This window comes from Thalassotalea loyana (assembly GCF_030161435.1).
In the GTDB taxonomy this organism is placed as follows: domain Bacteria; phylum Pseudomonadota; class Gammaproteobacteria; order Enterobacterales; family Alteromonadaceae; genus Thalassotalea_G; species Thalassotalea_G loyana.
Map to the genome: position 1 here is coordinate 55623 of NZ_BSSV01000003.1, position 230686 is coordinate 286308.

The window sequence follows — 230686 nt, forward strand, 5'->3', positions numbered from 1 at the left end:
ATAATTTTCTTCAGCGAATTTAGTTACTTTTTCGACGTCAGGATAATTCATTGGCTGATGAAAGAATTTATTAGCCCTTTCCATGAACTCATATAACTCAATTAGCTCTTCTTCACTGATCTCCACTTTAGAGCTCATGACTTTCCTTAGGTATATAACGCCCCAATAAGGGGCTGATAATGCTTGGCTAAACATGTGTAGCGAAGCGGAACCGAGCCAAGCTTTAGCAGTCCCACACTTAATTGGCTTGTTATATACCGCTTCCCCCCCAATCATCGAGGACTTCATAGAAATCATCTGCGATATCGGAAGCATTTAGGTTTAAACAAGAAAAACCATAGCCTAAGGCTGATAGCTCAGAGTTTAAATTGGTTAATTTGCTACCATCTGAATCAATTACCATTCCGTTTTTTGCACCATAACCTTTGATGAGAGCGTCAAAAACAACGGTATTACCATCCACCACTAGAATAAATGGCGATTCGATTTCCAAGTTGTAACTTTTACGCAAGATATCAATTTTCAAATGCAAAACTCTAAAGGTATATAACGCCCCAATAAGAGGCTGATAATGCTTGGCTAAACTTGTGAAGCGGAGCGGAACTGAGCCAAGCTTTAGCAGTCCCGCGCTTAATTGGCTTGTTATATACCGACTACTCGTCCAGTATTTTATCCTGCAACTCTTTTGGAAGCTTATCCCAGAGCACTTTGTAATAATACTTGCGAATTACTGGATAATTTTCTTCAGCGAATTTAGTTACTTTTTCGACGTCAGGATAATTCATTGGCTGATGAAAGAATTTATTAGCCCTTTCCATGAACTCATATAACTCAATTAGCTCTTCTTCACTGATCTCCACTTTAGAGCTCATGACTTTCCTTAGGTATATAACAATTTAATAGTGCGCAATTTGCGCGTTTTTCTGCCACGCGTTTGCGCACTTTTAGTTTTTACTATTTTTAACAAATTCACTAACTATTTGCTAGCGTTAGATATTATTGTTCAAACATTATTTGGTGCAAGACAAAAATGAGCAATTTGCGCATTTTCTTGAATATGGGGGAAACAAACCTATACTGTATAAAATTACAGCTCACGGAATGAGAAAAATATGAAAACACGATCGCCCTTTCTTAACGCTATTGCCGATCACATGTTTGTTCGACAATATTCACTACGAACCGTGCAAACTTACCTAAAATGGATCGCAGGTTTTATTCAATTTCATCAAAATCGCCACCCTTCTACCATGGGAGATACGGAAGTTGAGGCGTATCTCAACCATCTTGTATTAAATCAAAATGTATCGCCCAGAACCCAGGCTACAGCGCTAAATTCCTTGGTATTTCTATACAAACATATTTTACATAATGAACTCTCGTGTAATTTACAATTCTCTCGCAGCAAAAAGCAGCCGAAACTTCCAGTCGTTATGACGAAAGAAGAAGTACACAAAGTAATGCAACACCTCAACAAGCGGTATTATTTAATTGCAGGCTTAATGTACGGTAGTGGCTTAAGAGTCATGGAAGCTGTGCAATTACGCGTTCAAGACATCGATTTTGATTACAAATGTATTAGAGTCTGGAATGGTAAAGGTAATAAACACCGTGTTGTCACCTTAGCTGTAGAATTAACGCCATTAATAAGAACACAAATAATGGATGTGAATGAATACCTCCAGCGAGATCTGGAAAATGAACAGTATTCTGGTGTCTGGATGCCAAATGCTTTGTCACGTAAATACCCGTCTGCCAACAAGTCACTGGGTTGGCAGTACTTGTTTCCTTCACACCGTTTAAGTGCTGATCCAGAAACGGGAGAAATTAGACGTCATCACTTTCATCATACGTGTGTAAGAAAAGCAGTAAAAAGTGCAGTTAAAACGTCTGGTTTAACTAAGCAAATCACGCCTCATACTTTCCGGCATTCATTTGCAACGCATCTTCTACAAAATGGTGCCGACATACGGACAGTGCAGGCTCAGCTTGGCCATTCTGATTTAAAAACAACACAAATATATACTCATGTTTTACAACAAGGTGCTAATGGCGTGGTTAGCCCGTTAAGCCAGCTTGTCTAATACTAAATGGTGCTGTTGATATCGCATCAACTAAAGGAATATCGTGATATTCCTGTTTAATGCTATGAATGAACTTTAGGGTTTTAAATGCATCAAACCAGTTGGTTATTTGAGCTGTCAGTTGTTTCTTATTATTGGCATTTTGCGCGAGTTGCTTGGTAAGAAAGTGAATAAAGCCAATATCTTCAAGGGCTTTTTTTGAATACGTCGATAGTACGTTTATTTCGTTAGCCACAATATCGTTGATCTGCCCTAGGTCTTTTTTTGCATCAAGAACTTTTTCAAGTAATGTGTCCTGCGCTAGTGACTGTATCACCTCAAGACTATGTTTGAGCTCGACAAAACACTGGGGGTGGTAATAACAATAGGGTTCATTGGCTTGTTCAAGCGCAAGAATGTCTTTTACAGCTGGGCCAGTACCAAATGGCACTCTGTCTGACAGTCTTGGGGTTAAGTAAATAGTTGCCTCGTTCGACTGTGCAATCTTTCCTAACTTAGCGAGCTTATTTAACGTGTAGAAATCTTCCCCTGCTGATTTTTTTACAAACCCGCGTACATCAACATACGCAATTGTTGAAATCGCTAGAATGCTACCAATCGTGAAAAACGCATACGGTGATCGGGCATACGTTAACCCAGCCACATAGTATGCCATTGCTTGCTCATAGGCTTGAGTGGCTTTTTGTGTGCGACGCTGCGTGTCAGTATGTGTTTTTTCGCGATAACAGTGATGAAACCCATAGCAAACCCCACTGGTTGTTGCCGAATCTAGGTTGGTCATTACATCAAAGTAATTGCTTGGTAAATGCGCGTCGGCATCGGTTGAACCGATAAAGGTTGCATTAACGGTGCCCTGTTCCGCCATTGCTATCACTAAGTCGCAACCTATTTTACGCGCCAGACCAACTCCCTGCTCTTTAGGTAATGGTTGAGTATAGCAATCAACAACTACAAGTAATGAATTGCTATTATTTAACGCGATAAACGTACATTGTTCAGTTGATCCTATCTCTTTCCCCATGCTTAACGCTTGGTGAAATAGCTGTTGTTGAGGTTTACTTTCAGTGTCACTATCAGGTTGATTAATCACAACAACAAAACACGCGTTTTGCTTTGCTAGGGGTGAGCTAGCTAACCTGTTAATAAAACAATCAGTTTCTTTATAGGCGGGAATAACAAGCGCATTTTCAAGCGAGTAATGTGCAAGTGCGTCACTTACCTTGGCAATATCACGAACAATAGGTTCAGCATACTGACCAAGGTATTTCTGTCGTTTTTTTTGCGCTTGTAGCGTTAGCATATTGGTTGGTTTTCAACCATCAACTTCGTATTAGTGCAACGCTGCACGATGCGGCAAACTTGCACAAAGCTCAGCTTCAAACTCAAGTACTTCTTCTAATCGCGCATCAACTTCTGCTTTGTCGAAGTACTCGTAAGCCAACTCAACGAATAAGTTTTTATGTTTTTCTTCTGACTTAGCAATTGCAACATAAAAATCTTTTGCTTTGCCTTCTGGTAACGCTTCAGCAACTAATGAAAATCGCTCATGACCACGTGCTTCAATCACGCCTGCCACTAATAAACGATCCATGAAGAATACATCTTGTCCGTGTCTAAACAAGCCTCTGATCTTCTTGATGTACATGTCTTTTTCGTCATTCGCTAACATAATGTCATCAGCCTGCATTAGCTTTAACACTTGCTTAAAATGAATCAGCTCTTCAATGGCCAAATCAGCCATCGCGCGCACAAGCTTTTTACGATCAGGGTAATGTGAAAGCATTGAAACAGCCATGCCAGACGCTTTCTTTTCAGCTGCGGCATGGTCTTGAAGGAAACTTGGGAAATCGGCAAGCACCGCTTCAGTCCAAGAAAACGGTGTTTGGTACTTCAATTCAAACATAGGTGGTAAATCTTTATTACGTAAAATTGCCGAGTATTCTACCTAGCTTAATTTTAAGGATAAAGTGCTTTTACTAGATTGGCAGTACAATCTCTTCGTTATCCGCTAATCCAGAAATCACTTCTACCTGCCCTTTCCCATCTTTTTGGCCAAGTTGAACGAATCGTCTTGATACAACGCCGTCTGTTTTCACCAACACAATATCAAGCTGGCCAAGCTTATTAACATACGTTTGCGGTATTTTTATCAACGTTTGACTGCTACCTTCCACACGTAATGTCGCATACATCCCCGGTTTTAGTTCAACGGTTGTCGTGATGTTCGCTTTAACTAAAAAGCTTCGTGCGCCAATATTTGCTGCGGGAACAATCTCGGCAATGGTTGCAGTAGTCGCTAACATGATGCTAGGAATATTGACGGTCAACTCGTCTCCCACGGTTAAATTAACCGCTAATTGCTCTCGTATGTATGCCTCAACTTGCAAAGTTGACGGATTATATATGGTTAATAATGGCACACCCGGTTGCGCCGTGTTGCCAGGTTCAGCAAGGCGTTCAATGACAACGCCATCAATTGGCGCATGTAGTTTGGCAAATGACAAATTGCTGCTTGCTTCATTAAGCGCTTCTTGCGCTGCTTGCTCTTCAGCCGATAGCGCATCAACATTAGCCTGTGATTTATCTAATTCCTGCGCCGACAATAAGTTTTCTTGATGCAACTGTTTTGCTCTAGCAAGCAGTTTTTGTGCTTCCACCAGTCGAGCATTAATTGCATTTTTTTGTTGCTGGCTTTGTTTTACACGAGCAAGTAATTCAGATTGCTCGAGTGTTATCAGCAAATCGCCCTGCTTTACCCGTTGCCCTGCTCGTACATTTATGGTCGCAATTTGAGCAATAATCCGTGATGACACTTCTGTATCTTGCATTGGTGTTATGTTTGCAGCAATGAGCTCTTGTTGAGGTATTTGCATCGTTGAAACAACGAGTGTTTTTGTTGCTGATTTTACCTGCTCAAGTGCACGCTCTCCCGGCGACATTTTGCTATTAAAGCCACCCGCTAACCATGTGATGCTAATGGCTAAAAAGCTGATGGCTAGTAAGGGTTTAACTAAGGTTGCGTTAAATACTGACTTCATAAAATGCTCCTAAGATGTAGCCATCACATTATGTGTGCGTTGCCTTTTGTTAATCACCTCATTTTCTTGGTTGGCAAAAACAAGGTGATACACAATAGGGACAACGATTAAGGTGAACAATGTGGAGGCGATAATGCCAAAAATAATCGCTATTGCCAGTCCACTAAAGACAGGATCTAGGGTGATCACTATATTCCCTAACAAGGTTGTACCTGCCGTTAACAATACCGGGCGCATTCTTACCGCCCCAGCTTGGAGTACCGCTTCTTTAATGCTCAAGCCCTCTGCTCTAGCCTGCGTAATAAACTCAACTAAAATCAGAGAATTACGTACAACAATACCCGCTAACGCAATCATGCCGATCATCGCCGTAGCAGTAAATAACACAGGTTCTGGTGCCCCAGCTATCTCGCGTGTTCCGAACTGATTAAGTAACCAAAACCCGGGCATTATTCCGATGATGGTGAGTGGAATTGAAGACATAATAATAAGTGAAAGCGCCAGTGACTTTGTCTGTATTCTTAGCACAAAATAAATGCCAACTAAGGCAAACATAAAGGCGATTCCCATATCCCTGAACACACTAATGGTAACATTCCATTCGCCCTCGCCGGAAAATACAACCTTGATATTGTCAGGAACTTGCCACCTGTCACCACCACCTGAGGTAAAAAACGTACGATTTTTCCAATCATGTGTAGTGTCGTTATCATCAACAGCTAATCCTTTATCGGCGCTGATATCTGCAACAATTTCGGGTGGTGTTCGTCCGGATATTTCGGCATTAACATACACAACAGGGTTAAGGTTTTTGTGAAAAATAGTGCCTAGCTGTTTAACTTGTTCAAATTGGCCAATTTCAGCCATAGATACAACAGGCTGAACACCATCAAGAACGCCAAGCTCAGTTTGTGCCTCAACAATGCCACTGCGCCCTTTTACCAGAAACCTCTCTATGTCTGACAATTGGCTACGTTGTGCTTGCGCCATTTTTAACATTAGCGGTATTTCTGTGGCCTCATCAACCTGCTGAAAAACACCTATATTAACCCCTTGCGTAGCCACAGCGATGGTTTGATTCACATCTTGCGTCGACACGCCAGATAATGCTGCTTTGGCTTTATCAACGACAAATCGAAACTTTGTAACATCAGCAATCGCGTTGGTATCAACTTCAACGACATGCGGCTCGCGGGCTAAACGCGCTGCGACATGTTGTGCAACCAATTGAATATCTTGATATGGGGTATACTGATCGCCATACACCTCCGCCACTAATGTACTTAACACAGGCGGCCCTGGTGGTACTTCAACTACTTTGATATGCGTATTCTGCGCTTGAAGAGGTGCGACTAAGGCCCGTAATCGAAGCAAAATATCATGTGAATAATGCTCACGCATCGTTTTATCGACGAGCAATATTCTTAAGTCAGCTTGATATGGCTGGTTGCGCAAATAGTATTGGCGGACCATGCCATTAAAATCGATTGGTGAACTAATACCAACATAACTAGCAACCGCTTTAATTTCAGGAACTGTTTTTGCTAAATTGGTAACACGGCGTGCCATTGCATGGGTTTGTTCGAGGGACGCGGTTTCTGGCATCTCAATAAGAATTTGCAACTCATTTTTGTTATCAAATGGCAGTAATTTAAGAGGCACAAGTCGTAATGCTGGTAGCAATGCCGCAATAACAAAAAGCACCAACATTAACCAAAGCAAGCGCTTGCCTTTTGCTTTATGTTCAATAAAGGGCGACATGAAGCGGTAATAGGTGCTTTCAACACTCGATGGTGATTGCTTCTCTTTGTTAGGTTCACTTGCCGCTGGTGAGATAAATTTATGTGCGAGCCAAGGGGTGATCAGAAATGCCACAAGCGTCGACAAAATAACGCTAAGCGGTACGTTAAATGCCATTGGCGCCATGTACGGCCCCATCATACCGGTAATAAAGGCCAGAGGAATAAACGCCAAAATAATGGTTAATGTTGACAAAAGTAAGGGGGTTTTGATCTCTTTAATAGCCGCAATTATATTGTCTTTTAACGGGCGTTCAGGGTGTTTCTTAATAAATCGTGTGATGTTATCAACCCCTGTTATTGGGTCGTCCACCAATAAACCTAACGATAAAATTAACGCGAATAAGGTTACGCGATTAATCGTGTAACCAAAGGCATAGTCAAACGCTAAGGTAAATCCATAACAAACTGGCACTGCCAAGCCAACAACTAACGCTGCACGCCAACCGAGGAATACACCGATAAAAATCACAACAGTGACGACAGCAAACACCAATGAACTTGTTAAGTTATTCACTTTTTCATTAGCGGTTTGGCCATAGTCTCTCAGCGTTTGAATATGGACATGGTTTGGCAGAACACTTTCTTTAATATCGTTAACGAGCTGATGAACTTGTTCCGCCACTTGAACGGCATTGGTGCCAGGCTGCTTAGCAACAGATATCGTTACTAAAGGAAAGTCAGCGCCATCATTGTCGAATAATTCATGGCTTGGCGTAAAATCTATTGTGCTGTAATGGTTCGTCTCTTGTGGGCCATCGGTTATGCTCGCTATATCTTGTAACTGCACAATCGCGCCATTGATCACTTTAACTGGAGTTAGTTTAATTGCATTAAGCGACTGATAGACATCACCACTTTCAATAACAACCGATTGATTGCTGATTCGAATAATGCCATGTGCTTGACGCTGGTTTGATACTTGTAGTGCGCTTATTACTTCCTGAACCGAGATCTGGCGTGCTGCGAGTTGCTCCGGCTGCATGAAGATTTCAATTTGACGGCTACGACCGCCAATAACATGTACTTCACTGGTATTTTCTAACGACTGTAATTGCGTTGATATTTCTTGCGCCAACCGCTTTAACTGATAATCGTCGGTAATCTCAGGTTTCTCACTCCATAGGCCGAGTATGATTATCGCAATATCGTCGACCTCATTCGGACTAACCATCCAATTAGTCACCACCGACGGTATCTTGTCTTGATTTGAATGAAGTTTATTGTAGGTATTAAATAACGAAGTTTCTCTCGATTGGCCAACTAAAAACCGTAACGTGACGATCGCTTGGTTATTATTAGTTGCCGAATAAACGTGTTCTACCCCTTTTATTTGGGATAACAGTTTTTCCAATGGCGTGGTTACCAATCGTTCAACTTGGCGAGCATCAAGCCCTGGTGCTTCCACGACGACATCAATCATTGGCACAACAATCTGTGGCTCTTCTTCACGTGGAGTCACATTTAATGCCACAAGACCAAGCACCAATGAAGTTACAAGTAAATACAGGGGTATTTTACTATTAAGCATTTTGCTTAGCAGTTGATGCACAAGGTTTGACGATGCCATGCATTAGTCCTCTTGCTGGCAGTAATTTGCGTATAACACCTGCATAACATTAATCAATTTTTTGTCAGCTAACGCATAATAAATAGTTTGCGAATCTCGTCTTGTTTGCACCAAGTTTGCCTCTCGCAATTTTGCTAGATGTTGTGACAACGCAGACTGTGACAAATCAACGCGTTCGTTAATTTCACTTACCGACAATTCATCAGCTGAAATCGCGCATAAGATCATTAAGCGATTCACATTGGCCATTTGTTTTAAGATTCCGGCAACATGGGTTGCGTTGTCTACCATTAGGCTTGAATTAAATTTCATAGATAACTCGCTTGATTAATTTTTGAGACAGTATATTATAAAAATCTAATTTAGCAAATGCTAATATAAAGAATTTATTTAACACACCCGAGGATGTTAGCAATGACGGTTAATGATGGTTTACGTTTAATTGCAGGAATTTTTATATTAATTTCAGTGGCTTTGGCAGGCTTTGTATCAACACAATGGTTATGGTTTACCGTATTTATCGGATTGAACTTGTTTCAAAGCGCCTTTACAAAATGGTGCCCAATGATGCTGGTATTAAAGAAGTTAGGTTTTAAAGAAGGATAAGATGATGTTGAAAACAATTGCAGATCTCGTTTCACAAGCAAGACAACAGTTACGTGTTATTGACGCATCAAGTGCGAAAACTGAGCTTAATGAAAATCATGGTCTACTGATAGATATTAGAGAAATTAGCGAGAACGAAAAGTCACCGGTTAACGGCGCGATTCATATTCCCCGCGGCATTTTAGAGCCGACAATGCTAGCCAAATATCATGATGCTGAATTGCCAATTTATTTGCATTGTGCCTCGGGCGCAAGAGCTACCTTTGCCGCTGAGCAATTGGAAAAGTTAGGTTACCAAAACGTCACGGTAATTAGTTGCAAAAGTGATGCGGTCATCTCAACATTTGCAAGTTGACACATTAAAAAAACAGGTTAGCGTGCTGCTAACCTGTTTTTTTAGATGAGGTAAAATGGTTAAACCCTGATTGCTAAAAACGTGAACTAAAGCCTAAAAGCTGCGGCCAAACTCAAGCTTATAGACCCCAACATCGCTTGTTTTCGCGTTATCTAAATCTACCCAAATTTGACTGTAGCTTGCCCTAAGGAACACTTTCTTATCAATATTAAAGCGTGCGCCAAAAGTGGCACTATAGCTAAACTGGTTCTCACTGTAGGTTTCTTGAAACCCTTCACAAATGTAACCCCACCATGGATCCCACCAACACACATTAATTGGGGGTCCTGAGGTGATATTTGAGTCTAAATAACTAAAACCTGCTCCACCTTGGACATAAAGTGAAAAGTTTTCAGGGCTGAAATAATAGGTTCCATGAATTTGTGCATGAGTGATATCGGCCTCATGGCTAATGGTATTGATTGGATTTCCGTCATCATCAACGAACGTTGAGGTGTAGTCTTGACTACCAATGACCCAGTCAAACTCTAAGGCAAATTGATTGGTATAGTTGTAGCCAATATTAAAGCCATAGCTATAGTCGGCAGAAAAATCGACTGCTGATCCTTGCTGACCATCAATGCTAAAGTCATCGTAGTAGCCAATGACAAAACCGGCTTCAGTTTTACCGGCTCTTTGCTGAGCTGCACTTTCACCGATAACAAGTAGACATACGGTAGCGAGGAGCAAGTTCGTCGTGACCTTGGAGAATGTCATATCGCCCTTCCTTATTAATAGACATTCTAAAAGTATAAGACGAAAAAAAAGCTAACACCTAAAATGTTAGCTTTTTTGTGCTGAAACGTAGATAGAATTAACGTTTTACCGCTTCTTTAACACGTGTTTCAACAACCGCTTGAATACGACGGTTTGCTTTGTGCGCCATAGACGAATTGCTTGCGTCTAATAAACGCTCTTCACCGTAACCAACAGCAGTTAAACGGTCTGCATCAATACCAAATTCGCTCACTAACTTTTCTACAACAGCGTCTGCACGCTTTTGCGAAAGCTTTTTATTATATGCAGCTGCACCTTGTGCTGACGTGTGGCCTTCAATCACTAAATTAACGTGAGGATATTTCTTTAAGAAATTAGCAGCACGTTCAATTTCTGATAAGTACTCATCTTTAACAACTGATTTATTGTTATCAAAGTTAACAACTAGTTCCATTGAAGCTGTTTTCTCAGTGAAGATAGTACAACCTTCGCTATCAACTTTATCTGACATTGGTGTGTTTGCACATAAGTCGTCTGAATCAAAAACGCCATCTTTGTCGGTGTCTTTAGTTTTTGGTTTAGGTGCTACAACTGGCTTTGTCGCAGCTGCTGCAGCCGCAACAGGCGCTGCGGATTTTGCTGGCTTCTTGCTGTCAACACCAAAGAAGTAGATTAAACCTAAACGGCTAGATAAGTCTTTCATGTTTGCATCGAATTGGTAATGTGCACCACCTTCAATGTAACCAGCAAAGCTCTCTGTGAAGTAATGACGGTAACCAGCACCCAAATTAACTGATAACTCTTTACTTTCAAGGTTGATCATATCGAGACCACCCTTACCGTAAAAGTTTTTAGCCGTTGGGAAGTAAAGTAGGTCAAACGAATATAATGCACCATCATCAGCTTCAAAAGCATCTGATTTAGTTTCTACGTCACTTAGGTTAGTGTACGCAAGGCGACCTTCCCACTTAGGTGTGAAACGGTGACCAAGTTCAAGACCGAAACCTGTCGCTTCATCTAATGTTGAGTTAACATCTGATGTTGCTTTGCGATCGTTGTCAGCTTTCAAGTAAGCACCATGAAAACCACCGTAAAAGTGACCAACAAGATCTTCAGCATTTGGTGTATTATCAGCGAGTGCAGATGTTGTTAATGCAGCACTTACCACACAAGCTGCAATACTTTTAACAAACTTTTGTTTTATCATTTCTTAAGTCCCTGTGTATAGTTTTCTTCTATTGTACAAGATATTGTTACAATTACATATTTTATTAACATAAATATTACACTTTTATATTTGTTAACTTTTTATTAACATACCTCATGATATTTACGTAAAGGTAATCAAGGATCAACATGGATAAAATAAAAATAAGCGGGATTTCGCTAGCAGTAGCACTCGCACTTGGCTTAACAGGATGTAATAGCACAACCAATGAAACGACATCAGCGGCGCCTGCTGTTGTTGAACAACAAGCAAACCACAAATTAACGTTTGTCCGCAGTGTTGAAGGTATTAATGAATACCAAATGGGCAACGGTTTAAAAGTATTATTATTTAAAGATGATGCTCAACCGAAAACGCTAGTAAACATTACCTACCGTGTTGGTTCTGTTCATGAGCACTATGGTGAAACCGGTATGGCTCACTTACTTGAGCATATGTTGTTCAAAGGCTCAACGAACTACCAAGAAATTGACAAAGAATTTACCAAACGTGGTATGTCAACAAACGCAACAACGTGGTTAGATCGTACAAACTACTTTGAAGTGTTCGAATCGAATGATGAAAACTTAGACTGGTCAATCGGCATGGAAGCGGATCGTATGATCAACGCGACCTTTACTGAAGACGAGTTAAAGAGTGAAATGACGGTTGTACGTAACGAAATGGAACGTGGCGAAAACAACCCTATCCGTATTTTGATTTCTCGTATGTCGTCGATGGCGCATTTATGGCACAACTACGGTAATTCAACCATTGGTGCTCGCTCTGACGTAGAGAACTTCCCATTTTCAAAATTACGTGCGTTCTACAACAAGCACTACCGTCCAGATAATGCCGTATTAACAATTGCAGGTCGTTTCGACGAAGAAAAAACCATTGCAATGATCAACAAGCATTTTGGTAAATTAGAGCAGCCTGAAACGCCTGTTGAAGAACTGTACACGCAAGAGCCAACTCAAGATGGTGAGCGCGTTGTTAACCTTCGTCGTTCAGGTGACTTACCATATGTTGGCTTGATGTACCATGCACCTTCTGGTTTACACAAAGATGCAGCAGCACTTGAACTACTAATGGAAATTCTTTCAGACGACAAACGTGGTCGTTTACAAAAGCAATTAGTTGAAACAGGTGTTTCAAGCAGTGCATTTGCTTTCTCGTTTATGCTAAAAGACAGCTCTCAAATGATTTTCTTAGCGCAAGGTGAAAAAGGTAAAGACACTAAAGAGCTTGAAGCATCACTATTAAAAATTGCTGAGGACATTGAAGAGCAACCAGTAACAGAAGCAGAGCTTAAAGCGGCTAAAGCAAAATTTGCTAAGCAAGCTGAACAAGCAATGCGTAATGTAACAGGTATTGGTATGAACCTTTCTGAGTACATTGCTAAAGGTGATTACCGTCATGCGTTCTTCTTCCGTGATCAAGTTGCTGAAGTAACATTAGAAGATGTTCAACGCGTTGCAGAAACGTACTTGATTTCTAGCAACCGTACGTTAGGCCGCTTTATTCCAACAGATAACCCAGAACGTGCTGAAATTCCTGAAGCACCAGATATGGACGAATTGTTGAAAGACTACAAAGGCCGTGAGCAAATTGCTGCTGGTGAGAGTTACGACAATACTGTTGAAAATATCAAAGCACGTTTAGTTGAGAACACGTGGCCACAAGGCACACAGTTTATGTTCTACCCTAAACAGTTACGTGGTGATGAAGTATTAATTCGCATGACGTTCCCAACGGGTACAGCTGAAACACTTGGTGGTAAAGCTGCTGAACTTGAAGTGTTATCTCAAATGCTTCAACTTGGTACAACTAACATGGATAAAGGTGAGATTGCGGGTAAATTAGATGAATTGAAATCTTCTGTTCGCTTCTCTGCATCAAGTGCTGGTTTTGGTGTTAGCGTTAAAACTGACAAAGCTAACATGAATGCGACGCTTGATTTAGTTAAAGAAATGCTAACTAATTCAACGTTCTCTCAATCAGAGTTAGATATCTTGAAGCCTACATTAATTGCAGGTTACGAGTCTGAGCGTACTGACCCTTCTTCTATCGCTAATAATAGTTTCCGTGAAACATTGAACAGTTACCCGAAAGGTCATCCACGTGCACATCGTACAATTGACGAAAGCATTGAAGGGATCAAAGGCTTAACGAGCGAAAGCATCAAAGCGGTATACGACCAGCATATGAACATTGCTAACGGCTACATTGCAGTTGTGGGTAACGTTGATGGCAAAGCATTAGAAGAGAAATTGCAAGCAACTGTTGGCTCGTTCGTTAACGATACGCCATACGAGTACATGCCAAATGCATACAAAGATCTTCATGGTTTAACAGTAAGTCACAACACACCAGACAAAGCTAATGCCCAGCTTTATGTGATCAACCCAACGAACTTAACAACGATGGATGATGACTACTTAGCGACACAAATCGCAGCTGAAATCTTTGGTGGCGGTCCATTCACCTCTCGTTTAGGTAAACGAATTCGTGTAACTGAAGGTTACAGCTACTCTGTTGGCGGTAACATCAGCGCAAGTGACCGTGACGAAACCGGTATTGTATGGGGTTACGCAATTTCGGCACCTGAAAACATGGATAACGTGATTGCAGCATACAAAGAAGAAATGGCAAAAGTTGTCAAAGACGGCTTTACAGAAGAAGAGTTTGAGACGGCAAAATCTAATTTTGTAAACTCTCGTAAGCGCCGTTGGGCAAATGATAGCGCGATCTTAGGCATGTTAATTAATAACAAGCAAATAGATCGTGATATCGCCTACTACCCTATGCTTGATGAGAAGCTTAAAACATTAACGTTAGAAGATGTTAAAGCGGCATTTATCAAGAATATGGCGACGAATGAAATTAACGTATTTAAAGCAGGTGACTTTGAAAAAGTTGCTGCTGAATAAGTAATTTCAGTCTTTCAAAAATACCGGCGCTATGCCGGTATTTTTTTTGCCTTATTTTCACTCATCCACGCGCAACAGCATGATATTTTTAGCCAACAGGTAATTAGAGACATTCGGTAACAAACTCCCTCATTTACATTTTGCTTTTGATTCGATAATAATACGACTCTTGTTTACCAACGTTTACTGTTAATAAAGGATTATTGAATGCACGCGATTCGACAAGCAACAAGCCAAGATATAGCCCGGATGGCAGAAATTGAAGGCTTATGTTTTCCCCCTAAAGAAGCGGCATCCTTGCAAGCATTTCAACAGCGATTTAAGGTATTTCCAGAATGTTTTTATGTACTTACGATAGGCGAACTTGTCGTTGGTCATATCAATGGTTGCATTAATCATTCACCCGAGTTACCCGATGAGTTATATGCAAAGCCTGAATTACATTGCCCAGATGGTGATTTTCAAACCATCTTTGGGCTTGCAGTAGACCCCAATTATCAAAAACGTGGCTATGCGTCACAGTTAACTGAACACTTTATTAAGGTGAGTCAAGCGAATGGACGCAAAGGTATCATCCTGACATGTAAGGATTACCTTGTCCCGTTCTACAACAGCTTTGGCTTTGTTCATCAAGGAGCGTCTTCCTCCAGCCACGGCGGAGCCAAATGGAATGATATGTTACTCACTTTTTAGCATTACGAGACTACAATGAAAGAGAAGCTTTTTGTTTATGGCACCTTGGGACCAGGTCGACCAAATGAACATATTATGAAAAACATAGGTGGTGACTGGCATGAAGGTCATGTTTACGGAACACTTATTGAAGCTGGCTGGGGAGCTGATTTAGGTTACCCAGGCATATCACTTAATCGTCATGGCGATAAAATATCAGGTTTTATTTTCAGCTCTGACAATCTACACAATCATTGGCAAATGCTCGATGAATTTGAAGGCGAAGGCTATTGTCGGGTTGAAACCGATGCTACCTTGATTGATGGTACAGTCGTTAAGGCCTATATTTACGCATTACGCGAGGCGCAGTAACGCTGACTTAAACATTACAAGGATGAAAATGTGAACATTAAACACCCCTTAACAGCTACCCTACTCTTGTTACTTTGCGGATGCACAACTGGTGAATTGTATTACACCAAAGATACAGGTGAACGAGTACTTGCGTGTGAGGTCGAGTTTACTGGCTTACCCAGCGTTGATAAACATGCGGTTGATTATGCATTAAGCCTATGTGCAAAAAACGCAGTAAAGAAAGGTTACACAGTAGATCCTGAACAAACGTATTTAGTGACAATAGATACCAATATTCCGTCAGCACCATGTAATCAGGCATGGGACCACAAAATAGCAAAAGCTCAATACAGAGATGGCCTGCTTTCAAAGAAAGAATACGGCTATATTGTTGCCCATATTGATCTTGGCCTAGCACAAGTCAATGAATGCAATGTATCAGTGTCATACAACACAGGAGAAGCGCGTTGAAATCCCCAGTAACTCGCTTTAAACACGGCGCTTTAAAACCAGCCTTAATGAGCCTATTCGCGATTACCTTTTTCACGTCGTCAGCTAAAGCACAAGGATCGTTCGACCCATCAAGCGCTTGGCAAGAGCTAGAAAACGTCATTACAACGCAGTATGCCTATTTAGATAGGCATAATGTCGATGTCCATAAACTCATTGCCGAGTATCAGGCAAGAGCCAAATCAGTAAAAACACACGCGGAGTTTACCGATATCGGCCAGCAATTCTTGCGTCATTTTTACGATCCTCACTTGAATATGGGGCCCTATAATGAACTAGATTACAGCGTATTTCCTACTGGCTCAGATATAAACGCGAGTTATATCGATGGACACTTTGTCATTCAAGATATTAAGGCAAACAGTGCCGCAGATGCAGCTGGTTTGCGTCCTGGATATAAGATCATCTCTATCGATGGTTTATCTGCTCAACAGGCGATTGAAAAAGTTTTTGGCCAGCAACTAGCACAACTCACCAAAGAACAAATTAACTATGGTTTGAACATTAGTCTTGGCGGGCTTAGAAACGCAACAAGAAACATCAGCGTAGAATATGATGGTCAAATGAAGTCCATTGCCTTGGCTGCAACCTATGACGCGATCAATTCCTTGAATAATGGCCCAGTCATTAGCTTTGAAAATTTTGAAGGTATTGGCTACGTTCGCTTTAACAATGCACTAGGTAATCAGAAAACAGTCACAATGTTTCAACAGGCATTAATCACTCTCAAAGATACCGATGCCTTAATTATCGACTTACGTAACACGCCGAGTGGTGGTAATACGGGGGTTGCAGAGCCAATACTTGGCCATTTTGTAACTTCGAAAAAAGTCTATCAATTATATCAAGTCCAAGAATCCGGCACGCCCTATATAAATGCCACTCGACAACAAGCGCATGTCACACCAAGCCAACCACATTACGATAAACCATACGTTGTCCTTGCTGGACACTGGACAGGGAGCATGGGAGAAGGTATGACGATTGGTTTGGACGCTATTGGCGCTACAACGGTAATTGGCGCACCAATGGCCGACTTACTTGGTGGCATTAAAACCGTCCAATTACAAGAAAGTAACAACTGGTTAGAGCTTGGCTTTGAACGCTTATATCACGTAAATGGCACTTATCGTGAGGACTTTGTGCCTCATCAACGTGTTAACCCTGCTGATAGAGACAAAAATGGTAACGACCCTGCATTGCGCTTTGCAAAACAATATCTAAAACGCCTATTAAACGCACAATGATAATCACCACCGTTAATGAATTACCAAAGGCTAACTTAAAACGCTCACTAAAAGGACCAAGTCATGCTTCGTATATTATTACTCTTCGTAATCGTCACAAGTTTTACGTTAAACGCTGAACCTGTAGACAAGAACGTGCAGGCCATAGAACGAGCAATACTCGACTATATTGAGTCACAACACCAATCAAATCCTGAAATAATGAAACGAGGCTTAGACAAGAAGCTTGCAAAACGCACTTACTGGCAAAGTAAAGACGGGCAAGAATTCGTCCTTGAAACGGACCATGACACCATGGTTTGGGTGGCAGAAAACTACAATAAGAATGGTGATAAGTTTCCAAAATCGCCAACCGTTAACATTGATATTCTAGATATTGATCAACGGGTTGCTTCCGTTAAGTTAACGGTAGACGATTGGATTGATTACATGCACCTATATCAAACCGACAAAGGAGAATGGAAAATAATCAATGTCCTTTGGCAGTTTCATGACACGAGAAAACATGTGAGCAACTAACACTTTTCCGTTAATCAAAAATGATTTACGAAAGACGCACGCTAGATGCTAAGATAACACTAACTTATTAATTTTATTTATCTATTCAATGTAAACTGGATGAAGAAGATGTATCAAGGAAGTTGTTTGTGCGGCAACGTACAAATTCAAATTACAGGAAAAATAAGTGACATTATCCATTGTCACTGTTCGCTATGCCGAAAATCAAGCGGTACTGCCTATGCAACAAACGGATTTGTTAATACAGAGGATTTTCACATTGAACAAGGCAGTGAACATCTCGGCCAGTTTGAAATCAAGCCAGGAAAAATTCGTCACTTTTGCAAAACGTGCGCATCACCCATATTTAGCTCAAATGCCACTGATCCAAGCCGTATCCGCTTGCGATTAGGTATTTTAGATTCTGATATTTCAGAACGACCTATTTCCCATAATTTTGTGACGTCAAAAGCTAATTGGGACGACTTACATGTAACATTACCCCACTATGAAGAACATGAACCTAGTAGAAATAAACAAAAAGCACTATAAATCCCTCGCGTTATTTGGCTTACTTGCACCAATAACCGCCTTTGCAAAAGGTGGAAAGGTGTTCGACACGTTTCCTGAAAAAATTATGCCAGACGATGCTTATGTGTTTTATTCGCACGGCTATATTGTCGAAGGTGATAATCCAACACCAGAGCATCCTGAATGGGGAGTCTATGACTTTCCACAAGTCAAAGCTAAGCTCTCAGATCCTAGTTACAATTTGATTGCATACCACAGGCCGAAAAATACCGAGCCTTTTAGCTTTGCAAAACAATTAGCCGATGATGTTAGAAAGCTGCTTGCCGCAGGTGTAAAACCCCAGAATATTACCCTAATTGGTTTTTCTCGAGGTGGCGCTCTATCGATACTGACAAACCATGAGCTTCAATTACCAGACATAAAAACAATTATTCTCGCCGGCTGTGCCGGACTTGTTGCTAGTCATAAAGCAGTGAAAGTCACGGGGAATGTGTATTCTATTTATGAAACGTCGGATCAAGTCGGCTCATGTCAGTTTTTGATCGATAGAAGTGACAAGGTCAACACATTTAACGAAATAGCCATTAGTACTGGTAAGTCACACGGCGCATTTTATTTACCGCGAGAAGAATGGTTAACACCCGCTAAACAATGGATAAAACATGAAAATTGAAGTTATCGATAACCCGGATCAAACGCTAGTAGATTTTTTAAGTAACAAAATCAGCGAGTTCAACTGGGCTCGTTGGGAAGTAAAAGAGCGCCTACCACTTGCTATCCAGATTACCGATGATAAAGGTGATGTCATTGCCGGTGCAGCGGCTAGAACATTCGGTGATTGGTTACTGCTCGATACTCTCTGGGTGTCAGAGGCTTTACGTGGCCAAGATATGGGTAGCAAGATACTCAAGCAGCTTGAAGCTTCGGCCAAGTCAAGAGGCTGTAAAAAGTGCTTACTTGATACATTAGATATCCAAGCAAGACCATTTTACGAAAAGCATGGTTACAAGGTTGAATGGACCCAAGAAGGTTACCCAAAAACGGGTTGTAAGTATTTCATGGTGAAAGTACTTTAAACAGGTCAATTTGATTACCAAATTTTTTCATTACATAAGGAAGCAAACATGGAACAGGCTCAATGGGAGAAAGTACGCACTAAAGGAAAATTGCGATTTATGATTGTTAATGGTGCATTAATTTGGGGCATGACCACTGCATTTTTCTGGTCAATTGTTATGCACTTTTTTCAGCCCATAGAGCCATTTTGGGTGAGACCCGCCATTGCATTGATGACCTTCCCTATTGGTGGGTTATTCTGGGGTTGGTGGGTTTGGCGAAATTCAGAAAAGAAGTTTCAATCCAATCCTTAGCTTCAATAAAACCGCTAGCTTCCAGGCCATTATTATACCGCTAATAATAGCGGTATAGCGCTTATCTGTCTTCCCCACTTTTCTTTTTCATGTTTTGTTGGCTTGTCATCTCGCCAATCTGTCTATTAGTGCTTCATTAAAGTCTCCATGTAAGATGCTTTGGCTTTAATCAAGGCTTAACAAAATATTAACAAAGCAATCATAAATCTTTAAAACACTTTACTTACCATCTGGTCAGCTTTTGTAGTTAAAAAAGTTTAAAACAACCTAATTAATAACCATAAGTAAGGTAAAAAAATGAAAAGCCAATTAGCGATTGTGTTAGCGAGCTTAATGCCGCTTTCAAGTCATGCAGAATTGTTCATTTCTGAATACATAGAGGGAAGTGGCTATAACAAGGCATTGGAGATCTACAACCCAAGCCAATCAAACGTAGACTTATCTGCCTATCAATTTAAATTATTTCAAAACAGTAACAACACTCCAAGCTATACAATCAACCTTAGCGGTAACATAGCACCAGGAGGAACCTATGTTGTTGCGCATCAAGACATCTCTGATGATAGTCAAGTTGATCTGTTAGTAAACAACTTACAACACAACGGTAATGACACCATTGTTTTATACAAAAATGACGTGGTTATTGATTCAATTGGTAAAATCGCCGAAGGAATTAATTGGTCGAACAACGGCGTTACGACCAAAGATCGTTCATTGGTGCGAAAGTCAGATATTGCTAATGGCGATAGTAATCCTAACGATGCGTTTGACCCGTCTATTGAGTGGGAGTCATTTCCTAAAAATACCCTTGTAAATCTTGGCAGCCACAACTTTAACGGTGTTATTGATGATAATGACGGTAATGACAATGGTGGTGATACGGATAACGGTTCTGGTGGTGATAACAATTCAGATAATGCCGCTTCATGTGGTGACGCGACGACGTTAATTGCTGACATTCAAGGTGAGAGCTCTTCAACACCGCGTAACGGCGAAACGGTTTGGGTTGAAGGTATTGTAACGATCAGCCTTCAAGCGTCGGGATACAATGGTTTCTACCTACAAGATTTGCCAACGAATACAGATTCTCTCGCGACAACGTCAAATGGTATTTTCGTTTATCATCCTGCTGACAATGTAACACAAGGTAGCCATATTCGCTTCCAAGCTAAAGCAGGTGAATATAATAATCAAACACAGCTATCGAATGTTAGTGAGTTAACAGTATGTCAGGCGTCAATAGACCTTCCAGCTCCGGTCGCGATGAGCTTACCTATGCTCGATAGTGAAAGAGAGGCATTTGAAGGAATGCTAATCACATTACCACAAGACATGTTCGTAACTGACACTTACAACTATGGCCGTTATGGTCAAATTGGTCTTGCAACAGAGCGTCTTTACAACCCAACGCAGATCGTCTCGCCAGGTGAAGAATCTAACCAAGTTGCCAGCTTAAATGATAGCAAAACAGTATACCTAGATGACTTAAGTACTGAGCAAAATCCATCTTCGTTACCTTACCCAGCACCAGAAATGACGCCAAACAATCCGTTGCGCTCTGGAAATACAGTACAAAATATTACGGGTGTTTTGGCATACAGCTTTGGTAATTGGGTTGTATTACCCATTTCAGATGTTAACGTGATTCAAACTAACCCTCGTACAGCTGAGCCAGTACTCGCTGCAGAAGGTAACCTGAGAGTCGCCAGTTTCAACGTGCTTAACTATTTTAACGGTAATGGCCAAGGGAGTGGATTTCCTACAGCACGAGGTGCAGATACATCGACTGAATTTGATCGTCAACGAGATAAAATCATCAATGCGATTAGCGCATTAGATGCCGATATCATCGGGTTAATGGAGATTGAGAACGATGGTTACGACCAGTATTCAGCGATTGCTGACTTGGTTAACGGGTTAAATGATTCACTAAGTACTAATCAATACAGTTTTGTCGCGCCATCTGTTGCAAAAATAGGTACTGACGAGATCGCGGTTGGCATCATCTACAATCATGATGTTGTTTCGTCAGCGGGCTCAGCACAAATCTTAGACAGCAGTAATTCAGTAAAAGATGACGCAAACAACCCATTATTTATTGATAATAAAAACCGCCCGGTATTAACGCAAACGTTCACATTACTTGAAAATGGCCAATCAATCGCCGTTGCTGTTGCTCATTTTAAATCAAAAGGTGGTAGCTGTGATTCAATTAACGATCCAGATACTGGTGATGGTCAAGGAAGTTGTAATATCACGCGCACAAAGGCGGCTCAAGCTACCGCAGCATTTTTGCAATCAAACTTCGCGGACACGCCTACTATCCTCATTGGTGATTTAAATGCATACGCAAAAGAAGATCCATTAACAGCCTTAAATGCTGAAGGGTTTAATGACGTCTTTACAGCATTGGAGAAAACTCAGGTATACAGCTATATCTTCGGTGGTGCGCTTGGTCAATTGGATCATGCTTTGGCAAATTCAGCATTAATGCCAAGTATCATTGATGCTCAGTTCTGGCCAATTAACGCCGATGAGCCTCGTGTACTTGATTACAATATTGAGTATCAAAGTGCTGATGCCCAGGCTAAGTTCTACGCTAACGATGCATTCCGCTCTTCTGAACATGATCCCGTCATCATTGAAATTCAATTGAACGCTCCTGAAGTATTTGGTGATTTTGATGGTGACCAAGACATCGATCGCAATGACGTGAGTATGTTTTACCAAATGCTACGTCGCCAAGAAATTACCGATATGCGTTACGACTTCAACAGTGATGGCCTACTGAATACGAGAGATGTACGAGGCTTAATGGGCTTATGTACCTACAACCGCTGTGCTAGCCAATAATTAAAAGGAAAAAATCATGAAAAAAATTATCGCACTACTATTTGCTCTACAATGTTTTGCCGCAAATGCATCGCTCATCACATTTGATTTAAGCAATAACACACCAATTGCTGGTGACACATTACTTGTCGACATTGTTATTAACAACATTAACGCGGATGCCGCAGAACTTACCTTTGACATTGACTTTGATGATGTTGCGCTGAGTTTTTTGGGCTTTACCGTAGCAGATGATGTGGTGAATTTTGGTGGCTTTGGCTCTGCCGACGAAGACTTGTTCACTACAGGGATTTTAAATGTGGGTGCATATTGGTTTTTCGCTAGTGATAAACCAGGTACGAGCTTTACACTCGGCCAGCTATCATTTGATGTAGCCGGCACGCTACAAGAAACGTTCTCTGGGTCTAATTTTTTTGCAGCTGACGAATCTTACAACCAAATTAACGCTCAATCGTTACCTCAAGTACCCGTGCCAGCACCCGCATCATTCGTGTTGTTGGCACTGGGATTAGTCGGATTAAGGTTTATTAAAAAGTAAATTTTACCCATGAAAGACAAGAAAAGGCGCTACGATTAGCGCCTTTTTATTGTATAATTGTCGCAAGCTAATGCAGTGAACAAGCGGGCATCTCTGTCCAATTACTGCATTCCTTTTATATGCATATCATGGAGCGTTATGCAAAAAAATAACAAAAACCTCATTTCCATTATTTGTTTTGTGCTTTGTGCATTGATCACGTTTTCTACCGCGTTTGCACATTTGTCCTGCCTTTATTTTGGTCCTACTTGCTATAGTGCACAAATGGCGCCCCCCATTATTGTTGAATCGGCAAAAACAGGCACATTAATCGCGCCCCTAGGCAACCTAATAGTATCAGGCATATTCATCAGTTGGGGACTACTTGCTTTATCAGTTTCAGGCTTATTTAGGGATATCCCGTACGCGAGACACGTTTGCGCCTTAATCGCCTTTTTATGTGTGATTAGAGGGTTACTCCCTATTCAACTCTGGTTAAGAAAACCTGAAAACATAGACGCTATTTCAGTGATAGTAGGTTTTGTTTGGTTATTAACGGGGTTGCTTTATGCCGTAGGACTACTACTAAACAAGCATTCACAAAAGTAAGGTTTTAAGCGAGTTCCAATGAAGAGAACATTATTTTCCCTATTAGTTTGCCTATCATTCATTCCACCAATCGATGCTAAGTCATGCGACATTAACGGCGTGTGGAAACATGCGGATAAAGAAGCTTGGTTGGAAATCAATACAATAATGAAAAATATTGTGGTGAAAAAGCACCAGAAAAACTCTAGCGCTGAAGGGCTAACGGTAATCAAGCATTTGTTGAAAAAACCTCAAACCCTGAACACTTGGCAAGGTAAAATTTACGATGCCTCTACCGATAGTTTTGTAGAGATTGAAATAAAAACTAACAAATGCGAAGTATTAACGATTAATCACCATAAGCTAGAGTTATTTCAACTGTTAAAAGTTCAACAAGGAGAAGAACAAAGATGAATACAGAAAAAGCAATTGAATCAGCATACAACGCCCATATAGCTTCATTATACAAAGGCTTGTCTCAGGCGGTTTTATTAGCAAATTCAGATGAAGAGCAAATTTTGGCAGCAGAAGCACGTTTCACCAAAGGTTTAGCGCATGCGGCTGACATTCGTGCGCGTGCAAGGCGACTTGCTGGCTTCGAATAAACCTTAGCGTTAGCTTAGTGTTGTTTCGTTAAATAAGCTTGATAAATTAATTAACCAATTCGGCGCATTAAAAACTCCAATATCGGTCAGGATATTGGAGTTTTTTATCATTGATGATCACAAATCCCTTGATGGCTTACATTAAATATTTCGCGTGAAAGCCTAAATGCTCTTCAATAAAGCTCGCGATAAAGTAGTAACTATGATCATACCCTTCCTGCATTCTCACCGTGATATCACCTTCAAGTTGAGCTGCAATATCAATGAATGTCTGCGTGTTTAACTGTTCAGCTAGGAATTGATCAGCATCACCTTGGTCAATTAAGATGGGTGTAGATACAGTGGCTGATTTAAGGAGCTCGCATGTATCATAAGCAAACCAGTCTTGCTGGCTATCACCCAAATAGGCGGTAAATGCTTTGATTCCCCAAGGACATTTTATTGGGTTCACGATCGGGCTAAATGCCGATATTGACTGGTAGCGAGTATTGTTGCGTAACCCTATCATTAACGCACCATGTCCTCCCATACTATGTCCAGAAATTGATTTATTCTGGTTCACGGGAAAATGTCGCTCGATCAATGAAGGTAACTCGGACGTAACATAATCGTACATGTTAAAGTGCTCAGCCCAAGGGGCTTGTGTTGCATTCACGTAAAAGCCAGCGCCCTGACCCAGATCATAATGTTCATCGTCGGCAACCCCCTCTCCTCTTGGACTCGTATCCGGAGCAACAATTGCTATCCCAAGCTCTGACGCTACCTTGAAAGCGCCTGCCTTTTGCATAAAGTTCTCATCAGTACACGTTAACCCCGACAACCAATACAATACTGGTACGTTATGGGCTTCTGATGCGCCAGGGGGTAAGTAAACTGCAAACCGCATTTGACAATTGTTAGTAGATGATTGGTGACTGTATTGCTGATGTAAGCCACCAAACACTTTGTTTTCACTTAGTTTTTCCAACATTGTTGTTTACTGCCTATTTATCCATATGAATAACGCTACGAATACTTTTACCCTCGTGCATTAAATCGAAAGCATGATTGACTTCATCTAACCCCATGGTATGCGTAATAAACTCCTGTAAACCAAAATCACCCGCCAAGTATTGCTCGACAATTGCTGGCAATTCTGAGCGACCTTTTACACCACCAAATGCCGTGCCACGCCATACTCGACCTGTCACTAACTGAAACGGTCGTGTAGATATTTCCTGACCTGCACCGGCAACACCGATGATCACAGATTCGCCCCACCCTTTATGGCAGCATTCAAGTGCTTGACGCATTACATTCACGTTACCAATACATTCAAATGAGTAATCTACGCCACCGTCAGTAATGTCAACAATGTGCTCTTGAATTGGCTTATCTACATTTTTTGGGTTGATAACGTCAGTCGCGCCAAGTTGTTTAGCCAAATCAAATTTGCTGTCATTAATGTCTACACCGATGATACGACTCGCACCAGCCATACGAGCACCAATAATCGCCGATAAACCAATACCACCAAGGCCAAATACAGCAACCGTATCACCTGGTTCAACTTTCGCAGTATTTAATACCGCCCCCATGCCTGTTGTCACGCCACAACCTAACAAACACACTTCTTCTAATGGTGCTTGCTTGTTGACCTTTGCAAGTGAGATTTCAGGTAAGACTGTATATTCGGAAAACGTTGAGCACCCCATATAGTGATATATCGTTTCACCATTAATGGAGAACCGTGATGTGCCATCAGGCATTAAGCCTTTACCTTGAGTCTCTCGTACGGCTTGACATAAATTTGTTTTACCTGACTTACAGAATTTACATTCGCCACATTCAGCTGTGTAAAGTGGAATGACGTGATCACCAACGGCAACACTTGTTACGCCCTCGCCAACCATTTCAACGATACCGCCACCCTCATGACCCAAAATCGAAGGGAATATGCCTTCTGGATCTTCACCTGATAAGGTAAACGCATCAGTGTGACAAACACCAGTCGCGACGATACGAATCAGTACTTCACCTTTTTTGGGAAGTTCAACGTCCACCTCTTCCATTTTTAAAGGTTCACCAGCAGCCCAAGCAACGGCCGCTTTTGATTTAATCGAGGTTTGTCCAGGTTGTAATTGCAGTGTCATAGTATTTCTTCTTAATTTATTTCGTTACGATGTCATTATATTTATTTCTAATTAATTGATAATATACTGTTTTTGAAAAACATTATTACTATTTAGTAATAATGTTTTATTTAGTTAAGACTACAGAGACAAATATGGCAAATTGGGACGGAATATCTGAGTTTGTTGCGGTTGCAGAAACCAATGGTTTTACCAGCGCGGCCAAAAAACTAAATACCTCCGTGGCTCACATTAGTCGTCGAGTGGCGGGATTGGAAACAAGACTTGCGACTAAACTACTAAACAGAACAACACGAAAGATCACCCTAACAGAAGCGGGTATTCTGTATCTCGAACATTGCACAAAGCTGGTTGAAGGACTTGAAAATGCTGAGTTATCGCTATCTCAACTTCAATCATCTCCTGAAGGCAAACTCACAGTGACAGCCCCTGTAGCGTTTGGCGAAAGACATATCGCGCCAATAATTAATGACTTTATGGCGCAATATCTCGGCGTTCGTGTTGAACTGATATTATCCAATGATCGATTAGACTTTTTTGAACATGGTATTGATGTCGCCATACGCTTAGGAAATCTTGAAGACTCAAGCTTTATTGCAAAAAAGCTGGGGAACAGACAACTCTTTTTATGCGCTCATAAAAGCTATTTAGAAAAATATGGCTCACCGACAACACTCAGCAGCCTTAAGTCACATCGATGCCTTGTTGGCTCTATTGATCATTGGCGATTCGAACAAAATGGCCAAGAAAAGCTAGTTAAAATAAATGGTGTTTTAACATGTAATAGTGGTCCCGTATTATTGGATGCAGTTCACAAAGGACTGGGAATTGCGCAGTTACCAGGCTATTACGTTAAAGACGACGTTTTAGCGAAAAAGTTGATTGAAGTTTTGCCAAGTTTTAGGCCACAAGATGAGGGAATTTGGGCACTCTACCCCGACAAAAAGCATATGCCGATGAAAATTAAATTATTTATCGAATTTATTGCAAATAATCTAAAGGAAAAGCAATAGAGAGGTATTAGCGACAACTAATACCTCTCAATTAAATTACAAGCTTTTTACGATGTCTCTAACTAGGTCAGGACCTTCGTAGATAAAACCAGTGTATAGCTGTACAAGCGATGCACCAGCTTCCATTTTAGCTTTAGCATCTGCAACACTATGAATACCACCGACACCAATAATTGGCATTTTGCCGTCTAACGCTTTTGCTAACAAACGAATGACCTCGGTACTCTTGTCTGTAACAGGCTTACCACTTAAACCACCCATTTCATTACCGTGCTCTAGGTGATCAACTTTATCACGATCAAGTGTCGTGTTAGTCGCAATAACGCCATCGATATTATTAGCCACTAAACATTCAGCAATAGATTCAATTTCTTCGATTGTTAAATCAGGCGCGATTTTAACAGCAACGGGTACATACTTGCCGTACTGCTCTGCAAGTTTTGCTTGCTCCGCTTTTATTTCTGATAGTAATTCGTTAAGCGCTTCACCATATTGTAATGAGCGTAAACCCGGCGTGTTAGGCGAAGAGATATTAATAGTAATATAGCTCGCTACGTCATATACCTTACGCATACAAAAGATATAATCATCTTTAGCTTTGTCTTCTGGCGTCACTTTGTTTTTACCAATATTGATGCCAACAACACCATCAAAGTTAGCTTTACGTACTTGCTCAACGAGGTAATCCACACCTTTGTTATTGAATCCCATACGATTAATAATCGCATTTGCTTCTGGCAGGCGGAAAATACGAAGTTTCTCATTACCAGGTTGAGGTTTAGGTGTCACCGTGCCCACTTCAACGAAACCAAATCCCATCCCTGTAAATGCATTAATGCATTCACCATTTTTATCCAAGCCTGCTGCTAAGCCCACAGGGTTTGGAAACTTAATCCCCATGACTTCTACTTCTTTGTTTGGCACACGTGATTTGTATAACCAGCTTAGAGGCGCCTGCCCCATATGCTTTAATGAGCCAATCGTAAAATCATGGATTTTCTCAGGATCAAATTGAAATAGAACTTTGCGAATTAATGGATACAAGGTACAACTCCGGCTTTAAAAATTGATGCTTATTTAGGATAAAAAAATCCCCGCGTTTAACGGCGGGGATAATAACATTTATTTGCTTGGATCACAGTGTAAACTTAGTAACATTAATTCCCTTAATGCAACTGAGAATTTAGCAAATTCGTGCGTCTGACTTGTTCTAAAGTCAGATAAAATGTGCTGCCAACGTTCAAGTGGTTGACTCGATTGCTCAAACCATAAATCTAACATTGTGTCAGTAGATTGTTCTGATTTGTAATTCTTCAGCACAACTGACGTTAATGAACGCTGTTGCCAATCAAGTTCTTCCCTAAATGACGCCCTAGCAAGTGCTTGCCAGTGGTTTGTTACCGGTTGACGCGTAATTTGGTCTAAGAACCAGTGTAATGACAATCGGTCGCCTAATTGGAAGTAAAGTTTAGCAACTTGATCAACATCACAGCTTTCCATTTGCGAAATCTCTGCGATATCCATCACTGAGAAAATCGTACTTAACTGTGAAATACGACGTGCAAGCGCTTTAGGAGCTCCAGCATTTGCTAAGTCTGTAGCGACCTTAGATAAACCAGCTAACTCATCTTTTGCAAGGTAGTTATCTAAGTTATCAGTCATTACAGCAAAGGTTGGTTTGAAGAATGCAATTGTTTCCTCAATCGTTAATGACTTATTGCGATGGCGCAAGAACCAACGTGTTGCACGACGAACATTACGACGTAACTGGAATAACATCTCCGTTTGAACAGCAGTTGTTATCTTGTTATCTAAGTCAGAAATTTCTTGCCATGTTTTCGGTAACTCGAAAATCTCACAAGCAATTGCATAGCTAATTGCAGTTTCAGCAACTGTAGCACCTGTTTCTTCCATCATACGATTAACAAAGTTAAAGCCCATGTCATTGCCAATATTGTTAGCTAGACGTGTTGCAATAATTTCTGCACGTAGTGGATGGTCTTGCATTTGTTCAGCGTACTTCTTCTGTAATTGCTGAGGGAATGCTTCAATCAATAAGCTTTGGAAGTATGGGTTTTCAGTGATTTCGTCACACACCAAATCTTCTTTCAACACCATCTTGTTGTATGCAAGTAACACAGACAATTCAGGACGAGTAAGGCCTTTGTTTTGTGCTAAGCGTTCAGCAATTTCATCGTCACTTGGAATAAACTCTAGTGCACGGTCTAGTTTGCCTGTACGTTCCATTTCTTGAATAAAACGTGTTTGCTCTTTTAACTGGCTTGCACCGCGTAACTCAGTAATTGAGATAGAGTGTGTTTGACGGTAACAGTCATGTAATACGATATCAGACACTTCGTCCGTCATATCGTAAAGTAACTTGTTACGTTGCTTAACAGTCAAATCACCATTTTGAACTAAGCCATTAAGTAAAATTTTGATATTTACTTCGTTATCTGAACAGTCAACACCACCAACGTTATCGACTGAATCAGTATTCATACGACCACCATTGGCAGTGTATTCAATACGACCTAATTGCGTTAAACCTAAGTTACCACCTTCACCAACGATTTTGGCGCGTAGTTCACTACCGTTGATACGTAACGCATCGTTTGCTCTATCGCCAACCTCTAAGTGACTTTCACTTGAGCCTTTAACATAGGTACCAATACCACCGTTCCAAATTAAGTCGACCTTAGTTTTCAATAACGCTTGAATAAGATCATTTGGCGCCATTGACTGCTTTTGCGTACCAATCATCTTCTTGATTTGTGGTGTTAACTTAATTGACTTCGCGGCACGAGAGAAAATACCACCACCTTCAGAAATAAGGTCTTTATTGTAATCTTCCCAAGAACAGCGTGGTAAGTTAAACAAACGCTCACGCTCTTTCCACGTTGACGCTGCATCAGGATCAGGGTCGATAAAAATATGTAAGTGGTTAAACGCAGCTTGTAAACGAATGTGTTTAGATAACAACATACCATTACCAAATACGTCACCCGCCATATCACCTATACCGATACAGGTAAAATCAGTAGTTTGACAGTCAATATCCATTTCACGGAAGTGACGTTTAACCGATTCCCATGCACCTTTAGCGGTAATACCCATACCTTTATGGTCGTAACCTACAGAGCCACCAGAAGCAAACGCATCACCCATCCAGAAGTTGTACTCTTCTGAAATACCATTAGCGATATCTGAGAAGGTTGCTGTACCTTTGTCAGCAGCAACAACTAAATAAGGGTCGTCTTCATCATGGCGAACAACATTAGCAGGCGGCACTAACTCACCACCAACAATGTTATCTGTAATGTCTAATAACGCGCGAATAAATGTACGGTAACACTCTTTACCGGCTTCAAAAATTTCGTCACGAGTACCGTGCTCAGGTAACTGTTTACAAACAAAGCCACCCTTTGCACCTACTGGCACGATTACAGTGTTTTTAACTTGTTGCGCTTTTACTAAGCCTAAAACTTCAGTACGGAAGTCTTCTCGACGGTCTGACCAACGTAAACCACCACGAGCAACCTTACCGCCACGTAAATGCACACCTTCAACTTGCGGAGAATATACAAAAATCTCAAACGCAGGGATTGGTTGCGGCATTTCAGTGATTAACTTAGGTAAAATCTTAAATGAAATGTATGGTTTAAACGCTTCTTTATCACCCGCTTGGAAGTAGTTTGTACGAATCGTTGCATTCATCATTTCAGCAAATCGACGAATAATACGGTCATCATCAAGGTTTGCTACCTTGTCTAACGACTCTTCGATTTCTGCTTCTACTTTTGCGATCGTTTTCTCTGATTGTTTACCTTTCGGATCAAAGCGTAAATTAAATAACTTGATTAATAATTCAGCTAAGTTCGGGTAACGAGAGAACGTATCTTCGATGTAGTTTTGACTAAATGTACCACCAATTTGACGCTCATATTTCGCATAAGCACGTAAAATTGATACTTCACGACCTTCTAAACCCGCACCCAGAATTAATCGGTTGAAACCGTCATCTTCTAAAACACCACGCCACACTTTTGCAAATGCGTCTTGGAATAACTGTTGTACTTTCGCAAGGCTAAACTCACCCTCGCCTGTTAAGATCATTGAGAAATCTAAGATCCAGTACATCTCGCCGTCACTTCCACGAACAGCATAAGGACTTTCACCAATAACACGTAAACCAAAGTTTTCTAACATTGGTAACACGTCAGAAAGGTGAAGCGGTTCACCCGTATGGAATAACTTCAATTTAACGAAACGGCTACCCGCTTTTTCTTCTTGCGGCTGATAAAACAACATTTCTAATTGGTTGTCATCAGAAAGCGCTTCAAGTTTTGCAATATCAACGATTGCAGAGCCAGGAAGGACTTCATCTTTATACGCTTGAGGGAAACTTGCGTATTTCGACATTAAACTTTTTGCTTTTGATTCACCTTGGTTTGACGTAAGCGCATCTGCTAACTTGTCGTCCCAGCTTCTAGCGGCTTCATTTAGGTTCTTTTCAATTTCTTTCACATTAATATCTGCTTTAGTTGAGTCGACACGCACAATGTAATGAGTTCGTGCTTGAACTGATTCAGAGAAGTAAGTGTTAAATTCGACTTCTTTATTACTACCGAAGGCTTCTTGTAGAAGTTTTTGTGTTTCTACACGTAATTTAGTGTTGTAGCGTTCACGCGGAACGTAAACCATACAAGAGTAGAAGCGATCGAATGCATCACGGCGTACAAATAAACCTGAATAATCACGTTCTTGCATGCGCAGAATACCAAGTACGTTATGTAATAATTCCTCAGTTCTTGATTGAAGAATTTCATCACGTGGATAGGTTTCTAAGATATTAATCAGTGTTTTGAAAGAGTGTGAACCTGGCGCAAACCCAGACGCTTTACAAACACTATTTACTTTATCGGAAATTAAAGGAAGTTCTACTGCACTACTTGTGTAGTACGCTGAACCAAATAAACCGATAAAACGTTCTTCACCCACAACTTTGCCATCTTTGTCAAAGCGCTTGATACCAATGTAATCAAGATGTGCTGGACGGTGAACACGTGAACGAGAGTTAGTTTTGGTTAAAATAAGTGCATTTTCACCCAGTGCAATTTCACGAGCTGTTGCGCTTAGTGTTGATAATAAACGCTTATCCGTACCCTTAGAGTTTTTCATTAAACCTAAACTAGATTTAACGTTCGCAGTTAATGCTAAATCACCTTTAAGGGTTTCAACGTCATACGAGCGGTAGCCCATTAACGTGAAGTTATTATTGGCAATCCACTTTAAAAATTTAAGTGATTCTTGTTTGTTGCTTTTCTCGCCTGGCACATTTGAATTGCCAAACTCATCGATAACGTCGTTTAAACGTTTTAGCATTGGTTGCCAATCGTTCACCGTTAAAGAGATGTCACTAACAACCGATTCAAGTTCAACTTTTAGCTCGGCTAACTGTTCATCACTTGTAATGCGGTCAATCTCGATGAAAAACACGGTTTCATTAACCGAATCTTTAATTTTCTTCTCACTAGCATTAGCTAATTGAGTCACATTATTGCTTTTATCGCGCGTAACTTGCATTGGGCAGTTAAGCATTAAATGTGGACTAAGGCCCTTTCGATTCAGAGCAATTCTTACAGAATCAACAAGAAACGGCATATCATCAACAATGACTTCGATAATAGTGTGGCTCGACTTCCACCCATTTTGCGCAACTTCAGGATTAAAAACCTTAATAAGCGCATTACCGTGTTTAAACTCGTTCAACGAATTCCATAAACTGAGTGTCGCACCATATACGTCACTGTCGTTTCGGTAAGTTAAATCCGAGGTTGAGATATTGCCGTAAAGAATTTCTGAAAACTTTTCGACTAGAGGGGCTGTTTCTTTCGAAACTTTTTGCTGTATTAATTGTGATACGTTTTTCAGTATTACTGATGGTAGACCGTCTACTAACGCCATGCCGTTTTCCTTATGTGAAAAAACGAATATTTATTATTTTAATACCAACTTTTGAGTAAATTAGTATGAACTGTCTATTAGGATAGACTATACCGCAGATTTTATTAGCTATTTTAAGGTTTTGCGAGTGTTTTTTTATTGATTAGACCACTGAAATTAGCGGCTAGAGGAGGAATCTGTGATTCTATTCAATAGTTATAAATAGAAAATGGCCTTTCGGCCATTTTCTTGATTATTTATGCAACTATTTTTTTTGTTTTTCTTTTATTTCTTCTCGCCATAAAACTGATGCTAATGCTGGCAATACAACTATCGCTGCAAGCATGTTCACCAAGAACATAAACGTCATCAAAATACCCATATCTACTTGGAATTTTAAGTCAGAGAAGAACCAAGTTGAAACGCCAATAGCAAGCGTAACACCTGTAATCAGTACGGCACTACCACGTTCGGTTAATGCTGCAAGATATGCTTGGTGAACACTTTCACCGTTTCGAATACGTTGTGCCATAGTTGATAAAATATAAATACCGTAATCAACACCGATACCAACACCAAGGGCAATAACTGGAAGCGTTGATACCGTTAAGCCGATATTTAATTCCGTCATTAACCACTGCGCAAGTGTTGAAACCACATACAACGGCAGCACAACTGAAATGGTTGCTCGTACGCTTCTAAAACTAATTAAACATAAAACGATAACTGCGGCGTAAACATACATCATCATTGGCAACTGAGCAGCTTCAACTGCTTCATTCGTCGCCGCCATTACACCAACAGGACCAGATGCAAGCTTAAACTGCAATTGGTCATTGTTTAATTCACTTGCATATAATTTAACTTTATCAACAACACGGTTAATAGTTTCTGCTTTGTGATCTTCTAAGAATAAAATCACTGGCATTACACTACAGTTTCTATCAAGTAAACCACTTGATGTAGGTACACGTGAAATTGATTGAACTAACGATTGCTGGTTACGAGACAAGCTGCGCCACTTAGGGTTACCCTCGTTGTAACCTGCATTAACGATTTTCGCAACGCTCGCTAAACTAATCGCAGAATCTACACCCGGAACGTTCTCCATCTTCCATTGGAATTCATCCATGGTTTCAAGTGTGTCGTGTGATGTACATGCATCAGGATACGCTTCAACAATCACAGAAATATAATCGACGGTAATTGCGTACTTATCTGTAATTAAAAACGTATCTTGGTTATAACGTGAATCTTCATGCAATGCCGGAGCACCCGCGTGTAACTCACCGATTTTCATATTCTGAGAGTAATATGCACCTGCAACAAACAATAGTGCAGTAACACCTAAAATTACACGCGCAGCCTTAGGTGTCGCAAACACAGCAAGCTTGCGCCAAATTTCGTCATTGTTGCTCTTAGCAATTTGCTCATCGCTATCCTTGGTTAATTTCATGTACGAAATTAAGATAGGTAATAAGATAAGGTTAGTTAAGATAATCATCGCAACACCAAGTGATGCAGTAATTGCTAATTCACGAATAACGCCAATATCAATCGATAGTAAGGTTAAAAAGCCTACGGTGTCTGATAATAACGCCACCATACCTGGCACTAATAATGTTCTGAAGCTAAATTGCGCAGATTCTTTTGCACTATAACCTTGGTTAACGAGCTTTTTAACTGAGTTAATCATCTGTACGGCATGACTCACACCGATGGCAAAGACTAAAAACGGTACCAAGATTGACATTGGATCCAAACCGAAGCCGATAACGGTCAACATCCCCATTTGCCACACAACAGTAACTAGAGAACAGAAGATAGGTAAAATGGTCAACTTTACTGACTTACAGAAAAAGAAAACCATCAATGCCGTGATCGCAATAGCAACCCCGAAGAAGGCAACTACACCTTTTGCACCTAACGCAACATCGCCTACCATTTTCGCAAAACCAATAATGTGAATACTAATATTGCCCTTCTCATATTGACCACGAATTTGTTCTTCAAGCTGGTTTGCTAAGTTAATTGTATCTAGCTTTTCGCCTGTGTTTGGGTCTATATCCATTAACGAAGTTTGGACCATTGCACATGTGTAATCGTCAGATACCGTACGACCTACAATACCTGCTTTCTCAATGTTGCTTTTTACAATGGCTAGACCACGTTCGTTCGGCTTAAAATCAGCAGGAATCACTGGTCCACCGGCAAAGCCGTCTTCAACAACTTCAACAAATCGAGTGCTCGGCGAATAAAGTGATTTAACTTGAATACGATCAACCCCAGGTATGAAAAACAGCTGATCGTGTACACCTTTTAATGAAGTGAAGAATTCTTCATTAAAAATATCGCCGTTTGTATTACAAACAGAAATTAATACATTATTTGCACCACCAAAGTTCTCTTGGTGTTTCAAATAGGTTTTCATGTAACTGTGATTAAGTGGAATATTCTTGATGAAAGAAGCATCAAGGCGAATTTGGCTCGCTTGGTAGCCAAGAAAAATGGTTGATAGTAGGAATAAAAACAACACCGTTAAACGATGTCGAAATATGCCAACTTCTATTCGATTAATAAAAGACTCTGAGTTCATAAGACTACTTCAAAATTGTAATTGTTTTAATGCCAACATCCGACACAGCAATAAGTTTTCCGTTGAAAACAGCACCAGCGATCAATGCTTTGCCATCTGGCTGTGGGTATTGAGTAAATGTTTGACCGTCGTCATCACTTGCTAACAACATGCCTGAATTACCAAGCACGTAAAGTGTATTAGAATCTGTTAATACGATTGAATTTAACAGGGCTTTTGTATCTGTTTCAACTGCTTGCCATGGCGTACCATTGCGCAAACTTCTAAAGGCATTTCCGCGCAAACCAACAACGAGTAAATTACCTTTTCGTGTGCGCGCTAAATCGAAAAATGAACCTTGATAAATTTCGTCGAATGGTTCCCAAGTATCACCAAAATCGTTACTTTTAGCTATCAACCCTATTTCACCAACTAAATAAAGCGTGCGGCCATCCATCGTAATGCGATTAAAATGCGGCAGAATACTACTTCTTTCATCCAAATAAGCTTCTTCATCTTCTTGTTTAAGCTCATTTAAGTAATCAATATCATCTTGGAACAGAAATTCTTCATGGAATTCATTTGTCCAGTTTTGTCCGCCATCAGTTGTACGGTAAAACATACCATACGCACCAATCGCTAAACCATTTAACTCATCTTTAAACACCACATCGAGCAATGGCTTTTCAAGTTGAGGGAAAAATTGTTGGATTTGCCATGTGCTACCGCCATCTTGGGTATGCAATATCGTTGCATCATGACCTACAGCCCAGCCTTTCATACTATTGACGAAATGAACTGCCGTTAATGTTGATTTAACAGGAACACTAGCTTGTTGCCAGTTTTCAGCGTCATTTGATACTAAAATATGACCATATTCGCCAACCGCTACCAATCGCTCATTACCGATTGCGGTTAGGTCAAGTAAAAGTGATTTTTCTGCCAGAGGCGCTTGCCATGAAGGAGAAGGAGTTTGGTCGGCAACAACTACAAAACTCGTAAAAATAAAAACTAAAGCCAACAATTGCTTCATTGGTAATACTCTCAAATTTATACAAAAAACGGCTGTTAAAACAGCCGTTTTTAACTAACATCAACCGCTCTGCTATACCCGAAAGACATAGCAAAGTCAGTGAATGCTAATACTAACAGCCGTTCTTAACGACGACCTTCACGACGTAATGCCGCTGGTGTAAATGACTTCTCTTCTAATTGCGTTGAGAAATCGTACATATTAGCTTGGTTATCTAAACCAATCGCAATGTAACGTCTAGACTGAAGATCATGGAACACTTCAAGCGTAGACCATTGTGCTGGTAATTCATAATAGTTTAAGCCATGTGCAACACCAACACGGTATAACTGATCACGGTTGTCGTAAATATCAGTTACAGCGATCTGCCAGCTATCTTCATCAATAAAGAACACACGTTTTTTGTATATGTGACGTGTATCTTCTTTTAAGTTAGCTTCAACAACCCAAACACGGTGCTTCTCGTAACGCACGTGATCAGGGTTAATGTGGCCAGGTTGGATAATATCGTCATAGCTCAACTTATCACTATGTAGACGGTAATCGTTGTATGGAATTAAAAGCTCTTGCTTACCTTTTAATGTCCATGTGTAACGATCTGGCGCGCCATTGTACATATCGAAATCATCAGTCGTTCTTAAACCATCTGACGCTGTACCTGGTGCATCGTATGCCACGTTAGGTGCACGACGAACACGACGTTGACCTGTGTTGTATGTCCAAGCTTGACGTGGTGTTTTGATTTGGTCCATGGTTTCATGAACTAATAACGCAGTACCTGCTAAACGTGCTGGCTCTGATACTTTTTGTTTGAACTTAAACAAGATGTTTGATTCTTGTAATTGCTCAGGTTGAGCACCTTTAACGTTATATGGAAGGATTAATTGCTCATCAAAACCAATGTATGTGTAGTCACCACTTGCTGTTGGTGCAGCTTGACCACCTTGGCGAATTACACTTTCACCACGGTAACGCAAAATGTGGTTCCAAATAGCTTCTAAACCTGTTTGTGGTACTGGGAAAGGTACACCTACAGCAGCCTGTGTAATACCGTTACCACCTTCAATTAACTCAGCACGTGTAGCATTTTCAACTGTTGCATCGTAAACGTGTTGAGGAAAAGATGCACTACGGCGAGTCTTGTATACATTCATTTTGAATGTATCTGGGTATGTTTCAAATAACTTAATTTGACCTGGCGTTAATAAGTCACGGTATTGCGACATGTTTTGCGCCGTTACCGTGTACTCAATTTTATCATCTGCATATGGATCAACGTGATGTTGGCCAGGAGTATAACCAGCTGGTGCAGCCGTAATACCACCATCCCACGCAGGAATAGAGCCGTCAGCATTTGCACCCTGCTCTGCACCCATAGGTGTTAAGCTTTTACCAAGCTTGCCAGCTTCGTCAGCAGAGATCTTTGCCATTGCGCCCGTTGTAGCTAATGCACATGATACTGCTAATGACAATAATGTAATTTTTTTCATGTTAATTGCCTTAGATTGAATACTTGATGTTGAAAGACACGTAATCACGATCTTCCATCTTATTAGTAGTACCTACACCATCAAAGAATGCGTTGTAAGTAATGTCAGCTGCCCAGCGGCTTTGGTAATCGAATGAAACACCTAAAGATACTGACTTACGATCTTCAATGAATAGGAATAATGGATCCGGCGTAATACCGTCAACATCATGAGAGAAAACAATACGCGGTGACATATTCACACCCGCAAATACGTTGTTGTAATCTAATTTACCTACAACGCGGTAACCCCATGCAAAGTCTGTTGGGAACGGGTTAGTTTCAACGCCGTCTTGAAGTGCAAGCTCAAGGCCTTCTTTACCTTCAATACCGCCATTACGAGCTGTACCCGGACCATTCAAACGTAATACGTCTTCATCAGGCATGTCGTTGATGTTAATACCACCTACTTCAACTAGACCTGTTACTTGGCTTGCACCAAACATTGGACCGAATAAATGTGTGAATGTCATTTGCGCTTGAACAGTGTCAGATAAGATATAACCTGGCGCTCTTTCACCTTGACCAAATACAGGCATTTGAGAAACACCGTCTAGGTCAGGTCGTAAACCCGCGTTCGCTAATTGCTGAGGCATCGCAGCGAAAAGAAGCTCTACGTCATCAATTTGAAGTGGTTCATCTTGACGGAAAGTTACTTCACCCGCTACAGCTGTTGTACCTGCAGTCGTGTTGAAACTTAACGCGTATAACTTGATATCTTCTACATAGTCTAATTCTACTTTAGAGAATGAATTTAACATGTAGTAGTTATCTTCAGTAATTTGGCCGCCTGCAATCATACCTAAGTCTGCACCAATTGCTTCAGCTGAGAAGTCAGCTGTAACACCAGAAAATACTGGGCGACGACTGTGATAATTCATGTAGTACAAACTTAATTCAGTGTCGTTTAATTCAGGTAAGAACCACGATAAACGTAAACCGTATTGACCGCCATCATCTGGCTCAACTTCAGCTAAACTGCCAGGTGCTTTTAACGTTAATTTTGTTGGGTATGCTAAGTACATTTGTGATGCAGTTGCCGTATCAATTGCACCAGCACGCATCAGGTCACCCATACCGTTTAAGCTAGACATTAAAAAGTCTAAATCCATGTCAGGATTTCCAGTGAAACCTAACTGAACGTTGTTGTAATGACCACCGTCACCAGCAAAGTCGTTAGTTGAGAAGTAACTACCTGGTGCAGGTAATACAGTTTTCTCCCAACGGTATTGATAAAAAGCTTCAACGTTGAAGTTTTCCGTTACACCTAATGATGCCCATACCGCGCCAAATGGAATAAACGCTTCTTTCAATTCCGCACCTGGAGCACGTAAACGAGCGATATCTACAGGGTTAAGCTCACTAATACCGTGAGAAATAAGCGTACTTTCACCCCAGCTAATAACTTGGTCACCAATACGAACAGATAACGGCATTTCACCAATATCAAAGTCTGCGTAGAAGAATGCATCTAATAAACGGATATCTTTACAAACTTGTTCTTTAGCTTCGTCATCACGACATACATCGTTATTTACTTGAGACGTTGGGTTAACCCATGGGCGCTCACTATCCATCATTTCGAAATCATAGAAGTACATGCCACGTGCGAAGAAACCAAAGTTATCGTAACGGATGTCTAATTCGTGAGAGCCTTTAAAAACAGAAGAGAATGCTTCGCCAGCATCATAGTTTAGGTTACCGTTGTCGCCATTGTTTGAATAGCCACCAGCACCGTTCCAAATGTCTGCGTTGATAGGTGTAGGGTTTGTTGCAGCATTGTAATTACTAAAATCAAAACCGTTGTGTAAGTTGTTTGACTTACCAACGTTGTCATTCCAGTTTCTGTCTTCAACACGCCAACTTTGGCCGTAACTGAATGTTGAATCGAAACTGATATCGAAATTCCCTACTTGGAAATTTGCCGCTAAAGCATTATTAGCTGATAAAGCTAACATAGCTGTTGCTATGCCAAGCGCTACCGGCTTTTTATAAAACTTTGCGTGAGGGCTATGTTTCATTAATTCTCTCCCCAAATGCGAAACAATTTTTATTTTTTTATTTCCACGAGGTTGTGGATGAAACAATAATTACATCATTTTAATGAACTAGCAAGCGATAAAATCATACCGAAAGCCCTCTATTTACAATGACTTTAGCGAGAGATCCAACCAGAGCAACAACCCTGTTTAAAACACTTGTTTAAAACGGCTTTTACAGAAAACAATTTTTTAGCTTGAGCAAAGCATTTGGCGGGCGTTAACACTTTATAGCGGTCAAACAACAAACCTTAATACTTTGCAGGCATGATGGTCTGACCACTGTTTAAAGCAAAAACTCTAAATCAATTTATGCGGGTTAAAGAAACGAACTTACCTTGGTCGGTTTTTAAGCAGAATAAGCCTCTTACGCCGAGTGAGTCGACATATTTTCGCAAATGCATTGCAGGAAATTCTACTCTCAAACCCGTTGTCGTTGTAACAACAAGACTTTGTACCCTACCCTGATAGTAAGGTAAAAAGTCCTGCGTACTCATATTGATCGAAAAGAAGTACGATTGGCTCATAATCTACGTATATAGGTTTAATCTAACGCAGCGTTAATTTTTTCTGTTAAGTCCTTTGATAAATTATCTAAGCTTCTTAACTTAACCAATTGTGCTTTCATCATCGCTTGTCGCTTTGGCTCATATTGTTTGAATGCAAGCAAAGGTGTGATTAAACGGGCGGCAACTTGAGGGTTGATCGTATTAAGTTTTTCAAGTTGGTCACCTAAGAACTCATATCCTCTGCCCGTTGAACAGTGGAAGTGCTTAGGGTTATTCATTGAGAATGCACCAATTAATGAACGAGCTCGGTTTGGATTATTTAAACTAAAATCCTCACGTGCTAATAGCGCTTTCAAATTTTCAAATGTGTCATCGCCTTGCTGCATCGCTTGTAATGAAAACCATTTATCCATCACTAACGTCGTGTCTAGCCATTTTCGTTCGAAGTCGGCCATCAAGCTGTCACGAACTGACAATCCCTGATTGGTTGCCGCATTGAGTGCTGCAAGATTCTCTGTCATGTTTTCGCCCGCTTGGTAGTGAGCTTCAACCAACTCATGATTAGCAGCATTCACCGCGAGATAACTCAGACAAACACTTGCTAATGAACGCGTTTGTGGCGTTCTTTCACCCGATTGACAGTTACGGTATGCCGTTAATAAATGCTCAGATAAGCCATTTGCTAAAAACTGTTTCAACGTATTTAGCGCATCAATAATTTTTTCAGGCTCAATGACTTTTGCATTATCCGCTATCTCACCAAAGCCTGGCAGTGTTAGTTGCTCCGCTTTTAATGCTGTATCTAAAGCTTCATTTGAAAGCACATCTTTAAACGCATTAATCAGTTGTTCTGGTAATTGGTAATTTGGATCTTCGATTAATCGGAAAATGTATCGAGTAAATAATTTTTGGCCTGCATCCCATTGGCAAAATGTATTATTAGCCTTTTGCATGATTGTGATCAGTTCATCATCACTTTGTTCAAAGCTGACTTTAACTGGGGCACTGAAATCACCTAAAAACGCCATGACAGGTTTTTCTTCGTAGCCATCAAATGTCCACACTTGGCTTTCACTTGTAAGCTCGAGTAAATGAGCTTCAACTGCACCCGTACTACCATTAATAAGCTCTACCTTGATAGGAATATGTAATGGGTACTTTTCTGGTTGTTGTTTTGTCGATTCTGTCAATTGAGAGACTTCGATTTTATAGGCTTTGCTACCGTCATCAAAGGTTTCGTTTACTGACAACATTGGCGTGCCTGATTGCGAGTACCAACGTTTAAACAAAGACAGGTCTTTATTCGACGCATCAGCCATGGCGTTAACGAAATCATCACAAGTAACAGCCATACCATCAAAACGTTCGAAATAGAGATCCATACCCTTTCTAAAGTTCTCTTGTCCAAGCAATGTGTGCATCATTCGAATAACTTCCGAGCCTTTCTCATACACAGTTAACGTGTAGAAGTTATTCATCTCCATCACTTTTTCCGGACGAATTGGATGAGCCATTGGGCTGGCATCTTCGGCAAATTGATGAGCTCGTAGAACACGAACGTTTTGGATTCGAGTGACCGCAGCACTGTGCATATCAGCACTAAATTGCTGATCACGAAATACCGTTAACCCTTCTTTTAAACTCAACTGGAACCAATCTCGACAAGTAACTCGGTTACCTGTCCAGTTATGAAAGTACTCGTGAGCAATAACGGCTTCAACATTGAAGTAATCGGTGTCTGTTGCTGTATCTTCGTTCGCCAGCACGTACTTAGAGTTGAAAACGTTAAGCCCTTTATTTTCCATTGCACCCATGTTGAAAAAGTCCACAGCAACAATCATGTAGATATCAAGATCGTATGCTAATCCAAATACTTCTTCATCCCACTGCATTGATTTTTTTAATGAGGTCATTGCATGGTGTGCTTTGGATAAGTTGCCTTTATCAACGAATATTTCTAACGCAACATTTCGCCCTTCACTGGTTTTGAAGCTATCACTAAGTAAATCAAAATCACCTGCAACTAGTGCGAACAAATATGCTGGCTTTGGATATGGGTCATGCCACGTGACAAAGTGCTTGCCACCGTCTAATTGCCCAGAATCAACTTTGTTACCATTTGATAGTAATTGCGGAAATTGCTCTTGTTCTGCAATCACTTTAGTCGTAAAGGTCGCCATCACATCAGGACGGTCCATGTAATAGGTTATGCGTCTAAATCCTTCCGCTTCACATTGTGTACAAAATGCATCACCGGACTTGAACAAACCTTCAAGTGCCGTATTGTTTAGCGGATCGATTTGCGTTTCTATCACTAAAACATTGTCCTCTTCCGGCAATGATAGTATCAACCCTGTTTCAGATAATTGATACTGAGCAGCTGAGAGTTGTTCACCATTAAGTGTAACTTTCAATAACGTTAAGTGCTCACCGTCTAACTGAAGCTGTGTATTTTCAGTCAGTCGTTTAATTGCCATTTCATTTACAACATGGGTTTCGGTGTCGTTCAACGAGAACGTTAAATTAACCGTACTAATTTGAAATTCAGGCGCTTTGTAATCCGATAAATAGCGTGTAGTTGATTGAGTCATAAAGAGTCCGCAAAGCAAAGTTGTAGATATTGATTTAGTTATGTGCAAAGAAAAGCCAGTTAAACACTGGCTTTTGAATATTTATGTATTTAGCAGTTTTATGCAGGTTTTACTAATTTTTTAATTTTAAATCCGATAAAACCATAAATGACTGCAAGAATTGGGTTAATAATGTTAAAGAAACAATAGAACAAGTAATCTAACGGGTTAACCATTAATACACTATACATATATGCACCACATGTATTCCAAGGAATAAGTGGTGATGTAATTGTGCCTGAGTCTTCCAATGTACGACTTAGTACAACAGGATGTAGACCACGACGTTCATACTCTTCTTTATACATGCGACCAGGCATTACAATAGCCATATATTGGTCTGCAGTAATTAAGTTTGTACTAAAGCACGTTGCCACAGTTGATGCAATTAAACTACCTGTAGATTTAGCTGTTTTCAAGATTGCAGTAACAAACACTTTTAACATACCCAAATGCTCTAATACCGCACCAAAACTTAACGCACACATAATTAACCACGTTGTGTTAAGCATGCTTGACATACCACCACCACTTAGTAAGTCATTAAGTTCACTATTGCCTGTTTCAATCGCAACACCGTCAAAAAATGCCGTCCAAACAACGCGTAAATTTGCTTCAACTTGACTTAAACCTTCACCAGCTAGTCGACCAATTAATTCTGGTTGAAAAAGCACGGCCCAGATAGCGCCGATAATTGCACCGATAGAAACCGCGATAAACGCAGGCGCTTTTCTAATGGCTAAAACAAGCAGCACAACTAAGGGTACGAGGTTAAATACACTCAAGTTAAATTGTGACGCTAACTGCTCGTTCAATGAATCAATCGCTTCCGTTGAAGCAGTCGTTGATTCAGTAAAACCCAAGATAGTAAAAATAACTAACGCTGTGGCAATTGAAGGAACTGTCGTCCACAGCATGTAACGAATGTGAGCAAATAGTTCACTGCCAGCAATCGCAGGTGCCAAGTTAGTTGTTTCAGATAGTGGTGAGACTTTATCACCAAAATACGCACCAGAGATAACTGCACCGGCGGTGATTGCTGGCGATAAATCTAACCCTTGCGAAATACCTAACAAAGCAACACCTATGGTTGCTGCCGTCGTCCAAGAGCTACCAATACTCATGGCAACAATACCACAAATAATACAAGACGCTGCGTAGAACCAAGACGGATCTAAAATCTTAAGACCATAATAAATCATGGTTGGTACAGTGCCTGAAAGCAACCATGTACCGATGAGTGCCCCTACTGATAATAAAATCAAAATAGCACCTAATGATAATGAAATACCATTAACGATCGCTTTTTCAATTTCAGACCAAGAGAAGCCGTTTTTAATACCAATAACAACTGCGATCCCCATAGCAACAAGTAATGCAATTTGGTTAGGACCATACGAAGAGTTGTCACCAAACAAGGTCACAGCGCCTGCAAGCATAATAACAAGCGCAATTACTGGAATTACAGAGTCAAACATACTCGGCGTGCGTGGTGATGAATCTACTGACATGTGAAAATTAAAACCTATAATTATTGTAATATTTATTGTATTAGCTAAGTAAAATGCCTTTAGTTTTGAATAAGTGCAAGTCACAATTTTTCGACGCTTGCGCGATGCAACAATAAATATTCGATAAAACTGAATAGATCATACCATCAATTGCCATTCAAGCAGAAACAAAAAAGCCGTCACAAGTGACGGCTTGATTGAATATTAAACAGTTTTCTAGCTAATTTTTTGCCAGTTTGTTAAGCGCAATCAAATCAAAGGTAATTTGAGCGGTTTCGTCCAAGAACACGTCTAACTCTTCAAGCTCTTCTGGTAAATCATCAAGACTTTCGATTGGCTCTTTACCCATTCTCGCTAGTCGCTCGTTTGCACGCGCTAAACGTTTGGCCTTTCTCGTTTCACGTTTTTCTTTACGCTCATCGATATTCAATGAAATAGTCTTGTCATCTTTCTCAGCTTTGTACTCAGCAATATCGTTTAATAGGTAATCAAATTCGATATTGGCTTTAATACGCTCTTGGTGCATACCTTCAAGATAAGCAATATCAAATGGTGCGGTATTAACTTGACGATAATTTGCTCGAGGCACTTGATCCCAAACTAAAGCATTTTCTTCTTTACTTTCACCCCATTCTTCAGGGCTGATTGCAGAAGGGAATGCAATGTCTGGCGCTACACCTTTGTGCTGAGTACTACCACCGTTAATACGGTAGAATTTTGCGATAGTATATTGAATTGAACCCAACGGCTTTTCATACAGATCATAAACACGGCCTAATCCGCGATGTTGTTGCACCGTTCCTTTGCCGAAGGTGTTTTCGCCAACAATAATGCCTCGGTTATAATCTTGAATCGCTGCAGAAAAGATTTCTGAAGCTGATGCACTATATCGGTCAACCATCACGGTTAGTGGGCCATCATAATAGCTAATGCCATCTCGATCGCTGTTTACTGCAATACGGTCTGCCCCATCACGAACTTGCACAACAGGACCTTTATCAATGAATAGGCCTGTAAGTAATGTTGCTTCTGTTAACGAACCACCGCCGTTGCCTCGCAAGTCAACGATAATGCCTTCAACATCTTCAGCTTTTAACTTCTCAATCTCTTTTTTGACGTCTTTTGACAAATTATTGTAAAAACTAGGAATTTCGATAACGCCTAATTTTCTAGGTTGCCCTTCTACAGAGTCATCAATATAAACGTCAGATTTCGCTGCACGGTCTTCAAGTTTGATTTTGTCTCGAATAATCGACACAGTTTTCATTGTATCAAGGCTGTCAGACTCGCCTGGTAACACTTGTAAACGTACCTTAGTGCCTTTCGGTCCTTTGATTAAGTCGACGACGTCATCTAAACGCCAACCGATAACATCAACAAACTCTTCGTCATCTTGAGATACGCCAACAATACGATCTTTTGGTTTCAATTCACTCGACTTATCTGCAGGTCCACCTGAGACAATACTTTGGATTACAGTGTAATCATCTTCGGCACGTAACACCGCACCAATCCCTTCCAAGGATAAGTTCATCTCCATTTGGAAACGTTCCGCGTTACGTGGAGATAAGTAAGACGTGTGTGGTTCAACAATGCGAGCAAAGCTGTTCATCACAATTTGATAAACGTCTTCACTTTCACTTTGCTTTAAACGTTTAATCGTGTTTTTGTAGCGCTTTGTCAAAAGCTCTTGAATTTTTGGCCACTCTTTTTCAGCCAACGTTAAGTTAAGTGCATCGTACTTAACTTTTTGACGCCAGAGTTCGTTCAACTCATCAATTGTTTCTGGATGAGAAGCATCTTCTCGGTCAAAGTGATAGCTTTCTTTCTTAGTAAAATCGAATGGCTTATCCAATAACGTCAATGCGTATTCATAACGCTCTACACGACGTTGTAGATTAAGGTTGTAAATGTCATAAGCAACTTGTAGTTGCCCGCGAGCAATTACCGCATCAAAATCGTCGCGATATTGGTCGAACTGTGCGACGTCAGAGGCTAAAAAAACGTTTTTATTGAAGTCTAATTGCTTAATGTAGCGATCAAAAATTTGATGCGATAAATCATCATCAATTTTAAACTTCTTGTAGTGAGCACGCATAAACTGCGCTGTAATGCGCTTCGTCGATACCGCGTGTTGACTCTCAGGGCTTAAAACAGGGAGCTCTTCTGGTATTTGATTGTCTTTACCAAAACTAACTACTGACACTGCCGACAGAGAAACAGCTATTGCGATACGACATAATTTATGCATGCTTCGTACTCCAACTTTTTTATGAAAAGATATTTTCTACTTGCGTCTTGATAACCATGCCTGATTGAAGTTGAACGTGAACGTCATTACCATCGACTTCTGTGATTACGGCATCCATTGGTGCGTTACCAAACTTAACTTTAACTTTAGCACCCTCTTTAACAGTAGACGAGTCTATTGGCGTTAAGTTCACAGGTTCTTGTGGTTTTTTCGCAGGTCGCTTCGTAGATTTTACGTTTTTAAATTTTTGCTTATTATCCTGAGAGCCTTTATTTTTCGGTGCTTGAGTTCCCTTGCGAGCAGGTTTTTGACCGTCTGCTTTAGCTTTAGGATTTTTGTTACCAAACTTTTCTTGGCTTTCTTTCAAAGTTTTTGCTGCGTAATCCGCTTGTTCTTGATCGATTTCAGCAACATTTTCACCCGCTAGATCGACACGTTGGCTACCCACTTTAACTGATTTTAAGTAGCGCCAGCTGCTTGTGTAATGTCTCAATGCTTGACGAAGGCGGGTTTTGCTTACAGTTTCATCATCAGCTAATTGTTCAGCTAAATCTTGAAAAATACCTACTTTTAATGGTTTCGCTGGGCCCTCAATTGAGAAACACGCCGGAAATTTTTCCACTAATAAAGCAATGATTTCTTTATTGGTATTACGTTTGTTTTCCATAAATACTACTTACAAATTTAATTTAAATCTTCAAGATATTGCGAACGGTTATCTAATACGTTTTTACACCATTCATAAATATCATCTGTTTCTAGTTCTGGCAAGGCTTGTTCGCCAATCCAGTGGTGCCAGATCAACTCAAGTAATCCTACGAGCTCATCTGGCGATATATCTTCTTCGGCTAAATCATACATTGTATGATAGAACTCATTTAGCTTTTCAGCGACTAGTTCTTCTTCGCCTTCCCAGTCGCCAACAACGGCTTCTGAGACCAAAAAGTCATGTATTACAACAAACTCTTTCATTTATTTACTCAATTGCTCTTCGAATAAACGAACAATGGCTTCTAAGCCTTTTTGGTCGACTTCATCAAAACGCTCATAAACAATGCTATCGATATCTAGCACAGCGATGACGTTGCCATTTTGGTGAACTGGAATAACAATTTCAGCATTTGAAGCTGCGTCACAAGCAATATGACCTTCAAATGCGTGAACATCAGCAATGCGCTGTGTACTATCAGTCGCTGCAGCTGTACCACACACCCCTTTTCCAAGAGGAATACGAATACAAGCAACCTTACCTTGAAAAGGTCCAAGTACTAACTGCTCATCAACCAAGCGGTAAAATCCAGCCCAGTTAACACCATCAAGGCGTTCGAAAAGTAATGCACTAATGTTTGCCATGTTTGCAATAGCATCAGTTTCATCACCGATAATTGCTTGAACTTGAGCATTCAGTTCTTCGTAAAAGCTCTCTTTATTCATCAAAGTTCACATCTGCTATAAAAAAGGCGCTTAACATACCTTGAAAAGCGCCATTTTAAAAGTTTTTATCGTATAAATCCTGTATTTATTCGAATTAGTCGTGTTCTATCGCATAGGTGACGGAAACTTCAGCAGTTAACCCTTGCGTACCAGCATGAGAACGGTGAAATGTCATCGCTTCAGCAGCCATCATTTTAGGGCGAGCTTGGTAATGCGATTGCTCTTCTATTGAAATGACCTTGCCTAACTTCGCACCTGACGCACCAAGCAGTGCTGCCGCTTTTGTTCTCGCATTATTGATAGCGCTTGTTAATAGTGCTTGATATGCTTCTTCATTACTTGACGTAAAACTCTGTAAAGGATCGATACGAGTAGCGCCTAATTTCACGCTGTTATCAAGTAATTTGTCGTAATTGGCTAAATCAATCAGACGAAACTCAACACTTCGGCTTACGGTAAATTCAACATCTTGCTCATAACCATATTCAGGCTGAGCATCTACTTTAACGATACTTGCTTTGCTTTCCGGTGTTGCCATATACACATCACGTACACGTTCAGATGGTTTTGGATATCGAACATTAACCGTTAATTGGCTTGATTTAATGTGCTTATCGTCAATACCCAGTGATTTAGCATAACGGGTTAATTGCGATGCTTGCGAGTCGACAACTTGCTTAAGTTTACTCGCACTTCTGCCCTTTCTCTCGAAACCAAAGCGGACAACAAACGTGTCAGGCACTAGCATCGTGCTCGCTTTACCTACAACTTTAACGCCTTCTTGTGTTTGAGCATGTGTCCCAGTGATAAACCCAATACCGGCAAGGCATAGTAAACTACCTGAAATTAATTTATTCATCACAACCTCTCTATTTATTGATCGTTGATAGGAATGCCTGTTTTTCTGCTTCGCTCGCTTGTTGCCACCAGTAATTTAGCATAGACAAAGCTGTCGGCTGGTTTTTGTTTACAACCGAAGATGTTGTTTGAGAAGAGTCAGCGGTCGTCAATTTTTCATTGCTTGGGGATGATACTGTCACGCCAGAGCTAACAGTAGTTGGCGCTGTTACTGCTGTAGCCGTCAATAAATTCACTTGAGACTCAACGACTTGAGCTTGATTATTGGTCAAAATGACGCGTGGCTTCTTAGCAAACACTTTACCGTCACTTTCACTATCTAGTGATGGTGTAGCTAATTTATAGTCTTGATTCTCCTTTGCGATAAAAGAAAATAAAAACGGTTTTGAACGAATTGTGGCAAAGTTTTCATCATCATCTTCAAAGAATTCTTGATACTTCAATAGCAGTTTTTGCTCACCAGGCTTGATGGCAAACTCTGTTGATTTTTCAAAAAAACTCGATTCGTGTTCAATGCCGTTTATCTCTAGAACCTTTAGGGTCTCACTTATCATTAACTTACCTGCGAGCGCTGGCGTACATACAAAGAAAGTACTCAACAAAAGGTGTTTTATCTTGATCATAATTAACTCAATTCGCTTAAAATCAGTATCATCTTATGAAAACAAAATATAAATGAAAAGTGTATTCGGGTTAAACTCCTTAATAAGGTAAACAATAAAATCATGAAAATACGAGGATTTAATGACTAAATGTCGCTGCCCATGGCTTGATGATACTAAGCCCGATTACGTCGAGTATCACGATACTGAGTGGGGTGTCCCAGTATTTGACGACCAAAAAATGTTTGAGTGTTTGGTCCTTGAATCTGCACAAGCAGGCTTAAGTTGGTACACAATTTTGAAAAAAAGAGAAGGATATCGAGAAGCATTTGCAAACTTTGATGTTAATAAAGTCGCGCAGTATTCGGAAAAAGACGTAGAAGCGCTAATCCAAAACCCTGCTATCGTTCGTAACCGATTAAAGATAGAAGCGACAGTTAACAACGCAAAACGCTTTATTGAAATACAGCAGGAATTTGGAAGCTTCTGTAAATATATATGGGGTTTCGTGGATTTCAAGCCGATTGTAAACACCATAGAAACGCTTGAAGATTATGTCGCCACGTCGGAAATTAGCGACAAGCTTGCGAAGGATATGAAAAAAAGAGGGTTTAAGTTTTTAGGTTCTACAACGCTCTACTCTCACCTTCAAGCAACAGGGTTAATAAACGATCACAGCACGAGTTGTTTCAGAAGAAATGAAATAATTCGGGGATACGATGAGAAAGATTTTACAAATTTCACAACTTAATACTTGGTTGAATTAAACTTTTCATGTCATTATATGTCATAGAAGTGAGTGATTAAGAAATTTGTAACCTTGAAAATCCACTCACAAGCCCATAAGTACTAGGTTATAACATTCTCAGAGGAATATTTATGCAATCAATCAATACGGCGAGTCAAAGTTCGTCAATCGAAATTAACAAGGTACTTAAAAATACCTACATGCTATTAGGCATGACACTAGCTTGGAGTGCCGTATGTGCTGGTATCTCTATGGCAATGAATCTGCCACATATGGCAGCTCTAGTGATGACAATTGTTGCTTTCGTTTTATTGTTTGTAGTTAATAAGCAAGCAGATAAAGCTAGCGGCATCTTTTGGATTTTTGCTTTTACCGGCCTATTGGGTGCGTCTTTAGGACCTATCCTAAACGTTTATGCAGGATTACCTAACGGTGGTTCATTAATTATGCAAGCGCTTGGCGGTACTGCGTTAATTTTCTTCTCACTATCTGCTTATGCGTTAACTAGTAAGAAAGACTTCTCATTCATGGGTGGTTTCTTAATGGTTGGTTTAATCGTTGTTTTAGTAGCAAGTATTGCGAACATTTTCTTCCAAGTACCAGCTATCTCATTGGCAACGAGTGCAGCAATCATCATGATCATGTCAGGCTTAATTTTATTTGATACAAGTCGCATTATTCACGGTGGTGAAACGAACTACATCCGTGCAACAGTTTCTTTGTACTTAAACATCTACAACATTTTTGTGAACTTACTACAATTATTAGGTGTTTTTGGCGGCGACGATTAATTACAAGTTGCACATCATACTGTTATAATAAAAGCCTCGATATTCGAGGCTTTTTTGTTTTGAGGTAAAAATTGAAATCAATTGCAGTGTTAATCACTTCATCTCCCCTATCAAATCTAACCGCAACAAGTATTGCGTTGATAAAACAGCTTATAGGAAGAAGTGATATTGAATTATTAGGTGTTTTTTTCTATCAAGACGGCGCACTCAATGCGAGTGCGAGCTTATCAATTCCCGCAGATGAATTTCAATCAATTAAGCAATGGCAACGACTTAATACCGAATACCAGCTTCCCCTTCATTTATGCGTGACAGCAGCAGAAAAACGTGGGCTTTCCGATGATTGGCAGGAAAGCAATAATATACTGCCTGAATTTACCATTTCTGGGCTTGGCGAATTTGTCACCTTATACAGCGCAGCTGATAAAGTCATTCAACTTTAGGAAGTCAAATGGAAAAGTCTATCGCAATTATTAACACTAGCGCTCCATTGATGTCGACTCACGCTAAAGATTCACTCGATCTCGCTTTAATATTGGGCTCATATGAACAAGCGCCTAGTTTATTCTTTATTGGAGATGGCGTATGGCAACTGGTTCAACAACAGATTGACAAAGCCAATGCAAAAGATTTTTTAAAAACACTTAAAGCACTTGAATTCTACGATATTGAAAATGTTTTTGTTTGCCAAAACTCGCTAGTTCAAAGAAACTTAAAAGAGGAGTTCTCGATTCCTGGGGTTAATGTACTAGATGCAAAACAATTGCAGAAACAGCTGTCGAGCTACAGCTCGATACTAAGGTTTTAAGGGGTTATTATGCTACATATTGTTCGACAATCCCCTTTTCAAAAAGATATTAGCCAAGAACTAGCAATCTTATTAGGCCCTGAAGACACGGTGCTCTTGATTGATGATGGCATTTATTTTCTGCAAAGTTTGCACTGGCAAATACTGGTAAACAAAGCGGCGAACATTCTCGTTGTCAAAGAGCATACACAAGCACGCGGTATTGCTAGTAATGACGATATCGAGTTCATTTCTCTTGAGTCGGTTGCAGAGCACCTTTTAACCGCTAATAACACGTTAACATGGCAATAATGATTGAATTTAACCAACAGCAAATAGAAACAGACAAACAAGGTTATCTCCTAGACCATACCTTGTGGACACCTGATTTAGGGGCCTACATGGCGGAGCTAGACGAGTTGTCATTGAAAGAAGAACATTGGGAAGTGATAAACTTCGTCAGGGAGTTTTATTTAACGTACAACACATCACCTGCGATACGTGCCTTAACCAAGGCAATGAAATCAGAATTTGGTGAGGAGAAAGCAAGTTCTCGTTATTTATATCGCTTGTTTAAAGAAGGCCCTGCTAAACAAGCAACAAAATACGCAGGCTTACCAAAACCAGCCCGGTGTATTTAAGTTAGCTAGGCACTAAACTTTAATATTAATTGTATTTCCACTCGATGCTGTTGGCGCAGGAAGACTTTCTAATGTGCTGGCAGCAGCTTCGATCAATTGAACCGCCATCTGGCCTTCAATCTCCTGTTGATTTTGCGCTTTTTTCGCGACAGCTATCTCTAGTGCATCTCCGGATGCTGACTGCACAGCTGATGACGAGTGAATCGTAATTGACATAACTACTTCTCCTTTAATACGTCCACGTTAATAACAAATTAGTCTCACCGACACTACGTTATCGGCCATGTTCAAAATACATTTAGTAAAAAAAATGGGATCTAGCCAATAAAACTAGATCCCATTGATAAACTTAAATAAATAGTAAAATTTATTTCACTGGTAATGTAGGAACGTGAACACCAGCCATTTCGTGCATTACGCGAACAACCTGACAGCTGTATCCGAATTCGTTATCGTACCATACGTATAATACTGCGCGATCTTCATCAACGATTGTTGCTTGTGAATCAACAACACCTGCAAAACGTGAACCGACTAAGTCAGTAGAAACGATTTCAGTAGACGCCGTGTAATCAACTTGGTCTTGTAACTTAGAGTTTAAAGAAATCTCACGAAGATAGTTATTTAAGCCTTCAGCAGTTGTTGCTTTTTTAAGGTTTAAGTTCATGATGGCCATCGATACATTTGGCGTAGGTACACGAATAGCGTTACCAGTTAATAAACCTTTTAACTCAGGTAAAGCTTTAGCTACCGCTTTTGCTGCACCTGTTGACGTGATAACCATGTTTAATGGTGCACTACGACCACGACGAGGCGATTTGTGGTAGTTGTCAATTAAGTTTTGGTCGTTTGTGTATGAGTGAACAGTTTCTACGTGACCATTCTTGATACCAAACTCATCGTTAATCGCTTTTAAAACAGGTGTAATTGCATTCGTTGTACAGCTTGCTGCTGAAACGATCTTATCTTCAGCAAGAATCATATCTTCGTTTACACCGTAAACGATGTTTTTGATATCACCTTTTGCTGGTGCAGTTAATAAAACTTTAGCAACACCAGTTGACTGTAAATGTTGACCTAAGCCTTCTTCGTCAGACCAGATACCCGTGTTATCAACTACTAATGCGTTATTAATGCCATATTCCGTGTAATCGATGTCTGAAGGAGATTTTGCGTAAATGACTTTAATGAACGCGCCATTTGCTTTGATAACGTTATTTTCTTCATCGATAGAGATGCTACCGTTGAAAGCACCGTGCACTGAGTCACGACGCAGTAAACTTGCACGTTTTGCTAAGTCGCCATCTTTGCCTGGGCGAATAACAATTGCACGTAAACGAAGCTTAGAGTTTGGACCTTCACGCTCGATCAATAGACGAGCTAATAAACGCCCAATACGACCAAAACCGTAAAGAACGACGTCTTGAGAACTGTTTGCATCGCCAGAGTCTTGAATGTCTGCTAATTCTTTTTCTAAATATTGTTCAATTGATAGACCGTTTGCGTCACCTTTAAAAAGGTAGTTATACGCAAGCTTACCAACGTCGATACGCGCTGGCGCCAACGACATCTTGTTTAATGCTTCAACAAAAGGGAAGCTCTCACGTAAACGCAGTTTGCTCTCTTCATGCAAAGCAACTGATTTGTGGGCTTTAATGATATCGATAGGCGTAGCAGTCACTAAAGGACGACCATATACTGAAATTTCAATACCTTTATTGCGGTATAGCTGACCAATAATTGGTTGCATGTTTTCAGCAAATGTTTGACGCTCTTGCCAACTAGCTTGATATTCTTTTTCCGTTTGGAATGTCATTTTTTAAACCTTTATATTTAAGTCAATTGAACAGTAAGCTATTATCATTATTATTGTTATTTTTGATATGAAAATAGTCTCAACCTCGTTGCGGCGCACATTGTAATCCAACATGAAATATTTCTCTACCGATTACATAAAATTTTCATCATTTAAGTGAAGCCATATGCGTTCTGTTTTTACTACAGTGTTAACTGTTTATTTATTGGTTGGTTGTGAACAAGGACCAACGATTTCAACGATGTGTGAAGCCGATCCACAAATATGCGTTGATATTCATGACGATAACTGGTGCCGTAAAGAGCGTAAAGCACTTTTACTGCACAACTATCATGTGAAACAGTCAAACAAAGATATCGATAAATATAAAGAATTATTAGCCTATGAAAACTATATTGGCTGCATGTCATTAGCTTCGCAAATCGAGCATATTAAATTAAAAGAAAAGAAAACAAATCGCATCAATAGCTTATTGAACGCTGAAAGGCGTTTTGATCAACTTGCAAAACAAACAAGAAATACCAGTGACCCTTACCTTTTATTTTTCCATTGGTCTAGATTTTTAGATGAAGAAGCCCTTAAAGAGTTTACGGAAAAGGAAGGAAGTGCAGAATTAGAAACTGCAGAATTACAGCAGTTCTTGGCGAGCTATTATATCAAGCGCGATCCTGAAAAGACCTTAGGCATACTTTTTCATTCACTGGAGATAACACCCGCTGGCGCTGTGCTAAACGATGAGGTTTTTGAATCAATCGCGAATATCTTTAATGTAAAGAAAGAGCCAAAACAAACCTACATCTGGCTTAAAGTTCTCCAGCTATATAACCCAGAAGACCAACATTTGAATGAAGAACTTATTAGCATGTTTGTCGAGAAACATGGCTTGGACGTCAACTTTCTAGATACGGTTGCAGAAGTTACGCTGAAAAATATTCAAGAAGGCAACTTCAAAGCACCACAATATTAATTTGAACACAAAAAAACGCACCTTATGGTGCGTTTTTATTAAGCGTTTTTAAACAGCAAACTAACCGAATTGACACAATATCGTTTACCGGTTGGTTGAGGACCATCATCAAATACGTGACCTAAATGGCTTTCGCAATTAGCGCATTTAATTTCAATTCGCTTCATATGAAGAGAATTATCTTCATGATAGCTCACTTGCCCTTCTCGACTTAACCAAAAGCTTGGCCAACCACAGCCAGCATTGAACTTGGTATTCGAATCGAATAGTGGCTGTTCACAATAAGCGCAATGATAAACACCATCTAACCAGTGATCATTATACTTCCCCGTGAAAGGATGTTCTGTCGCAGCAAGACGACAAACGCGATATGCGTCCTCTGATAACTGGTTACGATGTGTTTTATCTACCATAGCGATATCACTTTATAATTCAATTAACTTACGAGCTTCACTCGACCATTCAACATGGAACTTTTTACCTGCTGGCGCGTCAACACGCTCAAAAGTGTGAGCACCAAAGAAGTCACGTTGTCCTTGTAATAAGTTAGCAGGTAATACACCACAACGCACGGAGTCATAGTAAGATAGTGACGATGAAATTGCACCAATTGGTACACCAAGAATCGTCGCGTCAGCAATAGCTTGTCGCCAATTGATTTGGTGCTTATTGAGTTGCTCAATAAAGAACTCATCAACTAACAAGTTTTCAAGTTCACTGTCTCTCTCAAACGCATCAGTAATTGATTGAAGGAATATTGCGCGGATGATACAGCCTGCTCGCCAAATTTTTGCAATATTTGCAAAGTTTAATGTCCATTTATACTCTTTAGCAGCTAAGCTCATTAATTGAAAACCTTGAGCGTAGGCACAGATCTTCGAACAGTAAATTGCGTCATGAAGACGATCGACATAAGCTTGCTTTTCACTGTCAGATAACGTTGGTAGCGTTGGCCCTTCTAATTTCGTGCTTGCCTCAACACGCAAGTTTTTAAATGATGAAATTGAGCGAGCAAATACAGCCTGTGCAATCGTTGGTGCCGGACAACCAACTTCTAATGCACTAATAGCAGTCCATAATCCTGTACCTTTCTGACCTGCTTTATCGAGAATCAGATCAACTAAAGGCGTTTCATCATTATTTGGTTTATGACGCAGTACCTCAACAGAAATTTCCATTAAGTAGCTATCAAGTGGACCTTTGTTCCAGTTTTCAAAGATACCAGCAATTTCCTCAGGACTGTAACCAAGACCTGCGCGTAAAACATGATATGCTTCACAGATAATTTGCATGTCTGCATACTCAATACCGTTGTGAACCATTTTAACGAAGTGCCCTGCACCCGCTGGCCCAATGTACGCAGCACACGGATCACCATTTTCAACGATTTGCCCAGGTTCAGTGCGTTCTAATGGCTTACCTGTTTGAGGATCTACTTTGGCAGCTATTGCTTCCCAAATAGGTTTTATCCTTGTCCAGGCATACGGTGAACCACTCGGCATCAATGCCGGGCCAAAACGAGCACCCGTTTCACCACCAGAAACCGCTGAAGAAAACAGAATAAAGTTATTCTTATACTTTTTCTCACGTTCTACCGTATCAACCCATAAGCTGTTACCCGTATCGATTACAATATCGTCCGGTTGAATCCCTGCGCCGATCAAACTCTCACAAACATGATCAACTGGTGCACCTGCAGGTACCGACAAAACAATCGTGTGTGGAGCTTTTAAGCGAGAAAACAACTCAGTGTATGAGCTACAACCTACAACGCGTGGTTTATCTGATTTATTTTCTAATGCATCTTGAGCAATTGCGTCATTTACTTTGTCTGTACTTAGATCGAAAGCAGCAACTGTGTAACCATTGTCTGCAAGGTTTAAAACTAGGTTTTTACCCATTACACCTAAACCAATAAAGCCGATATCACACATCATATTTTCTGTTGTCATGTAAGTGTCCGAATGTTTTAAATTTGGAGCGGTTATACCCCTGAAAAAATTGCAGGCATTTTATCACGCACAGCTAAAATTAATACACTAAAATCAATATTTACTCGCCTAATTTTAATTACATTTGTGTAAACATTCGTAATCCCTATGACAAAAATGTAATAAAAACACGTTTTATTAGCTTTTTATGTTGAAATAATATAAATTTGATGTAATTTTACTACAAAAGATAATTTTGCATTTATTAGCAATTAGGAATGAACATGACAGTAAGAATTGGTATCAACGGTTTTGGACGCATTGGTCGTTTTGTATTCAGAGAAGCTTTTTCCCGTGACAATGTAGAGGTTGTTGGCATTAACGATTTGATCGATGTTGAATACATGGCCTACATGCTTAAATATGATTCAACGCATGGTCGCTTTAATGGCGATGTCGAAGTTGCAGACGGCAACCTAGTTGTAAACGGTAAAGTTGTTCGTGTAACTAGCGAACGTGACCCTGCAAACTTAAAGTGGAATGAAGTTGACGCGCAAGTGGTTGTTGAATCAACTGGCCTATTCTTAACTGATGAAACCGCACGCAAGCATATTGAAGCCGGTGCGCACAAAGTCGTAATGTCTGCTCCTTCTAAAGATTCAACACCAATGTTTGTTATGGGTGTTAATGAAGATTCTTATGAAGGGCAAGATATCGTCTCAAATGCTTCATGTACGACAAACTGTTTAGCGCCAGTAGCAAAAGTGTTAAATGACCGTTGGGGTATCAAAGATGGTTTAATGACGACAGTACATGCAACAACAGCAACACAGAAAACTGTTGATTCTCCATCAGCGAAAGACTGGCGTGGTGGTCGTGGTGCATCACAAAACATTATCCCTTCTTCTACGGGTGCAGCAAAAGCAGTAGGTAAAGTTATTCCTGCATTGAATGGTAAATTAACGGGTATGGCATTCCGTGTTCCAACACCAAACGTTTCGGTTGTGGATTTAACGGTTAATCTTGATTCTCCAGCAAGTTATGATGAAATTTGCCAAGCAATGAAAGAAGCGGCTCAAAGTGACTTGAAAGGTATTTTAGGTTACACAGAGGACGCTGTGGTTTCTAATGACTTTATCGGTGAGCGTTGTACTTCAGTGTTTGACGCAACAGCTGGTATCGCGTTAACAGACACATTCGTAAAGGTTGTCACATGGTATGACAATGAAATTGGTTACTCGAACAAAGTACTCGATCTAGTCAACCACATCAGCAAATAAATACATCAATAATAAAAAAACCACCTCGCGGTGGTTTTTTTATGCCTACTAAATTATTCGCAATAAATCGGTTTGATTCGTTCGATGTATGGCAAATCTTCTTCTCGCAATTGTCCCTGCCCTAGCCAATCAAAAAACTGTTCAGTAAGATCAATGCTACCACCCGAAGTCATTTGTTTTTGCATCAATTTAACCTGAACGGCTAAGCGTTGTTCTAACAATTCTTTCGGCGAGTCAACGCCAGCCAAAATCTCAACAGCTAATGTAGCGTCACCTCGTTCAATAGTCATTTTACTGGCTTCCACTTCTTGCAGTCGGCGCTGCCATTTAGCAGGTAACTCAGTAAACTCTTCAATGTTGCTAAGGGCTTCATTGGTGTTGAGGTTTTTCCTAATAACGGCAAAAAGGCTCTGCCATTTGCGCTTTTGTTGTGCTTTAGATAATTCAGAAGACTTTTTATCTAGTGTCGCAATTAAGGAATTAATTTCATTAGCAATCGCTTTCGAATCACGATTACGTTGCGGCAATTCTCGTTTAAGCGTGTTAAGTTGTTTGTTGAGTTCATCAATCTCATTTAACGTCGATAGGTTGGTAATTTGATTGGTAAGCTCTTTCAAATTGCCACGCACTTGTTCAATCAGTTGTGCCGTATTTGCTTGTTGTTCAGACTTGGAAGCGTCACGTTTGGCGAAAATCTCATCATTGACCTTACGAAAAGCTTGCCACAGTTTATTTTCTTGTGACTTTCCTGCATAGCCAACTTGCTTCCACTTGTCCTGCAGTCCTTTCACTTTCTGAGATGCATCAAAAATATCATCTTGACCTAGCAGTTGTTTAGCTTGCTCAATCAATTCGCTTTTTATAGCAGCATTAGACTGGTGTTGTTGGTATATAACATTGTTAATCGGTTTGCAGGCGTTACGATATGCTTCAATGAGCACTTGATAACGTTTTCTATCAACTTCACCCGCTGTTTGCCATTGCTTTTTAATCTCATTAAAACGCTTTTCAAGCGCCTTAAGGTCAATATTTTCCACTTCTTTGCTTAATGAAACTATCTGTTCGACGATACGTTCACGTTGCTTGTAATTATCATCACGTTGTTTTTCTTGACCAGCAAAGTAATCGCGACATGGTGAAAACGCACGTTCACAGGCATCATTAAATGCATCGTTTAACTCGCGTTCTTGTTCTTCTTCAGCATGACCAAGGCTGTTCCATGTTTGACGAAACTGTTTAACCAAATTTGCTTGCTGATTTAAGTCTTTCTTAGGGCTGGTTGCAATGTCCTGAACCTTAGCCAGCAATTCTTGCTTTCTAGGCGTCGCAACATAGTGCTCCCAATCAGATAATTCGGCTATCTTTTCACTGATCTGGTCAAAATCTCGCGCTATTCGACTTTTGTTTTTATCGTTTAATTGGCCATGCAATGACTTCGCGTGTTTAAATACACCGAATGCAGCATTATATTTCCCTAAACGAATGAGTCGTTGTACATCTGAAACTTTTTTCTTGGTTTGTTGAGCCAACTTTCCTTGCTCTTTTTCAAACGGTGCTAAAGCCTCTTGCCACTGCGACTGTATTTGTTTAAACGCAGATTTCAATGACTCAGGTAAAACCCCTGCACTTCTTTTTTCAACCGCACGCCAATCCAGTAGCCACGTGCTGAAAATGGGCTCTTTCTCATTGAATTCCTCAAGCGACTCCGGAACAGACAATTGCGCGACACGCGCAATCAGGTGGGTTGCGTCGCTCACCGATTGTGCAATGATTGGAATCGTGCCAAGCTTTTTGCGCTCTTTTGAAAGTTGCCTCGTAAAGCCTTGTTTTATTTCAGCTGATAACACGGATGTATCGATGCGATTTTGTAACGCATCGCACGCTCGATTAATTTCTGCCTCATCTAGCGTATTTGATTCAAAAATCGCATTAGAGATAAACTGGTCAATTTGAGTCAATCCTTGCTTTATCTCTTCCTTTTGAGTTTGTTGTTCCAGCTCTAGTTGCTGTGCTATCTGTTCTTGGTGATAGGTTTCCGCTTTAACCGCAAACGCTTTATCTAATTGCGTGACGATATGCTGGTATTTATTAACAAAGATGTCTTTATCTGCTTCACTTAAAAACACAAAGTCAGATTCAAGCTCATGCCATTTAGCTTCCAGTTGCTCCCGCTTTTCAAGCATAGTTTCATAATCAACTTGCTCTTTGAGTGCAAGCAACATGGATAGTGTTAACTGGGTATCTTTGCGAATTTGCTCTGGTTTTTCTTTGGCCAACTTAATCGTTGCTAATTTTTCTTCTATCGAACAAATAACGGCTTCATGCTGCGTCTTCTTCAGACATTTATCGAGTAAACTTTGATCACTTGTTTCTTTGATAATGTGAAGCTGAAGTTCACTACTATTGGCGTTTACAAAAGCAGTGTAAACAAAGTTAGGCTTATTTAGCTTTTCAAATAATGCAGTTTGTAGTTCTGTATTTTCTTCTTTGGCGTACCAACTTTCTATCAACGTCGTTTTTTTTGTCATCGATAAAAATGAATGTTTTTGTTCAAACGTTAAGTCGGCGAAATCGGATAAGAATACCTTTTCGATTTCTTGCACAGCAGCTTTACAGACTACTGAATTGGTCGAATGAAGATGTTGCCAATACACAGAGGTATCTTGAAGTTTCTTTAAGGCAGCTACACGCACAGCATCACTACTGTCGTCTTTTACTAATGATAAAAGCACCTCTCGATCCTTCTTATCGTCAACGCTTAGTTCATGCTTGATGGCATCTAAACGAATCGACTCATCTTTGCTTTGCCATTTTGCCTTAAAAAACTGGGAAAAGATCATATATCGGAGAACCTAGCAATATTATTTTTGTCTGAAAACTGTTCTTTCAATTCACGTTTTGTTTTTTCTACAATTTTGCCATCCGCACCTACTGATAACAGCTCGTCGCTGTTTAGGTGCTTGGCTTGGTACGCCATTACAATTTGTAATGCTGAGTCACGTTGAGCCTGTTCTACCACGGTGCCCTCTGGCCAACGGCCTGTCTCAGCACAATGCTTCAAGCGTAAGTACATGTCTTCCGACATATTTTCAACAAGGTCTAATACGTTCATAGCTCTTTACTGGTTCTCTTAAAAATAACTAAACGAATACGTGTGATGATGTAACCGAAAAAACCAATAACACAAACGACCATCGACAATTGGTATTGCCATGATGAATGATTATTGTCGTACCAGAAAATCCCCAAGAAGCCAGCGCAAAATAGTAGCATCGCAATAAACGACTGATTAAGCAGTGTTTGAGCTCTTTGGATACGGTTTACTTTGCGAATATGAGATAAACGATCGCCCGTTGCATTTGCTATTTCAAGTCCACAATGAGAACAAGTTGGCGCTTTATCGGAGATTTTTTTACTACATGCTGGGCAATTAATAACAGCCATTGGTCACCCCTCTTTTTTGGTTTTACGTATTCTACAAAAAAAACGCCCAATTAGGGCGTTTTTTATTAATAAATTAAGTGGTCGGATTTACTTTTTATCTTTCCAAAAATCAGCGTTTTTAATGCCTAATTTTTCTGGGTCAAAAGTAAAGTCGGTAACACCTTCTTTTTGTTGACGCTCATAATCTCTTAATGCAGTAACTGCAGGTTTAGCAACGAAGAAAATAATTAGGATACCGACAATGTTTAACCACGCCATCATACCTACTCCAACGTCACCTAGGCCCCACGCGATATCTGCAGCTTTAACCGTACCGTAAAAGGTCGCTGCCATGATCACTACTTTCAAAATAAACGTTAACGCAGGAATGTTGAAGGTACGTTTGATGTACGCAACGTTATTCTCAGCAATAAAGTAGTACGCAAGAATCGTCGTAAATGCAAAGAAGAACAATGCTAATGCGATAAACGGCTTACCTACGCCTGTTAATACACTTTCAACAGCTATTTGTGTATAAGCAGGACTGTTAGCAGCAATATCACCAGCAACATTCTTAATAATGAAAGATTCACCAGCTGCGTGCACATTGTACGAATCAGTGATTAAAATAATAAATGCCGTTGCAGAACAAACAAATAACGTATCAATGTATACAGAAAATGTCTGTACTAAACCTTGCTGCGCTGGGTGAGCTACTTCAGCAGCTGCCGCCGCATGAGGACCTGTACCTTGCCCTGCTTCGTTAGAATAAACACCACGTTTTACACCCCAACCAATTGCGGCACCAACTCCAGCCATCGGTGAAAATGCGTCACCAACAATCAACATAAACACCGCTGGTAGGCGATCGATATTAAGACCGATAACTACGAACGCAATAATGATGTATGCCAATGCCATGAATGGCACAACGATTTGCGTGAAGTTTGCGATACGTTTAACACCACCAAAGATAATGAAACCTAGCAATACAACAATTGCTGACGCTGTGTAGATCTTCGCAGAACTAATTTGGCCTAACGCCGTATCAATCATAGTGCCTTGGCCAAATGCCATTTCAACGGCATTACCAATTGAATTAGATTGTACTGTTGGAAGTAAAATACCACATGCAATCACGGTCGCTAAGGCAAATAACCATGCGTACCATTTCTGGCCAAGCGCTTTTTCAATATAGTAAGCTGGGCCACCACGGTATAATCCGTCGTGTTCTTCTTTATAAATTTGCGCATTTGTTGATTCAATGTAGGCGGTTGCAGCACCAAAGAAAGCAACGACCCACATCCAGAAAACTGCACCAGGACCACCAAAGCCAATTGCCGCAGCTACACCAGCAATATTACCTGTACCAACACGACCAGATAGTGAAACCGCTAATGCTTGGAATGAAGAGATGCCCTGTTCTGAACTTTTACCTGAAAGCAACAGGCGCCACATCTCTCGAAAGTGACGAAGTTGAACAAAACGTGTAATGATTGAAAAGAAAATACCAGCACCTAAACACAAATAAATTAGCGCTGGACTCCAAATGATGTCATTCAATGACTGAACTAGTTCTAACACAGATACTCCTAGGAATCGTTTTTATTTTTTTTATCGTAAATCGTCAACTACGTGGAAAATCGCCGTTAGAACATCACGTCCAAATAGGCTACTTCTCGTATCAGACCAACCAACATGATGATCTGGCAACAAAATATTATCTTTAAATGGCATTTCAATGGTATAGGCTAAACATTTAAACGTTTCACCAACCCAATTTGAACCAACAGTAAGGTTTGCTTGACCTGGTTCATCTTTATCATAGCCCTTGTCATCTTGGAATTCTGGCGTAATCGCCAACAAGATTTCTTTAAATTTCTCTTCTAGCGCTTTGTGCTTATCGTCATACGAAGGAATCCCTTCACAACCAGCAACAAAATTGTACGGTAACGCTTCGTCACCGTGAATATCCATATGCATATCAACACCCGTTTGATGCATTTTTTCAACAACCAAGAATACCTCTGGACTATTTTCCATGCTCGGCGTTTGCCACTCACGGTTTAAGTTGACACCCTTAGCATTGGTGCGGAGATGACCACGAACACTGCCATCAGGGTTCATATTTGGTACGCAGTAAAACACGGCTTTTTCTAACAACGCACGAGAAACACCATCATCTTCGTCAAGTAAACGATCGATGAAGCCTTCCATAAACCACTCTGCCATGGTTTCACCTGGATGCTGGCGAGCCGTTAGCCAAACGGTTTTCTTGCCTTCGCCCTCTTCACCAATTTTTAATAACGTCATATCACGGCCGTCGAGTGTTTCACCTAACACTTGTAATTGGCAATCTGGAGATAACTGAGCGTTGTGGATAAGATCTTGGTGGCGTTCGTAGCTGTATGGCGCAAAGTAAGCAAAGTAAATACTGTCGTGTTCAGGTTCAAATTCGATGGTTAGCTTGTCACCATCGAAACTCGTTGGTACTCGGAACCAGTATTCTCTGTCATATGATGCGACGGCTTGATAATTGTGCCAGCCTTCTACATAGGCTGACTTACCAGCATTTAGTAGGTGCATCGTTAATGCACTTCTTTCGGTATTGTGAACCTTGAAATGAAACCATTGGTAAAATTCAGATTGATTATCGTGCTCGATTTCTAATTGAATGTTTGCTGGATCTTCGCCATTAAGAACGCGGATGTTTCCGCTGTCGAAATTCGCTGTAATTTGCATAAATTTATTCTTATAAAAAAAACTCGCAAACTAGTGTACACAAACAGGGGGGAGATAAGAAGACGTTATTGTTACTTATACCAAATGAAATAAAGATTTACTCACTCAACAAGAACAAATAGGCATAGAGGCAAGATCGCTGCGTTAATTTACCTGAGGTAAAGTAACTATATCTTTACAAATATTCCCTGCTCTCTCACCTCTTACATAGGGCTTAGACGACTGCAATAATTGCCTCATCTGAAATGAACGTTACAGTGTACGTAAATAAAGACCAAGCTCTGTGCTGTAGCCTAATGATTGAGCAATCACGGCATTATTCTCATCAAGAACGTAATAGCTAGGGTAACCGGTAATTTGAAACGTCGTTTTTATTTCCATATTGCCTAATGCGACAGGAAACGTTAACGCTTTGTCTGCAACAAACTGTTGCACTTCTTCAACATTGTCAAAGTCTAGTGCAATAGCGACAACATCGATATCGCCGCGCTTTAAATAAATATTTTCTAGATTACTAATACTTGCGTGGCAAATTTGACACCATGGTGCGAAAAAATACAGTATTTTCTTTTTTTCATTTGCTGTGATTGGAATCATCTTATCATCAATTGTTGGCAAACTGACAATATCAGACTCAACGGTCGTGTTATCAGACAGCATTGATGACTCTTTGAACATACTAAGCACGTTAAATACCGCAATAAAAAACACAAGTTGGATCGCTAAGCTACGTAACAAAACTAAAAATTTCCTAATAAACTGAATACCACTGATTAGACCTGTACAACCAAATTTTTATTTCTCATTAAATACAAAAAAGGCCAGCATATTGAGCTGACCTTTTTATATTTTAATTTGTAAGTGAGAAATTAACGCTTAGTTCAAAGATGGTTTATCACGCATTGCGCGTTCATGCTTCTTTGACCTTAAACTTGCCACTACGCTCTTATGAGTAAATAATGCTTAATTCGAGGCGAAGTTGCTAATTTATCGTTTTTCATATAATTCGCAACCTCAACAAAGAAGTAAGTGAAATTAATCGTCAGAATTAGCCTATATGAGTTTCGTTACGCATATACGGCTGCAACACCGTTGGGATTTCAATTCGACCATCAGCCAACTGATAGTTTTCTAAAATCGCTACTAACGTACGACCTACCGCTAAACCAGAGCCATTTAATGTATGGACCAATTCTGGCTTATTCGTCTCACTATTGCGGAAACGCGCTTGCATACGACGAGCTTGGAAGTCACCCATGTTTGAACATGAAGAAATCTCTCGGTATGTATTTTGTGCCGGCAACCATACTTCAATGTCAAACGTTTTTGTTGCGCTGAAGCCGATATCACCACTACAAAGCACAACCGTGCGGTATGGTAACTCTAACTTCTCTAAGATCACCTCAGCATGACGTGTTAATTCGTCTAACGCTTTGAATGATTCTTCTGGCTTAACGATTTGTACCATTTCAACTTTGTCGAATTGGTGTTGACGAATCAAACCACGAATGTCACGACCTGATGAACCCGCTTCAGAGCGGAAACAAGGCGTATGCGCAGTCATTTTAATTGGTAACTTATCTTCAGAAACAATATCGTCACGCACTAAGTTAGTTAATGGTACTTCCGCAGTTGGTATCAATGAAAATTGACGGTTCGCTAAATCAGTGTGAAACAAATCTTCACCAAATTTTGGTAATTGACCTGTACCGTATAGTGAGTTGTGATTTACTAAATATGGTACGTACATTTCTTCATAGCCGTGTTCAGCGCTGTGTACATCTAGCATGAATTGCGCAAGCGCACGATGAAGACGCGCTATTTGACCACGCATAACAACAAAACGTGTGCCCGCTAACTTAGCACCCGCTTCGAAGTCTAATCCTTTATCTAAAGCGTTAGCTAAATCAACATGGTCTTTTACGTCAAAGTCGAAGGTCTTTGGTGTGCCCCAGCGACGCACTTCAACGTTATCATCTTCATCAGCACCTTCTGGTACTTCGTCTGATAATAAGTTAGGAATAGCCGACACTAGCTCATCAATCTTCGCCAATACTTGGTTTTGCTCTTCTTTAGCGCTGTCTAATGCACCACCTAACTCATTTACTTGAGCTAGTAATGGTGCAATATCTTCACCACGAGCCTTCGCTTGGCCAATCGATTTTGAACGCGTATTGCGCTCATTTTGTAATTCTTGCGTTTTAACTTGAATCGCTTTACGTTGTTCTTCAAGTTGATTAAATGTTTCAACATCTAACGTAAAACCTCGTTTAGCAAGGTTTTGTGCAATTTCGTCGATGTTGCTTCTAAGCTGTTTTGAGTCAAGCATGTCTTATCACTTGTCGGTTATTTGTTAATGAGTGTCACGAGAAACATTCCTAATGCGGCCGCCATTATACACAAACTGACATTAAGAACTATATTTGTCATCGCTTTTAATAAAAAGCCTTGTTGAAACAATAAGATTGTATCAACGCTAAAGGTAGAAAATGTGGTAAACGCGCCTAAAAAGCCAATACCAATTAAACTTCGATAAACACCTGCTTCAATATGTCCTTGTTCAATCAAACTATATAGCAAACCAAGCAAAAACGAGCCTGCAATATTGACTACTAAGGTCGCATAAGGAAAACCTTTGCCTAATAAGCTAGCTGTTTGCTGATAAACAAAGAATCGTAAGCTTGCGCCAAGGCCACCACCAACAGCAACAGTTAGATAGACTAGATAGCTATTTATACCGTTTGTCATGTGCGTCCTTGTTCAAGTTATCTAGGTATTCACGTTTTTGTTTTAATTGCTTTTCTAACCCTCGCTCAGTTGGATGATAAAAGCGAGTATGGGCAATTTCTGGTGGAAAATAATTTTCACCGGCGGCAAATGCATTTTCTTCATCATGAGCATACCGATATTCTTGCCCATGACCAAGCGATTTTGTAATCGAACTTGTTGAATTTCTTAGATGGATTGGTACTTCAAGGTCAGCGGTTTCTGTAGCTAAGGCTCTTGCCTGCTTAAATGCTGTGTAAACGGCATTACTTTTAGGAGCAAGAGCCATATAAACGGTGGCTTGAGCAATAGCACGTTCGCCTTCAGCTGGCCCTACACGATGGAACGTGTCCCAAGCATTAATAGCAAGTTGCATAGCTCTGGGGTCAGCATTACCGATATCTTCAGAAGCTATCGCTAATAAGCGTCTTGCGACGTATAAGGGATCGCCCCCCGCATTAATAATTCTAGCAAACCAATAGAGCGCGGCATCAGGATCAGAGCCTCGAACCGATTTATGAAAAGCGCTAATGACATCGTAAAATGCATCGCCAGCTTTGTCATACAAAGCGATTTTATCACCTGCAACTTGTGTGATGTTCGCAAGTGAAATGACCTTGGTTTGATTGTCTTCAGGGGCTAACTCAACAGCATTTTCTAAGAGGTTCAAGGTTCTTCTTGCATCACCAGCTGCTAGTGCAATTAACTGCTCAATTGCATTATCATCAATGGAAATGCTTATCGACTCTTTATCAGAGATAAATCTTAGACCACTCTTAATTATTTGCGTTAAATGACCATCTTCTAATTTTTTTAAGGTATACACACGAGTTCTAGACAATATCGCTTTATTCAGCTCAAACGCAGGATTCTCTGTCGTCGCACCAATAAAAACAATAGTACCATCTTCAATGTGCGGCAAAAAAGCGTCTTGTTGTGACTTGTTGAATCGATGAACCTCATCAACAAATAATAACGTGCGCTTATTCTTGTGAATAGCGTTATCTTTTGCCTCATCAATAGCGAGACGAATTTCTTTGATACCGGAGGTTACCGCTGACAATCGTATGATTTCAGCGTTGGCATGATGAGCGATTAATTCCGCGAGTGTCGTTTTACCTGTGCCAGGCGGTCCCCAAAAAATAACAGAATGACACTGCCCTGCCTCGATGGCTACACGTAATGGCTTTCCTTTGCCGAGAATATGTTCCTGACCGATATACTGTTCGAGTGTCTTAGGTCTCAAAATAGCTGCAAGCGGCTGAAATTCACTCGGTATATCCATAGCAAAGTCAAACGAATTATTGACGTTGGTCATCTATATGAGTGCCTTCAGGGATAGAAAAATCGTAGATGGTTGCTTTGCTGGCGCTTGAGCCACGCATCGCCAATGTAATTTCACTGACTTGGCCTGTTGCATCAAATATGAGTAATTGGTCCAGGCGTTCGTTATCAAACTTTAATTGCAATGACTTCACATGACTTTGTTCGTCAAGCGATTCAATCACAAATGAAGATTCAACTTGGATGACACGATATCCGTCCCATAACGTCTCATTGTTACTGCTTAACAGTAATATCGGTGTGTTGGCCAACGCCTGATCAAAATCATACACACTGACTTGCTCGATAAATGGATCGTAAAACCAAAGCGTTTCACCATTCGCTATGATGAGTGTTTCATCAGGGCTTGTCGTGTGCCAATTCACTTTATTCGGTTTTTCTACCGTTAATTGACCTTCTCCATTGGCAATAACCTGGCCTTCACTATCAATCACTCGTTGAATAAAATCCGCCGAAAACCCATCTATTGTGGCGAGTTTAGCCTGCAACGCTTGTTTTGCCGATATCTGGTGTTCTGGATTTACCTTTACACCAACATCAATTGCGTTATTCGCCATAACACTCGGGCTAGGAACTTGAAAGAGAACCCCGAAAAATGCAGATAACAATAATTTTTTCATAACTATCCTAAATACAACTTAGGCTTTTACTGGAGGCGGTGCTAGTACTTCACGTGCTCCGTTGTGCCCTGGTGCACTTACGACACCTTGTAATTCCATTTGTTCAATAATTCGGGCCGCGCGATTGTAACCAATTCTGAATTTACGCTGTACACCAGAAATTGAAGCACGACGACTTTCCGTAACAAAAGCCAATGCTTCATCATAAAGTGTATCTAACTCTTCTTCAGCACCACCTTCTGCTTGTTCACCAGGCAATAAAATTTCTTGCTCACTCTCACCAGACAAGATTTCGTCAAGGTAGTTAGGCTCTCCACGTTGCTTCCAATCGCTTACAACGGCATGAACTTCATGATCATCTACGAATGCACCGTGAACACGTGTCGGCACACCAGTACCTGGAGGTAAATAAAGCATGTCACCTTGACCTAGTAGCTGCTCAGCACCTTGTTGGTCAAGAATAGTTCTAGAGTCTATACGAGACGATACTTGGAATGCCATACGCGTCGGGATATTCGCTTTAATCAAACCAGTAATCACATCTACCGATGGGCGCTGCGTCGCTAACACAAGGTGAATACCTGCTGCACGAGCTTTTTGCGCGATACGAGCGATAAGTTCTTCAACTTTTTTACCGACGATCATCATCATGTCAGCAAATTCGTCAACAACCACAACGATACTTGGCAGTTTATCTAATTCCGGCGCAGTTTCGTCCATCGAGTCGCCCGGTTTCCATAGCGGATCGGTTAGCGGTGCTCCATCAGCTTTTGCTTGTTCAACTTTCTGGTTAAAGCCCTTTAAATTTCGGACGCCCATGGCCGACATTAGCTTATATCGGCGCTCCATTTCACCCACACACCAACGCAACGCATTAGCGGCTTCTTTCATATCTGTTACAACTTCAGCTAATAGGTGAGGAATACCTTCATAAACCGATAATTCAAGCATTTTAGGGTCGATCATTATTAATCGAACCTCTTCTGGCGTCGCCTTATAAAGCAAGCTCAAAATCATGGTATTCACGCCAACAGACTTACCAGAGCCGGTTGTACCAGCAACGAGTAAATGTGGCATTTTCGCTAAGTCAACAACCACTGGGTCACCGGCAATGTCCTTACCGAGTACCATAGTTAACGGTGATTGGCTCTCAACAAATTTATTACATGAAATGACTTCGCTTAATCTAACGATTTCGCGATGCTTGTTTGGTAACTCGAGACCAATTACCGACTTGCCAGGAATAACTTCAACAACGCGAACACTTATCGCGGACAATGCTCTTGCTAAATCTTTTGATAAATTCGTAATTTTGCTTACTTTTACACCAGGAGCGAGATCTAATTCAAAACGAGTTATCACTGGACCTGGAAAAACTGAAACGACTTGTGCTTGAATATTAAAATCTAATAATTTGGCTTCAACTAAACGGCTTACATTATCAAGATCTTCCTGATTAATTGGGTTTTCAGCTTTGTCGGGACGATCAAGTAATTCAATAGAAGGCATGCCCTGATATTTATCAACGGGTGCAATACTCTGACTATTTGCTGTAGCTGGTGCAGGGCTCGATATCTCACCCTGCCCCTCCGGCATTTCAATTACCGGTGGTTTTTCAAATGCTGCGGCAATTTCTTCTTCACTCACATGCTCTTGAACTGGTGCCATTACAGGCCCATCGATGAGTTCATCAATCTCAACAAACCCATCATCATGTTGAGAAATTGTAGGCTCGCTTCGATTAATTGCGTCAAACGCCTCTTTGATATCCAGTTGAGGCTCAAGGGCTTCTTTAATTGGATCTTCAGCGGGGAAGTCTTCAAAGCTAACTTCGGTCAGCTCCTCTTCAACTTTCTTCTTATTAGGCCCATTTTCAGATGGGTTAGGTGCAAACTTTTCTTTCAAGTAACTTGGCAATTGAACTAAATATAGTGCCCCCATAATGGTGTATTGGCCGATACCGTCAATAATATTCAACCACGAATATCCTGTTAACAGCACAAATCCGACGGCTATAAATAACAAGTAGAAAAGTGTTGTGCCAACAAATGACAGATAAGGCAACAGCGCATTACTAAAGATGTCGCCAATAATACCACCCGCTGAAAAGTAATAGACATCGTCAAAATTCATGCTAGCAATTGCAGTCAAGCCAATAAACAGCATTAAGAAACCTAGGATTTTTAAGCCTAATGTCAAATAATCCAGTTCCATTAAACGATGATATCGTTGAAACAATAACCAACCCGTTATCGCCAAAACAAATGGTAACGAATAGGCTATCCAACCAAATGTATTAAGCAAAACATCCGATAAATATGCCCCTACTGCCCCACCTAAATTACGAATAGGCGACTGATACCCGGTCTGTGACCAACCTGGGTCTGCAGGGTCAAAGCTAAATAATACGACCATCAAATATAAGGCGAAAACACACGATACGAGCATACCTGCTTCTAGCAAGCGTTGAATGCCCGTTAATTTTGGAGATTGTTGAGAGGGTTGTTCTGACAAAAGTTTAACCATGAGCAAATTATTATTCTATATGCTGTATAAATTACCATGATTTGAGTAACACGCAAATGATTAATACCAATCCCATAAAGTTTTTGTTCACTCAGCGAGAAATTAAAGACTTACAGGGTTTGGTATCAGCGCAAGATGGGTAAATGATTGGTTGATTTTACCTCTTCCATTACAACATAAGTTCTGCTTTCACTCACTGCTGGCAGCCTTAATAGGGTATCACCGAGTAACTTTCGGTAGGCTGCCATATCCGCGACTCGTGTTTTTAGTAAAAAATCAAAATTACCAGAAACCAAATGGCATTCCTGGATAACATCGATGTTGTGAACCGCTTTTGAAAATTCGTCAAATACATCGGGGCTGGTTTTTGTTAGTGTAATTTCCACAATAACCAAAAGCGCGGCTTCAAGTAACTCGGGGTTCAATACTGCCGTATAGCCCGAAATATAATTTTCACTCTCTAATCGTTTAACCCTTTCTAAACAAGGTGTAGGGCTTAACCCTACCCGCTTAGACAGTTCTACATTAGAAAGGCGACCATTTTTTTGTAACTCGACTAAAATGTTTTTATCAATGCGATCAAGTTTCTTGTTTTGCTTAGATAAGGGCATATACAAAAACCTACAAAACCAAATTTAAGCAGGATTATATGCTAAAAAACTTCGATATTCGAGAGTATATTCTACTTAAATATCACTATACTAGTCACAAATATTAACTATGAGATTTTAACAAATGATTATTGGTGTTCCTAAAGAGATAAAAAACCACGAGTACCGCGTAGGTATGGTACCTGCAAGTGTACGTGAAGTAATTAATCACGGCCACAGCGTATTCGTTGAAACTAATGCAGGTGCTGGCATTGGCTTTACTGACCAAGACTATGTAGATGCAGGTGCAACTATCTTAAACACTGCTGAAGAAGTTTTTGCGCAATCAGAGATGATTGTAAAAGTAAAAGAGCCTCAAGCAGTAGAACGCGCAATGCTTCGTGAAGGCCAAATCTTATTCACATACTTACACTTAGCACCAGACTTACCACAAACTCAAGACTTAGTGAAAAGTAAAGCTATCTGTATCGCTTATGAAACAGTAACTGACAACCACGGTGGCCTACCACTATTAGCGCCAATGTCTGAAGTTGCTGGTCGCATGTCAATTCAAGCAGGTGCTCAAGCATTAGAAAAATCTAACGCTGGCCGAGGTATGTTATTGGGCGGTGTACCAGGTGTAGAGCCAGCTAAAGTAGTCGTTATCGGTGGCGGTATGGTTGGTAACAACGCTGCGCAAATGGCTGTAGGTATGGGTGCAAACGTTGTTGTTTTAGACCGTAACATCAACGTATTACGTAAGTTAGATGCGCAGTTTGGTAACAAAATTCAAGCAGTTTACTCGACGACTGATGCATTAGAAAAACACGTTTTAGAAGCTGATTTAGTTATCGGTGGTGTATTGATTCCAGGTGCAGCTGCGCCTAAATTAGTAACCAAAGAGCACATCGCTAAGATGAAGCCAGGTTCAGCAATTGTTGACGTTGCTATTGACCAAGGTGGTTGTATTGAAACGTCTACACCAACGACTCACGCAGAACCAACGTACATTGTAGATGATGTCGTTCACTACTGTGTAGCAAACATGCCTGGCGCCGTGCCACGCACGTCTACATTTGCATTGAACAACGCAACGTTGCCGTACATTATTCAATTAGCGAATAAAGGTTACCAAAAAGCACTATTAGACGATAAGCACCTATTGAATGGTCTTAACGTGATTAATGGTCAAGTAACAGTTAAAGAAGTTGCTGAAAACCTTGGTTTCGAATACACAGATCCAGGTGTAGCGTTACTTAACGCATAATATAGCGCCAATACCTTTTGAGGTATTACTGTAAATAAAAACGTGCACTTTATAAGTTGCACGTTTTTTTTTACTTAAAAAGTTATTTTACCCACTTGAACAAATCACTTACGATCCCAATAGTTTATCTATCGTAAGAAATTCTTTTTGGAGTATCACATGAGTGAAGCAAGACATTGCCCACTATTAATCCTAGGTTCTGGCCCGGCGGGCTACACTGCGGCGGTATATGCTGCACGTGCTAACTTAAACCCAGTAATGATCACAGGTATGCAACAAGGTGGTCAGTTAACAACAACCACTGAAGTTGAAAACTGGCCAGGTGATGCGAACGACTTAACAGGTCCTGACTTAATGGTTCGTATGCAACAACATGCCGAAAAATTTGATACAGAAATTATTTTCGATCATATCGAAGAAGTAGACCTAGAGTCTCGTCCTTTCAAATTAAAAGGTAATGAAGAGTACACTTGTGACGCATTAATCATTTGTACGGGCGCATCAGCACAATACCTTGGCTTGCCTTCAGAAGAAGCCTTCATGGGTAAAGGTGTATCAGCATGTGCTACATGTGACGGTTTCTTCTACCGCAATCAAAAAGTTGCAGTTGTTGGTGGTGGTAATACGGCTGTAGAAGAAGCGCTTTACTTATCAAACATTGCTTCAGAAGTTCATTTAGTACACCGTCGTGATACATTCCGTTCTGAAAAGATTTTAACTCAGCGTCTTATGGACAAAGTTGAAAATGGCAATATCGTACTTCATTTAGAACGTACTTTAGACGAAGTATTAGGTGACGATATGGGCGTTACTGGTGTTCGTTTGAAAGACACTAACTCTGACGCGACAGAAGAGTTTGATGTATCAGGCGTATTTATCGCTATCGGTCACAAACCAAATACAGACATCTTCAAAGGTCAATTAGACATGAAAGATGGCTACTTAACGATTCAAAGTGGTACCAACGGTAATGCAACACAAACAAGTGTTGAAGGTGTCTTTGCTGCAGGTGACGTAGCTGACCATATCTACCGTCAAGCAATTACATCAGCAGGTGCTGGTTGTATGGCCGCTCTTGACGCTGAGCGTTACCTCGACGCTAAAGCATAATCATCGATGAGCCAGACACTTTATTTTCTCAATGAAAGTAGTCTGGCTTTTCCCGATCTTTCCTTCGCACTTTCTGAACCAAATGGCTTACTAGCCTTAGGTGGTAATTTAACCCCTGAGCGACTGGTTGAAGCGTATGCTAATGGTATATTTCCATGGTACAGTGATGATGAACCGATCATGTGGTGGTCTCCAGATCCACGAGCCATTATTCCTACCGATGAAATCTACATCAATAAGACGCTAAGAAAATTTCTTAAAAAGTCATCATACACAGTCACTGTAAATAAAGCTTTTAATGACGTCATTGCCTATTGTGCAGACGCTCCTTTTCGCACAGAAGAGACTTGGATAGTCGACGACATGATGACAGCATATCGACAACTTCATCAATTAGGTCATGCCCACTCTATCGAAGTATGGCAAGACGATAAATTAGTTGGCGGACTCTACGGCGTTGCGATCAATGGTTTTTTCTCTGGAGAATCTATGTTCTATAACGCGAGTAATGCGTCAAAAGTCGCATTAATTAGCCTTGCTCAATTACTCAAAGAACAGGGAATAACATTCATTGATTGCCAGATAAATAATCCGTTTCTTGAAAGCATGGGCGCTATTGAAATTTCACGAGATGAGTTTGTTCGTTTAAAACAAAAAGCGATAAATACTATGGTACCTGATAACGTTTGGCTTCCACGTCAGCTATACTTACCGCTATGACTAGTTCAAACTTAACCTTTGGTGTTACTAGAGACTTTCCATGTAGCTACCTCAAAGGCGAGCAAGAAAAACTATTAATCGCGGTTGATGAACGACTTCATAATCCGCAGAATTATGGTTGGTTAATGGCGAATGGTTTTCGCCGAAGTGGTGATCAAATCTATCGGCCAAACTGCCCTACCTGCAACGCTTGTCAGTCAATTCGAATAATCACTAATGAGTTCAAACCAAGTAAAAGTCAAAAGCGTTTATTGAAAAAAAATAAAGGCTTTTTCATGACCATTAGTGATAGCTTTCAAGAAAACTATTTCCCGCTGTTTGAACGGTATATCAACACATTGCATAATGACGGCTCTATGTATCCGGCATCTGAAGAGCAGTTCTACTCCTTTTTAAGATGCAGCGTATCCTCTCAGTTATTCGTTGAAATATGGCATGAAGACTCGTTAGTCAGTGTCGCAGTTACCGATTCATTGGCTGACTCATTATCCGCAGTTTATACTTTTTACGAACCAAGCTACCGAAAACATTCGATGGGCATGTATTCAATCATGCAACAAATTGAGTTATGTCGAAAATTAGCAAAACCCTATTTATATCTTGGCTACCAAATAGATGACTGTCAAAAAATGAATTACAAAACGAAATTCGCCCCTTATCAGCGTTTTATTGATAATAACTGGCAAACTGTTAAATAAATAGTCGCTTTGACTTTACATTAGCTAACTATTTCGGCATGATCTGCGCAGTTTTTATTTATTAAAATTTAGAGGTCACGCGCCCAATGGCGAAAGAAGAAAATATTGAAATGCAAGGTACGGTTTTAGAAACCTTACCAAATACTATGTTCCGTGTTGAATTAGAAAATGGACACGTTGTTACTGCTCACATCTCAGGTAAAATGCGCAAAAACTACATTCGTATTTTAACTGGTGACAAAGTAACGGTTGAGTTAACGCCTTACGACTTATCAAAAGGCCGCATTATTTTCCGTGCCCGCTAAGATTAGCAAATAAAAAAGCTCGCCTAATGCGAGCTTTTTTATTGGATTTAAAATTTAAAATGAGCACCTAGGTGCTCATTTTTGTTGTTCGTGTATTAATTTTCAACCAACTCTTTTTTAGGCTCAACTTTAATCACCAACTCATTTTTTGCTACGTTTACCTTAGCAACGCCGCCCTGAGTCAAATCACCAAATAGTAATTCATTTGCCAACGGTTTTTTCAGTTTTTCTGAAATCAACCGTGCCATCGGGCGCGCCCCCATTGCTTTGTCGTAACCATTATTTGCTAACCACTGTTTCGCATCACGCGTTAGCTCTAATGAAACACCCTTTTGATCAAGCTGTGCTTGTAGTTCAACAATAAACTTATCAATAACTTGAGAAATAACCTCCGGCGACAAGTGGTTAAACCATACAATGTTGTCCAAACGATTTCTAAACTCTGGTGAAAATACCTTATTAATTTCATCCATTGCATCGTAACTGTGATCTTGTTGCTTAAAGCCAATACTCTGTTTGGTTGTCTCGGTTACACCCGCATTAGTCGTTAATACCAAAATAACATTTCTAAAATCAGCTTTACGACCATTGTTATCAGTCAAGGTACCATGATCCATAACCTGTAATAGAATATTAAAGACATCGCTATGCGCTTTTTCAATTTCATCAAGTAAAACCACTGAGTGTGGATGTTTGATGACAGAATCGGTCAATAGACCGCCTTGCTCATAACCAACATAACCAGGAGGTGCACCAATTAATCGGCTAACTGCATGCTTTTCCATATATTCAGACATGTCAAAACGAAGGAATTCAACGCCTAATAATGTGGCTAATTGCTTAGTGACTTCGGTTTTACCTACACCCGTTGGACCAGCAAACAAGAATGAACCGATGGGTTTTTCTTCGTTACCTAAGCCTGAACGTGATAATCGGATAACAGACGTCAAATCATCAATTGCGTGATCTTGACCAAACACTAACATCTTCAAGTTACGATCAATGGTCTTAAGGTTATCTTTTTCAGAAGATGACACGCTTTTCTCAGGAATTCGCGCCATTTTCGCAACGATAGTTTCGATATCATTATCTTTAATAACCTTCTTACGCTTGCTAGCAGCAACTAATTGTTGTTTAGCACCAGCCTCGTCAATAATATCAATCGCTTTATCCGGCAAGAAGCGTTCATTAATGTACTTGTCCGCAAGTGATGCAGCTGCTTTTAGCGCTTTATTTGTATAGCGAATACCATGGTGCGCTTCATATTTTTCTTTCAAACCTTGAAGTATCTTAGTTGTATCTTCAACGCTTGGTTCAGTTACATCAATTTTCTGGAATCGGCGTGCTAGCGCTCGGTCTTTCTCAAAAATACTCTGATACTCTTGGTAAGTTGTCGAACCAATACAACGCAACTTACCTGACGAAAGCATAGGTTTTAATAAGTTAGACGCATCCATCATGCCACCTGAAGCAGCACCTGCACCAATAATGGTGTGAATTTCGTCAATAAACAAAATTGCGTTATCGTCTTTTTCTAAATCTTTTAATAGTGCTTTGAAACGCTTCTCAAAATCACCGCGATATTTTGTTCCTGCCAACAATGCGCCCATATCAAGTGAATAAATAGTCGCATCCGCAAGAAACTCAGGAACATCTTCAGAAACAACTAAATTAGCTAGACCTTCTGCTATTGCTGTTTTACCTACACCTGCCTCTCCGACATATAACGGATTATTCTTGCGACGACGACTGAGTACTTGGAGTGTGCGTTCTAATTCACTCTCGCGACCAATCAACGGGTCAATATTACCTTTAGCGGCTTCTTCATTTAAGTTAACTGAGAAGTTTTCTACTGTACGCGGCTCTTCTTCACTCTGAATTGTTTGCTCGTCATGTTGCGGCGTTTCGTGCTGAGCATTTTTTGCAATTCCATGAGAGATGAAATTGACAATATCTAACCGTGAGATATCTAGCTTTTTAAGAAAGTAAACGGCTTGTGATTCTTGCTCACTAAAGATTGCGACTAGGACATTCGAGCCATTCACCTCAGACTTACCTGAAGATTGAACATGAAAGACAGCGCGCTGTAATACTCGCTGAAAACCAAGAGTTGGCTGAGTCTCACGTTCTTCTTCCCCGTCAGGGATGACAGGTGTTGTTTCTTCAATAAATGACTTCAACTCATTTTTGAGTTGTGACATATCAGCACCACATGCACTGAGTGTTTCGGTAGCTGACGGGTTGTCCAGTAAAGCAAGTAATAAGTGCTCTACCGTCATAAATTCATGACGATGCTCTTTCGCATCTCTAAACGCTAAATTTAATGATATTTCTAAATCTTTATTTAACATAAGTTACTCCAATAAACCTTATGAATTCACGCCTTTTCCATTCCACACTTGAGTGGATGTTCATGTTCAAGGGCATAATTGCACACTTGGCTAACTTTGGTTTCTGCGACTTCGGCCGTAAATGTTCCACAACTTGCCTGGCCTTTATAATGTACGTTTAACATGATGTCAGTGGCTTGCTCCATATTCATGTTAAAAAACTTTTTTAATACTTCAACGACAAAATCCATTGGTGTGTAATCATCGTTGTACAAAATTACGTTATACATTGATGGCGGTTGAAGCTTATTTTTTACTTGCTCATCAAGGGCTTCGCCATGTTGGGTTGATGAATTCCAAATGCTCATATTTATATAATAGTCTTAACTTTAGTGTTTACGCCATCAAGAATGCAAAGATATTCGCAAAAAATTAATAAGTTTTTAACAAAAACTCTTGACTAATTTTTAATATTATCTACGATTTCTTATGTGGCTAAAATTTAGCCATAGGCTGTGTTGTTTATGCCGATAGACACAGCATAACTAATTACCGAAGGATTTAGAAGGAAGTTGATGTATGGCTCACGGTACAGTTAAATGGTTTAACAATGCAAAAGGGTTTGGTTTCATTCGTCCTGACGACGGCGGCGAAGATATTTTTGCGCATTACTCGACAATTCAAATGGACGGCTACCGAACGCTAAAAGCAGGCCAAGACGTTAATTATGAGTTAAATGAAGGTCCAAAGGGTCACCATGCAGCAAGCATTACACCTGTAGGAACTCCTAGCGAAGAATAACGAAATCTCGGAATTATAAAAAAAACACAGTATGAACTGTGTTTTTTTATGCCTAGCGTTTTGACTATGTTAAGAGCATATTTTTACATATGCTCAATAATACAGTCACCGAACTCGCTACATGTAACAAGTGTTGCGCCTGTCATTAAGCGCTCGAAATCATAAGTAACCGTTTTCGCGCCAATCGCGCCTGACATGCCTTTAAGTAACAAGTCTGCCGCTTCAACCCACCCCATGTGTCTTAACATCATTTCAGCAGAAAGAATTACAGAACCAGGGTTTACTTTATTTTGACCAGCATATTTTGGTGCTGTTCCGTGTGTCGCCTCAAAAACAGCGACGCCATCACCAATATTTGCACCTGGTGCAATACCAATACCACCAACCTGAGCAGCTAATGCATCTGACAAGTAGTCACCGTTTAAGTTAAGTGTTGCAATTACACTGTATTCTTCAGGTCTAAGTAATACTTGTTGTAACATCGCATCGGCAATGACATCTTTGATCACAATCTCTTTACCAGTGTTTGGATTGGTTACCGAGCACCATGGTCCCCCATCAATTAGCTCACCACCAAACTCATCACGTGCTAATTCATAGCCCCAATCTTTGAATGCACCTTCCGTAAACTTCATAATGTTGCCTTTATGTACCAAGGTTACGGAATCCCTGTTGTTATCGATGGCATACTGAATTGCTTGACGAACAAGACGCTGCGTTCCTTCCTTCGAAACGGGCTTAATGCCAATACCACAATCTTTTTCAAAACGAATTTTATTCACACCCATATCGTTTTTCAAAAATTCGATTACTCGCTCAGCTTGCTCGGTGCCCGCCTGATATTCAATTCCTGCATAAATATCTTCCGAGTTCTCGCGAAAGATAACCATATCAACAGATTCAGGGTGTTTTACTGGACTAGGAACACCAGTAAACCATTGCACAGGACGTTGACATACATATAAATCTAATACTTGTCTCAGCGCCACATTTAGTGAACGAATACCACCGCCAACAGGTGTCGTTAATGGGCCTTTAATACCAACTTTGTATTGTTTAAACAATTCCAATGTTTCGTCAGGCAACCAAGTTTCCGAATCATAGAGTGCTGTTGCTTTCTCACCAGCATAGACTTCCATCCAGTGGATCTCACGCTCACCTTGATAAGCCTTGGCCACAGCTGCATTGACAACTTTGATCATCGGCGGCGTAACATCCACGCCAATGCCATCGCCTTCAATATATGGAATGATAGGATTATGTGGAACTATTAAGCGGCCATTATCTAATTGAATAGTTTGACCTTCTTGTGGAATCGTTACTTGTGACGTCATAACAACTCTCCCATTGATTGACTAGTGAATATTCAGGTTTCATACACCTGTATGAATAACCTAAACGATTAAGAGTAAATACACTAATCATTACAAATGCATAATGAGAATAAACGAAGTGAATGATGCAAAAACTGAAAAATGGTTTACGCCCTCTCCAGCCCTAATATCAAAACCCTTTATAAGCCCAGTTTATATAACATCTATGTCTAATGATCTTGGGATTTCAGACTAAACTTAAAAAGGTGGTCACATTCTTTGGAGGTGCTATGACTTCAGTATGGACTAATCATGCTAGACACCTAGCAGAACTGGTTAATAGTAACAAGGACACGCAAGCGCATTTGTATTTAGAACAAATGATGCTATTTCCCGTTGATATTCAAGATAGAATTATTGAAGACATCAGTCGGCTCGAGCATTGTACAAACGAAGCCGTTGCAGAAATCATTCAGCAACATTCATACCTGCCGTTGCGTTAATTTAGAAACAAATCTCAAGGTTAACCTTCCAATACATTCACATACTAGTACGGTGTTGCTGAATGTATTGGAATAGCCTTTAATGTGTTAATTGTACTTGTCGCAATTGATTTATTTCATCTCGAACAGCTGCAGCTTGCTCAAATTCAAGGTTTTTAGCATGTTCAAACATTTGTTCTTCGAGTGCTTTAACCTTTTTGTCAATATCGCCCACAGACATAGCTTGGTAATCGGCTTGGGGAGAGGCTACCTTCGCAGCTTTTGCCGTTAACTCTTCATTCGATGTACCAAGGTCCATAACATCACTAATTTTGCGTTTAACACCTTTTGGTATAATACCGTTTGCTTCATTGTATGCTTGCTGTTTCTCTCGACGACGATTTGTCTCATCTATCGCTTTTCTCATCGAACGCGTGATTGAGTCAGCATATAGAATCGCTTTACCTTCAACGTTACGTGCTGCCCGGCCGATTGTTTGAATTAGTGACCGTTCTGAACGTAAGAAACCTTCTTTATCCGCATCTAAAATCGCAACTAATGAGACTTCTGGCATATCAAGTCCTTCCCGAAGTAAGTTGATACCAACCAAGACATCAAACTTACCTAAACGCAGATCTCGGATGATTTCCATCCGCTCAACAGTATCAACATCAGAATGTAAATAACGTGTTTTTACATCATGCTCATCTAAATATTCGGTTAAATCTTCCGCCATTTTTTTCGTTAATGTCGTTGCCAAGACTCTTTCTTGTTTTGCAATACGAATTCTAATTTCAGAGAGCAAGTCATCCACTTGGGTATCAACAGGGCGTACTTCGATTTCCGGATCCAATAAACCAGTAGGTCTAACTACTTGCTCAGCAACTTCACCGTTTGACTTATCCAACTCATATTGGCTCGGTGTTGCAGAAACATAAATAGTTTGCGGTGCTAACGCTTCAAATTCTTCAAATTTTAACGGACGATTATCTAAGGCAGATGGCAATCTGAAGCCATATTGGACTAAGTTCTCTTTTCGTGATCGGTCGCCTTTAAACATTGCGCCGATTTGTGGCACTGTCACGTGCGATTCATCAATCACCAATAAACCATCAGGCGGCAAATAATCAAATAATGTTGGTGGTGGCTCGCCCTCCGCACGCCCCGACAAGTAACGCGAGTAGTTCTCGATACCAGAACAGTAACCGAGCTCATTCATCATTTCTATATCAAACTGGGTACGTTGAACAATACGCTGCTCTTCAATCAGTTGATTATTATCTTTTAAGACTTTCGCCCTGTCTTTAAGCTCTATTTTGATATTTTCAATCGCCGCTAATATTTTATCTCTTGGCGTTGCATAGTGTGTCTTAGGGTATACCGTTACCCGAGCAAGCGTTCGTTCCATCTCCCCTGTCAGCGGATCAAACTCCCTAATGTTTTCGATTTCTTCATCGAATAGCTCAACACGTAATGCTAAACGGTCAGATTCTGCCGGGAATATATCGATTACATCGCCACGCACGCGGTAAGTAGCACGAGTAAATGCTACATCATTCCTTGTATATTGCAGCTCGGCCAAACGACGTAAGATATCTCTTTGATTGATAATGTCACCTTGACGCAAGTGCAACATCATTTTCAAATAAGAATCTGGATCACCTAGACCATATATTGCAGACACAGACGCCACAATGACAACATCACGCCTTTCCAATAATGCTTTGGTGGCGGAGAGACGCATTTGCTCAATGTGCTCATTCACAGAAGAATCCTTTTCAATGAAGGTATCTGTAGTTGGTACATAAGCCTCTGGCTGATAGTAATCGTAGTATGAAACAAAATACTCGACAGCATTGTTTGGAAAGAACTCTTTCATCTCACCATATAACTGAGCAGCTAGCGTCTTATTTGGTGCCAAAATCATTGTAGGTCGATCAAGCTTTTGAATCACATTTGCAACGGTAAAGGTTTTACCTGAACCCGTAACGCCAAGTAATGTTTGATGTGCAAGCCCAGCTTCTATTCCATCGAGCAATTGTGCTATCGCAGTAGGTTGGTCGCCAGCTGGGGTATATTCTGAATCTATCGTCAGCTTCTTCATACTAATTTAACCGATTGTGGTTGCTTAAACTGTTTGGTAAAGGAACCATAAGAAATAAATGCCATTAATAAGTTACCTAAGAGACCACCGACAAAGAATCCCGTTAATCCAAATAGTTCACTGCCTAAATAAGCTAAAGGTACATAAAATACAAACAACCTAATTAAACTAAGCACTAATGCCGTCATCGGTTTGTGTAGGGCATTAAATGATGAATTAGTCAGTATGATGACACCTTGTAAGCCATAGCCTAATGGAAGAATCCAAATATAGAGTTTTATGAGGTCAGCAACCTCTTTTTCTGTAGAGAATATGTTGGCGATAATAGGCGCAAGCAATGCAAGCACTACATAGATTGCCAGTTGCCAAATCATTGCAAATTTAATCGCCGTCTTATACCCCTCTTCTACGCGGTCCATATTACCAGCACCTAGGTTTTGACTAATAAAAGGTGGTAACGTCATAGACATAGCCAACACGACGAGACATGCAATTGACTCAATTCTTGAGCCAACACCAAATGCAGCGACAGCTGATTCACCATACGATGCAACAATTGCAGTTAAAATAGCTGCAGCAATCGGCGTTAACATATTTGCACCAGCCGCTGGCACACCAATTTTTAACACTTCGCGACTACACTTCACGAATAATTCTAATTCAATCATTGTTCGATGAATTAAATTACGTTTAATTGCCAATATATAAAGAACAAAGAATAAACCTACAACCCATGAAATCAGTGTTGCAATGGCCGCGCCTTTTATTCCCATCGCAGGAATAGGACCAAAACCAAAAATAAGCATAGGATCGAGAATCGCGTTGATTAGTCCTGCACTTCCCATAATCATACTCGGTGTCTTTGTATCGCCTGACGCTCGCAGTACAGCATTACCTATCATTGGACCAATTAAACAAATGCACCCTAAAAACCAATAGTCCATGTATTCGTGGATAAGTGGCAATAAAGTGACTTCGGCACCTAAAAGAACAAAGATTTCATCGGTAAAGTAATAACCTAACGCGGCAATAATACTCACTAGAATCCCGGTTAAGATAATCGCGGAGGTTGCAACATTCTTAGCCGAGGTTTCATCACTGCTTCCTAAGTATTTGGCAATAACTGCCGAAGTACCTATACCTAGACCAATTGTTAAACTGATAATGGTAAATGTAATTGGGAAGGTAAAACTAATTGCAGCCAGGGGTTGAGTACCCAACAAGCCAACAAAAAAGGTATCAATTAAGTTGAATGTCATTAGCAAGATCATGCCGTAGGTCATAGGTATAGTCATACGCTTGAGCGTTTCACCTACAGGACTTGTTAACAAATCAATTTGGTTTTTATTTTTAGTTCCAGACATTCAACTTCAACGTTTATTTAATGTAGACGGGTTATTGTAATAAAACGCTGAAAAACCTGCTACGAGAAATAGTAAAAATCTTTTTCAGTCTTAATTTACGTGTAAAAGTCCACAATAGATCGTGTATTTCCCATCTCTGAACAAGTAATAACCACAAAATGGATAAATTTAACACAAACAAATATAAGCAATTGATAAATAACAACTTAATAAAACTGATAAAAAATTAACCAATTCCTTGAAATCCTTATGGGGCGGGATTGTTACAACTTATAACACTTTCACTCACATACTTATCCACAATAAACGTGGATAACTATCGTGATTATTAATTTCAATTACTAAAGGCCAAGAAACAGCCGTCAGTTGATATAATTTCCACCGTTCTGGTGACAAAACAAGCAAACAAACAAATATTTAAAAATTTTACTATTTTTGTGTTGACACGATCGCAAGTGCCCTTTAACATTCCGCTCCGTTAACGACAACAGCAAAGCAATTTGCTAGTCGCAACAAACAACTTATCACCTTTAGCTAATGGCTTTCGGTAAAGAACATGTAAAATAATATTTGTTCTTGTAAAATAAGTGATAATTATTCCCCTGTAGCTCATTTAGTTAGAGCTTTAGGTTGAGAACACTGTTAATCCATGTGTTTCTTGTAAAATAAGTAAAGATTATTCCCCTGTAGCTCAGTTGGTTAGAGCGGTGGACTGTTAATCCATGTGTCGTCTGTTCAAATCAGACCAGGGGAGCCAAATTTTATAAGTATGGCTCTAGAGCGGTACTTTAGCTGCTAGCATAAAGCTAACAGCGTTAAAACAAGAATTATTCCCCTGTAGCTCAGTTGGTTAGAGCGGTGGACTGTTAATCCATGTGTCGTCTGTTCAAATCAGACCAGGGGAGCCACTTTTAGAAATATGGCTGAAAAGCGGTATTTCGATTAAAACTAGATTATTCCCCTGTAGCTCAGTTGGTTAGAGCGGTGGACTGTTAATCCATGTGTCGTCTGTTCAAATCAGACCAGGGGAGCCACATTAAAAAGCCTACTTGTTAAGTAGGCTTTTTTCTTTTCTGATACTTAATTTTCCCAGTTCGCTATTAACTTTATAAGCGGGTGTGTCGTCTGTTCAAATCAGACTGTTCCTAACAAACAATCGAGCCACATTAAAAAACCTACTTGCTAAGTAGGCTTTTTTCTTTTCTGATACTTAATTTTCCCAGTTCGCTATTCACTTTATACGCGGGCGTTCCCTATTAACTTTATAAGCGGGTGTGTCGTCTGTTCAAGTCAGACTATTTAACCTTTAACTTTTGACGACATTCACGTGTCATTTGTTTTTTCGCTCGATCAATTGAGAGGATGAACTTATCTCCTTTGGAACGATAAATGCAGACCTTTTGGCCATGCCTAAATTCAGAGCGTACAAATTTTAAAATATCCCCTTTCTTTGCATTCGATACGTGTATCTCCTTTAGTACAGACGCTTGTGAAAACGATGAGAATAAAAACAAGCTAATAAATAAATACCTCATAAACTTTCCTTATATCTTCATTGAAGCCACGTTCGGCTCTAGTTGGTTTTCTTTGGTGGCAAATGGTAATCACCCATATTGACCAGTTGTAACGCCTATAATAAGGAATACGGAATACTATTGAATACAATGTATTCGTAAATTAATGTAATGAGTTGTAATTTGACAGGATTTTGCTCAATTAACGAAAGCTTATCCGACTGCTAACCAAACACCGACGCCAATCATAAGAGAACCAGAAATGCGGTTAATCAATTGAACATTGTTATCTGCTGCAAGAAATAAGCGCAATGTTTTTCCGCCGGTAGCATAAAGCATCATACAAATAAATTCCGATAGCAAGATTACGACAACGAGTATTGTCAACTGAGGAATTAATGGATTTTCAGCATTAATAAAAGGAGGTAATAAAGCGATCATAAACCCCCACCCTTTTGGATTTGAGACCGCTGTTAGCAACCCTTGTCCGAATAAGGTTAGCTTACCTGTTTCCGATGGACTATTCAGATCTAATGCCATTTTGCCTTTTGACATCCACATTTGAATGCCTAAATATCCCAAGTACGCTCCACCTATATACTTCAACACAGCGAAAACTTCAGGGTATTTTAGCATCACTGATGCGACCCCAACGACGGCGGCAACAGCGACAATAGCCACACCAAGTAACTCGCCAATCATCATATACATTGTTCGGCGCACACCTACTGACATTCCCAGAGTCATGGCTAATGTCATGCACATACCAGGCGTTATTGAAACAAAAAAGAAGGTAGGAATAAAAATTGCGAGAATTGCTAAATCCATAGCCACACAGCCCAAGATGAAAAACGACAGGCTAACAAAAGTTTATAGTGATTGATATGTTATTTAGCTTACGATGTTGTAATTCGAACGCGTGTTTTCCAATGCACTAGTTCGGTATACTGTAAAAGTTATCAACAAATTGAATTCTTTGAGTTTTCTTGTCGTTGTCGATATACGTTACATCTAACACGATTCGCCATTGCATCTGTGGTTCACTGCAACTGCCAACAAACCCATCCGCTCGATATTGATTAATTGAAGGATCGAAGCTAAACAACAAAGGAACTTTTCCCATATACATGGTGATGCCCTCAAGATAGCCTTGAACATTGACGATTTTACTAGGTTCGTTTACTTGAAACACTACATCAAACAATGACTCAGGATGAATAACGCCATGATTTGTTAAAATCTGCGCAGAAAGTTCTGATTGACTAAGTACACAATCGACTTTTCCATTAAGGCATGAATATTCGATATTGCTCTTGTCAATAAAGGCAGGCTCAGAGCACGCACTGACTAAAAAAAGAACAATAAATATTGGTAAACAGAGACGTTTCATAGTGCTGATTTTATTGGAATTACCCAAATTTGTATATTTTATTTATCAATATGTAACAAATCTTAATTTTTTTTTGATTTAGAACATGTTTTCGGCTTCAACTTAATGACATTTGGGGCTGAGTTGCTTAATATTCCACACCGATTTAATCAATCTGTGCGCCCTGGACAAAATTAGACTATAACTTAATCAATTAGCTTAATTTTTATACGGCTTGCAAACCCATTTTTTTAATAATTATAAATGTGGAAACCTTAACATGAACCAAAGTAATACGTCGGCAGTTGACTACAACATGAATGTTGTCCGTCAGTTTACTGTCATGACTGTGATCTGGGGATTCGTTGGTACCCTTGTTGGTGTTCTTATTGCTGCTCAACTTATTTGGCCAGCGTTGAATTTCGACACACCGTGGCTAACGTATTCTCGTCTTCGTCCTCTCCATACCAATGCGGTTATTTTCGCATTTGGTACAAGTGCACTTTTTGCTACGTCATACTACGTAGTGCAAAGAACTTGTAAAACTGCATTATTTGCACCGGGTCTTGCTTCCTTTACCTTCTGGGGTTGGCAGGCAATTATCGTCGCTGCTGCAATTACCTTACCTCTAGGTTTTACAACTAGTAAAGAATACGCAGAATTAGAATGGCCAATCGATATCGCTATTGCGGTAGTTTGGGTTTCATATGCCATTGTTTTCTTCGGCACAATCATTAAACGTACTACGTCGCACATTTACGTTGCCAACTGGTTCTTTGGTGGTTTCATTATTACTGTTGCCGTGCTTCACATTGGTAACTCGATGGCTATTCCTGTCTCTATGATGAAATCTTACTCATTATACTCGGGTGCTATCGATGCGATGATGCAATGGTGGTACGGTCATAATGCTGTAGGTTTCCTATTAACAGCAGGTTTCTTAGGTATGATGTACTACTTCGTTCCTAAGCAAGCTGAACGTCCAGTTTACTCATACCGATTATCTATTGTTCACTTTTGGGCATTAGTATCACTTTACATTTGGGCTGGTCCTCACCACTTACATTACACAGCTTTACCTGACTGGGCTCAGTCTTTAGGTATGGTAATGTCAGTTGTATTATTCCTTCCTTCATGGGGTGGTATGATCAACGGTATCATGACGTTATCAGGTGCATGGCACAAACTACGTAATGACCCAATTTTACGCTTCTTAATCGTTTCATTATCTTTCTACGGTATGTCTACTTTCGAAGGTCCAATGATGGCGATTAAATCAGTTAATGCACTATCTCACTACACTGACTGGACAATCGGTCACGTTCACTCGGGTGCATTAGGATGGGTTGCAATGGTTTCAATTGGTGCAATGTACCACTTAATTCCAATTCTATTTAACCAAGAGCGCATGTACAGTGTTCGTTTAATTAACATCCACTTCTGGATGCATACTGCAGGTATCGTTTTATACATTGTAGCTATGTGGATTTCAGGTGTAATGCAAGGTTTAATGTGGCGCGCAGTAAATGCTGACGGTACGTTAACTTATAGCTTCGTTGAAAGTCTAACTGCTTCTTACCCGTTCTACTTCATGCGCTTCTTAGGTGGTGCTCTAGTAGTAGCAGGTTTCGTAATTATGATTTACAACATGTTCAAAACTATTGGCGCTGACGACGGTAGCCTTAAAAAAGTTGAAGCAGCTTAAGGAGATTGAACATGCAAAATAAACATGAAAAATTAGAAAAACATATTGGCTGGTTCTTCGTAATGACCATCTTTGCTATCAGTATTGGTGGCTTGGTAGAAATTACACCGTTGTTCTTCCAAAAAGAAACAACTCAACCGGTTGATAACTTACGTCCGTATACTGCATTAGAGATGGAAGGTCGTGATATATACATTCGTGAAGGTTGTAACACTTGTCACAGTCAAATGATTCGTCCTTTCCGTGCTGAAACAGAACGTTACGGTCACTATAGTGTTGCTGGTGAGCACGTTTGGGAGCACCCTTTCTTATGGGGTTCTAAGCGTACTGGTCCAGACTTAGCCCGTGTTGGCGGTCGTTACTCTGACGATTGGCACCGTGCCCACTTAATTGATCCACGCTCTGTTGTTCCTGAGTCAAACATGCCTTCATTTAGATGGTTAGATGAAAACAAGTTAGACGGCAAGTTAACAGGTAAAAAAATGGAAACATTTAACATGTTAACGCGTAACCGTACTCACAAAGATGAGAACGGTAACCCTATCCCGCTATACACAGCTGAAGAAATTGCAGGTGCTAAAGCGGCGGTAGCTGGTAAAACTGAAATGGAAGCCTTGATTGCATACTTGCAGTCACTAGGCCATGCATTGAAGTAAGACCATGGATTACGGCACGTTAAGAGGGTTGATCGCCCTCCTGATATTGACACTATTTATCATCATTGTGGTCTGGGCTTACAGCAAGAAACGCAACTCGTCGTTCGATCAAGCTGCAAACTCAATTTTCGAAGAAGATCGCAAAGAAGAAAACAACAAACAGGAGACTAATAATAATGTCTAGCTTCTGGAGTATTTGGATAGCAGTTCTTTCGCTAGGTACCTTAGTAGGTTGTTACCTATTATTACGCTGGTGTCTACAGAACTTTGCAGGTGTTGAAGAAGGTGAGTCAATGGGACACACATTCGACGGCATTGAAGAATTAAATAACCCACTACCAAAATGGTGGAGTACATTCTTCTTATTAACAATTATTTGGGGCTTTTTATACCTTGCGTTATACCCAGGTGTATTAGGTTCTAACTGGAACGGCTTACTTGGCTGGAAATCATCAAACCAAGACGTTGTTAACATCGAAGATTCTAAAGCGCAAGCTGCGGCTAATGCTGAAGATGGTTCAGGTGTTTTAGTAGAATATGACCGTGAAGTTGCTCGCGCTAATGAAACTTACGGTAAAATTTTCGCTAAATACGCAACGTATTCAATGGAAGAGATCGCTGCAGCGAAAGATGCTGAAATCGATTTTGATGCACGTGATTACGACTCACTAACAGCTGACCAACAAGCATTAGTAGACCGTAGTGAAGCATTAAAAGTTGGCCAACGTTTATTCTTACAAAACTGTTCACAGTGTCATGGTTCAGATGCTCGTGGTACAACAGGCTTCCCTAACCTAGCGGATAATGACTGGTTATACGGTCATTCGCCAGAAGACATTAAGTACACCTTGATTGCAGGTCGTAAAGCTCAAGGCATGATTGCTTGGGGTTCTATGTTAGGTGGAGAAGAAGGCGTTAAAGACGTAGCAGCTTACGTGTTAAGCTTAAGTGGTCGTGACGCTAAAGAAGGTAATGCTGAAGCTGGTAAAGCTAAGTTTGCAATGTGTCAAGCATGTCACGGTGCAAATGGTGAAGGTAGCGCAGCAATGGGTATCGACTTAGGTGCTCCACGCTTAAATGACAACATCTGGTTATACGGTGGCAGTGAACGTGCTGTCCAAGAATCTATCAGAAATGGTCGTGCTGGTGTGATGCCTGCTTGGAAAGATATTTTAGGCGAAGAAAAAATACACGTAATCAGTGCTTACGTTCACAGCCTAAAAGAGAAATAATACGAATTTCTCGTCACAAAAAGCCCCGTTTATTTACGGGGCTTTTTTTTACTTATTTTTAAGTTAAATCATCGACTTTTTCTTGGTGCCACTGCGTAAAACAAGTACAATATTACAAATTTTTTGAGTGTGATTTTTATGAAAACATCTTGGTATAAAGAGCCTTGGGCTTGGTTAGTTTTTATTTTACCATTTTCAGCTGTAGTAGCCGGTATTGCGACATTATTTATCGCGTTAGACGAACCAGATCCGTTAGTTGCTGGCGATTACTACAAAAAAGGTAAAGCCATTAATATGCAGGTGTCGAAAGTAAAAATGGCACAAAAACTTGGAATGCGTTTCGAACTTAAATTGGTGAATAATGAATTAGTCATCAAACCAACGGGTATCGAAAAAGTATTTCCTGTTTTGAATGCAAACTTCTTTCACCCAACAATTGCGTCTAAAGACTTTTATCTAGCGTTAACGCCAGACGGTAATGGCCATTTTCGCCATCGATTTGACGAACCAGTAAAGGGTAAATGGAAGCTTACGTTAAGCTCATTTGAAGACAATTGGAAAATTCAACAAGACGTTTATTTACCGCAAACAAACTTTATCGATATTAAGCCAGATCCTGCACAAGCAAACTAATGACCACACGCTGTTTTCACTGTGAAGAGCCTGTTCCAAACGGGCTCGATTTAACTGTTACTATTAACGAAGAAGTTCAACCAATGTGCTGCATTGGTTGTCAGGCTGTTGCACAAACGATTGTAGACAACGGCTTAGTTGACTATTACAAATTTAGAACAGAGCCTGCCAATAAAGGCGAAGCTCTTGTCCCTGAGCAATTATCTAAACACAAGTTACTTGATGATGAAGCATTGCAGAACGAATTTATTCATCAAGATGGTGATACTAAGGAATCCATTCTTACTGTAGATAATATAAGCTGTGCGGCGTGTGCATGGTTGATTGAGATGAAAATTTCACAGTTACGTGGTGTAAAGCAGATCAATGTAAATGCAACTACACAACGCGCCACAGTAAAATGGTTTGATGAAGAAATTAAGCTCAGTGAAATTCTTTCAGCAATTGACGCGATTGGGTATCATGCCCTCCCCTTTAAAGCGAGTACGGCTGAAGAGCTAAACCAAAAGCAAAGTAAATCCTTTATTAAACGTCTGGGTGTATCAGGCATTTTAATGATGCAAGTCATGATGATTGCGATTGGTTTATACTTTGGCGCATTTTCTGACATGTCAGAACACAACTTAACGTATTTACGTTGGGCGAGTATGATTTTGTCGTTGCCCATCATTACTTACGGTGCCTTTCCATTTTATACAGGTGCGATCAATGCCATTCGTATGCGCAGGCTATCGATGGATGTGCCCGTCTCCATTGCAATTTCATTAGCTTACATTGCAAGTGTTTGGGCAACAGTGACAAGACAAGGTGAAGTTTATTTCGAATCTGTCTCGATGTTCACCTTCTTGCTACTTATCGGCAAATTTTTAGAATTTAGAGCGCGCAATCGTGCCGCTCAAGTGTCAGCAAACTTGTTAAAGTTGATGCCATTGTCCGCGACCGTATTAAGAGATGGCAAACCAACATTAATCGCTGCTAAAAAGCTCGAAGTAAAAGACCATGTTGTCATTAAACCAGGCGAAACGATTCCTGCCGACGGCCTAATTATTCACGGCAAAAGTCAAATCAATGAAGCAATGTTATCTGGTGAACAAAAGCCCGTTTCAAAAGGCCAAAGTGACAAGGTGTTTGCAGGTACCATTAACGGGGATGGCAATATCACTATTAGCGTAACTAGCTTAATGAGCGACTCGTTTTTAAGTCAGCTTATTCGATTAAGTGAAGCCGCACAAAGCCATAAACCTCAATTAGCAAAATTCTCAGATAGCATAGCTCAATACTTTGTAGCGTTAATTCTTGTCATGGCCTCTATTACTGCAATGTATTGGAGCCAACACATGCCAGAAGAGGCTTTCTGGATTACGCTTTCAGTATTGGTAGCAACATGCCCATGTGCGTTATCACTAGCAACGCCTACCGCGCTAACTTGTGCCACAACCAAACTAAATCGTGCAGGGATCATGATAAAATCGGCACACGTAATGGAAGCAATGCCTCAAATTGATTTATATGGATTTGATAAAACAGGGACTTTAACCACTGGCGATTTCACCATTAAACAAGTCGCCTTATACGACTCGCCATTTACAGAAAATGAATTACTGCCGATTATCGCCAGTGCAGAAGCCTATTCAGAGCATCCTATCGCAAAAGCATTTCATACCTACTTCGATAGCAATATTGACGTAAGTAATGTCGAAATTGTCGCTGGATGTGGCGTTACTGCGCAATACCAAAATCAATCATTTAAAATTGGTAAAGCCTCTTGGATCTTGCCGCAACTAGATGAGCATGAAGCACTAGATAACAATGCGCAAAATGCTTCTTGCTTGGTAACCGTAGATGGTAAATTAATTAGTGCGATTTTCTTGCAAGATACGATAAGAGATGATGCTAAGCCATTGCTTAACTTGCTAAAAGTAAACCAATGTAAAACTATGTTGCTATCGGGTGATAACCAAGCAGGCTGTCAGCAAGTTATTGACGCTTTGCCAATTGATGATGCGTTTAGTCAATTAAGTGCTAAAGACAAAATGGCAATTATCAAAGAAAATCAAAATCATTCGAAAGTTGCCATGGTGGGTGATGGTATCAACGACACTCCAGTGTTTAGTGCCGCCCATTTATCAATAGCAATGGGAAGTGGAGCCGATATCGCCAAAAATGGCGCCGATGTTATTTTACTCAATAACAAGTTAAACTCGATCGCTACATTACTTGATGTTGCAAAACGTACTAAGCAGATAATCCGACAAAACTATATGTGGGCGTTTGGCTACAATGCCATTGTGCTTCCTCTAGCAATGTCTGGGCATATCACACCATATTTAGCAGTAATCGGTATGTCTGCAAGTTCTATTTTAGTTGTTACAAACTCCTTAAGGCTATTGAAATGACAGTTATCTATGTTTTGATCCCTATTGCTGTTTTGCTGACGATCATCGGAATCTATTTATTCTTTTGGGCAGTTAAATCTGAGCAATTCGATGACCTTGAAAAAGAAGGTATGAGTATTCTGTACGATGAAGAAAATAAGCCAAATAAGACATCAGAAAAGATTGATGCCCCTGAAAACAATAAGTCAGAAAACGAGTAAATATGAATTTTGACTACCTTTCAGCGTTTGTTGTTGGGCTGCTAGGTGCTGGCCACTGCCTTGGTATGTGCGGCGGTATTACCGGCATGCTGACAAACGCTATAGGTGAAAACGCTCGTGTTCAAAGACTCAAACTTGTTTTTAGCTATCATATTGGCCGTTTGTTTTCTTACACACTTATTGGTGCAATTGTAGGATTTAGCAGCTCTTTAGCTGTTAAAGGCACAGGCTTTAATGGGTTATACCTCCATATCCTGTCTGCTATTTTCCTTATTCTTCTTGGTTTTTACATTGCTCAATGGTGGCAAGTTATAGGAAAGGTTGAGTTAATTGGTAAAAAGCTATGGCAATATATATCGCCATTAGCTAAGCACTTTATTCCCGTAAATTCACCGACTCAAGCCCTAGGGCTAGGTGCTTTGTGGGGGTGGTTGCCCTGTGGATTAGTTTACTCGATGCTAACCTGGGCACTAGCTAGCGGCAGTGCAACTAAAGGTGCACTTACCCTGTTGTTCTTTGGCTTAGGTACGTTACCTGCCCTTTTATCAATGTCATATGGAGTACATTACGTACAAAGCCTAATGCGTAATCAGATACTTCGAAAGTGTACTGGATTGCTAATGATTGTTTACGGTATTTACACCTTATTAATTGCATCTAACAAGCTCATTAATTAGAATAACCACACTATTTAAAGGATTTATCGGTAGGTCGTTTATGTCTTCAAAAAACTGCGCCGCACAACAACACATTCACTGTCAAAACTGTAGTATCAGTGAGCTATGCTTGCCTTTCTCTCTAAATGATCAAGAGCTTGATTTATTAGATAAGATTATCGACAGGAAAAAGCCAGTTCATAAAGGTGATAAGTTGTTTCAAAATGGTGAAGCGTTAAATTCACTTTTTGCTGTGAGAACAGGTACGTTTAAGACATATATTATTGATAGCCAAGGTGAAGAACAGATTACAGGTTTTCACCTAGCAGGTGACTTACTTGGATTTGACGCAATTGCCAACAAAACACACCCTAGCTTTGCGCAAGCGTTAGAGACATCTATGGTATGTGAAATTCCGTTTACAACGTTAGATTTGTTGTCGAACAACATGCCCAAACTACGTACCCAAATCTATCGATTAATGAGCGATGAAATCAAGACTGACCAAGAGATGTTGTCATTACTAAACCGTAAGAATGCGGAACAACGCTTAGCAACTTTTGTTGTCATGTTGAGTAATCGCCAAAAAGCACGTGGGCTTTCACCATTTGAGTTTAGATTATCAATGACACGAGGCGACGTAGGAAATTACCTTGGTTTAACCGTTGAAACCATTTCTCGTTTGCTTAACCGATTTGATAAGCAAGGTTTGCTTACGGTTAACGGTAAGTTCATTACAATCAACCAGATCGAAGAACTCGCCGACATCGCGGGCATGTAATTAACATTGACATGATGTTTTAGTGACCTTTTATTACATCATTTTGTTCAGTTGTTATCCACCTTCCTTTTTCTATACAAAATAGCCTATAGTTAAGTACTAGATGCAATAATAATTGCATCTAGTAAAACCTTGTTTTTAAAACTTTATTTTTGATTTATCACAAGGTTTTATTCTATATTCTTTGACATAGTATTATCCGACTTTGCAAATATAGGCGACTAGCATGGAAAAATATCAAAATTTACTTGTTGTTATAGACCCGACACAGGAACAACAAAAAGCACTTGAAAGAGCGATAGAGTTAGCTCATAAAAACCAAGCTAAAATTACCGCCTTTCTTTCAATATTCGACTTCTCATATGAAATGACGACTATGTTGTCGAGTGAAGAACGTGAATCAATGCGCGGCTCTGTTATCGATAGTCGAAGTCAATGGATTAAAGATATTATTGGAACACTTAATGCCAGTGATCTTTCAATTGATATCAAGGTTGTTTGGCATAACCGCCCTTTCGAAGCGATTATAGACCAAGTCGAAAATCATGGTTTTGATCTCGTCATTAAAGGCACGCATGAGCACGATAAACTTAAAGCTGTGATTTTTACACCAACGGATTGGCATATCCTACGTAAGTGCCCATGCCCAGTGTTGCTGGTTAAAGAACATTTATGGCCAGAAAACGGTAATATTTTAGCTGCAATCAATGTCGGTAGTGATGAAGCTGAACATATCGCACTAAATGACAAAATTACGGAAGAAGCCAAAAATCTTGCCACTATCATCAATGCTAATGCAAATTTAGTTAATTCCTTTCCAGGAACACCGGTCAATATTGCAATAGAAATACCTGAGTTCAATGCGACAGAATATAACGACAACGTGAAAAGCCATCATGTTGAGGCGATGAACGAGCATGCAATGAAGTTTGGTATTGATGAAGCACATACATTTGTTCGTGAAGGCTTACCAGAAGATGTTATCGAAAACATGGCAAATGAATTAGATGCTGAACTTGTCATTCTCGGGACAGTAGGCCGAACGGGTATTTCAGCCGCGCTCATCGGTAATACAGCAGAACATGTTATCGACCGATTAAATTGCGACGTTTTAGCCTTAAAACCTGACGGCTTCTAAAATAAAACATAGCTACGTTAACAGAGCATCAATAATTGGGCGGCGTTGTGTAAAGTTTCACAATACCGCTTTTGTTTTTAATTCTCTTTATACCAAATTAATGTCATTAGTATGAGTCATCAGGTATAATGCGCGCCAAATTTTTCGGGTATGTTGATAAATGACTGAACTTACTGATATTCAAAAAACACAATTAGCGAAACTAGAGAAAAAACTTCGTCGTCATGTTGGGCAAGCGATTGCACAATACAATATGATTGAAGACGGCGACCGTATTATGGTGTGTTTGTCAGGTGGTAAAGACAGTTATGCCCTACTTTCTATTTTAATGATTCTACAAAAACAAGCGCCGATTAATTTTTCATTAGTTGCTGTAAACCTCGACCAAAAGCAACCGGGTTTTCCCGAACATGTATTACCTGAATACCTTGAAAGTCTTGGCGTAGAATACAAAATTGTTGAAGAAGATACTTACGGTATCGTTAAAGAAAAAATACCTGAAGGAAAAACGACCTGCAGTTTATGCTCACGTTTACGTCGCGCAGTCTTGTACAAAACGGCGAAAGCTCTGGGTGCAACAAAAGTTGCCCTTGGTCACCACAGAGACGACATGATTGAAACAATGATGCTTAACATGTTTTATGGCGGAAAGTTAAAATCAATGCCACCTAAGCTAGTATCAGATAATGGCGAACACGTTGTTATTAGACCGCTGGCGTTTTGTAAAGAGAGTGAGCTCATTCAATATAGTGAACTGAAACAGTTTCCAATCATTCCGTGCAATTTATGTGGTTCTCAACCTAACCTTCAACGCCAAAACATTAAGCATATGCTAAATGACTGGCATGACAAATTTCCAGGCAGAATAGAGTCAATGTTTACTGCAATGCAAAATGTCGTACCATCTCATTTGTGTGATGACGAGTTATTTGATTTTAAATCTATTAGCAATGAGTCAGAAATCGTTGATGGTGGAGATATCGCTTTCGACGAACCAGACATCAAACAAAGCAATGTTGTAGAACAAGAAGACAATCACAAATTACAACAATTAAATATCATTAACATAAGCTAGTTGCACCGCAACTAGCTTTTTTTTTAACCCTCAAACTATCGGGACGAGCACAATGCTTGAAAAATGGTTTCAATTGACCGCACACAATACCAGTTTTAAAAAAGAAGTTATCGCTGGCATTACAACCTTTCTCACGATGGCCTATATCATCTTTATCAACCCGGCAATGCTTGCTGATGCGGGGATGGATAGAGACGCGGTATTTGTAGCAACGTGTCTAGCAGCCGCAATAGGCTGCTTTATTATGGGTTTTATTGCCAATTACCCTATCGCACTTGCGCCAGGCATGGGATTAAACGCATTTTTTACCTACACCGTTGTACTCGATATGGGTTACAGCTGGCAGGTTGCACTTGGTGGCGTGTTTTTCTCAGGAATTATTTTTATCATTTTGAGCCTGTTTAATATCCGTGAGTGGATTATTAATTCAATTCCACAATCGCTACGATTTGGTATAGCAGCGGGAATCGGCCTGTTTTTAGCCTTTATCGCACTTAAAAATGCAGGATTTGTCGTTGATAACCCTGCCACATTTGTAACCTTGGGTGATATTACTGCACCCGAGCCTATTCTTGCGGCATTAGGGTTGTTTCTCATCGTTGGACTTGCAAAAAGAGGAATCAATGGCGCAGTAATGATCTCGATACTAGCGATTACTGCAATAGGGTTAGTAATCGGTAAGGTAGACTATGCCGGTATTATGTCAATGCCACCCAGTGTATCGCCTACCCTGATGCAACTCGACATTAGTGGTGCATTAGAAGTTGGCATGATCAGCGTAGTGTTTGCCTTTTTATTCGTTGACCTTTTTGATACGTCAGGCACCTTAATTGCCGTGGCTCAGCGAGGCAAGTTACTTGCCAAAGATGGTACACTGCCTAGATTAGGTAAAGCCCTACTTGCTGATTCAACAGCAACGGTTGCCGGCTCTATGTTAGGTACGTCGACCACAACAAGTTACGTAGAGAGCACAGCGGGTGTTGCTGCTGGCGGCAGAACAGGTTTAACCGCAGTTGTCGTTGGCATTTTATTCTTATTATCACTATTCTTTTCTCCATTGGCAGGGATGATTCCAGCTTTTGCAACATCAGGTCCGCTATTTTACGTTGCTGTACTGATGTTAGCTGGGCTAGTCAACATTCATTGGGATGACTTATCAGAAGCAGTACCTGTCGCTGTAATTTGTATAACGATGCCGCTAACTTTTTCCATTGCTCACGGAATTGCGTTTGGTTTTATAGCATACGCTCTAGTGCGCATATTTAGTGGCGAGTTTAAATCGCTCAATTACAGTGTGCTATTTTTAGCATCACTATTTATCTTAAAATTTGCTTTTTTCGGGTAGTCAAATGAAACACTCAACATTCGCTTCTATCGCTCTTAGCTTTCCACTTGCTTTCTCGGGCTCAGTTGCAGCAGAAACCTTATGGAGCAGTAATAGCATTAGTTATTTAAAAAACACTTCAGACTTTGAGGTGTTAACAAATGACTCGATTAATGTTTTCACCTTTGAACATGCATCAGGCCATAATTGGGGCGACTTGTTTTTATTTGCCGACAGAACGCTCGCCAGTGCAGATGATAATCATATCGAATTTAAAGGAACCTATGGTGAGATCACTCCTCGCTTAAGTTTGAGCTACTTACTCGATGAAAAAATGTCATTTGGCATTGTCAAAGATACGTATTTAGCTGCGAATATAGAAATGTCATCAGATACGTTCGGAAGCTTTGATAACGTATTACTAGGTGTTGGTACCGACTTAGCTATCCCTCATTTTAAATATTTCCAAGCAAACGTTTACTATGCAAATAATGACAACATTGATGATGACTATCAGCTCACCATGGTATGGGGTTATGACTTTCCTTTACAAAAGCACAAGATAACCTTTAATGGCTTTTTTGACTGGTCAAGTGCTGCCGATGACCATGAATCAGAGTTCCATTTTAATCCACAGTTGTTAGTTGATGTCGGACATTATTTTAATAATGCAGGTCACTTTCAAGCGGGTATCGAGTATTCATATTGGAATAACAAATATGGTATTACCGGGCTAGACGATGAAAGTGTCATTAGCGCAATGATTAAAATAACGTTATAAAGCAAATGATAATAAAAAGGGCGCTATCTGCGCCCTTTTCTAATATGAACATTCGAAAATTTATGGTGCTGTCGACTCACCATAGAAATAAGCTTGGTTATGTCTAAGCATGTTTGTGAGTTCCAAAACGTAATCACTACCTCGCTCAGAATATGGTAACAGTCCTGTAGCAAGTATTTCCGCCGACAAAGGCTGTCCAGACGCCCTGAGTTGCTCTCTAATGTTTCTGAAGACCAAGTATGCATGATTGGTATTTAAGTTCCTTAGATAAGCGCTCACGGCTTGTTCTAAGGAATCATAACTTGCCACTTCATGGGTCATCCCCTCTGTTCGAGAGCTTGGTACAATTCCACAGCCTTTTCGATAGCACCACATGCCAAACAGATTAAGACCTTCACGGGCAAAGCGTGATGTTCCCCACGCAGACTCGTTCGCCCCTTGAACCAACACTAGTTCAACCGGCACAATATCAACACGGTTCAACAACTTTTGTATTTTCAGCATAGGTGAATGAATATTTTTCACTCGATATTGCTTAGCCAGTTCATTGAGCCACATAACATCTTCATCAGATAATACGTCTTCCAGACCAAGCCGTTCAGCAAATGTTAACAATTTAGTTCTATGGGCGAGTATCTGGTTATTTTTTTCCACGACCACTGGCCTTAAATAATTAAAAAATGCCGTCTTCTTTTGTTTTACGTCTTTATATTGACCAAAATTTGGCACTTTACCAATGTATGGCTGGTCGAGCTTCTCTTCCGTTTCAGTGACAGCCGACGACTGTTTATCCTCATTTTCCATAGTCGGCATTGGTTTTACCGATTTTTCGACGGCGATCTCGTCCGGACCATACGTTTTGGTAAACGGATAGGCTAACATTACACTAATTGCCGCTACAGAAAGTGCGGTAACACTAAACTTTTTCATTTACGCGTCAAACATTCCTGAATCACTGACCGTTGAGCTTGGCTGAGCGTTTAGCGTAATACCAAAAATCTCACGGTAAAGAATACCTTTTGCATGAAAATACATAGGCGCAAGGTAACTTAAGCCAAAGATTAAAAACGCAAACGCAAACATCGTCGCATTACCTGTTACTTGCCCTAATGGTGCAATGATTAGCACAAGCGCAATTGCCAAAGGTAGGTAAACAGCAAAAATATTAAACCACTGAAAACGCAGGGCTTTAACTGACAAACTAATCGCTTGAAGTGGAGATAGTTTCTTCTCTACAACCAAAGGGACAATCAACGAGAAGCAAACCGCTAGAAAAATTCCCGGAATAATAAAGAGTTGTAAGCCCAGACCAACTAAAATAGAGCTTAATAACGCAGCCACTGCTACCCAACTACCGCGCTTCAAATACGCAAAAACTTGTTTAGATTCAGTCTTTAAGCCAACAACCTGAGAGATTCCCATCATCTCAACACCTGCTAAGAATGGCCAAATGACAATGGTGACAGCAAGGTTTAAAATCGATAAACGTTGAGGATCTTGGTTAACGACCTCTAAGCCACCTAACAACTCTGCCAGCAACATGGTTGTGAATACACCGATCAATAAAACAATCAATAAACCACCGTTAATAGCTGCTCTACTGCGCTGTGTATTGCGCCATGCTTCAAGTAAGACCTCTTTGGGGTTGATCTTGTATTCACCTTTTAAAGCTTGCTCAACATTACCGCCAACATGAACAACTGAAACTTTTTCCACCTAAAACACCTATTAAAAATTAACTAATCAGACCATTACGTGTTGGATAATAACAAATAAAACCGAAGAACAGAAAATTTACAGATCACTGACCACTAATTCAACGGCAAGAATTAATAACACTAATCCCATAATTCTATCTAACCAGTAGCCTTTTGAGATAATTCGATTGCGGATTCGTGGGTGACTCAACACCATAGATAGAAAACTAAACCAAAGTCCTGTCGCAATCGCCATATAAATGCCGTAGAACGCTTTAACTTGTGTCGGTGTATCGACTGCGATAACCATTGAAAACAAGCTAACGAAAAACAATGTTGCTTTAACATTTAACGCATTTATCAAGAAACCTGTGGTAAACGCTTTGAAGTTGCTTGGCGCTTGTAGACTTGAATCACTAACAACCGCACTTTCTGAGTCTTGGTCGTTGATTTGGGAGGTTTGTGGTGGTTTCGCCCTTAATCCATGCCAGGCAATGTAAAGAAAATACGCCGCAGCAATATACTTTAATGCACTGAGTAAGCTTGGTGTTTTAGCGATAATAATGCCAATCCCAACCAAAGAATAAATCACGTGAACAAGTATTCCAGTGCCAATGCCAGCACTCGTATATAACGCGGTTCTCCTACCGTATTGAATACTTTGTTTCAACGTTATTGCAAAATCGGGCCCAGGACTAGCAACCGCTAAAAAGTGCACTAAAGCGATAACTAAAAATTCTTGTAAATACTGCTCCAAAATTATTCCTTGTTACTATCCATGTTGTTAATGAGATATTGACGAAAAAAATCAGCACCTTTTTCTCTGGTTATTGCCATATTGTCTTCTGGGATTTTTTCTGGGTTTTTATAAACGCTCAATACTTTCGCCATACTGTCTTCACGGATAATGTGAAGCATGGGATATGGGGAGCGATTTGTATAATTTTCGACGTCATGTTGTGACAATCCTTCAAAACAGTAATCAGGATGAAAGCTTGCTAATTGAAACTGACCTTCAAATCCAGCGTCAACTAAATATTGTTGGGCTAAATCTAGCAAGTCTAAATAGTCATCGAAATTACCGAAGCCAGAGCCATAAATCATTAAGCTTGTTTCGATTTCAGATGTTGTCGCCATTTTGTCACATTGAGTCAATAGATGATCAATTGCCTGGGTGATCCCTCTTGCGTCATCAATACAGTAATCAATGGTATTATTTGCCCATTCTTTTTTAGCAAATGGGCAAAAGTTCAGGCCAATCACAATATCCAGCAACCATGTTTTAGTTACCTCAACAATTGTGTCAGAACACTGATTTGAAATTTCCGTCATATACTTACTACAAATTTTTATGATTTTTGCTGAAGTTGCCACATATTAAAGTAACGACCTTTCAACGCAATTAAATCATCATGGCGACCTTGTTCAACAATTTTACCATCTATCATGACAAGAATGATATCTGCATCTGTAATTGTTGATAGACGATGAGCAATGACTAAACTGGTTTTGTTTTTAGCGACGCTTTTAATTGCCTTTAATATTTCTTGTTCTGCATGACTATCAAGCGCACTTGTTGCCTCGTCAAATACCCAAATCTCAGGGTTCTTCAATAGTGTTCGTGCTATCGCGACACGCTGCTTTTCACCGCCGGAGAGTTTTAGCCCACGCTCTCCTACTTCGGTGTTTTCGCCTTCCGGTAATTTAGCAATTAAATCATCCAAGTATGCCATGCTAATTGCCTTTCGCACCGCTTCATCACTCGCACTAGGATCACCATAACGTACGTTTTCGAAAATCGTATCATTAAATAGCACGGTATCTTGTGGGACAATACCAATATGCTGGCGAAGCGAAAGTTGCGTTACATCGATGATACTTTGATCATCAATTTGAATGGTGCCAGCAGTTGCATCGTAGAAACGAAATAACAATTTCACAATTGTTGACTTGCCTGAACCACTCTCGCCAACAATAGCGACTTTCTGGCCTGTATCAATACTAAAACTGACACCTTTAAGTACTTTTCGGTCGGTATGATAACCAAACTCCACATCGTTAAACGTAATACGACTATTACTAATTGCCAATTCAGGCGCATTATCCTGGTCTGTAATTTGAGGCTTCTTATCAAGTAAACTAAACATACCCTCGATATTGGCAAGGGAGCCTTTTATTTCACGATAGACAAAGCCAAGAAAATTAAGCGGCATAAATAGTTGCATCATAAACGCATTGATGAGAACAAAATCCCCCAAAGTCATTGCCTCTATCGTGACTTGATAAGCGGCTAATGCAAGCATGGAGGTCATTGCAATAGCAACAATTGTCGCTTGGCCACCATTTAGCGCAAAAAGTGACAAACGATTTTGTGTTTTCGCTTTCTCCCACGTTGCAAGCTGCTCATCATACATATTGGCTTCATAGGCTTCATTGTTGAAATACTTGACGGTTTCGTAGTTTAAAAGACTATCAATTGCTCGAGTATTTGATGATGAATCGGCTTTATTAGCCGCTCTGATAAAGCCAGTACGCCATTCTGTCGCATACACCGTGTAACTTATATATATGGCAATTGAGGTGGTAGTAATTGCTGCAAACCCCCAATGGTACTTGAATAAAAAGATCCCTATTACCATAAATATTTCAAGTAACGTCGGTACAATATTGAAGACCATAAATCGCATTAAAAACGCAATACCTGCATTCCCTCTATCAATATCGCGGGAAATACCACCGGTTTGACGGTTTAGATGGAAAGCGAGTTCAAGACTATGCAGATGTTTAAATACTTTTAAACCAATGCGTCTTATTGCACGCTCGGTTACTCGACCAAATAGGGTATCCCTTATTTCGCCAAACAACACCACAGATAAACGTGCTAAACCGTAGGCTGCGACCAGACCAAATGGCACTAACATCACTTTGTTTTCAACATTTTGATCTAACGTATCGACGACGTCTTTCAATACAAAAGGCAAATATACACTTGCGACTTTTGCCAATATTAAGCAAACAACAGCAAGAGAGATTCGCCATCTAAATTCAAGTAAATACGGATAAACAAGTTTCAAGACTTGCCAATTGAGTTTATCGACTTCGTGTTCAGGGTAATTGGTTCGGCGCATAGTAGTGATAAATTATTATGATTTATTTGAGAAGTTTTTACGTTACAGACATAAAAAAAGACCGCACTAATAGCGGTCTTTTATCAAGAATTAAAAGCTATACAAAACTGAAAAGGACTATTTATTGCCGTCTTCTACGCGACTTTTCAGCTTTTGACCAGGTCTAAACGTAACAACCTTACGAGCTGAGATAGGAATATCTTCACCCGTTTTTGGATTACGCCCTGGACGTTCAGCTTTTTCTCGCAAATCGAAGTTGCCGAAACCTGAGAGCTTAACTTGCTCACCATCTTCTAATGATTGACGAATTTCTTCGAAAAACACTTCAACGATATCTTTGGCGTCGCGTTTACTTAAACCGACTTTATTACACAGGTGTTCTGCCACTTCAGCTTTGGTTAGCGCCATGGATCAATCCCTCAATGATGCATTTAATTCAGTTTTTAAGGTATCTACCACTCGATCTACAACATCGTTGATATCTTTTTCTTCAAGAGTCTTCTCTACATCTTGCAATGTCATTGCAATCGCTAAGCTCTTAAAGCCCGGTTCAATACCTTGACCTTGGTATACATCGAACAAGTTTAGATCAACTAAATAATTTCCGCCAACATTTTCAATAAGTTGTAGCACTTTTTTTGCTTCAACTGCTTCTTCAACGATAACAGCTATGTCACGTCGGTTAGCCGGGAATTTAGAAATTTCGCTTGCCCACGGCAGTTTTCTATTTAAGATTGGCGTTAATTTCAGCTCAAATACCAATGTGCGACCGTTCAAACCTAGCTTGCGCTCTAATTCAGGATGAACAGCACCAATATGGCCTACAAGCTCATCGCCTTTGTAGATTGCTGCCGTTTGACCAGGATGTAATGCATCAATTTCAGCTTTTTCAAAGCGATACGCGTCAGCTTCACCTGTTAATGATAAAATTGCTTCTACGTCACCCTTAAGGTCAAAGAAGTCAACTGGCGCTTTTTCCAACTGATAGTGCTCTTGGTTTTTCGTACCACAAATCACACCAGCGATCATGTTGTCTTGACGAACGCCATTTTCTGCTGCTTCATCAGGAATGAAACGTAAACCAGACTCAAACAAACGAACACGTGCTTGTTGACGGTTTTGGTTATAAGCCACCGATTGTAATAGGCCTGTCCACAATGATACACGCATAACCGACATTTCAGATGAAATTGGGTGTGGTAATGTCATGACTTCAGCGTTCGGGTGCAACAAAGCTTGTGTTTTAGGGTCAACGAAGCTGTAAGTAATTGCTTCTTGGAAACCTCGATTTACCATGGTTTGACGAATTCGAGTCATTGGCAAAGCGGCTTCTTTGTGCTGACGCATACTCAGTGTTGCTGTTGGCGAGACATTTGGAATGTTGTTGTAACCAAAAATACGCGCGACTTCTTCAATTAAATCAACTTCAATTGAGATATCAAAGCGGTACGCAGGTACTTCTACATTCCACGTCTCGTTTTCAAGACTTACGGCAAAGCCTAAACGCTCTAAAATTTCAGAAACTTTTGCTGTTTCAATGTGCATACCAATACGTTGGTCTAGCTTTGCACGACGTAAAACAACACTCTTAGCTGCTGGGATATGATCAGTTGATACTGCTTCAACGATAGGACCCGCTTCACCGCCAACAATCTCTAAAAGAAGCGCTGTTGCACGTTCCATTGCGTCGCGTTGTAACTGAGGGTCAACACCACGTTCATAACGGTGAGAAGCATCAGTGTGCAAGCCGTATTGACGTGCTTTACCTAAAATCGCTAACGGTGCAAAAAACGCACTTTCTAAAAAGATATCTTTCGACTCGCTTGTTACGCCTGAGTGTAGGCCACCGAAAATACCCGCCATTGCTAACGCTTTGTTACTATCCGCAATGACTAATGTATCTTCTTTTAACGTTACTTCGTTTTCATCTAATAACGTTAGCTTTTCTTCTTTATTGGCAAAACGTACATCGATAGCACCTTCAATCGCACTTAAATCAAATGCATGCATTGGGTGACCAAGCTCTAACAATACGTAGTTTGTCACATCAACAACTGGGTCGATTGAACGAACGCCACAACGACGTAGCTTCTCAACCATCCATAATGGCGTTGTTGCACCGACGTTGATACCTTTGATCACACGACCTAAATAACGAGGACATGCATCTGGTGCTGATAATGTGATTTCACGTGTATCATCAATTTTTGGTGCTACAGGTGTAATTTCAACTTCAGTTACCGCTTGTGAGTTAAGTACACCCACTTCGCGTGCTAAACCTTTGATACCCAAACAATCACCGCGGTTTGCTGTTAAATCAACATCAATCGTTGTATCATTTAAGTTCAAGTATTCACGAATATCTGTACCAATTGGCGCATCTGTTGGTAATTCAATAATACCGTCAGAGCTTTCTGCTAAGCCCATTTCAGACTCACTGCACAGCATACCGAAAGATGGCTGGCCGCGTAATTTTGCTTTTTTGATTTTGAAGTTACCTGGAAGGACTGCGCCAACCATAGCAACCGCAACTTTCAAGCCTAAACGACAGTTAGCAGCACCACATACGATGTCTAATAATTCGCCGTCAGTTGACGCGTCGCCAACATTGACTTTCGTTACTTGTAATTTGTCAGCATCAGGGTGTTGACCACACTCAACAACTTCACCAACAACAATACCGGTAAATTCACCTGCAACTGGGTCAACAGCGTCAACCTCTAAACCTGCCATGGTGATCTGATGCGCTAATTCGTCAGAAGTGTTCGCAGGGTTTACCCACTCACGTAACCAAGATTCACTAAATTTCATTATTTGCAGGTCCTACTTAAACTGTTTTAAGAAACGAAGATCGTTTTCGAAGAATGCGCGCAAGTCGTTTACGCCGTATCTAAGCATTGTTAAACGCTCGACACCCATACCAAAGGCAAAGCCAGTGTACTCTTCTGGGTCAATGCCCACTGAACGCAAGACGTTCGGGTGTACCATGCCACAGCCTAATACTTCTAACCACTTACCGTTTTTACCCATGACATCAACTTCCGCTGATGGTTCTGTGAACGGGAAGTAAGATGGACGGAAACGAATTTCTAAATCTTCTTCAAAGAAGTTGTGTAAGAAGTCGTGCAAAATGCCTTTAAGGTGAGTAAAGCTCACGTTTTTATCAACTAATAAGCCTTCAACCTGATGGAACATCGGCGTGTGCGTTTGGTCGTAATCGTTACGGTAAACCTTACCTGGAGAAATAATACGTAATGGTGGCTTTTCAGCTTCCATGGTACGAATTTGAACACCCGATGTTTGTGTACGCAATACTAACTTAGGATTGAAGTAGAACGTATCATGATCTTGGCGCGCAGGGTGATGCTCAGGAATGTTTAACGCATCAAAGTTGTGGAAGTCGTCTTCTACTTCTGGACCTGCTTTGATTTCAAAACCAAGTTCAGTGAAGAAGCTTTCGATACGCTCGATTGTGCGAGTTACTGGGTGTAAGCCGCCTAAGTCGTTGGTGTTACCTGGTAATGTTACATCGATAGATTCAGCAGCTAATTTTGCTTTGATCTCTTCAGCACGTAACAACTCACCACGTTCAGTAATTAATTTCTGTACTTGTTGCTTTGCTTGGTTAATCGCTTGACCAGCTTTTGGCTTTTCTTCTTTAGGTAACTTACCTAAGTTTTTCATTTGCTCCGTTAACTGGCCTTTTTTACCTAAAAAGTTAACGCGAACCGTATCGAGCTCAGCTGGAGACGTTGCTGCTGCAACTTCCTGCTCGGCTTGCAAAATTATGTCGTCTAAATTCATGAGTTCCTCAAAAGCAACAAGGCGTGTTTGATTTCTTGTGAAAGATAGCACGTCAGAAAAAACACGTTTGTATCGACAATATGATTAATAAAAAATGGCTAACGATTCTACACAATAAATCGCCTAAAATGTAGAGGAAAAGCGGTTTTTATCAAAAGATTAACGAATTAATTTTATCAAAGAATAATATTTCTAAATTCGATTACATCTTCTTAGTTGAAACCGTGTTAAAATGCGCGCTAATTAACTATTCAGCTCGCTAATTGATGCCAAATTCATGTGATATTTGGGGAAATTGGTCTTAGCCAAATTTAGAGAACTCTTTTACGTGATTAACAACGATATTTTTAGACGCTTACGTTTTATTTTAAATTACAACGACCAACAAATGGTTGAGACCTTTGCCCAGGCTGGTGCGTTAGTGCAAAAGCAGCAAGTCGTTGAATGGTTGAAGCGTGAAGAAGATGAAGGTTTTACTAACCTAATCGATGTAAAATTTGCGGAGTTTTTAAATGGTCTAATAAACGTTAAACGTGGTAAACGTGATGGTGAACAAAAACCTGCTGAGAAAAAGCTGAATAACAATTTGATTTTATTGAAGCTTAAAATCGCGTTTAACTTAAAGGCCGAAGATATCATTGAGCTACTAAGTACTGCTGGCTTCAACATGAATAAAGGTGAATTAAGCGCATTCTCGCGTAAACCTGATCACAAGCATTATCGTGAAGTTAAAGATCAAGTAATTCGTAACTTGCTAAAAGGTTTAGAGTTAAAATACCGCACCGATGTTAAGCGTCAAGACGTAAACCCGCTTGATAGAAAAGTTCAGCATACTATCGCTGATAAACAAAAACAGGTGGTGGCAAAGAAGAAAAAGAAAGCTCAACCTAAAACACCAAAAGAAAAGACACTTTACGTCAACCCTAATGCTAAAACAGCAACAAAGGATTCGGGCCGTAAGACGCTTAAACTACGTTCTGAAGATATCTGGAAAGATGTAGAGTAACGTTAAGAACCTTCATTCGTGAGTTAAAGTAACCTTTATTTCTAATATAAATGCCCGAGAAGTCGGGTATCTTTTAATTCAGAATAACAATTGAACCAGATTCCCGCTAACAACAGCGGGAATGTCACAAGGCACCTTTGAACACTGCACTTTTAATATCTCAAAACTAAATATTTCATTTAGTCTCAAGTTCTTGAGCTAAAAAGTCGAGAAAAACCTTTAATCTATAGGGCATATATTCAGTATTTTTGTATACAGCATACATTGGCAATGAAAATCTCTCTTCGCTTTGTAAGACTTCAATCAACCGCCCTTGAGCCAAATCGCTCTCAACCATCCACTTAGGCATTGCAGCGATCCCATGACCTCGACGACACATTTCTATGATAAATTCAGGGTTATCACTTGTTAGGGACTCATTGACTCTAATTTCATTGCTTCCAAACGTCCAGACATTACTAGGTTTAGCTAAAGCATAGGTTATACAACGGTGATTAATAAGTTGGTCAGTAGATTCTGGTCTACCACATGTTTCGAGATACTTCGGAGCAACAAAATAACTCACTTGGTGGGCCATTAAACGTTTTGCCTTAAGCGCTGAGTCGGGTAAATGAGCCGCACGAATAGCTATATCTATATCGTCCTTAAATAAACTAACTTGTTTATCATTTACTGAAACATCAAATGTAACCTCAGGATAATTTTCAATAAATTGACTAATAACGGGAGCTAGGAAGTAGATTGAAAATGTCGACGGCGCTGAAATACATATTTTACCCTTCAAGCTCGTTAATTCATGTCGTAAAGTCAACTCGGTTGTATCTATTTGCTCTAGCAACCGATGACAAAAATTTAAATACTGCCTACCTAGATTAGAAATCTCTATTTTCCTAACACCGCGTTCAAATAATGAAAATCCAATATCTTTCTCTAACCAAGCAATTTTTTTACTAATTGCGCTTTGGGAAGTATTCAGTTCATTCGATGCTAAGGTAAAACTTTGATGTCTTGCGACAACAACAAATACTCTAATACAGGTCAATTTATCCACTTACAGATTCCATCTAGGAATTTATAACATCACATTATCACGATTTACCACACAAAGTAAGAATGCTTAAATATCGAAAAATATCTAATTGGAGTTAAAATATGCTTGCTATCACCTTATTGCTTATTTCGTTTTTCTTATTTGCCAGTTCAATCAAATTAACAGGTTGGCAAAGGGGTATTTTCGAGATACAGCTAGGCTTTTTTGAAAATTACGGCTTAAATCGACAAATTATGTTTATAGTTGGATTGATTGAACTAACCGCATCCTTATTGTTGATTAGTGCGTTAGTTACTGACAAGGAAAACTTAAAAAGCTTGGGCGCTATAATGATAATATTTGCGTCCATTGGTGCTAGTTATTTTCATTTACGCTTCGACACAACAAAAGATGCACTCCCGGCATTTATAACATTAACTTTATCGACCATGTTACTGATAAACTGATTTCCCTAGCAATAAAAAAGGGCAACGCTGATACGTTGCCCTTTTATTTATAATCGCTACATTGATTAATCAACTAACTGATAATCACGTTTTAGAATTTCGATGATTTCAGCTTTTGGATTGGCTGATAATTCAATTTTTTCGCCGGTGATTTTCTCAGCAATGCCCGTATATGTCTCAGATACCGCCATTAATACATCAACAGGTAATGGGTTATCATTAGCTAACGCCGTGCGCTCTGCCATACGATCTTTGTTTAATAAAATGTCTGGCTCTGGGAAGTGATTCAATAATAATTGACGGAAACCTTCTTTCGAGTTTTCAATCACGTTACCTTGACGATAAGCTTCACCGTCCCAAATACGTGATGAATCAGGCGTACCAACTTCATCCATATAAATAAGTTTATCGTTACCTTGCGTATCTTTTACGTAGCCAAATTCAAACTTAGTATCGACAAAAATTTGATCAATTTTTGCCAATTGAGCAGAAATTAAATCGAAACCTTGCGTAAGTAATTTTTCGTATAAACCAATATCATCAGCAGATTTAAAGTTAAACGCTTCAAAGTTGTCTTCAATGTTCTTGCGGGTAATGTTTACATCATCCGCTTCTGGCACACCATCAATGCCCTTCAAAATACCTTTGGTTGAAGGCGTTTGAAGAAGTTCAGGCAACTTACTATCGCGTGATAACCCTTCAGGTAACTCGATACCGCAAAAGTCGCGTTCGCCTTTTTCATATGCGCGCCACATTGAACCCGTAATGTATTGACGACAAATCGCTTCAATCATCACTGGTTGTGCTTTTTGAACAATCCAAACAAACGGGTGTGGAATATCAAGAATGTGGCTATCTGCTAAGCCATTTTCTTTAAACAGCTTAAACCAATGGTTAGAGATCGCGTTTAACGCAGCACCTTTACCCGGCACACCTTTTAAACCACCCTCTCCTTGCCAAATACAATCGAAAGCTGAAATACGGTCGCTAATCACCATAATTGCTAATGGTGTGTCTACTGGCACATCGTAACCTTTTTGTTCGATTAAACGACGGCTATCGGCATCGGTTAGCCAGTAAACGCTGCGCACTTTACCGCTGTGCACAGGCTTTTCAGTACGAATTGGTAAATCGTTATTAACTGCTAGAACTTGATCTGCAAGACTCATACTCAACCTTTAAAAGAGTGTTATAAATTCATTGGTTTAGGTTTTATACCAATTGAAATAATGCTTTAGTCATCTCAGAGCTATGTCAGAGGTGAGAGAGCAAGAAAGATTTGTGACAATATAGTTATTCTACATTGAGTAAATCTGCCGCAGTTATCTTGCCTCTGACAAGCTCCCGAAGGGCGAGTTTAATAGGCTTATATGCTGCGTTGCTAAACTCAACAAGGGAATAACCATTGTTTTCATTCAGCGCCTTGCCTCTATGCCTTTTAATTCTCACTGAGAGAGCAAATCATTTTTTCACTTGGTATTAGTTAAAACACAAACCAATAAACTATCTAATTGGTCAAAAAGTTATAGTCTAAAAAATAAAAAGGACGCCGAAGCGTCCTTTTCATATTGACTAGCTGATTATAAAGCAGCTTGTGCTTTTTCAACTAAAACAGCAAATGCTGCTTTGTCGTATACAGCGATGTCCGCTAAGATCTTACGATCGATCTCGATAGATGCTTTCTTAAGACCGTTGATGAAACGGCTGTAAGATAAACCATTTTGACGAGACGCAGCGTTGATACGAGCAATCCATAATTGACGGAATTGACGTTTACGCTGACGGCGGTCACGGTATGCGTATTGACCAGCTTTAGTTACTGCTTGGAAAGCTACGCGATAAACGCGACTACGAGCACCGTAGTAACCTTTCGCTTGCTTTAAGATTTTCTTGTGAGAACGACGTGCAACTACACCGCGTTTTACTCTTGCCATGTGCTAATCTCCTCTTAATTAAGCGTTACGTAGTAATTTATCAACTGCTTTCACATCTGAAGCAGCAACCATGCTTTTAGCACGTAAGTGACGTTTTACTTTAGTACGACGCTTAGTCAAGATATGACGTAGACCAGCTTGTTTGCACTTGTAACCACCAGAAGCGGTTCTCTTAAAGCGCTTTGCAGCACCTTTGTTTGTTTTCATTTTAGGCATGAATAGTACTCCACATTTATGCCGTTTAAATTTGATAATAAAAGGCGAGCACTTCATTTAAAGATAAGTGCTACTTGTCGGCCTCAATTACCGGTTCATCGATAAAGTTGGTGAAACGCTTTCGCGAATGCTTTTATAAGACCAAGTATTATCGTTTAACTGGAGCTAACACCATCACCATTTGACGCCCTTCAACCTTTTTAGGGAAGAACTCACATTGTGCGATGTCTTCTAGATCTTTCTTAACGCGAGTTAATAAGTCTAGACCCAGTTCTTGGTGGGCCATTTCACGACCACGGAAACGTAAAGTAACCTTAGCCTTGTCGCCACCTTCTAAAAAGCGTCTCAAGTTACGTAATTTAACTTGATAATCGCCTTCATCTGTACCAGGACGGAATTTAATTTCCTTAACCTGAATTTGTTTCTGCTTTTTACGCTGTTCTTTTTGTTCCTTTGCTTTTTCGTAAAGGAACTTGCCGTAATCCATTACACGACAAACTGGAGGTTTTGCAGTTGGACTAATTTCAACTAAATCAACGCCTGCTGCTTCTGCTTTGTCCATTGCGTCATTTAATGACACGATGCCAACGGCTTCACCATCAACACCAATTAATCGAACTTCTGGTGCTGTAATTAAATCATTTAAACGATGTGCCGGTTCTTTTTGACCGCCTCTTTGACCTTTAATAGCCTGTTCCTCCAAAGAACTTTATAAAAAATCAAACGTGGCATTAGCCACGTTTGCGTTGTATTAATTCGTTTATACTAAAGTGCGGTTCGCAACTTCTTGGTTAAGCTGTTCGATAAACGCATCTACCGACATCTTACCTAAGTCTTCACCACTACGTGTACGAATAGCAATTTCGTCATTTTCCATTTCTTGACCACCAACGACCAATAAGTATGGAACACGTTTTAAAGTATGCTCGCGAATTTTAAAGCCTATTTTCTCATTTCTCAAGTCTACTTTTGCTCTAAAGCCATTTTCTTTTAATTTTTTAACAACTTTATTACAATATTCGCTCTGTTTATCCGTGATATTCATCACAACAGCTTGAGTTGGCGATAACCAAGTCGGTAACTTACCGGCGTACTCTTCGATTAAAATACCGATGAAACGTTCTAATGAACCCAAAATTGCGCGGTGAATCATTACCGGCTCATGACGTTCACCGTCTTCACCAATATAACTTGCACCCAAACGTCCAGGCATTGAGAAATCTAGCTGAATAGTACCACATTGCCATGCACGGCCTAAACAGTCGTGCAATGTAAACTCAATCTTAGGACCGTAGAAAGCACCCTCACCTGGTTGGTACTCAAATTTAATACCATAATCTGTAAGCGCTTGTGCTAATGCTTCTTCTGCTTTATCCCAAATTTCTTCAGAACCTACACGTTGCTCTGGGCGAGTCGATAACTTGATATCAATCTCTTCAAAACCAAATGTTTTGTATGTATCGAAAACCATCTCGATACACGCAGCAACTTCTTGTTGAATTTGATCTTCAGTACAGAATACGTGAGCATCATCTTGCGTGAATGAACGTACACGCATCAAACCGTGAAGTGAGCCAGAAGGCTCATTACGGTGAACTAAACCAAATTCAGCCATACGATATGGTAAGTCACGGTACGATTTCAAACCTTGGTTAAAGATTTGAAGGTGACCTGGACAGTTCATTGGCTTAACTGCATATGTACGTTTCTCTGATTCTGTCGAGAAAATCATGTCACCGTACTTGTCCCAGTGACCCGACTTTTCCCACATACCTACATCAAGGATTAACGGCGCACGAACTTCTTCATAGCCGTACTTCACTAATTGTGTGCGCATGTAGTCTTCAAGCGTTTTGTAGATTGTCCAACCGTCGTTGTGCCAGAACACCATACCCGGAGCTTCTGTTTGCCAGTGGAATAAATCTAACGCTTTACCAATTTTACGGTGATCACGTTTTTCAGCTTCTGCTAAACGTTGTAAGTAAGCTTTTAATTGCTTCTTGTCTGCCCAAGCAGTGCCGTAAATACGTTGAAGCATTTTCTTATCTGAATCACCACGCCAATAAGCACCTGCAACATTCATTAATTTGAAGTGATGACAATGCTTCATATTCGGTACGTGAGGGCCACGACACATATCAACGTATTCTTCGTGATGGTATAAACCAGGACGATCATCTTTATCGACGTTTTCGTCTAAGATTTCCATTTTGTATGGTTCGCCTCGAGATTCAAATGTATCGCGCGCTTCTTGCCAAGAAACGGTTTTCTTAACAACTTGATAATTCGTTTTCGCTAACTCAAGCATACGCTTTTCAATTTTAGCTAAGTCGTCATCGTTTAATGGTTGGTCAAGGTCAACATCGTAGTAAAAACCATTGTCGATTGTCGGACCAATCGCCATTTTTACATCTGGGAAAAGTTGCTTAATTGCGTGACCTAATAAATGAGCACACGAGTGACGAATAATCTCTAGGCCGTCTTCGTCTTTTGCCGTGATTAACTGCAGTTCACAGTCTTCGGTGATCATTTCGCACGCGTCTAAGCGCTCACCATTTATGCGACCAGCTAATGTTGCTTTAGCCAAACCAGGGCCAATATCTGCTGCAACATCCATAATAGAAACTGCATTGTCAAAAGAACGTTGACTACCGTCAGGGAGAGTAATAATAGGCATGAAAATTCCTTTACAGTGGTGACACATACGTAATGCCACATGTTTAAATTTAATTGCTACTGCAATATGTTATGTTAAATCAAATAATCGAATGATTATTCGCAGTAAACGCGCAATATAGGTGAATTTAATAAGCTTTGCAATGGGCTTTGCTAATATGGCTAAAAATATCAAAAAATACCTTCACTATGTGATGAGTTTTCTATCAATTATTATGGTTTTTGTGTCAGCTCATGCACTTGCAGAGCCTGGCGAAAATCAATGGAAAACACATAAAAATAAAAACAACATCGTTATCCGGTATCGACAATACCAAAATAGCGAGTTACTCGATATAAATGCCTGCCTCAAAACACGAGGCACTCCTCATCAAGCCTTAGAGTTTTTAACCTACCCAAAATTCATAAAACATTGGTTAGATAATCTAGAGAGCATTTCACTCATTGAACAAATCACTCCTTCAAGAAATATTATGAGCTCTACGTTTAGTGGTATGTTTCTCGTTAAACCGAGACAGGCGTTTGTTTACTCAAAAATATCAGTCAGCAACGATGGAATAATCACAATAAACCAGCAAGATGCAGGTTCAAAATATAAAGCAGAGAAAGGTTACATTCGAGTTAACCTCATAAGAGCGGCATGGCAAATATCCCCTGCCCAAGATAGCCACATTGACATCTGCTACAGTGTCGTGGCAGATCCACAAGGTAACATTCCACAGTGGCTAGCTAACCGTGTTGCGTTAGGTTCACTTAATAAAACATTACGTAACGTCCAACATCAATTTAAACCAACAAATAACTCACTATAAAAGCCGTATTTTTCACTATACTAACCAGTAACCGACTTTACGGAGCCTCCAGATTATGTGGAAGATTATTGCTGACGTTATATCAAAGAATACACATCAGTCTTTTGATCACGCTGAGCATGAAATGCTATCAAGTGGAGGTGAATCGAGGTTAGCGTATAAGTACTACAACGACAACGACGCTTTTTTTGTCAAATTGGCGCCAAAACACAAGCTTAATCAACTAGTCGCTGAGGTTGACAGTTTAGTTCACCTTAATAAATTAAACGAACAACTCGTTCCTACTGCTGTGGGTGTTGATGTTAGTTTGGATAAGAGCTTTTTAATTCTTCCATGGCTTAATTTTACTCAACCATCGAATGGCGACTGGTTTCAATTAGGCGTTGAACTAGCAACAGTCCATAAAAATTCAAGTAATGGTCAATTTGGCTGGGATCAAGACAATTTTATTGGTGACACGTTACAACCAAATCAATGGAGTAGCAACTGGAGTACATTTTTTGCTGAAAAACGCATTAGCTGGCAATTACAGTTACTGAGCGAAAAATCGGTTAATTTTGGTGATATCGATTATCTCAGCGATGTTTGTCACGACTTGTTGTGCCACCATAAAACCAAACCCTCACTAGTGCATGGCGATTTATGGCACGGTAACGTTGGGTTTGTTAATGGCACACCACAAATATTTGACCCAGCTTGTTATTATGGCGATCGTGAAGTTGATATCGCAATGACCGAGCTATTTGGTAGTTTTCCAGACGAATTTTATCAAGGTTACGATGCTACCTACCCGCTAGGTTCAGGCTTTGAGCAACGAAAACATATCTACAATTTATATCATGTGCTAAATCACGCGAATATGTTTGGCGGCATATATATCAAACAAGCTCAGGCATTATTGCAACGAATTATTGCTCAACATGAAAACGTCTAGCCAACCTGAACGTGAATCAACTTTTTTAGTCACAATTATAAGCGGTTAGCATTTTCAACCGTCAAGCAACTAGCACTATCGCTAAAACACGCCATACTTAACTTTGATACCAAGCGAAAAAATGAGTTGCTCTCTCAGCTCAGATGTTACGACATCATTCGTTCAATTGGTATATGCCTTTTTTATCGAAAATTAAGGAGGCTATATGTCTTTACAGGTAAAAGAAAAACGAGTTGAATGCCCACATTGTGGCCATCACATTTTTATCTCTTTAGATCCGACTGAAGGTGACCAAGACTACTATGAGAGTTGTCCTGCGTGTTGCTGCGATATCCACCTAAACATGCATATCGATGAATATCACCAAAAAATTCAACTCGCGATCGACGCGGACGACGAGCAAGTATTTTAACCTAAGCCTTTGTCACTTAATTTGAGTTTCTTAACGGTTTCAACAATCGTCATTGTTTGTTGATCACATTCGATATTTACGTAATCACCCAGATCCAGTAAACCGATGTTTGTTCGTCCAAGTGTCTCCGGAATTAAATGCACCGTAAAACGATTTTCTTCAACCGCCCCTAAGGTAAGGCTGCATCCATTAATTGCTATAAAGCCTTTACTAAATAAGTACTCGTGCCACTGGTTAGGGAGTTCAAAGGTAATCGCGCAATTCTCAGGTGTCTTCTTAATATTAAAGACACTAGCTTGGCAGTGAATATGCCCACTGACCATGTGTCCACCTATCTCATCACCTGCTTTTAAAGAACGCTCTAGATTAACAAAATCACCTTCCTTAATTGCGCCTAAATTGGTCACATTAAGTGTTTCGTCAATCACATCGAATTGAATATACCCAGAACCATTTTCCGCCTCACCAAATGCCACAGCAGTCAAACAAACCCCATTAATCGCAACACTTGCGCCAATTTCTAAATTGGTTAAATATGCCAGATCACAGCTAACGGTTAAATGCATCAAATCATTGTGTAACTTTATGTGAAAAACTTCAGCTTTCGATTGTACTATACCGGTAAACATCGCTATTATCGTCTTGTTTTAGATATCTTTATTGTACCTCATAAAAAGCCCAATGAAATCACCTCATTTTATTCAAAATACAAAAAGCTTATTGAAATTGGCTTACCCAATTTTAATCGCTCAACTTATTCAAAATCTCATGGGCTTCGCCGATACGGTAATGGCAGGCAGAGTAAGCTCTACGGATATGGCAGCGGTTGCCGTAGCAAGTAGTGTATGGTTGCCACTTATTCTCACTATTTACGGTGTGATCATGGCACTTGCCGCAATTGTTTCACAATACGCTGGCAGTGGGTCATATAAAAAGGTTGTTAATGCAACCTATCAAACAATCTGGATTGCACTGGCATTAGGTGTTGGTTTGATTGCGTTTTACTATGCTTTAGCACCGGTGATTGAAAATAATGTAGAACTCGAGCCACAGCTGAAATCGTTAATGTTTGAATATCTTGGATATATTGTTTGGGGTGCGCCAGGTTTTTGTTTGTATTTAGCGCTAAGAAATTACGCTGAAGGAATGTCATTCACGCGCCCAACCATGATTATCTCAATTATCGGTTTAATTATTAATGTCCCTGCAAATTATATCTTTATATATGGTGAGTTTGGCATGCCTGCGCTTGGTGGTGCAGGTTGTGGTATCGCGACTGCTTTGGTGTACTGGGCCATGTTTCTGGGCATGCTCATTTACGTTTATATTTCAAAACACCTTGAAAAAGTATCCTTGTTTAAACGTGCCTATGGTATCGATGTTAATGAGATCAAACACATTTTAAAGGTTGGCGTTCCTATTGCTTTATCACTGCTATTTGAAGTGAGTTTATTTTCGGTCGTTGCTATTTTACTTGCCCCGCTTGGCGCAGACATAGTCGCAAGTCATCAAATAGCGATTAACTTTTCTGGCCTTGTTTTTATGGTGCCTTTAAGTTTTGCGATGGCATTGACCATTAAAGTTGGCTATTGCGTTGGGCAACAAGAATATCAACAGGCTAAAGATATTTGTAAAGATGCGGTTATTTTTGGCCTCATGATCGCGGTGGTGACTGCGGTCGCTACGATTATCTTTAGAACACAGATTGCGGAAATCTACACCACGGAAGCCCCCGTAATTGAATTAGCTGCAAGCTTAATGTTTTTAGCTGCTCTATTTCAGTTTTCTGATGCTATTCAGGTGATTTCAGCAGGTGCATTACGAGGTTACAAAGATACGACATCGATTTTAATCATCACGTTTATCTCATACTGGTTTGTCGGTCTAACCCTTGGCGTTGTGCTGGCTATGACAGACCTGTTAGTACCTAAAATGGGAGCATCGGGATTTTGGATTGGCTTCATCTCTGGATTAACGGTTGCCGCAGTGTTTCTTGCTTGGCGTTTGAAATTCATACAAAACCGTTATGAGCAAAGCGCTTTGAAAGCTGAATTGATTAATCAATAACCACTTGGTTAGTAAAATCAAAATTTTACGTCAAAACTGCTTGCAACGATTAAACGGCAAAGCTAATATAGCGCCCGTTGCTTGTTGCAACTCTATAGTACGACCGTAGCTCAGCTGGTTAGAGCACCACCTTGACATGGTGGGGGTCGGTGGTTCGAGTCCACTCGGTCGTACCAATTCAAACCAACCATTCGCGGTTGGTTTTTTTATGCCTGAAATATATTGATGCGAAGTATTAAATATAAAGAAAGAGTACCACCCTCTCTTTGCCACCCGAGCCAACCAGTGGTTCGAGTCGCTAGTTCCAATTTGAGTCGTACCAATTTAAACCAACCTTAAAGGTTGGTTTTTTTATACCTGAAATATATTGATTCGAAGTACGCAATATAAAAAAAGAGCGCCACCCGCTCTTTGCCGCCCGAGCCAATCGGTGGTTCGAGTCGCTAGTTCCCATTTGAGTCGTACCAATGTAAAGCACCTCTGTAAGTTGCTTTTTTATGTCTGAAATATACTGATTCGAAGTATTAAATATAAAGAAAGAGTACCACCCTCTCTTTGCCACCCAAGCTAATCGGTGAAACGAGTTCACTCCGCTATACCTTAAGCAGGTTCTTTTTAAATCATTTCAACGCCCTAAATTGCGATATTTTAAACCGCCACCTAATATCAAAGAGCTTCTCAAATTAAGAAGTATGGAAGCTCACAAAATTAAATAGGAGGATTTAAGATGTCAAAGTTAAAAATTAACGCAACTGGCGACGCGTCAGATGAGTTTGTCAAAGATTTGTTTACTTATATCGTAGACGGAGGACTTGAAGACCTGATTGTCGATACATTATCAAATAAAAATAGGATGGTTAGCCTAACTCATTGGGATCCTCATGAAAATGAAGTGACTTTTGAATCGCTAGAAATTAATCAATTGTCACCGCATTCAACCATTGATTTGCCCTCTGATCCGATAAGCGTTTCTGCAGGTATTGAAGATGAAAACCTAGTACTCAGCGTTAACTATAGCGGTGGTTGCAAAACACATTTATTCGAATTGATATGGGACGGTCAATATTTAGAGTCGTCACCTTTACAAATCAACCTAAATTTCCGACATTCAAATCAAGGCGATACATGTCAGATGTTGATCAGAAAACGGCTTGCTTACTCTTTATCAGACGTCGAACCATGCCATATAAATTTACATCTCGATGGACATAAAATATCAACGATTGTTTACAATCCATAGCGATAATAAGAGCGAATAAAAAATACGACTTCACCACACATGACCTAGTTGAAAACCATGTCATGTGTTGTGAGCAGGCTTTATTATGCTCTTCTTGGCTTAAACGCCTGCCTTCCCATATCTTTCATAATCCCAATGACTGTCACCCAAGCACTAAGATCGGATTTTGGCGATTTTCCCTTCGCTATACGAGCAATTTGCGTTTCGAACCATGTAATACTCAACATCGCCATTTTATCGACGCCACGTAAACCTGTTGTTGGCGTAGGTACAAATGCTGTAAACAATTCATCTTGCATCGCTTGATTGGGTAAATGAGGATAGATAGCTAACGGACGAGCTAAGCCAACCATATCTGTTGCTCCTGATGCTAAAGCATTATTCATTGCTTTGGTTGATCTAAATCCACCTGTAACAACAAGTTTGGTTGATACAATGCTTCTAGCCTGCTCTGCATAGTCAAGAAAATACGCTTCACGCGCCTTGGTTGAGTCTTTTATTTTATGTCCCACCATGCTTGGGCTTTCATATGTACCGCCAGATATTTCAATTAAATCAATACCAATGTCACCTAGTTTTTTAATAACTTGCATTGATTCTTCTGGAGTAAAACCTCCTTTCATGTAGTCAGCAGAATTCAACTTGATACCAATTGGAAACTCACTGCCTACTTTTGATCGCATCGCATCATACAACTCAACAACAAAACGCATTCTATTTTCGAGCGAACCACCCCACTTATCCTCACGTTTATTGTGGCGAGCAGACAAAAATTGACTGACTAAATAGCCGTGAGCGCCATGAATTTGTACTCCATCAAAACCAGCGTCCTTTGCAAACTTGGCACTTGTGGCAAACTTGTCGATAATCGCAATAATTTCAGGTTCAGTGAGTGCTCTTGGTTTATTAAACGCTTTATCTAAGCCTTTACCTAGAGAAATGGCTGAAGGTGCTACTGGCTCTTTACTTAAAAAGCTTGGTATTTGCTTACCTGGGTGATTAAGTTGCATCCAAATTTTTGAATTATTAACCTTGCCCGCCTTTGCCCATTGTTCAAATAGACTTAAATCACTTTGTTCATCAAGTACGACATTCTTTGGCTCGCCCAAGGCAGTTCTATCAATCATTACATTTCCGGTTACAGACAATCCTATGCCGCCCTCTGCCCATGTTTTGTATACCTGAAACAGCCCAGTTGTTGGGTTATGGTATTTGTCGCCAAGTTGTTCACTCATTGCTGATTTAAACAAACGATTCTTAACTGTGAAGTCGTTATTTATCTCAACAAGGCTGCCAATGTTCAAACTAGTCATTTGATTACTCCACACCAGATTTTTAGGCTGGTCGTCTTATCGTTTAGGTAATTGTTTTCTATGTTGTCGGCACGAGAAGTTGTCGCAGCAGCAAATGAAGCGTTTGACGAACCGTGTCTGTGCTACTTTCAATCTTCATTTTCAGCAACGCACCCTCCCAAGTACACCAAAGTAAGTCAGCTAATTGTGCTGCTTCGACATCTGTGCGAATTTGCCCCTGCGCTTGTGCCATTTCAATGATTGACACCATGCGCTTTTTCCATTCAACAACGGTTGCACGCATTGACTCTCTGCACAGCTCACTGTGCCCACCTATTTCAGCTGCCATATTCCCAAGTAAACAACCTTTCAAATGAGATTCTTGCTCAAAGCTATCAACCATGAAGTCGTATACTTGCTCAATTAATGCAATTGGGCTCAGTGATGATTGCGCGATGTGTGCATCAAATTTAACTAAAAGTTGATTAGCGTAGGTGTTCAGAATTTCAGCGACGAAATGCTCTTTGCTTGAGAAATAATTATAAAAAGACCCTTTGGGTACGTTAACCGTATCCAAAATCAATTTGAGTCCTGTCCCATGATAACCGTGCTCTGACAGCAAGTTAATGCCTTCTTTAAGCAACTGTTCCCTGGTTTTTTCACTGCGTCTAATTCGTGCCATAAACTTTATTATATGACCGGTCGTCTTTTAATTAAAGTAATAATCTTTCTATTGCCTTCTTTTATTAGTAACACTTTGTTAAATCGTCAGTTACTAATCCATATACGCAGCGCAACACCATGTACGGATAAACTGAGAGGTTAGTATTAACGAACGTTAAAGCCACCCTGTGTTAATTTTGCATTCACTCGTTGTTGAAAACCACGAATCAAACGTTCTCCGCCTTTAGCCGATGGCCCAAACTCAAACCTAGGGTTAGATAAGGATTGTTGAAGTTGCTCACAAACAAAGATGTCCTCTTGCATAAAATCACCGCTCCCTAACGCATGACTTTGTTCGTGTTGTGATGACTTTGCCTTCACTCGTGACGTCCAAAAGGTATAGGACTTTGTCGCTTGTTTAATAAACGCCATTGAAGAGCAATTCTTAACTTTACTCCTTACTACAACCTTCGTTTGGTCAACTGATAAAGGCATTATATGAAATACTGACCAACTAGATTCTGATTCTGCTAGGCCGACATTTGGAAAAAGCAATGGCACCCAAGCCCCCATTTTTTTATCATTCTTGTCTATCAGCAAAGGATATGGTGAGTGTTGGTCGATGTTTTCATAATAAGCCTGCGCTAACGGCTCCCAAAAAAACACATGTTCATCGACAAAGCCAAATTCAGCTTTTTTATGATCATACATATGTAGTGTGCCCGCATGAAGCTGAGCTAAGTGATAATGATCAATGTAGTTTTCAGCGACTAGCTTCCAATTTGCATTTATTGTGACTTCGTAAAGGGCCTCTTTAGCTTCAACAAGTGCTTCGACATCGTAAGGCGCAACATGAGAGCCCATGCCCGAAAAATACTGTTGTACTGGCACAGCGTTCGGATCAGGATGAACCCAAACCATCCCCCGCCAAATCCCAACACTTGCTCGTTTTAGTGACAGGCATGCTTTATTTAATCCCTCAAATTCTTGCTTCGCTTTGGGTAGCGACTTGAGGTTACCTGATTGATCATACGTCCAATCATGATATGGGCAGGTTATCTTTGCGGATAACCTGCCTTGACCATCAAGCAACTTCATTCCACGGTGGCGACAAAAGTTGTGAAACGCTTTTAACTCTCCTTGTTCATCACGCAAAACAACCAGACTAGTTAAACCAGCGACAACTGTTAAATAACGATTATTTTCCTGTAAATCCTCGACCAGGCCACAAAACGTCCAGCAATTAGAAAAAATGTGCGCCATTTCAGCGTTAAATCGTTTAGTGCACGTGTAGTCTTTGTTCGTCAAAATATTGTTTTCCACAGCCTTCTCCTATCAAGAAGGCCAATAGGGGTAAACAAAACACGATGCCGCAACTATCGCCCAAATGGCCATCGTAAGCCAATACATAACTGGCTCCTCGGCGCGACGATAAGGGTGCCAGATATAAGCAACCCCTCGTACAAGGTCAAATAGCAACCATAAAATCAAAACAAAGCCGAGCCAATAACTGTAAGGTAGCTCCATAAACATTTGATTAATCTCCTCGTTATCTTTCATCAGCGTTTAAAACGCCATCTAAATTTCGATCTAAAGCAAGTTGCCAACCTTTTCCTGGAATAGCGCAAGTAAACGTTAAACGGTTATCTGGTTGTTTTGCTAATGACAACAATTGAGTCGTATCTAGCGATGACTCACTCGCAGAATCACTACGGTAGGTCTGCGTATCTACATCAAATAAATAACCACGCTGCAGGCCATTAACTACACCTAATGCAATCAGATCACACTCGGTCACTTCCCCACCGAGCAATTTAGAAGCAAAAGCCGTTTGAGCGCGTTGTTCAAACAATTGTATTCTTGCCTCCACACCTTCAATATTAGCCGCAGACAACGTAATTTGCTGACCAACAATTGGGGCTAAATCATTGTCAAACTCCATCATGTAATCAACCAAGCCTCGTCGTGTTTCTTCATTCGGAATACCTATTTCGCCTGCATTGAAATGACAGCCAAATCGCTCATCGGCACCTTCTGGACAACCAAGCTCACCGTTGTCAAAAACACCGCCTTTTAAGAAATTTAATAGCTGATCCGTTGCGCCATCATGCAGAAAACCAAATCCTCTAATTTGATCGCCTTGATGCACTTTGGTATGGGACGGTAAAAAGCCTTCTCGATCAGGCAGGCCAAACATACCAACACGAGTGTATAGATTTCTTAATTGCGGTACTTTGAAAATCTGAATCTCTCCGCCATGTGCAACTTCACCCCGACTACCATAAAACCCCTTCAATGGATCAACCCCATGACAGCCTTGACAGTTCACGCCATCGACACTATCGCCATTTAAAGGGGTGTCTTCAGCAGCACCATCTGAGCGACGATCGCCATGAAAAAATTGTTCTCCAATAGCAGCAGATTGAGATAAAGCGTTATCTAACCCTCGAATCGGGTTTGGTGGTAAAGCAACTTGAAGCATAAATTCTGCAAATTTATCCATATCTGCTTCCAACTCAACGACATCTGATGACTTTTGCTGCTCGTCGACACTTGCGGGTAACTCGATATTTAATCCAAGTAAACCTTCGAATGCCACAATAAAGTTTTTAAAGGATGTTTTCTCATCTAATGTTTGGTCATGATCATCACCAAAATAGCCCACTGAACGATCACCACGCCAATGCATATGACCATGGTTTTGCATCCCTCTCAACGTTTGCGTTCCCATAGGCCCTTTCATCGAGGCAAACGTTCGCTCGTCACCATTACCATTGATTAAATCAAGCAACTGACAGCTTGCTTCATCAGGCCCAACTAACAAACAACCAAGCTCAGACAAGTTTTGAGTAGGAAATGGCTGTGGGTTACGACCGTTGCTCGCATCAGGGTTACCTAGATTCCAACTTAAGTGATCTGTATCACCGAAAATATGACAACTTGCACAAGATGATTCACCATTAGATGACGAACGTTTAGCGTCATAAAGCATAAAGCGCCCTGCCATGAAATCCTCAGGCTCTAAGGTTGGCAAAGTAATTCTTTGTTCTTCACTGCGCGTATTGAGATCTATTGTCACGATCGCATTGTCAAAACGTGTAAACACATAAAGTGATTGGGATTTCTCATTCAACAGTAGACCAACCGGCCCGCCGGGTACGTCAATAAATCGCTGACTAGCCTCAATTGAGCTAAACTCTTCTGCCGTATCGTCCCATAAATCATCATTTGAAAGCGCAGACGAAGAGTGAACTGCAATTTTATCTGAGCCAATAACCGCGGTATAAATTGAATTACCGGTTTGATCTATGGCTAGTTGTAACGGAGTTGATAGGCTATGTTCCTTATTCGAACTATTACCTTTTAGATTTTGATAATCAATATGACGATTTAAATGACGTGCTTTTACGCGTCCAGTATCTGGCTCAATAACCGTTATGCGCGATTGTGCAATGTTTCCTTGAACAGTTGAACCGGCGAATTCTCCGGGACCTTCAAATCGTGTGGCATTGTTAGCATCCGTATTTGAAACCAGTAGCTCGCCAGTTCTTGGGTTAACCGCGAGGTTAAATAATGTTGTTCCAACATGATCGTAACTAGCCAATTGTTGATGAGTATTGGTATCAATTGCGAAAACATCATGATCTGGTAGGTTAAACCGTATGCCATTTGAAAAGTTTCGTCCTTTAGTGTCACGCCATTGGCCACTTTCTTGATCATATTTAACAATCATACTTGTCCATGGCTGCGGTTCACCATCAGCGTTAACGCCTGGCGCTGTTCTCCCTCCGGGTAAATAACCATTGTCCAAGCCATTGGGTGAACTCATCTCATCAAGCACTTGGCATGGATAACGACCATAATCATCATCTTCATAGCCATAACACATGACGGCCTCATGAACTGCAGTCGTTTGATTGCCTGAGTTGAGCACCCCTGCGTATAAGGTTTTTCCATCATTTGATAAAGCAAGCCCACGAAGCGTGTCACCGAATAGTGAAATAATCTCTAATGGTTTACCACCAGCATTTTCACCTTGAGATTGTCCATCAAAGACCCAAATATCAGCTCGACCAATACCTGGCGTATGAAGTTGTGGGTCTCCTGCACCTTTAACGTCAGATAAATCAGGGTTCATTCGTTGTTGACCACGATGGGCTGTTGTGATGAATGCTTTACCGTTGGCGAAAATAATATCTCTCGGTTCATCCCCAACAAGTAGCGTTCTCGAGACAGTTGCAGGTGTCAACGTTAAATCGACAATACTAATAGAGTCTGACAAATGATTAACGACCCATGCTTTCCCCTGATTTACCGCAACTGACACGGGCTCTAACCCAACAGGAATACTGGAAGTAAAAGACAAACGCCCTGATTCATCGATATCAAAAACATCCAATGAATTATTCGACGTATTGGTTAGTAGTAGTTGATTGCCGTCTTCTGTCATAGCAATAGGCCTGACTGGCGCTGATTCAAAACCAATATGTTTAGATTGTTGCGCAGGTGGCTCTACGATTGTTGGCGGTTGCGTCGGTGGTTCGATCGTAACTGGCGGAGTTACCGTCTCTGAATTACTACCTCCACATCCAACGAGTATGCCCGTCGTAAGCAATGAAAAAACGATACTTCTCATAGTTTCCCTTTATAAATTTTCATATTGACAATTTATAAACTAGAATAATTTACCATTAATTGTCAACATGACAATTAATAAAAATATTGATAAGGTTGGACACAATAACCAAGGTCATTTCACTTAGTTGTAATTAAATATGAGGAATGTAGATGCCTAGACCTAGCATGGCAGCCCAGCGTGTAGAAGAAATATTAGATGCATTAGAAACCTGCATTTTGAAGCAAGGTATTCAAGCAACATCACTTGAAAACATTGCTGAAACCGCTGGCGTTAAGCGCACAATTTTACGTCATTATATTGGTAATAGAGATGACATCATCTGTGCCTTAAGTAAGCGATGGCGCGCGAAATATACTGAGCAATGGCAAGAAGTAGTTGAATGGCTCCCAGCGAAAAATAAGACTGAAGCCATGATAGAAACGCTCTTTTCGGTTGGTTCTACAGACCGAATAAGTGCAACTATTATTGGCGAAGCGATATTCTCTGAAGCCAAAAGATTACCGTCGATTAAAGATGATCAACACAGTATTATGGAAGAGTTTTTTGACTATCTATCAGCTAGTTTGAAAAACGATTACCCAAATGCGCCGGATGACAAAGTAGCCCTTGTTTGCAGTGGCTTATATGCAAATTATCTCCAAGCAGAATCCCTATTACCTTTGAAGTTTATTGAACAAGTGCATCAGCTAAAACTGAGTTCTAAATTACTTTGTACGACATTAACAGCATAACAAGCAATAAATTTTCATATTGACAATTTATTGCTTGTTGATTATTCTTGTGCCCATATTTTAATCATAGATGTGGAGTTACTATGAAATTATTTGCCTCTGTTATTACGTCAGGTGTAATAGTTACCGCAGTTTGGGGACTAGCAATATTCCAGTTACCAAGTGCTAATGCCATTTCTCAAACAGAAAAGCCATTACCCAGTTTAGCGCAACGAAATAAGAGCGCTGCTGACAAGGCAACAAACACGCTTTTGCCTCAAAAACAAAAAATCAACGCTTCATCGGAAATAAAACTGAATTTAACAGGGGTTAAAAAAACAATTGTATTTGGCGATTTACCCCTCTTGTGGCAGGAGTTCGAAAGTAGTAAAGACATACAAAACTCTCTCAAAGATCATCCAGAAAAAGTTTATGTTTATTACCAAAGTTTCAGTAATAACTACCAAAAAGCTGAAGTAACCATTGGTTACAACAGTACTCAGGTTCGAGATGTTAGACCGACAACGATAATCCGAGAAGCCCGATATGAACCTATACTTGAAAAAGCCCAGTATTCCGTTTTTGAATTGGCGAATGGCTGGCAAAACATTGATTACACTAAACAGGTGAAATCAGTTCTAGAGGTGCATTATTTAAATAATCGTGGCGATACAATTGCCTCTGAAGTCTTGGTTAGCTACGAGTAGGGAATGCGTATGGAATTTTTCAATTTTACTTTAACGACTGATGATATTTGGTGGTTAGAAACGTTTATCGATGACTGGTTTCTCGTTTTTGCTTTAGCATTGTTTGTTGTTGAAATGATTCGCTATGGCATAAAAAAAGAATTTACTAGAAATCTATTAGGTGACAGTGTAACCAATTTCATCACATTGGGTGCATTCATTGTTATCGTTGCATTAGTCGCATTAGCTTATGCGGGAATTTTCTTTTACGTATACGAAAACTTCAGTCTGGTGCAACTACCGTTAACGCCATGGACAATTTTGTGTTGTATAGTCCTCGCTGACTTAGCTTACTATTGGGAACATAGGTTTTTACACAAGAACGGCTTTGCTTGGGCAACACATACCGTTCATCATAGCTCTCCGCACTTTAATATATCGGTAGCATATCGCCATGGGCCATTGGATTGGTTGTTCCCATTATTCTTTCACTTGCCATTGGCTGTGCTTGGTTTTAACCCATTTATCATCTTCCTATCTGAAGTCATTGTACAGGTCTATCAGACGTTACTGCACACTGAAACAGTTAAGAAGCTACCAAGGCCTGTTGAAGCTATCTTCAACACGCCGTCCCATCATAGGGTGCACCATGCGACAAACAAACAGTATCTGGATAAGAATTATGCGGGCATCTTCATTATTTGGGATCGTATGTTTGGTACCTTTGCAAAAGAAGAGGAAAAGGTCAGATATGGTATCTATCCAGCGGTAAATAGCGTAAACCCAATTAAAGTTTTCTTCAGTGGTTATGCAAAGTTATTTCAACAGTTAGTCGCTGCGCCATCCTGGGGATATCGATGGAACTTACTTATTAAGCCACCTATTTGGGCATGGGAACAAGAACAGATAAATAAACGAACGACAGCCTCTAAATAGTTTAGCAACACCAAATGAAATAAAGCCTTCAAAATAGAAGGCTTTATTTTTCGATAGAAATGAAGTTGTCAAAGCCACCAAAAGCCATTCGCTCTGGCTCGAACTCTACTTGATATTTAGCCATGATTTCCTTCATCCGAGGATCATTGGCAACATGTTCATGCGCACTATTTCTTGTATCAACAGAATCAAAAGCAATAAAACCCATAATAATTGTTTCATCACTTTTGGGATTCAGTGTGTGTCTAAAAGACAATGTCTGTGCATGTGTCGAACCATCAGCAATAAACTCTTGGTACTTTAATGCACCGTACTCCAACCAAATAGCTGCAACGTCACTCGACAACTGGCGATACTCATCTATTTGTGTCAGCGTTATGGGAAAGACAAATCCGTCGATGTAATTGGCCATCACAGCCCTCCTCTTTAGTACAAATATCAAACAAATAGTCTCAATATCTCACGTCATTAGTCAATCATTTTAGTGCAATGAACATTGAGGCTATGCATTGCAGGTCGAGGAGTTCTTTCCTAAGCTCCTATATCAAGGAAAGATTGGTTTTATGTCATTTTAAAACTAGTTTTATTATATCCAGTTTAGCTATAATCCTTAATGCAAAGAATAAGTTAGCTTTAGTTTATTCTTCCGAGATTAGATTTTTAATTAACCATTGAGAGAGTATTAATGGAATTTGTTTGGATTTTATTCGCGTTTGCTTGTGGCCTTTTGGCAAAAATTATCCAGTTACCTCCATCAATAGGCTATTTACTCGCTGGGTTTGTCCTTCACTTCCTTGGCTACAATGCTGATGGTTTTATTTTAGAACTAGCAGATCTCGGCATCACCTTAATGTTGTTTACTATCGGATTAAAACTCAACATAAAAGACCTCATTAAAAGAGAGGTCTGGTTTGCCAGTTTGAGTCACACATCGCTATGGATGATAGCGGGTATCGTGATTTTTAAATTCTTTGCCATCCTTGCAATTCCATATATCTCTGGACTCGATATCGCAACGAGTGCACTGGTTGTGTTCGCACTTTCATTTAGTAGCACGGTGTGTGTCGTAAAACTAATGGAAGATCACGGTGAAATGCGCACGAGACACGGTAAGCTTGCGGTAGGGATTTTGGTCATGCAAGACATCGTGGCAGTTGCATTTTTGGTTATTGCTACAGGAAAAATTCCAAGTATTTGGGCACTTAGCTTACTCTTATTTATTCCGTTTAAGTCATTAGTTTATAAAATGATTGAAACAGTTGGTCACGGTGAATTGATACCGTTAACTGGCTTTTTCGTTGCGTTTGGCGCATACGAACTCTTTAATTTTGTTGGCATGAAAGGTGATTTAGGGGCGCTTCTAGCTGGGATGTACCTAGCTGGACATTATAAAGCGAGTGAAATCACTAAGTCCCTGCTGGCATTTAAAGATTTATTCTTAATTGGTTTCTTCTTATCCATTGGTTTTACTGCACTACCTACATGGGAAATGCTCGGTATCGCGTTAGTGATAACCTTAATGCTACCGATCAAATTTGGCTTATTCTTCATGTTATTTGTCGGCTTAAATTTAAGAGCCCGAACGGCATTTTTGAGTGCATTAGCTCTAAGTAACTTTAGTGAATTTGGTTTAATCGTTGCCACGTTGAGTCAAAAGCTCGGCTGGTTAAGCAAAGAGTGGTTGGTTATTTTGGCGCTAACAGTTTCTATTTCATTTGTGATAACAAATATTATCTACAACATGTCACATGAGTTTTTTGCGCGTCATAAAGAAAAACTGAACCGTTATCAAAAGCCTTCTCGTCTAAAAGAAGACCAGTTCGACCAGCCGTGCGACGCCCCCGTCGTTATCATTGGTATGGGTCGTGTTGGTATGGGTGCCTATAATGCCATAGCACAACAAATTCCAGGAAAAGTCTGGGGGTTAGATACAGATCAACAAAAAATAGAATGGCTTAACGAAAACAAGGTACAAGCTTTTACTGGCGACGCTGAGGATGCTGATTTTTGGGAAAATATTGATGTTAGTAAGCTAGAGCTTGCTTTGCTAGCAATTCCCTCGGTTAAAGATATTAGAAACATTACTATTCAACTTAAAATTGCCAATTTCCAAGGCAAGATTGCTGCAATTGCTCGGTATGATGATGAGCGAGAAGAGTTAGAAGCACTTGGGATCGATAAAGTATTCAACTTTTATAATGAAGCGGGTGTCGGTTTCGCAGAAGAGAGTATTCAACTTTATAACCAAGCAATTCAATAGGGTGCTTTTTACCGGGGATTGTTAACGCAATGCGGTAAAAATCCCCCACATACCTTGCTCTTGTTCATCTTCGCTGTGGACCAGAAACACTTGGGCATTAATTGGAATCACTTTGCCCGACTTGTGAATATATTCTTTGTCATAGCTCATTTCACCATTGACGAATACATCCTTGATGACTTTATTGTTTTCGTACACTAACCACTTTTCAGGTGTTAAATCGCGATACGTTAAGTTTTTGAGTTCAGCCAACGTATACCCCGTCAGCTCTTCATACGCTTTATTGACTTCAATAAACTGCCCTGCTCCATCAGTACGAGCAACAGGGTATCGATTTCGTTTAAGCTCTTCTTCAAAGTCTTTCATATCAAACTCATCCATAAATTCTTTTTAATATGTCATCTCAAATTGAACAGGGTTTTAGTACGTCGTAACAAGGGCACTAGCAATTAAATCTATTCTCTTACGTAAAATATTTCAACGTATGATTAAGCTAATCCACCCAAGCACAAATACTTTGTCTGCATATAACCATCTAGCCCGTATTTCGAACCTTCTCTGCCATAACCAGATTGTTTTATGCCACCAAAAGGTGCAGCAGCATTTGAAATAATGCCTTCATTAATACCTAACATGCCAAATTGAAGCACATCGGCGACACGCCAAATACGTTTGATATTCTGAGAATAGAAATATGCCGCCAAACCGTACTCGGTTGCATTCGCCCATTCAATTGCTTCATCCTCTTTATCAAAACCAATAATACAAGCCACCGGACCAAAAATTTCGCTTTGGGCAATAGCCATCTCATTGTTAACGTTAGTTATCACCGTTGGCATAAAGAAATTTTGACCATATTCGGAACGTGTTCCTCCAATTAAAACACTTGCTCCGGCTCTTACTGCATCACTTGTCAACGCTTCAACCTTGTCGACAGCGGCCTTTGAAATCAGTGGGCCGATATTCACCGTTGATTCTAGTCCACTACCGATAGTAAAGTGACGAACCGACGCAATAAGTTTTTCGGTAAATTGGTGTTTAACCTTGTTATCGACAAAAATACGGTTAGTACAAACACAAGTTTGTCCTGCATTTCTGAACTTTGAGGCAATAACACCTTCAACAGCGGCATCAATATCAGCATCATCAAAGACAATAAATGGCGCATTTCCACCAAGCTCCATTGATAATCGTTTGACCGTCGTCGCTGATTGGGCCATTAATTGTTTTCCAACTGCTGTTGAACCGGTAAAACTGAATTTAGCGATTAAAGGATGTGTCGTTAAAACCTGACCAATCGCTTTTGCCTCTGTCCCTACGACAACATTAAAGACGCCTTTAGGAATTCCTGCTTGCAATGCAAGCTCTGCGAGTGCTAACGCTGATAATGGAGTGAGTTCCGAGGGTTTGACAATAAAACTGCAACCAGCTGCCAATGCGGCGGCAGCTTTTCGAGTAATCATTGCATTTGGGAAATTCCATGGAGTAATCGCGGCGACAACACCTACTCCTTGCTTCAAAACAACAATACGCTGCCCATTGCTATTTGCAGGTATTACGTCACCGTATGCACGTTTCCCTTCTTCCGCAAACCATTGAATGTATGACGCACCATAGGATATTTCGCCTCGCGCCTCCATTAACGGCTTACCTTGTTCAAGGGTTAATAAGGTTGCTAGATCTTCTTGGTGCTCGATGATTAAGTCAAACCACTTCAACATGATGGTTGCCCGTTCATTTGCGCTCAGCATTGACCAATTTTCTTGTGCACGGTATGCGGCTTGAATGGCTATCTCAACGTCGGTAGCTTGCACATCACTCACATCAGCAAGTTTATTGTTTGTTGCAGGGTCATACACCGAAAAATGATTGCGCGATGGTAACCATTTGCCATCTATAAATGATGATAACTTAACTAACGTTTGGTCACTAATTAGCTTATTTAATGAACTTTGCATACACCCTACTTCCCACATTCTGTTAATCGCATGATAATACCTAAAGGCACGTGAAAGTGATATTGGCGGAGTAAAATTAAATAGCCCATAATGTAACGAGACAATTCATTGGAGAATGAGCAAATGCACCATGACAACAACAAGTCACTAAAAGAACAGCTTTCTTTGCTTATTATCTTAATATTTGGCCTACTTTCAGTTCCTTTAATCGCAATGCAATTTTCAGCCGAAGTTAATTGGAATGTTTTTGATTTTTTGATCATGGCCATTCTCATTTTCGTAACAGGCGCCTTTATCATCTTATTCAATCGGTTATTTCCCGCCAAAAGAACACTTATTATTGTTTGCTTTAGTTTGCTGTTCTTATGGCTTTGGGCTGAATTAGCGGTGGGGATTTTCACTCAATGGGGTCAGTAAACTAGCCCAAGATCATTGACCACACAGCGCGAGGTAGATATAACTAACTTAATAAAAATAATGAGTTAGGAAAACAGTATGTATCATGCGTTATTATCTCCAGTGCTTGCCTTAATGGTTCTGACGTTTCTCGTTTGGTGTTGCATGTATTATTTGCGGCTTACCTACGTGATGAAAAACCGTATTCACCCAAACAAACTTGAAACACCAGAGCAATGCAATCAACTACTCCCTGAGCATGTCAACAAACCTTCGAACAATTTCAAAAACCTTTGTGAAGCCCCTATTTTATTCTATGTGTTATCAATTATTGCCGTTTATAGTAATGTCGCCGACAACACATTAGTTTATTTAGCATGGAGTTTTGTTGGTGTTAGAGCAATTCACAGCGCTTTCCATTGTTTTTCGTCATCGGTTTTAGTGAGGTTTTATGCTTATGTTATCTCGTCTGTGCTATTGTGGGTTATGCTTGCTAAGGTCTGTCTGAGCATATGGTTATAGTGCACTCGCTCATTAAACATGTAACGATTGGCCAGTAGCTATCTCTAGTCATTGCATCATTTAAGAAAAGGAATTCAACATGAAATTATTCAAACACATCATTATCATTAGTGTTATCTATGCGATCTCAATAAGTCAAAGCTATGCTCAAGATCTTAATGCTTTTGCACAAAATTACTTCGATAAAATGGTAGCCACTCAAGCCCCTAATGCTACACCTGAAGACTTAGAAAATTACTTATCATTACTGACTGACGATATTGGTCATTCTCATTTACCTTGGGTAACCGATGACTCTCGCTTACCTGATGGTAAAGAGCAGATGCGTAAAGGCATGACTTTTTACCTAGGCTCTCACGATTATTATAAAGCTGAATTATTAGATGTTTTTGTCTTTAATACTTCTGCTATTGCGATTCGCTATAAAGATCATGCAAAAGGTATTCACCCGCAAACCAAGCAAGCACATGAGTATCAAAACGTAATGATGGAAGTGCTAGAACTAGAAAATGGTAAGGTTGCTATAATTCGAAAATATCATGAATAATGACTCACAATGAAATCCTTAGCTCTTTTCGATTTTGACGGCACAGTAACGCAGTCTGACTCGTTTACCCCGTTTATCTTTTTCGCTTGCTCAAAGCGCCGCATTGCCATAGGCGTGATTTTTTTATCGCCATTTATTTTGTTGTACAAGCTAGGTATATTGCCGACAACAATAATGCGTCAACTTGTCGCGTTTTTTGCCTTCTATCGACGTTCAACTGCTGAAATATCTGCTTTGGGGAAAGCCTACGCCACTCACAAACTTTCTGATGTAGTGTGTGATAAAGCCAAGCAGAGACTTGCGTGGCATATCAATCAAGGTGACGCAGTCGTGATAGTCTCAGCTTCGCTCAACGTCTATCTGAAAAATTGGTGTGACGTCGAAGGATACAAACTTATTTGCACTGAGCTAGAGAGCAGAAACGGTAAGCTCACTGGCAGGTATCAAGGTAGTGACTGTTGTGCTGGAGAAAAAGTAAGAAAAATCAAACAAGAAATCACATTAGATGACTATCACACCATTTATGCCTATGGCGATACCAAAGAAGATTTTCAAATGCTTGAAATTGCCGACATAAGCTACTATCGATGGCAAATACAGCACTAGCTCTCTCCACCTATGGATAGCTTTCAGCGCTGTTCACAATGCGCTATTTTTACTTGAAAACATACTTTGATCAGAAGATGATATAACTCAGATAAAAAATAGAAAAAAGTATCGTTGCGATAGTTTCGCAACACACCTACCAAGGGGGAGCCCTGTTTATTTTGGGGCGTCTTATCGATATTTTTACTTTCAAATAGAGGCTATCTATGTTTGTTGTGATTTTTAAAGCTAAAGCAGGTCAGCAAGATGACAACTATGTAACAACCGTTGCCAAGTTAAGAGACCTAGCATTTAGCAAGTATAATTGTATCGATTTTGTCGCCGTAACAGAGAATGATCAAGAAATAGCCCTTTCATACTGGCCCGATGAAGCGTCGATTATCAACTGGAAGCAAGACGCTTTTCATTTGGTCGCTCAAAAGCAAGGCCAACAAAAATGGTATGAGCAATATCAGGTTGAAGTTGCAGAAATCTCAAGAACATATCAATTTCCGGCAAAGCTATGAATCACCATATTTTCGGTGTTAGTTCCTATGATCAAGTCATGCCTAAAAAGGTTATGAGATAAAATGAAATTAGAAGACGTATGGCAAGCCTACCGGGTCAGCATAAAAGCATTTTTACACAGTAAACTCAACAATCCAGACGATGTTGACGATATATTACAGGACGTGTTGATTAAGTTTTACAACAACATCAGTACATTAAAAGACCACAAAAATGTTAAATCTTGGCTCTTTCAAATAGCTAACAACACCGTAATTGACTTTTATCGAAAACAAGGGAAGTTAAATCAAGCTCAAAAAATTGAACCTTGGTTTGATACCGATGAGTTAAGCATCAAACAAGAATTATCCCATTGTATTACACCATTCTTGGCGACGATGGATGAATCGCAAGCTAGTCTGCTAAAAACGATTGATTTATAAGGTAAATCTCAAAAAATGTATGCACAGGAACACAATATTTCCTATTCCACCGTAAAATCTAGAGTACAAGTTGCGAGAGCGAACCTAAAAGCTCAGTTTGACGCATGTTGTGATTTTAAAATCGACAAATTTGGTAATTTAGTTTCTTTCGATGAAAAGTCTAAGAATTGTCAAAGGTGCTAGCATATTTTCTATCATGCTAGCACCTCACTGTACTAGAGAGTTATCAATATTTTCCTAGGCACATCGCCAAACGATAGAGATTTTCTCCATTTAGCGAAGGCTCAATGTTAGGTCGTATTGATAGTGTTTATCTTTTAGCAAAAATTGCTCATGAACACTTGGGCTCCATGAATCATCACCACCAACTCCCATATGCTCTGCGTCAATATTGACATGAATCAGCTTACTTGGCGCTAGATCAATTGTATGAGTAGCGTTAGCCAAGACCGACGCCTCGTACAAGCTTGTACCAAAATGAAAATCTCCTTTCACCTGAATTGATGACAATTCTAGCTGCTGGCACTGAGTCCGCAATCCATTCTCCGTAGGGAATACATATGGCGTATACATGTTCTCAACATTCTCAGTGTAATTGCCAAATCTAGCAGCACTATTCCTATCAGGGTAGTTTTCAAAAGGTCCTTTACCTAACCAAGAAACTTGATTATGACCGTCTCCAGCACAACCAAACTTTAGGCCTACTCTTGGGATTGGCGGTAAGTACTCTGCCAGCAATACATCCACAGAGAGGTTTATTTGACCGGTTGCTCCAATACGATAAACCCATTTAGTGCTAGCGCACTGCTGTTCCCTGTAACGATGTGAAAACTCTACAGTAAGCTCGACCGAACTCGGGAGCTGTTCAACATGCACTGATGTGCAGTGTTTAGACCATTTTCCTACGCCCGCTTGTTCCCATCGAACAGCCCATGCATTGGGATCGACATTATCGACTTCACTGACGCCAATGTCATTATCTAGCGGTGCTCTAAAGAAATTATCTTCAAACGGTAGAAGCAGTTTATTAACGTTATTGCTTGCCCAAGTAACTAATAAACCGGTGGTTTTATCCCAAACCATGGTTTGTGCCTTGTTATCAGTCTCCACCGTAACTTGCGTATCGGATTCTGTAACATGCAATGAAGAATTGGTATTTTCGCTTGCCGGCTTTACGTGAACTGGCGAAGGGTTGTCTAATGAAAATTGCTCTGTTGCCAGGACATCTTCATATTGATAAATGTCATCAGGCTCTGTCGCAACCACATTAAGGTTAAGGTGGTAACGTTTTTGGGGTTGCCAGTTAATACACGAAACAAGGTCAAGTGTTTGAGTAGATAAGGCTTCAATAGACAGGTCCACGCGGCCTTGCTCGATACAGACACCGTCTTCGGTAATTTGCCACGCAACGGCTCGGTTGTGTGTGCGAATAAAACTAAGCTCACTGGTCACCACAACCTTGAAACTACTTTGACAATTCGGCTCAATAGTTGTCGATTGCGATACCAAAGCGAACTGGAAAAACTGTTGGCAATATTTTGCTTCATATAAGCTAGGGTGTGGTGTTCTATCGGGGAAAACCAACCCATTAATACAAAACTGCCTATCATTCTCAAGGTCACCAAAATCTCCACCATAGGCCCAATATTGATCGCCATCATCCGTCGATTTAGTTAACCCTTGATCTACCCAATCCCAAATAAAGCCGCCTTGGAGTCTTGGGTACTCTCTAAATGCTTGCCAATAATCAGAAAAGCCACCGAGGCTATTCCCCATCGCATGCGCATATTCACACAAGATTAATGGTCTCTGCTTTTCATCCTGAGCAACCCACTTTTTAATTGACCATTTTGGCACGGCCTCAAACAATTGATCGGTATCTACGCGCGCATACATAGGACAAATGATGTCGGTAGCGCTAGTATCTGCGCCACCGCCTTCATATTGAACTGGACGAGAAGGGTCATAACTTTTTGACCATGCGTACATTGCATCATGCGTCGGTCCTTTACCTGATTCGTTGCCAAGAGACCAAATAATAATGCTGCTGTGATTCTTATCTCGCTCCACCATCCGGGTATATCGATTCATAAACGCACCTGTCCATAATGGGTCATTAGCCAAACGGCCCATCGGAAACATTCCGTGAGTTTCGATATTAGCTTCATCACAAACATATAAACCATACTCATCACATAATTCATACCAGCGTGGATGATTTGGATAATGCGCAGTTCTAACCGCATTGAAATTATTTTTCTTCATTAATTTAATGTCGGCTATCATATCGGCTTCGTTAACTACGTGACCGTTTTCAGGGTGATGTTCGTGACGATTAACTCCTCTAATAAGCAAGGGTTTACCATTCAAACACAACTGTGAATTGCGGATCTCAACCTTTCGAAAACCAATATCATATGCTTCAATATCAACAACTTGGTTATTCTCATCAATTAAACTTACGATACAGCGGTAAAGATTGGGTGCTTCTGCACTCCATTGTTTTGGTGATTTTACGTTAAATTGATGAAACGTTTTGTCATCCCACCCACCCTTTTCATCAATCGCTCGGTCGTTGACTTCTGCGACGTAAGCTCTAGTCACTGCATGGTCATTTTCAAAAAGTTGAGCTCTAACTTTATAACCAGCTTTAGCCTCGATAGTTGTACAAATTGACAAATGACCATCGCGGTAACAATCGTCTAAACTAGGTGTAATAAAGACGTCTTTAATGTGAGTCTTAGGTTTAGCTAATAAGGAAACATCACGAAATATCCCGCTAAGCCACCACATGTCTTGATCTTCTAGGTAACTGCCATCTGACCAACGAAAGACCAATACAGTGATGTTGTTTTCTCCTTCAATAAGTACGTCAGTTAGATCAAACTCACTCGGCAAACGACTATCTTGTGAATATCCCACCCACTGACCGTTACACCACAAATGAAAAGCACTATTTACCCCATCAAACACGATATGCGTTTTTTCCAGTAATTGCTCTTTACTCAAAGTAAACGCTGTTCGATAACAGCCCGTTGGGTTATCTTGGGGGACATAAGGAGGGTTGACTTCAAAAGGGTATTTTACGTTGCAGTAGATCGGTTTATCAAATCCCTTCATTTGCCAGTTTGATGGAACATCGATCTTTTGCCACAAGTCTTGTTGATGTAGCGTCAATTGAGATGCAATAATCGACTCGTCAACCTCTTCGGGCCGTTCAAAAAATCGAAATTGCCATTGTCCGTTAAGCGAAACTTTACTGGGATTACGTTTAGTTAATGCTTCAAATGTACTTCTGTAACTATTTAAAGGACTGTGTGCTTTAATCTGATTGTGTTCAACAACATTTTGGTTTTCCCAATCTCTGCGATCAAGCACTGATTTAACGGTCAACATTTAACTCTTCCTACATAACCGACGATTGATGATGCACAGGACAACACCAATAAATATTAATTATCATATAAAATAACATATTAACCACTACATCAATAGAAAGCTACGAATAATTGCCATCACATAGGTAATTACTTTTAGCTAAAATACCTTGATAACAATCGAGTAAGAATTAACAATACCAAACTTACAAGTGCTCCCTAGTCATGGCTTAACTTAATGAAACACGACACATTTGCAACAATTATTAATAAACATTGGTCGATAATAACGGCCTTAACTATGCTCATTATCGCAGGCGTCTCTTTATATCCCGCTGAACACCTCCCACAAGTACCTGGCACCGATAAAACGCACCATTTTATCGCCTACGGTTTGCTTGCATTCCCAGCAGCTTACGCCCAACCAAAAAACCTTGGATTTATTTTAATTATGCTTTGTCTATTTGGCGGCGTCATAGAGTTAATACAGCCTTACGCTAATCGATATGGAGAATGGTTAGATTTTGCTGCAAATTGCGGTGGCGTTTTCACTGGTTACCTCTTAACTGCGCTTGCAAAACACTTAAATTCAATAAAGTTAATCAAGTAAAAGCATCTAAGTTATTGTAAATTATTAATAATAGGCTAAATTTAAGATATGGATAGATTTGCATTTTTTATGCACAACGAAAAGGAGCTGCGATGTTAAATTTGATATTTATCTTGTTAGCCGTCGTGTTTATATTAGTTGTTGGTATGCTTTATCGACGACACCAGCGTTACAAAACTTATGTGACAAATGAGCTGAAAATCCTTCAAAAGCAAGTAGAAAGCAACTCATTACCTGAACTTAGAGAAGAAGTAACAGCATTGAAGAAACGGGTAATTACGTTAGAAGCAATAGTTACCAGCCACGGTTACGATCTCAATGAAAAAATATCAAACTTAAAGTAAATAAAGAGGATTCCAATGACGCATTATCAGCATAAACAAAAAGGGTTAGCATTACTTACCATAATGGCGATTGCTGGTATTGTGTTAATTATAGCTACCCATGAGATTGTTTCTGTCATGAATGCGACACTGGCACTCTTGATTATTGTCTCAGTGTTGTTCTCTTCACTTACGATATACATTACCGACGATAAGATTGGTTGGCATTTTGGTTTAAAGTTTTGGCACAAAACCCTGCCATTGTCTGATGTAAAATCCGCCCGCCTTGTTACAACTAAATGGTATTACGGCCTAGGAATTCGACTAGTCCCTAATGGTTGGCTCTATATCGTTTCAGGTAATCAAGCAGTCGAGCTTACGACTAAGACAAACAAACATATCATGATAGGTACTGATGATGGCGAGCGCCTAATCGCGCAATTATCAAAACAGAATATTCATACACAGTAGCCCGAAACCTTTTATTAAACAAAGAATTACCATATAGTAAAGTCATGAGTAAAAATTAGGCCGATAAAAATGATAAGAAATACGCTAGTTTTACTGTGTGGTATCCTGCTCGGTTCTACCGCAAATATGTTGATCATTATGTTAGGCGGAGAACTCATTCCTCCTCCTGAAGGTGTTGACGTAACAAAAGTAGATAGCATTGCCGAATCTATTCATTTATATGAAACCAAGCATTTTATTGCACCAATACTCGCGCACGCGATTGGCACGCTGACAGGGGCATTTTTTGTTACGAAGCTCGCTTCAAGTCATCATTTTCCTTTTGCCATGTTTGTTGGGGGACTTTATTTGCTTGGTGGCATAACAATGGCATTTCAAATTTCGTCGCCACTTTGGTTTACTGTGGTTGACCTAATTTGCGCATACATTCCTATGGCCTGGTTTGGCTATCGTTTTGCAACAAGGACTGACACCCAAAAATTTTGATCATTGCTAACAAGGAAGTGCTTATGAGAAATTTACCAACACTTTCTGCTTGGACGTCGACGGCTTAAGTACTGTTCGACAACTAAGAGCACGAGTTTTTTACGGCATGACACTTTAAATCTATCCATTTAACTCAACATTAAGAAAGTGAATTCAACATGAAAAAACTATTACTAAGCTTGGCCTTATTAGGCGCTGTAACAACAAGTTCTCCGATATTGGCAAACAACTACACTGAACAACTCGGTAGCTGTCTAATTGATTCGCTCAATGGCAAAGAACGAAAAAATCTTGGTAAATGGGTGTTTCTTGCGATTGCAGCTCACCCTGAAATCGCACCGCTATCAAAAGCAACAAACGATGATAGATTAGCAACCGATAAATATGTTGGCGAGTTAATCACGCGTCTATTGACTGAGAATTGTCCTCAAGAGCTAGTTAAGGCCAATAATGCAGACCCTATGTCATTAAACCACGCATTTGAATTAGTGGGTAAAGTAGCCATGCAAGAACTTATGACAAACGATGCCACAATGCGTGCATTAACCAATTACGCTCATTTCACAGATCAAGAAAAAATAAATACTCTTTTAGCTAAATAATTCAATTAGTTAATCTATTCACCGAGAAATTTTTGATGACATTTTTTCGCAAGATTTAATGTCATCAACTACCCTTAATATAAGTAACCAAAGAAGTTACCTAGTCTGCTTTTATACGCTTATCGACGGGGAATGGATAGATGGCTCGATGGATTCAAATCACGACTTTTGTCGTTTCTATTATTGTGCTTAATCAAGAAGCACAGGCAAAAGATTGGCTATTTGTTATCAACCCTTACCTACAAGCAACAACTATTGAAGGCGATGCTACGCTAGGTGTGCTTAGCGCAGATGATGTTACCGTTGATTTTGATACAATTTTAGAAACGCTTGATTCAGGTGCCATGGTCAATTTGAAGGGACAGCATGATTCTGGCTGGGGCTTCATTGTTGATTATGCGTTTATGGACTTAAAAGATGATTTAGCAACTCCAAGAGACGGCATTGCCAGTGCGCGTGTCAGGCAAGGCGTATTACAAGTTGAAGGGTTATATTCCACGAAGAAAAAGTATGGGCAATTTGATTATTTATTTGGCCTACGTTGGTGGGATAATGACTTTGATCTTGATGTTACCCTCCCCCAAGCTTCACCAGAACTAAACGTGCGAAAAGATGAAGACTGGGTTGATTATTTCATAGGGGCTAGATGGACGGCAGAAATCAACCCAAGCTGGAGTTACTCGGTACGCGGTGATCTGGGAATGGGGGGAGCAGATTTCACCTCAAGTGTCGAAGGTGGCGTTCTATATCATTTTAACCGCAAACACTCGCTTGATATCAAATATAAGGCGACCTTTGTTGATGTGGACGAAGGTAGTCAAGGCCAAGTAGGACATTTCAAATATGATACAATAACCCACGGTCCAGTGATTGGTTATATGTACCAATTTTAATGGTCTGTTCAAAGATAAAACTCTAGCATTTTATGGCTGAAGGTAGTAATAAAGTAGTTTTTAATCACTTCAAGGTTATAAGAACGAGATGACTAAAAACTGTGAACTGCTTAATAGGATTGAATGGCCGTGCGATCTGCCAGAGATTGCTAGAACTACCCTGCTTCAAAAAGCCGCTATCATTCAGGTGAATGATACGTCTGAGCTACAAGCGAAGTTACCTAATAATATTATTTATGTTTTATCAGGTGTCGTTATATCTTGTATGGTGACAAACGGGATTAGAGCTGTTTCTGGTGTGGTTATTGGTAAAGGGTGTTGGTTTGGCTTGATTAATTTGGGTGAAATTAAGACACCGTATTTTCAATTCGAAATCGTTGAACCACTCGTCGCTGTTTCTCTTCCCGAAAAACACTGTCAATCTCTGGCAGAGATATATCCTCAATTATATAAGTGGCTATGGCATGTTAGTTTGGATATATCGTCCCGCTGGCTCCAAAGCCAAGTCATGTCAGGCGAAAGCATCATGACCAAGTTAGTTTACTTATTATTAGATATTGCAGCTCATCAAGGAAGTACAAAAGCTATGTCTTACCCCATTACACTATCGCAATACCAGTTTAGTAATATGACGGGGATCTCTCGTTCTAGATTAAATCATGCACTAAAAACGCTTGAACAAAACAATGAAATACTTATTAGTCGTGGGCATATAACCATTAATAATTTCGAAAAATTGGGCCAAAGGTTAAATGATTTAGATTTATCTTTTAGAGACCCGAGAACGTTGATTAATTAACACTAAAAAAGAGATTTAACTAAATATAAAGTTTTGTTCCCTAGGACACAGTCAAAGGTAAAAATCAGCATTAAAGTAACTGCATCCGAAATTAATTTGCAAGAACAAAAATGACTGAGTATACAAAAAAAACAAATTTTCATAACCATCATATTCACCTCAATAAACAACAGATAAAGCACTTATTGTTTGATTTTAAGTTGCTGATTTTACAAAAAGATGATTCAAAGGTTGCCAATTTTTGGCATCAACATCAGCAAGTTCTTACAGAATTGGCGAAGATAGGTATTGTTAAAAGTGCCGCTGCCATATCTGAGGGGATTAGTGCACAGCGGACTCATTCATTACAAATGCCACTCATCAGGCTGTGTCAGGCAATTGATGACTTAGCAACAAGTATCGATTAACTCAATCTACATTAAAAACATTACTTGAGGCTTCTTTCATGAATTTAGTTTTACAACGAGTCAATGACTACTTGTTAATCGTTTTTACATTGCTGGTAGAACTAGCTATCGCAGTACTATTGCATGTTTGTATTTGTATCGTTGCCGTTATCATTTTTATGACAGGCCAAATGTCTGAGTATTTTAACCTGCTTTACTTCATCATATTTAGCAATTAACAAACTTTGTCATGCACAGTTAGCTATCACTGAGATACTGCGACAATTTGCTTACCAAAATTGCTCCCATCAATCTGACTGTGCATTGCCTGTGTCACCGCTAACGCGTCAAACGCAATAGTTGTGAGACACGGTGTCGACAAGCGTTTTGACTGAATATCTTTTAACAAGTGATCACCTTTGATACTCAATTTGTGTTGTGCACATAGATTGCCCGAAAGCCAGGCTCCTCCCAGCGCAATAATGTGGATGCTTGGCGCTTTTTCAAAAAGCAGATCCTGATTTGTTTCGCTAAAACCATTTAAACACGCGATTTGCCCACCAAATTTTAACAATCTTAAGTTTCGTGCGGTTAACTCGCCGCCAACCGTATCTAATACCGCATCGAGCGGCATAGGTCCTAAACGACATTGAATGCTTTGCTCAAGATCATGAGCCATATAATCAAAAACTTCGTCAGCTCCAAGTTTTTTGACAAAGGATAAGTTCTTTTTTGAGGCGGTTGCAAAGACATTTAACCCTCTATGTTTAGCCAATTGAATAGCATATTGGCCAACAGCCCCGGATCCTCCGTCGATAAGAATAGTCTCTCCTTGTTGGACTTGCATTTGACACAACGATTGTAAGGCTGTCATACCAGCGCACGGCAACGCTGCGGCTGTCTGCGCATCAATATCCTCAGGTACCACAGATACCGCATGAGCTTCAATAACAACATATTCCGCCAAGACACCTTGTTTACTCAGATCGCCATGCCACATCACTCGCTTGCCAATAAGCGGGCACGCAGGCGTGTAACTATCTACAACAATACCAACACCATCTAATCCTGGGGTGTGGGGATACTGCCAGCTAGGGTATCCGGATAATGCTAACTTGCTATCGACAGGATTCAAACCTACACATTCGACTTTTACTAAAATTTGCTTACTCGTAATTTGAGGCACATCAATTTGCAAATCTGATAAAACAAAATCAGCCGACGGCTCAGTTAATGCTAGCGCTCTCATTTTAGTGGGAATGTTTGTCATTACTTATTCTCTGTTTCAAGTTAAGCGAATCGCCCGACTCGCTTGTCGAGCGATTATTTCTGCCAAATTAATCGCGGTGTTTATTGATTCTCTTTGAGACCAGTATATAGAATACAGGTGTAAATAAGAGGCCAAAAATTGTAACACCTATCATGCCTGAGAACACAGCTACGCCCATTGCTTGTCTCATTTCTGCACCTGCTCCACTTGCTAACACCAGTGGTACCACACCTGCGGCAAATGCTATTGATGTCATCAGTATTGGTCGAAGCCTTAGTCGACAGGCTTCAACTATCGCTTGCAAAGCAGTTTGTCCGTCATCTTGAATTTCTTTTGCAAACTCCACGATTAGGATAGCGTTTTTACAAGCAAGTGCGACCAATACAATTAGCGCAATTTGCGTGAATATGTTGTTGTCGCCACCAATTAACCAAACGCCTAATAACGCTGAAAATATGGTCATAGGTACGATTAAAATAATCGCTAATGGCAGTCTTAAGCTCTCATACTGAGCAGCTAAAACAGCAAATACCAAAATAACAACTAACGGAAAAACATAAACCATCGTATTGCCAGCTAAGATCTGCTGAAATGTAACTTCCGTCCATTCATATTCCATACCGGCAGGTAAAACTTGTGCTAATACCTCTTCAATCGCTTGTTGAGCTTGACTAGAGCTAAAACCTGGTGCTGGACTTCCGTTTAACTCAGCGCTTGGGAAACCATTGTAATGCATGACACGGTCAGGGCCAGTAGTTCTCGTCACTGAAACTACAGCGCCAAGAGGCACCATAGCACCTTGGGCGTTTCTTACTTTTAAACCAAGAATTTGTTTCGGATCAAGTCGATAGTTTGCATCAGCTTGCGCATTGACTTGATACGTTCTGCCAAACATATTGAAGTCATTAACATACATTGAGCCAAGGTAAATCTGAAGCGCATCAAAAACTTCACTTAATTCAATACCTAAAACTAACGCTTGCTCTCGGTCAATGTCGATATCTAACTGTGGAACCTGAATACGAAAAGTTGAATACAATCCCATTAACTCCGGCTTTTTTTGACCTTCAGCGATAACCTTGTTTAACGTATCAAAAAGTGCAGTAACACCAAGGTTACTTCGATCTTCAATTTGAAGCTTAAAACCACCAGTAGAGCCTAGGCCTTGAATTGGAGGCGGTGGGAAGATTGCTACAAAAGCTTCATCTATAACTGAGAACTTCTGGTTAAGCTCAGCAACAATTGCATGTGCTGATAAGTTAGGATCCTGTCTATCACTAAAGTCATCAAGCGTTGCAAACACAATCCCGCTATTAGGGCTATTGGTGAATCCATTAACCGATAAGCCTGGAAACGAAATAGTTTGATCTACACCAGGTGTTTCTAATGCTATCTTTTCCATTTCACGAATCACTGATTCAGTTCGATCCAGACTAGCAGCATCGGGAAGTTGAGCTATGGCAACTAAGTATTGTTTGTCTTGGCTAGGGATAAAACCACCTGGGACCTTACTAAATATTCCCCCCGTCGCCATTAGTAAACCAACATAAGCCACCATAACAATCATTGAAAACCGGATAAGTTTTTTAACAACTAATTCATAACCACGTGCTCCTTTATCAAACAAACGGTTAAACGGTGTAAATACAACACGGCCAAATAGTTTATCTAGTGCGCGAGTTAACCAATCAGGTTTATCATCCGCACTTTTCAGTAATAGTGCCGAAAGTGCTGGTGATAAGGTTAATGAATTAAATGCCGAGATAAGCGTAGATATCGTTATCGTCAAGGCAAATTGCTTGTAAAACTGGCCTGATAAACCGGTAATAAATGCCGTAGGAATGAATACAGCACAAAGTACCAAAGCAATCGCTATAATTGGCCCTGTAACTTCCGTCATGGCTTTACGAGTTGCCTCAAGAGGTGAAAGCCCCTGATGAATGTTTCGTTCAACATTCTCCACAACGACTATAGCGTCATCAACCACAATACCGATAGCGAGTACCAGTCCAAACAATGATAATGTGTTGATTGATACGCCAACCCATTGCATTACAGCAAACGTTCCAATCAATGATACCGGCACAGCAATCAATGGAATGATTGATGCACGCCATGTTTGTAAAAATAGAATAACCACAAGTACGACTAGGACAATCGCCTCAAGTAACGTATTAATTACCGCATCGATCGAGCCTCTAACAAACACCGTTGGATCATAAGCAATTTCGTAATCCACACCGGCTGGGAATGACTTAGCAACTTCTGCCATAGTTTCTCGTACGCTGTCTGATAATGCGATTGCATTCGAGCCTGGTCTTTGGAATATAGGCATAGCAACCGCAGGCTTACCATTAAGTAAAGCTCTAAGGGCATAGGTATTTTGGCCGAGCTCAACACGCGCTACATCCTTTAAACGAGTAATTGAGCCATTAGTACCGACTTGGATAACGATATTTTCAAAATCTTCAACTGAGCTGAGTCTACCTTTAACATTGAGCAGTACTTGGAACTCGCTTTCTACCGCTGTAGGTTGAGCACCTAATGATCCTGCTGCTACTTGTCTGTTTTGTTGGCGAATAGCGGTGACAACATCCATAGCCGTCATATTAATTGACGCAATAGCGTCTGGATTCAACCATACTCTCATCGAGTACTCACCGCCACCAAAGAGCTGAACATCGCCAACCCCCTCTAGTCGAGCGATTTGGTCTTTGATCGTTAGACTTGTGTAATTTGAAAGATAACTGATTTCTCGTGACTCATCTGGCGAAAAAATATGTACAACCATCGTCAAATCCGGCGATGCTTTTTCCGCAACAACACCTAGTCGCTGAACCGTCTGTGGTAGTCTAGGTAGTGCGCTATTCACCCGGTTTTGCACTTGAACTTGTGCTTTATCTAAGTCGGTACCAAGTGCAAAAGTCACCGTTAATGTCATTCGGCCATCGCTTGTCGCTTGCGAAAACATATACAGCATGTTTTCAGTGCCATTGATTTCTTGCTCTAACGGTGTTGACACTGTCTCAGCAATCACCTTAGGGTTTGCACCTGGGTAATTCGCGGTTACCACAACGGTTGGAGGAACAACTTCAGGGTATTCACTAACCGGAAGCTGTAATAAAGATATAGAGCCACCAATCAATATAATGAGCGACAACATGGATGCAAATATTGGCCGCTGAATGAAGAAATGTGAAAAGTTCATCTATAACGCCCCAATTAGTGCTGTTGCTAGTGAGGCATGACTTTGCTCAGGTTGATTTTGCTTTAACGTCACTGCAGATAAATCAAGCGACACATTGCGTGGTAAAACTTGCATACCTGGACCAACTTTAGCAGGACCATTCACCGCTATGACATCTTTTGCGCTCAACCCTGACTCCACCGCACGATATTTGCCAAATCTATCGCCTAATTCAACATTACGGTATTGAAGCGTATTATCTTTAGACAAAACAAGTACGTATTGATTTTTCAAGTCCGTACCAACAGCCCTCTCAGGAATCAACACCTTATTTTTGCTTAACGTTGAAGAGATTTTGACACGAGCAAATGAACCCGCTTTCAATTTATTTTTGGTTGTATCAAATGCCGCACGAACACGGATCGTACCCGTTGTAGGATTGACAATATTATCGATAAAATCTAACTGTCCTGTCTTGACTGAATTATTACCCACCAGTTCTAGCGATACAGGTAAATGACTCGATGCACTGACTTGTGAAAAATCTTTATTCCATGTTCTTTCGTCCACATCGAAATACGCATACATTTTATCCGTTGAGACAATGTTAGTCAGAACGCTTTGATTGGCTGTTACGGTATTACCTTTGGTGATGTATGCACTCGAAACTAACCCTGTAATAGGTGATATAACCCGCGTAAATTCTAAATTAAGCGAAGCAGATTCGAGTTCAGCTTTCAGTGCTAGTAGCTCTGCGTGACGTTGTTTAGTCACAGATATTCTAGACTCAATTTCTTCTTGTGAAATAGCACTGCTACGCCCGAGACTAATCACGCGCTCTTCCCTATTTTGAGCTTGCTCAAGTGCAGCTTCAGCACTGGATATTTGTGCTTTAATTCGTGAAACCTCAGCTTGAAATGGCCTAGGGTCAATCTGAAACAGTAAATCCCCCTCTTGAACAACTTGCCCCTCGGCAAATGCGACATCAACAATCGTTCCAGAAACACGTGGTGATAACGTGACAAACTCTGGTGATTCAAGCCTTGTTGTGTATGTGTGCCATGACTGCACTTCTTCAAATGCTACTTGAGCAACATCAATAGGAACTTGAGGCAGAACGGCAGTTTGATTACCTTCACTGCCCTGGCAACCAGCGAGCAATAATGCTGCCACGACAGAAAAACCTAGTATGCTTTTTTTCATTTTCAATACTCTCCAAAATTTTCCATATTTTAAAAGCTGTATTGATTCCAATAAACCACCTATAATTACACTCTATGTTGCCAGAATAGCACCAATCAAATATTATGGATTTATCGTCAAGAATTTTACTTTTCTTAGAGGTTACTGAGCGAGGTTCATTTGCCAAAGTAGCTGAGCACCGAAAAATCGACCGTTCAGTCATCTCAAAGCAAATTGCCAAACTCGAAGAAGAATTAGGTGTGCGCCTGCTCAATCGAACGACACGTTCACTCTCTATTACAGGAGCGGGAAATGAGGTGCGCAGAAAAGCAATTTCATTAAGAACCACACTAGATGAAACGATAAGGCTTGCTGAAAATTATCACGTCGAGCCAAAAGGTACGCTAAAGATCACCTGTAGTTACTCTTTGGCTGAGCAAGTTATTCAGCCTGTAATTAACAATTTCAGTACCAAGTTTCCCGACGTAAATATCGAGCTTTCCGTCAGTGACACCCTTGTTGATATTGTAGGTGACAGTTTTGATTTAGCCTTTCGTGTTGGCGATTTAAAAGACTCGACACTTGTTGCACGGTATCTGGCTAGAAATAGACTCGCGTTGCTTGCCACACCAGAATTTTTAGCACGCATGGGGCACCCAAAAACCATATCTGACCTACAGAAACTGCCAGCCGCTTGTTACGCGGGTCAAAAATTGAAAGTGGATTACATCGACTACCGAAATAAAACAGGCGAAGTTGAGCGAATTCAAATGAACTGTGCGTACTGTGCAAATGACATTGATATGATGAAAAGTCATGTTTTATCTGGGGCGAGTTATTATTTGGCACCGGCATTTCATATCCATGATGAGGTAATATCTGGAAAATTAGTGCCAATAATGACTGATTTAAACTTACTGGATTTTGCTGCAATATACGCAGTATACCCACACCGTGACTTGCCATTGAGAACTCGCTTATTCTTCGAAGCAGCAAAAGAATACTTTGGTAATAATCCACCAATCTGGGAACAAAATATTCCTGGATTCGAAAATATGTATCAATGATGGTTCAAGTACAGAGCTTGAAAACCGGATGCTCAACGAGGTAATCGATGAGTAGTCTTACACGATAAGGTAAGTTTTTCTTCGACGTATAATATAGCCAAATAGGTGCCCCGTCAGGCCAATACTCTTTCAATATTGGCTCTAACAGTCCTTGTTCAACATATTGGTGGCACCGCCAAGAACCTATAGCAGCAACGCCAAAGCCCTCAGCTGCAGCGACTCGCACTGCATCAATATTTGATACTGTCAACGCTGGTTTGGGCATAATTTGTACAATTTGCCTGTCATTATTGTATAAGCGCCAGCTTAGCTTCTTATTTGTTGATAACTGTTTATAAATTATCGCCTTGTGTTGATGCAAGTCTTCAACTTGGTTAATTGCAGGGGAATTAGCCAGATAGCTTTTGCTAGCATACAACCCCACCTGGAGTTGATAAATAGGTCTTGCAATGATGCGACTAACTTCATTAATTTTGTTACCAATGCTGACATCAAAGCCCTCCTCTATTGGGTCTAGCACTCTGTCGTCGAACACGAGGTCAAGCTCAATCTCAGGGTAAGTCGCCAGAAAATCACCTAACACAGGGAGCACAATTTCACGACCAAATGATTCTGGTAAATTAACTCTTATTTCGCCAGCCGGGTTGCGATTAAGGTTGCCAACGTCATCAACAATTCCCTCCAGTTGGCTAACTAAAGGTTCAGCTCGTTCGAACAACATCCTCCCTTCATCAGTTAATGCAAACTGATGGGTTGTACGATGAAATAACCGGATATTTAATTGCTTTTCTAATTGAGCAATTCCCTTGCTCACAGCGACAGGTGAAACCCCTAGTTCTCTTGCTGCGCTTGAGAAACTGGAGTTATTTGCAACCACAATAAATAACGACAGCTGCGTTGGTAACATAAACCCTTTAAACCAAAAGTTAAAACTATTTAAACTTTATTCTACCTACAAGATAAAACAACTTTCAACCAAAATGGACCTAAGATATTTTTGGAGAAAAAATTATGAAAAAAGTACTCGTTATTGGTGCATCAGGTTTATTAGGTAAAAACATCGTAAAACTATTAGCTGACGACGCTGAGGTGATTACCGCCTCACTTAGCGATCCAAACAACCCCGTCGATATTTCAAACACAGATTCAATCAAATCACTTTTTGAAAATGTGGGATTAGTTGACGCGGTAATTTGCACAGCAGGTATTGCAAACTTTGCCGATTGGAATAAAGCAGCGGATTCTGATTGGAGCTTTGCCATCAGCAATAAACTCATGGGGCAAATTAATATCATCAGACACGCTATGGAAAAGGTTAAAACTGGCGGCGCCATTGTTTTAACGACAGGAATTTTAGCGCAATACCCTATGCCTGGTTCGTCAATAGTATCTACTGTTAATGCAGGACTTGAAGCAGCGATAAAAACGCTCAAGGTTGAGCTAGATGGTTCTGTCAGAATTGGTGCTATCTCACCTGGTTGGATTGCTGAAACTCTTGTTGCCATGGGAATGGATGAAAAACAAGGTATGCCGGCAATAGAAGTTGCACAAGCCTATATTGATTATTTAAATAAAGGTAACCATGGTGATATTGTGGTCACAAGCAGCCGTTAATGCTTAGCTAGAAAACGGCGCAAGCGATAAAGCTTGCGCCGTTTACATTTTATTATGCTCTACGTAATTTCCCGATAAATTCCTTACGAACAAACGTTGTCATCGCAAAACACACCATGAAAACACCAACGAAAGAGCTGATAATTAATACCAATAAATAAGCGGTAGGCATGCGTGCACCATCATGAAGAAACCGAGCACTATATTTTGCTTGGTAGGTTAGTCCCTTATCACCGAATGTCTGAGCAGACAATAGATCACCTGTTGCTACGTCAATTTGCATACTGTCCGTTTGTGATAACGCAAAAAGATTATGTCCATTGAAGCTTAAGTTAATCGCATTACGGCCTTTTACAGGTCTTCTTGGTTTTGAAATCCTTACCAATTCTGCATTAGGCCACATTTCTTGAGCTGCTATTAGCTGATTTTTCAAATCACCTGCTGGCGCTATATTTCTCACTGGCTCCTCATAAGGTGCCATCCCTCTTGGACCGTACGTGATATATGCACCTGTAACCGCCATAATAATCATCGGAACTGAGAATAGTAACCCTAGTTGGATGTGGCTTTTTATCAATGCCGTATTTTTCGTGTTCTTTGGAAAGGTATGTTTCCACCTAAAGCTCTTTCTAACTAACCACCACAAATAAACACCAATAACCATTATGATGCTTGCCGCGATTGCACTAACCGCGTTTACATGTTTGCCAGGTTGGTCCAATTGAAAGTTGCGATGAAAAAAGAATATCCAACGCCAAATAGGGTCACGTATATTATCAACGCGCTCTATTTGCGCCAAATCACTTGTCAAGAAAAGGGTTTCATCAGGTAACGAAAGTTCAACAAAAGGTCGTTCCTGAGTAGGTAATTTGACTGACTTCAGTTGTGGGTACGAAGACGCCAGTTTAGCCGTTATCTCAGCTTTTTGTATTTGGCTTAGTGGTTGAAATTTTTGATCTTTATCATCAAGCCTTTTCAACAAGTCTATGCCGCCTAAATAGATACCGGTCGTGAGCACAATCAACATGATTATACTGATGACAAAACCTGTCCAGTTGTGAATTAGTTTTAAGTATTTAACCATTACTGCTTACTTCAATGATAAAAGGCTGCCGAGGCAGCCTGTTGATTTAAAAGCTTGCTTTGACTTCAAAGCGTACCGTTCTTCCATCACCCACCGTGGCATTATTCGTTGAACCACCTGCGACGTATTCTTTGTCAAACAGGTTCTCAACATTTAGCCTAAAATCGACATCATTATTTGCGATTTCCATGCTGTAAGTCGCTCCCATGTCTATTCTCGTATAGCCTGACTTTTCTACGGTATTAGCCGCGTCTGCGTAGCGATCCCCCACATAAAATAAGCCACCATTTAACGCAAAATCATGCGTAAATTCATAACGGCTCCATAAAGACGCTGACCATTTTGGCGCATCAGCTGGTGTATTACCTTGGTAGTTCTCATCTTGCTCATAAGTAGCGTCCAAGTTCATCGCCGTTGCCATCACAAAGAGCTTGTCTGTAATCGCGCCCTGTGCCGACATTTCGAACCCTTTGTGTCGTTGTAAACCAGATTGCGTTGTAACCGTATCGTATTGCGGATCATTCTCTAAGGTTTGTGTAATCAGTGTACCTGACTTCTCAATATCAAAGTAAGCACCTGTGACCAAAAGTCGCTCGGATATTTGCCATTTAGCACCTAACTCGATTTGCTCAGAAGAAACGGCATCAAGTTGCATACCGTGGTTACGATCTTGCTCATCGTTGAGTGTTTCACTCGATTGAGGTTCGAAACCTTCGGTATAGCTCACATATAGTGTTGCATCTTCAACTGGATGATAAATAACACCTAACTTAGGTAAGAAAGATTCGTTATCAGCACCTTCTTTTGTTTGTTTATCATAGCGACCACCAAGCGACACTTGCCATTGTTCATTAATTGTCATCAAGTCCTGAAAGTAAATGCCGTAATAATCATACTCGCTAGTGTAGAGAGTATCGTCGGTCAAATACGTAATATCAGGCTTAGCAGCTTCTTGTTGCCCTACTACCGTGTCAAATGATTGGCCATTAGTTTTCAGCTGACCATAGTAATAATCAAGACTGTTTGCGCCAACTAATACCTGATGCTCAATACCAGCGAATGACAATTCACCAATAAAATCAACAAACGCTGTTGTAAATTGCCAGTCGTCATATCGATCGTAAGGCTTAGATGTATAACTATCGCCTAATTGGTAATCTGACGGTTTTTTTGGCGACGACTCAAAACGTTGGCGAGCAAAGTTTTGTTTATTTATCCCGGCTTTAACACGCCATGTATCAGATAGAAAATAATTTACATCGACGCCGTAGTTTTCAACATCGATATCAGTAAATGCCCATGACATGTCATAAATCATTTGACTATCACCAATAACCTCGCCGTCTTCATCAAGCCAAGCGCCCGTATCTAATCCAGCTTTGTCCTGCGTCTTATCATAATGAAAGCGTACCATCAGATCGTCATTAATATCATAATCAACAACAATAGAGCCTAAAAATCTGTCGCGTTCTCGCTCTTCACCATTTTGATATTCTCTCTCATAAACAGCATCTTGTTTAACTAGAACAGTGCGGTAACGGAGCGTTTCGTCTTCAGTTAACGCTCCGCCAGCGTCTAGCATAAAACGACTTGAGCCCAGATCGTCAACATCGACACCAAATTCAAAAAGTCGATTTGCCGTCGGCTTTTTCGTTACCATGTTGATCAAGCCTCCCGGTGCAGATTGACCATATAGAATACTTGATGGTCCTTTAATAATTTCAACACGTTCTAAGGTTTCAATTGGCTGTTGATAGTGTGACCAATGTTGATGGCCGTCACGCAAATAGCCTGTTGACGAACTTAAGGTAAAACCGCGAGCACTAAATACCTCACGGTTACGCTGTTTAGAGCCAGCCGTTAAACTTGCATCATTTGCAACGACTTCTCCGAGTGTTGTAGCAAGTTGCTCATCAATGATCGTTTCGGAAATTACGGTAACTGATTGAGGGGTCTCTAGAAGCGATGTATCCATTCTCATGGCTCCACTTGCTTCGTCTACTTTATAGTCATCGAAATACGTACCTTTTACTTCGATTACTTCATAACCATCTTTGGTTGTTGATGCTGAACTGGAAAAACTTAATAAACCTGCACTAATCGCGATTGATAACAAAGAATGTCTACTTTTCATGGAAACTCAACTGTATATTGGAAAAAACGCGGGCAGTTTACATAACACAACCAAAGATCGCAAATGATAATCATTATTATTTGCACTATTCTTACAAAATGATAATTTCTTATTAATAAATAGAAAAAAAGCAGAGTGTCAACGCGTGACAGCTCTGCTTTTGAAGTTGTAGTTACACTGAATTTATGATGAATGACGTTTGTTTAGGCAATTTAAATCTTCAAAGCTCTGAATTAACCGATTGACCATGTTATTTTCCGCTTTACGCAACCAGACTCGAGGATCATAGTATTTTTTATTGGGTTTATCATTGCCATCAGGATTACCTATTTGCTCCTGTAAATAGTCTGCCTTTTCCTGATAATACTGTTTTACACCATCCCATGAAGCCCATTGAGTATCGGTATCAATATTCATCTTTACCACCCCATAATCGATTGCCTCCCTGATCTCTTCAAGCGCAGACCCTGAACCGCCATGAAAAACAAAATTTAACGAGTTGGTCTCAATATTGAATTTTTCCGAGACGAACGCCTGCGAGTTTTTCAATATACTCGGTGTTAATTGCACATTACCGGGTTTATAGACGCCGTGAACATTGCCAAATGACGCGGCAATCGTAAATTGAGGGCTTATTTTGCTCAAAACCTCGTAAGCATAAGCAACATCCTCAGGTTGGGTGTATAAGGCGGAATTGTCTAAATGACTATTATCCACGCCATCTTCCTCACCGCCCGTGCAACCTAACTCTATTTCTAGTGTCATACCCAAGGGCTTCATTCGACGCAGATATTGTGCACAGGTCTCAATATTTTCTTCCAAAGGTTCGCTCGATAAGTCAATCATGTGTGAGCTAAACAATGGCTTACCAGTTAACGCAACGTGTTTTTCCGACGCATTGATCAACCCATCAATCCATGGCAATAAATTGCGTGCTGCATGGTCCGTATGCAACAACACAGTGACACCATAGTATTCCGCCATCTGATGAACATACTGAGCCATTGCGATTGCGCCCTGAATTGCAGCGTCATGCCCCGTGAGATTTATACCTTTCCCAGCAAAAAAAGAAGCACCACCATGAGATACCTGAATGATAATCGGCGCATTTGCTTTTGCTGCTGCTTCTAAACAAGCATTCACGGAATTAGTTCCGACGACATTGACAGCAGCTAGCGCATACTGATGAGTTTTAGCATGCTCAAAGACTTTTTGAACTTCACTACCTGTTACGACACCAACCACTGTTATTTGTTTCCTTCGACACAAGCCTCGGTAATTGCCTGCCACTGACCAGACTCTACCCAGTCTTTTTTAGCAACCCATGTACCACCAACAGCAAAAACGTTATCTAAAGACAGGAAATCCATCTTATTTTCCAGTGTTACTCCGCCAGTCGGACAAAATTGAATATCTTGAAAGATTGAACTAATTGAAGATAGGAATTTAGCACCGCCAGATAACGCAGCAGGAAACAGCTTGAGTTCTGTATAACCAAACTCACGTGCCATTAAGATTTCGCCTGTGTTAGAAACACCAGGAAGCACCGGTAAACCACAATCGGCTAAGTAACCTAACAAACGTTCGGATACCGCAGGGGTAATAATAAAGTCAGCACCAGCATCTATTGCTTGTCGGAGTATAACTTCATTAGTCACTGTCCCTGCACCAACGATAAGATCAGGCAGTTCAGCTTTTATTGCTTTAAGCGCAGCAAGAGACGCCTCAGTTCTTAGGACTACTTCGACTAATTTAAGGCCAGCATTAGCCATCGCTTGTGCAATGGCGATGCCCTGCTCTGGTGTTTCTGCTTGAATAATAGGTAAAAGCGTTTGGTTTCCCATCAAAGAGGAAAAGGAAGTCATGGTGATAACCTTGTTTGTATTTATTGAAATTGTGATGAGAATGCAGCTTCGTCTACAATCGCACCTGAGTGTTGGATAACAAAACCGGCGACTTGATTAGCCAGTTCAACGGAATTAATAATCGATTTACCCGTCATTCGTGCACCTAAATACCCCCCATTAAATGAGTCACCAGCTGACGTTGTATCGACAACATCAGTGACTGGTGTCACGTCAACAATATGGTGGCCGTGCTCAGACAAGCAGTGAACATTTTGTTCACCATTCTTCACAATTAATTCTTGAAAAGAATAGTCTTTGAAAAACTTGATGACGCCTTGCACTGTGTCGACGTCAAAGATGGCAGCAAAATCATCAACGCCTGGCAGCAGAATGTCCGCCGCCTCAAAGGCCTTAAGAAACTGAACTTGCGCTTCTGCTTTATCTCGCCATAATTTAGGACGATAGTTCAGATCGAAGGCAATGGTGACACCAGCCTCTTTTAGGGTATGAATAAGCAGCCAAAACTTATCTCTGTCTTCTGTGTTAATTACACCCAAAGAAATGCCACTGAAAAAAAAGATATCGCTTTTACTTAGCTGACGCATGACGTCTGCTGTCATGAAATTCATAACATAGCGAGCGGCAGAGTCACTGCGCCAGTAAGTAAAACTTCGTTCACCTTGCGCATCGACCTGAATTGAATAAAGGCCAGGAATCTTATCCTCTGATTCAAACACACATGAGGTTCCAAGCGATTCGCGGTTAAAGACTTGAAGCATTTCTTTACTGTACTTGTCTTTGCCAACGGCTGTGACCATATCAACGTCAATTTGTGGAAATAAACGTTTCAAATACACAGCAGTGTTAAAGACATCACCAGCAAATGCTTGTTGCGCGATATTTGGGTTAGATTGAGTTGAAACATCTTTCAACTCAATCATGCATTCGCCAAGTAATAAAATTTTGGTCATTATCATTGCCTTTTATTACTTGTCCAGAGCTTTCAATGGCTCTACTTTGGGGATCAACACCCAGACTGCCACCATTGCAATAATGGCTAGAGACGCACCAATAACAAATGCCGGTGTATAGTTTCCGTCAGCCGTTAAAATTGGTACTAATGACGTTAAACCAACCGCACCTAGTTTCGCCGCCATACCTGCAAACCCAGCCAGAGTGCCTACAGCCTTTTTGCCAAGCAAATCGCTCGGTAATGTTTGGACATTACCAATCGCTGTTTGAAAGCCAAATAAAATCACAGCCATAATAAGTACTGCTGTTACAGGAGCGCCAGGATTCGCCATCGCTAACAAGGCCGGTAACATAATCAAGCACCCCAATGTAATTACGAATTTACGTGTTTTATTGGTGTCCCAACCCGCTTTAATTCGATTTTGAGCCAATAAACCACCAAACCAAGCACCAAACATAGCGCCAACATAGGGAACCCAACCATAGATACCAATAGACTTAACATCCATTGCATATACTTCATTTAGATAAATAGGAATCCAAAAAACGAATAACCACCAAATCGGGTCAATAGCAGCAGACGCAATAATGACACCCCAACTTTGCTTTCTCGAAAGTAGTTCTTTGGTTGATGGATTGTACTCTTCTACTGCTGCTTCATTGGCGTCGCTATTTTCAGGACGCTGGCCAGTAAGAATATATTCACGCTCTTCTTCTGTAATCCATGGATGTGAGCCAGGTGGTGACTTAACGAGGATTAACCAAGGGATTAGCCATAATAGACCTACTGCACCAACGACGACGAAAACCATCTGCCAGCTGAAATAAACCGTTAAAAAGGCAATCAATGGAATAGCTACAATGCCACCAATTGCTGCACCTGAGTTAAAGATACCCTGAGCTAAAGCACGCTCTTTTGTAGGGAACCATTCTGCGTTACCTTTTGTTGCACCAGGCCAGTTCCCTGCTTCAGCAACACCTAAAATGGCGCGGAAAATACTAAAGCTAAGTACCCCTTGTGCAAAAGCATGCGCTACAGTTGCTAGCGACCAAACACCGATAGATAAAACGAAACCGATACGGGTACCAACCCAGTCGAAAATTTTACCGAAAATAGCCTGACCAAAAGCGTAAGCAAATACAAAAACAATAGAAATATTTGCGTAAATTTGCTTTCGCTCTAACGCTGACTCATCAGGAAATAAGTCTTCAACGATATCAGGCCAAAGCACACTTAATGCTTGGCGATCGATATAGTTAATAATTGTAGCTAGTGCGATGAGGGCGATAACCCACCAACGTAATCCTTGAATTTTCATGGTTTATTCCTCTAAAAAATCTTCACGCGCTGGGCTAAAAGTATCAATTAAAATACCACCAGTTGGAGACGTTGCTCCATGTTCTGCATGTGGTGGTATATAGCAGCTGTCACCAGCTTTCATGACTTTCGTTACGCCTGCGACCATAAAATGAAATTCACCTTCGACCACATATGTGACTTGAGAATGACGGTGAGAATGCGTGTAGGCAGTAATGCCTTCATCAAACCAAATTTTTACTGCCATTAATTCGTCGTTATAACCAAGCATTTGACGTTTTAATCCGCCACCTAAGTCTTCTATTTCAGCTTCATCGCCAAAGGTAAAGTGGGCACTTTCGTTTTTCATAGTTTTCGTCCTACTGCTGAGCTTTTATTTGAATGAGGTTTAAACGACCATTAATTTGATAATCGTTATTCTTATAAGTAAATTTATCTAGATTATTGTTTTTATTGTTAATTACCAACAAATAACCTACGGTCCCTGAGTCCTCGAGCGTTATTTCTACGATATCAAGGCCGTCTACTGACTGATACTCAAGCCCTGACAAAGAAGACTGAGGTGACAGGGTAAATTCCTTACCCGGGTTATATTGCCCGTGCGGTTCTATTACACTGACAAAGGTATGCTGTTCACTGTCGCTTGCACGATAAATGAAGCTAGACTCGTTGCGTAAATTGAAATTTGGATCATTGGCACCAATTTGAGTAAACAACACCTTCGTATCGCCATCAACTATGCTTGAATGAGTATAAAATTTTCCGTTTTTGTTTAGCCAAGTGATTTTTGCAACACCTTGCTTTGGTGTTGCTTCTCCCGTTAACCATAAGTGTTGATAACCGTTCTTCTCGCCTAGCGGCTTTAATTCACTTAAGAAAGCTTCTCGTTTAAAATTACTTTCAATAAGATGACCTTGATAGTGCAGTGGCAAGTCATATTGGTGGGCGCGTTCACTGCTCACTTTAAAAATGTCGATACTCAATGGTTGATTTCTCGTTGGTACCCTAACCAATGCCATCGAACGCTCCATCAAAACATCAGGATAAGCAGTATCGATTGATGCACTCGCTACTGTGCCAACATCGGTTGTTTCAAAAAATGCCACGTTAGGATGGTGTTTATTCCCAACCTTTGTGTTGCTATTAAAATGACTCTTTTCATCTACAACAACGGTATTATGTGCAACGGTTTGCTTGGCATAGCTTCCATTTTCAGGCAGGTAACGGCCACCATATTTTGCTTCAACATTAAGAAAACGAGCGGCGCCATAGTCTGAGACAATTTCTTCACCTTTATCAAAGAATTGAAAAGCCAATTTATCAAAGTGTCCATGGCCAAGGCCTTGAGCTGCGGGTTTAAACACTAAGGCTTGTTGTTCGTCATTAACTGATTGACGCATAACAATGAGTGCGCCTTCGTTTCCGTTTGCTCCGTCACCTAGTGCAACCGAGCTAAACTGGTATGGAGTAGCTAATCCAGCATCCAGGGCCTTTGCGACTTTAAGGCCATCACCCGTCAAAATGATTTGCTGTTGCTGGTTAGCTATATCTAGTAATTGAGAGTTTTGAGTAAGCCCGTACGCTATCGTAATGCCATTGACTAATTCGATAGTATCGATACCTTTTGATTTAATGGCATCATTAATACCAAAAAACAGTCCGTTATAACTTAAATCTACGGTTGTTTTAATGGCTTTCAAGAGCACGCCGTCACGATACTCAAAGATTTTACGTTCAGGCTCATTTGCTTGAATTGCTTTGGCAAACGTGACAAATGGCATTAACGCATAACGCTGATAGTAAGGCCCTTCATTGTAGTAACCTTGAGGTGAGAACAGTTCATCTAACTGTTTCAAAAAACCACCTTTGCCAGACTTCTCGAGATCGTATAGTGCTTGTTCGACCCAATCAGGATTACCGAGTACATATCCTGCCATACCGACACCTGCTGTGGCCCACGTACCATGGTTGTGTACCTTGTTAAATGTTGAAGGTTGTCCCTCTGATAAAAAGAGTACGACGGGCGTTAGTAGCTTATCTTCAATAAGCATTTTGTCATGTTCAGAAAGTGAATCAACAATCAAATCATAAGCTTGAATTGTATGCACTAACCACACTGCTTCATTTAAACTTTGCCAAAATAATTTGCCTGGGTTTTGTGATTTCACCTTACGTTTTGGGTGGAGCCCTAACGTTGGATATAACTCTGTATAAGCAAGTAACATATCTCGCACAAACAACGCATATTTGTCTTGTTGGCTTATTTGATAAATGACACCAGCGTTATACATTAACTGGTAATTTTTTTTGTGGCGCTCATGGGTATAGCCACCGCCACCATCTGCTGGCACAGGAACTTCAATAGGTTGAGCTATTTGGTTATCAACGGACAATTTCAATGCCTGATAGGTTTTAGCAAACCTTCCCTTTTCAACAATTGCATTGCGCATGTCTGCTAAGTCTTTATAACTGACCACTAAATGAGGGCTTTGCCGATCCTTGGCGAGCACCGGAGAACTTATTACACAAATAGAAAATAACACTAAAAGGCAACTGCAAGCTGGAATTATTTTCGCCATAAATCGACCGACTAAATGCGCTGAGAAATTCATAGCAAACCTATTCTGAAGCCTTATTATTGCTAATCACATTATCTAACATAGACGCTGTATGTGGGCCTTTAACACGTAGCTCGACAACCGACGGTGATGTACTTAACGTGTTATTAGAAATCTTTGTCTTTGGTTCGCCAACAGTATGTTCAACTTTGATCGGCGCTGTGTTTACCAATTGGTTATGATGAATATTGGTTACTTGAACACCATGAAGATATAAACTTGCTTGGCTTTTATTGCGCTTACCATTGCCCGTATTACTCAACACATTATTTGACATTAACAAATGAGGACCAAAGGTACTTTCGTCGCTACCACCTCGATATAGTTTAATCAGTGCGCCTTTAACATCTTCAAAGGAGTTATCTTTTATCGATACATACTCAGCGTTGTATACCCCCAAATCTTCAATCTCTTTATCCAAGCGTAATATATCACCTGAGATTTGAGTGAATTGATTATTCTTTAACGTGATTTCATCAGCAAAAGCGCCCTTCCCTGATTCAAATACATGAAAAGAATGGTTGATGTCGAGCTGCTGAATGATCGAATTTTTCAGCACAAAACGATAATTCTTGGTCATACCCCATTTTTTAGTACGAACCAACGTGTTGCCAGAGTAGTCCGGACTGTTCGAGCCATCAATGATAAGACCATCTAGCTTAAGGCTTCCTCCGTCAATAATCTCAAAGAATGTCCCGCGTTCAAACGTTAGTTTTGCACCATGCTTATCTTTAGCTTTTATAGTGAGTGTTTTATCAACAAAAATAACTTTTCTAGCGTTATAATCACCATTTTCCAATACTAATACATCGCCATCTTTGGCAGCTTCAACTGCTCGATACAATGCATCTTCACCTAAAGAAACATGTATTTCGTTACCAGAATCAAAGGCTTCATTGCCTGATGTTTTCTCGTACCAACTAGGACCTGTTTGCGCTTTTTTTATGGGTTGTAAATCTTTACTCACACCTGCATCAATACCTACAGGGTACAACAATCCATTTGACGCTCGCTCCAGAGCAACGTTTTGCTGTGTAATACCGTAACGCAATTCGCTTACAGGTTTAGTATTCGCAATATTGTCGGCAAACTGGACACCTGATACATCATCAAATAGGGTAAATGGCTGCTGGCGATCGGTGTTAATAATTAGATTTCGCTCAAGTTTCGAATTAATTGGTACGGCACTGCGCTCAGCATCACTTCCTGCAGCGAGTTGAATGTGGTCAACATCGATCAGTGTATTGTTGGTAATTTGAGCATTTTCGACTTGATGATATCGGTTAATTGGTGAATTAGGTACACCATTCATTATCGTTAATCCACTACCAAATCGGTAACCAGTGAGTCCCTCTAGGTAATTATTACGAACAATTTGATCTTTATTAATGACGCGAATCCCGCCAGTATGATCAACGCCATTGCCAAAGAAGATATTGTCTTCGATAACATTACCGTTGCCATGACGCATCGTTAATGTACCTCTAGATTCGAAAAAGACATTACCACGGAGCGTATTCTTACCGGACTTTACTGAGATGATTTCCACTTCACCGTTACAACGGTCAAAATAGTTGTTTTCGACTAGAGTAAATGAGTTGCTTAACGAGTGATGGCTCGTCCCAATACGCAACGTTTCGCCACCGTTTGAGCCAAAAATAGGACGTGGTCCAAAGTAATTATGGTCAATACGATGGTAATTATTTTGACTACCTTGGCTATTTAAACGAACGGCAAGCGTAACGCCTTTATTGGTTTTTCCGGCGAGGTAGTTATGATCAAATCGGTTATGCTGACCGTACAAGCCGACCCAGTAGTCGCCTTCCCGCTTGTCAGGATTAGAAAAATCTTCAATCACTGTTTCAGTCACGCGAGAGTGGTAGGCAAAGTCTGTTTTGTTACGGCGAAAAGAAATAACTTCACTACTTGGTGTATAGCCGTTTTTAAACACTAAACCAGAGACAACTAGGTGTTTACCTGCCAATCGCAAATTAGACTGGCCTGAGAGAATCACTTTACCTTTGGTTTCCGCGGTAAGTGTTATCGGTAACTTCTCTGTCCCCTCACCTGTAAACAAAATTTCAAAATCTTGCCAAACACCATTCGCTAATTTAACCGTATCGCCAGCTTCCAGCTGCTTAACTGCCGCCTTGAACGCTTTTGGTGTTTCAACAAAATAGTCTTTAGCGCAAAGCTCCGTTGAAACCACAAGTGCAAGTGTTGTTAGCGCGAATGCTTTAATTTGTTTACGGTATGCCATATGTTTCTCGTTATTCATCAAACAGTGGTGAGAAAAGCAAGGCTTTAACAACTCCATGTAAATTAAAGCCTTATAGATAGATGCCCTGCTCTCAATGAGCAATAAAGCAGAACGTTCTAGCTATTTTTCTAACTTAAGAAAGTAATCAAAAATTTCCGGTACGTTGCCATTTCCCATGCCTGAGTCAAAAGCAGCCTGTAAGTTGGCAGATGACCCTTCGGCTATTTTTGATGTTGTTCCTAAGTCTTCCACCATTTGAAGGAAGTAACCTAAATCTTTATTTGCGTTAGCAATTGAGAAACCTAAATCACTTACACCGTCCACTGCGTAGTTTTTACAAAAATGCATAAACGGTGAGTTAGATGGACCTGTAGACATAATGTCGAACAACTGCTGACGATCAACACCCGCTCGGTCAGCCACTGCAAATGCCTGTGACATTGCGCAAACTGTCGTCATGCCCATAAAGTTATTTACTAATTTTGTTGTATGACCAGCGCCTAAAGCACCTAGATGGAATACATTTTCACCCTGATCTTCAAGTACAGACTTCACTTTATTAAATGTATCTAGATCACCCGCAGCCATAATATTTAACAAGCCATCTTTAGCATGTGCTGGCGTTCTACCCAAGGGTGCGTCAATCATGCCAGCACCTTTCGCTGCAAGATCAGCACCGATCTTTCTTGTTGATGCAGGGATAGAGGTACCAAAGTCAACAAGCACAGCACCTTGTTGAATACCCGCTAAAATACCATCGTCGGCGTAAACTAAGCTTTCAACGACATTTGATGTGGTTAAACACAGCATAACAATATCACTATTTTCAGCGAGCTCCTTTGCTGAGCTCGCTGTGTTTGCTCCACGAGCAACACATGTTGCAACAGCGTCTTTGTTTAAATCCATTACTGTCAGTTGGTAACCACGCTTTTGCAGGTTCTCAACCATGTTGCCACCCATTAGGCCAAGTCCAATAAAACCAATCGTTGGTTTAGACATAATTAACTCCTAAATTTTGCTACTGCTAATTTTTATATCGAATCCAAGCACTTCAGCGCTGTGCAGGTATTCGATTGATTCAATGAGATGGGGTAACCCATCAGTATTTTTTGGGCGAGTAGCGAACTACTCGCCAGATAGTTTTAGAATTTAGCTTTAACGCCAAACTCCCATTTCGTGCCGGAACGTGAGTAATCAGCAATTGTGGTGTCATTACCACGAGTCATCACTTGTGGTTCGTTCGTTAAGTTCAAACCTTTCAAGAACAAGCTAAAGTTTTTATTAATTTTGTATTTTGCTGACATGTTCATATACAACGCGTCTTGTACATAGCGGTGCGAACGGTCAGGGAAAGGCAAGCTATTTGGCTGCAAGTACTTTGAGCGGTACTTCCATAACAAACGGACCGTTGTATCTTCACCTTCCCAATAAACAGAAGCTGATGCTACGTTTTGAGAGAATCCAAATAAGTTTGCATCTGGAACAATTCCAGGACTTGCTGGTTCAGCTGTGACAAATCCAGAATCAGCATAGTTCCAGGCGAATTTTGCACCTAATCCATTAAATGGTTCAGGAAGTTCAACAAAGTGCTTCTGGCCCGTAATTTCAATACCTTTGATTACAGACGTATCATCAGATGTTTGATTAACTAAAAAGCTGACATCTGGATAGATTGAGGTTTCACCATCTAGGACGACTTCAATATCACGTTGTTCGGTTACCGACTCATAGCCACCCGTGAACGATTTGTAATAAAGCGCAGCCGTGATTGCTGAATCTAGCGATGGGTAGTATTCAAATGACAAGTCGTAGTTGTCTGCCGTGTAAGGATCTAAATGGTTACCACTTGCTGAACCACCACGTACAACTTGGGTGTAGTCAGTATTGGTATCCGGATCACAAATTGTCTCATTTTCATCTTCACAAATTTGATAGCTCACACCTGCCGACATTGCGTTTAATTGGAAACGCGATAAAGAACGATAGGCTGCTGTACGGATATAAAATTCGTCAGTCACCTGAAATGTTAAATTTAAACTTGGTAAGTATTCTGTATATGAAGAATCAAGCGTTACTGGTTCAACAGGTTCACCACTAGCATTCTTAATAGTGCTCCAAATGGTATCGCCTTCATTAGTTTCTCCAGAAGTAATGTATAACTTGTCACCCCAACCATCAGAATGCGTCTCGGTTTTAACCACGCGTAAACCAATGTTACCGTAAACAGGCATATTACCAATTTCTGTATCAATATTAGCCATGACATAGGCCGCGGTAATTGTTTCAGTTACGTCTCGGTCACCACCATCTCGGCCGTCTTCACGCTCGCCAATATCATAAAACCCTGTACCTTCAGCACCCGGCAATTGACCTAAAATTTGACCGATAAAACATTTGTGATCATAGGTAGCATAACGCGTTGCATCACCACCGGCACCCGGCTCTTCAGTAAACTGAATATTATTAGAGTGGCCATTTTGACAGTTATTCATAATGCCATTAATCAATGCCGAATTTGCTTCTGGGTTCAGTTCATCCCAGTTATTATCTTCATTGTCACTAGCGCCGTTTCGTTGAGAACCATCAGAGATGACTAACGAAACATCATTATTTACATAATCAACTAAGTGTTCTTCTGAATATCGTAAGCCAACTTTAATACTTGAGATGAAATCATTATCTAATTGGTATTCACCATCTAAATTAAGTGCAAAAATGTCATCATTACGTTCTTCATGCGTTCGACGATATTCCACGTAAGCATGGCCATCATGTAAAAAGTTAATCATGTGACTAGCATCAAACGCTTCTGATGATACGAATCCACTGTCGTTAGGCCCTAAACGGCTATCGTCTAACCACGTTAGAGTTGGTACATTTCGACCGCGAAAATCCAATGCGTAATTGTATCGTTCAGTTGAACGGAATTTAGTTCTGTGGCGCAACCTATAACGATATGATTCAGAGTATGAAACATCGAGAGCTAAGGTAAAGTCATCATTTGGAGAGTATTCTATTTCTAAACCACCACCACGGTATTCGTCGACTTGATTACGATCTTCACCTTGGAGTGTTGGTCGAGCTTCACCCGTTGCGTATAACAATGTATGGTCAGCTGAGATAATGTGGTCTGCTAAATCGTCGCGACGAGAATCAAGCGCTAGCTCCATTCGCTTTTCTGTGTATTCCAGATCAGAATATTGCGCGTCTACGTTAATATTCCAATGTTCATTAGGTACCCATTGATAAGTAAACACAGCACCAGTGCGAATGTCTTCATCTTCACCTGTTCGCCAGTAAGCATCATTCGGTACATAAAAAATACTGCTACGATCAAAATCAGCTAAATCTGTATCAACGCCTAGCTCAGGGTCTCGGCCAACACGTCCAGCGCTAACACCTTGTTGCCCTGTGGCACAGTTGCTTCCCCCAATAAGATTACTACCATCAGCAGCTCGTAACGCACAGACTCCCATTTGTGAACTACCACCATAGTTCTCCTCAGGGTTAGATGAGTTCGTATGGTTAACACCAAGTGTGAAACCCATGTCACCTAAGCCGTCGGTTTCCCATTGTTGTACAGTCGAGACAACAATTTTACCTCCCCAAGGAGACACATCACCATCAACATCTGAATAGTAATTGTTGTAGATACCCGTTGCTTGAATTGTCGTTTGGTCTTCACCGTAATCAACTGCGCGCAACGAATTCACATCAATTGTTCCCGATGTACCGCCTTCAACTAAATCAGCTTGTTGTGATTTATAAATAACGACTTTATCAACTAGCTCAGATGGAAATTTTTTAAAGTTAACCGCTCGGCCAGGTCCGGCATTAGTAATTGTGCGACCGTTGAACGTTGAGTACCCCCAGTAAGAGCCAAGACCACGTATTGAAATTTCATTTTGGCTACCTTTGAGTCGGTGACCAGAAGCACCTGATATATTTTCTATAACGTCAGATAAACTTAAACCAGGTAATTCACCAAAATCTGCAGCGGCTACTGCATCTACGATAGCTGTATTATTTTTTTTCTCATTTAATGAGCGAGTCATTGTTCCACGTAAGCCGCGCACTTCAATAACTTCAACTTCAGTGTCAGCTTTTGCTTGTTGGGTACTTTCTTGTTCTTGAGCAAGTGATTGGAAAGAAATTAACGAAGCAATTGTAGAAGCGCATAGGAGCGTTTTTCGATAGCTAGTTTGCTGGCGCAATACATGGCTAATCTTATTTAACCTGTTGTTGTTAGACATTGTTATCTTCCGCTTGATTATCGTTGTTTTATATTTGTTAATTTTTGTAATCAACTATATTCAAGCAACATCAACAGGGATTGTCAACCACTTTGGTATACCAATTTGCAATTAAAATCGTTCTTAAATTTTTACCAATTGGTAGAAAAAGTACATATCAAAATAGTTTCTTAACACCTTAACCCTTTATAATAAAAACCAAATTAAACCAATAAAAACATAAAGATAAAGATAAAATAAAATAAAAACCATCAAGTCGACGTATCAAAATAAATGACAACATCCAGCAAATATCACGAAAGGTAATTTTATTTTTGGTTGACCAAAGACCAAAATTTAATGTAAAAATAAATGAGCCAACCTACCTGACCAACAGGTACATAAGCTGTAAAAACATTTTTCAAAATCACATTAACAATCGGTTATATCATGAAGAAAATGTCATTTATATTTACGACAGCATTAACATTCGCTTTGTTACCAGGCTGTGGTGGTAGTGCCTCGCCTGAGTGGAATACAGCTCCTGCGCCACCGCCAGTAACTCAACCTGAGCCTGAAGTCATAATAGATGACATAACCTGCTCTTCCAGCTATCCAATAAGCATAAGCCATGTCACTATCGCTAACGAGACTATGCAAATAAGTGAACTCATTGATGGCAATAAAACGTTAGCATCTAATTGGGTAGCACCCAATATTGATACCTCGCTCATGATCGAATTGACGGAGCCAGCTAATGTCAAACAACTTGTGTTAACTTGGGCACAAGTTCAAAACGCTCACATGTTTGCCATCTCATCATCAAAAGATGGACAAGACTGGCAACTTATGGACACCATCGATCAAAGTTCAAGCAACAGTGACATTCCAGATGTAATCGACCTCATTAACAGTTCTGGTAACGAAATAACCGCCAAATATTTACAGCTTGATCTAGCTGGAGATGCGCTAAGTCAAGCCAGTGAGCTGTTAGAAATTGAACTCTTTGGTTGTGCTGAAAATGTAGATCAATCAATTGAGCTAGTTGACTGGTATCTGAGTGTTCCAACAGATGAAGATAGCAATGGTCGCTCAGATAGCATTTCTGAGACCGAACTTGAAAGTGGTTACTACGATCCGCGGTTCTTTTCGCAATCAGCAGATGGTGGGCTTATCTTTGCAACGTCAGTAAAAGGTTATAAAACATCCACCAATACCAAATACGTGCGATCTGAGCTGCGTGAGATGCTCAGGCGCGGTAATACCAACTACAGCACACAAGGTGTAAATCAAAACAACTGGGTGTTTTCAAGCGCGCCGCAATCAGATATAGACCTAGCAGGCGCTGTTGATGGAGTACTCCACGCAGAACTCGCTGTTAACCACGTCACGACAACAGGTGAAGATTATCAAATAGGCCGCGTTATTATTGGTCAAATTCACGCTAACGACGATGAGCCTATTCGGTTGTATTACAGGAAACTGCCTAACAATCAAAATGGCGCCATCTATTTTGCTCATGAAATCCTTGGCGGAGATGATTTGTACATTGAAATGATTGGCACTCGCTCAAACAGCGCAAGCAACCCAGCCAATGGTATACCTTTAAACGAAAAATTTTCATACACCATTGAAGTTTTAGGTAACACCCTGAATGTGAAGATAACCAAAGCCGACGGTAGTGAATTTACTGAACAGTTTGATATGTCTGATAGTGGCTACGATGTGGGTGGCCAATATATGTATTTTAAAGCTGGAGTATATAACCAAAATAACTCCGGCGATCAGCATGATTACGTTAAAGCAACATTTTATAAAATAGAAAATAGCCATACTGGCTACGATAATTAGGTACCAAGCAATGAACCACACAATAAAAGCCCTCACCTTGTGTTTTCTAGCATTCAGTTTTTTTGGCTATGCAAACGAAGGGAGTCAACATAATCTCTACGAAAATAAATTATTGATTTCATTACCAAGTGAATTGAAATCATTGTCATCAAAGGCAATTAACAAGCGCTACGGCAAGCAAAAAGTACCCCCTAATTACGCATTTAGCACTAAAGACAAAAGCGTAAGTTTTACTTTTACACAATATCCAACACCTGCCGACAAATCGAATATGAAAAAGATTCATCAATCTGTCTCTGCCATGTTAAGAGCCTCTGAGCCTGATGCTAAATGGAAAAAAGACAAGGTTTATACACGCCTAAATACACGTGTAGGTGTTTACGAGTATGAAACCAAAGGCATGGGGAAGTACCAATATAAAATTACTTACTTATTACCAATCGACGGCAAGCTAACTTTCATATCTTTCACAACAACTAACATCAAGTACAAGAGCAAGTGGGTAGCTCACGCCAGAGAAAGCTTTGAAAACATAGTGTTAGCAGAAAGTTAAAGGAAAGTACTGAAATCATCTTGAGTGTTCCCACAAGCGCTTAAGATAGTTTTTTAACATTTAGCTGACAACATGGTTGACAAACTGGTTATACAAATTATTATTACAAATTAAACCAATCAAACCAGATTGTTTTACCAAAAAGACAACAGGATTATAATAATGAAAATATTTGCGAATAAAACGATTGCACTTTCGGCGATTGCTTTAGCTGTTGCTGGTTGTAACAGTGATGAGCTGCCGTCAAAAACGGGGAACTCTTTTGGACAACTCGCTGTCTCGGGTGAAGCGAGAGTTGGCGAGTCGCTGACAGCAACGGTTACTGATGGCAATGGCGTTGATGCTTCAGCAATTTCATATAACTGGATGGCTGATGGCAGCTCAATTTCTGGCGCATCTTCGAGCACGATAATGCTCACTGAGGCTCAAGCAGGTATGGCTATCTCTGTTACGGTTTCTTACACCGACAATGATAACTACAGTGAAGTCATTACCTCCAACCCAACAAGCAATGTGTTAGTCAACTTCGCAGGTATGGTTGAAATAGCAGGTATTCTTGAAGCCGGCAAGGAGCTGACGGCAACACTGACAGATGATAACGTTTTTGATCCAGCCACTGTCACATATGCATGGTATGCCGATGGCATGATGATCGACGGTGCGACCATGGCAACATATGCCCTTACAGATAATGATGTAGGCAAAGCAATTACAGCTGTCGCAATGTACACCGACAATGATGGTTATGTGGAGGAAGTAAGTTCAGAACCAACTGCGCCGATTGCGGAACGAGCTGCAAATACGCCGGCAACTTTTGACGGCTTAGCGGTGTCAACTACAAACCTATCTGCTGAACCGATTACTGGTACCATTACCGTGACAGACGCTGATGCAGGTGAAAGTTTATTAGACGCTTTAACTGATGTTGTAACAACGTTTGGTATGTTTTCTGTAACCGCTGAAGGTAATTGGTCATATACGCTAGACACAACTAACCCTACTATCGCATCTTTGGTCGACGAAAACGATATCGTAACTGACACAATTGCATTGACTTCTGCTGACGGTACGACTGCAGAGCTCGTAGTTACCATTACAGGTGCAGCTGCGATTGCACCAACAAAAGTTGCCAAAATCACAGATAACATGACGGATGATGCTGGTGAGTTGCGTTATAAGCTATCTTCAAGTGACGTTATCCAAGCGGGTAAGTTAACGGTTTCATTCCTAAAAGAAGCGGGATTAGAGAAAGATGCATACATTGGGTTATTCGGCTCTTCAACAAGCACAAGTAACGCGATAATTGACTTACGTATACAAAGCACCGGTTATGTTATTCGCAATAATGATGGTATTGATATTACGATTCCATTTACAGAGAATAAGTGGACCGATGTTGAAATGACATGGGATGCGACTGCGGCCTCTGCAACTGAAGCTCCTTTACTGACGTTAACTATTGATGGTACCAGTGTGACAGTCGACCCATTTGCTTCGGTTTCAAATTCTCTTAGCGATGTCATGGCAGGTGTTGAAACAGTTATTTTCAAGTTAGGTGATAACAGCTCAACAACAGGTGAACCATCATTTAAGATCGACAACTTTGTCCTTTACTCGGATATCGAAGGCACAACAGTGCAATTTGAAGATGACTTTGAAAGCTATGCTGAAGGTGCGTCATTAGATACCGACAACCCTGATTCACCATACAATTCAAGTACTGCAGAAACTATTGTTGAGCAGCTAAGTGGTTCAGGTCCAATGACGAACCCTGATAACAAAGCCGCTCAAATAACTGATAACATGACAGATGATGCAGGTGAACTACGTTACAAACTTTCATCAAGTGATATTATTACAGCAGGTAAGCTATCTGTAGCCTTCTTAAAAGAAGCAGGTATTGAAAAAGATGCATACATTGGCTTGTATGGCTCTTCAACAAGTACAAGTAATGCACTAATTGACTTGCGAATTCAAAGTACAGGGTTTGTCATTCGTAATAACGATGGCATTGATATCACCGTACCATTTGAAGATGATACATGGACAAATGTTGAAATGACTTGGGATGCTACTTCAGCAACAGCCACTGAAGCACCACTGTTAACTTTAACAATTGGTGGCACCAGTGTAACCGTAGACCCGTTTGCATCCGTATCAAATTCTTTGAGTGATGTAATGGCAGGTGTAGAGACTGTTATCTTTAAATTAGGTGACAACAGCTCGGTAGTTGGTGAACCTGCATTCTTTGTTGATGACTTTAAGCTTTACTCAGACATCGAAGGAACAGTGATTCAATTCGAAGATGACTTCGAAGGGTATGCTGAGGGTGTTTCATTAGATACTGATAATGCAGATACACCATATAACTCAAGTTCAGCCGAAACGATCGTTGCCGTAAAAGAAAAATAACGGCGATCAGATGGATAAAAATAGCGCTCTAAGAAGCGCTATTTTTTCACATAACGAAAGACAAGAAATAAAACAACCAATTAAATTGGCTTATAGAAATTACAGGAGTGCTTTATGATTAAAGCTGTAACAACCCTATCATTAGCGCTTGTCCTCGCGAGTTGTGCGAGCACATCATCTTCGCCAGCAGGAAAATTCGATTTATCAAATTGGAAAATCACCGTGCCACTCGATCAAGATGGAAACGGCAAAGCAGATGATATTGATACCAAAGCCCTGCAAACCTATCAACATCCGGACTTTTTCTATTTAGATAATACCGGTAACCTTGTTTTTACCTCACCGAATAAAGCGGTTACGACACAAACGTCATCAAATACTCGAAGTGAGTTAAGGCAAATGCTAAGAGGCAGTGACACCTCAATTGGTACCAAATCATACGGAAATAACTTTGCTTTGGCAGCGCACCCAGATGCCCCCTACTTTGCTCAAGTTGGAGGTCGATTAGATGCCACACTAAAAGTCAACCACGTAGCAAAGCGGGCTAAACACCCGAAAAAGCCTGCTTATTCTGTAGTGGTTGGTCAAATACATGCAGGAAAGGATAAAGAGCTTATTGCTGAAGGAAATGGCTTTGGCTATGACAATGAACCTATTAAAATTTACTATAAGAAATGGCCTGACCATAAAACTGGTTCAGTATTTTGGACCTACGAAAGAAATTTAGCAAAAGATGACCCTGATCGCACAGACATTGCATACCCTGTTTGGGGAAATACATGGGAAAATAGCAACGATCCAGGCAATCAGGGAATATCACTTGGTGAAGAGTTCAGCTACACAATTGATGTACGAGAAAACATCATGTATTTGACCTTCAGCACACCAAAAAAATCGGTTGTTAAATATGAAATCAACTTGGCAAACAATGTAGATGCCTATGGTGTTGTAGATAGTAAGGATAATCCAAAGGGTTATGCTGGTGATTGGCATTATTTTAAAGCGGGAGCCTATAATCAGTGCTCAACGAAAGACGCTGAAGGCATGTGGTACGCTGCCTGCGAAGGCACAGGCGACTGGGCTACCGACAAAGCTAATGGTGATTACACAAGTGTCACATTTTCAAAGCTGAGCCTGTCAAATTAAGCAAAATAAAAGCACTTATTTTCCCCGTACATTGCTACACGGCGTATCAATGTGCGGGATAAAACCACAAATGTAAACTTTCATTTGGTATTACCAAGAACCATTCTCTATTTTAACTCTTTGATGACAACAAAAACCCACCCAAACACCTTTCAAAGAAAGAAAAAAGCTTATCAAGCTAACTTTTCAAAAACAACAGCAAACCACTTTGGACATACCAATAAAAACCAAAACCAACAAAATTGGTAAAACTAAAAGTTGAATAATACAACCATCTATGCAACCATACTAATTGTAAGGTATTTAACCTATTTTTGAGATTCACCTGTCGATTGAGGTACACGCATATGGCAGCTAAAAGATTGTTTTGGGGCATTGTAGAGTTGATTGAAGCATCTATTAATGCTGGTCAATACCCTGTTGGCAGTCGGCTTCCACCAGAGCGAGAACTCGCTACACAATTTAATGTTAGTAGACCAACAATACGCGAAGCAATTATTGCATTAGAAGTTAGAGGCAAAGTTGAAGTTAAGACCAGTTCTGGTGTTTATGTGCTAGCTGCCTCTAAAAGCAACCACAATATTCAGCAGATAAATGCGTTTGAAGTTACTCAAGCAAGAGCCTTGGTTGAAGGTGAAGTTGCAGCATTGTCTGCCGCGTCAATTAGTACTGATGAACTTGATGCACTTGAACAAACGTTAATTGACATGGAAGAAGGCGGTGATATGCAAGCAGCCGACCAGACTTTTCACAATATTATTGCAGGCTCAACACGCAATGAAGCAATGCATAACTTAGTTGAAAACCTTTGGTCACTGCGTACATCATCTAAAGAAATCGTGAATGATTACGATAGCGTCTGTAGCAAAGATAACGCAAAAACTATTGCTGAACATCGAGCGATTTTTAATGCGTTGAAACTTGGTGACGCGACGAAAGCAAGAACAGCAATGCACAACCATTTTAATCGACTGATTAATACGTTATTTGACGCTGAAGAAGCAAGAGCTCTCGAAGAAATCAAACGTAAGGCGAGTGAAAAACGAGACTTATATTCAATTAGGCGACCATAGCCCTTGTTGAGTGGCCAATAGCATAGATGGCAGTGATAGTCTCTTGAGCGAACAATAAGCTACCAATATAGCTGCAAACTCTAGGTTACTTATCTGCAATAACATTACAATTTTAACAGCCAGTATACGATCGTTTAATTCGTCATTATTAGCAAAGTATGCTGTCTGTTTATAGCAACCAAATTAGATATCTGTGTCGCTTAGCGTTGAATATTAAACTTTTGGTCAAACAATAAAGAATTTCTTGATAACGTCACTATTTTGCTCCCTATACAAAACAGAAATTATTTTGATACTAATGAAAGCTTATTGTTTAACCTAGTCACGTCACTTTCCATTGCGTTTTTAACAAGAATTGATTTTGCTATATTGTAATGCCTAATAGCTTCCTGCACTTCATTAGTATTCGCTAAAAGGTCACCCAAACTTTCATGTAGTTTGTATGCTGTTTTATGTTTATTAATTCCAATGTTATAAATGTTCTTGGCAAGCCTTGTGTGCTTATTATCAGCACAAAATTGCGCAAATTTCTTTATAAATACCGGCCGGTAACCATAATTTTCAATAAAACTCGGAAAGGCATTATTTATATAACTAAAAACCTCGAAATTTTTTTCGTTAACAGCTTGGTTAAGCAAGTAATGTATGGTTTGTTCATGCACTTCATGAGAAGTTTTATACCTCTTGCCTCGATGTACATAGTACTGTTTCACTTTTGACAAACCGCCGAATTTTTCAAAATCCTTTAATGAATAGAAGCGCAAAGGCGGATAACTTTCTAAGAACAATGATAATCCATTATTAATGGTTACAAGCGGCGTTGAGTAATGGTTCTTATCAGTAAACAATTCAAATTTCGACGTAATGTTCTGATAGTTATGCAATAGCTTCTCAAGCGCTCTATTTTCTTCTAATGCCCAAGTTTCTTTTTCATCAAGTGTAAAATATACAAACTTATTCTCCATACCTTTTGATCTGAGTGTTGTCTCTAATGCTTGCAATCGGGGTTTTGTAAAAAATGTTCCACTTGCAAACAAGTAAGCATTAAAAAGGGATGGGTGTTTGCTCATCAACTCAACTGAAAAGCCGGCAGCCTTTTCCCAGCCAAACAATACCCTAAGTGAATTAGTGTCGAATCTTCCGTCTATAAATGGAATTATATCTTTTTCAATTGTACGGATAAGATTTGAAGCGTCTTTCCCAAGTGTTTTTCGCCTATTCATTCCATCCGTTTTAATACCAACAACGATAAATTCTGGGGAATACGCCTTCCAAGTAAGCACTGATTGATAAGCCATTGGAAGTAAGAGGTACCTTTGTGCGTCTAGGATAAAAATAACGGGGTATCGACGTTTACTGCCTTTTTCATAGTTTTCAGGAAGAACAACGTCAATACTTACGTTATTGTCAAAATCGAAGCTGCTCAACTGTCCAAAACCCAACAATGTTGAGGCCGACGTGCTCTCCTGTGGTGGCCCTGCGTGCACCTCTCTAGATACAGCTAAAAGTGTGAAGCATAAGATTAAAGCAAATAACAAAAGTTCGTACTTTGATGTTCTTATAGATGTAAAGAGCTGCATAAAGTTAACACTTCCCTTTTGTTGGTGCTTTTTAGGGATAAAGATCCTTCTAAGCACTTCTTTTTACATTAGTTTTAAAATTAAAGCTCGAGCCGGTGCTAATAACAAAGGCATTCATCGCACGAAACATTGATTTCATCTTTTTTGAAGTTTCATTACGAACTTCATAAACGGCGCCTAATGTCGATTAACCGAGAAGTAGATGCATTTACACAAGGCTTAACGAACAGAAGTAAATCCAAGCTAGTTCGATTGGTTAGAAAATGTAAGGAGGTAGAAGTTTTAGGTTCTAAGATAAAATTATCTAGAGAAATGTCATAAACAAAAATGGGCACCTATAAGGTGCCCATTTTCTTATCAATATGGCGGTGAGATAGGGATTTGAACCCTAGATGGGCTACAAACCCATGCCGGTTTTCAAGACCGGTGCTTTCGACCACTCAGCCATCAAAGCTAAACTCTGTGTATGAGTATAGTATAACAACATACTCATGATTTTACTCATCTTTTACAGAAAAACTGTTTCAAAACCCCATAAATAAACATTAACTGAAACATAAATAGAGATAGCGAACAAGTGCAATTTCACATTGTACTTGTGCAGGTATCCAACAAGCGAAGCGAGTTAGTTGTATGCTTTTGTACGCTAAATAACTTGAGAAGCTACGTATTCACTGTACTTAATACCCTAGTTTTCATGTCTGCATTAATATGAACTAGGGGGATAGGAACTGTGTAGTTATCATCAATGTAAGTACTTTGGCTGTAGAAAATTGAAAGAATTTCAGCATGACATTTGTACTTTGGTGTATGCATTGAGCTAGCTGTGAATAACAACATACGTCTGAAATTTAGTACGATATTAATCCAGCTGAAGCTCAACTTGTTGTACGTTAAAGTAACACCGTATTTAGGGGTTCAATGTCATGGGACATTGCTCTTTCATATTTAGTCGAATGGCTCTACCGTTGCTATACTCGCAAAGCTTGTAACCATTAGTGATACTACTATTTCTGAGTACACCTACAGTGCTCATAGGCACTTGTGTTTTTTCATAGCCATTAGGAGCTGGGAGAACATTTAAATTGTAATTACTACCTGTAATTGGTGTAACAGTTGGAATACTGCCAAGGCTATTATTAAGTTCTTTTAAATTATTCGTCAAATTTGCCAAAGCTTGCTGTGCTTTTATTCGGTCAATCTCTTCTTGTCTAGCTCTCATCGCTTGAACTTTTAATCCAAACTCTACATCTTGACGATAACCTTCGGTATGTGGTCGTTTTACTGTTTGCATCACACCATCAGGAAATTTATTTAAATCCCACTTATTTGAATAAGTTCTTTTAGCACCACTAATCCATCTAGCTTCACACTCAACCGAGCGAAAGCTGCCGCGCTTTTTGTCTTCTTTGCTAATGTCGTAATAAAGCCTCTGTGGTGTAAATCCTTTGTTTTCCCCACCACAGTAGAGTAGAGCTCCATCTACATCTGTAGCATAGGTTACCCCATAACCACTAGAGCATCCTGCTATTAAAAAAGTAAGAAAAATTACAGCTATTATTTTCATTGTTATTCCCTTATCAAGTTATTCTTTTTATAAACACGTATGTTCTATATGTAACTTATTGAACTACAAAGCAGTATAAGTTTAATAACACACCTTGTAAATGCCTAGCTTGGATATTATTTGGTGGTGCGTTATCAGTACTTTGCTGTACTTCATATAACTAGGTTAGTTATCTGCTTTCTGTACTTATTGCTTAGTTTCCAGTAGACCTCTTCAATTCGAATTAGGGGGGGCTAGTTAAGTCTTTAACTGACCTAATGCAAGTATATCTGTGCTAATAAATGAGAGCATATTTCTACATGACAGTCTGTGTGCTTTTATGTACTTTTGGTTCGGGGACTTTCTGGATGACATATACCCTCCCCCCTGCTAAGCTAGGTACACAATTTGTACCTCGAATAAAAATAATATGCTGCATTCCTGTTATGAAATAAAAGACATAAAATTACTTCTAGAGCTTAACGACTCAGCTCGCCATACTCTTTTAACAGTACTCGACCAATTTGACGGCTCTTCAGAAGGTGTAATTGATCGAACACACATGGATGATGCTGAGAAACAAAAGTTGAAGCGAGGTATCTCTGAATTAAAAGAAAAAGGCTTAATAACTAAATCTGAAGCCCCTAGAGGGCACTTTACACTTAACTCAGATATCATTATTGCTAAAGTCACAAGAAACCGTGATGACCACTATTTAAACTCAGGGCTTTATCGAAGCGACTGCCATGAACTACTAAACATTTTAATCGCTATAGAACACTTTTTCGATGAATTCTATAACAAGCCATTTGTCATTAAATTTAGGGTATACACGAATAAACCTCGAATCCCTGCTACTGTATTTAGTAACATGGTGCAGTTTACTGAAGATAATTATCGCCCTAGATACAACTATCGTACCAGTTACGGTTCCGTACTAAATAAGTTCATTCACATAGCAGAATACATAAAATACTACTGTGACGCTAGGCAAGAAATTTTAGTTCTTACAAATGAAGAACATGCCAATATTGTAGACGTTTTTCGTTCGAAAATTGTCGAAGGGGTATCATGTTACCCAACTTACAGAAAACCCGAAGCCAAAGCATTATGTAAGTTCATACAGGAATGGTTCACTGATAATTATCCTGAGTACACCCTGTAGCAAAGGTACACAAAACGTACCTTTAGTTACTTACTTTAACCTCAAATCCTGTCTGTTCCAGAATAGCATCTTCAAAGTCCTTAAAAGGAAGTTTCTGCTTACTATATACGGCATCATGGACGGGTATACCGTCATCGACTACTGATAGCATGGCATCACGTATCTGCTTCTCATAATACGTCCATATGAAGAAATAGACGCTAGATTTCTCCCTTGCAATAGCATCATCGTCATCAGTACTCTCCCAATCGAAATCCTCTGGGAAGTCATGCTTTGATTGAGATACAGCTAGTTTTCTAACCTCAGAGTCATTAACCTCAATGGCAGAAATAACTTCTTTACGTAAACGGTTAGACTCTTCCTTAAACTGCGCTAATAACAGGTTTTCACCAACTTTCTTATTGCTGCCATTAGCATATGCTGTCAGTAATTCTTTAACCTCAGACCTACCGATACCTAACTCTACACTCAGCTGCTTCCTTAGGTTGTCTTTATAGTCAGGTTGCCAGCCATACTTAAATATCATTGGATAAGCTTGTATAAGATCGTCAGTTGTCTGGTATAGATGAGATGAATATTTGAATAAAATACCAAATGAAATTATCTGAATGCCACCACAGATATCGTAGTTGATATAGCCGAGAGCTTTACGCTCAACACTCCGTAATCTAGTGAATATATTGTAATGCCTGCCGTAATCAGGATTAGTGGTGGACAGGTTCTTTAATGGTACAACTATTGTACCCTTACCTAAACCTAACTTCGCAATGCTCATAACATGCAACAAGGATGGTAATGACAACTTAGTTAGCTGGTTAACATTTAATAGCAAAGCACTTCCATCATCTGAAAATGTCCACTTACATGGTAAACATATGTAGGGTGCCTTGTACTTCATAGGTATAAACTTAGGACTGGAAGGTGTGAGTACCGGATTACTGACCTGAGTTCCCTGATTGTTTAGCCGTTTATAGTAAGATAATGGGGTAACACCTCTCATATGTTTACCCACTAGATGGACATACTTACTTAAGTCCTTTGTAAGCATTTTTCCTAGTTCTGTTTTCAGCCCTTCTGACTGCTTTGTCGGTTTATAGCGCTTACTAGACGCTCCTGCATAATAGCCCTTACTCATAGTGAAGTACTTATCAAAGAAGTTATGTGTCTGATCTAATTTCTTTAAGTATCGTAATGCACTACTATTGCTGTGAATTGGTACCCCTGCGGAATAATCCTTACGAGATAAAACTTGCAGTAATATATCTAAATACTTCTGACCTAGGTGATTAACTTGGGAGCATTTAGATATTCCCTTCAATCCTTTATTACAATAAACAAGTAAATAGCCACACAATACACCTAAAAGATCTCTAAAGCTGTTTAGTTGAGCATTAGCCAATAGATAGTTAACAACCTTGTCATCCATCACAGACAGCTCTTGGGCTGTAGGAGCAAGTGCTTGTTTGAAGTATTGTTCTACCCCTGCTCTATTACGCTTAATTGTTCTCTGGCTTAACTCTGAAAGAGCAGCATATTCAGTGTCAGGGCGACTAACATCAAAGCCACGATGTTTTATATATCTTATTGCTGCTTCTAGTTCAGTGTTCATTTGCCAGCTTCCTTTTTTACTGACAGTTTACGATGGTTTATAAGAAAAGAAAGCTCATTTTAAGCTTTGTATATATAAAGACCATTGTTCCATTAGTTCCCTGCGCTCCTCAAGCCTCATAGAACGATCATAGGCAGCCTTAACCTTGTTACCTTCAATGTGACCTAGCTGAAGTTCAACAAGATCACCATCAAGCCTACAATGCTCCCTAGCTAGGGTTGAGAAACTAGAGCGAAAGCCATGAAAAACATGGGTGTTTTTATCGAAGCCAAGAGACCTCAAAGCAACATTTAATGTACTTTCACTAAGCGGTCTATTTGGTCTCGAACCATTAAACAGATAATTACCATCAGACTGTGATACTGCTAGTTTCAAGAGTTTTAGAATAGGATCTGTTAGCGGTATCCAGTGCTCTCTCCCCATCTTGTCTTTAGGGATTATCCAAAGCTTACGATCAAAGTCGACATGCTCAGGTTTAGCCATGCGAATAGACTCACTCCTAAGAAAAACATGTGGTGCAACTTGAAGGCAAAGCTTAACAGAAGGCATCAGGTGCTCTGCATGATCAATAGTTCTCAGAAGGTTAGCAAACGCATTCTGCTCCGTTATCGCTGCCATGTGTTGGACTTTAGGCTTTTTAGTACAGCCTTGTAATGGCTCGGCAGGGTTAGCCTCACAGTACAAGTTCTGTACCCCAAATTTAAAGATTTGACTTGTGATGTTCTGAACACGTCTGGCTAGTTCAAGGTGTCCTCTTACCTCGATTTGCTTGAGAATAGGTAGAATGTCCCTTGGCTTGATATGGCTTAACAACATATCACCTAGCTTAGGAAGAAGGTAGCTTTCAATTCTGCGCTTAACGAGCTGCTTGTTCTTAGAACTAGCGTAATCTTTGTACTCAAGCCACTCACAGGCTGCTAGTTCAAATGGCACTGCTTTATATTGAGCAAGGTTTTTAAGATCATCACGCAGTTCTCTAGCCTCTTCAAGTGACACAAGAGGGAACTGACCTAGTGACTTCATTGTCCACTTACCATCGTAGTTTTTGTAACGGTATCGCCAACTTTTAGAGCCTTTAGGTGATACTTCAAGATACAGACCATCAGCATCTAAATGACGAGTTAGTTTGGAAGGGGTTTTAACGCGCTTAATCTGAGAAGTTGTTAGCATGTGTGTTTACTCATTCTGGAGTCATGAATTTACTCAAATCTTACTCATTGGTAATGAGTAAAACTTGCCAGAACTGGTTTTAGAGTATTTTTACGTCAACTCTAAAAAGCCAGTAAACACAGGGCTTAGAAAGCAAAAAAGGCAACTCATAAGAGCTGCCTTTCTTTTAATATGGCGGTGAGATAGGGATTTGAACCCTAGATACGCTACAAACGTATGCCGGTTTTCAAGACCGGTGCTTTCGACCACTCAGCCATCTCACCAAATGTTTATAGGTTGCCCTAAAACGGTGAGCATAGTAATGAGCCTATGCCGCTTTGTAAAGTAAAATTTTTAATAAAATTGCATTTTACTGTCCAACTGCTGACAAAGTAATCAAATCGGTGAAAAAGCCGTTATTTTGATACTTTTTTGCCCATCAATAAAAATGATAAAACGCACTTTGCACACATAACACTTCAAAAAACAACTCAGGTTTTACTTTTTTGGATTCATTGATAAATCAATATCACTAGATTTTGATTTGCTAGACTTTTGTCGGCTAAATATCGACTTGAGCGCACCCGATAAATTTACGGGTTTTGATGATTGGCCGAAAATACTATCAAAACTATCATTTAATCGGCCGTTACTTTCATGCTCACCAATACGCATTTGATTAATCTCATTTGGCTTTGCAAACCAGTCCAAATAAACGTACGCCCACCTTATGAAACGACGTGCATTACTGCTCCTGCTTGCACTAGCTAATTGACGTTTTACCTGATTAGATTGATATCTTGGTTTCACGCGTTTTGCAGAGGCTTTACGCCATAAATAGACAATCGCAATGAAACATAGAATAGCAAATGCTATTTCTCGCCAATTGTGCGCCACTTGTTTAGCGAATTTCAACATCTTCTCTTGAGGCGATAACTCACCTATTTGAATGATACGCTTTTCAAGTTTTGCATATTCTACTTGTTGGCTATCAACGTTAAACCATATAAGTTCGGTTGACGGTATCGTGACTTCACCACTTTCTTCAACAACATAATCAATCTCCTGAATCCGCTTTCCTAGTTTATTACCACGAGTATTATCGTCGATTAACTGAGGCGTTTTAACATAATGAGCTAGCCCCGGAATTGCTGGATGATTGATTTCTGGTAACATCATGGCCAACACACCGTCCGCCTCTATCGTAATCGTTCGCTTTATCGAATAGCCGGGCTTAAGGTTTTCAAAATCTTTATTCCATGACTCAGTTATCGCTAACGACTTTGCAGCCCACCATTGTTTTACATGTATCAATTCCGCAGGCTGATTGACCCTAAAGGTCAGCGGTTTCGTATACACTTCTCCTTCAACGTCACCTATACCTGGCACAAACACTTTCATGCGAACTTTTATTGCTGGTATCTCGAATTGACCATCACCTTGAGGGAAAATTGAAAAACGTTTGTGCTGTACTACCCAACTAACACCGTTGCTTCGGCGTGTCTCGTTTGTACCAAAGCTATCTCGCTGCACAACAACAGCGTTTCCAACTTCAGGTAACGTAAACTTGTTTGCACCCTTGAACCATGTTTGGGTAGCAAACTCAATATTAGCTGTAAGCTCTTGGCCGACGACATACTCTCCTTCATCGGCAATGGTAATTTCTAGTTTAACTTCACCTCGTTCAACCAACTCTTCTAATGTGGTCGCATATCCCACAGGTGCAACAAAGATAAGAAGTAAAAGACATGTAAGGCGAATTAAATTACTCATTTATTTCTCCTTATTATTAATTTGTATTTGAAACTTATTTGCTAAAAACTCTGCAGGGTCTTTTTGAACATTTTTCATCCACATTTCATTTAACGCTGGATCGTTGAGAATGTCGTCGGCACTGTATTGTTTTACTTCTTGTTTACGTTGATTCGTTTTCTCTTTCCGACCTTTTGACTTCTTAAACTTCTCATTATCAGCTTCTTCAGAACGTTCATTTTTTTCCTGTTTTTGAGATTGACTCATCAGGTCTTTTGCCAAAATGATTTCTTGAACTAACTTAAGGTTATTAGCCACTTCGGACCAATTAGGATATTCATCAAGTAGCGCTAGATAAACGTCTTCAGCTTCCCAGTAACTTTCATTATGGGCATAGGAATTTGCCAAACCAAAACGTGCTTCTTTAGTTTTTAATCGTGAGAAATACTGTGCAGCTAACTCCCACTCTTCATTCAAATAATAGGAAGTTGCTTTCCAATGCGTATCTTCAAACGCCCTAGCCGCTTTGCCGTATTGTTTTGTATGAAAATACCATTGACCTTGTTGATTAGGCGTTACCCATTGGCTAATCAGATCACTTTCCATCGCGTACGTTGGACTTGATGGTAGCGCCAACATAAAAACAAACACAAAGCTACTCCAGCGGATACTCCACCCTTTTCTAAACCAGAGCAGATAAAACAACATTACCGGGAAAACAAGCCAGTAACCTCCGTCGATCCACGGAGCATGCTTTTCATCGGCTACCACAAAAAAGTTTTTGGTTTTACTTACTAATGTTTCGACGTCGCTTTTATCAACAGTGACCTTTTGGTAGAAGCCACCAGTTTGACTGACAAGGTTTTGCAATGATTTTTCATCTAATGTCGCAAAACTAATACCTTGAGCATCCTGCTCTTGTTGATTCAAGCCAACACCATAGACCAGAAGCTGATAGGGATACTGATTGAAGAACTCAACAAATGCCGTTTGATCATCGACTGTTACGCCATCCGAAATTAGCAATACGGTTGCCGGCGTTTTTTCGTCTATAGGTACCTGTTCAATAATACGAAGCGCATTGTCAGCAAATTTGCCTGTTTTTGGCATGATTTCTGGTGTAACACCCGATAAATAGTTAATCAGAATATCTTTATCATTGGTCAGCGGTAGCACAGTATGTGCAGTGCCGGCATATACAATTAAGCTCGTATATCCGCTATCACGTTGAGTCAGCAAATCTTCAATTTTGTGTTTAGCTCGTTCGATTCTTGATGGTTGAATATCTTCCGTCGTCATTGATTCACTGGTATCAAGAATAACAAATAATACCGAAGCATCTTCAAGAAAAGGCGATGGTTGTCGTTGCCAACTTGGCCCCATCATCGTGATAATAATGGTAAACAAAAGACCCCAAGCAACTGTTTTTGGGTTAAATTTCTTATCTGCCTCTTTATTAGCAATCAATTCATCGTAGATATGGGGTGCAAATGCTTGGTTATCATTTGCCTTTTTCTTTTGGCTCTGGCTGTTTTTCCAGATTAAACATCCAAGCACGATAAATAACAGCCCCCACCACGGACGCAAAAAGTGAAACTGTTGGAAAAATTGATCAGAAAACAAGGAACTTAACATCTTAATGCTCCACCTGTGAGTTTCGTCGCATACTCAAATAAAACACCATGAATAAATTCAATAACAGTGCACTACCAATGAACACATGATGTAGGCTTTGCTTGGGCCTAAAACTAATCGATGAAAACTCTTGTTTTTCAATGTTCGCAATGGCTTTATAAGCATCAGCTAGTTGCTGTGTATCTAATGCTTGGAAGTATCCACCACCTGTTATTTCAGCCATTCGGGCTAAAGTCTCTGTATCTAGCTTTTGCTCGCCTACTGTTTGTGGATCACCAATAGCAATGGTATATATTTTTACTCCATAGGCTTTGGCTACTTTAGACGCATCGACTGGGGGGACTTTACTTCCTGAGTCATTGCCGTCTGTTAAGATAATCAAAACACGATTTTCGGTATCACTTTCTTCAAAATGTTTTATTGCTAAACCAACAGCGTCACCTATCACCGTGCTTGGGCCTGCCATACCAATTTGTAATTCATTTAAGAGTGTTAACCAAGTTTGGTGATCTTCACTAAATGGCATTTGTAAATAGGCAGATGAACCAAAGATAATAAGCCCAAGGCGATCTTTGTTTCGCTGAGTCGCGAGTTCTTGTAACACTGATTTAACGGTTGTTAATCGATCAACTTTTTCGCCTGGGGTAATTTCGAAATCTGTTGCGCTCATTGAACCTGATGAATCAACAGCAACCATTAGGTCTCGCCCAGTTTTTGTTTGCTCAATTGGCTCGCCTAATAACTGTGGCTTAGTCGCGGCAACAACCAATAAACACCAGGTTGCAATCAAGACAAAACGTTGTAGCTTACTGGGCTTGACAACTTCAGCACCATTTTGTGGTTTTTCGCAAGATACATCTATCAAATATTTAAAAAACGGTACGGTTACCATATGGGTTTGCTGTTTATAGTCGGGCAACAGACGAACTAATAATGGCAATGGCAATAGCAACAATAAGTAAGGGTAAACAATTTCAATCATCCTTTTGCCCTCTCATCTGTAACCACTGAGATAATCGCATCGTTTTTACTATTGGCCTAACGCCAGTGTATGGATGAACATCAATCCATTTAACGACCTGGGCAACAAGACCTTGCCATTGCTTTTCATCACAAACGATTTCATTACGCTGGTATAGCGCTGCACCAAGCAAATAACGTGTGTTTTCACCAAAAATGTGTTGCTTAGAGTGAGAGTTAAGTAAGTCAAACCATGCATCACCCGTTTCCGCAGCAACGACTTCTCGACTAAAAACATAAAGCGACGTACCTTTTAGCAACTGAGCAATCATACTCAGACCATGCTGACTTGGGCCTTGACTTGCAATATGGTCAAGTTGCATTTTTGCTTGTTTGCGGTAACGGTTATTTTGCCAATAAATTACACGCTTTATTGTTAAATACGACAGCCAAATAAATACAGTAATGAACACATACTTCCACCCTGGTGCTAGTGGCAATAATGGCAATGGGTCAGGTAATAAAATCTCAGAAATGCCCTCTAACGCATAGTTACCAAATGGCATTTCTACAGGCACGGTTTCATTAGCCATCATACTGCTCCCAAATGTTGACGTATTTGCTTTGCAACATCGTCTTCAGTATTAAAACTCAACATAGGGATATTATGTTTGGCAAAGGTTTTATGAATCCTCGACACAGCCTGTTTAGTGAAGGTGTTGTAGTCTTTAATTAACTTGCTATCTTTTGAGTCAATTTGCATTTGAAACTCACCGTCACCAACGACTATATCCTGTAGTTTACCGATATCATGCTCTAAAGAGTCTGCAATGTAATAGACAATAATATCGTTGTGTTCGGTTATCTTAGATAGGCTCTCTAGCACCCGAGATTGCCTATCATTAAAATCAGAGATAACAATCACCAAGTAATCATGCGTTATGAGCTTTTCAGTCTTTGTTAACAATTCAGGCATGGATAAGTTAGATGCATTAACTTCAGCGTTTGCGCGAAGCTTTTGATTGAACTTGGCGAGCAATGCCATATATTGTTGGATTTTCGCTCGGCTTCTTGTAGGAGGACACTCAACGAAGCGCTCGTCACCCAAAAATATAAAGCCAATCCGATCGCCATCTTCAAGTGCTTTCCAAGCCGTTAGCGCGGCCAATTCGGCAGCGATAACAGACTTCATTTTCCATTGACTACCAAAGAACATCCCTCTGCGTTGGTCAACAATAATCATCACAGGCCTATCCTTCTCTTCTGCGTATATGCGGACATATGGCTTACGCATTCGATTTGTAACACGCCAATCCATTGAACGTATATCATCGCCCGGGCGATAGTCTCTAAGTTCGACAAAATCTAAACCGCGTCCACGAATTGATGAACGCTTGCGTCCCATCAACACACTTTTTACTGGCTGTCTTGGCAGAAAGCTAAAACCATGCGCATGATGTTTCAAGCGCATTAAATGTTTTAACGATGTATAAATTCTTTCATCTAAAGCTTGCTCATTCATTTGGAGCCTCGCTCTTAAATCACAGCAACTTGTTTTATGATTTCAGTGATTACATCGTCGGTTGTTACACCATCTGCTTGCGCCTCATAACTTAACGCAATTCGGTGACGCAACACGTCTGCAACAATAGCGCGAACATCATCTGGATCAACATAATCTTTACCATTTAACCAAGCTTGAGCACGGGCGCACTTATCAAGCGTAATCGTTGCACGAGGACTGGCTCCGACAGCAATCCAATCTTTCAGAGGGCCTTGCTCATATCGTTCTGGTTTTCGGGTTGCCATAATGATTGACACGATATACTTTTCTACATCCTCGGAAATATGCATATTTGAGACAATTTCCCGCGCTTGAAAAATAACGTCTTGATTGACTTTAACTGAGTCTTGTTTTTCCGCTGCTTCTTCACCACGAACCAATCGAATAATTGATAACTCCGCGTCATCATCTGGGTAGTCAAGGTTAATCTTCATCGCAAAACGGTCCATTTGCGCCTCAGGTAAAGGGTAAGTGCCTTCTTGCTCGATTGGATTTTGAGTCGCTAAAACCATAAATAATGGAGGCAGCTTATAGCTCTTTCCCATCACCGTGACCTGGCGCTCTTCCATAGCTTCTAATAAGGCTGCTTGCACTTTTGCTGGTGCTCGGTTGATTTCATCCGCCAGCACTAAATTGTTAAATATAGGACCTTCTTTAAAGGTTAAGGTTGGCTTACCTTCTACCTCTTGATATACCTCGGTGCCCGTGACATCAGAGGGCAATAGATCAGGTGTAAATTGGATACGTCCAAGATCAGCTGCAAGCACTTGCGATAGCGTCCGAATCGAGCGTGTTTTTGCCGTCCCCGGTAAACCTTCAAGTAGCACATTGCCGTTGGTCAATAAAGCGATTGTAAGAGCGTTAACTAGCTTTTCCTGGCCTAAAACTGAATGATTAACCTCTGTTTGCAGAGCTTTAATTTGTTCAAGTAGCGTGGTCATAATATCTCTTCTTCTAGTCCGTTGATTACTTGATGAAAAGCTTCATCAAGGAGTTATTTAGCGCTAAAGGTCTATCTATCAACCTAGCAGAAGGCCAAAATAAAAGCACTAAATTCAATCGCTTTTCTTACGATGTCAGCGTAGTTTTATACAAATCCATTCGCGTTTTTATTAATGTGATTATTTCCATATGGGCTTGTATAAAAGTAACTAACAACGTCCCTACTTGTTGCATAAAGCAAGAGCGTTGGTACGCTCTTGCTTTCTATTCGCAATTTTCTATTTGTTTGTTGCGTTTTCCCAAATACCTAACTGCTGAACTACGGTATCAAACGTCCAGTCACCAGGAACTTGTGACGGAGGGTATTCTTCGAACGTTCTTAAAAACTTAATAACCTCTGTAGCTGCTGGTGCCATCATATACATACGGTTTGCCCACCATACTTCATATGAGCCAGATTCATCAGCTGCAATTTCGTATGGGTCTTGACGTAAATTCGTAATCGATGGTGCACGACGTTTTTCTAATTGGCAGAACCAGACACTCATACCTTCACAGTCTTGCTCTAACCATAAGAACTTCCAGTCACCCATACGGATACCCGCAACGTCACCGCTATCTGTCGCATAAACGTATTGTTTACGTGGCCAGTCTGAATTGTCGTCTGCAGTAGTATTTTTACCTTTCATTAACGCAGGCAGTAAGTTATAACCATCAAGCTTAACTTTATAATCACGACCATTAATCGTCGTACCTTTTGCTAAGCGTTCTGTGATTTTATCGTCACCCGTAGCAGCTAAGATCGTTGGCATCCAGTCATTATGAGCTGCAATTTCGTTCACAACTTGGCCTGCTGGGATTTTACCTGGCCAACGAACCATTGCTGGTACACGGAAGCCACCTTCCCATGTTGTGTTTTTCTCACCTTTGTAACGGTTTGTGCCGCCATCAGGCCAAGTGAATTTTTCAGCACCATTGTCTGTTGAGTACATAACAATAGTATTATCAGCAATACCTAGATCATCTAACTTATCTAGCAATACACCGACGTGACCATCATGTTCGACTAGACCGTCACCGTATAAGCCGCCACGCTTAGAGATTCCTTTAGATTCATCTTTTAAGTGAGTCCAAACATGCATGCGTGAGGCATTCCACCAAACAAAGAATGGCTTGTCTTGTTTATGTGCTTTATCAATAAATTTCAATGCGTGAGATAAAAACTCTTCATCAGCAGTTTCCATACGTTTTTTCGTCAATGGGCCCGTATCTTCGAGACGGCCGTCTGCAAATGAATGAATCACACCGCGAGGGCTAAATTGCTTAACCTGCTCCGGCGTCATGAACTTGTTGTAGTCCTCATTTTCAGGCTCTTCTTCGGCATTTAAGTGATATAAATTACCGTAGAACTCATCGAAACCATGGTTAGTTGGTAAGTGAGAATCCTGGTCACCAAAATGGTTTTTACCAAATTGACCAGTAACATAACCTTTTTCTTTTAACAAACCCGCAATAGTTACGTCATCAACCATTGCACCTTCTTTGGCACCAGGTAAGCCGACTTTTGTCAAGCCAGTACGCATTGGATGTTGACCAAAGATAAAAGCAGCGCGCCCTGCAGTGCACGAGTTTTCACCGTAATAGTCAGTGAAGATTGCACCCTCTTTTGCAATTCGGTCAATATTTGGTGTGAAGTGACCCGCTTGGCCCATAGTATATGCACTAAGGTTATCTTGGCCGATATCATCACCCCAAATTGCTAAAACGTTTGGGCGAGACGTATCTGTCGTTGCTAATGCAGGAGCTGCAACCGTAGCTAAAGTTAACGATACAGCGATGCTCTTTACTAATGTTTTTACTTGCATAAAAACCTCCAATGGGATGTTGTAAATCAAATTGTGAACTCATTTAAATCATGTTCAGTTTTACAAACGTTCAAAGGTTTTACTGTTAAAGAGTGTTAATTTTCTAATCGTATTGTGTTACCCAAATACCTATTTTTGACACGTTAAATCCCTGTTATTGCAATGATTTAGCCGCATACACTTGGCGAACACTAGATACACAAAGGGCTAGAGAGTATGTAAATCACAAGTAAACATTGTTAACACTGAGTTACATAAATACTTTTAATTACATTTGCAAAATACAGGGCTGGGTGAATCCGCTGACGCTTTTTTGGTGACTCAACAAAAAACCACGCTTAAGTAGCGTGGTTCTTCCTTAGCTAATAGAATGATTATGGGTTACATCATGCTGCGAATATGCGCAATCAATTGCTGAACTTGTGGATTATTTGGCAACAATTGCCCTAGCTTTTGCGCATGAAACAACGCCGAGTCATATTCTTTTAATTCAATCAGAATTACCGTTAAGGTATATAAATAATCGGGGCTTTGTGGCTGAAGCTTGTAGGCCATTGCATAATCTTGTTTGGCCTTCTCCTTCTCACCGTTTTCTTGATGCAAAACACCACGTGTATAAAACGCTCTTGGATTTTTATCGTTATATTTAATCGCAACGTCAAAATAATCAACAGCTTTTATTCTATCTCGTTGACGTACTTTCACTAACGCCAATTGATAGTAGATATCTGAAGATTCGGGGTTTACATTAATCGCATCAAGTAATACCTTTTCCGCCTCGCCTTCACGCTGCTGTTGACGATAAAGGTCTGCCAAATAAATATATGCGGGCATAAAGATGTTTTCAACGCGAATCGACTGCTTGTATGCGGCTTCTGCTTTCTCAAACTCGCGCATCATCATATAAACCTGCCCTAAATTCGTTTGGGCAGAGCCTCTGTCGGCCTGATATTGCTGAGCTTCAATATATTCATCTACCGCGCTTTGTAGCTTCTCTCGACGCTCACCTTTAAATGTTGGATCAGCAAGATTCGTTGCAAGCGCCCTCCCCGCAGTCATCCGTACTGAGCGATTTGGGTGATCGAGCACAGGAATAACTTTTAATGCCCGATTAATCGGCCTAAGCTGGCTCGTTGCTCTTATTGCTTCAATAACAACAATGGGATCATCGCTTGCTAATTGTTTACCTAAAAAGGTAATTAAATCTTGGTTATTCTGAGCGCCTTGAATACGCGAAATAGCTGAGGCTCGAACAATTCCAGTGTTTTCAGGATCATTAGCAATTTGCACCAACTCTGGTGTTATCGTCAGAGAGCCTTTATCAGCTTGTTCAAAGGCATGCGCAAAGCCTTTTTTCGCTCGATATTTAGAATCAGGAAACCAAAGCTTTAGCTGTTTTGCATGTTCAGCATCACTGACGTTTGCATGGCAATCTTGGCAAGCATTTGGCGTTCCTAATCTCACACTTAAATCTGGTCTAGGTATTTTAAAAGAGTGATCGCGTCTATCATCCACTCCCATATAACGAGTTGATGGCATGTGACAATTTACACATTGTGCACCAGTTGACTCAGCTTGGTGTTGATGATGTTTAGGCGTATCATATTTTGGCGCACTGTGACATTGAGTACACGTGACATTACCTGGCATCTTTAGTTTTGTTGTGTGTGGGTCGTGACAGTTGCTGCAAGTTACCCCTGCTTTGTACATCTTACTTTGAGTAAAAGACCCATATACGTAAACTTCGTCATAAATTTGGCCATCAGCATGATAAAGTGCATTCGTTAGTGTAGCTGGCACATAATGGTCAAAAAACGCGCCATTTTCTTCATGATCACTTAGCTGCGCACGTCGAGAGTGACATTGCGCACAGACTTCCACTTGTTTAGTGTCTTTTGCTCGATCAACAGGCACCAATAGTCCAGATTCATTTTCATAAAAAATAGGATGCTTAGCTTGAATTGATTGGCTAAAACCGAAGTGTTTTACCTTTTGCGTTTGATTTTTAGTCCACTTCAAATGGTCTTCTGTTCCTTGATGACATGCTGTACAGCTGACATTGATCGCATCATATGTTGAATTATACGACATCGTCTCAACATCAAATCCCTTTTTGAAATTCGTACTATGACAATCGGCACAATTTTGGTTCCAATTTTGACCCATTTGACTCCAGTGAAACTCATCTGCCGCATCAAAGTCTGGATATAAGTGGTACCAACGTTGTCCACCCGCTTCTTTTGAACGTGAATCCCAAGCATAGGGAATAAATTGGTACTTGCCATTACCTGTATGAAAAATAAACTGCTGCAATGGCTCGTAGCCAAAAGTATGAGTTATTTCTATATCGATTTGCTTGCCATCCAAGCCAGGCATATTGACGAAATACTGGCTACCTTTCTTATAGAAATGAACGTTATCGCCCTCAAGAACCATAGGCTGAAGGGTAAAATCGGCCAAGTTTGTTGGCGTATCAATTGCCGCCATCGAATGAAAATGATGTGAATCTTTCCAGGCTTCGGCCTGTTGAGCATGACAGTCGATACATGTGAGGTCTTTGTTAACTGAAGGCTCTGAAAATACGGAAAAACTCAACGTTAAAGTCAATAGAATTAAAGAGAAAATATGTGTTTTCATATGAGCTAACATAGCCAATGAGGCCTTCCTTATCTACTTTGAATTTAACGTCTTTAATCAGTCGAAAAATCAACAAATAATACATTTATCATTAGCGATAACTTCATATTTTGCAACGAATTCTTTGCAATCAAATGTACAGACTGTTAAAAAGTGTAGCTTCAGGTATTTACGTGCCCTAAAGGTTAGTTCAGCAATGAGTTGGCCAAGTTTATATTGAGATTTGGTGGTATTTAGGATTTCAAACCACCAAGTAATCACCTTCGCTCGCTAATAATCGACAGCACATAAAACTAAAAATTTGGAGAGACGGAAAACGTCAGTTTTTCTTTGCTAATAGGATGTTCAAAAGACAACATTTGTGCATGTAAACACAGACGTTCTTTTTTTGTGCCATATAAGTCATCACCTACTATAGGCATGTTAAAACCTGATTTATGTGCACAATGCACCCTTAGCTGATGTGTCCTTCCTGTTTTTGGTTCAAGTGCCACTCGAGAAAATTGACCATCAAAACTTATCAATTCCCAAACCGTTAAACAGGGCTTACCATGCTCAAAACTGACCATCTGCCGTGGTCTGTCATCAACATCTAAACATAGCGGTAAGGTGATTTCACCGCGTTTTGCTGGCAGTTGACCTTCTAGCAACGCGACGTACTGTTTTTCTACTTGCCTCGTAACAAATTGGTGCTGCAGAGATTTATTAGCTCTTTTTGTTAATGCTAACACCATAAGCCCAGATGTGGACATATCGAGTCGATGGACAATTAATGGTCCATCTGCATGAGGGAACATATCTTTTATACGAGTATACACACTATCTGTAACTAATTTACCAGGTACTGACAGAAGCTCCTCTGGCTTATTGATGACGACAAGGTGTTCATCTTGATAAATTATATCAATCGTTTTGTCCTTTCCCGTATTTATCAATAAAGGATTATCATCGAGTGTCATACCACTGAGCATATGACTTAATATAGGCTTACATTTGTTATTACAAGCGGGGTAATATTTTTTGTGTTGTCGTATTTGAGATTTTGGCGACTCTCCCCACCAAAACTCTGCTAAAGCAATGGGTTCAAACTCATGGGCGAACGCATATTGTAATAATTTTGGAGCAGCACAATCTCCCGTACCTGATGGCGGTTGTTCTTTTATCTCCGCAAATATCGTATTTACGTCCTTCTCTTCTCCCGCACAATTAAGTAAACGGTATTGCTCAAATAGCTTTTTTTGCAATCGATTTGACAGTTTCTTTCGTTGTTTCTTTAATAGATTGATTTGATTTTGGTAGTTATCAAACGCGATTTGTGCATCGGTTAATTGTTGATTAAGCTCAGCTTTTAACGCCAATAACTGCTTTTTCAAAAAGATGCTTTGCCCATTGAGTTGTTTATCTAATATTGCGTACTCTTCGGAAGACAGCGCCACTCTGCCTTGTTCTCTCTCTTGCTTACGCTTACGCTTTTGCTCAGCCATATTGGCTTGCTGTAAGGTAATACGCTCGTTGTAACTGACTTTCTGTTGTTCAACTTGCTGCTTCAAGATGGAAAATTCTTCTGCCTCTTCCAACGCCGCAATCTCTGAATTAATGTCGTTAATAACCGCAGACTCTTTAGTCACAAAACTCTCTTGGCTCGATATATCAACAATTTGCGGCACAAAGACCTGCATTTCCTCAAGCATTGACGTTTTACCAGAATAAGCACACAAAAAGCCAAGTGTTCCAGTGTTATCACGAACAGCTAAAACCCCAAACATTTTGCCTTCAGCCATGGGCGTTTGTTCTTCACTAAATGCAGGCTGACAATTCAACCACGTTTGCAATTGCTGCGCTGCTAACAGGGTTAATGGGTGAGGCTCATAGCAAAAAGGAAAGGTAAACCGCTCAGGCAAGTCGATTGTTGTGTGGGAAGCGTCAAAACGATGCAAAAAGGTAGTTGAAGATACTGTAGACATATAAACAGGCTTTATGAACTAATCATTAGTTAAATGACATTGGTGAGTGGCGATTTTTATTGTACCTGAATCACCATACGATAATGGTGTAATTCTAGGTGCCAATATTTCCAGAACATTAGGTGGTTGCTGATGGTCAACCTTAGTCTCAGGCTCAACATGATAAATTAAGCCATCATATGTATTCTCCCCAAAAATCAATTGGCATTTGATAAACCCAAAACTCTCTGGCGAAATTTTGTGAAACCACATCAGTTGACGTACTTGAAAGTCGTAATTTTTTAAAGCGATCGCTTTGATATTTAGGGCGATATTGATCGTGGCATGCTCAAACTCAGTTAAATCGATACCCGCCTGAGCAAAGTACGGAGCTTGCATTGCAATCGTTCCTTTTGGATAAGGAGAATTGTTCGCCTTACCGGACGCTACTTGATGACCTTTTACGACAATAAAATCAATAAATTTAAACATAAGAAAAAAGGCGCTAAGCGCCTTTTATTATTTTAATAAGTGAAGAATATTTTGTAGGTCTGATTTACCACTAGCAATTTCTTCTTGCGTTAACCCCGATAACTCGTGAGGGAACACTAACCATTCATCGGATTCATGAATGTAGTAGTCTGGCGCAAAATCGACTTTCGAATTTTTAGGCTTATACCATGGCGTTGCAACACGGACATCTTTTGGCATATTGTTGCGCATTAATTTTTTCAACTGCTTAATTAACGCATCGATGCTTCGACCCGAATCAAATACGTCATCAACAATTAACAAGCCGTCATCTGCGTTCGCATTCTCGATAATATAATGAAGGCCGTGAACTTTAATTTCTTTACTTTGCTGATTGATACCGTAATAAGACGATGTACGAACAGCAATATGATCGGTCTCTACCTTTTTGAAATCGAAGTACTCTTGCACTGAGATTCCAATAGGAGCACCACCACGCCAGATACCAACAATAAATTGCGGTCTAAAGCCATCTTCATATACCTTTGCTGCGACCTTAAAAGAATCTTCAAGTAATTCTTGCGCAGTAATAAATTTTTTGTCCATTACAAACCTGTTTTTGGAGAACCGAATATAACCCGTAATTATAACCTGATATTTGCTTTTGGTGTAAGGCTATTCACTCTATTTGTTGCTCAAAGTTGTGCAATTGGTCAAAAATTGTTTTAACAGCGGCTAAATAAAATGCATGATTTGTGTTTTCGAACGTATCATCAGGCGTATGGTAATTTTTATGTGTACCAACGCCAAAGTACAAAAATGGTATTTTATGACGGTAGAATATTCCGTGGTCACTTGCGTTTCGCCAATTTGTTTTTCTTTTTTGCCCTTTAATAATCTGGTAAGCCCGGGGGCCTTTGCGTATTTCTAAGTTGTTCTTTTTAGCATAGAAGGCAAGTTGCCCTTGCCAATTCGACTCAGTAAGCAAGTCAACCTGATATGGCAGATAATATAAACGCTTCGTAAATCGGTCACCAGCAATCATATCAAGGTTTACGTTTAATACAGTACGTTCCATTATTTCCGGATTTTCTTTGGCAAATGCTGACGCACCAATTAAGTTTTCCTCTTCAGCATCAGTAAACAAATAAATCAGGTGGTGGGTTGTTTGTATCTGTGAAAATGCCTTAGCAATATGAATGACACCAGCTGTACCAGAGGCATTATCATCGGCTCCAAGATAGGTTTTTCCCGATTTTTTACCAAGATGATCAAAATGAGCAGTGATGACGATAAACTTGTTTGAAGTACCAGGTTTATATCCAATAATATTGGTTCCTTGGTAGTCAGATAATCCTCTAGCATGGTCAAATGGGTGCTTAAACTGACCATTAAATGGGGATATTTTCGATTCCTGCAATTGGGCGATAATGTAATTTTGAGCTTTTCGATTTCCCGCTGTGTTGTACTTACGTCCAGCAAATTCCACACTGCTAATCGCTTTAAAATCCCTCAGTAAATCTTCATCATCAATCAGTTGCTGGCTGATGACAGTGTCGGCCGCAGCGCTATTAACCGGCTTCACAACAGCAAATTGAGTACATGCCGTTACATAACACACCGAGACGACTAAAAAGATTAATCTAAGCAAGTGATTCACCTATAAACTTGCCGTATTTAAAAATTGAATTTTTGCGTCATACCTTAGTTCGTCATCATCAAATGTTGAGTTGCGTTTAGCGCGTTGCAATGATCGCTTCACATTATCCAATTGACCGAGTTCAGCATATGCTTTAGCGATACCAAAATAGAATTCATGTTGCTTATTGTCGAGTCTGATTGCTTTTTTGAAATGGTTTACCGCAACAAGATGGTCGCCATTATAGTAGGCTTCCGTACCCAGTAATGCGTGATAGTATGGATTTTTCAATCGTTTGCGATGAACAGACGTTCGTATTTGCTCTGCTTGCTCTACATCGCCAGACAAGTCATGTAAAATTGCAAGGTTATCTAATACCGTTAAGTTGTCCGGATTGATTTCCATTGCATTTTGATAGCTTATGTAAGCGTGTTCATATAAATCGTTTTGACGATACAATACCCCTAAGTTTCCCCATGCAGAATCGTAACTAGGATCAACTAGTGTTGCGGCCTTGAGGTAAGCATATGCTTTGTTGGTATCGCCGATAACCATGGCATCAGCGCCTTTGTTTGTATAAAACATTGCAACGACAGTATTTTGGTCAACAAACTGGCTAGGAAAGGCTTTTTTTCGCATGGTTGGATCAAAATCAATGGTATAAACATTTTTACCATAAACTGTTTGTTGTAATGGCGAATCAGCATCAAAAATCACCAAATTAACATGCCCTGTAAGCATGTTATATGAACCATTTCTGACCCAGTATTCAGGCACATCAACGCGTTGGAAATAAGCTGGTAAATCAGCGGCATGTGCGAGTGCATAAGATAAAACAGTTAACGACATGCAATTGGCATTCTGACTCATAAACGTTTGACTGGCGGTCAGATTAGCTGTGCTACTGTAATTAATGCCGATTTGTTCACTTTCGAACAAAAACTTTACTAGTTTATTAACTTTGTCTTTCGAAGATTTCTGTTTAGCTAAATCAGAAATAAATTCTTCAGTTTCAGGCGCAAGCTCGAAAATATCATCTGCCGTTTCAACGGAAACATATTGATAATAGGGAAAAGACTTATCAGCATAAATTGGATCAACCTGAACCTGTACCTGTTGCTCTGTCGATTGACAACCCACCAGAAGACATACAAGTATAAAAATCAACGAATTAAGCCTGTTCATAGCAAATCACCTGTTCGACTACCTCATCATTAAGTTTAGGCAATTATTGGCTAAAATGTCACCAAACATTCATTAACATTAATACTTTATTACATTTAATATTCGCGTCGCATTATCATCAGCTAGCCAATCTGAACTTGATTCCGGCCATTTTCTTTCGCCTTATACAAGAGTTCATCCGCTCGCTTTATTGCGTCTTCCATTGTCTCTTTTACCAACTTTTCAGTCACACCAAGTGAGATTGTATAAGCTTGAGGCAGAATTTTTAGCACGTTTTCATCACTCTCGACTGCACAACGCAGGCGCTCAGCTAAATGTGCCGTTTGTTCAGCACTATAATTGGGGCAGATTATCAAAAACTCCTCACCACCAAACCGATAGACAAAGTCAGTATCTCGGGAGTACGTCTTCATCAACTGAGCTAGGTGGAGTAACACATCATCGCCCGTTGTGTGACCATAGGTATCATTGATCAATTTGAACTTATCGATATCAATACCGATTAGGCCAATCTGATAACTTCTGTCTCGGTATTGTGCATTGCTTAATTCAACTTTTTTTTCTTTAAAATGGTTGCGGTTAAGCAACTTAGTTAACGCGTCATGTTGAAGCATGCTGGCAACCTTAAAGTGGTAATATAAAATCAATGCTAACGCTGCCGCGATAATTGTCGTGACGCCCATTTTTTTATAAAGCTCGCTAACTTCTTCTTCAATCCCCCTAGCAAGAGGTGTCGCATCACTTAACACGATAAATCGCCACCCGATCTCATCAAAATCGAAGGCATTATAGAAAAAGTCGACAGGTTGTAGATTCTCAGAACTAACAAATGGTTTTCCATAGCGCTCAACCGACGTAATTCCATAGTACTGCTCGGGCGGTTTACCATAAAACGCTTCTATGTAGTTGCTATCATCGACTAACACTGAACTAATCGGGAGTTTCAACGTGATTGGAAATAGTCTTTTGTCCGTTAGCTTAAAGGGCACGCCGTTTGGCGCTATTAAAAAAAAGTGATGGTAGCTATCAAACTTTGACGGAGGAATAAACTTTTCGTCAAACTCAATAATTACGCCGTACGTATGTCCTAAGTCATCGGTTAGTCGGTTAATCCCATAGACATTAATACGGTGCATATACTGACTAAAAACAAACTGCCAAGAAAACTCACCATTTATGTTTTCCAACCATGGCTTATAACGTGTCTTCCAAAATCTATCATCAGTATCTCCGTAAATAACATGGTGGCCATCCTCAACAACATATTTAATTGCAATCTTGAAATTATCAATTAGGTACTTATCAGTATTTCGGATCCAGTGAGTAGCTTCACTATGAAGAAAATGATCAGCGACATTTTGTGCATTGTTAGTTTGCTGTTTGTGATGATTTTTATGACGCTTAATGTCATTGTGTTCAGGGTTGGGTTTACGGGTGTGGTCTTGTACTAGAAAGTCTTTGAGACGATAACTGATGACACTCGAGACTTGATGAACTCTTTCAACTTCTGACTTAATTAGATACTCCACTTCTTCAGCATAGCCTTTGGCCTGAAGAGCATTTAACTGCACATGCTTATCTATCTCCTTTTGATATTCACCGACAAAGTTAAATACTTGCAGTGACAATATCAAGAATGTAATGACACCCCATATTGCATAAGATTGTTTATTCGATATGAATCTCACCTAAGTACCCACTAGATTTAGCAAAAAATAGATAAATGTCGTGTACTTAAAAGTAGTAGATGAGTTATGTATGTACAAGAAATATACAGGCTAGTGCGAAATCTTGTTAACAAGCCAAAAGACTTGGTAAACAAAAAAGACACCTTAATGAAAACCACTAAGGTGTCAGGAATGCCTCTAAGTTAGCACTACACTAGATGAGGCGAGGGTTACCCAAAAAAGTAAACTTGTTGGCCGCTAGATATTATATTTCGCTGAAAATTGAGCATATACAGAGTCAGCATCTTTATCTTTCATATCGTATTGGCCGATTTCGAAGCCAAAAGATAATTTTGGCGTGTAATTTTTAAAGATATTGATACCTACTTGCGAACGCTCGCGGTCTGATTCATCAGTTTCAATGTTACCGTAGAAAATAGAACTTCTTAGATCTTCTGTCCAGAAGTGACGATATGCCACCATGTACGACAAACTATCTTCTGCTTTGCCATTGAACACATCTGGTGCAGCGGTAACGCCAACGTAACGACCCGTTTGACCCGCATGCAATTGGAATCGAACATCATCCTTACCAAAAGTCTTCACGCGACCGGCAATTGAAGCGCCAAATGTTGTTTCATCCGAGCCATCAGTGAAGTTTAATTGGCGAACTAGGCCAGCAAAAGATACATTACCCCAATCACCTTTCATCGTATATTTACCAATGATATCGGGCATTTTATCATTTGCAGGGTCAGCATCTGGGCTTGAATCAATACCATCATTACCCCACGATTCAGGGTTCTCAATTGCAACTTCAAAACCACCATTTGAGTAACGAATCATGGTATTTCGAACGAATGCTTCACCTACCATGGCACCAGCAAAGTCAGCGGTTTCAGCTAAAGCACTGGTATTCATGAAGGTTGTCCATGTTTGACCAAACGTAAAACCGTTATATTTGATAAACGCATGGCGCAATCGAGGATGTGATGAATTTGAGATGATCTCGTTACCGCCCCCGCCGTAAAAGTCCATCTCAATAAAGCCTGTCACGTCACCATGAACATACTTCATGTTAAAGCGTGTTTCATTGGCAAATAACTTAAGTTTCGATGCATCTTCAGCTAATACTGCGCCGCCACCTGTCCAGAAATCTTGATATGCAACATTGCCATCAACATAACGAGCGTCGACTTTAATAAACCCACCAAAGGTAATTGTGTCTTCGTCCGTTAATTTGATTTCATAAGCAGCATTAGCAGCTTGTGAAAATGCCAGTAAACCACCGACAAATAGCATTTTATTCGTTGTTTTCATTGTATACTCCCAGATTAACTCTTAAGGACAGAATCAACTACTCATTCCATCTACTAACTCGTTGTAATGTAATTTTTAATTGTTTTTTTTATGGAAAATAAAGGCGCATTACGCGCCCTTTATTTCTATTCTTCTAGCGTGCTTAAGTCGCCCACATCCTGACCTAATGCTTGTGCTTTCAATACACGGCGCATGATTTTTCCAGAACGCGTTTTTGGTAAAGACTCTACAAATTTCACATCTTCTGGCGTTGCGATTTTGCCCATTTCGTTACCAACGTGAGCTTTTAGCTCAAGCTCTAGTTCTTTGCTTGCCTCAACACCCGCATTTAAAATGACATAAGTGTGAATCGCATTACCTTTTAATTCGTGAGGTAAGCCAACTGCTGCTGCCTCTGTAACTTTAGGGTGACTAACAAGGGCACTTTCTACTTCAGAGGTGCCTAAGCGATAGCCTGACACTTTCAGTACCTCATCCATCCGGCCAATAACCCAGATGTAGCCATCGTCGTCTTTTTTCGCACTGTCACCTGCTAAGTAAATCCACTTGCCGTTGGCGTCTTGGCTCCAGTACAAATCTTTGTAGCGTTCAGGGTCTTTGAATACGGTTCTGGCCATACCTGGCCAAGGGTTCTTGATGATCAGCTTACCTTCTTCATTTGCTGGTACTTCTTGACCGTCATCGTTAACAATCTCGATTTCGTTACCAAAGAAAGGTTTAGTTGCTGAACCTGGTTTTAATGGGGTAATTGGCAATGGACACACCATGAAGCCGCCCGTTTCTGTTTGCCACCACGTGTCAATAATTGGGCATTTACCTTGACCAATGACATTGTGGTACCAACGCCATGCTTCAGGGTTTATTGGCTCCCCTACACTACCTAGCAAGCGCAGGCTAGACAGGTCGTGTTTTTGTGGCCAACGGTCACCAAATCGCATTAAGCCGCGAATCGCAGTCGGTGAAGTATACAGAATGTTGATGCCATACTTTTCAATGATTTGCCACCAACGGTTCGGATATGGATAGTTTGGCGCGCCCTCGTAAAGCATAATGGTCGCACCGTTAATTAACGGGCCGTAAACAATGTAGCTGTGACCAGTAATCCAGCCCGGATCGGCAGCACACCACCACCTGTCTTGAGGTTTGATGTCAAACGCCATGCGGTGCGTGGTTGAGGTATAAACCGAGTAGCCACCATGCGTATGCACCATGCCCTTTGGCTTACCCGTAGTGCCTGATGTGTAAAGAATAAATAGCGGGTCTTCAGCATCCGTTTCTTCTGTTTCACACTTAGGACTAGCAATCGGTAGCGCAGTTAAGTCATGTAACCAGAAATCACGTGCTGGCTCCATTTCAACGTCAAGTTCGTTATTCTTAACACAGATACAAACTTCGATTGAAGGTGAACGGTTCATTGCGTCATTAGCAATAGATTTCAAATCAACTTGTTTACCTCGACGCCAGCCACCATCTGCTGTTATTAGTACACGAGATTGTGCATCATCAATACGCGAGGCTAGAGCTTCCGTGCTAAAGCCACCGTAAACCACAGAGTGGATAGCGCCAATTTTGGCACACGCGAGCATTGCAAAAACAAGTTCAGGAATTTGAGGCATGTAAATCGTAACGATATCGCCCTTTGATACACCCATGCTTTTCAAAACGTTAGCGAACTGACAAACTTCTCGGTTTAACCCGTTATAACTGAAATTGCGCACTTGGCCGTTTTCACCTTCCCAGATAATCGCCATTTTGTTGCGATTCGCTGTCTCCAAATGACGATCTATCGCATTGTGCACGATGTTTGTTGAACCACCTTTGAACCATTGGTAAAACGGAGCATTAGACTCATCCAAGACCTGGTCCCACTTCTTATACCAACCAAGCGTTTCTGCTTGCTCAGCCCAAAAGGCCTCTCTATTTTCAACAGAGTAGTCATATAATTTTTGATACTCGGCAACATTAGCTTGCTCAAGGACTTCAGCACTAGGGTGAAATATGTCTTGCTGATTCTCGGTAGTCATGGGGTAACCTCGATAACGTTAAAATTTATTTGTTACCTAGAGTAGAGGTTAGTTATTTTGTTGGGTATTAGACCTAAGTCTAAGACATTGATATTTTTCGTTAGACTTTGGTCTTAAATGCGAAAACAGCTAGATACCTTACCAATTTAAAAAGTGGTTTAAAGGCTTATTCTCTAGTTCGTTTTGATAAATAAATGCTTGAAATAACTCGGCAGTGGCTACCGCATCACTCAATGCATTATGGGCATGGTAGTTGTGTAATTTGTAACGCTCACGTAAAGACTCTAGCCTTAATTGAGATGGGTCATAAGGAATCGTTTGTTGGTCAAATCGTTTCTTATGTAATGCCAACGTATCAACGAATAAAAATAAAGGCGATTCACCATAAAGTTCCATACATGCTTGTTGAAGGAACAGCCGCTCTATTTTGGCGTAATGAACGAGCAAAACTTTCCCAGCAACAGTTTTCAATAATCGTTCGAGTTCGTCGGCAAGTTGTAATCCCCTCGCCTGCTCTTGTTCAGTAATATGATGAATTCCCACATTGTCTGATTTCAACACCTGTTGACAGTTGATAATTTGATGATGACTACTCGCTAGTGAAATTTTTAATTGCTCTACATTGCAATAACCAACGCTCAATAACTTATCTTGCTTAGCATTCAGCCCCGTCGTTTCAAAATCCAGCGTGACCATAGGAACGTCTTTAATGGGTAATTTGCTATCAGGCAGAGGTGTTGATAGGTATTCACTAATATGCTGACTTTTAGATTGTTTATACTGTTTCTTTCGCAACGCCTGATAACCAAATAACTGTCGATAAATCATAGTTAGCTCACATTAATAAACTGTCTGTCTATTGTCCTGCAACGTCTTAATCACCTTGAATGCATCTTTTAGGTGTGCACGCTCTAACCGTGATATTTCTTTAGGTGAGATGTCATTGTCGATACTCTCGCCTTGCAGTTGTTGCATAACTTGATGTTGTAACTTTAATTGGTGCAAAAGTTGAAAAGCATCGATCAAATTTGCCGCAGAAGCTTGCGTTAATACGTTGGTTCCAGCGCAAAGTTCCAAACGTTCGATTGTTGAAACGGCTTCAACGCCATGAGAAAGTGCGTAGATTCTAGCTAAATCGACAATAGGCGCAATCCCTTGATGTTTAATATCGAAAGTCTTTTTGTTTTTACCGTTTTGCTTAAGTACGAAATCCCTGAACATGCCAAGCGGGGGTTTAAGCTGCAATGCGTTTTTTGTTAAGTGTGCGATAAATAATGAGCTTTGTTTACTTCGTTCAAGCATATTCGATCTGACTTCCTGCAACAGGCTTTCATCACCATAAACCGTCGTTAAATCAAAAAATATACTACAGTGCATTAATGCTTTAGGTTCAGGCGTTTCTATCCAGTCAGTAAAATATTGATGCCAAACAGATTGTTTTTGTCGCCATTTACTATTCATCGCCATCACATCACCAGGACAATATACAAAGCCACACTGAGCTAACCCATGACAAACAAAATCAGCGAGGTGAGCAAACCATTCCATGTCTTTGTCTGTGGCGCTGTCACTGATAATTAAGGCATTATCTTGATCAGAATAGGCATACTGCTCTTTGCGAGCTTGCGAGCCAGCGGCAAGCCAAGCAAAGCTCACCGGTGCATCGCCATACTGCTCAATAGCCAACTCAATAATTTTCTGGGTTAGCGACTGACAAATCGCACTGATACTCTTGCTAATGTTTGTCGCGGTAGTACCAACTTTACTCATCCTTAATTGCAATTTAGGTATGAGCTTCGCAATATCAACAAGCGCCGCTACCGACTTTGCCTTACGAATCATATGTGTAATATTGACGGCGTTTTGTCCCTCAAAGTGCATTAAATCAGTTATTGTTACCATACCATCAAGTCGACCATTTTTAGTTACTGGCAAATGATGAATTCGACAATTGTTCATCAGTAATAACGCATCATATGCACTTGCTTTGCAATCGATGGTTTTTATGGCTTTAGTCATGATGCTAAATATTGGTTGGTTAATATCGATACCTTTTGCAATACAGCGCGCTCTCAGATCTTTATCCGTAATGATGCCAACCGCTTCGCCTTTATCTTCGACGACAAGTGAAGAGAACCCTTTCTCCGTCATTTTTATCGCTGCACATTGAATCGTTTGATTTGATCCGATCGTCTCAACCCCTGAATGATAAAACTGCTCTAATCGCGCGTTACCAAGAGAGGCATTAATGACATCCTCCTGCGCAAGTTGATTGACTTTTACCTGTAATCGTTGCGCTGCTGACTGTTGCAGAAAATCGATTACTGGCTGATGGTTTTCAATAATTGGAAGAATTTCCGCTAGGCCAAGACTATAGATAATACAATCTTCCTCAGACCTCACTTTGACAGCTAACTTATCATTAGCAAACGCGAATACGGTACATAAGTCTTGCTCGCCAAACTTATCAATTAAGGTATTGTCTTTATCATAGTACGCCAATAAGCCTTTTCGAATAACAAACAAACTGGGCTTAGTAATGGTCTCAGGAGGGAGGTCTTCACCAACGCGCAAATAAAGAATTTCGATATGCTTTACCAGTTGTTCGACTGAACGTTCAGGTAACAAATCAAATGGCGGGATCTGACCTAAGAAAGCTTCTATTTCTGACAATCCACTGCTCATAACGACCTCAATCCTATTTTCCTAATATTAGTAATACTCGCCTCCTACAATTGACGCAAGCGCTTCATCAAAAACCTAGACTAAAGTTGAATACCTGAGCCGAAAATAACTTGCTAGTTTAAAAGCGTGATGTTTTATTGGTGATTCTTTAATCACTAACAAAGCAAACAAAAACTATGTGATTAATAAATACAACAGGTGTGAATTCACTTTCATAACATCATCACATATAACGATAACAAGTAAGGAGATAGGTTGTGGAAAATACAAAAGGCTATTGGCAGGAAAACCTGCGACTAATCTTAATCTGCCTCTGCATATGGTTTGTTGTTTCATTTGGTTTCGGGTTATTACTGGTTGAACCGTTAAATGAAATTCGCCTAGGCGGCTATAAGTTAGGCTTTTGGTTCGCGCAACAAGGTTCAATTTATACCTTTGTCGCGTTAATTTTTTGGTATACCAAAAAAATGAACGATTTAGATAAAAAATACAATGTGGAGGAGTCGTAATGGATGAGTTAAAACTCTACACTTGGATTGCCGTTGGCGGTACTTTCGGATTGTATTTTTTCATCGCATGGTGGGCTCGTGCGGGCTCAACAAGTGAATTCTACGCTGCTGGTGGCGGTATTACACCACTACAAAACGGTATGGCAATTGGTGCCGACTGGATGAGTGCTGCGTCATTCATTTCAATGGCCGGCTTAATTGCCTTCTTAGGCTACGGTGGCTCAGTATTTTTAATGGGCTGGACTGGTGGTTACGTTCTGTTAGCAATGTGTCTAGCACCTTATATGCGTAAACACGGTAAATTTACGGTACCTGAGTTTATTGGCGATCGATTCTATTCAAGAACTGCACGTATCGTTGCAGTGATTTGTTTAATAGTTGCATCAGTAACCTACATCATCGGTCAAATGAAAGGTGTTGGCGTTGCCTTCTCTCGCTTCTTAGAAGTTGATTACGATATGGGCTTATACATTGGTATGGCTGTTGTATTCGTATACGCAACGTTAGGTGGTATGAAAGGTATTACTTACACCCAAATTGCTCAATATGTTGTATTAATTACCGCGTACACGATTCCAGCGATTTTTATCTCTTTACAATTAACGGGTAACCCAATTCCACAGCTTGGTTTAGGTAGTACACTCGCCGATGGCAGTGGCGTTTACCTGCTTGATAAGCTTGATATGGTGGTCTCAGACCTCGGCTTTAAAGAATATACAACCTCGACACTTGGCGGTGTTGAAATGTTCGCCTACACCATGTCGTTAATGATTGGTACAGCCGGTTTACCACACGTAATTATGCGATTCTTCACAGTACCTTCTGTGAAAGCTGCTCGTCAATCAGCGGGTTACGCATTAGTATTTATCGCTCTTCTTTACACGGTTGCTCCTGCTGTTGGTGCAATGGCGCGCTTCAACCTAATGAATACGATTGAGCCAGCTGCTGGTCAAAATCTTGATTATGCTGAACGTCCACAGTGGTTTAAAGACTGGGAAAACACAGGCTTATTGAAATTTGAAGACAAAAATGGCGACGGTAAGATTCAGTACACTGCAAATGCAGAGACTAATGAAATGGTTAAAGTTGACCGTGACATTATGGTACTTGCTAACCCGTCAATTGCGAACTTACCGAACTGGGTTATTGCGTTAGTTGCTGCCGGTGGTCTAGCTGCCGCACTATCAACCGCCGCCGGTTTGTTGTTAGCGATATCCTCGGCGGTATCTCACGACTTGATGAAAGGTGTCTTAATACCTGATATGAGTGAGAAGAATGAGCTACTGGCAAGCCGAATTGTAATGACAATATCCATACTATTTGCTGGGTATCTGGGGCTCAATCCGCCAGGGTTTGCCGCCGGTACTGTTGCACTAGCCTTTGGCTTGGCTGCATCGAGTATCTTCCCAGCACTAATGATGGGTATCTTCTCTAAGAAGATGAATTCAAAAGCGGCTATCGCAGGTATGTGTGCAGGTTTAGGTGCAACAATGCTATACGTGTTCCAACACAAAGGTATTATGTTTATCCCTGGTACATCTTTCTTAGGTGGCATGGAGCCAAACTGGTTCTTCGGTATCTCGCCTAATGCTTTTGGTTCAATTGGCGCGTTGTTTAACTTCGCAGTAGCGTTCATCGTGTTAAAGGCTACTGGCCCAGCACCAGCAAATATTCAAGATATGGTAGAGAATTTCCGTTCTCCACATGGAAAAATTGCTGCCGCTCACGATCATTAAGCGCTGAGACATTAAAAACCTAAAGGAGGTCAATAGCCCCCTTTAGGTTTTCCTATTTGAGAAAAGGATAAATCAATGAACAAACATACTAAAATTGCTATTTTTGTAGCGCCCTTTCTCCTTCTTGGTGGTTATATTGCTGCCGATTATTATTTAGAAAATGACGCCAAAGAAAACAAAGTATTCAAGCTTGAGAACGACGGTCATTGTGATGTCTTTAATCAAAAGTGTATTTTGACTACAGGCGAAATGAAAGTCAGCATTGAACAACGAGACCAAAAAACAATTGTTAATACCACTTACCCTGTAGAGGAAGCTATTTTATTTGTCGTAAATAGCGAAAAAGATGTCACGCCACATAACATGAAAATGTTAGAAACCCCTTATTACTGGCAATCCGATACAGTTTTAGCAGACAAACTGGCTAACAAAGGCGATAGTGCCAAATTACGAATTATCGTAAAATATCAAGGGGATCAATATATTGCCCAATTTTATAGCCAAACTGTGCGCTAAAAGATAAAGTAGAAATAGATGTAATTCCCAAAGGCATATTTATGTTCGCAAACTGGCAACTCGTTACTCTTTGTTTTGTCTATATCGGCTTTTTATTTTACATTGCCTATTGGGGTGATAAAAATCGCCACCTTATTTCAGAAAAATTTCAACCTATCATCTACGCGTTGACCCTAGGTGTTTACTGCACATCATGGAGCTTTCTTGGAACGACAGGCCAAGCTTCAAGCAACTTTCTGTCTCACATTCCTATTTACCTTGGGCCAATTTTACTATTTATTTTTGCATGGCCGTTATTGCAGCGGATTATCGATGTCAGTATTAAACTCAATTTGACATCTATTGCAGATTTACTTGCAGCACGATTTGGAAAATCACACAACCTAGCCATTGTTGTAACCGTTGTAGCGCTAATTGGCACCCTTCCCTACTTGGCTTTGCAGTTAAAAGCGATTGTTTATTCATTCCAACAATTACAGGTACAACCCTATCAACATGACGGTTGGTTTGGATTAATCGTGGCACTGGTTTTAGCTATTTTTACCATTATTTTCGGTATTCGTCAGATTGACGTTACTGAGCGCCATCCTGGCGCCATGCTCGCCATTGCATTTGAGTCGCTAATAAAAGTCGCGGCATTTGCTGTACTTGGTATTTTTGCATTGTTTTTCTTATTCGATTCACCAATGGAGTTATGGCAACAAACACGAGCAAATGAAAAGCTTAATCAACAACTTACATTTCCAAACCTGACTAGCTTAATTGCCATGCTCGTGATTGTAAGTGCAGCATTTTTATCGCTACCTCGCCAGTTTCAGGTCATGGTAGTTGAATTAAAAGACAAACGTCATACAGCACTTAGTCGAAAAGTTTTTCCACTTTATTTAATCATTTTCGCACTTTTTGCTATCCCTTTAGGTTTGGCTGGTAATTACTACTTGGGTAACACAATACCGAGCGACGCTTATGTGTTGTTTCTACCCACAGTCAAAGATCAATTTTGGCTGACACTATTAGCATTTTTAGGCGCAATCTCTGCTGCAAGTTCCATGGTTATTATCTCAGCGATCGCACTATCAACCATGATCTCAAATGAAATTGTCTTTCCTCACTTATTTAAAAACCAAAACAATCACGCTCAGGAATTTGAGACTTTCCAGCAAAAACTCCTCAATATCCGCAAGACTATTGTTTTGGTGATTATTTTACTTGGCTACACAGTCTTTTTATTAACGACCCCTGAAACACTGTCATCACTTGGTGAAATAGCATTTGGTGCGTTTGCCCAATTAACACCGGCATTACTTGCGGCTTTCTATTGGCGAAGTGCCAATTTAATTGGTGTGTATGCTGGGATAATCGTTGGCTTTATGCTCTGGCTAATCTTAAATTTCATGCCTCAAATGGGCTTTTACCCACAGCCTTTTAGTGAGACTTTTTTACCAGCAACAACTGATGCGACATTAATAAGCTTAGGAGCAAACGTACTGTTAATGTGGCTGGTTTCTCAAATCAGTCGACAAAGTGTTCAAGAGCGTGTCCAAGCGTCGATATTTATCAAGTGGCAAGAGCAAGAAGAATACAGTACCTATAATAAACGTATTATTAATATCAACGAGTTAGAAGTCCTTGTTTCTCGCTTTGTTGGCGAGCAAAAAGCAAAGCAAAGTTTTACCAACTTCGCATCTGACAACAGTGAGTTAACACCAAAGACTGACCAATATTATCAAGCGCTGTTGCAGCACACTGAACAGACGCTAGCGAGTGTTATGGGAACACAATCAGCACAGCTTGTTTTGACATCTGCGATTGAAGGTCGTGATATCGCGTTAGATGAATTAGCTCAACTGGTTGAGGATGCGTCTAGCCAACGCCAACAATTTAGTCAAAATTTAGTTCAAAGTGCGATTGAACATGCCAGCGAAGGGATTTCAATTATTGATAACGAGTTGAAGCTCGTCGCGTGGAATAGAAAATATTTAACGTTATTTAATTACCCAGAAGAACTTATCTATACCGGCTGTGACATTGCTAATCTAATTCGATTTAACGTTGAGCGCGGCTTATGTGGACCTGGCGAGATTGAAGAGCATGTAACTAAGCGAATTAACCATCTAAAAAAAGGCACTCAGCATAGCTCAGAGCGCATTTATGCCGATGGACAAGTAATAAGGATAGAAGGCAACCCTCTGCCTAATGGAGGATTTGTTATGATGTTTTCTGATATTACGGCCTACCGCGAAGCTGAACGGGTGTTAAAAGATGCAAATACTGATTTAGAAGTCTTAGTTAACGAACGCACTGTAAAACTTGCACAAACCAATGATGAGCTTGCCAAAGCCCGAGAGAAAGCTGAGCAAGCTCACCAAAAGAAAAGCCTCTATCTAAAAGCCTGTAGCCACGACCTAATGCAGCCATTAGAAGCAGCACGATTATTCACTGAGGCATTATCACATCAAAATAACCTGACTGCGGCTCAGTATCGACAAGTGAAAAACATTGACGCTTCCTTGCGAACTGCAAGTAACTTAATTTCTGATCTCGCTGAAATAGCCCGCATTGAAAGCGGAAATATAAAACCAAACTTCCAAGCATTCTCATTGAACGAATTATTTGAAGAGCTCAAAAAAGAATTTACCATGTTGGCCCAGCAACACTATGTCGCTATTCACATTCAACAAACTAAACTCTGGATTTACAGCGATAAGTTCTTGTTGCGACGCATGGTACAAAACCTATTAGGTAACGCCTTACGTTACGCGGGTCCTGGGCGAGTGTTGTTAGGTGCAAAGCGGCAAGGTCAACACGTTGTCATTCACGTAATTGATAATGGTCCTGGTATTGCTAAAGAGCAACAAGTCGCTGTATTTGAACAATTTACGCAACTGCATGACGCTCAAGGTGAATCGGCGAAAGGGTTAGGCTTGGGTTTAAATATCACTCAAGGTATTGGTGAAATCATTAAGGCGCCTATTGGATTACAATCGGTCGAAGGTAAAGGAGCGAACTTCTCAATAATTGTTGAACGTGCGACGCCGCGTGTTGCGCCAATCGCCTCACCTGTTGCAAGTAAAGCAAATAACTTTAGTGGCGTAACGGTATTATGTGTCGATGATGATCACGGCGTGCTAAACGGTATGGTTGAATTATTAACGGCATGGCAGTGTAAGGTAATTGCCTGTAATACGAGAGCACAAGCCATAGAAACGTTTAACAAAGACAGTGACATCATTGATATTGTTTTAGCCGATTACCAGTTATCACCAACTGACAATGGCTTAGAAGTTATCGCAACATTGCGTGAAAATTACCCTCACTATCTACCGGCTATTTTATTAACGGCGGCAACGGAAGATGGTATTGAAGATAAAGCCGATGAAGCAGATGTTGGCTTTATGCGAAAGGTAGTAAAACCAGCCTCCCTTAGAGCCATGATGAGCGCAATGTTAGCCAAGAAGCTATCATCCAACTATGGTAACTAACAATAAACACCAACAAAGCCACAGGTTTATGCAACATGTGGCTTGTAATGTTCACGCGTTGAAATGTTACGTTCAAGCTCCATCAGTGGCAACGGTTTAGCAATAGCAAAGCCTTGCGCATAATTTATTCCGATATCAGCCAGCAAGTGTTTTGTGGCTTGATCGCCGACAAATTTGGCGATAGTGAGCTTGCCTAATGCTGACGCAATATCATTGATAGCACTGACAATAGCCTTATTTTCACTGTTTTGGCATACATTTTTCACAAAACTTCCATCAATCTTGATGATGTCAACCGGAAGGTTTTTCAAGTAAGCAAAGGAGCACATCCCTACACCAAAGTCATCAAGCGCGAAATGACAACCAAACTCACGCAATTTATCAATGAAAGCATTAGCTTGGCTAAGTTTAGTCACGGCGGCAGTTTCAGTAATTTCGAAACATATTTTTTTAGCCGGTATTTCAAGGCTTTTTAGGGTTTCTATAATGTCATCGGCAAAGCTATCATCAATAATGCTAGTGCCAGATAAATTAATTGCGCATTTTTGTGTCTGCTTAAGCAGTTTAGGAGCACGCTTTAATTGCAATAACACATTGTTTACTACCCATTTATCTATATCTGTCATTAGATTAAATCGTTCAGCTGCGGGAATAAATTGAGCAGGACTTATCAGTTGACCTTGTTCATCAAGCATTCGTAACAACACTTCATAATGCAAGCCAGTGGAAACTGTTTTTCCTATTGCTTCAATGGGCTGGACATAAAGCTCAAATCGATTCTCATCTAATGCCTGTTGAATGCGAGATACCCACCCAATACCGGCTTCTAAATAATTCAGTTCAGAGTCTTGAGCGCTGTATACATTAATTCGATTCCGTCCTGCATCTTTTGCAGCATAACAAGCGACGTCCGCCTGCTTCATTAGCTCTTGAGTACTTTGTGCGGAGTTGACAACCGTTACACCAACGCTTGCTGAGATTTGAAAAACTTGTTCTTCCCACACGAAGCGAAAGTCACGTAATTGTTGTAAAAGAGCTTTAAGGTGATGCTTAGCTTCATCAACACAGCAATCGATAAAGATAATCCCAAACTCATCGCCACCCAATCGCGCGACAATGTGCTTATTGTCTATCGCCGCGATGATAAGCTGACCTAGCTGTTTTAACAGCTCATCACCGGCTGTGTGACCGCAGGTATCATTGACCACCTTAAATTGGTCTAAATCAATGTAACTAAGCGTGACGTGACTACCATGTATTTCAACTTGGCTCGTTGCATATTGGAGTTTGTCATCAAATGCATAACGATTATAAAGTCCAGTTAAAAAATCATGCTCAGCTTGATAAGAGACTTTCTCTGCTAGTGCTTTCTCCTTGGTTACATCTTTGGCAATGCCTTCAATTTTGACCAAAGTGCCTCCCTCCATAACAGGAGACTCAGTAAACTCGAGTAACCTTACCTCGCCACTTGCATTGGTACATTCCATCAGATAAGGCTCTGGAGTATTACCTAAGCGCATTTGTTTTAGAATTTCTTGTCGCTGTGAGTTTAGATTAGACAATGGAAACAGTTGTTCAAATGTATCGATGAACTCTTTGGGCTCATAGCCCAAAATTGGCGTAATTGCCGCACTGACAAAGTCGGGTTCGCCATGACCATCAGTACTATATAAAAAATGGCCATGTAACCCATCGACTAGTCTTCTGTATTTTGCCTCTCTGTCTTTTAGATCTCGCTCGGCCTGCTTCCTTACAGAGACGTCTCTCACGGTAGCGGCGATACCATTGTGTGTATCAACAATCTGCAGTTTGATGTAAGTCAGCTCTGGGTTTTTCGTATTAACCTTTATGCTTCGCTCAAAACTCAAGCCCTCTCGTAATCTAGATAGCGCATTTTCAGCGAGTTGATGTTCATCAGCCCCCAACAATTGAATCAACCCATTAAAGTCCAGTTTATCGTCAATAGTTAAATGCAACATGTTCTTGGCGACGGTGTTGACCTCATTGAGTTTGTAACGCTCTCCTACTTTAGTGAAGATCAGTAATCCATCAAGGGACGCATCTGAAGCCGCTTTAAACTGCTTTTGACTATAACTTGCCTTCAACCAATTAGATAACGTTAGCCTACATAACAGCGTGAAGAAGATAACTAAACATGCCGCTATGATGAAGTAATTACTGTGAAGCTCATCTTGATTTTTGAGCGCTAACTTAATACCCAGCTGTCTATCAACAAAGTTAACATGACTGTCATAATTGACCTTACTCTTACCAATAGAGCCGTGTTCAAACAAGGTTGTGTTTTCATCCAATAGCGTGAACGCATAGGCACTACTCAGGTTTTCACTAACTAACTTTGATAAACTCGCTTCTATATTGACCACACCCAGAACCCAACCATAAATACCAGTGTGTTGTTTTACCGGCATTACAATAGCGATCGCCTGTGTACCATCGGATAATAAAAACGGTTGAGATAATGATGCATTAGCTTCAGGCAGTTCAGAAAAATCCAAATCAATGGTGTTTACAGTTTGCGTCGCAAGTGCTGGAACGTGCCATTGCAACTGAAATTGATGGTCTACAAACCATATTCGTTCTAGCTCAGGCAAAATAGTCAAAATACTTAAGCTTAGTTTAGTGAACCATTGTTCTAGATTTGGATGGTTCTCTGGCCAGTTTCTAACGATCTCATCAAGTGCGAGTTCGCTTGATTGTGCGAAGAAGGTTAAGCGAGAAGAAATTTGCTTTGCCACCACTTCTGACTTTTCGGCTTCTAATTCTTGTTGCAGTGATATTTGATTAACCACAAAGAAACCTAGAACAAGCGATAAGGATATCGCGATAGCTATCGTCATAAATAACAGTTTATGCTTAAGGGCAAATGACATATAGCGCGCCATATACAAGAACAATATGACGAGAATAGTAAAATTAATTTATGACATTTATGTGACCAAAAGCGTTAATTTTGGTCACTCAGCCTCAGGAAGATGCTGTTTTTGTGTAAATTATTGTAATTAGGATTGCTCAAACTGATTATCTAATTCAAGTGCATTCATTGCGATAACCGCTTGTGTGCGGTTTCTTACATTTAATTTTTTAAATATTGCAGTAGCATGTGCCTTGATCGTTGCTTCTGAGACATTAAGATCATAAGCAATCTGCTTGTTCAACATACCTTGGGCAAACATCATCAAGATTTTATATTGTTGGTTAGTTAAACTTGCAATTCTATTTGCGATATCCTGCTCCGCGACTTGCTCTGGTTCTTTAAAGTGCTCGGGCACCCATGAATTTCCCTGCAACACTTCAACAATTGCCTGATAAATAGTGTCAACAGGCGTTGATTTAGGGATAAAGCCAGCAGCACCAAATTCAAGCGCTTTGGCCATCGTTTCATCATCTTCGTGTGCAGAAATGATAACCACAGGAATTTGCGAATGATGGCTTCTAATATTGATGAGATTAGTAAAGCCGTGGGCGCCGGGAATATGAAGGTCTAACAACAAGAGATCTGCGTCAGGTGTCGCCTTAACTTGAGCTTCAAGTTCTTCAACATTTTGAGCCTCTAGCCATGTGGTATGCACAAACTTTGTTTTAAGTGTTTCAAGCAAGGCATGGCGAAACAATGGATGGTCGTCAGCTATTATAATATTTTTTGGCTGAAACATGACGTTCTCTTCTCAATTATCCTTGTCTAAGTATAACCGTTTTTTAACATAACTTTATTAGACTAAAGTCTAACTAGATCAATTATCCCTTTATTTTATAACTGTAATTATATACAGTAAAGTGATTTTAAGATTATTAGGGACATATCTATGCGTTATTTAGGAAGCTGCCATTGCAAGGAAGTTACATTTGAAATTGAATGTGATGAAATCATAGAGGCATTGCAATGTAACTGTTCAATATGTATTCGAAAGAATGCCATCATGTCTAAACAAAGCTTTTCACCGAAACAGTTCACTTTACTGTCAGGTAAAGACAACCTTTCTTGTTATCAATGGAATGACAAAGATGTGAATCATTACTTTTGCAAAACATGTGGAATATATCCATTCCATGACACGACATATGATCCAGGCCACTTTAGAGTGAATTTGGGGTGTATTGAAGCTGTTGAACCTAGAGCGTTAGAAATTAGTTATTTTGATGGAAGAAATGTCCTGTAATTGCACTGATAAACCTTAAATAGAGTGATAAACCTTAAATGGAGTAAGAAGTGCCGTTAAGCTAAAACGGCACTACACGATAAAATGTCCAGCTAAATTCTGTCATATAGCGCTAATTCACCACATTGTTCAACCTGATTCTGAAGCCAACATAAGGACAAGGTCTTTTGATTAGGTTCATTGAAGTAACCAGTAAGCTCGTCATGACTTGCTACATCAACAACCTTACCGTTTATTTTGGTAATAACATCGCCAACCGTTAATTCAATTCGCTCGGCATATGACTCTGGCGAAACATCCTTCACGATAGCACCGTGAGCGTGCGGCAAAACACGCAGGCCTGAACGATCAGCTAATATAGGCAAATCCGCCTGTTTAAGCTGTTGTAAATAAAGCTTTTGTCCTTGAAAGTCGTAAACCTGATTAAACCGTTTAAGCAATTGGTTGCCAAGTACGCCATCACTGCCTGATTGAGGATTACTGCCTGTCACTCTAAAGTAGCTCGGAAAATCATGCACCTGCAAATCACCAAAGTTAATTCCTTTTAGGATACCAACCAAGTTTTGAGAATCCCCGCTAATCCCCGAAGAACGACTAGCGTAATGTTGCTCAGGCACTTCAAACTTACCCGTGGTAGAAAACAATGTAACTGTGCCTGTAGAGCCAGTATCAACGAGAAGTTTTACTGGCTTATTGGCCTTACTATCGGTCACCTGAGTGTGTAAAAACGGCGTATTTCCGATCACTTGCATATCGAGTGGTTGCCAATTAGGTTGAACATAGTTAGCAATGACTTCATCAGTTCTGGGCTGAAAATAAATAACTTGCTCATCATGGTTAATTTCCACAATACAACAATTAAAAAAGTCAGCACCTAACACACCATCGAAGTAGGTTTCTTTACGAGAATCAAACGGTAAAGCTTCTGTTGGTGCGTAAACGACAGAAAGGTTATCGATCGTAAAACGGCCAACTTGCACTCTATTGTTATGAACTAAGTAAGCAACAGGATCATCGTCATCTCCTGCACCCGATATAGTCATTGGGTTATCTAAACTTAGCATCAACTTGTCTGTTCTATCAGTTTCTGTAATTACCGTTGCAGCGGCACCTGTATCTACCACAAAGGTTAACGACTCGCTTTCATTAACGCTAACATCCACCAAAATATGATTATTCAATTGTTTAAAAGGAATAACTTCACGAGTAATTCCCTGCCCTTTTCCATCAGTTGGCCACGTTGCTACAGCATTTGCATTATTCCATTGATAGCTTGCTAACTGCCAAACCTGACAGCCACTAAGTAGCATACCAAAGCCCAAGATCATTAATTTGTTCACATATTGCTTCACACAATTCATTACTAACTCCTTTATTTAGTTTCGTCAAAACAATACAACAACAAAAAATTATTGTAAAACGATAATTAAATATAATTTCAAGGTAATTTATTTCTGTTAACTCATAACAATGCGTGTTATAAATAATCAAACACGAATGAATAAGAACCCAAGATGAGATCGAAAGAACAGTTACAACACGTTAGTCAAATTATGCGAATTGTACTTTTCGCTATAGTTGGCATAACCGTCGCCATAGCAATTTACGGCTATAGTGTCACGGGCATGTGATGGGTTAGTTTAGGAGACAAGCAATTCCAAGCACTTTGGCAAAGCTACCCAGAGTTGCGCACTTATTTAACCATGGCGATAGCCCCTGTGATCGTAACAATGCTTACAGGCGTTTATATGTTGCAACGAATTTTGAAACTATTTAGCCAAGGATTGTTTTTTAGCAAAAGTGCTAAGACAAGCTTAAAAGCTTTATCCTGGTTGGCGGTTTTTGGCGTGGTATATAAAATGTTTTGGCCATTATTTATTGCAACGTTATTACCGTCAGGCAAAGAGGTTGATATCAGCATTGAGCCCTTTAGCTTAATTATTTTGCTCTTTTTACCGGTATTAGTGCATTTGCTCACGGCTGCCGATGAACTTAATACCGAAAATAGTGAGTTTATCTAATGCCGGTCGTTGTTAATTTAGATGTAATGATGGCCAAGCGTAAAGTCAGCTCAAAAGAGCTTGCAAGTGCTATAGATATTACCGAGGCTAATTTGTCGCTATTAAAGCGAGGCAAAGTCAAAGGTGTAAGGTTTAACACCTTAGAAGCAATTTGTGAGTACCTTGATTGTCAGCCAGGCGACATTCTTGAATATACCAAATAAGTTTTATCGAATTAAAAAAGAGCTACCCATGGGTAGCTCTTTTTATTAAATCGAATATTTACCGACCAAATGCCGGGAAAAATTATTCGCCTTTAGCAGCAGCGATTTGCGCTTCTACTTCAGCAGCGAAGTCTTCTTCTTTCTTCTCGATACCTTCACCAACTTCTAAACGAACGAAAGTTGATACAGTTACGCCTTTCTCTTTTAAGATGTCACCAACAGTACGCTTTGGTTCCATGATGAAAGCTTGACCAGTTAAAGAAATTTCACCAGTGAACTTCTTCATACGACCAGTAACCATTTTCTCAGCGATTTCAGCAGGCTTGCCTTCGTTCATCGCGATATCGATTTGGATAGCTTTTTCTTTTTCAACTACTTCAGCTGGTACGTCTTCTGGGTTAACGAACTCTGGCTTAGAAGCAGCAACGTGCATTGCAATGTGCTTAAGAGTTTCTGCGTCGCCTTCACCAGCAACAACAACACCAATTTTAGCACCGTGCTTGTAAGATGCTGAAGCACCTTCAACGTATGCTACACGGCGAACGTTGATGTTCTCACCGATTTTAGCTACTAATGCGATACGCTCTTCTTCGAACTTAGCTTGTAAGTCTTCGATAGAAAGTTTTTCTGCAGCTGCAGCGTCTGCAACTTTGTTAGCAAATGCTAAGAAGTTAGCGTCGCCAGCAACGAAGTCAGTTTGACAGTTAACTTCAACTAATGCGCCATCTTTAATGATGATTTGGCCTTCAGCAGCGATGTTACCCGCTTTTTTAGCAGCTTTTGCTTGACCAGACTTACGCATGTTTTCAATTGCAAGTTCCATATCACCGTCAGTTTCCTGAAGTGCTTTCTTACAATCCATCATACCTGCGCCAGTGCGGTCGCGTAATTCTTTTACTAATGCAGCAGTAATTGCCATGAGTAAATTCCTCAATATAAAAAGAGTTAGTTGCTAAAATGCGAAGCTAATGCCTCGCATTTTAACGATTAAAAAAGGTTTATTTTGTCAGCTTATTCAGCTTCAACAAAACCGTCTTTTTCAGCAGCAACAGCGATGTTCTGCTCACGACCTTCGATTACTGCGTTAGCAGCTGAGTCAGTGTATAAAGTGATTGCGCGAATCGCGTCATCGTTACCTGGAACGATGTAGTCAACACCATCTGGGTTAGAGTTAGTATCAACAACAGCAATTACTGGAATACCTAAGTTGTTTGCTTCTTTAATAGCAATGTGCTCGTGGTCTGCATCGATAACGAAGATAGCGTCTGGTAAGCCACCCATGTTTTTGATACCGCCTAAGCTCTTCTCAAGTTTTTCCATTTCACGAGTACGCATTAATGCTTCTTTCTTAGTTAAAGCATCGAAAGTACCGTCTGTGCTTTGCGTTTCAAGATCTTTTAAACGCTTGATTGATTGACGAACAGTTTTCCAGTTAGTCAACATACCACCTAACCAACGGTGGTCTACGTAGAATTGATCAGCTTTGATTGCCGCTTCACGAACTGCTTCAGAAGCAGCACGCTTTGTACCAACGAATAAGATTTTCCCTTTCTTAGAGCTAACGCCTGATAAGAAAGCTAATGCTTCGTTGAACATAGGAACAGTTTGTTCTAAGTTGATGATATGAACTTTATCACGAGCACCGAAGATGTAAGACTTCATTTTCGGGTTCCAGTAACGTGTTTTGTGACCGAAGTGAACACCCGCTTTAAGCATATCGCGCATAGAAACGTTTGGCATGATTTTTCCTCTTGGGGTTAAGCGTCCATACATCCAATATACACGACTCGTAGCAGCATATTTTCTATGCTTTGAGCACCCCGGTATACCTTTGCAAGATGTATGTGAGTTTAAATATATACTGACACATTATTGTGACAGCACGGTTAAAGTATTTTGCTAAAGACTCAATCGAATATCTCGATAAGTATTTTTAGCGGCGCACTTTATATCATAACTTAGGTGTTTTAACTAGTAATTTTCTTGTTTTTGGCAATAAATCTGCAAATTTAATTGGTTATTCTGTGAACAGCCTTTTATTACAAATAAATTCTTAAAATTGTTTGCGCGAAGATAGCCAAGTTTTAGAGAAACAGATAAAATTACTAGCTTACTGATTAAACTTATGAAATATGACGAATATATGAACGCTGAATTGATCTTTATTTATGATTCACACTGCCCTTGGAGCTATGCTGCAACGCCACTTGTCGACGCTATTGCAAAAGCCTACCCAGAAATGAAAATAAATTTATGGCATTGTGGGCATTACCAAGGTGATCAAACTGTTGCTCAAGCGTTAATTGGCAATGTTGAAGCTGACAGCAACAAACGTTTTCCAGCTAGTTATGTTGACCCTATGCCATTTGAACCAGATTCAACCATGGCGGCAAATCTAATCGCTTGGGCAAATAACAAAGCGAGCCATCAAGTGCTTGAACTTTTAAAACTGATTCAAAAGTCTCATTTTGAAGATGCGTTGCCTATGTCCAGTAAAGACGAGCTCATGGATGTTTGCCAACAATTAAAAATGTCTCCGCCAGCTAAAGTGTTTAAGAATGATGCATTTTCTAAAGATGCTGAATTTATCATGCAAGACATTTTTGATTTACAAGAGGTCATTGGCACTCAATCAATTCCTGCATTATTGATCGCGTTTGATGATAATCTGGTATTGTTAAACCATAATCACTATTTGAAAAAGCCAAGCGCAATTGTTGAAGCAGTAAAGCTTGAGCTAAAAGCATAATTGCTTTCTAAAGAAACAGAGAATTACATGACTATTAAAATCAAAACGCCTGAAGAAATTGATAAAATGCGCGTTGCCGGTAGATTAGCTGCCGACGTTTTAGAAATGATTGAACCACACGTTAAAGCGGGTGTGACAACAGATGAGCTAAATACGATCTGTGCCGAATACACAGAAAAAGTACAAGAAGCTATCTCTGCACCTTTAAATTACCACGGCTTTCCAAAATCAATTTGTACATCGGTTAACCATATTGTCTGTCACGGTATTCCAAACGATGAACCATTAAAAGATGGTGATATCATCAATATTGATATTACGGTAATCAAAGACGGTTATCATGGCGATACATCAAAGATGTTTCTAATTGGCGATGTTTCACCTGAAGACGGTCGTTTGTGCCGTATTACTCAAGAAGCACTCTATGTTGGCCTTAAAAAAGTAAAGCCTGGTGTAGCATTTGGCGAGATTGGTGCAGCAATTCAAAAATTCATCAAAAAGTCAGGGCGTTTCGGTATTGTAAAAGAATACTGTGGCCACGGTATTGGGGCTGAATTCCATGAAGAGCCGCAGATCGTGCATTACAAAAACAATGATCGAACTAAAATGGCCGAAGGCATGTGCTTTACCATTGAGCCAATGATCAATGCAGGAAAAGCTGGCACTATCCTAGATAAGGAAGACAATTGGACCGTTTATACGGTTGATGGTAAGAAGTCAGCGCAATGGGAACACACTATTGTCGTAACAAAAACGGGTTGTGAAATTTTAACTCACCGAAAAGATGATACGATTGCAAAGGTACTAGTTAACTAGTACCTTTTTGTTTCTGCACCTTGCGATAAACAGTACATCAAAATAAAAAATAAAAGAAATCCAATGAGCGCTTATATTCCATCACACTTTTTTGATACATTCTCGATCACTGCGCCAACCCTTTCTATTCAAGATATTGGCCAACAAAATAAAGATTTTTCAGATTGGCTACTCGAACAGTTTGACCTGCAGGACACTGAGAATCTCGTCAGGGCCCGTGCTCAATATGTAGATTTAGTGTTATCTAAACTTTGGTGCCAACATCAGCTAGATGAATATCAAGTAAGTTTATTGGCCGTTGGCGGATATGGACGTGCCGAACTCCATCCTCATTCCGATGTCGACATTTTATTGCTAACACAAAAGAAAGTGGACAAAGCATTAGAAGAAAAAATTGGACAATTTATTACGCAATTGTGGGATATTCGTTTAGATATCGGTCACAGTGTTCGTGATGTGCAAGAGTGTCTCAAGCAAGCGGTTAATGATGTCACTATTGCGACAAACTTAATGGAAATGCGGTTAATTAGTGGTTGTCGTAATTTATATGAACAACTCCAACCGCTTTTACAACAAGACGTATTTTGGCGTTCAGATAAGTTTTTTATTGCTAAGCGTGACGAGCAGAAAAAGCGCCACGAACAATATCATGGCGCAGCCTATACACTCGAACCAAATTTAAAAGCCAATCCTGGTGGTTTGCGAGACATTCAAACGATAGCCTGGGTTGCCAAACGTCACTTCCTTGCCGATTCAATGGAAGAACTTGTCGATCATGAGTATCTCACAAGAAATGAGTATTATGAGCTCTTAGAGTGTCAAGACTACTTATGGCGTATGCGCTTTGCATTGCATTACGTCGCGAAACGTAGTGAGAATAGATTACTTTTCGATTACCAAGCAGATGTTGCCAAAATGATGGGGTTTGGCGACCATGGTAAAAAAGCGGTAGAAAAAATGATGAAGCGTTTTTTCCGCTTAATTGCGCGCGTTGCAGAACTTAACAAGATGCTTCTCCATCGATTTGAACGCACCCTGCTTGGTGAGGAACATTCGCCGAATGTAATCGTAATTGATGACGATTTTGTAGTTGAAGATGGGTTAATGAGAATAACGCGCAATCGTCTGTTTAGTCGCCCCGTTAAAATCATGGAGATGTTTCTAAAAGTAGCGCAAACGCCTGAAGTAAAAGATTTGCACCCAGAAACATTGAGGTTATTGCGTAATGCTCGTCGACGTTTGATTTCTCGACTTAATGATTACCAAGAGTGTCGACGTATGTTTGTCGAACTCGTAAGGCATCCAAGAGGATTAGGTTTAGCATTTAATTTGATGCACCGTCACTCTATATTGGGAGCCTATTTACCTCAATGGCGTCACATTGTCGGCCAAATGCAATTTGACTTATTCCATGCCTACTCAGTAGACGAGCATAGCTACCGATTAATCAAAAATCTATATCGTTTTTCGCAAGCCGAACATAATCACGAATTTCCACTGTGTAGTAAAATTGTGCAGCGTACTCGAAAGCCAGAACTGCTATATTTTGCAGGTATTTTCCATGACATTGCTAAAGGTCGAGGTGGTGACCACGCCAAATTAGGTGCCATCGACGCGCTTGAGTTTGCCGAAGAGCACGGTTTAAACAAACACGACGGACGTATGATTGCTTGGTTAGTTGAACAACATTTACTAATGTCTGTAACAGCTCAACGCAAAGATATTTCAGATGAGACTGTAATCAAGGAATTTGCCGAAGTGGTTCGTGATGAGGCTCGACTCGACTTGCTTTATTGTTTAACCGTTGCTGATATGCGAGCAACCAATGAAAGCCTTTGGAATAGTTGGAAAGCCAACCTGCTTGAAGAGCTGTACAACTCAACAAAGCGGGCGTTCAGATTAGGTTTAGAAAAGCCAGTCGATTTACGTGCAAAAATACGCGAAAACCAAGCACAAGCGCTAGAGCTGCTTACGGAGAAAGAGCTTTCAGAAGAAAACGTAAAAGCTTGTTGGAAGCACTTCAAGTCAGATTATTTTTTACGTTACACACCTGATCAAATAAAATGGCACACGCGCAATATCATCACTAAACAAGATGATGGCCCAATGGTGTTGATTAGCCCTAAGCCATATCGAGGTGGAACTGAGGTATTTGTCTACACAAAAGAACAACCACATATTTTTGCTCGTACCGTTGCGCTGCTTGGTAATAAAAAACTATCCATTCACGATGCGAAAATTATAACGAGTAAAAATGGCTACACGCTAAACACTTTCGTGATATTAGATCAACGCAATAAACCGATCGATGATACTCATAGGGCTCAGGAAATCGTTGATTCAATCACTCGTATTTTATGTAAAGAGTCAACAGCACAGATTCCTGTTCAGCCTGTTTCGAAGAAGAACAAGCAGTTTGTTGTTAATACTGTTGTAAATTACTCTAAGACAAATAGTAAAAACAGAACCATGCTAGAAATCATAGCGATGGACAGACCCGGTTTATTGGCCAGTATTGGACAAGTATTCCAAGACTTAAAAATTCATATTCACTCTGCAAAAATCACCACCTTTGGTGAGCGTGCAGAAGATGTATTCACCGTATCAAATGATCAAGGCACAACCCTGACTGAAGTAGAACAAGAACAGCTTCGTCAGCGTCTGTGTGATGATTTGGTATAACTTAATTAATTGGACAATCAAATGAGCGAATTACAATCAATTATTGAGACAGCGTTTGAAGAACGTATGTCAATTACTCCTAACTCAGTATCAACTGAAGTAAAAAATGCGGTATTAGATGCATTAGAGATGCTTAACAATGGATCAGCGCGCGTTGCTGAGAAAGTTGCTGGTGAATGGGTTGTTCACCAATGGTTGAAAAAGGCGGTATTACTTTCATTTCGTATTTGGGATAACGAAGTAGTAGACGGCGGTGAAAGTAAATATTTTGATAAAGTACCACTAAAATACAATGATTACAGCCAAGAGATGTTCGAAGCTGATGGTGTTCGTATTGTACCGCCAGCAACAGTTCGTACAGGCTCGTATGTAGGTAAAAACGTTGTTGTTATGCCAAGTTATATAAATATTGGTGCATACGTAGATGAAGGTACCATGGTTGATACATGGGCAACTGTGGGCTCATGTGCACAAATTGGCAAGAACGTTCATTTATCTGGTGGTGTTGGTATTGGTGGCGTATTAGAGCCACTACAAGCGGGTCCAACAATTATTGAAGATAATTGTTTTATTGGTGCACGCTCTGAGATTGTTGAAGGTGTTGTAGTTGAGGAAGGCTCAGTAATTTCAATGGGTGTATACATTGGCCAAAGCACACGTATCTTTGACCGTGAAACAGGTGAAATTCATTACGGTCGTGTCCCTGCAGGATCGGTCGTCGTTTCAGGAAATTTACCATCAAAATGCGGAACATACAGCCTTTACGCTGCTATTATCGTCAAGAAAGTTGATGCGAAAACACGTGCAAAAGTGGGTATCAACGCCCTTCTTCGATCAGTATCTGAAGAATAAAAGCTAAGTAATCGAATCGAACCGAAAGCCAGTGTTTTGTCACTGGCTTTTTTATTCGTTATTTTTTTGACACCACCATAAATTAAGCATAAAAAACAATAAGATAAAACATTAAAAACAACATGGCATAACACCTGCAGATAACGCTACAGAGAGAATTTTTAGTCAATCCTTTGTGATTGAAGCTCACCAAATTTGAAGTTGTTATTGCTATGAAGATGATAAAATTAACTATCGCACTACTTACGTTTATATTGTTGACGGCATGTCAGTCAACTAACCACGTCAATAGCCAAAGTGCTGTAGTGCAAACTCAAGTGACGTCAATCAACAGTCACGCAGTACCAGATACCACAGAAATTGCACCTATAGTGCTGTCTTCATTTAAAGAGCGAGCTCAAAAACGTAAGTTAACTTCTGATGCAAGACTCGCCTATTCACTAGCAAATCGCTCAGTGCCTCAAGATCAACTGATGATGCTTGCTTTCGAGCAAAAACGGGCAAACAGTTTATTCATTCAAACGGGCTATTTTGTTGATATACGTGGCAGCCGAGCGCAAGATCCAAACACGAATCGGACACAAGTAGCGTGGCAACACTTCGACGCTAATGCAAAAACGATAGCAGGGCCACGTTAAACCATTATTGCTAACCGTCTATTGTCCAGCCTAACTGAGTAAAAACCTGCTGCCATTGGTTATCAAAACGTGACTCAATAACTACCTCGTTACCTGTAATAGGATGAGTAAACGCCAGTGACTTAGCTTGTAACATCAGTCGTTTGAAACCAAAGTGCTGATGAAAAAATGGATTCTGTTTGTTATCCCCATGGTTTATGTCACCAATAATTGGATAACGTAAATGCGACAAATGTCTACGTATCTGATGCTTTCTTCCTGTTTCAGGCATCAGTTTTACTAAGCTGTATCTAACACTTGGGTATTTGCCTACCGCGATTGGCAACGTTGCTGTTGCAACTGATTCATATTGAGTCACCGCACTTTGTGCCTCTTTGTTTTGCTGAGCAAATTTATCTGCTATTTTATCGTGCTGTTCTTTTAGCGGGTGATCGACGATACCCTCACCAAGTAAGTGTCCTCTAGTCAGCGCATAGTATGTCTTTTTAACTTGTCTACTTGAGAATTGTTCATTCATCAACCGTGCAACCTCCTCAGTCAAAGCAAACAAAA

General features: G+C 40.2%; 210 protein-coding genes and 6 tRNA genes (2 of these 216 only partly in view). 97 read left to right on the plus strand and 119 right to left on the minus strand.

The window, feature by feature from the left end; all coding sequences use genetic code 11:
* From QQK05_RS07900 to QQK05_RS07910, 3 genes are all read right to left on the minus strand, one after another.
* Positions 1-138: the 5' portion of a hypothetical protein gene (locus QQK05_RS07900; protein ID WP_284297350.1), read on the minus strand. 81 nt of this gene lie to the left of the window's left edge; the window shows 138 of its 219 coding nt (coding positions 1-138); its start codon is at positions 136-138; its stop codon lies beyond the left edge, outside the window.
* Between the two features lie 112 nt (positions 139-250).
* Positions 251-493, minus strand: coding sequence for a hypothetical protein (locus QQK05_RS07905; RefSeq protein ID WP_284297351.1), 243 nt, complete (start codon positions 491-493; stop codon positions 251-253).
* A 160-nt stretch (positions 494-653) separates the two neighbouring features.
* Positions 654-872 carry a hypothetical protein gene (locus tag QQK05_RS07910; protein ID WP_284297350.1) on the minus strand — a complete coding sequence of 73 codons (219 nt, stop codon included), beginning with the start codon at positions 870-872 and terminating at the stop codon, positions 654-656.
* A gap of 240 nt (positions 873-1112) precedes the next feature.
* Between QQK05_RS07910 and QQK05_RS07915 the strand changes: the two genes are divergently transcribed.
* Positions 1113-2084 (plus strand): integron integrase, encoded by a 972-nt coding sequence (locus QQK05_RS07915; protein ID WP_284297353.1) that lies wholly within the window; start codon positions 1113-1115, stop codon positions 2082-2084.
* Here QQK05_RS07915 and QQK05_RS07920 read toward each other — a convergent pair.
* The 5 genes from QQK05_RS07920 to QQK05_RS07940 form a co-directional block, all read right to left on the minus strand.
* Positions 2059-3384, minus strand: coding sequence for a hypothetical protein (locus QQK05_RS07920; RefSeq protein ID WP_284297355.1), 1326 nt, complete (start codon positions 3382-3384; stop codon positions 2059-2061). The two genes, QQK05_RS07915 and QQK05_RS07920, sit on opposite strands and share 26 nt — an antisense overlap.
* A 30-nt stretch (positions 3385-3414) precedes the next feature.
* Positions 3415-3987 carry a tRNA-(ms[2]io[6]A)-hydroxylase gene (miaE, locus tag QQK05_RS07925; RefSeq protein ID WP_284297357.1) on the minus strand — a complete coding sequence of 191 codons (573 nt, stop codon included), beginning with the start codon at positions 3985-3987 and terminating at the stop codon, positions 3415-3417.
* Positions 3988-4060: 73 nt separating this feature from the next.
* Positions 4061-5122, minus strand: coding sequence for an efflux RND transporter periplasmic adaptor subunit (locus tag QQK05_RS07930; RefSeq protein ID WP_284297359.1), 1062 nt, complete (start codon positions 5120-5122; stop codon positions 4061-4063).
* Positions 5123-5131: 9 nt separating this feature from the next.
* Positions 5132-8491, minus strand: a complete 3360-nt coding sequence (locus QQK05_RS07935) for an efflux RND transporter permease subunit (RefSeq protein WP_284297361.1) — start codon at positions 8489-8491, stop codon at positions 5132-5134.
* Between the two features lie 3 nt (positions 8492-8494).
* The gene (locus QQK05_RS07940) at positions 8495-8803 is read right to left on the minus strand and encodes an ArsR/SmtB family transcription factor (RefSeq protein ID WP_284297363.1); all 309 of its coding nucleotides are present in this window, start codon (positions 8801-8803) and stop codon (positions 8495-8497) included.
* 102 nt (positions 8804-8905) lie between these two features.
* Here QQK05_RS07940 and QQK05_RS07945 point away from each other — a divergent pair, with 102 nt between their 5' ends.
* Positions 8906-9097: a YgaP family membrane protein gene (locus QQK05_RS07945; RefSeq protein WP_284297365.1), complete on the plus strand. Its 192-nt coding sequence runs from the start codon at positions 8906-8908 to the stop codon at positions 9095-9097.
* A 1-nt stretch (position 9098) separates the two neighbouring features.
* On the plus strand, positions 9099-9452 hold the full coding sequence (locus QQK05_RS07950; RefSeq protein WP_322790562.1) for a rhodanese-like domain-containing protein: 354 nt from the start codon (positions 9099-9101) through the stop codon (positions 9450-9452).
* Positions 9453-9545: 93 nt separating this feature from the next.
* On the opposite strand, the gene QQK05_RS07955 is transcribed toward QQK05_RS07950, so the two are convergent.
* Positions 9546-10208: an outer membrane protein gene (locus QQK05_RS07955; protein ID WP_284297367.1), complete on the minus strand. Its 663-nt coding sequence runs from the start codon at positions 10206-10208 to the stop codon at positions 9546-9548.
* A gap of 97 nt (positions 10209-10305) precedes the next feature.
* On the minus strand, positions 10306-11415 hold the full coding sequence (locus QQK05_RS07960) for an OmpA family protein (protein WP_284297369.1): 1110 nt from the start codon (positions 11413-11415) through the stop codon (positions 10306-10308).
* Positions 11416-11564: 149 nt separating this feature from the next.
* On the opposite strand from QQK05_RS07960, the gene QQK05_RS07965 reads away from it, so the two are divergent.
* From QQK05_RS07965 to QQK05_RS08035, 15 genes are all read left to right on the plus strand, one after another.
* Positions 11565-14348, plus strand: coding sequence for a M16 family metallopeptidase (locus tag QQK05_RS07965; RefSeq protein ID WP_284297371.1), 2784 nt, complete (start codon positions 11565-11567; stop codon positions 14346-14348).
* Positions 14349-14555: 207 nt separating this feature from the next.
* Positions 14556-15041 carry a GNAT family N-acetyltransferase gene (locus tag QQK05_RS07970; RefSeq protein WP_284297373.1) on the plus strand — a complete coding sequence of 162 codons (486 nt, stop codon included), beginning with the start codon at positions 14556-14558 and terminating at the stop codon, positions 15039-15041.
* Between the two features lie 15 nt (positions 15042-15056).
* Positions 15057-15392 carry a gamma-glutamylcyclotransferase family protein gene (locus QQK05_RS07975; protein WP_284297374.1) on the plus strand — a complete coding sequence of 112 codons (336 nt, stop codon included), beginning with the start codon at positions 15057-15059 and terminating at the stop codon, positions 15390-15392.
* Positions 15393-15422: 30 nt separating this feature from the next.
* Positions 15423-15845 (plus strand): hypothetical protein, encoded by a 423-nt coding sequence (locus QQK05_RS07980; RefSeq protein WP_284297376.1) that lies wholly within the window; start codon positions 15423-15425, stop codon positions 15843-15845.
* A complete protein-coding gene (locus tag QQK05_RS07985; protein ID WP_284297378.1) occupies positions 15842-17131 on the plus strand; it encodes a S41 family peptidase in 1290 nt (429 codons plus the stop codon). The genes QQK05_RS07980 and QQK05_RS07985 overlap by 4 nt, the downstream gene beginning before the upstream one ends.
* Positions 17132-17194: 63 nt before the next feature.
* On the plus strand, positions 17195-17650 hold the full coding sequence (locus QQK05_RS07990) for a nuclear transport factor 2 family protein (RefSeq protein WP_284297380.1): 456 nt from the start codon (positions 17195-17197) through the stop codon (positions 17648-17650).
* A gap of 108 nt (positions 17651-17758) precedes the next feature.
* On the plus strand, positions 17759-18181 hold the full coding sequence (locus QQK05_RS07995) for a GFA family protein (protein WP_284298067.1): 423 nt from the start codon (positions 17759-17761) through the stop codon (positions 18179-18181).
* The gene (locus tag QQK05_RS08000; protein WP_284297382.1) at positions 18147-18833 is read left to right on the plus strand and encodes an alpha/beta hydrolase; all 687 of its coding nucleotides are present in this window, start codon (positions 18147-18149) and stop codon (positions 18831-18833) included. The genes QQK05_RS07995 and QQK05_RS08000 overlap by 35 nt, the downstream gene beginning before the upstream one ends.
* Entirely contained in the window at positions 18823-19236 is a 414-nt protein-coding gene (locus tag QQK05_RS08005; protein ID WP_284297384.1) for a GNAT family N-acetyltransferase, read from the plus strand. The genes QQK05_RS08000 and QQK05_RS08005 overlap by 11 nt, the downstream gene beginning before the upstream one ends.
* Positions 19237-19284: 48 nt before the next feature.
* A complete protein-coding gene (locus tag QQK05_RS08010) occupies positions 19285-19530 on the plus strand; it encodes a hypothetical protein (protein WP_284297385.1) in 246 nt (81 codons plus the stop codon).
* A 297-nt stretch (positions 19531-19827) separates the two neighbouring features.
* Positions 19828-22383 (plus strand): ExeM/NucH family extracellular endonuclease, encoded by a 2556-nt coding sequence (locus QQK05_RS08015; RefSeq protein ID WP_284297387.1) that lies wholly within the window; start codon positions 19828-19830, stop codon positions 22381-22383.
* Between the two features lie 16 nt (positions 22384-22399).
* A complete protein-coding gene (locus QQK05_RS08020; RefSeq protein WP_284297389.1) occupies positions 22400-22921 on the plus strand; it encodes a hypothetical protein in 522 nt (173 codons plus the stop codon).
* A 138-nt stretch (positions 22922-23059) separates the two neighbouring features.
* A complete protein-coding gene (locus QQK05_RS08025) occupies positions 23060-23509 on the plus strand; it encodes a hypothetical protein (RefSeq protein ID WP_284297391.1) in 450 nt (149 codons plus the stop codon).
* Positions 23510-23527: 18 nt separating this feature from the next.
* Positions 23528-23902: a hypothetical protein gene (locus tag QQK05_RS08030; protein WP_284297393.1), complete on the plus strand. Its 375-nt coding sequence runs from the start codon at positions 23528-23530 to the stop codon at positions 23900-23902.
* Positions 23899-24093 carry a hypothetical protein gene (locus tag QQK05_RS08035; protein WP_284297395.1) on the plus strand — a complete coding sequence of 65 codons (195 nt, stop codon included), beginning with the start codon at positions 23899-23901 and terminating at the stop codon, positions 24091-24093. Before QQK05_RS08030 ends, QQK05_RS08035 begins: the two co-directional genes overlap by 4 nt.
* 136 nt (positions 24094-24229) lie before the next feature.
* Here the strand turns inward: QQK05_RS08035 and fghA are convergent, their stop codons facing one another.
* Together fghA and QQK05_RS08045 are read right to left on the minus strand one after the other, a co-directional pair.
* Positions 24230-25063, minus strand: coding sequence for an S-formylglutathione hydrolase (gene fghA, locus QQK05_RS08040; RefSeq protein ID WP_284297397.1), 834 nt, complete (start codon positions 25061-25063; stop codon positions 24230-24232).
* A 13-nt stretch (positions 25064-25076) separates the two neighbouring features.
* A complete protein-coding gene (locus tag QQK05_RS08045) occupies positions 25077-26225 on the minus strand; it encodes an S-(hydroxymethyl)glutathione dehydrogenase/class III alcohol dehydrogenase (RefSeq protein ID WP_284297399.1) in 1149 nt (382 codons plus the stop codon).
* 134 nt (positions 26226-26359) lie between these two features.
* Here QQK05_RS08045 and QQK05_RS08050 point away from each other — a divergent pair, with 134 nt between their 5' ends.
* A complete protein-coding gene (locus QQK05_RS08050) occupies positions 26360-27238 on the plus strand; it encodes a LysR family transcriptional regulator (RefSeq protein ID WP_284297402.1) in 879 nt (292 codons plus the stop codon).
* Between the two features lie 36 nt (positions 27239-27274).
* Here QQK05_RS08050 and pyrD read toward each other — a convergent pair whose 3' ends face one another.
* The 15 genes from pyrD to QQK05_RS08125 all read right to left on the minus strand — a co-directional run bounded on the left by pyrD (position 27275) and on the right by QQK05_RS08125 (position 50175).
* On the minus strand, positions 27275-28282 hold the full coding sequence (gene pyrD, locus QQK05_RS08055; protein WP_284297404.1) for a quinone-dependent dihydroorotate dehydrogenase: 1008 nt from the start codon (positions 28280-28282) through the stop codon (positions 27275-27277).
* A 78-nt stretch (positions 28283-28360) separates the two neighbouring features.
* Complete coding sequence (locus tag QQK05_RS08060) at positions 28361-33205, minus strand: NAD-glutamate dehydrogenase (protein ID WP_284297406.1); 4845 nt, start codon at positions 33203-33205, stop codon at positions 28361-28363.
* 244 nt (positions 33206-33449) lie between these two features.
* Entirely contained in the window at positions 33450-35780 is a 2331-nt protein-coding gene (locus QQK05_RS08065) for an efflux RND transporter permease subunit (RefSeq protein WP_284297408.1), read from the minus strand.
* A 4-nt stretch (positions 35781-35784) separates the two neighbouring features.
* Entirely contained in the window at positions 35785-36792 is a 1008-nt protein-coding gene (locus QQK05_RS08070; RefSeq protein ID WP_284297412.1) for a WD40/YVTN/BNR-like repeat-containing protein, read from the minus strand.
* A gap of 125 nt (positions 36793-36917) precedes the next feature.
* Positions 36918-38282, minus strand: a complete 1365-nt coding sequence (locus tag QQK05_RS08075; RefSeq protein ID WP_284297414.1) for a DUF1329 domain-containing protein — start codon at positions 38280-38282, stop codon at positions 36918-36920.
* 10 nt (positions 38283-38292) lie between these two features.
* Positions 38293-40341: a DUF1302 domain-containing protein gene (locus QQK05_RS08080; RefSeq protein ID WP_284297416.1), complete on the minus strand. Its 2049-nt coding sequence runs from the start codon at positions 40339-40341 to the stop codon at positions 38293-38295.
* Between the two features lie 323 nt (positions 40342-40664).
* Positions 40665-40886 (minus strand): DUF2835 domain-containing protein, encoded by a 222-nt coding sequence (locus tag QQK05_RS08085; RefSeq protein WP_284297418.1) that lies wholly within the window; start codon positions 40884-40886, stop codon positions 40665-40667.
* 17 nt (positions 40887-40903) lie between these two features.
* Positions 40904-43459, minus strand: a complete 2556-nt coding sequence (gene pepN, locus QQK05_RS08090; protein ID WP_284297420.1) for an aminopeptidase N — start codon at positions 43457-43459, stop codon at positions 40904-40906.
* Between the two features lie 98 nt (positions 43460-43557).
* The gene (nhaC, locus tag QQK05_RS08095) at positions 43558-45009 is read right to left on the minus strand and encodes a Na+/H+ antiporter NhaC (protein ID WP_284297422.1); all 1452 of its coding nucleotides are present in this window, start codon (positions 45007-45009) and stop codon (positions 43558-43560) included.
* Between the two features lie 220 nt (positions 45010-45229).
* Positions 45230-47260, minus strand: coding sequence for a carboxy terminal-processing peptidase (gene prc / locus QQK05_RS08100; protein ID WP_284297425.1), 2031 nt, complete (start codon positions 47258-47260; stop codon positions 45230-45232).
* A gap of 19 nt (positions 47261-47279) precedes the next feature.
* Positions 47280-47927 carry an RNA chaperone ProQ gene (gene proQ / locus QQK05_RS08105; protein WP_284297426.1) on the minus strand — a complete coding sequence of 216 codons (648 nt, stop codon included), beginning with the start codon at positions 47925-47927 and terminating at the stop codon, positions 47280-47282.
* 17 nt (positions 47928-47944) lie between these two features.
* Positions 47945-48232, minus strand: coding sequence for a hypothetical protein (locus QQK05_RS08110; protein WP_284297428.1), 288 nt, complete (start codon positions 48230-48232; stop codon positions 47945-47947).
* A complete protein-coding gene (locus QQK05_RS08115) occupies positions 48233-48694 on the minus strand; it encodes a GAF domain-containing protein (RefSeq protein ID WP_284297430.1) in 462 nt (153 codons plus the stop codon).
* A gap of 94 nt (positions 48695-48788) precedes the next feature.
* The gene (locus QQK05_RS08120) at positions 48789-49553 is read right to left on the minus strand and encodes an SIMPL domain-containing protein (protein WP_284297432.1); all 765 of its coding nucleotides are present in this window, start codon (positions 49551-49553) and stop codon (positions 48789-48791) included.
* Between the two features lie 10 nt (positions 49554-49563).
* Positions 49564-50175 (minus strand): DUF2057 family protein, encoded by a 612-nt coding sequence (locus QQK05_RS08125; RefSeq protein WP_284297434.1) that lies wholly within the window; start codon positions 50173-50175, stop codon positions 49564-49566.
* A 121-nt stretch (positions 50176-50296) separates the two neighbouring features.
* Here QQK05_RS08125 and QQK05_RS08130 point away from each other — a divergent pair, with 121 nt between their 5' ends.
* The 6 genes from QQK05_RS08130 to QQK05_RS08155 all read left to right on the plus strand — a co-directional run bounded on the left by QQK05_RS08130 (position 50297) and on the right by QQK05_RS08155 (position 53121).
* Positions 50297-50905, plus strand: a complete 609-nt coding sequence (locus QQK05_RS08130; protein ID WP_284297436.1) for a DNA-3-methyladenine glycosylase I — start codon at positions 50297-50299, stop codon at positions 50903-50905.
* A gap of 128 nt (positions 50906-51033) precedes the next feature.
* A complete protein-coding gene (locus tag QQK05_RS08135; protein WP_284297438.1) occupies positions 51034-51693 on the plus strand; it encodes a Bax inhibitor-1/YccA family protein in 660 nt (219 codons plus the stop codon).
* A 71-nt stretch (positions 51694-51764) separates the two neighbouring features.
* Complete coding sequence (gene tusD, locus QQK05_RS08140) at positions 51765-52136, plus strand: sulfurtransferase complex subunit TusD (RefSeq protein ID WP_284297441.1); 372 nt, start codon at positions 51765-51767, stop codon at positions 52134-52136.
* 8 nt (positions 52137-52144) lie between these two features.
* Positions 52145-52501 carry a sulfurtransferase complex subunit TusC gene (gene tusC / locus QQK05_RS08145; RefSeq protein WP_284297443.1) on the plus strand — a complete coding sequence of 119 codons (357 nt, stop codon included), beginning with the start codon at positions 52145-52147 and terminating at the stop codon, positions 52499-52501.
* 9 nt (positions 52502-52510) lie between these two features.
* Positions 52511-52792 (plus strand): sulfurtransferase complex subunit TusB, encoded by a 282-nt coding sequence (gene tusB, locus QQK05_RS08150; RefSeq protein WP_284297444.1) that lies wholly within the window; start codon positions 52511-52513, stop codon positions 52790-52792.
* Positions 52792-53121, plus strand: coding sequence for a TusE/DsrC/DsvC family sulfur relay protein (locus QQK05_RS08155; RefSeq protein ID WP_284298069.1), 330 nt, complete (start codon positions 52792-52794; stop codon positions 53119-53121). Before tusB ends, QQK05_RS08155 begins: the two co-directional genes overlap by 1 nt.
* A gap of 12 nt (positions 53122-53133) precedes the next feature.
* On the opposite strand, the gene QQK05_RS08160 is transcribed toward QQK05_RS08155, so the two are convergent.
* Positions 53134-53337, minus strand: a complete 204-nt coding sequence (locus tag QQK05_RS08160) for a hypothetical protein (RefSeq protein WP_284297446.1) — start codon at positions 53335-53337, stop codon at positions 53134-53136.
* Between the two features lie 151 nt (positions 53338-53488).
* Positions 53489-54937: a glyceraldehyde-3-phosphate dehydrogenase gene (locus QQK05_RS08165; RefSeq protein ID WP_284297448.1), complete on the minus strand. Its 1449-nt coding sequence runs from the start codon at positions 54935-54937 to the stop codon at positions 53489-53491.
* Between the two features lie 166 nt (positions 54938-55103).
* Here QQK05_RS08165 and QQK05_RS08170 point away from each other — a divergent pair, with 166 nt between their 5' ends.
* Positions 55104-55904 (plus strand): DUF2989 domain-containing protein, encoded by an 801-nt coding sequence (locus tag QQK05_RS08170; protein ID WP_284297450.1) that lies wholly within the window; start codon positions 55104-55106, stop codon positions 55902-55904.
* Between the two features lie 38 nt (positions 55905-55942).
* On the opposite strand, the gene msrB is transcribed toward QQK05_RS08170, so the two are convergent.
* Both msrB and gndA read right to left on the minus strand, forming a co-directional pair.
* Entirely contained in the window at positions 55943-56317 is a 375-nt protein-coding gene (gene msrB, locus QQK05_RS08175; protein ID WP_284297452.1) for a peptide-methionine (R)-S-oxide reductase MsrB, read from the minus strand.
* A gap of 12 nt (positions 56318-56329) precedes the next feature.
* The gene (gene gndA, locus QQK05_RS08180) at positions 56330-57856 is read right to left on the minus strand and encodes an NADP-dependent phosphogluconate dehydrogenase (protein WP_284297454.1); all 1527 of its coding nucleotides are present in this window, start codon (positions 57854-57856) and stop codon (positions 56330-56332) included.
* A gap of 263 nt (positions 57857-58119) precedes the next feature.
* Between gndA and gap the strand changes: the two genes are divergently transcribed.
* Positions 58120-59115, plus strand: a complete 996-nt coding sequence (gene gap, locus QQK05_RS08185) for a type I glyceraldehyde-3-phosphate dehydrogenase (RefSeq protein WP_284297456.1) — start codon at positions 58120-58122, stop codon at positions 59113-59115.
* Between the two features lie 53 nt (positions 59116-59168).
* On the opposite strand, the gene QQK05_RS08190 is transcribed toward gap, so the two are convergent.
* From QQK05_RS08190 to lrp, 12 genes are all read right to left on the minus strand, one after another.
* Positions 59169-61955, minus strand: coding sequence for a DUF349 domain-containing protein (locus QQK05_RS08190; protein WP_284297458.1), 2787 nt, complete (start codon positions 61953-61955; stop codon positions 59169-59171).
* Complete coding sequence (locus QQK05_RS08195; protein ID WP_284297460.1) at positions 61952-62227, minus strand: YeaC family protein; 276 nt, start codon at positions 62225-62227, stop codon at positions 61952-61954. Before QQK05_RS08195 ends, QQK05_RS08190 begins: the two co-directional genes overlap by 4 nt.
* The gene (locus tag QQK05_RS08200; RefSeq protein ID WP_284297462.1) at positions 62224-62559 is read right to left on the minus strand and encodes a hypothetical protein; all 336 of its coding nucleotides are present in this window, start codon (positions 62557-62559) and stop codon (positions 62224-62226) included. The genes QQK05_RS08195 and QQK05_RS08200 overlap by 4 nt, the downstream gene beginning before the upstream one ends.
* An 87-nt stretch (positions 62560-62646) precedes the next feature.
* A complete protein-coding gene (locus QQK05_RS08205; RefSeq protein WP_284297464.1) occupies positions 62647-64122 on the minus strand; it encodes an alanine/glycine:cation symporter family protein in 1476 nt (491 codons plus the stop codon).
* A 30-nt stretch (positions 64123-64152) separates the two neighbouring features.
* Positions 64153-65280 (minus strand): M14 family metallopeptidase, encoded by a 1128-nt coding sequence (locus tag QQK05_RS08210; protein ID WP_284297466.1) that lies wholly within the window; start codon positions 65278-65280, stop codon positions 64153-64155.
* A gap of 252 nt (positions 65281-65532) precedes the next feature.
* On the minus strand, positions 65533-66018 hold the full coding sequence (locus QQK05_RS08215; protein WP_284297468.1) for a TlpA family protein disulfide reductase: 486 nt from the start codon (positions 66016-66018) through the stop codon (positions 65533-65535).
* 310 nt (positions 66019-66328) lie between these two features.
* Entirely contained in the window at positions 66329-67609 is a 1281-nt protein-coding gene (gene serS, locus QQK05_RS08220) for a serine--tRNA ligase (protein WP_284297470.1), read from the minus strand.
* Positions 67610-67626: 17 nt separating this feature from the next.
* Entirely contained in the window at positions 67627-68028 is a 402-nt protein-coding gene (gene crcB, locus QQK05_RS08225) for a fluoride efflux transporter CrcB (RefSeq protein ID WP_284297472.1), read from the minus strand.
* Positions 68009-69364 (minus strand): replication-associated recombination protein A, encoded by a 1356-nt coding sequence (locus QQK05_RS08230; protein ID WP_284297474.1) that lies wholly within the window; start codon positions 69362-69364, stop codon positions 68009-68011. Before QQK05_RS08230 ends, crcB begins: the two co-directional genes overlap by 20 nt.
* Positions 69348-70010, minus strand: coding sequence for an outer membrane lipoprotein chaperone LolA (gene lolA, locus QQK05_RS08235; protein WP_284297476.1), 663 nt, complete (start codon positions 70008-70010; stop codon positions 69348-69350). The genes QQK05_RS08230 and lolA overlap by 17 nt, the downstream gene beginning before the upstream one ends.
* Before the next feature lie 18 nt (positions 70011-70028).
* Positions 70029-72458 (minus strand): DNA translocase FtsK, encoded by a 2430-nt coding sequence (locus QQK05_RS08240; protein ID WP_407704876.1) that lies wholly within the window; start codon positions 72456-72458, stop codon positions 70029-70031.
* A gap of 203 nt (positions 72459-72661) precedes the next feature.
* Positions 72662-73147 (minus strand): leucine-responsive transcriptional regulator Lrp, encoded by a 486-nt coding sequence (gene lrp, locus QQK05_RS08245; RefSeq protein WP_284297479.1) that lies wholly within the window; start codon positions 73145-73147, stop codon positions 72662-72664.
* A gap of 124 nt (positions 73148-73271) precedes the next feature.
* On the opposite strand from lrp, the gene ald reads away from it, so the two are divergent.
* From ald to infA, 5 genes are all read left to right on the plus strand, one after another.
* Complete coding sequence (gene ald, locus QQK05_RS08250) at positions 73272-74393, plus strand: alanine dehydrogenase (RefSeq protein WP_284297481.1); 1122 nt, start codon at positions 73272-73274, stop codon at positions 74391-74393.
* Positions 74394-74552: 159 nt separating this feature from the next.
* Positions 74553-75503, plus strand: a complete 951-nt coding sequence (gene trxB / locus QQK05_RS08255) for a thioredoxin-disulfide reductase (protein ID WP_284297484.1) — start codon at positions 74553-74555, stop codon at positions 75501-75503.
* Between the two features lie 6 nt (positions 75504-75509).
* The gene (gene aat / locus QQK05_RS08260; RefSeq protein WP_284297486.1) at positions 75510-76223 is read left to right on the plus strand and encodes a leucyl/phenylalanyl-tRNA--protein transferase; all 714 of its coding nucleotides are present in this window, start codon (positions 75510-75512) and stop codon (positions 76221-76223) included.
* A complete protein-coding gene (locus QQK05_RS08265) occupies positions 76220-76921 on the plus strand; it encodes an arginyltransferase (RefSeq protein ID WP_284297488.1) in 702 nt (233 codons plus the stop codon). The genes aat and QQK05_RS08265 overlap by 4 nt, the downstream gene beginning before the upstream one ends.
* 86 nt (positions 76922-77007) lie before the next feature.
* Complete coding sequence (infA, locus tag QQK05_RS08270; protein WP_093328826.1) at positions 77008-77226, plus strand: translation initiation factor IF-1; 219 nt, start codon at positions 77008-77010, stop codon at positions 77224-77226.
* A 95-nt stretch (positions 77227-77321) separates the two neighbouring features.
* Here infA and clpA read toward each other — a convergent pair whose 3' ends face one another.
* Together clpA and clpS are read right to left on the minus strand one after the other, a co-directional pair.
* On the minus strand, positions 77322-79577 hold the full coding sequence (gene clpA / locus QQK05_RS08275; protein ID WP_284297496.1) for an ATP-dependent Clp protease ATP-binding subunit ClpA: 2256 nt from the start codon (positions 79575-79577) through the stop codon (positions 77322-77324).
* A gap of 26 nt (positions 79578-79603) precedes the next feature.
* Positions 79604-79924, minus strand: a complete 321-nt coding sequence (clpS, locus tag QQK05_RS08280; protein ID WP_284297499.1) for an ATP-dependent Clp protease adapter ClpS — start codon at positions 79922-79924, stop codon at positions 79604-79606.
* Positions 79925-80135: 211 nt separating this feature from the next.
* Between clpS and cspD the strand changes: the two genes are divergently transcribed.
* Positions 80136-80357 carry a cold shock domain-containing protein CspD gene (gene cspD / locus QQK05_RS08285; protein WP_284297501.1) on the plus strand — a complete coding sequence of 74 codons (222 nt, stop codon included), beginning with the start codon at positions 80136-80138 and terminating at the stop codon, positions 80355-80357.
* Positions 80358-80440: 83 nt separating this feature from the next.
* Here cspD and icd read toward each other — a convergent pair whose 3' ends face one another.
* Positions 80441-81691, minus strand: coding sequence for an NADP-dependent isocitrate dehydrogenase (gene icd / locus QQK05_RS08290; RefSeq protein WP_284297503.1), 1251 nt, complete (start codon positions 81689-81691; stop codon positions 80441-80443).
* A gap of 269 nt (positions 81692-81960) precedes the next feature.
* Here icd and QQK05_RS08295 point away from each other — a divergent pair, with 269 nt between their 5' ends.
* A complete protein-coding gene (locus tag QQK05_RS08295) occupies positions 81961-82173 on the plus strand; it encodes a hypothetical protein (protein WP_284297505.1) in 213 nt (70 codons plus the stop codon).
* Positions 82174-82252: 79 nt separating this feature from the next.
* Here the strand turns inward: QQK05_RS08295 and uvrB are convergent, their stop codons facing one another.
* Both uvrB and QQK05_RS08305 read right to left on the minus strand, forming a co-directional pair.
* Positions 82253-84256 carry an excinuclease ABC subunit UvrB gene (gene uvrB, locus QQK05_RS08300; protein ID WP_284297507.1) on the minus strand — a complete coding sequence of 668 codons (2004 nt, stop codon included), beginning with the start codon at positions 84254-84256 and terminating at the stop codon, positions 82253-82255.
* The gene (locus tag QQK05_RS08305) at positions 84253-85620 is read right to left on the minus strand and encodes an MATE family efflux transporter (protein ID WP_284297509.1); all 1368 of its coding nucleotides are present in this window, start codon (positions 85618-85620) and stop codon (positions 84253-84255) included. The genes uvrB and QQK05_RS08305 overlap by 4 nt, the downstream gene beginning before the upstream one ends.
* Positions 85621-86300: 680 nt before the next feature.
* Here QQK05_RS08305 and QQK05_RS08310 point away from each other — a divergent pair.
* The 3 genes from QQK05_RS08310 (at position 86301) to QQK05_RS08320 (ending at position 86654) form a co-directional block, all read left to right on the plus strand.
* Positions 86301-86377: transfer RNA gene (locus QQK05_RS08310), tRNA-Asn, on the plus strand.
* Positions 86378-86451: 74 nt separating this feature from the next.
* A tRNA-Asn gene (locus QQK05_RS08315) sits at positions 86452-86528 on the plus strand.
* 49 nt (positions 86529-86577) lie between these two features.
* A tRNA-Asn gene (locus QQK05_RS08320) sits at positions 86578-86654 on the plus strand.
* A gap of 693 nt (positions 86655-87347) precedes the next feature.
* Here the strand turns inward: QQK05_RS08320 and QQK05_RS08325 are convergent.
* Positions 87348-87962 carry a LysE family translocator gene (locus QQK05_RS08325; RefSeq protein WP_284297511.1) on the minus strand — a complete coding sequence of 205 codons (615 nt, stop codon included), beginning with the start codon at positions 87960-87962 and terminating at the stop codon, positions 87348-87350.
* 106 nt (positions 87963-88068) lie between these two features.
* Positions 88069-88524 carry a hypothetical protein gene (locus QQK05_RS08330; RefSeq protein ID WP_284297513.1) on the minus strand — a complete coding sequence of 152 codons (456 nt, stop codon included), beginning with the start codon at positions 88522-88524 and terminating at the stop codon, positions 88069-88071.
* 259 nt (positions 88525-88783) lie between these two features.
* Here QQK05_RS08330 and ccoN point away from each other — a divergent pair, with 259 nt between their 5' ends.
* The 13 genes from ccoN to QQK05_RS08395 all read left to right on the plus strand — a co-directional run bounded on the left by ccoN (position 88784) and on the right by QQK05_RS08395 (position 101080).
* Positions 88784-90208 carry a cytochrome-c oxidase, cbb3-type subunit I gene (gene ccoN / locus QQK05_RS08335; protein ID WP_284297515.1) on the plus strand — a complete coding sequence of 475 codons (1425 nt, stop codon included), beginning with the start codon at positions 88784-88786 and terminating at the stop codon, positions 90206-90208.
* Between the two features lie 11 nt (positions 90209-90219).
* Entirely contained in the window at positions 90220-90864 is a 645-nt protein-coding gene (gene ccoO / locus QQK05_RS08340; protein WP_284297517.1) for a cytochrome-c oxidase, cbb3-type subunit II, read from the plus strand.
* A gap of 4 nt (positions 90865-90868) precedes the next feature.
* Positions 90869-91048, plus strand: a complete 180-nt coding sequence (locus QQK05_RS08345) for a cbb3-type cytochrome oxidase subunit 3 (RefSeq protein WP_284297519.1) — start codon at positions 90869-90871, stop codon at positions 91046-91048.
* Positions 91041-92096 (plus strand): c-type cytochrome, encoded by a 1056-nt coding sequence (locus tag QQK05_RS08350; RefSeq protein WP_284297521.1) that lies wholly within the window; start codon positions 91041-91043, stop codon positions 92094-92096. Before QQK05_RS08345 ends, QQK05_RS08350 begins: the two co-directional genes overlap by 8 nt.
* 138 nt (positions 92097-92234) lie before the next feature.
* Positions 92235-92729 (plus strand): FixH family protein, encoded by a 495-nt coding sequence (locus tag QQK05_RS08355; RefSeq protein ID WP_284297523.1) that lies wholly within the window; start codon positions 92235-92237, stop codon positions 92727-92729.
* The gene (locus QQK05_RS08360) at positions 92729-95125 is read left to right on the plus strand and encodes a heavy metal translocating P-type ATPase (protein ID WP_284297525.1); all 2397 of its coding nucleotides are present in this window, start codon (positions 92729-92731) and stop codon (positions 95123-95125) included. The genes QQK05_RS08355 and QQK05_RS08360 overlap by 1 nt, the downstream gene beginning before the upstream one ends.
* The gene (ccoS, locus tag QQK05_RS08365) at positions 95122-95325 is read left to right on the plus strand and encodes a cbb3-type cytochrome oxidase assembly protein CcoS (RefSeq protein WP_284297527.1); all 204 of its coding nucleotides are present in this window, start codon (positions 95122-95124) and stop codon (positions 95323-95325) included. The genes QQK05_RS08360 and ccoS overlap by 4 nt, the downstream gene beginning before the upstream one ends.
* A 2-nt stretch (positions 95326-95327) precedes the next feature.
* Complete coding sequence (locus QQK05_RS08370; RefSeq protein ID WP_284297528.1) at positions 95328-96002, plus strand: sulfite exporter TauE/SafE family protein; 675 nt, start codon at positions 95328-95330, stop codon at positions 96000-96002.
* Between the two features lie 40 nt (positions 96003-96042).
* Positions 96043-96762, plus strand: a complete 720-nt coding sequence (gene fnr, locus QQK05_RS08375; RefSeq protein ID WP_284297530.1) for a fumarate/nitrate reduction transcriptional regulator Fnr — start codon at positions 96043-96045, stop codon at positions 96760-96762.
* A 226-nt stretch (positions 96763-96988) separates the two neighbouring features.
* On the plus strand, positions 96989-97900 hold the full coding sequence (gene uspE, locus QQK05_RS08380) for a universal stress protein UspE (RefSeq protein WP_284297532.1): 912 nt from the start codon (positions 96989-96991) through the stop codon (positions 97898-97900).
* A gap of 160 nt (positions 97901-98060) precedes the next feature.
* Entirely contained in the window at positions 98061-98975 is a 915-nt protein-coding gene (gene ttcA / locus QQK05_RS08385) for a tRNA 2-thiocytidine(32) synthetase TtcA (RefSeq protein WP_284297534.1), read from the plus strand.
* A gap of 52 nt (positions 98976-99027) precedes the next feature.
* Positions 99028-100320 carry an NCS2 family permease gene (locus tag QQK05_RS08390; RefSeq protein WP_284297536.1) on the plus strand — a complete coding sequence of 431 codons (1293 nt, stop codon included), beginning with the start codon at positions 99028-99030 and terminating at the stop codon, positions 100318-100320.
* A 4-nt stretch (positions 100321-100324) separates the two neighbouring features.
* Entirely contained in the window at positions 100325-101080 is a 756-nt protein-coding gene (locus QQK05_RS08395) for an outer membrane protein OmpK (RefSeq protein ID WP_284297538.1), read from the plus strand.
* Between the two features lie 60 nt (positions 101081-101140).
* Here QQK05_RS08395 and QQK05_RS08400 read toward each other — a convergent pair whose 3' ends face one another.
* The 8 genes from QQK05_RS08400 to pheS form a co-directional block, all read right to left on the minus strand.
* Positions 101141-102010: a glucosaminidase domain-containing protein gene (locus QQK05_RS08400; RefSeq protein ID WP_284297540.1), complete on the minus strand. Its 870-nt coding sequence runs from the start codon at positions 102008-102010 to the stop codon at positions 101141-101143.
* On the minus strand, positions 102011-102796 hold the full coding sequence (locus QQK05_RS08405; RefSeq protein WP_284297542.1) for a hypothetical protein: 786 nt from the start codon (positions 102794-102796) through the stop codon (positions 102011-102013).
* A 78-nt stretch (positions 102797-102874) separates the two neighbouring features.
* The gene (locus tag QQK05_RS08410) at positions 102875-103534 is read right to left on the minus strand and encodes a LysE family translocator (RefSeq protein WP_407704872.1); all 660 of its coding nucleotides are present in this window, start codon (positions 103532-103534) and stop codon (positions 102875-102877) included.
* Positions 103535-103536: 2 nt separating this feature from the next.
* Positions 103537-104109, minus strand: a complete 573-nt coding sequence (locus QQK05_RS08415) for a DUF1415 domain-containing protein (protein WP_284297543.1) — start codon at positions 104107-104109, stop codon at positions 103537-103539.
* A 17-nt stretch (positions 104110-104126) separates the two neighbouring features.
* Positions 104127-105905 (minus strand): ABCB family ABC transporter ATP-binding protein/permease, encoded by a 1779-nt coding sequence (locus QQK05_RS08420; RefSeq protein ID WP_284297545.1) that lies wholly within the window; start codon positions 105903-105905, stop codon positions 104127-104129.
* A gap of 117 nt (positions 105906-106022) precedes the next feature.
* Entirely contained in the window at positions 106023-106313 is a 291-nt protein-coding gene (locus QQK05_RS08425) for an integration host factor subunit alpha (RefSeq protein ID WP_284297547.1), read from the minus strand.
* A 3-nt stretch (positions 106314-106316) separates the two neighbouring features.
* Positions 106317-108716 (minus strand): phenylalanine--tRNA ligase subunit beta, encoded by a 2400-nt coding sequence (pheT, locus tag QQK05_RS08430; RefSeq protein ID WP_284297549.1) that lies wholly within the window; start codon positions 108714-108716, stop codon positions 106317-106319.
* Positions 108717-108728: 12 nt separating this feature from the next.
* Entirely contained in the window at positions 108729-109709 is a 981-nt protein-coding gene (gene pheS, locus QQK05_RS08435) for a phenylalanine--tRNA ligase subunit alpha (RefSeq protein WP_284297551.1), read from the minus strand.
* A 328-nt stretch (positions 109710-110037) separates the two neighbouring features.
* Here pheS and QQK05_RS08440 point away from each other — a divergent pair, with 328 nt between their 5' ends.
* Positions 110038-110715 (plus strand): YehS family protein, encoded by a 678-nt coding sequence (locus tag QQK05_RS08440; RefSeq protein WP_322790563.1) that lies wholly within the window; start codon positions 110038-110040, stop codon positions 110713-110715.
* A gap of 175 nt (positions 110716-110890) precedes the next feature.
* Here QQK05_RS08440 and QQK05_RS08445 read toward each other — a convergent pair whose 3' ends face one another.
* On the minus strand, positions 110891-111766 hold the full coding sequence (locus tag QQK05_RS08445) for a LysR family transcriptional regulator (RefSeq protein WP_284297554.1): 876 nt from the start codon (positions 111764-111766) through the stop codon (positions 110891-110893).
* A gap of 101 nt (positions 111767-111867) precedes the next feature.
* Here QQK05_RS08445 and QQK05_RS08450 point away from each other — a divergent pair, with 101 nt between their 5' ends.
* Positions 111868-112212 carry a DoxX family protein gene (locus QQK05_RS08450; RefSeq protein WP_284297555.1) on the plus strand — a complete coding sequence of 115 codons (345 nt, stop codon included), beginning with the start codon at positions 111868-111870 and terminating at the stop codon, positions 112210-112212.
* A gap of 65 nt (positions 112213-112277) precedes the next feature.
* Here the strand turns inward: QQK05_RS08450 and QQK05_RS08455 are convergent, their stop codons facing one another.
* From QQK05_RS08455 to thrS, 5 genes are all read right to left on the minus strand, one after another.
* Positions 112278-113381, minus strand: a complete 1104-nt coding sequence (locus QQK05_RS08455; protein ID WP_284297557.1) for a phosphoribosylaminoimidazolesuccinocarboxamide synthase — start codon at positions 113379-113381, stop codon at positions 112278-112280.
* A 411-nt stretch (positions 113382-113792) separates the two neighbouring features.
* Positions 113793-114146, minus strand: coding sequence for a 50S ribosomal protein L20 (rplT, locus tag QQK05_RS08460; protein WP_193021436.1), 354 nt, complete (start codon positions 114144-114146; stop codon positions 113793-113795).
* 18 nt (positions 114147-114164) lie between these two features.
* Positions 114165-114362, minus strand: coding sequence for a 50S ribosomal protein L35 (gene rpmI / locus QQK05_RS08465; RefSeq protein WP_074499379.1), 198 nt, complete (start codon positions 114360-114362; stop codon positions 114165-114167).
* A 148-nt stretch (positions 114363-114510) separates the two neighbouring features.
* On the minus strand, positions 114511-115065 hold the full coding sequence (gene infC / locus QQK05_RS08470; RefSeq protein WP_284297562.1) for a translation initiation factor IF-3: 555 nt from the start codon (positions 115063-115065) through the stop codon (positions 114511-114513).
* Positions 115066-115122: 57 nt separating this feature from the next.
* Complete coding sequence (thrS, locus tag QQK05_RS08475; protein ID WP_284297564.1) at positions 115123-117039, minus strand: threonine--tRNA ligase; 1917 nt, start codon at positions 117037-117039, stop codon at positions 115123-115125.
* A 157-nt stretch (positions 117040-117196) separates the two neighbouring features.
* On the opposite strand from thrS, the gene QQK05_RS08480 reads away from it, so the two are divergent.
* The 3 genes from QQK05_RS08480 (at position 117197) to QQK05_RS08490 (ending at position 119196) form a co-directional block, all read left to right on the plus strand.
* Positions 117197-117850: an START domain-containing protein gene (locus tag QQK05_RS08480; protein WP_284297566.1), complete on the plus strand. Its 654-nt coding sequence runs from the start codon at positions 117197-117199 to the stop codon at positions 117848-117850.
* A gap of 55 nt (positions 117851-117905) precedes the next feature.
* A complete protein-coding gene (locus QQK05_RS08485; protein WP_284297568.1) occupies positions 117906-118784 on the plus strand; it encodes a fructosamine kinase family protein in 879 nt (292 codons plus the stop codon).
* Between the two features lie 205 nt (positions 118785-118989).
* Entirely contained in the window at positions 118990-119196 is a 207-nt protein-coding gene (locus QQK05_RS08490) for a CPXCG motif-containing cysteine-rich protein (RefSeq protein ID WP_284297570.1), read from the plus strand.
* On the opposite strand, the gene QQK05_RS08495 is transcribed toward QQK05_RS08490, so the two are convergent.
* A complete protein-coding gene (locus QQK05_RS08495; protein WP_284297572.1) occupies positions 119193-119825 on the minus strand; it encodes a riboflavin synthase subunit alpha in 633 nt (210 codons plus the stop codon). The two genes, QQK05_RS08490 and QQK05_RS08495, sit on opposite strands and share 4 nt — an antisense overlap.
* A gap of 52 nt (positions 119826-119877) precedes the next feature.
* On the opposite strand from QQK05_RS08495, the gene QQK05_RS08500 reads away from it, so the two are divergent.
* From QQK05_RS08500 to QQK05_RS08510, 3 genes are all read left to right on the plus strand, one after another.
* Positions 119878-121263: an MATE family efflux transporter gene (locus tag QQK05_RS08500; RefSeq protein ID WP_284297574.1), complete on the plus strand. Its 1386-nt coding sequence runs from the start codon at positions 119878-119880 to the stop codon at positions 121261-121263.
* A 99-nt stretch (positions 121264-121362) separates the two neighbouring features.
* Positions 121363-121439, plus strand: a tRNA-Val gene (locus QQK05_RS08505).
* Positions 121440-121990: 551 nt separating this feature from the next.
* Positions 121991-122503, plus strand: coding sequence for a hypothetical protein (locus QQK05_RS08510; protein ID WP_284297576.1), 513 nt, complete (start codon positions 121991-121993; stop codon positions 122501-122503).
* An 83-nt stretch (positions 122504-122586) separates the two neighbouring features.
* Here the strand turns inward: QQK05_RS08510 and QQK05_RS08515 are convergent, their stop codons facing one another.
* From QQK05_RS08515 to QQK05_RS08535, 5 genes are all read right to left on the minus strand, one after another.
* On the minus strand, positions 122587-123816 hold the full coding sequence (locus tag QQK05_RS08515; protein ID WP_284297578.1) for an NADH:flavin oxidoreductase/NADH oxidase family protein: 1230 nt from the start codon (positions 123814-123816) through the stop codon (positions 122587-122589).
* 58 nt (positions 123817-123874) lie between these two features.
* Positions 123875-124477 carry a TetR/AcrR family transcriptional regulator gene (locus tag QQK05_RS08520; RefSeq protein WP_284297580.1) on the minus strand — a complete coding sequence of 201 codons (603 nt, stop codon included), beginning with the start codon at positions 124475-124477 and terminating at the stop codon, positions 123875-123877.
* A 146-nt stretch (positions 124478-124623) separates the two neighbouring features.
* A complete protein-coding gene (locus QQK05_RS08525) occupies positions 124624-125781 on the minus strand; it encodes an aromatic ring-hydroxylating oxygenase subunit alpha (RefSeq protein ID WP_284297582.1) in 1158 nt (385 codons plus the stop codon).
* Between the two features lie 12 nt (positions 125782-125793).
* Complete coding sequence (locus tag QQK05_RS08530; protein ID WP_284297584.1) at positions 125794-126018, minus strand: hypothetical protein; 225 nt, start codon at positions 126016-126018, stop codon at positions 125794-125796.
* Positions 126008-129094: a hypothetical protein gene (locus tag QQK05_RS08535; RefSeq protein WP_284297586.1), complete on the minus strand. Its 3087-nt coding sequence runs from the start codon at positions 129092-129094 to the stop codon at positions 126008-126010. The genes QQK05_RS08530 and QQK05_RS08535 overlap by 11 nt, the downstream gene beginning before the upstream one ends.
* A gap of 152 nt (positions 129095-129246) precedes the next feature.
* Here QQK05_RS08535 and QQK05_RS08540 point away from each other — a divergent pair, with 152 nt between their 5' ends.
* From QQK05_RS08540 to QQK05_RS08550, 3 genes are all read left to right on the plus strand, one after another.
* Positions 129247-129828, plus strand: a complete 582-nt coding sequence (locus QQK05_RS08540; protein WP_284297588.1) for a TetR/AcrR family transcriptional regulator — start codon at positions 129247-129249, stop codon at positions 129826-129828.
* Positions 129829-129911: 83 nt separating this feature from the next.
* On the plus strand, positions 129912-130514 hold the full coding sequence (locus tag QQK05_RS08545) for a hypothetical protein (RefSeq protein WP_284297590.1): 603 nt from the start codon (positions 129912-129914) through the stop codon (positions 130512-130514).
* Between the two features lie 9 nt (positions 130515-130523).
* Positions 130524-131429: a sterol desaturase family protein gene (locus QQK05_RS08550; RefSeq protein ID WP_284297592.1), complete on the plus strand. Its 906-nt coding sequence runs from the start codon at positions 130524-130526 to the stop codon at positions 131427-131429.
* 43 nt (positions 131430-131472) lie between these two features.
* Here the strand turns inward: QQK05_RS08550 and QQK05_RS08555 are convergent, their stop codons facing one another.
* Entirely contained in the window at positions 131473-131841 is a 369-nt protein-coding gene (locus tag QQK05_RS08555; RefSeq protein ID WP_284297594.1) for a DUF1428 domain-containing protein, read from the minus strand.
* A gap of 273 nt (positions 131842-132114) precedes the next feature.
* Here QQK05_RS08555 and QQK05_RS08560 point away from each other — a divergent pair, with 273 nt between their 5' ends.
* On the plus strand, positions 132115-133689 hold the full coding sequence (locus QQK05_RS08560; protein WP_284297596.1) for a cation:proton antiporter family protein: 1575 nt from the start codon (positions 132115-132117) through the stop codon (positions 133687-133689).
* Between the two features lie 21 nt (positions 133690-133710).
* Here QQK05_RS08560 and QQK05_RS08565 read toward each other — a convergent pair whose 3' ends face one another.
* Positions 133711-134070, minus strand: coding sequence for a PAS domain-containing protein (locus tag QQK05_RS08565; RefSeq protein ID WP_284297598.1), 360 nt, complete (start codon positions 134068-134070; stop codon positions 133711-133713).
* A 107-nt stretch (positions 134071-134177) separates the two neighbouring features.
* Positions 134178-135647: an NAD-dependent succinate-semialdehyde dehydrogenase gene (locus tag QQK05_RS08570; protein WP_284297600.1), complete on the minus strand. Its 1470-nt coding sequence runs from the start codon at positions 135645-135647 to the stop codon at positions 134178-134180.
* A gap of 123 nt (positions 135648-135770) precedes the next feature.
* Between QQK05_RS08570 and QQK05_RS08575 the strand changes: the two genes are divergently transcribed.
* The 6 genes from QQK05_RS08575 to QQK05_RS08600 all read left to right on the plus strand — a co-directional run bounded on the left by QQK05_RS08575 (position 135771) and on the right by QQK05_RS08600 (position 138647).
* Entirely contained in the window at positions 135771-136064 is a 294-nt protein-coding gene (locus tag QQK05_RS08575) for a hypothetical protein (protein ID WP_284297602.1), read from the plus strand.
* A 78-nt stretch (positions 136065-136142) separates the two neighbouring features.
* The gene (locus tag QQK05_RS08580; protein ID WP_284297604.1) at positions 136143-136565 is read left to right on the plus strand and encodes an MAPEG family protein; all 423 of its coding nucleotides are present in this window, start codon (positions 136143-136145) and stop codon (positions 136563-136565) included.
* 79 nt (positions 136566-136644) lie between these two features.
* A complete protein-coding gene (locus QQK05_RS08585) occupies positions 136645-137112 on the plus strand; it encodes a nuclear transport factor 2 family protein (RefSeq protein ID WP_284297606.1) in 468 nt (155 codons plus the stop codon).
* Between the two features lie 9 nt (positions 137113-137121).
* Positions 137122-137718, plus strand: coding sequence for an HAD family hydrolase (locus QQK05_RS08590; protein ID WP_284297608.1), 597 nt, complete (start codon positions 137122-137124; stop codon positions 137716-137718).
* A 206-nt stretch (positions 137719-137924) separates the two neighbouring features.
* Positions 137925-138224 (plus strand): antibiotic biosynthesis monooxygenase family protein, encoded by a 300-nt coding sequence (locus QQK05_RS08595; RefSeq protein WP_284297610.1) that lies wholly within the window; start codon positions 137925-137927, stop codon positions 138222-138224.
* 63 nt (positions 138225-138287) lie between these two features.
* A complete protein-coding gene (locus QQK05_RS08600) occupies positions 138288-138647 on the plus strand; it encodes a sigma factor (RefSeq protein WP_284297612.1) in 360 nt (119 codons plus the stop codon).
* Positions 138648-138920: 273 nt separating this feature from the next.
* On the opposite strand, the gene QQK05_RS08605 is transcribed toward QQK05_RS08600, so the two are convergent.
* Positions 138921-142043, minus strand: coding sequence for a beta-galactosidase (locus tag QQK05_RS08605; protein WP_284297614.1), 3123 nt, complete (start codon positions 142041-142043; stop codon positions 138921-138923).
* Between the two features lie 219 nt (positions 142044-142262).
* Here QQK05_RS08605 and QQK05_RS08610 point away from each other — a divergent pair, with 219 nt between their 5' ends.
* The 9 genes from QQK05_RS08610 to QQK05_RS08650 all read left to right on the plus strand — a co-directional run bounded on the left by QQK05_RS08610 (position 142263) and on the right by QQK05_RS08650 (position 146833).
* Positions 142263-142634 (plus strand): VanZ family protein, encoded by a 372-nt coding sequence (locus QQK05_RS08610; protein ID WP_284297616.1) that lies wholly within the window; start codon positions 142263-142265, stop codon positions 142632-142634.
* Between the two features lie 92 nt (positions 142635-142726).
* A complete protein-coding gene (locus QQK05_RS08615) occupies positions 142727-142978 on the plus strand; it encodes a hypothetical protein (RefSeq protein WP_284297618.1) in 252 nt (83 codons plus the stop codon).
* Between the two features lie 15 nt (positions 142979-142993).
* Complete coding sequence (locus QQK05_RS08620) at positions 142994-143428, plus strand: hypothetical protein (RefSeq protein WP_284297620.1); 435 nt, start codon at positions 142994-142996, stop codon at positions 143426-143428.
* Between the two features lie 69 nt (positions 143429-143497).
* The gene (locus QQK05_RS08625) at positions 143498-143914 is read left to right on the plus strand and encodes a hypothetical protein (protein ID WP_284297621.1); all 417 of its coding nucleotides are present in this window, start codon (positions 143498-143500) and stop codon (positions 143912-143914) included.
* Between the two features lie 158 nt (positions 143915-144072).
* A complete protein-coding gene (locus tag QQK05_RS08630; RefSeq protein ID WP_284297623.1) occupies positions 144073-144516 on the plus strand; it encodes a hypothetical protein in 444 nt (147 codons plus the stop codon).
* A 140-nt stretch (positions 144517-144656) separates the two neighbouring features.
* Entirely contained in the window at positions 144657-145409 is a 753-nt protein-coding gene (locus QQK05_RS08635; protein ID WP_284297625.1) for a hypothetical protein, read from the plus strand.
* 88 nt (positions 145410-145497) lie between these two features.
* Entirely contained in the window at positions 145498-146208 is a 711-nt protein-coding gene (locus QQK05_RS08640) for a Crp/Fnr family transcriptional regulator (RefSeq protein ID WP_284297627.1), read from the plus strand.
* A 110-nt stretch (positions 146209-146318) separates the two neighbouring features.
* A complete protein-coding gene (locus QQK05_RS08645; RefSeq protein WP_284297629.1) occupies positions 146319-146615 on the plus strand; it encodes a hypothetical protein in 297 nt (98 codons plus the stop codon).
* 38 nt (positions 146616-146653) lie between these two features.
* Positions 146654-146833 carry a hypothetical protein gene (locus QQK05_RS08650; RefSeq protein WP_284297631.1) on the plus strand — a complete coding sequence of 60 codons (180 nt, stop codon included), beginning with the start codon at positions 146654-146656 and terminating at the stop codon, positions 146831-146833.
* A 26-nt stretch (positions 146834-146859) separates the two neighbouring features.
* Here the strand turns inward: QQK05_RS08650 and QQK05_RS08655 are convergent, their stop codons facing one another.
* The 3 genes from QQK05_RS08655 to QQK05_RS08665 all read right to left on the minus strand — a co-directional run bounded on the left by QQK05_RS08655 (position 146860) and on the right by QQK05_RS08665 (position 152254).
* Complete coding sequence (locus QQK05_RS08655; protein WP_284297633.1) at positions 146860-147864, minus strand: zinc-binding dehydrogenase; 1005 nt, start codon at positions 147862-147864, stop codon at positions 146860-146862.
* A 67-nt stretch (positions 147865-147931) separates the two neighbouring features.
* Positions 147932-151072: an efflux RND transporter permease subunit gene (locus QQK05_RS08660; RefSeq protein ID WP_284297635.1), complete on the minus strand. Its 3141-nt coding sequence runs from the start codon at positions 151070-151072 to the stop codon at positions 147932-147934.
* Complete coding sequence (locus tag QQK05_RS08665; protein ID WP_284297637.1) at positions 151073-152254, minus strand: efflux RND transporter periplasmic adaptor subunit; 1182 nt, start codon at positions 152252-152254, stop codon at positions 151073-151075.
* A 104-nt stretch (positions 152255-152358) separates the two neighbouring features.
* On the opposite strand from QQK05_RS08665, the gene QQK05_RS08670 reads away from it, so the two are divergent.
* Positions 152359-153300 carry a LysR family transcriptional regulator gene (locus QQK05_RS08670; protein ID WP_284297638.1) on the plus strand — a complete coding sequence of 314 codons (942 nt, stop codon included), beginning with the start codon at positions 152359-152361 and terminating at the stop codon, positions 153298-153300.
* Between the two features lie 4 nt (positions 153301-153304).
* Here the strand turns inward: QQK05_RS08670 and QQK05_RS08675 are convergent, their stop codons facing one another.
* Positions 153305-154207 carry a LysR family transcriptional regulator gene (locus QQK05_RS08675; protein WP_284297641.1) on the minus strand — a complete coding sequence of 301 codons (903 nt, stop codon included), beginning with the start codon at positions 154205-154207 and terminating at the stop codon, positions 153305-153307.
* 104 nt (positions 154208-154311) lie between these two features.
* On the opposite strand from QQK05_RS08675, the gene QQK05_RS08680 reads away from it, so the two are divergent.
* Entirely contained in the window at positions 154312-154914 is a 603-nt protein-coding gene (locus QQK05_RS08680; RefSeq protein ID WP_284297643.1) for a short chain dehydrogenase, read from the plus strand.
* A 52-nt stretch (positions 154915-154966) separates the two neighbouring features.
* Here QQK05_RS08680 and QQK05_RS08685 read toward each other — a convergent pair whose 3' ends face one another.
* The 11 genes from QQK05_RS08685 to QQK05_RS08735 all read right to left on the minus strand — a co-directional run bounded on the left by QQK05_RS08685 (position 154967) and on the right by QQK05_RS08735 (position 171400).
* Positions 154967-155998: a PepSY-associated TM helix domain-containing protein gene (locus QQK05_RS08685; RefSeq protein ID WP_284297645.1), complete on the minus strand. Its 1032-nt coding sequence runs from the start codon at positions 155996-155998 to the stop codon at positions 154967-154969.
* Between the two features lie 46 nt (positions 155999-156044).
* Positions 156045-158132 (minus strand): TonB-dependent siderophore receptor, encoded by a 2088-nt coding sequence (locus QQK05_RS08690; protein ID WP_284297647.1) that lies wholly within the window; start codon positions 158130-158132, stop codon positions 156045-156047.
* 183 nt (positions 158133-158315) lie between these two features.
* On the minus strand, positions 158316-159401 hold the full coding sequence (fbaA, locus tag QQK05_RS08695) for a class II fructose-bisphosphate aldolase (RefSeq protein ID WP_407704877.1): 1086 nt from the start codon (positions 159399-159401) through the stop codon (positions 158316-158318).
* Complete coding sequence (gene eda / locus QQK05_RS08700; RefSeq protein WP_284297651.1) at positions 159380-159997, minus strand: bifunctional 4-hydroxy-2-oxoglutarate aldolase/2-dehydro-3-deoxy-phosphogluconate aldolase; 618 nt, start codon at positions 159995-159997, stop codon at positions 159380-159382. Before eda ends, fbaA begins: the two co-directional genes overlap by 22 nt.
* Positions 159998-160017: 20 nt before the next feature.
* Positions 160018-160950 carry a sugar kinase gene (locus tag QQK05_RS08705; RefSeq protein ID WP_284297653.1) on the minus strand — a complete coding sequence of 311 codons (933 nt, stop codon included), beginning with the start codon at positions 160948-160950 and terminating at the stop codon, positions 160018-160020.
* A gap of 15 nt (positions 160951-160965) precedes the next feature.
* Positions 160966-162270, minus strand: coding sequence for an MFS transporter (locus QQK05_RS08710; RefSeq protein ID WP_284297655.1), 1305 nt, complete (start codon positions 162268-162270; stop codon positions 160966-160968).
* Between the two features lie 3 nt (positions 162271-162273).
* Positions 162274-162618, minus strand: coding sequence for a cupin domain-containing protein (locus QQK05_RS08715; protein WP_284297657.1), 345 nt, complete (start codon positions 162616-162618; stop codon positions 162274-162276).
* A gap of 10 nt (positions 162619-162628) precedes the next feature.
* Positions 162629-164881 carry a heparinase II/III domain-containing protein gene (locus QQK05_RS08720; RefSeq protein WP_284297659.1) on the minus strand — a complete coding sequence of 751 codons (2253 nt, stop codon included), beginning with the start codon at positions 164879-164881 and terminating at the stop codon, positions 162629-162631.
* Positions 164882-164888: 7 nt separating this feature from the next.
* Complete coding sequence (locus QQK05_RS08725) at positions 164889-167147, minus strand: polysaccharide lyase 6 family protein (RefSeq protein WP_284297661.1); 2259 nt, start codon at positions 167145-167147, stop codon at positions 164889-164891.
* 120 nt (positions 167148-167267) lie between these two features.
* The gene (locus QQK05_RS08730) at positions 167268-168146 is read right to left on the minus strand and encodes an NAD(P)-dependent oxidoreductase (protein WP_284297663.1); all 879 of its coding nucleotides are present in this window, start codon (positions 168144-168146) and stop codon (positions 167268-167270) included.
* A gap of 143 nt (positions 168147-168289) precedes the next feature.
* Positions 168290-171400 carry a TonB-dependent receptor gene (locus tag QQK05_RS08735; protein WP_284297665.1) on the minus strand — a complete coding sequence of 1037 codons (3111 nt, stop codon included), beginning with the start codon at positions 171398-171400 and terminating at the stop codon, positions 168290-168292.
* Between the two features lie 429 nt (positions 171401-171829).
* On the opposite strand from QQK05_RS08735, the gene QQK05_RS08740 reads away from it, so the two are divergent.
* From QQK05_RS08740 to QQK05_RS08760, 5 genes are all read left to right on the plus strand, one after another.
* Complete coding sequence (locus QQK05_RS08740) at positions 171830-173230, plus strand: polysaccharide lyase family 7 protein (RefSeq protein WP_284297667.1); 1401 nt, start codon at positions 171830-171832, stop codon at positions 173228-173230.
* 10 nt (positions 173231-173240) lie between these two features.
* Positions 173241-173783, plus strand: coding sequence for a hypothetical protein (locus tag QQK05_RS08745; protein ID WP_284297669.1), 543 nt, complete (start codon positions 173241-173243; stop codon positions 173781-173783).
* A 162-nt stretch (positions 173784-173945) separates the two neighbouring features.
* Entirely contained in the window at positions 173946-176195 is a 2250-nt protein-coding gene (locus tag QQK05_RS08750; RefSeq protein WP_284297671.1) for a VCBS domain-containing protein, read from the plus strand.
* Positions 176196-176309: 114 nt separating this feature from the next.
* Positions 176310-177341 carry a polysaccharide lyase family 7 protein gene (locus tag QQK05_RS08755; protein WP_284297672.1) on the plus strand — a complete coding sequence of 344 codons (1032 nt, stop codon included), beginning with the start codon at positions 176310-176312 and terminating at the stop codon, positions 177339-177341.
* A gap of 347 nt (positions 177342-177688) precedes the next feature.
* A complete protein-coding gene (locus QQK05_RS08760; protein ID WP_284297674.1) occupies positions 177689-178414 on the plus strand; it encodes a FadR/GntR family transcriptional regulator in 726 nt (241 codons plus the stop codon).
* A gap of 284 nt (positions 178415-178698) precedes the next feature.
* On the opposite strand, the gene QQK05_RS08765 is transcribed toward QQK05_RS08760, so the two are convergent.
* From QQK05_RS08765 to QQK05_RS08775, 3 genes are all read right to left on the minus strand, one after another.
* Complete coding sequence (locus QQK05_RS08765) at positions 178699-179994, minus strand: alpha/beta hydrolase (RefSeq protein ID WP_284297675.1); 1296 nt, start codon at positions 179992-179994, stop codon at positions 178699-178701.
* 363 nt (positions 179995-180357) lie between these two features.
* A tRNA-Ser gene (locus tag QQK05_RS08770) sits at positions 180358-180442 on the minus strand.
* A gap of 462 nt (positions 180443-180904) precedes the next feature.
* Positions 180905-181561: a hypothetical protein gene (locus tag QQK05_RS08775; protein ID WP_284297677.1), complete on the minus strand. Its 657-nt coding sequence runs from the start codon at positions 181559-181561 to the stop codon at positions 180905-180907.
* Positions 181562-181970: 409 nt separating this feature from the next.
* On the opposite strand from QQK05_RS08775, the gene QQK05_RS08780 reads away from it, so the two are divergent.
* Entirely contained in the window at positions 181971-182705 is a 735-nt protein-coding gene (locus QQK05_RS08780) for a hypothetical protein (protein ID WP_284297679.1), read from the plus strand.
* Between the two features lie 22 nt (positions 182706-182727).
* On the opposite strand, the gene QQK05_RS08785 is transcribed toward QQK05_RS08780, so the two are convergent.
* The 21 genes from QQK05_RS08785 to QQK05_RS08885 form a co-directional block, all read right to left on the minus strand.
* A complete protein-coding gene (locus QQK05_RS08785) occupies positions 182728-184314 on the minus strand; it encodes a hypothetical protein (RefSeq protein ID WP_284297681.1) in 1587 nt (528 codons plus the stop codon).
* A 54-nt stretch (positions 184315-184368) separates the two neighbouring features.
* Complete coding sequence (locus tag QQK05_RS08790) at positions 184369-185484, minus strand: tyrosine-type recombinase/integrase (protein ID WP_284297683.1); 1116 nt, start codon at positions 185482-185484, stop codon at positions 184369-184371.
* 172 nt (positions 185485-185656) lie between these two features.
* A tRNA-Ser gene (locus QQK05_RS08795) sits at positions 185657-185747 on the minus strand.
* A gap of 214 nt (positions 185748-185961) precedes the next feature.
* The gene (locus tag QQK05_RS08800) at positions 185962-187236 is read right to left on the minus strand and encodes a hypothetical protein (protein WP_284297685.1); all 1275 of its coding nucleotides are present in this window, start codon (positions 187234-187236) and stop codon (positions 185962-185964) included.
* Positions 187237-188850: a vWA domain-containing protein gene (locus QQK05_RS08805; protein WP_284297687.1), complete on the minus strand. Its 1614-nt coding sequence runs from the start codon at positions 188848-188850 to the stop codon at positions 187237-187239.
* Between the two features lies 1 nt (position 188851).
* On the minus strand, positions 188852-189832 hold the full coding sequence (locus tag QQK05_RS08810; RefSeq protein ID WP_284297688.1) for a vWA domain-containing protein: 981 nt from the start codon (positions 189830-189832) through the stop codon (positions 188852-188854).
* Positions 189825-190406, minus strand: coding sequence for a DUF4381 domain-containing protein (locus tag QQK05_RS08815; RefSeq protein ID WP_284297691.1), 582 nt, complete (start codon positions 190404-190406; stop codon positions 189825-189827). Before QQK05_RS08815 ends, QQK05_RS08810 begins: the two co-directional genes overlap by 8 nt.
* Positions 190403-191332 (minus strand): DUF58 domain-containing protein, encoded by a 930-nt coding sequence (locus QQK05_RS08820; protein ID WP_284297693.1) that lies wholly within the window; start codon positions 191330-191332, stop codon positions 190403-190405. Before QQK05_RS08820 ends, QQK05_RS08815 begins: the two co-directional genes overlap by 4 nt.
* 14 nt (positions 191333-191346) lie before the next feature.
* The gene (locus QQK05_RS08825; RefSeq protein WP_284297695.1) at positions 191347-192315 is read right to left on the minus strand and encodes an AAA family ATPase; all 969 of its coding nucleotides are present in this window, start codon (positions 192313-192315) and stop codon (positions 191347-191349) included.
* A gap of 279 nt (positions 192316-192594) precedes the next feature.
* The gene (locus tag QQK05_RS08830) at positions 192595-194181 is read right to left on the minus strand and encodes an arylsulfatase (RefSeq protein WP_284297697.1); all 1587 of its coding nucleotides are present in this window, start codon (positions 194179-194181) and stop codon (positions 192595-192597) included.
* Positions 194182-194562: 381 nt separating this feature from the next.
* Positions 194563-196830, minus strand: coding sequence for a multiheme c-type cytochrome (locus QQK05_RS08835; protein ID WP_284298073.1), 2268 nt, complete (start codon positions 196828-196830; stop codon positions 194563-194565).
* Between the two features lie 281 nt (positions 196831-197111).
* Positions 197112-198782 (minus strand): RluA family pseudouridine synthase, encoded by a 1671-nt coding sequence (locus tag QQK05_RS08840; protein WP_284297699.1) that lies wholly within the window; start codon positions 198780-198782, stop codon positions 197112-197114.
* A gap of 18 nt (positions 198783-198800) precedes the next feature.
* On the minus strand, positions 198801-199253 hold the full coding sequence (locus tag QQK05_RS08845; RefSeq protein WP_284297701.1) for a hypothetical protein: 453 nt from the start codon (positions 199251-199253) through the stop codon (positions 198801-198803).
* Between the two features lie 27 nt (positions 199254-199280).
* Positions 199281-199838, minus strand: coding sequence for a phosphoribosyltransferase (locus QQK05_RS08850; protein ID WP_284297703.1), 558 nt, complete (start codon positions 199836-199838; stop codon positions 199281-199283).
* A 73-nt stretch (positions 199839-199911) separates the two neighbouring features.
* Complete coding sequence (locus tag QQK05_RS08855) at positions 199912-200883, minus strand: M28 family peptidase (protein ID WP_284297704.1); 972 nt, start codon at positions 200881-200883, stop codon at positions 199912-199914.
* A 9-nt stretch (positions 200884-200892) separates the two neighbouring features.
* The gene (locus tag QQK05_RS08860) at positions 200893-202056 is read right to left on the minus strand and encodes a tetratricopeptide repeat protein (protein ID WP_284297706.1); all 1164 of its coding nucleotides are present in this window, start codon (positions 202054-202056) and stop codon (positions 200893-200895) included.
* A gap of 122 nt (positions 202057-202178) precedes the next feature.
* Entirely contained in the window at positions 202179-203744 is a 1566-nt protein-coding gene (locus QQK05_RS08865) for a GGDEF domain-containing protein (protein ID WP_284297708.1), read from the minus strand.
* A 237-nt stretch (positions 203745-203981) separates the two neighbouring features.
* Positions 203982-205043: a DcaP family trimeric outer membrane transporter gene (locus tag QQK05_RS08870; RefSeq protein WP_284297710.1), complete on the minus strand. Its 1062-nt coding sequence runs from the start codon at positions 205041-205043 to the stop codon at positions 203982-203984.
* Positions 205044-205168: 125 nt separating this feature from the next.
* Complete coding sequence (gene acs, locus QQK05_RS08875; protein WP_284297712.1) at positions 205169-207067, minus strand: acetate--CoA ligase; 1899 nt, start codon at positions 207065-207067, stop codon at positions 205169-205171.
* 138 nt (positions 207068-207205) lie between these two features.
* Positions 207206-207895, minus strand: a complete 690-nt coding sequence (locus QQK05_RS08880) for an exonuclease domain-containing protein (protein ID WP_284297714.1) — start codon at positions 207893-207895, stop codon at positions 207206-207208.
* A gap of 12 nt (positions 207896-207907) precedes the next feature.
* Positions 207908-209752, minus strand: coding sequence for a putative nucleotidyltransferase substrate binding domain-containing protein (locus QQK05_RS08885; protein WP_284297716.1), 1845 nt, complete (start codon positions 209750-209752; stop codon positions 207908-207910).
* A 257-nt stretch (positions 209753-210009) separates the two neighbouring features.
* Between QQK05_RS08885 and QQK05_RS08890 the strand changes: the two genes are divergently transcribed.
* The 4 genes from QQK05_RS08890 to QQK05_RS08905 all read left to right on the plus strand — a co-directional run bounded on the left by QQK05_RS08890 (position 210010) and on the right by QQK05_RS08905 (position 215995).
* Entirely contained in the window at positions 210010-210261 is a 252-nt protein-coding gene (locus QQK05_RS08890) for a DUF4212 domain-containing protein (protein ID WP_284297718.1), read from the plus strand.
* Positions 210261-211997 (plus strand): sodium:solute symporter family protein, encoded by a 1737-nt coding sequence (locus QQK05_RS08895; protein ID WP_284297720.1) that lies wholly within the window; start codon positions 210261-210263, stop codon positions 211995-211997. Before QQK05_RS08890 ends, QQK05_RS08895 begins: the two co-directional genes overlap by 1 nt.
* A 75-nt stretch (positions 211998-212072) precedes the next feature.
* Positions 212073-212513: a hypothetical protein gene (locus QQK05_RS08900; RefSeq protein WP_284297722.1), complete on the plus strand. Its 441-nt coding sequence runs from the start codon at positions 212073-212075 to the stop codon at positions 212511-212513.
* 41 nt (positions 212514-212554) lie between these two features.
* Positions 212555-215995, plus strand: coding sequence for a hybrid sensor histidine kinase/response regulator (locus QQK05_RS08905; protein WP_284297724.1), 3441 nt, complete (start codon positions 212555-212557; stop codon positions 215993-215995).
* Between the two features lie 26 nt (positions 215996-216021).
* On the opposite strand, the gene QQK05_RS08910 is transcribed toward QQK05_RS08905, so the two are convergent.
* Positions 216022-218886, minus strand: coding sequence for a sensor domain-containing protein (locus tag QQK05_RS08910; protein WP_284297726.1), 2865 nt, complete (start codon positions 218884-218886; stop codon positions 216022-216024).
* A gap of 129 nt (positions 218887-219015) precedes the next feature.
* Complete coding sequence (locus QQK05_RS08915; protein WP_284297728.1) at positions 219016-219669, minus strand: response regulator; 654 nt, start codon at positions 219667-219669, stop codon at positions 219016-219018.
* 150 nt (positions 219670-219819) lie between these two features.
* Here QQK05_RS08915 and QQK05_RS08920 point away from each other — a divergent pair, with 150 nt between their 5' ends.
* Positions 219820-220173: a GFA family protein gene (locus QQK05_RS08920; RefSeq protein WP_284297729.1), complete on the plus strand. Its 354-nt coding sequence runs from the start codon at positions 219820-219822 to the stop codon at positions 220171-220173.
* Positions 220174-220265: 92 nt separating this feature from the next.
* On the opposite strand, the gene QQK05_RS08925 is transcribed toward QQK05_RS08920, so the two are convergent.
* Positions 220266-221534 carry an aspartyl protease family protein gene (locus QQK05_RS08925; protein ID WP_284297731.1) on the minus strand — a complete coding sequence of 423 codons (1269 nt, stop codon included), beginning with the start codon at positions 221532-221534 and terminating at the stop codon, positions 220266-220268.
* A gap of 324 nt (positions 221535-221858) precedes the next feature.
* Between QQK05_RS08925 and QQK05_RS08930 the strand changes: the two genes are divergently transcribed.
* The gene (locus QQK05_RS08930; protein ID WP_284297733.1) at positions 221859-222194 is read left to right on the plus strand and encodes a DUF2975 domain-containing protein; all 336 of its coding nucleotides are present in this window, start codon (positions 221859-221861) and stop codon (positions 222192-222194) included.
* Positions 222194-222397, plus strand: coding sequence for a helix-turn-helix domain-containing protein (locus tag QQK05_RS08935; RefSeq protein ID WP_284297735.1), 204 nt, complete (start codon positions 222194-222196; stop codon positions 222395-222397). Before QQK05_RS08930 ends, QQK05_RS08935 begins: the two co-directional genes overlap by 1 nt.
* Before the next feature lie 82 nt (positions 222398-222479).
* Here the strand turns inward: QQK05_RS08935 and tsf are convergent, their stop codons facing one another.
* Both tsf and rpsB read right to left on the minus strand, forming a co-directional pair.
* Entirely contained in the window at positions 222480-223316 is an 837-nt protein-coding gene (tsf, locus tag QQK05_RS08940) for a translation elongation factor Ts (RefSeq protein ID WP_284297737.1), read from the minus strand.
* 92 nt (positions 223317-223408) lie between these two features.
* A complete protein-coding gene (rpsB, locus tag QQK05_RS08945; RefSeq protein WP_284297739.1) occupies positions 223409-224137 on the minus strand; it encodes a 30S ribosomal protein S2 in 729 nt (242 codons plus the stop codon).
* Between the two features lie 403 nt (positions 224138-224540).
* On the opposite strand from rpsB, the gene QQK05_RS08950 reads away from it, so the two are divergent.
* The 5 genes from QQK05_RS08950 to QQK05_RS08970 all read left to right on the plus strand — a co-directional run bounded on the left by QQK05_RS08950 (position 224541) and on the right by QQK05_RS08970 (position 230134).
* Positions 224541-225146 carry a hypothetical protein gene (locus QQK05_RS08950; RefSeq protein WP_284297741.1) on the plus strand — a complete coding sequence of 202 codons (606 nt, stop codon included), beginning with the start codon at positions 224541-224543 and terminating at the stop codon, positions 225144-225146.
* Between the two features lie 27 nt (positions 225147-225173).
* Positions 225174-225962, plus strand: coding sequence for a type I methionyl aminopeptidase (gene map / locus QQK05_RS08955; RefSeq protein ID WP_284297743.1), 789 nt, complete (start codon positions 225174-225176; stop codon positions 225960-225962).
* Between the two features lie 63 nt (positions 225963-226025).
* Entirely contained in the window at positions 226026-228644 is a 2619-nt protein-coding gene (glnD, locus tag QQK05_RS08960; protein ID WP_284297745.1) for a [protein-PII] uridylyltransferase, read from the plus strand.
* A 21-nt stretch (positions 228645-228665) separates the two neighbouring features.
* Positions 228666-229496, plus strand: a complete 831-nt coding sequence (gene dapD, locus QQK05_RS08965) for a 2,3,4,5-tetrahydropyridine-2,6-dicarboxylate N-succinyltransferase (protein WP_284297747.1) — start codon at positions 228666-228668, stop codon at positions 229494-229496.
* 212 nt (positions 229497-229708) lie between these two features.
* Complete coding sequence (locus QQK05_RS08970; RefSeq protein WP_284297749.1) at positions 229709-230134, plus strand: hypothetical protein; 426 nt, start codon at positions 229709-229711, stop codon at positions 230132-230134.
* Positions 230135-230144: 10 nt separating this feature from the next.
* Here QQK05_RS08970 and truC read toward each other — a convergent pair whose 3' ends face one another.
* Positions 230145-230686 carry the 3' portion of a tRNA pseudouridine(65) synthase TruC gene (gene truC, locus QQK05_RS08975; protein WP_284297751.1) on the minus strand. The gene runs 232 nt beyond the window's last position, so 542 of the gene's 774 nt are visible here — the last part of the coding sequence; its start codon lies beyond the right edge, outside the window — the gene reads right to left on this strand; it ends in the stop codon at positions 230145-230147.

What these genes read in the sequence shown, in the direction of transcription:
- QQK05_RS07910 (WP_284297350.1), bottom strand. Translation starts at nt 872, where the DNA reads ATGAGCTCTAAAGTGGAGATCAGTGAAGAAGAGCTAATTGAGTTATAT.
- QQK05_RS07915 (WP_284297353.1), top strand. Translation starts at nt 1,113, where the DNA reads ATGAAAACACGATCGCCCTTTCTTAACGCTATTGCCGATCACATGTTT.
- QQK05_RS07920 (WP_284297355.1), bottom strand. Translation starts at nt 3,384, where the DNA reads ATGCTAACGCTACAAGCGCAAAAAAAACGACAGAAATACCTTGGTCAG.
- miaE (WP_284297357.1), bottom strand. Translation starts at nt 3,987, where the DNA reads ATGTTTGAATTGAAGTACCAAACACCGTTTTCTTGGACTGAAGCGGTG.
- QQK05_RS07930 (WP_284297359.1), bottom strand. Translation starts at nt 5,122, where the DNA reads ATGAAGTCAGTATTTAACGCAACCTTAGTTAAACCCTTACTAGCCATC.
- QQK05_RS07935 (WP_284297361.1), bottom strand. Translation starts at nt 8,491, where the DNA reads ATGGCATCGTCAAACCTTGTGCATCAACTGCTAAGCAAAATGCTTAAT.
- QQK05_RS07940 (WP_284297363.1), bottom strand. Translation starts at nt 8,803, where the DNA reads ATGAAATTTAATTCAAGCCTAATGGTAGACAACGCAACCCATGTTGCC.
- QQK05_RS07945 (WP_284297365.1), top strand. Translation starts at nt 8,906, where the DNA reads ATGACGGTTAATGATGGTTTACGTTTAATTGCAGGAATTTTTATATTA.
- QQK05_RS07950 (WP_322790562.1), top strand. Translation starts at nt 9,099, where the DNA reads ATGATGTTGAAAACAATTGCAGATCTCGTTTCACAAGCAAGACAACAG.
- QQK05_RS07955 (WP_284297367.1), bottom strand. Translation starts at nt 10,208, where the DNA reads ATGACATTCTCCAAGGTCACGACGAACTTGCTCCTCGCTACCGTATGT.
- QQK05_RS07960 (WP_284297369.1), bottom strand. Translation starts at nt 11,415, where the DNA reads ATGATAAAACAAAAGTTTGTTAAAAGTATTGCAGCTTGTGTGGTAAGT.
- QQK05_RS07965 (WP_284297371.1), top strand. Translation starts at nt 11,565, where the DNA reads ATGGATAAAATAAAAATAAGCGGGATTTCGCTAGCAGTAGCACTCGCA.
- QQK05_RS07970 (WP_284297373.1), top strand. Translation starts at nt 14,556, where the DNA reads ATGCACGCGATTCGACAAGCAACAAGCCAAGATATAGCCCGGATGGCA.
- QQK05_RS07975 (WP_284297374.1), top strand. Translation starts at nt 15,057, where the DNA reads ATGAAAGAGAAGCTTTTTGTTTATGGCACCTTGGGACCAGGTCGACCA.
- QQK05_RS07990 (WP_284297380.1), top strand. Translation starts at nt 17,195, where the DNA reads ATGCTTCGTATATTATTACTCTTCGTAATCGTCACAAGTTTTACGTTA.
- QQK05_RS07995 (WP_284298067.1), top strand. Translation starts at nt 17,759, where the DNA reads ATGTATCAAGGAAGTTGTTTGTGCGGCAACGTACAAATTCAAATTACA.
- QQK05_RS08000 (WP_284297382.1), top strand. Translation starts at nt 18,147, where the DNA reads ATGAACCTAGTAGAAATAAACAAAAAGCACTATAAATCCCTCGCGTTA.
- QQK05_RS08005 (WP_284297384.1), top strand. Translation starts at nt 18,823, where the DNA reads ATGAAAATTGAAGTTATCGATAACCCGGATCAAACGCTAGTAGATTTT.
- QQK05_RS08010 (WP_284297385.1), top strand. Translation starts at nt 19,285, where the DNA reads ATGGAACAGGCTCAATGGGAGAAAGTACGCACTAAAGGAAAATTGCGA.
- QQK05_RS08015 (WP_284297387.1), top strand. Translation starts at nt 19,828, where the DNA reads ATGAAAAGCCAATTAGCGATTGTGTTAGCGAGCTTAATGCCGCTTTCA.
- QQK05_RS08020 (WP_284297389.1), top strand. Translation starts at nt 22,400, where the DNA reads ATGAAAAAAATTATCGCACTACTATTTGCTCTACAATGTTTTGCCGCA.
- QQK05_RS08025 (WP_284297391.1), top strand. Translation starts at nt 23,060, where the DNA reads ATGCAAAAAAATAACAAAAACCTCATTTCCATTATTTGTTTTGTGCTT.
- QQK05_RS08030 (WP_284297393.1), top strand. Translation starts at nt 23,528, where the DNA reads ATGAAGAGAACATTATTTTCCCTATTAGTTTGCCTATCATTCATTCCA.
- QQK05_RS08035 (WP_284297395.1), top strand. Translation starts at nt 23,899, where the DNA reads ATGAATACAGAAAAAGCAATTGAATCAGCATACAACGCCCATATAGCT.
- fghA (WP_284297397.1), bottom strand. Translation starts at nt 25,063, where the DNA reads ATGTTGGAAAAACTAAGTGAAAACAAAGTGTTTGGTGGCTTACATCAG.
- QQK05_RS08045 (WP_284297399.1), bottom strand. Translation starts at nt 26,225, where the DNA reads ATGACACTGCAATTACAACCTGGACAAACCTCGATTAAATCAAAAGCG.
- QQK05_RS08050 (WP_284297402.1), top strand. Translation starts at nt 26,360, where the DNA reads ATGGCAAATTGGGACGGAATATCTGAGTTTGTTGCGGTTGCAGAAACC.
- QQK05_RS08060 (WP_284297406.1), bottom strand. Translation starts at nt 33,205, where the DNA reads ATGGCGTTAGTAGACGGTCTACCATCAGTAATACTGAAAAACGTATCA.
- QQK05_RS08065 (WP_284297408.1), bottom strand. Translation starts at nt 35,780, where the DNA reads ATGAACTCAGAGTCTTTTATTAATCGAATAGAAGTTGGCATATTTCGA.
- QQK05_RS08070 (WP_284297412.1), bottom strand. Translation starts at nt 36,792, where the DNA reads ATGAAGCAATTGTTGGCTTTAGTTTTTATTTTTACGAGTTTTGTAGTT.
- QQK05_RS08075 (WP_284297414.1), bottom strand. Translation starts at nt 38,282, where the DNA reads ATGAAAAAAATTACATTATTGTCATTAGCAGTATCATGTGCATTAGCT.
- QQK05_RS08080 (WP_284297416.1), bottom strand. Translation starts at nt 40,341, where the DNA reads ATGAAACATAGCCCTCACGCAAAGTTTTATAAAAAGCCGGTAGCGCTT.
- QQK05_RS08085 (WP_284297418.1), bottom strand. Translation starts at nt 40,886, where the DNA reads ATGAGCCAATCGTACTTCTTTTCGATCAATATGAGTACGCAGGACTTT.
- pepN (WP_284297420.1), bottom strand. Translation starts at nt 43,459, where the DNA reads ATGACTCAATCAACTACACGCTATTTATCGGATTACAAAGCGCCTGAA.
- nhaC (WP_284297422.1), bottom strand. Translation starts at nt 45,009, where the DNA reads ATGTCAGTAGATTCATCACCACGCACGCCGAGTATGTTTGACTCTGTA.
- prc (WP_284297425.1), bottom strand. Translation starts at nt 47,260, where the DNA reads ATGCATAAATTATGTCGTATCGCAATAGCTGTTTCTCTGTCGGCAGTG.
- proQ (WP_284297426.1), bottom strand. Translation starts at nt 47,927, where the DNA reads ATGGAAAACAAACGTAATACCAATAAAGAAATCATTGCTTTATTAGTG.
- QQK05_RS08110 (WP_284297428.1), bottom strand. Translation starts at nt 48,232, where the DNA reads ATGAAAGAGTTTGTTGTAATACATGACTTTTTGGTCTCAGAAGCCGTT.
- QQK05_RS08115 (WP_284297430.1), bottom strand. Translation starts at nt 48,694, where the DNA reads ATGAATAAAGAGAGCTTTTACGAAGAACTGAATGCTCAAGTTCAAGCA.
- QQK05_RS08120 (WP_284297432.1), bottom strand. Translation starts at nt 49,553, where the DNA reads ATGAATAAATTAATTTCAGGTAGTTTACTATGCCTTGCCGGTATTGGG.
- QQK05_RS08125 (WP_284297434.1), bottom strand. Translation starts at nt 50,175, where the DNA reads ATGATCAAGATAAAACACCTTTTGTTGAGTACTTTCTTTGTATGTACG.
- QQK05_RS08130 (WP_284297436.1), top strand. Translation starts at nt 50,297, where the DNA reads ATGACTAAATGTCGCTGCCCATGGCTTGATGATACTAAGCCCGATTAC.
- QQK05_RS08135 (WP_284297438.1), top strand. Translation starts at nt 51,034, where the DNA reads ATGCAATCAATCAATACGGCGAGTCAAAGTTCGTCAATCGAAATTAAC.
- tusC (WP_284297443.1), top strand. Translation starts at nt 52,145, where the DNA reads ATGGAAAAGTCTATCGCAATTATTAACACTAGCGCTCCATTGATGTCG.
- tusB (WP_284297444.1), top strand. Translation starts at nt 52,511, where the DNA reads ATGCTACATATTGTTCGACAATCCCCTTTTCAAAAAGATATTAGCCAA.
- QQK05_RS08155 (WP_284298069.1), top strand. Translation starts at nt 52,792, where the DNA reads ATGATTGAATTTAACCAACAGCAAATAGAAACAGACAAACAAGGTTAT.
- QQK05_RS08160 (WP_284297446.1), bottom strand. Translation starts at nt 53,337, where the DNA reads ATGTCAATTACGATTCACTCGTCATCAGCTGTGCAGTCAGCATCCGGA.
- QQK05_RS08165 (WP_284297448.1), bottom strand. Translation starts at nt 54,937, where the DNA reads ATGACATTCCAAACGGAAAAAGAATATCAAGCTAGTTGGCAAGAGCGT.
- QQK05_RS08170 (WP_284297450.1), top strand. Translation starts at nt 55,104, where the DNA reads ATGCGTTCTGTTTTTACTACAGTGTTAACTGTTTATTTATTGGTTGGT.
- msrB (WP_284297452.1), bottom strand. Translation starts at nt 56,317, where the DNA reads ATGGTAGATAAAACACATCGTAACCAGTTATCAGAGGACGCATATCGC.
- gndA (WP_284297454.1), bottom strand. Translation starts at nt 57,856, where the DNA reads ATGACAACAGAAAATATGATGTGTGATATCGGCTTTATTGGTTTAGGT.
- gap (WP_284297456.1), top strand. Translation starts at nt 58,120, where the DNA reads ATGACAGTAAGAATTGGTATCAACGGTTTTGGACGCATTGGTCGTTTT.
- QQK05_RS08190 (WP_284297458.1), bottom strand. Translation starts at nt 61,955, where the DNA reads ATGATCTTTTCCCAGTTTTTTAAGGCAAAATGGCAAAGCAAAGATGAG.
- QQK05_RS08195 (WP_284297460.1), bottom strand. Translation starts at nt 62,227, where the DNA reads ATGAACGTATTAGACCTTGTTGAAAATATGTCGGAAGACATGTACTTA.
- QQK05_RS08200 (WP_284297462.1), bottom strand. Translation starts at nt 62,559, where the DNA reads ATGGCTGTTATTAATTGCCCAGCATGTAGTAAAAAAATCTCCGATAAA.
- QQK05_RS08210 (WP_284297466.1), bottom strand. Translation starts at nt 65,280, where the DNA reads ATGCAAATTACAGCGAATTTCGACAGCGGAAACATCCGCGTTCTTAAT.
- serS (WP_284297470.1), bottom strand. Translation starts at nt 67,609, where the DNA reads ATGCTTGACTCAAAACAGCTTAGAAGCAACATCGACGAAATTGCACAA.
- crcB (WP_284297472.1), bottom strand. Translation starts at nt 68,028, where the DNA reads ATGACAAACGGTATAAATAGCTATCTAGTCTATCTAACTGTTGCTGTT.
- QQK05_RS08230 (WP_284297474.1), bottom strand. Translation starts at nt 69,364, where the DNA reads ATGACCAACGTCAATAATTCGTTTGACTTTGCTATGGATATACCGAGT.
- lolA (WP_284297476.1), bottom strand. Translation starts at nt 70,010, where the DNA reads ATGAAAAAATTATTGTTATCTGCATTTTTCGGGGTTCTCTTTCAAGTT.
- QQK05_RS08240 (WP_407704876.1), bottom strand. Translation starts at nt 72,458, where the DNA reads ATGCTCGTATCGTGTGTTTTCGCCTTATATTTGATGGTCGTATTATTT.
- lrp (WP_284297479.1), bottom strand. Translation starts at nt 73,147, where the DNA reads ATGCCCTTATCTAAGCAAAACAAGAAACTTGATCGCATTGATAAAAAC.
- ald (WP_284297481.1), top strand. Translation starts at nt 73,272, where the DNA reads ATGATTATTGGTGTTCCTAAAGAGATAAAAAACCACGAGTACCGCGTA.
- trxB (WP_284297484.1), top strand. Translation starts at nt 74,553, where the DNA reads ATGAGTGAAGCAAGACATTGCCCACTATTAATCCTAGGTTCTGGCCCG.
- aat (WP_284297486.1), top strand. Translation starts at nt 75,510, where the DNA reads ATGAGCCAGACACTTTATTTTCTCAATGAAAGTAGTCTGGCTTTTCCC.
- QQK05_RS08265 (WP_284297488.1), top strand. Translation starts at nt 76,220, where the DNA reads ATGACTAGTTCAAACTTAACCTTTGGTGTTACTAGAGACTTTCCATGT.
- infA (WP_093328826.1), top strand. Translation starts at nt 77,008, where the DNA reads ATGGCGAAAGAAGAAAATATTGAAATGCAAGGTACGGTTTTAGAAACC.
- clpA (WP_284297496.1), bottom strand. Translation starts at nt 79,577, where the DNA reads ATGTTAAATAAAGATTTAGAAATATCATTAAATTTAGCGTTTAGAGAT.
- clpS (WP_284297499.1), bottom strand. Translation starts at nt 79,924, where the DNA reads ATGAGCATTTGGAATTCATCAACCCAACATGGCGAAGCCCTTGATGAG.
- cspD (WP_284297501.1), top strand. Translation starts at nt 80,136, where the DNA reads ATGGCTCACGGTACAGTTAAATGGTTTAACAATGCAAAAGGGTTTGGT.
- icd (WP_284297503.1), bottom strand. Translation starts at nt 81,691, where the DNA reads ATGACGTCACAAGTAACGATTCCACAAGAAGGTCAAACTATTCAATTA.
- QQK05_RS08295 (WP_284297505.1), top strand. Translation starts at nt 81,961, where the DNA reads ATGACTTCAGTATGGACTAATCATGCTAGACACCTAGCAGAACTGGTT.
- uvrB (WP_284297507.1), bottom strand. Translation starts at nt 84,256, where the DNA reads ATGAAGAAGCTGACGATAGATTCAGAATATACCCCAGCTGGCGACCAA.
- QQK05_RS08305 (WP_284297509.1), bottom strand. Translation starts at nt 85,620, where the DNA reads ATGTCTGGAACTAAAAATAAAAACCAAATTGATTTGTTAACAAGTCCT.
- QQK05_RS08325 (WP_284297511.1), bottom strand. Translation starts at nt 87,962, where the DNA reads ATGGATTTAGCAATTCTCGCAATTTTTATTCCTACCTTCTTTTTTGTT.
- QQK05_RS08330 (WP_284297513.1), bottom strand. Translation starts at nt 88,524, where the DNA reads ATGAAACGTCTCTGTTTACCAATATTTATTGTTCTTTTTTTAGTCAGT.
- ccoN (WP_284297515.1), top strand. Translation starts at nt 88,784, where the DNA reads ATGAACCAAAGTAATACGTCGGCAGTTGACTACAACATGAATGTTGTC.
- ccoO (WP_284297517.1), top strand. Translation starts at nt 90,220, where the DNA reads ATGCAAAATAAACATGAAAAATTAGAAAAACATATTGGCTGGTTCTTC.
- QQK05_RS08345 (WP_284297519.1), top strand. Translation starts at nt 90,869, where the DNA reads ATGGATTACGGCACGTTAAGAGGGTTGATCGCCCTCCTGATATTGACA.
- QQK05_RS08350 (WP_284297521.1), top strand. Translation starts at nt 91,041, where the DNA reads ATGTCTAGCTTCTGGAGTATTTGGATAGCAGTTCTTTCGCTAGGTACC.
- QQK05_RS08355 (WP_284297523.1), top strand. Translation starts at nt 92,235, where the DNA reads ATGAAAACATCTTGGTATAAAGAGCCTTGGGCTTGGTTAGTTTTTATT.
- QQK05_RS08360 (WP_284297525.1), top strand. Translation starts at nt 92,729, where the DNA reads ATGACCACACGCTGTTTTCACTGTGAAGAGCCTGTTCCAAACGGGCTC.
- ccoS (WP_284297527.1), top strand. Translation starts at nt 95,122, where the DNA reads ATGACAGTTATCTATGTTTTGATCCCTATTGCTGTTTTGCTGACGATC.
- QQK05_RS08370 (WP_284297528.1), top strand. Translation starts at nt 95,328, where the DNA reads ATGAATTTTGACTACCTTTCAGCGTTTGTTGTTGGGCTGCTAGGTGCT.
- fnr (WP_284297530.1), top strand. Translation starts at nt 96,043, where the DNA reads ATGTCTTCAAAAAACTGCGCCGCACAACAACACATTCACTGTCAAAAC.
- uspE (WP_284297532.1), top strand. Translation starts at nt 96,989, where the DNA reads ATGGAAAAATATCAAAATTTACTTGTTGTTATAGACCCGACACAGGAA.
- ttcA (WP_284297534.1), top strand. Translation starts at nt 98,061, where the DNA reads ATGACTGAACTTACTGATATTCAAAAAACACAATTAGCGAAACTAGAG.
- QQK05_RS08390 (WP_284297536.1), top strand. Translation starts at nt 99,028, where the DNA reads ATGCTTGAAAAATGGTTTCAATTGACCGCACACAATACCAGTTTTAAA.
- QQK05_RS08395 (WP_284297538.1), top strand. Translation starts at nt 100,325, where the DNA reads ATGAAACACTCAACATTCGCTTCTATCGCTCTTAGCTTTCCACTTGCT.
- QQK05_RS08400 (WP_284297540.1), bottom strand. Translation starts at nt 102,010, where the DNA reads ATGAAAAAGTTTAGTGTTACCGCACTTTCTGTAGCGGCAATTAGTGTA.
- QQK05_RS08415 (WP_284297543.1), bottom strand. Translation starts at nt 104,109, where the DNA reads ATGACGGAAATTTCAAATCAGTGTTCTGACACAATTGTTGAGGTAACT.
- QQK05_RS08420 (WP_284297545.1), bottom strand. Translation starts at nt 105,905, where the DNA reads ATGCGCCGAACCAATTACCCTGAACACGAAGTCGATAAACTCAATTGG.
- QQK05_RS08425 (WP_284297547.1), bottom strand. Translation starts at nt 106,313, where the DNA reads ATGGCGCTAACCAAAGCTGAAGTGGCAGAACACCTGTGTAATAAAGTC.
- pheT (WP_284297549.1), bottom strand. Translation starts at nt 108,716, where the DNA reads ATGAAATTTAGTGAATCTTGGTTACGTGAGTGGGTAAACCCTGCGAAC.
- pheS (WP_284297551.1), bottom strand. Translation starts at nt 109,709, where the DNA reads ATGAATTTAGACGACATAATTTTGCAAGCCGAGCAGGAAGTTGCAGCA.
- QQK05_RS08450 (WP_284297555.1), top strand. Translation starts at nt 111,868, where the DNA reads ATGCTTGCTATCACCTTATTGCTTATTTCGTTTTTCTTATTTGCCAGT.
- QQK05_RS08455 (WP_284297557.1), bottom strand. Translation starts at nt 113,381, where the DNA reads ATGAGTCTTGCAGATCAAGTTCTAGCAGTTAATAACGATTTACCAATT.
- rplT (WP_193021436.1), bottom strand. Translation starts at nt 114,146, where the DNA reads ATGGCAAGAGTAAAACGCGGTGTAGTTGCACGTCGTTCTCACAAGAAA.
- rpmI (WP_074499379.1), bottom strand. Translation starts at nt 114,362, where the DNA reads ATGCCTAAAATGAAAACAAACAAAGGTGCTGCAAAGCGCTTTAAGAGA.
- thrS (WP_284297564.1), bottom strand. Translation starts at nt 117,039, where the DNA reads ATGCCTATTATTACTCTCCCTGACGGTAGTCAACGTTCTTTTGACAAT.
- QQK05_RS08480 (WP_284297566.1), top strand. Translation starts at nt 117,197, where the DNA reads ATGGCTAAAAATATCAAAAAATACCTTCACTATGTGATGAGTTTTCTA.
- QQK05_RS08485 (WP_284297568.1), top strand. Translation starts at nt 117,906, where the DNA reads ATGTGGAAGATTATTGCTGACGTTATATCAAAGAATACACATCAGTCT.
- QQK05_RS08490 (WP_284297570.1), top strand. Translation starts at nt 118,990, where the DNA reads ATGTCTTTACAGGTAAAAGAAAAACGAGTTGAATGCCCACATTGTGGC.
- QQK05_RS08495 (WP_284297572.1), bottom strand. Translation starts at nt 119,825, where the DNA reads ATGTTTACCGGTATAGTACAATCGAAAGCTGAAGTTTTTCACATAAAG.
- QQK05_RS08500 (WP_284297574.1), top strand. Translation starts at nt 119,878, where the DNA reads ATGAAATCACCTCATTTTATTCAAAATACAAAAAGCTTATTGAAATTG.
- QQK05_RS08510 (WP_284297576.1), top strand. Translation starts at nt 121,991, where the DNA reads ATGTCAAAGTTAAAAATTAACGCAACTGGCGACGCGTCAGATGAGTTT.
- QQK05_RS08515 (WP_284297578.1), bottom strand. Translation starts at nt 123,816, where the DNA reads ATGACTAGTTTGAACATTGGCAGCCTTGTTGAGATAAATAACGACTTC.
- QQK05_RS08520 (WP_284297580.1), bottom strand. Translation starts at nt 124,477, where the DNA reads ATGGCACGAATTAGACGCAGTGAAAAAACCAGGGAACAGTTGCTTAAA.
- QQK05_RS08530 (WP_284297584.1), bottom strand. Translation starts at nt 126,018, where the DNA reads ATGAAAGATAACGAGGAGATTAATCAAATGTTTATGGAGCTACCTTAC.
- QQK05_RS08535 (WP_284297586.1), bottom strand. Translation starts at nt 129,094, where the DNA reads ATGAGAAGTATCGTTTTTTCATTGCTTACGACGGGCATACTCGTTGGA.
- QQK05_RS08540 (WP_284297588.1), top strand. Translation starts at nt 129,247, where the DNA reads ATGCCTAGACCTAGCATGGCAGCCCAGCGTGTAGAAGAAATATTAGAT.
- QQK05_RS08545 (WP_284297590.1), top strand. Translation starts at nt 129,912, where the DNA reads ATGAAATTATTTGCCTCTGTTATTACGTCAGGTGTAATAGTTACCGCA.
- QQK05_RS08550 (WP_284297592.1), top strand. Translation starts at nt 130,524, where the DNA reads ATGGAATTTTTCAATTTTACTTTAACGACTGATGATATTTGGTGGTTA.
- QQK05_RS08555 (WP_284297594.1), bottom strand. Translation starts at nt 131,841, where the DNA reads ATGGCCAATTACATCGACGGATTTGTCTTTCCCATAACGCTGACACAA.
- QQK05_RS08560 (WP_284297596.1), top strand. Translation starts at nt 132,115, where the DNA reads ATGGAATTTGTTTGGATTTTATTCGCGTTTGCTTGTGGCCTTTTGGCA.
- QQK05_RS08565 (WP_284297598.1), bottom strand. Translation starts at nt 134,070, where the DNA reads ATGGATGAGTTTGATATGAAAGACTTTGAAGAAGAGCTTAAACGAAAT.
- QQK05_RS08570 (WP_284297600.1), bottom strand. Translation starts at nt 135,647, where the DNA reads ATGCAAAGTTCATTAAATAAGCTAATTAGTGACCAAACGTTAGTTAAG.
- QQK05_RS08575 (WP_284297602.1), top strand. Translation starts at nt 135,771, where the DNA reads ATGCACCATGACAACAACAAGTCACTAAAAGAACAGCTTTCTTTGCTT.
- QQK05_RS08580 (WP_284297604.1), top strand. Translation starts at nt 136,143, where the DNA reads ATGTATCATGCGTTATTATCTCCAGTGCTTGCCTTAATGGTTCTGACG.
- QQK05_RS08585 (WP_284297606.1), top strand. Translation starts at nt 136,645, where the DNA reads ATGAAATTATTCAAACACATCATTATCATTAGTGTTATCTATGCGATC.
- QQK05_RS08590 (WP_284297608.1), top strand. Translation starts at nt 137,122, where the DNA reads ATGAAATCCTTAGCTCTTTTCGATTTTGACGGCACAGTAACGCAGTCT.
- QQK05_RS08595 (WP_284297610.1), top strand. Translation starts at nt 137,925, where the DNA reads ATGTTTGTTGTGATTTTTAAAGCTAAAGCAGGTCAGCAAGATGACAAC.
- QQK05_RS08600 (WP_284297612.1), top strand. Translation starts at nt 138,288, where the DNA reads ATGAAATTAGAAGACGTATGGCAAGCCTACCGGGTCAGCATAAAAGCA.
- QQK05_RS08605 (WP_284297614.1), bottom strand. Translation starts at nt 142,043, where the DNA reads ATGTTGACCGTTAAATCAGTGCTTGATCGCAGAGATTGGGAAAACCAA.
- QQK05_RS08610 (WP_284297616.1), top strand. Translation starts at nt 142,263, where the DNA reads ATGAAACACGACACATTTGCAACAATTATTAATAAACATTGGTCGATA.
- QQK05_RS08615 (WP_284297618.1), top strand. Translation starts at nt 142,727, where the DNA reads ATGTTAAATTTGATATTTATCTTGTTAGCCGTCGTGTTTATATTAGTT.
- QQK05_RS08620 (WP_284297620.1), top strand. Translation starts at nt 142,994, where the DNA reads ATGACGCATTATCAGCATAAACAAAAAGGGTTAGCATTACTTACCATA.
- QQK05_RS08625 (WP_284297621.1), top strand. Translation starts at nt 143,498, where the DNA reads ATGATAAGAAATACGCTAGTTTTACTGTGTGGTATCCTGCTCGGTTCT.
- QQK05_RS08630 (WP_284297623.1), top strand. Translation starts at nt 144,073, where the DNA reads ATGAAAAAACTATTACTAAGCTTGGCCTTATTAGGCGCTGTAACAACA.
- QQK05_RS08635 (WP_284297625.1), top strand. Translation starts at nt 144,657, where the DNA reads ATGGCTCGATGGATTCAAATCACGACTTTTGTCGTTTCTATTATTGTG.
- QQK05_RS08640 (WP_284297627.1), top strand. Translation starts at nt 145,498, where the DNA reads ATGACTAAAAACTGTGAACTGCTTAATAGGATTGAATGGCCGTGCGAT.
- QQK05_RS08645 (WP_284297629.1), top strand. Translation starts at nt 146,319, where the DNA reads ATGACTGAGTATACAAAAAAAACAAATTTTCATAACCATCATATTCAC.
- QQK05_RS08650 (WP_284297631.1), top strand. Translation starts at nt 146,654, where the DNA reads ATGAATTTAGTTTTACAACGAGTCAATGACTACTTGTTAATCGTTTTT.
- QQK05_RS08655 (WP_284297633.1), bottom strand. Translation starts at nt 147,864, where the DNA reads ATGACAAACATTCCCACTAAAATGAGAGCGCTAGCATTAACTGAGCCG.
- QQK05_RS08660 (WP_284297635.1), bottom strand. Translation starts at nt 151,072, where the DNA reads ATGAACTTTTCACATTTCTTCATTCAGCGGCCAATATTTGCATCCATG.
- QQK05_RS08665 (WP_284297637.1), bottom strand. Translation starts at nt 152,254, where the DNA reads ATGAAAAAAAGCATACTAGGTTTTTCTGTCGTGGCAGCATTATTGCTC.
- QQK05_RS08670 (WP_284297638.1), top strand. Translation starts at nt 152,359, where the DNA reads ATGGATTTATCGTCAAGAATTTTACTTTTCTTAGAGGTTACTGAGCGA.
- QQK05_RS08675 (WP_284297641.1), bottom strand. Translation starts at nt 154,207, where the DNA reads ATGTTACCAACGCAGCTGTCGTTATTTATTGTGGTTGCAAATAACTCC.
- QQK05_RS08680 (WP_284297643.1), top strand. Translation starts at nt 154,312, where the DNA reads ATGAAAAAAGTACTCGTTATTGGTGCATCAGGTTTATTAGGTAAAAAC.
- QQK05_RS08685 (WP_284297645.1), bottom strand. Translation starts at nt 155,998, where the DNA reads ATGGTTAAATACTTAAAACTAATTCACAACTGGACAGGTTTTGTCATC.
- QQK05_RS08690 (WP_284297647.1), bottom strand. Translation starts at nt 158,132, where the DNA reads ATGAAAAGTAGACATTCTTTGTTATCAATCGCGATTAGTGCAGGTTTA.
- eda (WP_284297651.1), bottom strand. Translation starts at nt 159,997, where the DNA reads ATGACTTCCTTTTCCTCTTTGATGGGAAACCAAACGCTTTTACCTATT.
- QQK05_RS08705 (WP_284297653.1), bottom strand. Translation starts at nt 160,950, where the DNA reads ATGACCAAAATTTTATTACTTGGCGAATGCATGATTGAGTTGAAAGAT.
- QQK05_RS08710 (WP_284297655.1), bottom strand. Translation starts at nt 162,270, where the DNA reads ATGAAAATTCAAGGATTACGTTGGTGGGTTATCGCCCTCATCGCACTA.
- QQK05_RS08715 (WP_284297657.1), bottom strand. Translation starts at nt 162,618, where the DNA reads ATGAAAAACGAAAGTGCCCACTTTACCTTTGGCGATGAAGCTGAAATA.
- QQK05_RS08720 (WP_284297659.1), bottom strand. Translation starts at nt 164,881, where the DNA reads ATGAATTTCTCAGCGCATTTAGTCGGTCGATTTATGGCGAAAATAATT.
- QQK05_RS08725 (WP_284297661.1), bottom strand. Translation starts at nt 167,147, where the DNA reads ATGGCATACCGTAAACAAATTAAAGCATTCGCGCTAACAACACTTGCA.
- QQK05_RS08730 (WP_284297663.1), bottom strand. Translation starts at nt 168,146, where the DNA reads ATGTCTAAACCAACGATTGGTTTTATTGGACTTGGCCTAATGGGTGGC.
- QQK05_RS08735 (WP_284297665.1), bottom strand. Translation starts at nt 171,400, where the DNA reads ATGTCTAACAACAACAGGTTAAATAAGATTAGCCATGTATTGCGCCAG.
- QQK05_RS08740 (WP_284297667.1), top strand. Translation starts at nt 171,830, where the DNA reads ATGAAGAAAATGTCATTTATATTTACGACAGCATTAACATTCGCTTTG.
- QQK05_RS08745 (WP_284297669.1), top strand. Translation starts at nt 173,241, where the DNA reads ATGAACCACACAATAAAAGCCCTCACCTTGTGTTTTCTAGCATTCAGT.
- QQK05_RS08750 (WP_284297671.1), top strand. Translation starts at nt 173,946, where the DNA reads ATGAAAATATTTGCGAATAAAACGATTGCACTTTCGGCGATTGCTTTA.
- QQK05_RS08755 (WP_284297672.1), top strand. Translation starts at nt 176,310, where the DNA reads ATGATTAAAGCTGTAACAACCCTATCATTAGCGCTTGTCCTCGCGAGT.
- QQK05_RS08760 (WP_284297674.1), top strand. Translation starts at nt 177,689, where the DNA reads ATGGCAGCTAAAAGATTGTTTTGGGGCATTGTAGAGTTGATTGAAGCA.
- QQK05_RS08765 (WP_284297675.1), bottom strand. Translation starts at nt 179,994, where the DNA reads ATGCAGCTCTTTACATCTATAAGAACATCAAAGTACGAACTTTTGTTA.
- QQK05_RS08775 (WP_284297677.1), bottom strand. Translation starts at nt 181,561, where the DNA reads ATGAAAATAATAGCTGTAATTTTTCTTACTTTTTTAATAGCAGGATGC.
- QQK05_RS08780 (WP_284297679.1), top strand. Translation starts at nt 181,971, where the DNA reads ATGCTGCATTCCTGTTATGAAATAAAAGACATAAAATTACTTCTAGAG.
- QQK05_RS08785 (WP_284297681.1), bottom strand. Translation starts at nt 184,314, where the DNA reads ATGAACACTGAACTAGAAGCAGCAATAAGATATATAAAACATCGTGGC.
- QQK05_RS08790 (WP_284297683.1), bottom strand. Translation starts at nt 185,484, where the DNA reads ATGCTAACAACTTCTCAGATTAAGCGCGTTAAAACCCCTTCCAAACTA.
- QQK05_RS08800 (WP_284297685.1), bottom strand. Translation starts at nt 187,236, where the DNA reads ATGAGTAATTTAATTCGCCTTACATGTCTTTTACTTCTTATCTTTGTT.
- QQK05_RS08805 (WP_284297687.1), bottom strand. Translation starts at nt 188,850, where the DNA reads ATGTTAAGTTCCTTGTTTTCTGATCAATTTTTCCAACAGTTTCACTTT.
- QQK05_RS08810 (WP_284297688.1), bottom strand. Translation starts at nt 189,832, where the DNA reads ATGATTGAAATTGTTTACCCTTACTTATTGTTGCTATTGCCATTGCCA.
- QQK05_RS08815 (WP_284297691.1), bottom strand. Translation starts at nt 190,406, where the DNA reads ATGATGGCTAATGAAACCGTGCCTGTAGAAATGCCATTTGGTAACTAT.
- QQK05_RS08820 (WP_284297693.1), bottom strand. Translation starts at nt 191,332, where the DNA reads ATGAATGAGCAAGCTTTAGATGAAAGAATTTATACATCGTTAAAACAT.
- QQK05_RS08825 (WP_284297695.1), bottom strand. Translation starts at nt 192,315, where the DNA reads ATGACCACGCTACTTGAACAAATTAAAGCTCTGCAAACAGAGGTTAAT.
- QQK05_RS08830 (WP_284297697.1), bottom strand. Translation starts at nt 194,181, where the DNA reads ATGCAAGTAAAAACATTAGTAAAGAGCATCGCTGTATCGTTAACTTTA.
- QQK05_RS08835 (WP_284298073.1), bottom strand. Translation starts at nt 196,830, where the DNA reads ATGTTAGCTCATATGAAAACACATATTTTCTCTTTAATTCTATTGACT.
- QQK05_RS08840 (WP_284297699.1), bottom strand. Translation starts at nt 198,782, where the DNA reads ATGTCTACAGTATCTTCAACTACCTTTTTGCATCGTTTTGACGCTTCC.
- QQK05_RS08845 (WP_284297701.1), bottom strand. Translation starts at nt 199,253, where the DNA reads ATGTTTAAATTTATTGATTTTATTGTCGTAAAAGGTCATCAAGTAGCG.
- QQK05_RS08850 (WP_284297703.1), bottom strand. Translation starts at nt 199,838, where the DNA reads ATGGACAAAAAATTTATTACTGCGCAAGAATTACTTGAAGATTCTTTT.
- QQK05_RS08860 (WP_284297706.1), bottom strand. Translation starts at nt 202,056, where the DNA reads ATGAACAGGCTTAATTCGTTGATTTTTATACTTGTATGTCTTCTGGTG.
- QQK05_RS08870 (WP_284297710.1), bottom strand. Translation starts at nt 205,043, where the DNA reads ATGAAAACAACGAATAAAATGCTATTTGTCGGTGGTTTACTGGCATTT.
- acs (WP_284297712.1), bottom strand. Translation starts at nt 207,067, where the DNA reads ATGACTACCGAGAATCAGCAAGACATATTTCACCCTAGTGCTGAAGTC.
- QQK05_RS08880 (WP_284297714.1), bottom strand. Translation starts at nt 207,895, where the DNA reads ATGATTTATCGACAGTTATTTGGTTATCAGGCGTTGCGAAAGAAACAG.
- QQK05_RS08885 (WP_284297716.1), bottom strand. Translation starts at nt 209,752, where the DNA reads ATGAGCAGTGGATTGTCAGAAATAGAAGCTTTCTTAGGTCAGATCCCG.
- QQK05_RS08895 (WP_284297720.1), top strand. Translation starts at nt 210,261, where the DNA reads ATGGATGAGTTAAAACTCTACACTTGGATTGCCGTTGGCGGTACTTTC.
- QQK05_RS08900 (WP_284297722.1), top strand. Translation starts at nt 212,073, where the DNA reads ATGAACAAACATACTAAAATTGCTATTTTTGTAGCGCCCTTTCTCCTT.
- QQK05_RS08905 (WP_284297724.1), top strand. Translation starts at nt 212,555, where the DNA reads ATGTTCGCAAACTGGCAACTCGTTACTCTTTGTTTTGTCTATATCGGC.
- QQK05_RS08910 (WP_284297726.1), bottom strand. Translation starts at nt 218,886, where the DNA reads ATGTCATTTGCCCTTAAGCATAAACTGTTATTTATGACGATAGCTATC.
- QQK05_RS08915 (WP_284297728.1), bottom strand. Translation starts at nt 219,669, where the DNA reads ATGTTTCAGCCAAAAAATATTATAATAGCTGACGACCATCCATTGTTT.
- QQK05_RS08920 (WP_284297729.1), top strand. Translation starts at nt 219,820, where the DNA reads ATGCGTTATTTAGGAAGCTGCCATTGCAAGGAAGTTACATTTGAAATT.
- QQK05_RS08925 (WP_284297731.1), bottom strand. Translation starts at nt 221,534, where the DNA reads ATGAATTGTGTGAAGCAATATGTGAACAAATTAATGATCTTGGGCTTT.
- QQK05_RS08935 (WP_284297735.1), top strand. Translation starts at nt 222,194, where the DNA reads ATGCCGGTCGTTGTTAATTTAGATGTAATGATGGCCAAGCGTAAAGTC.
- tsf (WP_284297737.1), bottom strand. Translation starts at nt 223,316, where the DNA reads ATGGCAATTACTGCTGCATTAGTAAAAGAATTACGCGACCGCACTGGC.
- rpsB (WP_284297739.1), bottom strand. Translation starts at nt 224,137, where the DNA reads ATGCCAAACGTTTCTATGCGCGATATGCTTAAAGCGGGTGTTCACTTC.
- QQK05_RS08950 (WP_284297741.1), top strand. Translation starts at nt 224,541, where the DNA reads ATGAACGCTGAATTGATCTTTATTTATGATTCACACTGCCCTTGGAGC.
- map (WP_284297743.1), top strand. Translation starts at nt 225,174, where the DNA reads ATGACTATTAAAATCAAAACGCCTGAAGAAATTGATAAAATGCGCGTT.
- glnD (WP_284297745.1), top strand. Translation starts at nt 226,026, where the DNA reads ATGAGCGCTTATATTCCATCACACTTTTTTGATACATTCTCGATCACT.
- dapD (WP_284297747.1), top strand. Translation starts at nt 228,666, where the DNA reads ATGAGCGAATTACAATCAATTATTGAGACAGCGTTTGAAGAACGTATG.
- QQK05_RS08970 (WP_284297749.1), top strand. Translation starts at nt 229,709, where the DNA reads ATGAAGATGATAAAATTAACTATCGCACTACTTACGTTTATATTGTTG.